The sequence below is a fragment of the Faecalibacterium sp. AM43-5AT genome (assembly GCF_003603345.1).
In the GTDB taxonomy this organism is placed as follows: Bacteria; Bacillota; Clostridia; order Oscillospirales; family Ruminococcaceae; genus Faecalibacterium; species Faecalibacterium taiwanense.
The window spans coordinates 68,244-271,312 of record NZ_QVGZ01000002.1 but is presented as its reverse complement, the minus strand read 5'-3'; the positions used below and the strand labels follow the sequence as shown (position 1 = coordinate 271,312).

The 203,069-nt window shown below is 57.9% G+C and carries 188 protein-coding genes, 3 tRNA genes, 1 other RNA gene, 2 riboswitches and 2 other annotated features (1 of these 196 only partly in view); of the genes, 122 read left to right on the top strand and 70 right to left on the bottom strand.

Going from position 1 to position 203,069, the window contains the following annotated elements:
* Positions 1 to 138 precede the first annotated feature (138 nt).
* Positions 139 to 342, bottom strand: coding sequence for a helix-turn-helix transcriptional regulator (locus tag DW937_RS05215; RefSeq protein WP_242888864.1), 204 nt, complete (start codon positions 340 to 342; stop codon positions 139 to 141).
* 19 nt (positions 343 to 361) lie between these two features.
* The gene (locus DW937_RS05210; RefSeq protein ID WP_117528061.1) at positions 362 to 1,189 is read right to left on the bottom strand and encodes a LexA family transcriptional regulator; all 828 of its coding nucleotides are present in this window, start codon (positions 1,187 to 1,189) and stop codon (positions 362 to 364) included.
* Positions 1,190 to 1,398: 209 nt separating this feature from the next.
* On the opposite strand from DW937_RS05210, the gene DW937_RS05205 reads away from it, so the two are divergent.
* The 9 genes from DW937_RS05205 to DW937_RS05165 all read left to right on the top strand — a co-directional run bounded on the left by DW937_RS05205 (position 1,399) and on the right by DW937_RS05165 (position 7,794).
* A complete protein-coding gene (locus DW937_RS05205) occupies positions 1,399 to 1,596 on the top strand; it encodes a hypothetical protein (RefSeq protein ID WP_097775157.1) in 198 nt (65 codons plus the stop codon).
* 43 nt (positions 1,597 to 1,639) lie between these two features.
* A complete protein-coding gene (locus DW937_RS05200; protein WP_097775158.1) occupies positions 1,640 to 1,921 on the top strand; it encodes a hypothetical protein in 282 nt (93 codons plus the stop codon).
* Complete coding sequence (locus DW937_RS05195) at positions 1,921 to 2,628, top strand: ImmA/IrrE family metallo-endopeptidase (RefSeq protein ID WP_097784816.1); 708 nt, start codon at positions 1,921 to 1,923, stop codon at positions 2,626 to 2,628. Before DW937_RS05200 ends, DW937_RS05195 begins: the two co-directional genes overlap by 1 nt.
* A 533-nt stretch (positions 2,629 to 3,161) precedes the next feature.
* Positions 3,162 to 3,653, top strand: a complete 492-nt coding sequence (locus tag DW937_RS05190) for a sigma-70 family RNA polymerase sigma factor (RefSeq protein WP_015565818.1) — start codon at positions 3,162 to 3,164, stop codon at positions 3,651 to 3,653.
* 374 nt (positions 3,654 to 4,027) lie between these two features.
* Complete coding sequence (locus DW937_RS05185; protein WP_097775161.1) at positions 4,028 to 4,255, top strand: hypothetical protein; 228 nt, start codon at positions 4,028 to 4,030, stop codon at positions 4,253 to 4,255.
* Between the two features lie 86 nt (positions 4,256 to 4,341).
* Positions 4,342 to 5,016, top strand: coding sequence for a type II toxin-antitoxin system PemK/MazF family toxin (locus DW937_RS05180; RefSeq protein ID WP_097771475.1), 675 nt, complete (start codon positions 4,342 to 4,344; stop codon positions 5,014 to 5,016).
* Entirely contained in the window at positions 5,007 to 5,816 is an 810-nt protein-coding gene (locus DW937_RS05175) for a DUF6551 family protein (RefSeq protein WP_097775162.1), read from the top strand. The genes DW937_RS05180 and DW937_RS05175 overlap by 10 nt, the downstream gene beginning before the upstream one ends.
* A gap of 113 nt (positions 5,817 to 5,929) precedes the next feature.
* Positions 5,930 to 6,295, top strand: coding sequence for a helix-turn-helix domain-containing protein (locus tag DW937_RS05170; RefSeq protein WP_113993110.1), 366 nt, complete (start codon positions 5,930 to 5,932; stop codon positions 6,293 to 6,295).
* A gap of 2 nt (positions 6,296 to 6,297) precedes the next feature.
* On the top strand, positions 6,298 to 7,794 hold the full coding sequence (locus DW937_RS05165; RefSeq protein ID WP_118526504.1) for a site-specific integrase: 1,497 nt from the start codon (positions 6,298 to 6,300) through the stop codon (positions 7,792 to 7,794).
* A 62-nt stretch (positions 7,795 to 7,856) separates the two neighbouring features.
* Here the strand turns inward: DW937_RS05165 and DW937_RS05160 are convergent.
* Positions 7,857 to 7,935 (bottom strand) — tRNA-Leu (locus DW937_RS05160).
* A 723-nt stretch (positions 7,936 to 8,658) separates the two neighbouring features.
* Here DW937_RS05160 and DW937_RS05155 point away from each other — a divergent pair.
* The 7 genes from DW937_RS05155 to rfbB all read left to right on the top strand — a co-directional run bounded on the left by DW937_RS05155 (position 8,659) and on the right by rfbB (position 18,376).
* Entirely contained in the window at positions 8,659 to 10,581 is a 1,923-nt protein-coding gene (locus DW937_RS05155; protein WP_165852889.1) for an HD domain-containing phosphohydrolase, read from the top strand.
* Positions 10,582 to 10,736: 155 nt separating this feature from the next.
* A complete protein-coding gene (locus DW937_RS05150; RefSeq protein WP_165852888.1) occupies positions 10,737 to 11,786 on the top strand; it encodes a SpoIID/LytB domain-containing protein in 1,050 nt (349 codons plus the stop codon).
* 130 nt (positions 11,787 to 11,916) lie between these two features.
* Positions 11,917 to 14,340 (top strand): glycosyltransferase family 2 protein, encoded by a 2,424-nt coding sequence (locus DW937_RS05145; RefSeq protein ID WP_120120326.1) that lies wholly within the window; start codon positions 11,917 to 11,919, stop codon positions 14,338 to 14,340.
* Between the two features lie 5 nt (positions 14,341 to 14,345).
* Positions 14,346 to 15,137: a glycosyltransferase gene (locus DW937_RS05140; RefSeq protein WP_120120325.1), complete on the top strand. Its 792-nt coding sequence runs from the start codon at positions 14,346 to 14,348 to the stop codon at positions 15,135 to 15,137.
* 329 nt (positions 15,138 to 15,466) lie between these two features.
* Positions 15,467 to 16,354: a glucose-1-phosphate thymidylyltransferase RfbA gene (gene rfbA / locus DW937_RS05135; protein ID WP_005944568.1), complete on the top strand. Its 888-nt coding sequence runs from the start codon at positions 15,467 to 15,469 to the stop codon at positions 16,352 to 16,354.
* A 21-nt stretch (positions 16,355 to 16,375) separates the two neighbouring features.
* Positions 16,376 to 17,293: a dTDP-4-dehydrorhamnose reductase gene (gene rfbD, locus DW937_RS05130; RefSeq protein WP_097775168.1), complete on the top strand. Its 918-nt coding sequence runs from the start codon at positions 16,376 to 16,378 to the stop codon at positions 17,291 to 17,293.
* 18 nt (positions 17,294 to 17,311) lie between these two features.
* Complete coding sequence (rfbB, locus tag DW937_RS05125; RefSeq protein ID WP_120020949.1) at positions 17,312 to 18,376, top strand: dTDP-glucose 4,6-dehydratase; 1,065 nt, start codon at positions 17,312 to 17,314, stop codon at positions 18,374 to 18,376.
* 98 nt (positions 18,377 to 18,474) lie between these two features.
* Here the strand turns inward: rfbB and DW937_RS05120 are convergent, their stop codons facing one another.
* Together DW937_RS05120 and DW937_RS05115 are read right to left on the bottom strand one after the other, a co-directional pair.
* On the bottom strand, positions 18,475 to 18,990 hold the full coding sequence (locus tag DW937_RS05120; protein ID WP_120120324.1) for a hypothetical protein: 516 nt from the start codon (positions 18,988 to 18,990) through the stop codon (positions 18,475 to 18,477).
* Between the two features lie 275 nt (positions 18,991 to 19,265).
* Positions 19,266 to 19,865 carry a uridine kinase gene (locus tag DW937_RS05115; protein ID WP_120020947.1) on the bottom strand — a complete coding sequence of 200 codons (600 nt, stop codon included), beginning with the start codon at positions 19,863 to 19,865 and terminating at the stop codon, positions 19,266 to 19,268.
* Positions 19,866 to 20,197: 332 nt separating this feature from the next.
* Here DW937_RS05115 and DW937_RS05110 point away from each other — a divergent pair, with 332 nt between their 5' ends.
* From DW937_RS05110 to DW937_RS05075, 8 genes are all read left to right on the top strand, one after another.
* Positions 20,198 to 20,782, top strand: coding sequence for a DUF3793 family protein (locus tag DW937_RS05110; protein WP_120120323.1), 585 nt, complete (start codon positions 20,198 to 20,200; stop codon positions 20,780 to 20,782).
* A 446-nt stretch (positions 20,783 to 21,228) separates the two neighbouring features.
* Positions 21,229 to 21,444, top strand: coding sequence for a FeoA family protein (locus tag DW937_RS05105; protein WP_005944556.1), 216 nt, complete (start codon positions 21,229 to 21,231; stop codon positions 21,442 to 21,444).
* 82 nt (positions 21,445 to 21,526) lie between these two features.
* Entirely contained in the window at positions 21,527 to 21,748 is a 222-nt protein-coding gene (locus DW937_RS05100; protein ID WP_005944554.1) for a FeoA family protein, read from the top strand.
* A 25-nt stretch (positions 21,749 to 21,773) separates the two neighbouring features.
* Positions 21,774 to 23,960: a ferrous iron transport protein B gene (gene feoB / locus DW937_RS05095; RefSeq protein WP_120120322.1), complete on the top strand. Its 2,187-nt coding sequence runs from the start codon at positions 21,774 to 21,776 to the stop codon at positions 23,958 to 23,960.
* Positions 23,961 to 23,996: 36 nt separating this feature from the next.
* Positions 23,997 to 24,179, top strand: a complete 183-nt coding sequence (locus DW937_RS05090; protein WP_120120321.1) for a FeoB-associated Cys-rich membrane protein — start codon at positions 23,997 to 23,999, stop codon at positions 24,177 to 24,179.
* A gap of 110 nt (positions 24,180 to 24,289) precedes the next feature.
* Entirely contained in the window at positions 24,290 to 24,694 is a 405-nt protein-coding gene (locus tag DW937_RS05085) for a MarR family transcriptional regulator (RefSeq protein WP_120120320.1), read from the top strand.
* Positions 24,691 to 26,421, top strand: coding sequence for an ABC transporter ATP-binding protein/permease (locus tag DW937_RS05080; RefSeq protein ID WP_120120319.1), 1,731 nt, complete (start codon positions 24,691 to 24,693; stop codon positions 26,419 to 26,421). Before DW937_RS05085 ends, DW937_RS05080 begins: the two co-directional genes overlap by 4 nt.
* Position 26,422: 1 nt before the next feature.
* Positions 26,423 to 28,093, top strand: a complete 1,671-nt coding sequence (locus DW937_RS05075; RefSeq protein WP_120120318.1) for an ABC transporter ATP-binding protein — start codon at positions 26,423 to 26,425, stop codon at positions 28,091 to 28,093.
* A gap of 66 nt (positions 28,094 to 28,159) precedes the next feature.
* Here the strand turns inward: DW937_RS05075 and DW937_RS05070 are convergent, their stop codons facing one another.
* From DW937_RS05070 to glgB, 11 genes are all read right to left on the bottom strand, one after another.
* Positions 28,160 to 29,197, bottom strand: coding sequence for a GDSL-type esterase/lipase family protein (locus DW937_RS05070; RefSeq protein ID WP_120120317.1), 1,038 nt, complete (start codon positions 29,195 to 29,197; stop codon positions 28,160 to 28,162).
* Positions 29,198 to 29,401: 204 nt separating this feature from the next.
* The gene (locus tag DW937_RS05065; RefSeq protein WP_120120316.1) at positions 29,402 to 31,135 is read right to left on the bottom strand and encodes a class I adenylate-forming enzyme family protein; all 1,734 of its coding nucleotides are present in this window, start codon (positions 31,133 to 31,135) and stop codon (positions 29,402 to 29,404) included.
* A 226-nt stretch (positions 31,136 to 31,361) separates the two neighbouring features.
* Entirely contained in the window at positions 31,362 to 32,291 is a 930-nt protein-coding gene (locus DW937_RS05060; RefSeq protein WP_120120315.1) for an ATP-binding cassette domain-containing protein, read from the bottom strand.
* Position 32,292: 1 nt separating this feature from the next.
* Positions 32,293 to 33,345, bottom strand: a complete 1,053-nt coding sequence (locus tag DW937_RS05055; protein WP_120120314.1) for an ABC transporter ATP-binding protein — start codon at positions 33,343 to 33,345, stop codon at positions 32,293 to 32,295.
* Positions 33,346 to 33,357: 12 nt separating this feature from the next.
* Positions 33,358 to 34,389, bottom strand: a complete 1,032-nt coding sequence (locus DW937_RS05050; RefSeq protein ID WP_120120313.1) for an ABC transporter permease — start codon at positions 34,387 to 34,389, stop codon at positions 33,358 to 33,360.
* Positions 34,389 to 35,330 carry an ABC transporter permease gene (locus DW937_RS05045; protein WP_005944540.1) on the bottom strand — a complete coding sequence of 314 codons (942 nt, stop codon included), beginning with the start codon at positions 35,328 to 35,330 and terminating at the stop codon, positions 34,389 to 34,391. The genes DW937_RS05050 and DW937_RS05045 overlap by 1 nt, the downstream gene beginning before the upstream one ends.
* A 240-nt stretch (positions 35,331 to 35,570) precedes the next feature.
* On the bottom strand, positions 35,571 to 37,604 hold the full coding sequence (locus tag DW937_RS05040; RefSeq protein ID WP_243111430.1) for an ABC transporter substrate-binding protein: 2,034 nt from the start codon (positions 37,602 to 37,604) through the stop codon (positions 35,571 to 35,573).
* Positions 37,605 to 37,758: 154 nt separating this feature from the next.
* The gene (locus DW937_RS05035; protein ID WP_120120311.1) at positions 37,759 to 39,120 is read right to left on the bottom strand and encodes a 4Fe-4S dicluster domain-containing protein; all 1,362 of its coding nucleotides are present in this window, start codon (positions 39,118 to 39,120) and stop codon (positions 37,759 to 37,761) included.
* A gap of 3 nt (positions 39,121 to 39,123) precedes the next feature.
* Positions 39,124 to 40,098: a trigger factor gene (tig, locus tag DW937_RS05030; protein WP_120120310.1), complete on the bottom strand. Its 975-nt coding sequence runs from the start codon at positions 40,096 to 40,098 to the stop codon at positions 39,124 to 39,126.
* Between the two features lie 36 nt (positions 40,099 to 40,134).
* On the bottom strand, positions 40,135 to 42,054 hold the full coding sequence (locus DW937_RS05025) for a hypothetical protein (RefSeq protein ID WP_120120309.1): 1,920 nt from the start codon (positions 42,052 to 42,054) through the stop codon (positions 40,135 to 40,137).
* Between the two features lie 135 nt (positions 42,055 to 42,189).
* Positions 42,190 to 44,139, bottom strand: coding sequence for a 1,4-alpha-glucan branching protein GlgB (gene glgB / locus DW937_RS05020; protein ID WP_120120308.1), 1,950 nt, complete (start codon positions 44,137 to 44,139; stop codon positions 42,190 to 42,192).
* Between the two features lie 236 nt (positions 44,140 to 44,375).
* Between glgB and DW937_RS05015 the strand changes: the two genes are divergently transcribed.
* The 3 genes from DW937_RS05015 to DW937_RS05005 all read left to right on the top strand — a co-directional run bounded on the left by DW937_RS05015 (position 44,376) and on the right by DW937_RS05005 (position 46,980).
* A complete protein-coding gene (locus DW937_RS05015; protein ID WP_120120307.1) occupies positions 44,376 to 45,734 on the top strand; it encodes an alpha-amylase family glycosyl hydrolase in 1,359 nt (452 codons plus the stop codon).
* 79 nt (positions 45,735 to 45,813) lie between these two features.
* Positions 45,814 to 46,332 carry a transcription repressor NadR gene (locus DW937_RS05010; RefSeq protein ID WP_005944532.1) on the top strand — a complete coding sequence of 173 codons (519 nt, stop codon included), beginning with the start codon at positions 45,814 to 45,816 and terminating at the stop codon, positions 46,330 to 46,332.
* A gap of 96 nt (positions 46,333 to 46,428) precedes the next feature.
* The gene (locus tag DW937_RS05005; RefSeq protein WP_120120306.1) at positions 46,429 to 46,980 is read left to right on the top strand and encodes a TetR/AcrR family transcriptional regulator; all 552 of its coding nucleotides are present in this window, start codon (positions 46,429 to 46,431) and stop codon (positions 46,978 to 46,980) included.
* 456 nt (positions 46,981 to 47,436) lie between these two features.
* Here the strand turns inward: DW937_RS05005 and asnB are convergent, their stop codons facing one another.
* Both asnB and DW937_RS04995 read right to left on the bottom strand, forming a co-directional pair.
* The gene (asnB, locus tag DW937_RS05000) at positions 47,437 to 49,023 is read right to left on the bottom strand and encodes an asparagine synthase B (RefSeq protein ID WP_165852887.1); all 1,587 of its coding nucleotides are present in this window, start codon (positions 49,021 to 49,023) and stop codon (positions 47,437 to 47,439) included.
* Between the two features lie 54 nt (positions 49,024 to 49,077).
* Positions 49,078 to 49,340 (bottom strand) — a binding site (T-box leader).
* A 14-nt stretch (positions 49,341 to 49,354) separates the two neighbouring features.
* Positions 49,355 to 49,840: a transcriptional repressor gene (locus DW937_RS04995; RefSeq protein WP_097775183.1), complete on the bottom strand. Its 486-nt coding sequence runs from the start codon at positions 49,838 to 49,840 to the stop codon at positions 49,355 to 49,357.
* A gap of 344 nt (positions 49,841 to 50,184) precedes the next feature.
* Between DW937_RS04995 and DW937_RS04990 the strand changes: the two genes are divergently transcribed.
* On the top strand, positions 50,185 to 50,844 hold the full coding sequence (locus DW937_RS04990) for a GntR family transcriptional regulator (RefSeq protein WP_097781559.1): 660 nt from the start codon (positions 50,185 to 50,187) through the stop codon (positions 50,842 to 50,844).
* A gap of 156 nt (positions 50,845 to 51,000) precedes the next feature.
* Here the strand turns inward: DW937_RS04990 and DW937_RS04985 are convergent, their stop codons facing one another.
* The 8 genes from DW937_RS04985 to rpmG form a co-directional block, all read right to left on the bottom strand.
* Positions 51,001 to 52,137, bottom strand: coding sequence for an aldo/keto reductase (locus DW937_RS04985; protein WP_120120304.1), 1,137 nt, complete (start codon positions 52,135 to 52,137; stop codon positions 51,001 to 51,003).
* 449 nt (positions 52,138 to 52,586) lie between these two features.
* On the bottom strand, positions 52,587 to 52,961 hold the full coding sequence (gene rplL / locus DW937_RS04980; protein WP_005944525.1) for a 50S ribosomal protein L7/L12: 375 nt from the start codon (positions 52,959 to 52,961) through the stop codon (positions 52,587 to 52,589).
* Positions 52,962 to 53,034: 73 nt separating this feature from the next.
* A complete protein-coding gene (gene rplJ, locus DW937_RS04975) occupies positions 53,035 to 53,550 on the bottom strand; it encodes a 50S ribosomal protein L10 (RefSeq protein WP_005944524.1) in 516 nt (171 codons plus the stop codon).
* A 277-nt stretch (positions 53,551 to 53,827) separates the two neighbouring features.
* A complete protein-coding gene (gene rplA / locus DW937_RS04970) occupies positions 53,828 to 54,520 on the bottom strand; it encodes a 50S ribosomal protein L1 (protein WP_005920494.1) in 693 nt (230 codons plus the stop codon).
* Positions 54,521 to 54,577: 57 nt separating this feature from the next.
* Positions 54,578 to 55,003, bottom strand: coding sequence for a 50S ribosomal protein L11 (gene rplK / locus DW937_RS04965; protein ID WP_005920496.1), 426 nt, complete (start codon positions 55,001 to 55,003; stop codon positions 54,578 to 54,580).
* 136 nt (positions 55,004 to 55,139) lie between these two features.
* Positions 55,140 to 55,673, bottom strand: a complete 534-nt coding sequence (gene nusG / locus DW937_RS04960) for a transcription termination/antitermination protein NusG (RefSeq protein ID WP_005944521.1) — start codon at positions 55,671 to 55,673, stop codon at positions 55,140 to 55,142.
* A gap of 30 nt (positions 55,674 to 55,703) precedes the next feature.
* Positions 55,704 to 55,955, bottom strand: a complete 252-nt coding sequence (gene secE, locus DW937_RS04955) for a preprotein translocase subunit SecE (RefSeq protein WP_097776462.1) — start codon at positions 55,953 to 55,955, stop codon at positions 55,704 to 55,706.
* Positions 55,956 to 55,971: 16 nt separating this feature from the next.
* Positions 55,972 to 56,121 (bottom strand): 50S ribosomal protein L33, encoded by a 150-nt coding sequence (gene rpmG, locus DW937_RS04950; RefSeq protein ID WP_005920501.1) that lies wholly within the window; start codon positions 56,119 to 56,121, stop codon positions 55,972 to 55,974.
* Positions 56,122 to 56,429: 308 nt separating this feature from the next.
* Between rpmG and DW937_RS04945 the strand changes: the two genes are divergently transcribed.
* The 5 genes from DW937_RS04945 (at position 56,430) to dusB (ending at position 61,925) form a co-directional block, all read left to right on the top strand.
* On the top strand, positions 56,430 to 57,521 hold the full coding sequence (locus tag DW937_RS04945) for a D-alanine--D-alanine ligase family protein (RefSeq protein WP_097775185.1): 1,092 nt from the start codon (positions 56,430 to 56,432) through the stop codon (positions 57,519 to 57,521).
* Positions 57,514 to 58,341 carry a glutamate racemase gene (murI, locus tag DW937_RS04940; RefSeq protein WP_120120303.1) on the top strand — a complete coding sequence of 276 codons (828 nt, stop codon included), beginning with the start codon at positions 57,514 to 57,516 and terminating at the stop codon, positions 58,339 to 58,341. The genes DW937_RS04945 and murI overlap by 8 nt, the downstream gene beginning before the upstream one ends.
* 15 nt (positions 58,342 to 58,356) lie before the next feature.
* The gene (locus DW937_RS04935; RefSeq protein ID WP_097775187.1) at positions 58,357 to 58,833 is read left to right on the top strand and encodes a DUF1934 domain-containing protein; all 477 of its coding nucleotides are present in this window, start codon (positions 58,357 to 58,359) and stop codon (positions 58,831 to 58,833) included.
* A 33-nt stretch (positions 58,834 to 58,866) separates the two neighbouring features.
* Positions 58,867 to 60,681 (top strand): arginine--tRNA ligase, encoded by a 1,815-nt coding sequence (gene argS / locus DW937_RS04930; protein ID WP_120120302.1) that lies wholly within the window; start codon positions 58,867 to 58,869, stop codon positions 60,679 to 60,681.
* Between the two features lie 224 nt (positions 60,682 to 60,905).
* The gene (dusB, locus tag DW937_RS04920; RefSeq protein WP_097776466.1) at positions 60,906 to 61,925 is read left to right on the top strand and encodes a tRNA dihydrouridine synthase DusB; all 1,020 of its coding nucleotides are present in this window, start codon (positions 60,906 to 60,908) and stop codon (positions 61,923 to 61,925) included.
* 8 nt (positions 61,926 to 61,933) lie between these two features.
* Here dusB and yfbR read toward each other — a convergent pair whose 3' ends face one another.
* Positions 61,934 to 62,524 (bottom strand): 5'-deoxynucleotidase, encoded by a 591-nt coding sequence (gene yfbR, locus DW937_RS04915; RefSeq protein ID WP_120120301.1) that lies wholly within the window; start codon positions 62,522 to 62,524, stop codon positions 61,934 to 61,936.
* Positions 62,525 to 62,655: 131 nt separating this feature from the next.
* Between yfbR and DW937_RS04910 the strand changes: the two genes are divergently transcribed.
* The 4 genes from DW937_RS04910 (at position 62,656) to DW937_RS04890 (ending at position 68,804) form a co-directional block, all read left to right on the top strand.
* Complete coding sequence (locus DW937_RS04910) at positions 62,656 to 65,043, top strand: YfhO family protein (protein WP_120120300.1); 2,388 nt, start codon at positions 62,656 to 62,658, stop codon at positions 65,041 to 65,043.
* 446 nt (positions 65,044 to 65,489) lie between these two features.
* A complete protein-coding gene (locus tag DW937_RS04905) occupies positions 65,490 to 66,587 on the top strand; it encodes an ABC transporter substrate-binding protein (protein ID WP_120120299.1) in 1,098 nt (365 codons plus the stop codon).
* A 452-nt stretch (positions 66,588 to 67,039) separates the two neighbouring features.
* Positions 67,040 to 67,984, top strand: coding sequence for an ABC transporter permease (locus DW937_RS04895; RefSeq protein ID WP_120120298.1), 945 nt, complete (start codon positions 67,040 to 67,042; stop codon positions 67,982 to 67,984).
* Positions 67,985 to 67,991: 7 nt separating this feature from the next.
* Complete coding sequence (locus tag DW937_RS04890) at positions 67,992 to 68,804, top strand: ATP-binding cassette domain-containing protein (protein ID WP_165852891.1); 813 nt, start codon at positions 67,992 to 67,994, stop codon at positions 68,802 to 68,804.
* A gap of 143 nt (positions 68,805 to 68,947) precedes the next feature.
* On the opposite strand, the gene DW937_RS04885 is transcribed toward DW937_RS04890, so the two are convergent.
* The 8 genes from DW937_RS04885 to DW937_RS04845 all read right to left on the bottom strand — a co-directional run bounded on the left by DW937_RS04885 (position 68,948) and on the right by DW937_RS04845 (position 74,643).
* Positions 68,948 to 69,181 carry a hypothetical protein gene (locus DW937_RS04885; RefSeq protein WP_005944505.1) on the bottom strand — a complete coding sequence of 78 codons (234 nt, stop codon included), beginning with the start codon at positions 69,179 to 69,181 and terminating at the stop codon, positions 68,948 to 68,950.
* Between the two features lie 88 nt (positions 69,182 to 69,269).
* On the bottom strand, positions 69,270 to 70,085 hold the full coding sequence (locus DW937_RS04880; protein ID WP_120120296.1) for a TatD family hydrolase: 816 nt from the start codon (positions 70,083 to 70,085) through the stop codon (positions 69,270 to 69,272).
* Positions 70,082 to 71,041: an EamA family transporter gene (locus DW937_RS04875; protein WP_118526436.1), complete on the bottom strand. Its 960-nt coding sequence runs from the start codon at positions 71,039 to 71,041 to the stop codon at positions 70,082 to 70,084. The genes DW937_RS04880 and DW937_RS04875 overlap by 4 nt, the downstream gene beginning before the upstream one ends.
* A 3-nt stretch (positions 71,042 to 71,044) precedes the next feature.
* Positions 71,045 to 73,042: a methionine--tRNA ligase gene (gene metG / locus DW937_RS04870; protein ID WP_005944502.1), complete on the bottom strand. Its 1,998-nt coding sequence runs from the start codon at positions 73,040 to 73,042 to the stop codon at positions 71,045 to 71,047.
* A gap of 67 nt (positions 73,043 to 73,109) precedes the next feature.
* Positions 73,110 to 73,350, bottom strand: a binding site (T-box leader).
* 45 nt (positions 73,351 to 73,395) lie between these two features.
* The gene (locus DW937_RS04860) at positions 73,396 to 73,698 is read right to left on the bottom strand and encodes a Dabb family protein (RefSeq protein WP_120120295.1); all 303 of its coding nucleotides are present in this window, start codon (positions 73,696 to 73,698) and stop codon (positions 73,396 to 73,398) included.
* A gap of 74 nt (positions 73,699 to 73,772) precedes the next feature.
* Positions 73,773 to 73,991: a hypothetical protein gene (locus tag DW937_RS04855; RefSeq protein WP_120120294.1), complete on the bottom strand. Its 219-nt coding sequence runs from the start codon at positions 73,989 to 73,991 to the stop codon at positions 73,773 to 73,775.
* 9 nt (positions 73,992 to 74,000) lie between these two features.
* Positions 74,001 to 74,306, bottom strand: coding sequence for an SdpI family protein (locus tag DW937_RS04850; protein ID WP_120020926.1), 306 nt, complete (start codon positions 74,304 to 74,306; stop codon positions 74,001 to 74,003).
* Positions 74,307 to 74,325: 19 nt separating this feature from the next.
* On the bottom strand, positions 74,326 to 74,643 hold the full coding sequence (locus DW937_RS04845; protein ID WP_118526426.1) for a hypothetical protein: 318 nt from the start codon (positions 74,641 to 74,643) through the stop codon (positions 74,326 to 74,328).
* A 1,162-nt stretch (positions 74,644 to 75,805) separates the two neighbouring features.
* Between DW937_RS04845 and DW937_RS04840 the strand changes: the two genes are divergently transcribed.
* From DW937_RS04840 to DW937_RS04800, 9 genes are all read left to right on the top strand, one after another.
* On the top strand, positions 75,806 to 76,270 hold the full coding sequence (locus DW937_RS04840) for a DUF2798 domain-containing protein (protein WP_097776477.1): 465 nt from the start codon (positions 75,806 to 75,808) through the stop codon (positions 76,268 to 76,270).
* Positions 76,271 to 76,772: 502 nt separating this feature from the next.
* Entirely contained in the window at positions 76,773 to 77,459 is a 687-nt protein-coding gene (locus DW937_RS04835; RefSeq protein ID WP_165852886.1) for a F0F1 ATP synthase subunit A, read from the top strand.
* 43 nt (positions 77,460 to 77,502) lie between these two features.
* Entirely contained in the window at positions 77,503 to 77,730 is a 228-nt protein-coding gene (atpE, locus tag DW937_RS04830) for an ATP synthase F0 subunit C (protein ID WP_118526424.1), read from the top strand.
* 15 nt (positions 77,731 to 77,745) lie between these two features.
* Positions 77,746 to 78,243 carry an ATP synthase F0 subunit B gene (locus tag DW937_RS04825; RefSeq protein WP_118526422.1) on the top strand — a complete coding sequence of 166 codons (498 nt, stop codon included), beginning with the start codon at positions 77,746 to 77,748 and terminating at the stop codon, positions 78,241 to 78,243.
* The gene (atpA, locus tag DW937_RS04820; protein WP_120120293.1) at positions 78,227 to 79,954 is read left to right on the top strand and encodes a F0F1 ATP synthase subunit alpha; all 1,728 of its coding nucleotides are present in this window, start codon (positions 78,227 to 78,229) and stop codon (positions 79,952 to 79,954) included. Before DW937_RS04825 ends, atpA begins: the two co-directional genes overlap by 17 nt.
* A complete protein-coding gene (gene atpG / locus DW937_RS04815) occupies positions 79,941 to 80,822 on the top strand; it encodes an ATP synthase F1 subunit gamma (RefSeq protein WP_118526418.1) in 882 nt (293 codons plus the stop codon). The genes atpA and atpG overlap by 14 nt, the downstream gene beginning before the upstream one ends.
* A gap of 33 nt (positions 80,823 to 80,855) precedes the next feature.
* Positions 80,856 to 82,268, top strand: a complete 1,413-nt coding sequence (gene atpD / locus DW937_RS04810) for a F0F1 ATP synthase subunit beta (protein WP_120020923.1) — start codon at positions 80,856 to 80,858, stop codon at positions 82,266 to 82,268.
* The gene (atpC, locus tag DW937_RS04805) at positions 82,268 to 82,675 is read left to right on the top strand and encodes an ATP synthase F1 subunit epsilon (RefSeq protein WP_005944484.1); all 408 of its coding nucleotides are present in this window, start codon (positions 82,268 to 82,270) and stop codon (positions 82,673 to 82,675) included. The genes atpD and atpC overlap by 1 nt, the downstream gene beginning before the upstream one ends.
* Positions 82,676 to 82,846: 171 nt before the next feature.
* Positions 82,847 to 83,695 (top strand): sugar phosphate isomerase/epimerase family protein, encoded by an 849-nt coding sequence (locus tag DW937_RS04800; protein ID WP_120120292.1) that lies wholly within the window; start codon positions 82,847 to 82,849, stop codon positions 83,693 to 83,695.
* A 161-nt stretch (positions 83,696 to 83,856) separates the two neighbouring features.
* On the opposite strand, the gene DW937_RS04795 is transcribed toward DW937_RS04800, so the two are convergent.
* Genes DW937_RS04795 through DW937_RS04785 form a run of 3 tightly spaced genes read right to left on the bottom strand, consistent with a single transcriptional unit; the run spans position 83,857 to position 85,734 of the window.
* Positions 83,857 to 84,669: a hypothetical protein gene (locus tag DW937_RS04795; RefSeq protein WP_120120291.1), complete on the bottom strand. Its 813-nt coding sequence runs from the start codon at positions 84,667 to 84,669 to the stop codon at positions 83,857 to 83,859.
* The gene (locus DW937_RS04790; RefSeq protein ID WP_120120290.1) at positions 84,663 to 85,364 is read right to left on the bottom strand and encodes an ABC transporter ATP-binding protein; all 702 of its coding nucleotides are present in this window, start codon (positions 85,362 to 85,364) and stop codon (positions 84,663 to 84,665) included. The genes DW937_RS04795 and DW937_RS04790 overlap by 7 nt, the downstream gene beginning before the upstream one ends.
* Complete coding sequence (locus tag DW937_RS04785; RefSeq protein WP_120020920.1) at positions 85,357 to 85,734, bottom strand: GntR family transcriptional regulator; 378 nt, start codon at positions 85,732 to 85,734, stop codon at positions 85,357 to 85,359. Before DW937_RS04785 ends, DW937_RS04790 begins: the two co-directional genes overlap by 8 nt.
* Positions 85,735 to 85,994: 260 nt before the next feature.
* Here DW937_RS04785 and fucO point away from each other — a divergent pair, with 260 nt between their 5' ends.
* The 3 genes from fucO to DW937_RS04770 all read left to right on the top strand — a co-directional run bounded on the left by fucO (position 85,995) and on the right by DW937_RS04770 (position 89,821).
* Positions 85,995 to 87,143: a lactaldehyde reductase gene (fucO, locus tag DW937_RS04780; protein ID WP_097776483.1), complete on the top strand. Its 1,149-nt coding sequence runs from the start codon at positions 85,995 to 85,997 to the stop codon at positions 87,141 to 87,143.
* 167 nt (positions 87,144 to 87,310) lie between these two features.
* A complete protein-coding gene (locus tag DW937_RS04775; protein ID WP_120120289.1) occupies positions 87,311 to 88,618 on the top strand; it encodes a putative ABC transporter permease in 1,308 nt (435 codons plus the stop codon).
* Positions 88,619 to 88,858: 240 nt separating this feature from the next.
* On the top strand, positions 88,859 to 89,821 hold the full coding sequence (locus DW937_RS04770; protein WP_118526402.1) for a calcium/sodium antiporter: 963 nt from the start codon (positions 88,859 to 88,861) through the stop codon (positions 89,819 to 89,821).
* Between the two features lie 54 nt (positions 89,822 to 89,875).
* Here the strand turns inward: DW937_RS04770 and DW937_RS04765 are convergent, their stop codons facing one another.
* From DW937_RS04765 to aroF, 3 genes are all read right to left on the bottom strand, one after another.
* A complete protein-coding gene (locus tag DW937_RS04765; protein ID WP_120120288.1) occupies positions 89,876 to 90,958 on the bottom strand; it encodes an FAD:protein FMN transferase in 1,083 nt (360 codons plus the stop codon).
* The gene (locus DW937_RS04760; protein WP_120120287.1) at positions 90,955 to 91,377 is read right to left on the bottom strand and encodes a DUF3783 domain-containing protein; all 423 of its coding nucleotides are present in this window, start codon (positions 91,375 to 91,377) and stop codon (positions 90,955 to 90,957) included. Before DW937_RS04760 ends, DW937_RS04765 begins: the two co-directional genes overlap by 4 nt.
* Before the next feature lie 217 nt (positions 91,378 to 91,594).
* A complete protein-coding gene (gene aroF, locus DW937_RS04755) occupies positions 91,595 to 92,608 on the bottom strand; it encodes a 3-deoxy-7-phosphoheptulonate synthase (RefSeq protein WP_120120286.1) in 1,014 nt (337 codons plus the stop codon).
* A 443-nt stretch (positions 92,609 to 93,051) separates the two neighbouring features.
* Here aroF and ybaK point away from each other — a divergent pair, with 443 nt between their 5' ends.
* The 20 genes from ybaK to DW937_RS04650 all read left to right on the top strand — a co-directional run bounded on the left by ybaK (position 93,052) and on the right by DW937_RS04650 (position 115,917).
* A complete protein-coding gene (gene ybaK / locus DW937_RS04750; RefSeq protein ID WP_005944468.1) occupies positions 93,052 to 93,534 on the top strand; it encodes a Cys-tRNA(Pro) deacylase in 483 nt (160 codons plus the stop codon).
* Positions 93,535 to 93,980: 446 nt separating this feature from the next.
* Positions 93,981 to 94,481, top strand: a complete 501-nt coding sequence (gene purE / locus DW937_RS04745; protein ID WP_097775213.1) for a 5-(carboxyamino)imidazole ribonucleotide mutase — start codon at positions 93,981 to 93,983, stop codon at positions 94,479 to 94,481.
* A gap of 10 nt (positions 94,482 to 94,491) precedes the next feature.
* On the top strand, positions 94,492 to 95,970 hold the full coding sequence (purF, locus tag DW937_RS04740; protein WP_120120285.1) for an amidophosphoribosyltransferase: 1,479 nt from the start codon (positions 94,492 to 94,494) through the stop codon (positions 95,968 to 95,970).
* A gap of 4 nt (positions 95,971 to 95,974) precedes the next feature.
* Positions 95,975 to 97,021: a phosphoribosylformylglycinamidine cyclo-ligase gene (gene purM / locus DW937_RS04735; protein WP_097775215.1), complete on the top strand. Its 1,047-nt coding sequence runs from the start codon at positions 95,975 to 95,977 to the stop codon at positions 97,019 to 97,021.
* Positions 97,015 to 97,611, top strand: coding sequence for a phosphoribosylglycinamide formyltransferase (gene purN / locus DW937_RS04730; RefSeq protein WP_005944461.1), 597 nt, complete (start codon positions 97,015 to 97,017; stop codon positions 97,609 to 97,611). Before purM ends, purN begins: the two co-directional genes overlap by 7 nt.
* 120 nt (positions 97,612 to 97,731) lie before the next feature.
* On the top strand, positions 97,732 to 98,538 hold the full coding sequence (locus DW937_RS04725) for an IMP cyclohydrolase (RefSeq protein WP_097775216.1): 807 nt from the start codon (positions 97,732 to 97,734) through the stop codon (positions 98,536 to 98,538).
* Between the two features lie 29 nt (positions 98,539 to 98,567).
* Positions 98,568 to 99,749: a phosphoribosylaminoimidazolecarboxamide formyltransferase gene (locus DW937_RS04720; protein WP_120120284.1), complete on the top strand. Its 1,182-nt coding sequence runs from the start codon at positions 98,568 to 98,570 to the stop codon at positions 99,747 to 99,749.
* A gap of 185 nt (positions 99,750 to 99,934) precedes the next feature.
* The gene (gene purD / locus DW937_RS04715; RefSeq protein WP_120120283.1) at positions 99,935 to 101,239 is read left to right on the top strand and encodes a phosphoribosylamine--glycine ligase; all 1,305 of its coding nucleotides are present in this window, start codon (positions 99,935 to 99,937) and stop codon (positions 101,237 to 101,239) included.
* A 183-nt stretch (positions 101,240 to 101,422) separates the two neighbouring features.
* Positions 101,423 to 105,115: a phosphoribosylformylglycinamidine synthase gene (locus DW937_RS04705; protein ID WP_120120282.1), complete on the top strand. Its 3,693-nt coding sequence runs from the start codon at positions 101,423 to 101,425 to the stop codon at positions 105,113 to 105,115.
* A 140-nt stretch (positions 105,116 to 105,255) separates the two neighbouring features.
* The gene (gene purB, locus DW937_RS04700) at positions 105,256 to 106,701 is read left to right on the top strand and encodes an adenylosuccinate lyase (protein ID WP_120120281.1); all 1,446 of its coding nucleotides are present in this window, start codon (positions 105,256 to 105,258) and stop codon (positions 106,699 to 106,701) included.
* 422 nt (positions 106,702 to 107,123) lie between these two features.
* Positions 107,124 to 107,825, top strand: coding sequence for a pseudouridine synthase (locus DW937_RS04695; protein ID WP_120120280.1), 702 nt, complete (start codon positions 107,124 to 107,126; stop codon positions 107,823 to 107,825).
* A 264-nt stretch (positions 107,826 to 108,089) separates the two neighbouring features.
* Positions 108,090 to 109,175: a helix-turn-helix domain-containing protein gene (locus DW937_RS04690; RefSeq protein ID WP_005944450.1), complete on the top strand. Its 1,086-nt coding sequence runs from the start codon at positions 108,090 to 108,092 to the stop codon at positions 109,173 to 109,175.
* A 108-nt stretch (positions 109,176 to 109,283) separates the two neighbouring features.
* Positions 109,284 to 110,051 carry a cell division ATP-binding protein FtsE gene (gene ftsE, locus DW937_RS04685; RefSeq protein WP_120020907.1) on the top strand — a complete coding sequence of 256 codons (768 nt, stop codon included), beginning with the start codon at positions 109,284 to 109,286 and terminating at the stop codon, positions 110,049 to 110,051.
* Positions 110,048 to 110,956: a permease-like cell division protein FtsX gene (locus tag DW937_RS04680; RefSeq protein ID WP_120120279.1), complete on the top strand. Its 909-nt coding sequence runs from the start codon at positions 110,048 to 110,050 to the stop codon at positions 110,954 to 110,956. The genes ftsE and DW937_RS04680 overlap by 4 nt, the downstream gene beginning before the upstream one ends.
* Before the next feature lie 16 nt (positions 110,957 to 110,972).
* Positions 110,973 to 112,289 carry a M23 family metallopeptidase gene (locus tag DW937_RS04675; protein WP_120120278.1) on the top strand — a complete coding sequence of 439 codons (1,317 nt, stop codon included), beginning with the start codon at positions 110,973 to 110,975 and terminating at the stop codon, positions 112,287 to 112,289.
* Positions 112,290 to 112,440: 151 nt separating this feature from the next.
* Positions 112,441 to 113,802 (top strand): S41 family peptidase, encoded by a 1,362-nt coding sequence (locus tag DW937_RS04670; RefSeq protein ID WP_120120277.1) that lies wholly within the window; start codon positions 112,441 to 112,443, stop codon positions 113,800 to 113,802.
* A gap of 219 nt (positions 113,803 to 114,021) precedes the next feature.
* On the top strand, positions 114,022 to 114,876 hold the full coding sequence (gene rsmA, locus DW937_RS04665; protein ID WP_097775225.1) for a 16S rRNA (adenine(1518)-N(6)/adenine(1519)-N(6))-dimethyltransferase RsmA: 855 nt from the start codon (positions 114,022 to 114,024) through the stop codon (positions 114,874 to 114,876).
* A 324-nt stretch (positions 114,877 to 115,200) separates the two neighbouring features.
* Positions 115,201 to 115,275 (top strand) — tRNA-Thr (locus DW937_RS04660).
* 153 nt (positions 115,276 to 115,428) lie between these two features.
* A tRNA-Tyr gene (locus DW937_RS04655) sits at positions 115,429 to 115,513 on the top strand.
* A gap of 152 nt (positions 115,514 to 115,665) precedes the next feature.
* Complete coding sequence (locus tag DW937_RS04650) at positions 115,666 to 115,917, top strand: DUF6061 family protein (protein WP_120120276.1); 252 nt, start codon at positions 115,666 to 115,668, stop codon at positions 115,915 to 115,917.
* 100 nt (positions 115,918 to 116,017) lie between these two features.
* On the opposite strand, the gene DW937_RS04645 is transcribed toward DW937_RS04650, so the two are convergent.
* Both DW937_RS04645 and DW937_RS04640 read right to left on the bottom strand, forming a co-directional pair.
* The gene (locus DW937_RS04645) at positions 116,018 to 116,194 is read right to left on the bottom strand and encodes a hypothetical protein (protein ID WP_236131602.1); all 177 of its coding nucleotides are present in this window, start codon (positions 116,192 to 116,194) and stop codon (positions 116,018 to 116,020) included.
* Positions 116,195 to 116,211: 17 nt separating this feature from the next.
* The gene (locus DW937_RS04640) at positions 116,212 to 117,477 is read right to left on the bottom strand and encodes a plasmid recombination protein (protein ID WP_120120274.1); all 1,266 of its coding nucleotides are present in this window, start codon (positions 117,475 to 117,477) and stop codon (positions 116,212 to 116,214) included.
* A gap of 139 nt (positions 117,478 to 117,616) precedes the next feature.
* Between DW937_RS04640 and DW937_RS04635 the strand changes: the two genes are divergently transcribed.
* The 11 genes from DW937_RS04635 (at position 117,617) to DW937_RS04580 (ending at position 126,389) form a co-directional block, all read left to right on the top strand.
* Positions 117,617 to 118,096 carry a DUF2975 domain-containing protein gene (locus DW937_RS04635; protein WP_120120273.1) on the top strand — a complete coding sequence of 160 codons (480 nt, stop codon included), beginning with the start codon at positions 117,617 to 117,619 and terminating at the stop codon, positions 118,094 to 118,096.
* Between the two features lie 10 nt (positions 118,097 to 118,106).
* A complete protein-coding gene (locus DW937_RS04630; protein WP_120120272.1) occupies positions 118,107 to 118,313 on the top strand; it encodes a helix-turn-helix transcriptional regulator in 207 nt (68 codons plus the stop codon).
* Positions 118,314 to 119,112: 799 nt separating this feature from the next.
* On the top strand, positions 119,113 to 119,943 hold the full coding sequence (locus tag DW937_RS04620) for a helix-turn-helix transcriptional regulator (RefSeq protein WP_120120270.1): 831 nt from the start codon (positions 119,113 to 119,115) through the stop codon (positions 119,941 to 119,943).
* Positions 119,927 to 120,592 carry a sigma-70 family RNA polymerase sigma factor gene (locus DW937_RS04615; protein ID WP_120120269.1) on the top strand — a complete coding sequence of 222 codons (666 nt, stop codon included), beginning with the start codon at positions 119,927 to 119,929 and terminating at the stop codon, positions 120,590 to 120,592. Before DW937_RS04620 ends, DW937_RS04615 begins: the two co-directional genes overlap by 17 nt.
* A 163-nt stretch (positions 120,593 to 120,755) precedes the next feature.
* Positions 120,756 to 121,001 carry a hypothetical protein gene (locus DW937_RS04610; RefSeq protein ID WP_120120268.1) on the top strand — a complete coding sequence of 82 codons (246 nt, stop codon included), beginning with the start codon at positions 120,756 to 120,758 and terminating at the stop codon, positions 120,999 to 121,001.
* A gap of 49 nt (positions 121,002 to 121,050) precedes the next feature.
* Positions 121,051 to 122,517, top strand: coding sequence for an ABC transporter substrate-binding protein (locus DW937_RS04605; protein WP_120120267.1), 1,467 nt, complete (start codon positions 121,051 to 121,053; stop codon positions 122,515 to 122,517).
* Complete coding sequence (locus tag DW937_RS04600) at positions 122,465 to 123,316, top strand: sugar ABC transporter permease (protein WP_243111429.1); 852 nt, start codon at positions 122,465 to 122,467, stop codon at positions 123,314 to 123,316. The genes DW937_RS04605 and DW937_RS04600 overlap by 53 nt, the downstream gene beginning before the upstream one ends.
* Complete coding sequence (locus DW937_RS04595) at positions 123,313 to 124,053, top strand: ABC transporter permease subunit (protein ID WP_120120265.1); 741 nt, start codon at positions 123,313 to 123,315, stop codon at positions 124,051 to 124,053. Before DW937_RS04600 ends, DW937_RS04595 begins: the two co-directional genes overlap by 4 nt.
* Before the next feature lie 168 nt (positions 124,054 to 124,221).
* Positions 124,222 to 124,527 (top strand): type II toxin-antitoxin system RelB/DinJ family antitoxin, encoded by a 306-nt coding sequence (locus DW937_RS04590; protein WP_035393314.1) that lies wholly within the window; start codon positions 124,222 to 124,224, stop codon positions 124,525 to 124,527.
* Entirely contained in the window at positions 124,524 to 124,844 is a 321-nt protein-coding gene (locus tag DW937_RS04585; RefSeq protein ID WP_120120264.1) for a type II toxin-antitoxin system RelE/ParE family toxin, read from the top strand. The genes DW937_RS04590 and DW937_RS04585 overlap by 4 nt, the downstream gene beginning before the upstream one ends.
* A gap of 12 nt (positions 124,845 to 124,856) precedes the next feature.
* A complete protein-coding gene (locus DW937_RS04580; RefSeq protein ID WP_120120263.1) occupies positions 124,857 to 126,389 on the top strand; it encodes a recombinase family protein in 1,533 nt (510 codons plus the stop codon).
* Positions 126,390 to 126,802: 413 nt separating this feature from the next.
* Here DW937_RS04580 and DW937_RS04575 read toward each other — a convergent pair whose 3' ends face one another.
* Entirely contained in the window at positions 126,803 to 127,672 is an 870-nt protein-coding gene (locus tag DW937_RS04575; protein ID WP_120120262.1) for a patatin family protein, read from the bottom strand.
* Positions 127,673 to 127,900: 228 nt separating this feature from the next.
* Here DW937_RS04575 and DW937_RS04570 point away from each other — a divergent pair, with 228 nt between their 5' ends.
* Positions 127,901 to 128,494, top strand: coding sequence for a xanthine phosphoribosyltransferase (locus DW937_RS04570; RefSeq protein ID WP_005944437.1), 594 nt, complete (start codon positions 127,901 to 127,903; stop codon positions 128,492 to 128,494).
* A 57-nt stretch (positions 128,495 to 128,551) separates the two neighbouring features.
* Here DW937_RS04570 and DW937_RS04565 read toward each other — a convergent pair whose 3' ends face one another.
* Positions 128,552 to 130,441, bottom strand: coding sequence for a penicillin-binding transpeptidase domain-containing protein (locus tag DW937_RS04565; RefSeq protein ID WP_120120261.1), 1,890 nt, complete (start codon positions 130,439 to 130,441; stop codon positions 128,552 to 128,554).
* A gap of 102 nt (positions 130,442 to 130,543) precedes the next feature.
* Between DW937_RS04565 and DW937_RS04560 the strand changes: the two genes are divergently transcribed.
* The 5 genes from DW937_RS04560 (at position 130,544) to DW937_RS04540 (ending at position 137,492) form a co-directional block, all read left to right on the top strand.
* Positions 130,544 to 131,683 (top strand): putative peptidoglycan glycosyltransferase FtsW, encoded by a 1,140-nt coding sequence (locus tag DW937_RS04560; protein ID WP_120120260.1) that lies wholly within the window; start codon positions 130,544 to 130,546, stop codon positions 131,681 to 131,683.
* A 153-nt stretch (positions 131,684 to 131,836) separates the two neighbouring features.
* Complete coding sequence (locus tag DW937_RS04555; protein WP_120120259.1) at positions 131,837 to 133,141, top strand: UDP-N-acetylglucosamine 1-carboxyvinyltransferase; 1,305 nt, start codon at positions 131,837 to 131,839, stop codon at positions 133,139 to 133,141.
* A 108-nt stretch (positions 133,142 to 133,249) separates the two neighbouring features.
* The gene (gene ftsZ, locus DW937_RS04550; protein ID WP_097776527.1) at positions 133,250 to 134,422 is read left to right on the top strand and encodes a cell division protein FtsZ; all 1,173 of its coding nucleotides are present in this window, start codon (positions 133,250 to 133,252) and stop codon (positions 134,420 to 134,422) included.
* A gap of 35 nt (positions 134,423 to 134,457) precedes the next feature.
* Positions 134,458 to 134,997: a THO complex subunit 7 family protein gene (locus DW937_RS04545; protein ID WP_243111428.1), complete on the top strand. Its 540-nt coding sequence runs from the start codon at positions 134,458 to 134,460 to the stop codon at positions 134,995 to 134,997.
* A 146-nt stretch (positions 134,998 to 135,143) separates the two neighbouring features.
* Positions 135,144 to 137,492 carry a diguanylate cyclase gene (locus DW937_RS04540; RefSeq protein ID WP_120120257.1) on the top strand — a complete coding sequence of 783 codons (2,349 nt, stop codon included), beginning with the start codon at positions 135,144 to 135,146 and terminating at the stop codon, positions 137,490 to 137,492.
* 65 nt (positions 137,493 to 137,557) lie between these two features.
* Here the strand turns inward: DW937_RS04540 and DW937_RS04535 are convergent, their stop codons facing one another.
* From DW937_RS04535 to DW937_RS04495, 9 genes are all read right to left on the bottom strand, one after another.
* On the bottom strand, positions 137,558 to 138,139 hold the full coding sequence (locus DW937_RS04535; RefSeq protein ID WP_120120256.1) for a hydrolase: 582 nt from the start codon (positions 138,137 to 138,139) through the stop codon (positions 137,558 to 137,560).
* A gap of 2 nt (positions 138,140 to 138,141) precedes the next feature.
* Entirely contained in the window at positions 138,142 to 138,363 is a 222-nt protein-coding gene (locus tag DW937_RS04530; RefSeq protein WP_044954026.1) for a PC4/YdbC family ssDNA-binding protein, read from the bottom strand.
* A 96-nt stretch (positions 138,364 to 138,459) separates the two neighbouring features.
* Positions 138,460 to 138,888: a hypothetical protein gene (locus tag DW937_RS04525; RefSeq protein ID WP_243111427.1), complete on the bottom strand. Its 429-nt coding sequence runs from the start codon at positions 138,886 to 138,888 to the stop codon at positions 138,460 to 138,462.
* Between the two features lie 82 nt (positions 138,889 to 138,970).
* Complete coding sequence (locus DW937_RS04520) at positions 138,971 to 141,775, bottom strand: SMC family ATPase (protein WP_120120254.1); 2,805 nt, start codon at positions 141,773 to 141,775, stop codon at positions 138,971 to 138,973.
* A complete protein-coding gene (locus DW937_RS04515) occupies positions 141,772 to 142,914 on the bottom strand; it encodes an exonuclease SbcCD subunit D (protein ID WP_120120253.1) in 1,143 nt (380 codons plus the stop codon). The genes DW937_RS04520 and DW937_RS04515 overlap by 4 nt, the downstream gene beginning before the upstream one ends.
* A 313-nt stretch (positions 142,915 to 143,227) precedes the next feature.
* Positions 143,228 to 143,698 (bottom strand): peptidoglycan-binding protein, encoded by a 471-nt coding sequence (locus DW937_RS04510; RefSeq protein ID WP_118526340.1) that lies wholly within the window; start codon positions 143,696 to 143,698, stop codon positions 143,228 to 143,230.
* Between the two features lie 51 nt (positions 143,699 to 143,749).
* Positions 143,750 to 144,379 (bottom strand): stage II sporulation protein R, encoded by a 630-nt coding sequence (locus tag DW937_RS04505; RefSeq protein ID WP_243111426.1) that lies wholly within the window; start codon positions 144,377 to 144,379, stop codon positions 143,750 to 143,752.
* Between the two features lie 65 nt (positions 144,380 to 144,444).
* The gene (locus DW937_RS04500; RefSeq protein ID WP_005944418.1) at positions 144,445 to 145,812 is read right to left on the bottom strand and encodes a PFL family protein; all 1,368 of its coding nucleotides are present in this window, start codon (positions 145,810 to 145,812) and stop codon (positions 144,445 to 144,447) included.
* Between the two features lie 18 nt (positions 145,813 to 145,830).
* Positions 145,831 to 146,100, bottom strand: a complete 270-nt coding sequence (locus DW937_RS04495) for an ACT domain-containing protein (protein WP_005944416.1) — start codon at positions 146,098 to 146,100, stop codon at positions 145,831 to 145,833.
* Between the two features lie 232 nt (positions 146,101 to 146,332).
* On the opposite strand from DW937_RS04495, the gene DW937_RS04485 reads away from it, so the two are divergent.
* Genes DW937_RS04485 through DW937_RS04470 form a run of 4 tightly spaced genes read left to right on the top strand, consistent with a single transcriptional unit; the run spans position 146,333 to position 149,151 of the window.
* Positions 146,333 to 146,812: an Lrp/AsnC family transcriptional regulator gene (locus DW937_RS04485; protein ID WP_005935606.1), complete on the top strand. Its 480-nt coding sequence runs from the start codon at positions 146,333 to 146,335 to the stop codon at positions 146,810 to 146,812.
* Entirely contained in the window at positions 146,812 to 147,996 is a 1,185-nt protein-coding gene (locus DW937_RS04480; protein WP_120120251.1) for an aminotransferase class I/II-fold pyridoxal phosphate-dependent enzyme, read from the top strand. The genes DW937_RS04485 and DW937_RS04480 overlap by 1 nt, the downstream gene beginning before the upstream one ends.
* A 10-nt stretch (positions 147,997 to 148,006) precedes the next feature.
* Positions 148,007 to 148,882, top strand: coding sequence for a 4-(cytidine 5'-diphospho)-2-C-methyl-D-erythritol kinase (ispE, locus tag DW937_RS04475; RefSeq protein WP_120120250.1), 876 nt, complete (start codon positions 148,007 to 148,009; stop codon positions 148,880 to 148,882).
* A gap of 59 nt (positions 148,883 to 148,941) precedes the next feature.
* Complete coding sequence (locus tag DW937_RS04470; RefSeq protein WP_243111425.1) at positions 148,942 to 149,151, top strand: DUF378 domain-containing protein; 210 nt, start codon at positions 148,942 to 148,944, stop codon at positions 149,149 to 149,151.
* Between the two features lie 60 nt (positions 149,152 to 149,211).
* Here DW937_RS04470 and DW937_RS04465 read toward each other — a convergent pair whose 3' ends face one another.
* The 3 genes from DW937_RS04465 to DW937_RS04455 form a co-directional block, all read right to left on the bottom strand.
* Positions 149,212 to 149,859: an AhpC/TSA family protein gene (locus DW937_RS04465; RefSeq protein WP_097776540.1), complete on the bottom strand. Its 648-nt coding sequence runs from the start codon at positions 149,857 to 149,859 to the stop codon at positions 149,212 to 149,214.
* A gap of 95 nt (positions 149,860 to 149,954) precedes the next feature.
* Positions 149,955 to 150,159: non-coding RNA, 6S RNA (gene ssrS, locus DW937_RS04460), on the bottom strand.
* A 22-nt stretch (positions 150,160 to 150,181) separates the two neighbouring features.
* On the bottom strand, positions 150,182 to 150,493 hold the full coding sequence (locus tag DW937_RS04455; RefSeq protein ID WP_120120249.1) for a DUF1292 domain-containing protein: 312 nt from the start codon (positions 150,491 to 150,493) through the stop codon (positions 150,182 to 150,184).
* Between the two features lie 240 nt (positions 150,494 to 150,733).
* On the opposite strand from DW937_RS04455, the gene DW937_RS04450 reads away from it, so the two are divergent.
* Entirely contained in the window at positions 150,734 to 151,477 is a 744-nt protein-coding gene (locus tag DW937_RS04450; protein WP_243111424.1) for a peptidylprolyl isomerase, read from the top strand.
* A gap of 30 nt (positions 151,478 to 151,507) precedes the next feature.
* On the opposite strand, the gene ruvX is transcribed toward DW937_RS04450, so the two are convergent.
* On the bottom strand, positions 151,508 to 151,939 hold the full coding sequence (gene ruvX / locus DW937_RS04445) for a Holliday junction resolvase RuvX (protein ID WP_044954016.1): 432 nt from the start codon (positions 151,937 to 151,939) through the stop codon (positions 151,508 to 151,510).
* Between the two features lie 142 nt (positions 151,940 to 152,081).
* Between ruvX and DW937_RS04440 the strand changes: the two genes are divergently transcribed.
* The 25 genes from DW937_RS04440 (at position 152,082) to DW937_RS04320 (ending at position 183,340) form a co-directional block, all read left to right on the top strand.
* A complete protein-coding gene (locus DW937_RS04440) occupies positions 152,082 to 155,438 on the top strand; it encodes a PD-(D/E)XK nuclease family protein (RefSeq protein ID WP_120120248.1) in 3,357 nt (1,118 codons plus the stop codon).
* Positions 155,435 to 159,157: a UvrD-helicase domain-containing protein gene (locus DW937_RS04435; protein ID WP_120120247.1), complete on the top strand. Its 3,723-nt coding sequence runs from the start codon at positions 155,435 to 155,437 to the stop codon at positions 159,155 to 159,157. The genes DW937_RS04440 and DW937_RS04435 overlap by 4 nt, the downstream gene beginning before the upstream one ends.
* 421 nt (positions 159,158 to 159,578) lie before the next feature.
* Entirely contained in the window at positions 159,579 to 160,157 is a 579-nt protein-coding gene (infC, locus tag DW937_RS04430) for a translation initiation factor IF-3 (protein ID WP_005944384.1), read from the top strand.
* 18 nt (positions 160,158 to 160,175) lie between these two features.
* Positions 160,176 to 160,379 carry a 50S ribosomal protein L35 gene (rpmI, locus tag DW937_RS04425; protein WP_005928215.1) on the top strand — a complete coding sequence of 68 codons (204 nt, stop codon included), beginning with the start codon at positions 160,176 to 160,178 and terminating at the stop codon, positions 160,377 to 160,379.
* Positions 160,380 to 160,433: 54 nt separating this feature from the next.
* Positions 160,434 to 160,784 carry a 50S ribosomal protein L20 gene (gene rplT, locus DW937_RS04420; RefSeq protein WP_005928218.1) on the top strand — a complete coding sequence of 117 codons (351 nt, stop codon included), beginning with the start codon at positions 160,434 to 160,436 and terminating at the stop codon, positions 160,782 to 160,784.
* A gap of 203 nt (positions 160,785 to 160,987) precedes the next feature.
* The gene (locus DW937_RS04415; RefSeq protein WP_120120246.1) at positions 160,988 to 161,770 is read left to right on the top strand and encodes an RNA methyltransferase; all 783 of its coding nucleotides are present in this window, start codon (positions 160,988 to 160,990) and stop codon (positions 161,768 to 161,770) included.
* Positions 161,767 to 162,903 (top strand): DNA-processing protein DprA, encoded by a 1,137-nt coding sequence (dprA, locus tag DW937_RS04410; protein ID WP_120120245.1) that lies wholly within the window; start codon positions 161,767 to 161,769, stop codon positions 162,901 to 162,903. Before DW937_RS04415 ends, dprA begins: the two co-directional genes overlap by 4 nt.
* Positions 162,904 to 163,031: 128 nt before the next feature.
* A complete protein-coding gene (topA, locus tag DW937_RS04405; protein ID WP_120120244.1) occupies positions 163,032 to 165,116 on the top strand; it encodes a type I DNA topoisomerase in 2,085 nt (694 codons plus the stop codon).
* 12 nt (positions 165,117 to 165,128) lie between these two features.
* Positions 165,129 to 166,502, top strand: coding sequence for a methylenetetrahydrofolate--tRNA-(uracil(54)-C(5))-methyltransferase (FADH(2)-oxidizing) TrmFO (gene trmFO, locus DW937_RS04400; RefSeq protein ID WP_120120243.1), 1,374 nt, complete (start codon positions 165,129 to 165,131; stop codon positions 166,500 to 166,502).
* A 15-nt stretch (positions 166,503 to 166,517) separates the two neighbouring features.
* A complete protein-coding gene (plsX, locus tag DW937_RS04395; RefSeq protein ID WP_120120242.1) occupies positions 166,518 to 167,534 on the top strand; it encodes a phosphate acyltransferase PlsX in 1,017 nt (338 codons plus the stop codon).
* Between the two features lie 181 nt (positions 167,535 to 167,715).
* Positions 167,716 to 168,390: a ribonuclease III gene (rnc, locus tag DW937_RS04390; RefSeq protein ID WP_120120241.1), complete on the top strand. Its 675-nt coding sequence runs from the start codon at positions 167,716 to 167,718 to the stop codon at positions 168,388 to 168,390.
* Complete coding sequence (gene smc / locus DW937_RS04385; RefSeq protein ID WP_120120240.1) at positions 168,391 to 171,948, top strand: chromosome segregation protein SMC; 3,558 nt, start codon at positions 168,391 to 168,393, stop codon at positions 171,946 to 171,948.
* Between the two features lie 31 nt (positions 171,949 to 171,979).
* A complete protein-coding gene (gene ftsY, locus DW937_RS04380) occupies positions 171,980 to 172,930 on the top strand; it encodes a signal recognition particle-docking protein FtsY (RefSeq protein WP_005944371.1) in 951 nt (316 codons plus the stop codon).
* A 93-nt stretch (positions 172,931 to 173,023) separates the two neighbouring features.
* Entirely contained in the window at positions 173,024 to 173,716 is a 693-nt protein-coding gene (gene rdgB / locus DW937_RS04375) for an RdgB/HAM1 family non-canonical purine NTP pyrophosphatase (protein WP_120120239.1), read from the top strand.
* Positions 173,717 to 174,039: 323 nt separating this feature from the next.
* Positions 174,040 to 174,336, top strand: coding sequence for a YhbY family RNA-binding protein (locus DW937_RS04370; RefSeq protein ID WP_005944364.1), 297 nt, complete (start codon positions 174,040 to 174,042; stop codon positions 174,334 to 174,336).
* 2 nt (positions 174,337 to 174,338) lie between these two features.
* Positions 174,339 to 175,022 (top strand): nicotinate (nicotinamide) nucleotide adenylyltransferase, encoded by a 684-nt coding sequence (gene nadD / locus DW937_RS04365; protein ID WP_120120238.1) that lies wholly within the window; start codon positions 174,339 to 174,341, stop codon positions 175,020 to 175,022.
* A complete protein-coding gene (gene yqeK, locus DW937_RS04360; RefSeq protein WP_118526314.1) occupies positions 174,973 to 175,551 on the top strand; it encodes a bis(5'-nucleosyl)-tetraphosphatase (symmetrical) YqeK in 579 nt (192 codons plus the stop codon). Before nadD ends, yqeK begins: the two co-directional genes overlap by 50 nt.
* A 138-nt stretch (positions 175,552 to 175,689) precedes the next feature.
* The gene (locus DW937_RS04355) at positions 175,690 to 177,063 is read left to right on the top strand and encodes an LCP family protein (RefSeq protein ID WP_243111423.1); all 1,374 of its coding nucleotides are present in this window, start codon (positions 175,690 to 175,692) and stop codon (positions 177,061 to 177,063) included.
* Positions 177,064 to 177,085: 22 nt separating this feature from the next.
* Positions 177,086 to 177,469 (top strand): ribosome silencing factor, encoded by a 384-nt coding sequence (rsfS, locus tag DW937_RS04350; RefSeq protein ID WP_120120237.1) that lies wholly within the window; start codon positions 177,086 to 177,088, stop codon positions 177,467 to 177,469.
* Between the two features lie 96 nt (positions 177,470 to 177,565).
* A complete protein-coding gene (leuS, locus tag DW937_RS04345) occupies positions 177,566 to 180,115 on the top strand; it encodes a leucine--tRNA ligase (protein WP_120120236.1) in 2,550 nt (849 codons plus the stop codon).
* Positions 180,116 to 180,336: 221 nt separating this feature from the next.
* Positions 180,337 to 180,513, top strand: coding sequence for a 30S ribosomal protein S21 (gene rpsU / locus DW937_RS04340; RefSeq protein ID WP_005928271.1), 177 nt, complete (start codon positions 180,337 to 180,339; stop codon positions 180,511 to 180,513).
* A gap of 108 nt (positions 180,514 to 180,621) precedes the next feature.
* Positions 180,622 to 181,125: a YqeG family HAD IIIA-type phosphatase gene (locus tag DW937_RS04335; RefSeq protein ID WP_097776554.1), complete on the top strand. Its 504-nt coding sequence runs from the start codon at positions 180,622 to 180,624 to the stop codon at positions 181,123 to 181,125.
* Entirely contained in the window at positions 181,122 to 181,988 is an 867-nt protein-coding gene (locus tag DW937_RS04330; protein WP_120120235.1) for a TIM barrel protein, read from the top strand. The genes DW937_RS04335 and DW937_RS04330 overlap by 4 nt, the downstream gene beginning before the upstream one ends.
* A 119-nt stretch (positions 181,989 to 182,107) precedes the next feature.
* Positions 182,108 to 182,665 carry an elongation factor P gene (gene efp / locus DW937_RS04325; protein ID WP_005928281.1) on the top strand — a complete coding sequence of 186 codons (558 nt, stop codon included), beginning with the start codon at positions 182,108 to 182,110 and terminating at the stop codon, positions 182,663 to 182,665.
* An 87-nt stretch (positions 182,666 to 182,752) separates the two neighbouring features.
* Positions 182,753 to 183,340: a CD1247 N-terminal domain-containing protein gene (locus DW937_RS04320; protein ID WP_097776556.1), complete on the top strand. Its 588-nt coding sequence runs from the start codon at positions 182,753 to 182,755 to the stop codon at positions 183,338 to 183,340.
* Between the two features lie 42 nt (positions 183,341 to 183,382).
* Here the strand turns inward: DW937_RS04320 and DW937_RS04315 are convergent, their stop codons facing one another.
* On the bottom strand, positions 183,383 to 183,667 hold the full coding sequence (locus tag DW937_RS04315; RefSeq protein ID WP_120120234.1) for a hypothetical protein: 285 nt from the start codon (positions 183,665 to 183,667) through the stop codon (positions 183,383 to 183,385).
* 240 nt (positions 183,668 to 183,907) lie between these two features.
* Here DW937_RS04315 and DW937_RS04310 point away from each other — a divergent pair, with 240 nt between their 5' ends.
* Positions 183,908 to 184,810: a GDSL-type esterase/lipase family protein gene (locus DW937_RS04310; RefSeq protein WP_120120233.1), complete on the top strand. Its 903-nt coding sequence runs from the start codon at positions 183,908 to 183,910 to the stop codon at positions 184,808 to 184,810.
* Positions 184,811 to 184,860: 50 nt separating this feature from the next.
* Here DW937_RS04310 and DW937_RS04305 read toward each other — a convergent pair whose 3' ends face one another.
* Complete coding sequence (locus tag DW937_RS04305) at positions 184,861 to 186,522, bottom strand: formate--tetrahydrofolate ligase (RefSeq protein ID WP_120120232.1); 1,662 nt, start codon at positions 186,520 to 186,522, stop codon at positions 184,861 to 184,863.
* Between the two features lie 167 nt (positions 186,523 to 186,689).
* A riboswitch (ZMP/ZTP riboswitch) is annotated at positions 186,690 to 186,776 on the bottom strand.
* Between the two features lie 134 nt (positions 186,777 to 186,910).
* Here DW937_RS04305 and DW937_RS04300 point away from each other — a divergent pair.
* The 4 genes from DW937_RS04300 to DW937_RS04285 are packed head-to-tail and all read left to right on the top strand — an operon-like array spanning position 186,911 to position 191,573.
* Positions 186,911 to 188,062, top strand: coding sequence for a cysteine desulfurase family protein (locus tag DW937_RS04300; RefSeq protein ID WP_120120231.1), 1,152 nt, complete (start codon positions 186,911 to 186,913; stop codon positions 188,060 to 188,062).
* 36 nt (positions 188,063 to 188,098) lie between these two features.
* On the top strand, positions 188,099 to 189,298 hold the full coding sequence (gene thiI, locus DW937_RS04295; RefSeq protein WP_120120230.1) for a tRNA uracil 4-sulfurtransferase ThiI: 1,200 nt from the start codon (positions 188,099 to 188,101) through the stop codon (positions 189,296 to 189,298).
* 7 nt (positions 189,299 to 189,305) lie between these two features.
* Positions 189,306 to 190,625 carry a competence/damage-inducible protein A gene (locus DW937_RS04290; protein ID WP_120120229.1) on the top strand — a complete coding sequence of 440 codons (1,320 nt, stop codon included), beginning with the start codon at positions 189,306 to 189,308 and terminating at the stop codon, positions 190,623 to 190,625.
* Positions 190,626 to 190,658: 33 nt separating this feature from the next.
* Positions 190,659 to 191,573, top strand: coding sequence for a hypothetical protein (locus DW937_RS04285; RefSeq protein ID WP_120120228.1), 915 nt, complete (start codon positions 190,659 to 190,661; stop codon positions 191,571 to 191,573).
* A 160-nt stretch (positions 191,574 to 191,733) separates the two neighbouring features.
* Here DW937_RS04285 and DW937_RS04280 read toward each other — a convergent pair whose 3' ends face one another.
* From DW937_RS04280 to DW937_RS04245, 7 genes are all read right to left on the bottom strand, one after another.
* On the bottom strand, positions 191,734 to 192,954 hold the full coding sequence (locus DW937_RS04280) for a M20 family metallopeptidase (RefSeq protein WP_120120227.1): 1,221 nt from the start codon (positions 192,952 to 192,954) through the stop codon (positions 191,734 to 191,736).
* Positions 192,955 to 193,030: 76 nt separating this feature from the next.
* Entirely contained in the window at positions 193,031 to 195,871 is a 2,841-nt protein-coding gene (gene secA, locus DW937_RS04275) for a preprotein translocase subunit SecA (RefSeq protein WP_120080044.1), read from the bottom strand.
* Positions 195,872 to 196,266: 395 nt separating this feature from the next.
* A complete protein-coding gene (locus tag DW937_RS04270) occupies positions 196,267 to 196,917 on the bottom strand; it encodes an HAD family hydrolase (RefSeq protein ID WP_120120226.1) in 651 nt (216 codons plus the stop codon).
* A gap of 19 nt (positions 196,918 to 196,936) precedes the next feature.
* Positions 196,937 to 197,461: a QueT transporter family protein gene (locus DW937_RS04265; RefSeq protein ID WP_118526288.1), complete on the bottom strand. Its 525-nt coding sequence runs from the start codon at positions 197,459 to 197,461 to the stop codon at positions 196,937 to 196,939.
* 7 nt (positions 197,462 to 197,468) lie between these two features.
* A riboswitch (PreQ1-III riboswitch) is annotated at positions 197,469 to 197,569 on the bottom strand.
* A gap of 224 nt (positions 197,570 to 197,793) precedes the next feature.
* Entirely contained in the window at positions 197,794 to 198,684 is an 891-nt protein-coding gene (locus DW937_RS04255) for a DegV family protein (protein ID WP_005944288.1), read from the bottom strand.
* Positions 198,675 to 199,181 (bottom strand): tRNA (cytidine(34)-2'-O)-methyltransferase, encoded by a 507-nt coding sequence (locus DW937_RS04250; RefSeq protein ID WP_005944287.1) that lies wholly within the window; start codon positions 199,179 to 199,181, stop codon positions 198,675 to 198,677. Before DW937_RS04250 ends, DW937_RS04255 begins: the two co-directional genes overlap by 10 nt.
* 14 nt (positions 199,182 to 199,195) lie before the next feature.
* On the bottom strand, positions 199,196 to 200,032 hold the full coding sequence (locus DW937_RS04245) for a bifunctional hydroxymethylpyrimidine kinase/phosphomethylpyrimidine kinase (protein ID WP_242702906.1): 837 nt from the start codon (positions 200,030 to 200,032) through the stop codon (positions 199,196 to 199,198).
* Between the two features lie 183 nt (positions 200,033 to 200,215).
* Between DW937_RS04245 and DW937_RS04240 the strand changes: the two genes are divergently transcribed.
* On the top strand, positions 200,216 to 200,419 hold the full coding sequence (locus DW937_RS04240; protein ID WP_044954007.1) for a hypothetical protein: 204 nt from the start codon (positions 200,216 to 200,218) through the stop codon (positions 200,417 to 200,419).
* 54 nt (positions 200,420 to 200,473) lie between these two features.
* Here the strand turns inward: DW937_RS04240 and DW937_RS04235 are convergent, their stop codons facing one another.
* The 3 genes from DW937_RS04235 to mtaB all read right to left on the bottom strand — a co-directional run.
* A complete protein-coding gene (locus DW937_RS04235) occupies positions 200,474 to 200,947 on the bottom strand; it encodes a pilin (RefSeq protein WP_120120224.1) in 474 nt (157 codons plus the stop codon).
* A 208-nt stretch (positions 200,948 to 201,155) separates the two neighbouring features.
* On the bottom strand, positions 201,156 to 202,706 hold the full coding sequence (locus tag DW937_RS04230; protein ID WP_120080052.1) for a 4Fe-4S dicluster domain-containing protein: 1,551 nt from the start codon (positions 202,704 to 202,706) through the stop codon (positions 201,156 to 201,158).
* A 250-nt stretch (positions 202,707 to 202,956) separates the two neighbouring features.
* Positions 202,957 to 203,069: the 3' end of a tRNA (N(6)-L-threonylcarbamoyladenosine(37)-C(2))-methylthiotransferase MtaB gene (gene mtaB / locus DW937_RS04225; RefSeq protein WP_120120223.1), read on the bottom strand. The gene runs 1,183 nt beyond the window's last position; 113 of the gene's 1,296 nt are visible here — the last part of the coding sequence; its start codon lies beyond the right edge, outside the window; it ends in the stop codon at positions 202,957 to 202,959.

The window sequence follows — 203,069 nt, the reverse complement described above, 5'->3', positions numbered from 1 at the left end:
ATGTATTCCTTCAATGGTAACAATCATGGAGATTAGTGTTTATCTGGAGATTACCAAAGGATAAATAGAAGCAGTATTAAAGCCGTTCACCACGCAGATTTTCCAGCGTGGCGAACGGCTTTTTTGCTGCCCCTATATTTACAGGTAGGAGGAATCGAAGAAGTCTTTTAATGTAATTCCTAAACCCTGACAAATTCTTTCAATCGTCTCTACGCTTAACTGCCCTCCCCGACGGGCGGTGGTTTGAATCGTGGAGTACGATATTCCGCATTTCTTTGCCAACACACACAGATTCATATCACGCGCTTGCATCAAATCCTGAACACGCTTGATCGTATCCACGAAAACTCCTCCCATCTTTTTAGTTCAAAACTTTTCCAACAACCTCGAATCTTTGCTCTGGAGATATAAGGATCGGCGAATATTTGGTGTTAAGAGAAACCAAAACCGGTTGGTTATGCACCACGCCATAGCTGTCGGTAAGGAACTCTGCTTGGGATTTGTCTGGGGTATGTTCATCGTATTTTTTCAGATATCCACAGTCATCATATACGAATATCCCGATATCCCCGCATTTAAGTTCTTCGCAGCGCTTCACCCATACGATCTGTCCGTTATGATAGCGTGGCTCCATACTATCACCGCTAACATATATCCCGAACTCGGCACCAGCCGGAACGCTACTGGCAGGCACTTGTATCTGCTGGAACATTTCACCCTCAAGAAAAGCTCCTAGACCTGCCGATACTGGCAACTCTGATACAGGCATCATTATGTAGTCGATTTCCGCGGGCTCTTCTGCGTCTGGCTGGTAGCGCCGGGATGCAATCAAGTCCATTTCGTACTCAGCGACTTTTTTTTGCCCGATGTCATTTAGAAGGGCGGGTTTCTGGAAGTTCTTTGTAAAGTAGGAAGGACCCTCCTTGATGTTCAATGCGTAGCAGATTGCAACTAGTTGGTAGATGCTAGGAGTGGTATAGCCTTTTTCCCATTTGCTGATTCCTTTATCACTGACATCGACGCCATAGTGACGGAGAAGTTCAGAGAAAGTTACAAGTGAATAGCCATTCCTTTTTCGTGTGCCTGCGAGAATCTGACCAACCTCATTGCTATCCCTCGCAGCGACTGCATCATAGCGCACTGTGGATGGGGCTATGTGCATTTTGGTGAGCGTGGTTTTCTTTTTCATAACAAGAACACTCCTTTGTGATCCGGTAGCTCTATTATAGTATAGAAAATATAAGAAATCAACAGGAAATCTCTAAAATGGCGACAAATGCGTAATTGACATCTCCATAAAGTGGGTATATAATCAAACCAAATCCACAAATAACAGCCTTTTGGTGTTATTTTCGTATGGGATTGTGTTTGTTTGGCGTTTTTTTGCGAGGTGATACTATGAGAAAAGAAAATGTAAGATGTCCAATGTGCGGAACCATGAATTATGATGTGGATCTTGATGAAACCGGTGGCTGGACAAAATGCCGTCTGTGCAAAGCAGTGACCTGCTCTATGGATGAGTGGAAAAAACATACAGTGTCCGTTCCGCTGTTGAACGAAAAACAGCTCGTGGCACGCAGTATGATTCGCAAGTAATGCACGCCGTGTTTTGATAAATCCGCAAAAAGGAGGAATTCTGATGTGTGGTGATTACAACCTTCGCCGTGAGAAAAGATACGTCGAAGTGGACGTTCGTTTTACTCCTGACGGTAAGATCCGCCCTCTTGCCATAAACTATGACAAGGCTCACACTTATGGAATTGATCGGGTCTTGGCAGTCAAACATGGGACATCACGCCTAGGCGGAAAAGGTCACTGCTTCACCTGCCTGATCTGCGGTCAGAAGCGGAATCTTTGGCTTGAACGGGGCAAGTGGTTCGTGGAAGCCTACTGCTCCGTGCCGGAAAGCTGTGCTTCGTAATGGCAAGATACTTATCCCGCGCAGATCTTTCGCACATAGCGGGTAAGTATATCGACCAGTACTATACCCGTTTCGGGATCAGTAAAGATGACCCAGAACCCATTGACCCTGAACGGCTCGCAAGTTCTGTTCTTGGGCTGAATGTGAAAATGCTGCCGCTATGCAGCGATGGAAGTATTCTAGGACTGACTGTTTTCCAGAAATGCGGTTTTACCGTAACCTTGGGGGACGGGACAAAGCTTGTGGAGGTGTTCATGCCGAAGGACGTTGTAATCGATTCCGCCCTTGCGTCAGACAGCTGCACCGGATGCCGGAATTTCACGATAGCGCATGAAGCGGCGCACCATATACTGGCTGACCTGTTTCCGAACGACTACGGAAAAGCAGTCAAGTGCCGTGGGCACATTGCCTATCGGGAACGAAACGGACAGCCCTCATGGGAAGAATGGCAGGCGAATACCCTTGCAGCGGAGCTGCTGATGCCAACATTTCTGGTCAACGCCGAAATAGAACGTGCAGCGCTGTGCCTGCCAAATGGAATCCTGTACAAATCCGCATCGGACCCGAACTATGAAAGAATTCTGGAGATGGCTGCACGGATCGGGGTATCGTGGTCTGCGATCAGGATCAGATTACAGCAGATGCAGGTCATCAACGGAAAACCCATCCACTGCCATCCATTGGACGTCATTCGATTTGGAGAATAATATGACTTGGTCAAATAATCGCTCTTTTAAGAGTAAACCGCTGAACAATATACAGCAGGCACAATTCAGCATTGGCTGGAGGTTTTGTCCGGTTTGCGGACACAAGCTCTACCAAAAAAACGAGAGCTGTTCAGGCTCTATCAGCATAAAGTGCCTCAAGTGCGGTAACATAGCAACAGTTGACTTAGCCTACCGCAGACGCTGACTTTTTTAGACAAACCACAATTTCAAAAATCGGGTGCATTGCACCCTGAATATGGACTGTTCGTCACCGAGCAACGGGCCATTGCCGCAAGGCAATGTATGAAACGCGCACCAAATAGCCGGGCAACAGCTGATAGAGTGATTCTGCTTTAGAACCGCTCTGTTAGTTGGTTGTCCGGCTATTTTTTTAGCCTTCAGGTAGCCTGCTCCCGTAAAAAGGAGCAGGCTTTATGTTTGTCCGTTTTTCATGGATGCCCCAAGCGGCGAAATATCCGTAGCCTTCCAAATTTTCGACTTTTTACGACTTATCGAAAATTTGGAGGTTTACGATGTCTTTTAATAAAGGCTATGAGTTGAAGAAGTTTGAAGCACACTGGGAAAAGTTGCGCATCGAGTACGCAGCTGCGGGAATGACGAAAGAGGCCATCCAGAAGATGTACGATTATGACCGTCAGCAATTCAATTCGGAGCGTACCTTTATCGAGCGGACGCAGGAATTCACCGCTCCTGCGTATGAAAGCTCTGAGGAAGAAGCGTCGCCTTTGATGCTACGCTATCAGGATGCGATTACCGTGACAGATACTTACCACGAAACTAAAAGCCGTTTTGCATGGATTGGTGAGATTGAGAACGAGCAGTTGCTTACTGCACTCGAAACTTTGAAAACCGAAGATTTGGAAATCATCACCATGTACGCTTACGAGGGATACGACATCACTGAAATTTCTAAAGTCTACGGCGTATCTCGGCCCACTATTAGTATCAAAATCAAGAGAATTACTAAATTTTTGAAAAACTTCAATTTCAATGCTACGAATTGACCTTTCTCGTCGGCTACCAAGTGAGAGGACAATTTCCCAAGCGGCACCTGCCGCAGGGCGAAACGTCCGACCTCAGGGACCTTGAAAACTGAATAGTTCCGTCATCTGGTACTCCGATAATGATACTTCCGTAATTCGCGGCCCGGTCACAAAGCAGACGGGGTGGCTGAAATGCCAATGAAGCGGTACAAGTCCGCTGCCAGATGTTCATGCCCCACTCGCAGGGAGCCGAGGGCGAATATGCGAGACCTTTAATCATATTGATCCGGGAACTGTCGGGTACGTTCCACGCATCCGGCAGTTCCCGTTTTTTTACGTACTCTTATTTATTCTTTATCCGAATATTCACTTTTGATACATAGGAGGACACTTTTATGGACGAGTTGAACCCCACGGTGCGCGAGCAGGAGATCTACGAGGAGATGGAGCTGACCCCTGAGATGGTCAAGTCCATCCGCACCCTCTGCGGTACCTGTCTGCGGCACTTTGTGGATGCAAAGGCATTCAAGATCGCGCTTGTACCCAGCCCAGACCGGAGCATGGACACATGCACCGTCTGCCAGATGCGGCGCGGCTATGATTATGTGGTCATGCACCGCTGACCCAACCATACCACCATACCTTGAACGAAGCTCGTTGCGGAACATCCGGCAGCGGGTTTTGCACATAACAACATGGAGGTACAATTTTGCAGCAAAACTGGAAATTCCAACGCGGAGACATCTTCTTCACCCATTTCGGGGCGAGCACCGGCTCGGAACAGCACGGTGACCGCCCGGCGGTCATTCTTCAGAATGACGTGGGCAATTATCACTCTCCGACCCTGATCGTTGCGACCATGACAAGCAAGGCGGAAAAGAAAGTAAACCAGCCGACCCACTGCCTGTTGGAAAACGCAGGGTTGAATATGCCGTCCGTTGTGCAGGCAGAGCAGATCTTCACCATCGACAAAAGCCGGGCACTGAAGTATCTGGGGCATCTGACCCCAGAGGAGATGCGCCGGGTGGATGATGCGGTTCGCATCAGCCTTGCGCTGAACCCTATGGGCAGCATCCAGCAGATAGAGCCTATCCGGCGCTCTACGGCGGTTTATGCGCCGCCTGAGGTGGTGGATGGCAAACCGCCTGTCTACCCCTATACGCCCATCCGGTCGTCCTTTGAGAACGCCGGAAGCATCGAGGAAATGATGCTGTACACCGAACTGCAATCCGCGGTTCATGCCATGATCCAGCGGCTCGAATATAGCTTCACCTTCAATCCCAGCCTGCTCACCAGCCCGAAGCGGAAGCAGCAGGTGACTGAGATCTTAGAGGAAGCCGAGAAGTACATTTGGAGAATCAAGGAGGAAATGCGATGCGCCTGAACGACAACAATACTTTCATTGGTATCAACCCGCCGTACCAGCTTTCGGTCATCCACAGCAGCAAGCTGATCTATCCCCGCGAGATCTACCAGCGGGGCGTAGAGCGCAAGAGGGTGGAGCTGATTGCAAGGGACTTCAACGAGTACATCGTTAACGAGCCGAAGGTCAGCTTCCGCAACGGCAGGTACTATGTAATGGATGGGCAGCACACCATCGAGGGCTGCATCCTCCTCAACGGCGGCGAGGACCGCCCGATCCTCTGCAAGGTCTACACCGGTCTGACGATGGAGCAGGAAGCCCTGCTCTTTGCCGAGCAGAACGGTCACGCCGCACCCCTGTCGGCGGGCATCAAGCTGCGCGCCAAGGTGGTGGGCGGCGATGCGCCTTCCAAGGCGTTTGTCGCAGCCACTAACCGGGCGGGGCTTTCCCTCAACTACGACAGTATGCAGCTGAGCGACTACCGCATCGGCTGCGTGGGCACGGCGCTGAAGCTGTACGACCAGCTGGGCGAAGAGATCTACTGCGAAGCTCTGCGGCACATCGTGGAAGCGTGGGAGGGCAAACCGGATTCCTTCCGGGCGGCTGTCCTGCGGGGCGTGATGTACTTTGTGCAGCTGTATCATGGGCAGTACAGCGAGGAGCGGCTTGTCCGTGCGCTGAGCGGCGTCCATCCCATGGAGCTCTACCGTGTCAGCCGGGATAACCCCGCCAAGCTTCCGGGCTGGCGGCGGTACGTTTACCCCATCTACACCACCTACAACGGCAAGTGCAGGAAAGACGCACTGCCGATGAAGTTCTAAGCTCAAATATCTCCTTTGGCAAGTGAGATGGTCCCCGAAAAAGACCATCACACTTTACATATAGTATTTTCTGCTGAATAATCGACATATTGAACTAGAAAGAGAGGACAGGAATGAGCGAGATCGCAGCCTGCACTTTGATTCAGGAAGAGCCTGACCGAAAGACGGAGAGGTATCTGACGATGTTCAAGGACTACCCGGATGTGGTGACGGTGGAGCATCTTCAGGAAATGCTTGGCATCTGCCGGAAGAATGCGTATCTGTTGGTCAAGCAGAATAAGATCCACTCGGCGCGTGTAGGACGCAGCTATAAGATACCAAAACTCTGCGTGGTAGAGTACCTGCTCGATCAGGATCGGCAACTTGGAGGGATGCACCTTTCAAACTCCCTTGTGCCATCCTTGCAAAACACTCCAGAATCTTCTAAACTTATGATGCCTAAGCAAAGGACGTTTGGCTGCGAACAGAAAGGAGCATAACTATGACAAATGTGGCCGGACATTTAAGAGAACAAAACGGTATGTATCAGATGATTCTGAGCTGGAAAGACACAGATGGAAAGCGCAGAACCAAATCCATCAGCACAGGACTTCCTGTTAAAGGAAACAAAAAAAGAGCTGAATCTCTGTTGCGTAAAACACAAAAAGAGTTTAACCCTGAAACGATGCAGCAGGTTTCCGACCTGCCGGTATCGGAATATCTGAACCGCTGGCTTCGGGAAAGCGTGATGAACCTTCCGCCCGAAACCTATGGCAGATATGCTTATGATCTGGGAAGAGTAGTTGTCCCATACTTTGAAAAGAAGCGGCTGTCTTTGAAAGCACTCTCTCCGCGCGATCTGGAAACGTTCTTCCGCTATGAGCGTCAGCAGGAGGAGGCCAGTGTACAGCAGCTTCTGGATTGGCACAAGGAGTTGACCGATGCCCTACAATATGCCGTTGACAATAATTGGCTGAAGGTCAGCCCCATCAAAGAAGTTGACCCCTGCCTTGATAACTCCCCGGTACTTTTCACCGACTTCATCACGGACTGGTTGAAAATGATGAAGTCACGAGTGGAAATCACAACCTATACCAGCTATGAAAGAGCAATCGTTCACAAGATCGTCCCATATTTTGAACCGCTCCACTATACATTGCAGGATATGGAACAGCATCCCAAATACATCCAAGACTTCTACCAGCATGAGTTGGATCGTGGCCTTACGGCAAACACCGTCATTCACTATCACGCCAACATCCGCAAATGCTTGCAGTACGCTTTTCAAATCGGCATGATCCGTTCCAACCCGGCAGATCGCGTTGAACGTCCTCGTAAGGAAAAGTTCAAGTCGGAGATTTACAGCGGTGAAGAACTGGAGCAGCTTTTCAAAGCGATTCAAGGTGACCCTTCGGAGTTTGGCGTTATCATGGCTGCATTCTACGGCCTGCGGCGCAGTGAAGTTGTTGGCTTGAAATGGGATGCCATTGACTTTGAAAACAAGAAAATCAGCATTCAGCATACGGTTGTGACCGCAAAGGTCAACGGAACGCTAACAGAAATCGCACGAGATAAGACAAAAACAAAGTCGAGCTGCCGGACACTTCCCCTAATCCCTGCCTGTGAGCAGATGCTCAATAAAATGAAAAAGGAGCAGGAGCAGAATCGGAAGGTCTGCGGCAAAAGCTATTGCACCGATTATCTTGACTATATCTATGTAGACCCGATGGGAAAACGGATTCGGCCCGATTTCCTGAGCCAACATTTCCCGGATTTTCTGATCGCACACCAGATGAAGCGTATCCGCTTTCACGATCTGCGCCATAGCTGCGCCAGTCTGCTCTATGCCAATGGCGTGAGCCTGAAGGAGATTCAGGAGTGGCTGGGGCACAGCGACATCAGCACGACAAGCAACATTTATACACATCTGGATTTCTCCAGTAAGGTATCTTCGGCGAATGCAATCGTCAATATCTTCCCAGAAAACGCCAAAGTATAAAAAATGGGCAAAAAAGAAAAACAGCCTAAAATCTTTCGAGCCTAAGCTGTTTTATGATGAAGTGCCGATGGTGGGACTCGAACCCACATGGTTTCCCGAACGATTTTGAGTCGTTTGCGTCTGCCATTCCGCCACATCGGCTGATATTCAATTTTGAGACATTCGTACCGGTTTCTGAAGATTGGAGGGATGTTCAGGAGGGATGTAAGAAATCCTGCTTCGACAAACCTTCAAAATTCAACGCACACTCGTGAATTTCTCGTACAGACAAGAAAAATCACGAAGCGGATTTTGAGTCGTTTGCGTCTGCCATTCCGCCACATCGGCTGATATTCAATTTTGGGACATTAGTACCGGTTTTTGAAGATTGGAGGGATGTTCAGGAGGGATGTAAGAAATCCCATTCCGACAAACTCTCAAAATTCAACGCGCCCTCGTGAATTTCTTGTGCAGATATGGAAAATCACGAAGCGGATTTTGAGTCCCCCTCGTCTGCCATTCCGACACACCGGCTGATATGCAATTCAAAAGAACGTTACTATTATAGCGGATTCTGCGCACAAAATCAAGACTGAGTTTCCGGCGGAAACACGTGGACTGTTCCCGGGCAGAGCGGGCAGAAGACGGCCGGAAAACTGCACTCCCCAATTTGCGTCGCTTTGTGCGGCACAGTACGGTGTCTGATGAGGAAATTTTACAAAAATAAAGAGCTTACGTTGATTTTACAGGATCAAAACGACACATTCCGCACCGCAGGCTGCAAGGGGTGAAGATTGACGTATTCTGGTAAAAAATAGTATAATGTTATTCGTGAAGGAATGCCGTGCGGCCAAAAACGCGCGGTTTTGCAGCGGGGGATATGCGATGATGAGCAAGAAAAACAGAACACGCCAGCAGATGGAAGAGGAAATGCGCCAGCTCCGCAAGGTGTTCATGACGGTGCGCCTGATGAAGGCGGACGAGGTGCAGGGCGGCAAAAAGGGCAGCGCGCCCTGCTATGCCCAGTGGCGGCGCAGCCGTCCGTGTGAAAACTGCGTGGCAAGGCAGGCGCTGGAAAAGAACACCCGGAAAACAAGGCTGGAATACTTTGGGCAGGAGCTGTACGAGATCACGGCCAGCTGTGTGCAGGTGGATGGCCAACTCTGTGTGCTGGAGCTGACCCGCAAGATCGACCGCAGCGTTCTGTTGGACCCGGAAAACGGTGAGCGGCTGCTCAACAGTATTACCGACGAGCGGGAAAAGCGCTACCGCGACCCGCTGACCGGTGCCTACAACCGCACCTATTACGATGAGAACTACCGCTACCGCAGCATTACCGCCGGTGTGGCGATGCTGGATATGGACGATCTGAAGTTCTCCAACGATGTTTACGGCTCCGGTGCAGGCAATAGCGTGCTGGAAACGGCGGTAAGCACCATCCGGCGCGGCCTTTCGGAAAAAGACCGCCTGATCCGCTACGACGGCGGCAGGCTGCTTTTGCTGCTGCCGGACATCCGGCAGGAACAGCTCAGCCCGCGTCTGGAACAGATCCGTCTGCAGCTGCAGGCGGCCAGCGTGCCGGGCTACTCCCGCATCCGCATGTCGGCCAGCATTGGCGGCGTGTGGATCGACGACGAAAATGTGGACGATGCGGTGCAGCACGCGGAACGGCTGATGCACTATGCACGCATCCAGAAAAACACCGTGATCACCGAGCGTCAGCCGGAGCCGCACGCCCTGCAGCCCACCCACAGCCGCCAGAGTGTGCTCATCGTGGACGACTCGGCCATGAACCGGATGCTGCTCAGCCAGATGCTGAACAGCCAGTTCGACACTGCCGAAGCGGCTTCCGGCGAGGACTGCCTACGCCTGCTGGAACAGAACCCCACCGGCATCTCCGTTGTGCTGCTGGATATCCACATGACCGGCATTGACGGCTTTACCGTGCTGGAAGCCATGAGCCAGCGCGGAATGCTGGAAGAGATCCCGGTCATCATGATCTCCAGCGAGGACAATGTGGACACGGTGCGCCGCGCCTTTGATCTGGGTGCGTCCGATTATATCAGCCGCCCCTTTGATGCAAGGGTGGTGTATCAGCGCATTACCAACACCATCCGCATGTATGCAAAGCAGCGCCGCCTGAGCGCCATGGTGGCGGATCAGGTGTCGCAAAAGGAAAAGCGCAGCCAAATGATGATCGGCATTCTGAGCCGGGTGGTGGAGCGCCGCAACGGCGAGAGCCGCACCCATGTGCAGCACATCAGCACCCTGACCGGAATGCTGCTGGACCATCTGGTGCAAAAGACCGAGACTTACCCCCTGACGCAGGAGATGCGCCGTACCATCAGCATGGCCTCGGTGCTGCACGACATTGGCAAAATGGAGATCGGGGAGCAGGTCCTGAACAGCCCGGAGCCGCGCACGCCGGAGGATGAAGAAACCATGCGCCAGCATACCCTGCTGGGTGCACGGATGCTGGAAGAGCTGGATGCCTACCGCGACGAAGATTTTGTGCGGGTAGCCTATCAGATCTGCCGCTGGCACCACGAGCGGTACGACGGCAGCGGCTACCCGGACCAGCTGGTTGGCGAACAGATCCCCATTGCGGCACAGGTGGTCGGCCTTGCGGATACCTACGAAACGCTGACCACTGGCAGCGGAAGCCAGCCGCCGGTACCCTGCGCGGCTGCAGTGCAGATGCTTTGCACCGGCGAGGCCGGGGCGTTCAATCCGGTGCTGCTGGACTGCCTGCGGGAGATCGAGAACGAGATCGACGATGCCATGCGTCGTCGGCCGGAGACCTTATAAATCAGACCGGAGAGCAGCCCGAACGGGAAAGGCCCTCCGGTTTCTTCTTTGTCCAGATGTGAAAACGAAAGTCCAGTCCTTGCCCGCAGGCGCAGGCTGTGTTACACTGTAAAAAACACAGTCAGAAATCTGCAAAAAACAGGAGGAGATCACTTTTGAAACATCTGCATCGGTTTGTGCGCCGCGCGGCGGCGTTTGTGCTGGCAGCAGCGCTGTGCGTTTGCGTGCTGGTCCCGGCGGCTTCGGCAGCCACCACTATGGGCGGCGCGGACACGACCCTGATCCCTGCCGAGGAGGAAAACTGCCTTGCATGGCTCTTTGGCACCAGTGATACCATCACCATGCCTTACCTTAACATCAAGGGAAAAGGCCTGCAGCGCAATGTTACGCTGAACCTTGTGGACTGCCTTGTGGGCATTACCTACACGGAGCTTGGCTCCATTGGCAGCTATGTCAGCGCCAGCGCCGCCCAGCAGGCGTGGAAGGCACAGGCGGTGGCCATCCATTCCTATCTGGAATACCACAAGCAGTACGGCTCCTCTTCCAATGCGCTCATCTACACTCCGGTGGATCAGATCCCGTCCTCAGCACGGGAAGCCATCCGCAGGGCGGTGGAACCGGTGAAGAACGAGGTGCTCACCTACAACGGCAGCGTCTGCGATGCCGTGTGGTCGGCCAGTGCGGGCTACAACACCCAAACCGGCGTGTACGGCACCTGCTCCAGCCGGGACGCATGGGGCACCGATGTGCCGTATCTGCAGAGCGTGGAGAGCCCCTATGAGCGGCAGTACCACAACAAGCTGCGCCGGGTCATCGGAAAAGACTATATCTATAAAGAGTATAACGACAGCCGCACCGGCGAGCCCTACGTCAGCGCCGACACCACCCACAAGGATCTGGGCGGCTTTGTGCAGTACAACACCTTTGTTTCCAATGGCCGCAGCTACCGCTATATCGGCCAGTTCGTTTCCTCCCGCTACTGCTTCGACTTTGGCGCGGACGAAAGCGGCACTCCCTGCATGACCTATTACGGCTTTGGCCATGGCGTGGGCATGAGCCAGTGCGGTGCTGTGGGTTACGCACAGGAGCAGGGCATGGGCTACCGGGAGATCCTGAGCCACTACTACACGGATGTGAGCATTTCCGCTTCCGGCAGCTCCGGCGGTGGGTTCTTTGGCTGGCTGCACAGCCTGTTCCACTGGTAAGCAGTGGAAAACTGCAAAGAAATGCGCGCAAAACCTTCTCAAATCATGCCGAATTTGGTATACTATAAATCGTGTGATTTTTTGAGAGATCATTTTAAGATAAAAAAGTTCCATAGGAGCGGAGATCGGAATGGATCAGGAAAAAGAAACCAAACGACAGGCCGAGCGCTGCCGTGCACTGGCGCAGCGCATCGTGCGGGAGCTGACTCCTGCCAGCATTCAGGTGCTGGGCGGCAGCGGCGCACTGGCCGAAGCACTGGAAAAGGCCGGCGCACAGCTGCTGCCGGAGAATGCAGAGCAGGGCACCGCTGCCCTGCTGGTGGTGGAGGATCCGGAATGGGTGGACCTGCCCGCACTGCAGTGTGCACAGGTGCTGCTGGTATGCACCGATGCATCGGCCATGGCTGACTGTGCAAAGCAGTTGGCCGCACAGGGCCTGTACCGGGATTTTGAGTGGAAGAACCGCGGCAAAGCCCAGCAGACCGCGCTGTTCTGCCGCAGCGCCGCTGTGCAGGATGCACAGCAGCTGCTGGCAGGCTACGAGATGACGCTGGACGATCTGCGAGAGCGGATGCAGCAGGCCGAGCGCACCGGCGAAGAGCTGACGGCTCAGCTGGAACGCCTGCGCAGTGATCTTTCGCTGAGCCGCAGCCATGAGCAGGATCTGGAAAAGACACTGAACAATGTGACCAGCTCTACTTTCTGGAAGATGAGCTGGCCGCTGCGCTACTTTGTCAGCAAGGGCCGTCAGCTGGCACACACCTTCCCGCCGTTCGTCTTTCTGGGCCAGCTGCGCCGGGTGGGCATTTCCGGCGTGCGTGCGCAGGCAAAGGCCAAAAAGGAATATGCGAAGCTGTTCCCGGGCAGGACCATGCGCGCCGACCGCTTTGCCAGCGCAGAGCTGCTGGTAAGGCAGGTGGCCGACCAGCCCGCCGCGCCGCGCATCAGCATCGTGGTGCCGCTGTACAATACGCCGCAGCAGTTTCTGGTGGAGCTGCTGGACTCGGTGCAGAACCAGACCTATCAGAACTGGGAGCTGTGCCTTGTGGATGCCGGTCAGGACGAGACGGTGGGCCAGACCGTAGCAGCCCGTGCTGCGGAAGACCCCCGCATCCGTTACCAGAAGCTGGAAAAGAACGAGGGCATTGCGGGCAACACCAATCAGGGCTTTGCACTGGCAACGGGCGAGTTCATCGCCCTGCTGGACCACGATGATATCCTGCACCCCTGTGCTCTGTGGTACGTGGCACAGGCCATTGCCGAACAGGGCGCAGACTTTGTGTATACGGATGAAGTGACCTTTGAGGGCGACATCGACCATCTGACCGTTTACCATTTCAAGCCGGATTATATGCTGGATAATCTGCGCTCCAACAACTATATCTGCCACCTGAGCGTGTTCAGCGCAAAGCTGCTGGCCGCTGTGGGCGGCGATGAGCGTGCAGCCTACAACGGCAGTCAGGACTATGACCTCTACCTGCGCCTGACCGAAAAGGCGCACAAGATCGTGCATATCCCGCATCTGCTGTACTACTGGCGCTCCAGCCCCACCAGCGTGGCAAGCAACATTTCGGCCAAGACCTACTGTCTGGAAGCTGCGGTCAAGGCCCTGTATGCCCACTACGAGCGTGTGGGTGTGCCGGTGGATGAAGTTTCCATGATCCCGGGTACGCCGGGCTTCTATAAGACGGACTATACCATCACAAAGCCGGGCCGGGTCAGCATCCTGATCCCAAGCTGCGACCATTCTTCCGACCTGCGCACCTGCGTGGAGTCCATCTACCGCAGGAGCACCTATGAGGATCTTGAGATCATCGTCATCGAGAACAACAGCAGGGAGCCTGCCACCTTCCGCTGCTATGAAAAGCTGCAGAAGGAGCACAAGAACCTGAAGGTGATCACATGGCAGGGCACCGGCTTCAACTACAGCGCCCTGAACAACTTTGGCGCAAAGGAAGCCACCGGCGAATACCTGCTGCTGCTCAACAACGATACCGAGGTCATTTCTCCGCGCTGGATCGAAGAAATGCTCATGTACGCCCAGCAGGACCGTGTGGGCTGCGTGGGCGCAAAGCTGCTTTATCCGGACAACACCATCCAGCACGCGGGCATCGGCTTCGGCTTTTTGACCCTTGCGGCCCACATGCACAAGAACTTCCCGGTGGGCCACCCCGGCTATATGGGACGTCTGGTCTATGCACAGGATGTGTATGCGGTCACTGCCGCCTGCCTGATGGTGCGCAGGAGCGTCTACGAGCAGGTGAACGGTCTGGACGAGAGCTTTGCTGTGGCCTTCAACGACGTGGACTTCTGCGTGCGCGTGCGTGAAGCGGGCTATACCAACGTGTTCACCCCCTTTGCACAGCTGTACCACTACGAGAGCAAGAGCCGCGGTCTGGACGAGAACCCGGTCAAGCGCAAGCGCTTTATCTCGGAGGTGGAGCGTTTCCAGAAGCGGTGGGCAAAGCAGCTGGCCGCAGGCGACCCCTGCATGAACCCGAACTTTGACCTGATGAAAGAGGACTTCAGCTTTGACATCAAACCGCTGGAGTGAACGACATGGAACTTTCTGCTTGTATTGTAGTTTATAACGGCGCGGATGAAGCGCTCAGGGCGGCACAGACCGTGCTGGACTGCACCCGCCGCCACCCGCTGACGCTGTATCTGGTGGACAACGCCAGCCCTGACGGCAGCGGCCAGTGCCTTGCAAAGGCCGCGAAGGACGGCACCCTGCACATCCGCGAGGACCAGAAGGTAGAGGTGCTCTGCCGCACAGAGAACGGCGGCTTTGGCACCGGCCACAACACGGTGCTCAGCCTGATGCAAAGCCGGGTGCACTTTATCCTGAACCCGGATATCCAGCTCACTGCGGATACGCTGAGCGACCTTGCGGACTGGATGGCACAGCACCCCGGCGTGGTGATGGCGCGGCCCGCACTCACCTTCCCGGACGGGCGGCCCCAGCGTCTGCCGCTGCGCCGGTGCAGTGTGCGGGCCATGGTGTACCGCCAGCTGCCCTGCCTGAAATTCTGGGCAAAGTACAACGAGCGCTATCTCATGGCGGACAAAGACCTGACAAAACCCACCGAGATCGAGTTCTGCACCGGCAGCTTCTCGGCCGTGGACACTGCGGTGTTCAAGGCTGTGGGCGGATTTGACGAGGACTACTTCATGTACGTGGAGGATGCCGACCTCACCCAGAAGATGCGCACCCGGGGCAAAGCGTATCTGGTGCCCCAGTATACGGCCATCCATGCATGGCACCGCGCCGCGCACCGCAGTCTGAAGCCCTTTTTGTGGCAGCTGCGCAGCCTGCTGCGCTATTTCTCCAAGTGGGGCTTTGCGTGGTAACTCCCCCAGCCAATGCCTGCGGCATTGCCAGCCCCTTCGGAGAGGGGGCCTTTTGGGCGGAACAAATGCGAGACTGAAGGAGTTTCAGAACGGCTTTTCCGGAAAATTTTTCGGGAAAGCCGTTCTTTCTTGCTTTTTGTGTGATTTGATAGTAAAATAAAGTGAACTGCTATTCCCATTTTGCCATTTTGGGCAGGGGGGAGCGGCTCCTGAATTTGTTTACAGCGGACGCAGCTCCGCTTTGAATCCATACGTCATCCGGGCGGTCTCCCGTCTGGGCGGCGTACAGCTGCACAACTTTTCAATCTATTTTAAAGGAGTGCACAAATATGAAAGGTATCATTCTTGCCGGCGGTGCCGGCACCCGGCTTTACCCGCTGACCATGGTCACCAGCAAGCAGCTGCTGCCGGTCTACGACAAGCCGATGATCTATTACCCCCTGTCCACGCTGATGCTGGCAGGCATTCAGGACATCCTGATCATCTCCACCCCGACCGATACGCCTCGCTTTGAGGCGCTGCTGGGTGATGGCAGCCAGTACGGCATCCATCTGCAGTATAAAGTTCAGCCCTCTCCGGACGGTCTGGCACAGGCCTTCATTCTGGGCGAAGAGTTCATTGGCGACGACTGCTGCGCCATGATCCTGGGCGATAACATCTTCTACGGCAACGGCTTCTCCAAGATCCTCAAGACCGCCGCCGCCAATGCGGAAAACAAAGGCCGCTGCACCGTGTTCGGCTACTATGTGCAGGACCCGGAGCGCTTTGGCATCGTGGAGTTCGACAAGGACGGCAAGGTGCTCAGCGTGGAGGAAAAGCCGCAGCATCCCAAGTCCAACTACGCCATCACCGGCCTGTACTTCTATAACAAAGAGGTTGTGAAGATGGCAAAGCAGGTCAAGCCCTCTGCCCGCGGCGAGCTGGAGATCACCACCTTGAATGACATGTATCTGAAGAAGGACGAGCTGGATGTTCAGCTGCTGGGCCGCGGTTTTGCATGGCTGGACACCGGCACCATGGACAGTCTGGTGGAGGCAGCCGATTTTGTGCGCATGATCGAGAAGCGTCAGGGCATCAAGATCAGTGCGCCGGAAGAGATCGCCTTCAAGTACGGCTGGATCGACCGCGACACCCTGCTGGAAAGCGCTGAGCGCTACGGCAAGAGTCCTTACGGCCAGCACCTGAAGAACGTTGCAGACGGCAAGCTGCGCTATTAAGCAAAAGAGAGGCATACCCATATGAAAATCATTGTTACCGGCTGCAAGGGTCAGCTGGGCACCGAGATCCTCAAGCAGCTGCGCGAAGGCCGCAGCGAGATCGGCCCCATCCCCGAAAAGCTGCTCAATGCCACGGTGATCGCCGTGGACCTGCCGGATCTGGATATCTCCAACTACAAAATGGTGGACGAGTTCATCCGCCGCAACCGCCCGGATGTCATCATCAACTGCGCTGCCTACACCAATGTGGACGGCTGCGAAGTGAACCATGATGCCGCCTTCAAGGCAAACGCCCTCGGCCCCCGCAATCTGGCACAGGCAGCGGAAAAGACCGGTGCACGACTGGTACACGTCTCCACCGATTATGTGTTCTCCGGCCGTGAGAACGGCGGCGTTGCACAGGACGAAGCCACCATTCCCGGCCCCATCAGCGCCTATGGCTCTACCAAGCTCATGGGCGAAAAGTATGTGGAGCAGTTCTGCCACCGTCACTTCATCGTGCGCACCGCGTGGCTCTACAGCTACTACGGCAAAAACTTCGTCAAGACCATCGTGAACGCAGGCAAGAAGTTTGGCAAGCTGGAAGTGGTCAATGACCAGTGCGGCAACCCCACCAACGCGGTGGATCTGGCCCACGAGATCCTGCAGCTGTGCGTGACCCACGAGTACGGCCTGTATCACTGCACCGGCGAGGGCATCTGCTCGTGGTATGATTTTGCGTCCGAGATCATCCGCCTGTCCGGCGTGGATGCCGCTGTGGCACCCTGCACCAGCGAGGAATACAAGGCAAAGCACCCGGAAAGCGCCGACCGCCCCAAGTGGAGCGCACTGGACAACCGGATGCTGCGCTGCACCGTGGGCAACGATGTGCGCGACTGGAGAGACGCTCTGGCCTGCTTCTTCGCCCACTGGGACGGCGACAACGGGATGAAAGACTGAAAAGAGGAAATTGAACCTATGAAAACCTATCTGATCACCGGCTGCGCCGGTTTTATTGGCTCCAACTTTGTGCATTATATGCTCAAGAAATACCCGGAGATCCTGCTGGTCAATCTGGATAAGCTGACCTACGCCGGCAATCTGGAAAACCTGAAGGATGTGGAGGGCGACCCCCGCCATGTGTTCGTGCAGGGCGATATCTGCGACAAGGAGCTGGTGGAAGGCCTGTTCCAGAAGTACGATTTCGATTACGTCATCAACTTTGCCGCCGAGAGCCACGTGGACCGCTCCATTAAGAACCCCGAAATTTTTGTGCAGAGCAACGTGATGGGCACGGTCAACCTGCTGCAGCGCGCCAAGGAAGCATGGTATGATGCCGATGCCAAGACTTGGAAAGAGGGCAAGAAGTACCTGCAGGTGTCCACCGATGAGGTGTACGGCGCACTGGGTGCGGACGGCTTCTTTATGGAGACCACCCCCCTGTGCCCCCACAGCCCCTATTCTTCCTCCAAGGCCAGCGCCGATATGTTCGTTATGGCATTCCACGATACCTACGGCATGCCCGTGAACATCACCCGCTGCTCCAACAACTACGGCCCCTACCAGTTCCCGGAGAAGCTGATCCCCCTGATGATCAACAACGTCAAGCACCACAAGCAGCTGCCCGTCTACGGCGACGGTATGCAGATCCGCGACTGGCTGTATGTGGAAGATCACTGCAAGGCCATCGACATGGTAGCCAACGGCGGCAAGGTCGGCGAGGTGTACAACGTGGGCGGCCACAACGAGCGCCCCAACATCTTCATCGTCAAGACCATCATCAACCAGCTGCATGACCGTCTGCAGGACGAGGGCATCAGCGAGGACCTCATCAAGCATGTGGCCGACCGTCTGGGCCACGACCGCCGCTACGGCATCGACCCCACCAAGATCAAGAACGATCTGGGCTGGTACCCCGAGACCCCCTTTGAAAAGGGCATCGTGCTGACCATTGACTGGTACCTGAACCATCAGGAGTGGATGGACCACGTCACCAGCGGTGATTACCAGAACTACTATCAGGATATGTACAAGAATAAGTAACAGCCTGTAGATCAGGCCAAACCAAAAGCCGGACAGCCCGCAAGCTGTCCGGCTTTGTTCAGTTCAAGGGGTGCTGTTCTATGCGGGGAGGGGGGAGATCAGTTGTAGAACACGGTGCAGGTCCAGTACATCTGTCTGTCAATTGTCACAACGGCAATGCCGACGTGCTTGCAACCATCATAATCAAAGGTACCAGAGTCTCTCAATTCTTTCAACAGCTCTGCCTTGCCCTCCGGGGTGTTGGCTGGAACCTTGGCAGACAGAATGTCGAATTTCCCATCCTCTCTTCTATCCAAACCCCAGCCGAAATCATCATATGAACTCCAACCATTGGTCATGCTATACCAACGATCAAAGACTTCACCTGTTTCGCTTTCTGGCAACTCAGTCTTACCGGCGGCGCGGAACTGCTCTGCCCAAACCTGCTCGGCATCAGAGAGCTGTTTTACTTCCACCAGCGGCGCAAGTTGGATGCTTGCGCGGTAGCTGTTGATCTCGCCCAGCAGCTGCTGCTTTGCCTGCTGCTCGGTCTCGGTCACAGCCCCGCAGGCGGTCAGCACCAGCAGCAGCGCACCGGTGAGCAAAAGAGCGGTCAGTCTTGCCAGTTTTTTCATAAATCTACCTCCGTTCTTTGTTGTAGCGTGGTGTTGCTTTCTTCCATACCATAAGTATATCAGACGCCGCCCGCCCCCTGCAAGCGCGATTCGATGCAAAAGAACCCCAATTCACGCAGGGAGAGAAAAATATTTCCCGCCTTTTTGGGCAAGGTGCGCAAAAAGGGAGCCCCCTCCCCGTGAAAAAGTAGTTCCGAAACGCCCGCAGGCGTTTCGGAACTACAAATAAAAATAATTCTTCCGCTGATAATGGCTAGAGCGAAGCGGAAGCCATTTCAAATCGTCCCGCTTTGGGTGGTGTCTACCACAAAATCCGCCGTCTCCGCAATGTGGTACTGCGCAAAATAGCCCTCCTCCAGCGGCACCCACCGGGCGGCAAAATTGGCATATCGCTCCCCCTCCCGCGCCTGCAGGCGGCGGGTCTGCTCTTCTTTTGCGCAGGTCAGGAACACCCGCAGCGTTTCGCAGCCGGTCAGCAGCGGGTGGTGGCTGTAGCTGCCTTCCAAAATCACCAGCGGCTGCGCGGCCAGCTCCCGCGCGGGCAGGTACGCACCCTCGCGGCAGGAATAGGCACGGTACTGCACCGGCTGGCCCTCGTAGGCTGGGCGCAGGGCTTCGTCCCGCAGGCGGGCAAGGTCCATATTGGCGCAGGGCGTTTTCTCCCAGCCGCGGATGCGCTGTGCAGGCGGCAGGTAAAAATCATCGGTGTGCAGGGTGATGCTGGCCGGGAACTGCCGGGCCAGCGTATTTGCAAGGGTGGTCTTGCCGCTGCCGCAGCGGCCATCCAGCGCCAGCACCAGCGGCTTTGTGGGCTGCTGTGCCAGTGCGGCGGCGAGGATTGAGATCAGGCTTTCCGGTGTGATGCTCTGTGGCATGGATACGTGCTCCTTTAAGAGAATATAAATTTTTTTCATTATATCACAGCCTGCGCCAAAACGGTAGAACGCACAAAAAGCGAGGTGGAGAAAAACGAGGTTTGCTGCGAATAACTTTTTTCAAGAAAAGTGTTGACAACGGCCCACCGCTGTGGTAAGATACAGTCACGTTAGAAATAACTAACCACAAGAAACAGATCGGCAGGCCGAAGCATTGAATGCTCCGCGCAAAGCCGCTTCTTTTTTGAAATCCGGGTTAGGAAAAACTAACTTATAAACACGGCACATCCGGGGAACAATAGCCCGGAGAAACAAGGCGGGAGGGCACAGACATGGAGCGCAATTTTGAAACGGTCATGATCGAACAGTGTGCCCCGGTGCTGGCCAGCCTGAAACCGGCAGGCCTGTTCCGCTATGAGACCCGCGACTGCGCCGACCTTGCACGCCGGGTGAAAAACTGGAATGCCCAGCTTCAGCCCAAGGGCCTGCGTGTGCGGGTGCTCAAGGGATGCGTGCTCAACCACCGGTATCTTGTGTATGTCTACCGCGAAAGCAGGCTGGCTGCCGTGCTGGCAGATGAAAAGGTGCAGAGCTTTCTGCGGAAGGAGGGCTACCGCCTGCCGGAAGCGGGTGAAGCACCGGATGTGGGCAATATGCTCACTCAGCTTTCCCGCAAGCTGTGCTGTTCGGCAGAATTTCCGCATGAGATCGGGGTGTTCCTTGGCTATCCACTGGGGGATGTTGTGGGCTTCATCGAGAACCGCGGCAAGAACTTTACCTGTTGCGGCTGCTGGAAGTCCTATGGCGACCCGGATGCAGCGCAGAAGCACTTTGACCAGCTGAGCAAGTGCACAGCAGTCTATCTGCGGCTGTTCCACAGTGGAACACCAATTCTCCGCCTTGCCGTGGCGGCTTAAAATTTGTCATTCTCTTTTCAAATACTCTCTTTTTATCCTGGCACCTGCTGGTGTCCACGCACTGGCAGGAAAGAAATCCTCCTTTTGACACGCGGCCGCGCGGTGCAGACTGACCACTGTACCGCGCGGCTGTGTCATTTGCTGCAAAAAGAGCACAGCAGGGCAGAGAAAAAGCTTTGTGATAGTTTACAAGATGCCGCAAAAAAAGAACGAGAAAATGTAAACAATGGCTAACTTTGATTCAATAATTTGAGTTAGTTGTTGTTGATTGTGGTGAAAAAACGGAAAAAATCGGGCAGAAAAATTGTTTGTTCATATGAACTAACTTTTAATTGTGAAAAAACTATTGACATAAAAGGTTAGTGAGCGTAAACTATCCACGTTGGTAGTTGCGGCTGACTAACCGCAGCGATATCCCAGATTCAAACAGGAAGGGAAGCGGAAGTATGATGCCTTTGACAATGGCAAAAGCAGGGGAGACCGTCACCATCAAAAAGATCACCGGCAAGGACGAGATCCGGCTGCATCTGGCAGAGCTGGGTTTTGTGGTGGACAGTGAGGTAACGGTCGTCAACGAGATCGCAGGCAACCTGATCATTCAGGTCAAGGAGAGCCGCATCGCGCTGGACAAGACCATGGCAAACCGTATCATGATTGGCTGAACAGTGCCCCGGCGCTGTTTGGGAGCTGCTCCGAAACTGGAATAGTCTCTCTATAAAGACAAGCAGAGGAGGATGGTTAAGTATGAAAACTCTGAAAGACGTAAAGGTCGGCGAGACCGCTACTGTGGCAAAGCTGCACGGTGAAGGCCCGGTCAAGCGCCGCATCATGGACATGGGCATCACCAAGGGTGTCGAGATCTATGTCCGCAAGGTGGCACCTCTGGGCGACCCCATGGAGCTGACCGTGCGCAACTACGAGCTGAGCGTGCGCAAGGCCGATGCTGAAATGATCGAAGTAGTCTGATCCCAAAGGGAGGAAGGATTAAGCAATGAGCATTAAAATTGCACTTGCCGGCAACCCGAACTGCGGTAAAACGACCCTGTTCAACAATCTGACCGGCTCCAACCAGTATGTCGGCAACTGGCCCGGCGTTACGGTGGAAAAGAAGGAAGGCAAGCTGAAGGGCGATAAGGATGTTATCATTCAGGACTTGCCCGGTATCTACTCGCTGTCTCCGTACACGCTGGAAGAAGTGGTTTCCCGTACTTATCTGGTCAAGGAGAAGCCCGATGCCATCCTGAACATCATCGATGGTACCAACATTGAGCGTAACCTGTACCTGACCACCCAGCTGATCGAGCTGGGCATCCCGGTGGTCATGGCTGTGAACATGATCGATCTGGTGCGCAAGAACGGTGATAAGATCGACCTGAAGAAGCTGAGCGCAGAGCTGGGCTGTCAGGCTGTGGAGATCAGCGCACTGAAGGGCGAGGGCACCGAGGCTGCTGCAAAGGCTGCTGTGGCTGCTGCAAAGGCTACCAAGGCTGCTGAGCTGCCCCATGTGTTCACCGGCAGCGTGGAGCACGCCATTGCCCACATCGAAGAGTCCATTCAGGGCAAGGTGGATGACCGCTTCCTGCGCTGGTATGCCGTCAAGCTGTTCGAGCGCGACGAGAAGGTCATGGACGAGCTGAAGCTCGACAAGAGCCTGACCGACCACATCGACCAGCACATCAAGGACTGCGAAGCTGAGATGGACGATGACGCTGAGAGCATCATCACCAACCAGCGCTATGCATACATCAACACCGTCGTGGGCAAAGCTGTTAAAAAGAAGGCCCGCGTGGAGCACCTGACCGTTTCCGATAAGATCGACCAGATTGTGACCAACCGTATTCTGGCTCTGCCCATCTTCGCACTGGTCATGTTCCTGATGTACTCCCTGTCCATGGGCACCTCCATTGCAGACGGCGGCTGGGCCATTGGTACCTTTGCCACCGACTGGACCAACGATGTCCTGTTCGGTGAGATCGTGCCGGGTGCTCTGGGCGGTTTTCTGGAGAGCATCGGCGTGGCAGGCTGGCTGTACGGCCTGATCATGGACGGCATCGTTGCCGGTGTCGGCGCAGTTCTGGGCTTCGTTCCCCAGATGCTGGTGTTGTTCTTCCTGCTGTCCATTCTGGAGGATGTGGGCTATATGTCCCGTGTCGCCTTCATCATGGACCGTATCTTCCGCAAGTTCGGCCTGTCCGGTAAGAGCTTCATCCCCGTGCTGGTGGGTACCGGCTGCGGCGTGCCCGGTGTTATGGCTTCCCGTACCATCGAGAACGAGCGCGACCGCCGCATGACCATCATGACCACCTGCTTCATCCCCTGCGGCGCAAAGATGCCCATCATCGGCCTCATCGCAGGTGCGATGTTCGGCGGTTCTTCTCTGGTGGCTGTCTCTGCTTACTTCATTGGCATGGCTGCCATCATCTGCTCCGGTATCATCCTGAAGAAGACCAAGCTCTTCGCAGGTGATCCCGCTCCCTTCGTGATGGAGCTGCCCGCATACCATGTGCCTGCATGGGGCAACGTGTTCCGTGCAACCTGGGAGCGCGGCTGGTCCTTCATCAAGCGCGCAGGCTCCGTCATTCTGGCCGCTACCGTTGTGCTGTGGTTCCTGCAGGGCTTCGGCTTCGAGAACGGTGTCTTCGGCATGGTCGAGGATCAGGACAACTCCGTGCTGGCTGCGATCGCTACCAAGGTCGCATGGATCTTTGCACCTCTGGGCTTCGGCAACTGGCGTGCAACTGTCGCTTCCGTCTCCGGCCTGATCGCAAAGGAGAACGTGGTTGGTACCTTCGGTGTTCTGTATCACTTCGGCGGCGAGCTGTCTGAGAACGGCGATGAGATCTGGGCTGCTGTTGCGCAGGACTACACCGCTCTGTCGGCTTACGCCTTCATGATCTTCAACCTGCTGTGCGCTCCCTGCTTCGCTGCTATGGGCGCCATCAAGCGCGAGATGAACAACGGCAAGTGGACGGCCATCGCCATTGGCTATATGTGCGCGCTGGCTTACTGCTCTGCTTTGGTCGTGTACCAGCTGGGCGGCATCATCACTGGTGAGGTCGGCTTCAACTTCTTCACCGTCGTGGCTGCTGTTGTTCTGGTGGCCTTCATCTACCTGATGGTGCGTCCCAACAAGTACGCGGGCAACAACGAAGTCAAAATCGACGTGACCAAAATCTGATCGAACCGCATGACATTGTGAAAGGGTGTGTTTTGTATGATGGAATTTCTCGCCGCGAACTTTAATTTGCCGACGATCATCGTGGGTGCTATCGTGTTTGGCGGTGTGGGCTGGATCACATGGCACTCCCACAAGCATGGCGGCGGCTGCAGTGGGTGCAGCGGCTGCGGCGAAGGCGGCTGCAATGGCAGCTGCAGCGGTTGCAGCGGCTGTCACTGAGCATTGAAATGATCCGCAAAGGGCGCGGGCTGGAAGTTTCGGCTCGCGCCCTTTTTTCAAAAGAAAAAAGTTAGCCTTGAGTAACATCAAAACGAAAGAGAGTGATCGGGATGGAACTTACGTCGGCGCATCTGCGCTATCTGCTGGCGATCTACGAAGTCTCACAGACCCATCTGGATATCAGCTCCCGCAGCATTGCCGAAAAGCTTGGCGTGACCAAGCCCTCGGTGGTGCGTATCATGAATCTGCTCATGGAGCGCGGCATGATCGTAAAGGAGCACTACGGCAAGATCTATATGACAGACCGGGGCATCTGGGTGGCAAAACAGGTGGATCGGGAGCTAAAAACGATCCTGACCCATTTCCCGCCGGTCGGTGAGCCGCTGAGCGAAGAAGAGCGCTTTACCGCTGCCCTTGCCATGACCAGTGCACTGCCGGAGCGCATCTTTACCGGCGAATATGAGCGTCTGTTTGGCAGTGATGCAGAAAAAGCAGAAACGGAGAAAGCCCGGTGATCAACAAAAAATTGCTGTCCTTTGACCGCGGTGCGCTGCGGTATGTGGGAGCCAATGTGGCTTTCCAATGGCTGGGGATGCTGTGCAACGTGATCTTTGTGCGGGCCATTGCCCAGCTGGTGGGCGCAGCCTTTGCGGGCAGCCTGACCAGTGCACAGTTGTGGCAGAACCTTGTGCTCTGCCTTGCCACGGTGCCCATGCGCTTTGCCTTTACCATGCTGGCATCGGCCATGAGCGATCAGGCTTCCAAGAATGTCAAGCGCACCCTGCGCAGCAGCATCTACGCAAAGCTTGCCCGCCTTGGCCCCAACTACACCGAGACGGCGGCCACCAGCGAGGTGGTGATGCTGGCCAGCGAAGGTGTGGAGCAGATCGACACCTACTTTGCAAAATACCTGCCGCAGCTGTTTTACAGCCTGCTGGCACCCGTTACCCTGTTTGTGCTGCTGGTGGGTGTGCACGCACGGTCGGCCATCATCCTGCTGTGCTGCGTGCCGCTGATCCCCATGTCCATTGTGGCAGTGCAGAAGTTTGCCAAAAAGCTGCTGGCAAACTACTGGGGCGAATACACCACCCTTGGCGACAGCTTCCTTGAGAACATTCAGGGTCTGACCACCCTGAAAATTTATCAGGCCGACGGCTGGAAGCACGAGCAGATGAATGCGCAGGCCGAGCGCTTCCGCAGGATCACCATGAAGGTGCTCACCATGCAGCTGAACTCGGTGACACTGATGGACCTGATGGCTTACGGCGGTGCGGGCCTTGGCATCATCAGCGCGGTGGCTGCGTTTGCGGCAGGCCGGCTGACCCTGACCGCCACACTGACCATCGTGCTGCTGGCGGCGGACTTTTTCCTGCCGCTGCGGCTGCTGGGCAGCTACTTCCACATTGCCATGAACGGTGCCGCTTCGGCAGAGAAGATCTTCAAGCTTCTGGCAGCGGAAGAGCCTGCCGATGGTGACCGCGTGCCCGGAGAGAATACGACTCTGAAGCTTGAGCATGTCACCTTTGGCTACGAGAAGGACCGCACCATCCTGAACGATGTCTCCTTTACCATTCCGCAGGGCAGCTTTGTCTCGCTGGTGGGTGAGAGTGGCTGCGGCAAAAGCACCATTGCGGCGCTGCTGTCCGGCAGCCGCACCGGCTATACCGGCAGCGTGACGCTGGGCGGCGTGCCGGTGCAGGAGCTGCAGCAGGAACAGCGTCTGCGCACCCTGACGCTGGTGCCTCACAACGCCGCCATCTTCAAGGGTACGGTGGAGAGCAACCTGCGCATGGCAAAGCCGGACGCGGACGAGGCACAGCTCTGGGCGGCATTGGAACAGGTGAATCTGGCCGATTTCTGCCGCAGCCAGAACGGCCTGCAGACCGCTCTGCATGAGGGCGGCAGCAATCTTTCCGGCGGCCAGCGCCAGCGCCTTGCCATGGCCCGCGCCCTGCTGCACGATACGCCCATCTACCTCTTCGACGAGGCTACCTCCAACGTGGATGCCGAGAGCGAGAACGATATCATGCAGGCCATCCACAGTCTTGCTGGGAAAAAGACGATCATCCTGATCTCCCACCGTCTGGCAAACGTGGTGCACAGCGACTGCATCTATGCAATGAGCAATGGCCGTGTGATCGAGCAGGGTACACACGCCGAGCTGCTGGCAAAGCAGGGGGCCTACAGCCGCCTGTTTACGGCCCAGAAACAGCTGGAAACACTGGAAGAGGAGGATGCCTGATATGAATAAAATCAATCGCCGCAGCCCCTTTGCCATTGTGGGACGGCTGATCGTACTGGTAAAGCCCATGCTGCCCATCATGCTGGCAGCGATCGTGATGGGTGTGGCAGGCCACTTCTGCGCCACCTTCATTACCATCTTCGGCGGTTTTGGCATCCTGCGTGCGCTGGGGCTTGCAAGCCCGGTGAGGACCGTGGGCACGGCCTTTGCCTGCATTCTGGTGTTTGCGCTGCTGCGCGGCGTTCTGCGTTACGCAGAGCAGGCATCCAATCACTATATCGCCTTCAAGCTGCTGGCCCTGATCCGCGATAAGGTATTCGGGGCGCTGCGCCGTCTGACCCCTGCAAAGCTGGAAGGCCGTGACCGCGGCGACCTGATCTCGCTCATCACCGCCGATATCGAAGCGCTGGAGGTGTTCTATGCCCACACCATTTCGCCCATCTGCATCGCGTGCATCTGCGTCATCGGCATGACGGGCTTTGTGGGCAGCTGGCACATCCTGCCTGCGCTGGTGCTGCTGGCGGGCTATCTGCTGGTGGGCGTGGCCCTGCCGGTGTGGAGCGCAAAGCGCGGCGACCGTGCCGCCCGGGAGTACCGTCAGGCACTGGCCGATACCAACAGCTATGTGCTGGAAAGCCTGCGCGGCCTGAAGGATACCCTGCAGTATCAGGACACTGCAGCCCGCGCCGAGGGCATCACGGCCCACAGTGAGATGCTGGGCGAAAAGCAGAAGGCGATGAAATACCGCGAGGGCCTGACCGTGGCCATCACGAACACCTTGATCCTGCTTACGGTGCTGGCCGTGCTGGGTGTGAGCCTGAACCTTTACCAGAGCGGTAAAATGGACGTGGAAGGCGTACTGGTGTGCACCCTTTCGGCCCTCAGCTCCTTTGGCCCGGTGGTGGCGCTGGCAAACCTTGGTGCCAGCCTGACGCAGGTGTTCGCCAGCGCAGACCGCGTGCTGGACCTGCTGGACGAACAGCTCGTCACCGCCGATGTGACCGACGGCACAGACACCGCATTTGCAGGTGCTGCGGCAGAGCATGTGAACTTTGCCTATGCCAATGAGGAAGTGCTGCATGACCTGAGCCTGACCATTCCGGAAAAGAAGATCGTGGGCATCACCGGCCGCTCCGGCAGCGGAAAGTCTACCTTCCTGCGGCTGCTGATGCGCTTCTGGGATGTATCCAGCGGCAGCATCCGCTTTGGCGCAGAGGATATCCGCCGCGTGAACACCGCCGCCCTGCGCGAACAGGAAAGTCTTGTGACGCAGGAGACCGAGCTGTTCGACGATACCATTGAGAACAACATCCGCATTGCAAAGCGGGATGCCACCCGGGAAGAGGTGGAAGCAGCCTGCAAAAAGGCTGCGCTGGACGGCTTTATCCACAGCCTGCCCAAGGGCTATGATACCCCGGTGGGTGAGCTGGGCGGTGCACTTTCCGGCGGCGAGCGCCAGCGCATCGGTGTGGCGCGTGCCTTCCTGCATGATGCACCCTTCCTGCTGCTGGACGAGCCTACCTCCAATCTGGACAGCCTGAATGAGGGCGTGATCCTCAAGGCTGTGCGGGCAGAGTGCAAAGACAAAACGGTGCTGTTGGTCTCCCACCGCAAGTCTACCATGGCGGCGGCAGATATCAGCTTTTCGGTGGAAAGCGGCCGGCTGAGCTGAAAACAGAACAGCGCAAACAAAAAAGCCTGTCTCGCAAAAATGAGACAGGCTTTTTTGATGGAAAGCTCACTTCAGAGCATTCAAAATCTGGTTTGCAATGTACTGGTGGCCCTTAACGGTGGGGTGGCCGTCGGCAGCGGTCTGCGCACGGGGAATGGCAACATAGGTCAGGCCTTCCTGTGCGGCAAGGTCTTTGGCAAAGCGGTTCAATTTGCTGAAATAGCGGTTCCATGCGGGCAGCAGAGGCACGGGATTGGTATAGCCCAGCAGCACGATCTTTGCGTCCGGGTTCAGTGCGCGGATACTGGCCACGATCTGCGGCAGGCTGGCGGTCACATTGGTATAGGCCTGATCGCAGATCTCATCCATGCCGCGGAACAGCAGGCGGTTGGTGGCGCGGCTCTCGTCAAAGGTAAGGGTCATACGGTTCAGCGCTTCGAGGAAGAGCCCCAGCTTCTGGAAGTTGAAATCACGCAGGGCACCGCTGACCATCAGCCCGGCCAGCTGCTCGCTCTTCCAGTTGGTGGCCTCGCCCAGACCTACGATGCAGGGCACCAGCGCGTCGTTGGAGCCGATCTGGATGGAAATGATATCGGCCTTGCGCAGATATTCCTGATATTCCGGGTAGACGTAGTACGAGCCGGAAGCCTGATTCATCTTGGGCATGGCGCTGTTCTGCACCATATCCACCATGTCAGGGCTCATCAGGCCGGGCAGGCCCAGATTGATGGCGTGCTGGCGGTCCAGCCCAAGGCCCTTGCCCACAAGGGCGGTGTAGCATTGGGAAGAGTAGCCCTCAAAGTTCGGCTGCAGATCGTAGCCGATCTGGGCGATGTTGTATTTCATATCGGCAAGGCCGACACCGGAGGTGATGCTGTCGCCCAGCGCCACATAGGTGAGCTGCTGCTCCGGTTCGCCGGCTGTCTGGGCATCGGCGGGCAGGGCGGTCTCCTGCTCGGCAGGCGCTGCGGTCTGCTCCTGCTGCACCTCTGCCGCTTCGGCGGCAGGCAGCTCCGTCTGTTCGTCGGCAGCAAATGCAGGCATGGCCAGCAGCACAAGCGCTGCCGCTGCGGCCAGAAAGCTGGCAAACTTTTTGTTTTTCATTGTAATTCCTTCTTTCTGGAATGACTGCACCTGTGCGGCACAGCTGTTGTCTCTATGATAAAATGGAAAGTAAAAATTGTCAACTGACAAAATTCAAAAAATTGCGGCCATTGCTGCATCCGTATTCTGCGGTTTCTTCCATACAAAAAAGCTCCCCCTTTCGGGAGAGCTCAGTGTCTGAAAAACTATGGGTGATGTTCAGGATCAGTAATCGCGGGGAGTGATCTCTTCTTCCAGCTTGCGGTAGTCCACCTTGCCAACAGGGGTAAAGGGCATTTCGGAGATGAACTTGTAGCCCACCGGCTGCACATACTCCGGCAGCTCTTCCTTGCACAGCTGGCGCAGCTCCCGCACGATCTGGCGCTTCTTCTTGTCGGCCTCCGGGTCCAGCACCACATACACGAAAGGCAGACGGCCCTGCACATGGTCCTTATCGGTGCAGCCCACCACCGAGCACTGATGCACGGCCGGGTGGCGGCTGATGACGTTCTCGATCATGGACGGGAACACCTTGAAGCCATCGTGACGGATGATCATGCGCTTGATGCGGGAGTCCAGATACACAAAGCCGTCCTCGTCCATGTAGCCGACATCGCCGGTGTGTGCCCAGATCTGACCGTCTGCATGGCGGCGCAGGATCATATCGGTCTCCTCGGGCTTATTGTAGTAGCCCTTCATGACGGTGGGGGTGCAGATGCAGATCTCGCCGCGCTCACCGATAGGCAGTTCGGTCTCGGTGCCAGGCTCAAAAATGGACACCACCGTGTTCAGCATGGGAATGCCCACGCTGCCGGGCTTGGTCACGTTGCCGGCGGCAACGGTAGCGGCAGAGGCGACCTCGGTCATGCCGTAGCCCTTGGCCAGCGGATATTCCACGTTGTGCGCCTTCAGGAACTCGTTCACAGTCAGCTCAGCGCCCAGCGGCAGCGAGTCGCCGCCGGCAGCATAGTTGCGGATGAAGGAGAGATCCTTCTTCTTGAGCAGCGGGGAAGCTGCCATCTGCTGGTAGTGGGCCGGAACGCCGAACATGTGCTCGGGCTTGTGCTTCCAGATCAGTGCGCCCAGCTTGTCGGGGTCCAGATTGGGGATGATAACGACGTGCAGGCCCATGACCAACGGCATGTGCACGCCGCAGGCATAGCCGTAGGCAATGAACGGAGGCATGACGTTCATCAGCTTCTGGCCGCGGCAGAACAGGTTGCTCTGGGCGATGAATTCGTGGGCCAGAGAGTTAAAGCTGTCGTCGGTCAGCATAACGCCCTTGGGCGAACCAGTGGTGCCGCCGGTGTGCACCACCACGCAGGCGTGCTGCGGGTCGTAGGGCTCGGCATTCATGCTTTGATCCTTGCCCTGTGCAATAAAGTCCTTCCAGTGAATCACGTTGGACTTGTAGCGGTTCTTATCGGGGTTGGTCAGCTTGTAGCCGACGGCCAGATGCAGCGGCAGGGAGTCTGCGGGGCTGATGACCAGAACGCGCTCCACATTGGTGCGCTTTTCTGCCTTGTGGCAGCGCTCATAGGTCACATTCAGGCAGATCAGCAGGCGGGAATCTACCTCTTCGATGTACTCGTGGATGCCCTCAACGCTGTAGCGCGGGTCCACCAGATTCAGCGTTGCGCCGATCATATCGACAGCGTAGAAGGCATAGATCACCTCGGGGGTCATCACGCTGACAACAGTGATGATGTCGCCCTTCTTCACGCCGAGAGCACGGAAGGCGGCCGCGGTTTTCTTGACATTCACAAAGAGGTCTGCAAAGGTGAATTTGCGGCCATAATACTCCAGAGCGGTCTCGCTCAGGTGGTTTTTGTTCTGATGGCAGAGATACTCAAAGGCGCTGCACTTGGGCAGGGGCATGTCGATGTATTTCTGGTCATAGTACTTCAGCCAGGGCTTCGCAGTGGACGCATAGAGCGGTTCACGCTGTTCAGTAGTCATAGAATAAAGTCCTCTTTTCTTTCTTTCTTTCTTCTTTTCATTGCTAAAAGCCGACAGCTTTGCAAGAAAGATGAAAGCCGTCGGTCAGAACAAGCTAATAACTCAAAAATCAGAATCAATGATGCAGATTCTATTGTAGTGGAGCTGTCTGAGAATGTCAAGGAATAAACTATGAACGTTGCGTAAAAGAGCCGTAAAACAACGATTCAGCCCGAAATGTCAGGGGTTAGCGCGGCAGCCACTGCTCCGCCTCGGCGGCGCTGCACAGCACAAAATGCGCAGGCCGCAGCTCGCGCCACTGGGGGGCCTCTCTGGAGTAGTCGTGCATGGCGGGGTCGTACACCAGCAGCTTTTTCTGCCGCTCCCGGCGGGGGTCCGGCATGGGAATGGCGGAAAGCAGGCTGCGGGTATAGGGGTGGATGGCGTGGACCGTCAACTCTTCAGCTTCGGCCAGCTCCACGATGCGGCCCTTGTGGATGACGGCGATGCGGTCGGAGATGTAACGCATCACGGAAAGATCGTGGGCGATGAACAGGTAGGTGATGCCGCGTTCCTTCTGCAGGCGGCGCAGCAGGTTCAGCACCTGTGCACGGATGGACATATCCAGTGCGCTGATGGGCTCATCGGCAATGATGAACTCCGGTTCCACGATCAGGGCCCGGGCAATGCCGATGCGCTGGCGCTGTCCGCCGGAAAATTCGTGGGGGAAGCGGGAGGCAAATTCCGGCAGCAGACCCACGTCCAGCAGAGCCTGACGCACCTTTTCCTCCCGCTGGGCGGTGGAAAGATCAGGCCGGACGTTCTGCAGGCCCTCGCCCACGATATAGCTCACCTTGGCGCGCTCGTTCAGCGAGGACTGCGGGTCCTGAAAGATCATCTGGATCTCTTTGATGATCTGCCTGTCCAGCTGGCGGGAAATTCTGCCGTTGATCTTCTGGCCCTTATAAAGGATCTCGCCGCCGGAGGTGGGCAGAATGCGCAGGATGGCGCGGCCAATGGTAGTTTTGCCGCTGCCGCTTTCGCCTACAAGGCCGAAGGTCTCGCCCTTATAAATTTTAAAGTTGGCATCCTGCACAGCTTCATATGCTTTTTTGCCGGAGCCGTAAGTCACGTTCAGGTGGTTCACTTCCACAAGAACTTCACGTTCATTTTCCATCTTACAGCCCCTCCTCTCGCAGCATTTTTACCGCAGCAGGCGGCTCGATCTTGGGTGCCCGGGGGTCCAGCAGCCATGTCTTGGCCTTGTGGGTGGGGGATACGGTAAAGTAAGGCGGGCGCTTGACAAAATCGATCTTCAGCGCCTGCGGGTTGCGGGGCGCAAAAGCATCGCCGCGAATTTCCGCAAACAGGTTTGGCGGTGTGCCTACGATGTTGAACAGGTCCTCGCCCTTCACGCCCATCTGGGGCATACTGGAAAGCAGTGCCCATGTATAGGGGTGGCGGGGATCGTAATAAATTTCGTCAGCAGTGCCGATCTCCACGATGTCGCCTGCGTACATCACAGCCACGCGGTCTGCAATGTTTGCCACAACGCCCAGATCGTGGGTGATCATGACGATGGTCAGATCGTACTTGAACCGCATCTCCTTCAAAAGCTGCAAAATCTGGGCTTGAATGGTCACGTCCAGTGCGGTGGTAGGCTCGTCGCAGATCAGAATTTTGGGGCTGCAGGCCACTGCAATGGCAATGACCACACGCTGGCGCATGCCGCCGGAGAACTCGTGCGGGTACTGCTTAAAGCGCTTTTCCGGGTCAGAGATGCCCACATCCCGCAGGTATTCCAGCGTTTTTTCCTTGGCGGCAGCACCCTTTAAGCCCTGATGCAGGGCAACGGCTTCCATGATCTGTGCCCCGATGGTCTTCAGCGGGTTCAGGCTGGTCATGGGGTCCTGCATGACCATGGCGATCTCTCGGCCGCGTACCCGCAGCCAGTCCTTTTCGGTTCTGAGGTCAGAAAGGCGCAGCGGCTTGCCGTCCGCCATGCCGTAGTAATCAATGGTGCCGCTGGTAATGGAGCCGTTGGCATCCAGCAGGCCCATGAAGCTCTTGGTAAAAACGCTCTTGCCGGAGCCGCTCTCGCCCACGATGGCGAGCACTTCGCCCTGATAGAGGTCAAGGTCGATGCCGCGGATGGCATGCAGCACTTTTCCACGCAGGTTGAACTGGATGTTGACATCTTTTGCGGAGAGAATGAGCTGGTTGTGTTCCATGATATCCCCTCCTTACTGCAGATGGTTCTTCGGATCGGCAGCATCCGAGAAAGCGTTGCCGATCAGATAGAACGCAATGGTAACAAAGCTCAGGATGAGGGTGGGGTACAGCAGCTGGTAGCGCAGCCCGGCCTGCATCATCACCTTGCGGCCGTCGTTGACCAGGTTGCCCAGCGAGGGGGTCTCCACGGACAGGCCCAGACCGATGTAGGTGATGAACACCTCGTTGCCAATGGCTTCCGGGATGGTGAGGGCCATGCGCAGCATGATGACCGAGACGAGGTAGGGCAGCAGGTTGCGCAGCACGATGCGGATGGTGGGCGTGCCGATGCAGCGGGAAGCCACATTATAATCCCGGTCGCGGATGATGAGGATCTGGTTGCGGATGAAGCGTGCCATTTCGATCCAGCCCTTGATGGCCATGCCAAGGACCATGGTCCAGATGCTGGGCGTTGCCACGTAAGAAATCAGGATCAGCACAATGGCGGTGGGGATGTTATCAAAGATGTTGTACAGCTCGGTGAACACAAAGTCCAGCCCGCGCACATAGCCCCACAGCACACCGGCGGTAATGCCCACCACAGCTTCGATGAGGGCCACGAAGAAGGCGATAGTCAGACTGGTGCGTGCACCGGCCCAGATGCGTGCCCACAGGTCCTGACCAATGGAGTTGGAACCCCAGATAAAGCCGTCCTGCCCGGGGGCGATGTTGCGGTACTGAATGCCGGTCACAGGGTCCACGGCGCACAGGTTCGGGTCAGCCTGGCCGGGCAGGTGGGGCTGGATGAATGCAAAGGCAACCACAGCTGCCAGCGCGATCAGCAGGGCCACGGCGAACTTGTTCTTGAAAAAGGCACGGAAGGTGCTGCCCCAGTAGCTGTAGTTGGAGCTGGCGGTGGCTTCGGCCTGTTCCTCACTGAACCCGGCGGGGGTGAACAGCTCATCCTCCGGCAGATTTTCCCAGCCGGTGCGGCGCTGTGCCTGAGCAGCATTCAGCTGATCCTCCAGCTGCTTCGATTTTTCGCGTTTCAGAAAAGAGAGCATCAGCGTCCACCTTCTTTCTTGCCAAAGTTGATGCGGGGGTCAATGAGCACCATGAGCACATCGCCCAAAATCAGGCCGATGATGCCCACGCAGGCGTACAGCAGCACGATGCCCTGCACCATGGTGTTGTCGTGGCGCTGCACACAGGTGACCAGCAGGCCGCCCATGCCCGGGATGCTGTACAGGCTTTCGATGTAGATGGAGCCGACGACGGTGTTCAGGAATGCGGAGGGAATGTACTGCACCAGCGGCACCATGGCGTTGCGGAATACGTGGTGCAGGGCGATATTGTTCTCGCTCACGCCCTTGGCGCGGGCCAGCTTGACGTAGTCCTTGTTGCTCTCGTCCACCATATAGCGGCGCAGCCACATGGCGTAGAACGCAAGGTTTGCAAGGCTCATGCTGCACACCGGCAGCACCCAATAGCGCCAGTTGGCGGCATCGAACAGCAGGCCCACGCCCATGGCGGTGGTGCCGTACATCTGGATATACAAAAAGTACACTGCCGCAGGCACCGCCTGAATGAGCACGATGAATGCCGTGCCCAGCTTATCCGGCCAGCGGCCCTTATAACGGCCCATGACAAGGCCCAGCGGGATGCCCAGCACAAGGCTCAGCAGCATGGCCAGCACACCCATTTCGATGGAAATGGGCAGCTTCTGGGCAAGGATCCTGGTCACGGGAGCGTTGAGCTTGTAAATGTGGCTCACGCCCAGATCACCGTGCAGCGCATCCCGCCAGAAATGGCCGATCTGCACCGGCAGCGGGTCCAGCAGGCCCATGGACTGCAAACCGGCCTGGATCTGTGCCTCGGTCATTTTTTCGTAGTTTGCAAAGTAGCCTTCCACCGGCATGAGCCGCAGCAGGCAGAACACCAGCGTCACAATGACGAACAGGGTCAGAATGGAACGCCCGATGCGTTTTGCGAGATATTGCACCATAGCTGTGCACCTCTCTTTTCTTTATAAATACAGATAAGTATAGAATAACGCAAAATCTTACGTTTGGAAAGTGATTTGTCGTTTTTTGATCGAAAGTTGTTGAAATGCCGTTTTCCGCTGCGGCCCTTCCGGTGAAAAAGTAAATCGGAAAAATCCGCAGATTTTTCCGATTTACAACTAAAAATAAATTTCTGCTGAAAAACATCCAGAGCGTCAGCGGAGGATATTCAAATCAAAAACTCACCGCGCATCCCGGTTGGCGTTATACTCATCCATGGAAACGTAATGGTCGAGGATGTGCACGCCCTTCAGACGGTTGGTGGAAAGGCCTGTGGGCGCGTACTGGCCCTCCCACAGGTTCAGGCGGGTGGCAATGTAGGGCGGCACCGGCATCCCCAGCGGGATGACCAGCGCGTTCTCAATGAGGAAAGCTTCGGCATCCGCAAAGGCTTCGTACCGGGCATCCAGATCTTCGGTGATGGTCTTGGCGTTCTCCACCATGGACATGTACTGCATCACGAGTTCGGCGGTCTCGCCGGTCACGATGCCGTCCTCCACGCCGGTGCGCAGGAAGCTGTAGCAGGTGCCACGGTCGCCGGCTTCCTGATAGAAGGGGTACACCTCGGTCTCGGGGTCGGAGTAATCGGCACCCCAGTAGTAGGACATCAGCTGGTAGGCACCCACCCGGCGCACCGCATTCAGGAAGTTGTCGGACGGACCCTGCGTGATGATGATGCTGATGAAGTCGAAGCCGTCGTTCAGCACGGCTTCCACCTGCTGCTTGAACACCTGACACTGCTTGTCCCAGTCCACCACAGCGGGGTTGTACGGATACTGGATCTTGATGGGGAAGGTGACACCGGCGGCGGTCAGCTCTTCCACGGCGGCATCACGGTACTCTTTGGCCTTGGCTTCGTCAAAGAAGTCGGAGAGGTTTGCAAGGCCGCCGCACTCAGTATAATCCACGCCTTTGCTGTTGGCACAGAAGGACGGCGGAGTGATGGTGTGCAGCTTGTAGTTATCGTAGCCTTCCGGCGCGGTGACGGCCAGCGTCACAGACGGATTGATGGCATACAGGAAAGCCCTGCGGAAGTTGGTGGAGTTGATGGCCTTGGCCCAATTGTCCGGCTCGTACTGGGCATCCACGCCGGTCACGGTCCAGTTTGAGAACTCGTGGCGGTAGGGCAGGAAGTTGAAGATGTAGAAGTAGCTCTTGCCGGTTTCCGGGCGCTCCATGGAAACCATGTCCTTGGTGGTGTCGTCGGCCAGCCAGCTGTCCAGAATGTCGGAGCTGATGGTAGCCTGATCGATCTCGCCGCGCTTGACCATCTCCGGGCCGCTGATCAGCTCTTCCTGATTGTAGATGTAGCGCACCGTGTCGATGTAAACGCTGTCGGCATCGTAGTTTTCGGGGTTCTTCTTCATCACCCAGTTTTCCAGCGGAGTGTACTCGGCCAGATAGAACGCGCCGCAGCTGCAGGCGGTCTCGGCACTGGTGCAGAACTGGTCGGCAAACTCCTCCAGCAGCGGGCCGTAGGCAGGCTCGTAGGGAGCATAGCTCAACAGGCTGAGGAAGCCAGGAAAGTCGAAGTTCAACGTGTAGGTCAGGGTGTGGTCGTCCACAGCCTTCACGCCCACTGTGGAAAAATCCACAGCCGGGTATTCGGTGGTGGTGCCGTCGGCGGCAGCGGCGGTCACGGTGCCGTTGGCATCAATGGCGTAGGTGGTGCCGTCCTCGGCCACGGTGCCGTTATTGGCGTTGTTGCGGTAAACGCAGTAGTTATAGTAGTCGTCCGCACCGGCCACATAGGGGGTGACAAGGCTTGCAGTGGAGGATGCGTAGTCCGGGTCCAGCACATAGGCCAGCGCATCCACAAAGTCCTGCGCGGTCACAGGGCCAAGCACCTCGCCGTTGCAGTCCACCCAGTTCTCATCCCGCAGGTGGAACGTCCAGGTCAGGCTGTCGGCATCCCACTCCCAAGCAGTGGCAAGGCCCTCCCGGATCTTGCCGCGGTTGTCGTACTCCACCAGCGTGTCGATGCACTGGGTGCCGTGGTAAAGGTCCGGGTCAGCTGAGCAGACCAGATAGTTCAGGGTGGCGGGCTGACGGGAATACAGCACGGTGTAGGTGGAGCTGCTGCCGGCAGCGCCGGTGCTGCCGCCATTGGAAGCGGAAGAGCCGCCGCAGCTGCTCAGCAGACCAGCCGCTGCTACAGAAAGGACGGCTGCGCCGCTGCCTTGCAGGAACTGGCGGCGGGAGATGGAATGAGCCATAGTAAAATCCTTCTTTCGTAAGATCTTGGCAAAAGCTTGCTTCGTGCTTTGGGATAAGAAAGGGGTAACGGAAATAGCTCCGTTACCCCTTTGTAACAGTCGGTGGCCACGGTGCGTGGTCTTATGGTCAGTATAGCATTGAATCTGTGCGCCGTCAATCGTTTTTCGGTGTGTCGGGCACATCCTTTTCTGCGGTGTTTTCCGGTGCGGCAGCAGGGGCTTCGTCCAGCGCGGCGGGGGCTGCTTTTTCCGGGGTCAGTGCTGTGATGACGGAACCGGCCGCAGCAGGCACGGCAGCGGCCACGGCGGTTTCCGCGGGGGCGGCAGCGGTCTCGGCAGAAACAGCGGCACCGGCTTCCTCCGCTGTCTTTGCGGCCTCCTCGGCAGCCTTTTTGGCTTCCCGCTCCTCCCGCAGCTGCTTTGCCTTGGCAGCGGCTTCTTCCTGCCGCTTTTTGGTGCGGGCCTTGATGCGGCACACGGTGCACACACCATCCACACTGCCCGGCGCAATGGGCTTGCCGCATTCCTTGCACAGGGTCTTGGTGCATTTGTGTACACTTACCGGGCCAAGGGTGGTGAGCTGGCGCAGCTTCATGCCGTCGATGCCATGGTTGGAGCAGGAGGCCACGCACACCTCGCACTCGCTGCACTTCCACGGCGTGATGACGATGCGGGTCTGGCCGTCGGGCAGGTCCTCCAGCTTCAGCGCACCGGCGCGGCAGGCTTTTTCGCACTTGCCGCAGCCAAAGCATTTATCGGTAAAGTTGGGCAGGTAGTAGCCGTACTTCAGCGGCGTTTCCATGGATGCCTTCAGCTGCTTTGTGCGCTGGTGCAGCAAAAGGCGGAAATCCACACCGCCGTCGTCCTCGCTGTGCAGGCCGGGCAGCATCTGCAGCAGCTTTTTGGTGCCGCTCTTGGAGCCGTGGCTCACCTGCTCAAACATTTCGCGGCGGCTCAGCTCCTTTACGTGATAGGGCGCTTCGTCCTGCTCGTAGGCCAGAGTGAACCGTGCCTCGAACATGGGCTGGCCAAAGAAATCCACAAGCCTTGTCAGCTCCTTGCGCAGCTGGGCGGCGCACAGGTCGTTCTCACATTCACCGCAGGGGGTCAGGTCCAGCACGATCTTTTTGTTCAGGGCAAGGTAGGCCAGCGTCTCCCATGTGAGGGCCGCAATGCAGGTGCGCACCACGCTATTTTTGCGGGTGGATTTTTCACAGCCGATCCAGATGGTGTCATTGTCGGTATCGGCGGCAGAGGTGTCCCGCTGCACCTGCTCCGGCGAAGGGATGATGCAGCCGCTGCGGCAGGCAGAGACGCACAGGCCGCACTCGGTGCAGGGGTCCCAGTCCTTGACGAGGTTCGGGCGGGTAAAGATCTGTTCGCCATAGGGGCAGATATCCTTGCACTCGGTGCAGGGCTTGCGATGGGGATGCAGGTTCCAGCACTGGCGGCGGTTGATCTCGGGATGGGTAGTTTTCATCAGCATATCCATCGCGGTGCGTGTAAAAAAGCCCATAGTTTACTCCTTTTCCACAACCGAAGTGATGTTTGCGTGGTCGATCAGGAAACGCTGCACCTTCTGGGTGGTCACGGCAGAGGCCACAGCGTCCCGGCTGAGCACATTGCGGATCTCGGCTTCCGGGGTATCGTGCAGCTTGGCAAGGCGGGCGTATTCGGCATCCACCTCGGCGTTGGACACGGTGATCTGCTCTGCTTCGGCAATGGCCCGCACGGCAAGGAGGCTGCGCATCTTGCGCTCTGCGTCCCGGCGGAAGGCGGCGCGCACCTCGTCCGGTGTGGTCTGGCCTGCCTTGCAGTACAGCTCCATGGTCATCTTGCTGCGGCGCAGCCGTTCGCGCAGGGCGTTCATGTCATGGTCGGCATTCTGGTCCAGAATGGCGTTATCCAGCTCCGCCGTCAGGTTGGCACCGGCCATGCCCAGCAGGGCGGCTCCGGCAATTCGGTCGGCGTTGGCCTCGTGGGAGCGGCGCTTTTTCTCGCGGATGCTCTCCTTCAGGGCATCCACCGTATCAAAGCCCAGTGTCTTGGCAAAGGCATCGTCCAGCGGTACAGGCTGCTTCTGCTCCACGGTGTGCAGGGTGATGGCGAACTGTGCTGTTTTGCCGGAAAGCTCCGGCACCCGGAACTCGGCGGGATAGGTAAAATCGAACCGGAAGCTCTCGCCTGCCTTGTGGCCGTACACGGCATCCTCGGCGGCGGGCATCAGCTGACCGGTGCCCAGCACCACCGTGACGTTTTCCATTCGGCTGTCCGGGATGGGTGCGCCGTCCATGAAGCCCTCAAAATCCAGCGTTACACGCATCCCGCGTGCGGCGGGCAGCTCCACCGGCAGAAAGGGGGCGTGGGTGCGGGTGAGGTTTGAAGCCTCCAGCTCCACGGCCTTTTCCGATACCGGGCGCACCCGGCGGGTGAATTCCAGCCCCTTGTATTGGCCCAGCGTGACCTTGGGCAGGGCGTTTGCATTCTGTTCCATGGGAAATACTCCTTTTATATCCAAAGCATTTGCAATTTAAAGTCCATGTCCGGCAAGCCAGGCTTCCGCCACCTGCGAGAACATTTCGGGGTAGAGGGCATCCTCCTGCGCGAAGGCATCCAGATAATATTCCACCTCAGCCCGGTCGGCAGGCTCGGTGCGCTCCCACACGGTGAACACGGTGCCGTTGCCCATGTCAAAGCTGGCGGCCTGCGTAAAGTGCGCATCCCGCGCGGCGCAGAAGAGGGCATTCCACCGGCCGGAGAGCTCACCGCCGCTGACAAAGGTCTGGGGGAGCGGCTCTGCGGTGAGCACGTACTTTGCCTCGAAGAACCGCACCGGGAACTCGTGGGTGCCCGGGATGGAGATGCCGGCGGCCAGCTTGCCCTGCAGCTGGATGTCCGGCAGGGCGGCGTACTGGAATATGTCCGAGTTGTACAGCATATCGTGGGGGATCATGTAGGCGAACTCGCCCTTTTCCGCATCGCAGTGGGCATCGATCCAGTCGTCCACGCGCTGGATCTGGGCGGCATCGGTGCGGTCGTAGGTGAGCTTGTCCAGCCGGACGAATTCCGACACGGCCTTGAGGGGAAAATGATCCACCACAAAGCCCGGCAGAGCAACGGTGGTCAGCGGCGAGCAGCGCACGGACACCGCAAACACCATGGTAAAGCCCCAGTAGCAGAGCTTGACGGCGGTGTGCTTTTTCAGGCCGTCGGCCAGTGCGGCGGAACCAACGAGGAACAGCAGCAGCCACCCAGGCACGAACAGCAGCATCTGGTGGGAGCCGGTGTTCTGTACCCGGGTAAACAGCACAAGGCTCACCAGCAGCTCTGCCCCTGCAAGGCAGGGCAGGGCAGGCAGACGGCGTTTTGCGGCAAACCACAGCCCCATTCCGATGAGGATGAAGTTCAGCAAACCGATGCGCAGTGTCTGTGCGGCCAGCTCCAGCGTGATGCCGCCGAAGTTGTAGTAAGAGTAGCGCCCGGCGTAGTCAAAGCTTAAAATTTTGCGCACCATGGGCAGAAGCAGCAGCACCATGGCCCCGGCCGCACACAGGCCGAACACCACCAGCCGTACCATGCGGTGCACAGCGCGGCTGGGCTGGCCATCTTTTGCCAGCCGGATGCTGGAAACTGCCAGCATCAGCACGTAGGCAAAGCAGTAGCCCACCACAAAATATAAGTACCAGCGCCGGGTGAGGATGATGCCCGCCGTGGCGGCGAAGATGAGCAGATAGCGGGGCAGGTCGATGCCGTCAAAGCGGTAGTCCAGTGTGAGCAGCATAAGCATGAAGGCAAAAATCAGCCCGAACCAGTCCGGCTGGCCCAGCACCGCCGACATGCGCACGAACGGGAAGGTAGCGCACCACGAAAAGCCGATGAGGAAATACCAGAACCGGTTCTTTACCCGTAGCATCCGGCCCACCTTGACCGTCAGGCCCGCCAGCAGCACCAGCAGGCTGGGCAGTACGCTGAATACCTGACAGAATGCGTAGTCGTCGCCGGTCTTGCCGCTCAGGCAGAACGGAAACTCGGTGAACAGGGTGATGAAATTCGTATAGTCCTCGGTGACGGAATCGAGGAGAAACCGGAAGCCTGCGCCTGTGCTCTGGGCAAAGGCGGCTTCGGCATGATACTGCTTTAAAATGTAGTTCACATAGTCCCAGTGGTAGAGGAAGGTGCGGCTGCCGAGGACCCAGTAAAAGTAAAGCACGGCCGCTGCCCACAGGCCCACCAGCACCGCCTTGTGGAACAGGTCCAGCTCCACACCGGCCCGGCGCAGCACCAGCAGCGCCAGTGCAAACAGTGCTGCATTGCACCACAGGCTCACCAGCGGGAAAAACAGGCTGCTGCCCGGTGCGGCAAGGCCGAATACAATAAGCGCCAGTGCCCCGGCAGCAAGGCCCAGCCAGACCTTGCCAAGGACAGACAGACGGGAAACGATTCCACTCATCCCAAAAACCTCTCAGCTGCAGAATATCACAGCTACAGTATAGCAAGCAAAATCTGCACTGTCCAGCCGCTGTGCACGGAAAACAACAAAATGTCCCGCCGCTTTGAACGCAGACGGGACATTTTGAAACGAATATTACTTGTTGGAATTGGCTGTGGCCTTTGTGCTGCGGGCAGCGCGGCGCTTTGCGTTCAGGGCTTTGTTGGCGCTGATGCGGGCCGCATCGGGGTTCGGGGCCTCCGGCGCAAGGCGCAGCAGGCAGCTGCCCATGGCAGGCAGGTCTACTGTAAGGGTATAGTCCCGACCAAACACACCGCCATCGGTGGTGTGAAGCTTTGTCTTGCGGCGGCCCTTCAGTGCACCGCCCCACTCGGGGGATTCGGTGTTCAGCACCTCCTCGGCGCTGCAGGGAAAGCGCAGATACAGCGGGAACTTTTTGTGGGCGTGGTCCTGCGTGTTCATGATGCACAGCAGGTTTTCGCCCCGGCCCTTGCGCAGCCATGCGTACACGCCCTCGCTGCGGCTCTCGCAGGCCACCCACTCAAAGCAGTCGGGGTTGTACTCGCCATCGTAGAGTGCAGGCTCAGTGGAATACACCCGGCACAGGTGGGCAAAGTATTTCTGGAACGCATCGTGGAAGGGGTATTTCAGCAGGTCCCAGTCCAGCTCCCGTTTTTCGTCCCACTCCCGGAAGTGTCCCATCTCGTTGCCCATGAAGTTCAGCTTCTTGCCCGGGTGCATATACATATAAAAATAGAGGGTGCGCAGCTGGGCGCATTTTTCCGCATAGGTGCCCCACAGCTTATCAATGATGGTCTTTTTGCCGTGCACCACCTCGTCGTGGCTCAAGGCCAGCAGATACAGCTCGTTGTAGAAGTAGTGCATGCTGAAAACGATCTTGCCGTAGGCATTTGGCCGCTCACCGAAAGGGGTAGCAAAATAGTCCAGCGTATCATGCATCCAGCCCATATCCCACTTGTAGTCAAAGCCCACGCCGTCGTAGCGGGTGGGAGCTGTCACCTTGAGGAAGTTGGTGGAGTCCTCGGCGGTGTAGATGCCGGTGGGCCAGAGCTCGTTCAGGCCGTGATTCAGGCTGCGCAGAAAGTTCACGGCACCCTCGTTCACGCCGCGGTTCGGGTCGCCCTGCCAGTACAGCGCGCGGGAGATGGCATCCATACGGATGCCATCGCAGTGGTATACGTCCATCCACAGGGCGGCAGCGCTGTTCAAAAAGCTGCACACCTCCCGGCGGTAGTAATTGAAGTTGCAGGTGCCCCACTCGCTGTGGCCCACATCGCTGTCGTACTCGTAGAGGTAGGTGCCGTCAAACTTTGCCAGAGCGTCGGCGTTGGCGGCAAAGTGCACCGGCACAAAGTCCATGATGACGCCGATGCCCATGCGGTGGCAGGCGTTGACGAAGCCGGCAAACTGGGCGGGGGTGCCGTAGCGGCTGGTGACGGAAAAATAGCCGGTGGTCTGGTAGCCCCAGCTGCCGTCAAAGGGATGCTCTGCCAGCGGCAGCAGCTCCACATGGGTAAAGTGATGGTCCAGCAGCCATGGGATCAGCTCCTTGGCCAGCTCCTCATAGTTGTACCAGCCGTCTGAGCCGTCCTCCTGCTTGCTGCCGGGCTTGTGCCGCCAGCTGCCAACGTGCATCTCGTAGATGTTCAGCGGGCGGTTGCGGCATTTGTCGCGGCGCTCCATCCATGCGCTGTCGTCAAAGTGGAAGTCCAGCTTTGCCAGACGGCTGGCCGTGCCCGGCCGCAGCTCTGTGGAAAATGCGTAGGGGTCGCTGCGCATCACCACACTGCCGTCGGCACCATGCACCCGGTATTTATAAAGGTCGCCCTCTGCAAGGCCGGGGACGAATGCGCTCCACACGCCGGTGTCGGCTTTTTCCATGGGCACGCCTGCCTCCCAGCCGTCGAAGCCGCCGCAGACTTCCACTGCCGTGGCACCGGGGGCCCACACTGCAAAGCGCCACCCTTCGGTGCCGTTGTCAGAGCAGGGATGCGCACCAAGGATGCGGTAGGCATCAAAGCAGTCTCCATTGAAGAATTCACGGGGAATGGCGGGGTAATTCATGCAAAGATCTCCTTACATTCTATGATAGGCAGCGCCCGGCGGCACTGCATGTGACACAGGTGTTTGGGCAATATATCCAATAAGAACAAGACGAAATGGGGCACAATGGCTGATATTCTTGTAGATTCTTGACAAAAATCGGCAAAAATTAACATGTTTTACAGATTCTGTGCTATACTATTCCTGCCGCCGCAGTGGGCGGCGGTTGATTTTTTTGTATGGGAGCGGTATGAACAATGGCTTGGTATGACAACGCGGTATTCTATCACATCTATCCTCTGGGGCTGTGCGGCTGCGCACATGAGAACGACGGGCAGGCGGTGCCCGGCGCGTTTAATAAACTGAACACATGGGCTGAGCACGCAGCGGACCTTGGCTGCACGGCCATTTATATCGGCCCGCTGTTCGAGAGCGGCTCCCATGGCTATGACACCATCGATTACCGGCTGGTAGACCGCCGTCTTGGCACGAACGCAGAGTTCAAGGACTTTGTGGCCCGGTGCCATGCCCGGGGCCAGAAGGTGATCGTGGACGGCGTGTTCAACCATGTGGGCCGCGATTTCTTTGCGTTTCAGGATCTGAAGGCAAACCGCGAGAACGCCCGCTATAAGGACTGGTTCTGCGATGTGAATTTCTGGGGCAACAACGAGTACAACGACGGCTTTTCCTACGGAAACTGGGGCGGCTTCAATCTGCTGGTCAAGCTGAACCAGCGCAACCCGGAGGTGCAGAACTACCACTACGATACCATCCGCTTCTGGGTGGATGAATTTGATATTGACGGCATCCGTCTGGACGCAGCCGATGTGCTGGACTTTGACTTTATGCGCGGTCTGCGCCGCCTTGCCAACGAGGTAAAGCCAGAGTTCTGGCTCATGGGCGAGGTGATCCACGGCGATTACAGCCGCTGGGCAAACCCGGAGATGCTGCACTCGGTGACCAACTACGAGCTGCACAAGGGCCTGTGGAGCGGCCACAACGACCACAACTATTTCGAGATCGCCCACACCATGCGCCGTCTGCAGGGCCTGTGCCACGATACCCGACTGTATCTGTTCTCGGACAACCACGATGTGGAGCGCCTGCCCAACAAGCTGCGCAACCGGGAGCACATCCGCCACATTGCAATTCTAGTATATACGCTTTGGGGCATTCCGTCCATCTATTATGGCTCAGAATTTGGCATTGAAGGCAAAAAAGAGTGGGGAAGCGACTGGCCGCTGCGCCCCTGTCTGGAGCTTTCCGACTTCAAGGACGCTGAGAACACCAACCCTGTCACCAGCGTGTATGCCGCACTGGGCAGACTGAAGGCGGAGCTGCCGGAGCTGACCGACGGCGAGGTGAAAGAGCTGCAGCTCACCACCCAGTGCTATGCCTTTGCCCGGGTGCTGGATGGAAAGGCCTGCGTCGTGGTGCTGAACAACGGCGACAGTCCCGCACAGCTGGAATTCCAGCTGCCGGTGGAGGCATCCTCTGCAAAGGACCTGTTGGCCGACACGGTGGGCGCACAGCCCGTTTTGACCAGCATGGAGTGGGGCCGCATGAAAGTGCAGCTGCCCTCCAATTATGCTACCATCCTGCAGCTGGAAAAGTAAACGCATTCTTGCATGATCCGCCGTCTTTTGCTACAATAAGAGCATAATACCGTAAAGCGGAAAGGAAGCTTTGAAAACCATGAATGCAGCGCAGCGCAGAGAATCCATTCTGAAACGGCTCAGCGGGGCCGAAGCACCGGTCAGTGCCAGCGCACTGGCGGCTTTGCTGGGGGTCTCGCGCCAGATCGTGGTGGGGGATGTGGCTCTGCTGCGGGCAGGCGGTGCGCAGATCGATGCAACGCCCCGGGGATATCAGCTGCACCCGGCGGAAAAAGGCTATACCGCCATTCTGGCCTGCGTGCACAGCACCGAGGACGAGATGCGCACCGAGCTGTACACCGTGGTGGATCAGGGCGGCATCGTGGTGGATGTGGCCGTGGAGAACAGCCTGTATGGCGAGCTGCGCGGCAACCTGAACCTTGCCAGCCGCTACGATGTGGACAACTTCATCCAGCAGGCCAAGGACACGCCGGAAGCGCTTTTGAGCCGCATGACCGGCGGCGTGCATCTGCACACCCTGCACTGCCCGGATGCCGGGAGCTTTGAGCGCATCAAAAAAGAGCTGGAAGAAAAAGGCATCCTGTACCGCAAGGAGTGATGCGGATGGGGATAGACCCAGTATAAAAAAGGCTGAGGGCCTTGTCTATCCGCAAAACAGGAAAATGGTTGGATAATCAACGAAAAAGCAAAAGAGGTGGGTCTTCTGGATATTCGCATTGAAAAAACGGAGCGTGCCATCAAGCAGGCATTCATGGAGCTGCGGGCGCAGAAACCGCTGGAAAAGATCAAGGTCAAGGAACTGTGCGATCTGGCCTGCATCAATAAGTCCACCTTTTATGCGCATTATCAGGATATCTATGCGCTGGCCAACGCCATGGAGGACGAAATGGTGGAGGTGGTGGTGGAAAGCCTGCCGCAGCTGACCGCCCGTGATGTAAGCGAGCGCACCGAGTGGCTGACCCGGGAAATGTTCCGGGCGTTTACCCGGAAGCAGACCGAGATCGGCATTCTGTTTTCCGGCTCCCGTCAGGGGCTGTTCATCAACCGCGTGGAAGCTGCAATGAGCAAATGCATCTCGGAGAGCGACCCCTCGTTTGATGCCGATGTGGTGCGTAAGATCGTGCTTTCCTTCTGCGTGCAGGGCTGCTACTACACCTTCACCAGCTACTGCGGCCAGATGGACGAAAAGCGGCTGGTGGCTCTGCTTGCGTCCATTGCACGCGCGGCACAAAAGATCCGGATGTAACACAACAATTTAGAATGCCCGCCGCGTGCGCTTTGGGCATGAATAGCGGAAAAATAATTTTAATAGAGCAATGCCGGGCGGTCTGCGGACCGCCCGGCATTGCATTTTCACAGATGGAGCTTGGACGGCAAGGGGCGGATGCCGCGCCTGCTTCCTATGGAAGCGGCGGCGCAGCGGGGGAAAAGCTAGCCCTCTCAGCCTCGCTCCGCTCGGCAGCTCTCCCAAAGGGAGAGCCCTTGGCAGGGCGGCAAGGTTTCCAGCTCAACTGCGAAGTTTCCAGTTTCGCCAGAGCCTCTCCCTTTGGGAGAGGTGTCAACGCAGGTGACGGAGAGGGTTCCCTCTCGTGAAAAAGTAGATCGGGAAAATCCGCAGATTTTCCCGATCTACAAATTATAGAATATTCTTTCCGCTATTCATGCGCAAAGCAAAGCGGAGCGCATTCAAAATGGTCTGGCGTTACACGCCGGAAGCACCGTAGTTTGCCAGCACACGGGCCGAAGGATCGTTGACGTTGCAGTTCGGCCATGCCTTGTTGGGCATCCAGAAGCCCACGATGGTGCGGCTCTGGTCGTGGTAGTACTTCTCGAAAATTTCGCGGTAGAACAGGCTTTCCTTGGTGAACGGCATGCAGTGGGCCGAATAGTTTGCACGGCGCAGCTGGAACTCCTCGTCGGTGTAAAGGCTCTCGGCGTACTCCTTGATGTCGTCCACCATGCTGTGGCCTACAGCATCCGAGAAGGCGGCCTTTTCGCGCCACAGGATCTCCGGCGGCAGCCAATCGCCCTCAAAGGCCTTGCGCAGCAGATACTTGCCCTTGCCGTAGCTGTTCAGCTTTTTTTCCGGGTCAATGGCCATGACGTAACGCACAAAATCCAGATCACCAAAGGGCACGCGGGCCTCGATGCTGTTGGAGGAGATGCAGCGGTCGGCGCGCAGCACATCGTACATGTACAGCTCACGGATGCGCTTCTGGCTCTCCTGCTGGAAGGCATCGGCGGTGGGGGCGTAGTCGGTGTACTTGTAGCCGAATAGCTCATCGGAAATCTCGCCGGTCAGCAGCACGCGGACATCGGTCTGCTCGTGGATGGCCTTGCACAGCAGGTACATGCCCATGCTGGCGCGGATGGTGGTGATGTCCCAGGTGCCCAGCAGGCGGATGACCTCTTCCAGACTGTTGATGACCATATCCCGGTTGATGATGATCTCGTGGTGCTCGCTGCCCAGATATTCTGCGGTCTGGCGCGCATATTTCAGATCAATGGCATCGGTGTCCATGCCAATGGCAAAGGTGCGGATGGGCTTGTTCAGCTTCTTGGCGGCAATGGAGCACACCAGCGAGGAATCCAGACCGCCGGAGAGCAGGAAGCCCACAGGGGCATCTGCGTCCAGACGCTTCTCTACGCCTGCGATCAGCTTTTCGCGGATGTTCCGCAGCACGGTGTCCATGTCATCCTGCATGGGGGCGGGCACATCGGCAATGTCCTCATAGCGGACGAAGCGGCCATCACAGTAGTAGCTGCCAATGGGGAAGGGCCGGATGTCGTCGCACCAGCCAATGAGGTTCTGCATCTCGGAGGCGAATGCGATCTGGTGGCTGGACTTGGAGTAGCCGTAGAACAGCGGACGGATGCCGATGGGGTCACGGGCGGCGATGAGCCGGTCCTTGCGGGAATCGTACAGGATGAGCGCGAACTCGGAGTCCATGTGGCGGAACATATCCAGACCGTACTCATAGTACAGCGGCAGCAGGATCTCACAGTCGCAGTCGGACTGGAACTTGTAGCCGCGGCGCTTGAGGATCTCTTTCTCAAAGCGGAAGCCGTACAGCTCGCCGTTGCACACCACGCAGTCGGCACCGCGGTAGAAGGGCTGCATGCCTTCCGGGGTCAGGCCCATGATGGCAAGGCGGCCAAAGCCCATCAGACCGAAAGGCCCTTCCACCACACGCTGGTCGTCCGGGCCGCGCATGGCCGTGCGCAGCAGGTATTCCTTGAATTTGGCGGCACTCAGATCGTGCCCGGTATAGCCCATAACACAACACATATTTCTTACCCCTCTTTTTTCAATAAAAAAATACGGCAGCTCATTCATCCCAATCGCTAGGACGAATATGCTGCCGTATCCGTGGTGCCACCTAAATTACCGGCATAAAACCATGCCAGTCACTTTTGTGCGCTCTCCCCGTTGAAAGCACTGCCGCGATAACGAGCGGCGCACGTCGGCCCCTACTGCTGCACAAACAGGTTCAGGGGGAAGCTTGCGGGTGTTCGTTCGGGTTTCGCTCTCTGCGCGGCTTCCACCTACCCGCACTCTCTGAAAGAGGACATTGAAACCTTACTTTTCCCGGTCAACGCTTTTTCTTGCATGCATTGTATCACGGCTTTTTGTCCGTGTCAACACAGCAGGCGCATTTTTGTGCGGTTTGACCATCAGAGTCGGACTGTTCCTCTTTTTGGGCGCAGTGGCGGCACAAACCATACAGAACGCTGCCCTCGCACTGCAGGGTAAAGCCATGCTCTGCCATCAGGTGGGCGCGCACTTCGTCCATGAAGTGGCAGTCCAAATGATAGATGCGTCCGCACTGCACGCATTTGAGGTGCAGATGCTCCCGGCAGTGGCGGCCCTCGTCCACGTACTGGAACACGGCTTTTTCGCCCTTGTCGGCAACGTATTTCATGATGCGCTGCTCCCCGGCCAGCTTGTCCAGATAGCGGTACACCGTGGTGGGGTTGGGGCTTGCGCCCTGCTCTTCCAGATGCTCCAGAATGTTGGAAGCACTCACCGCGTGCTGCCGGTTGTTGATGAGATAATCTAAAATCAGTTGACGGGTCTTGGTATTGTAGCCGTCGCTTCGTGCCATAAGAGAGATCCACACCCTTTTCAATATTTTTTACATTGTAGCATATTTTTGTGTTGGATGCAAAAGAACCGGGCCAAAAGAAGCAGCATTGGCTACAAGCACAAAAAAACTTGTAGATTTTGGCAAAAATGAGACATAAAAATTAGATAAAACATAAAACGCGCCAAAGTTCATAAAAAAGTATTGTAATAATTGCCCTATTATGAAATAATAGAACTGGAATACTACTTGGATTGCAGCAAGAATACAAGATGCTTTGAAGTTAAAAAGCATGCGCCCCAGAGTATTATAGGAGAAGAACCTTTTCCTTTGCAAGGGAAAAGGGAATAGGAGTTGTGCAGAACATGAAAGAAATGGAGTCGCAGACCAAACCGAGCCTGAAGCTGCAGGCATACCAGTACCTTAAGACCAAGATCCTGAACTGCGAGTACCGGCCCAACGAGTTTTTGAACGAGCAGAAGCTTTGTGCCGAGATGGGCAACATCAGCCGCACCCCCATGCGGGATGCTCTTGGCCGCTTGGAGCAGGAAGGCCTGATCACCATTCTGCCCAAGAAGGGCCTGATGGTTTCCGGCATCACCGAGGAGGACGTGCACAGCATGTTCGAGATGCGCCTGCTGGTGGAGCCTTACGCCCTGCGTACTTATGGCAGCGGCATCCCGCGGGAACAGCTGGAGACATTTGCCGAGTTGATGCATCACCCGGACAGCATCACCGACTTCTGCGAGTCGGACGATGAGTTCCACGAACTGCTCATGAGCACTTTGCCCAACAAGTACCTGCGTTCGGCGTATGACCGCATCACCGGTCTGAACACCCGCTTCCGCATCATGACCGGCAAGGTGAGCATGATCAATCAGGAGCAGACCTGTGACGAACATCTGGAAATTCTGGATGCCGCTCTGGCCGACAACTGGGACAGTGCTGCAGATTCCCTGCAGCACCATCTGGAGCTGGCCCGCGATAAGGCTGAAAGCGTGATCAAGGTCATCCGGCTGTGGTAAAAACTGCATAAAAAAGACCGTTGCACGAAAAACGTGTGACGGTCCTTTTTGTTATGAAACTCCCCCAGCCGCCTGCGGCGACAGACCCCTCAGAGATGGGGCCTTAAAGCCTCCCTCTTTGAGGGAGGTGGCATCGCGCAGCGATGACGGAAGGAGTCACAGCGCGTCCAGCTCCTTTTGCAGTTGTGCCAGAGAATCGCGGATGGGCAGCCTCTGCGGGCAGACGGCTTCGCACTTACCACAGCGCACACAGTGCAGGGCCTTTTCGCTGTCCGGGAAGCGGGTGGTCCACTGGGCCTTGATGGCATCCTTCTGGCCGAACATGCCCAGCTTGTTCCAGATGCTGAAATTGTCCGGGATGTCCACCCCCATGGGGCAGGGCATACAGTACCGGCAGCCGGTGCAGCCAATCTTGATGCGGCGGTGCAGCTCGTTGGCTACGCTTTCCACAGCGGCATTTTCGGCGGGGGAAAGCGGTTCAAAATGGCCAAAGGTGGCAAGGTTGTCGGTCAGCTGATCCTCAGCACTCATGCCGGAGAGGATCACATGCACGTTTTTGTGGCTGCCCACCCAGCGCAGCGCCCAGGAGGCATCGGTGGCATCCGGACGCAGGGCGTGCAGCGGTGCGGCGGCATCTGCAGGCAGGGATGCCAGCGTGCCGCCCTTGATGGGCTCCATGATGATAAGCGGCACGCCGCATTCTTCGGTCAGCTGATAGCCCCGGTCGCCGGAGATCTCCTCGGCACGGTCGTCCCGGTCCAGATAATTGTATTGCAGCTGGCAGAAATCCCACGGCTGGTCGCGCAGAATATACTCAAATCCGGCAGAGTTGTCATGGCAGGAAAACCCAAAGTTCCGGATGTGTCCTGCGGCCTTCTGCTGCCACAGCCAGTCCACAAGGCCCATGGCTTTTGCCTTTTCGTACCGGGCCTTGTGCAGGGAGTGCAGCAGGTAGAAGTCGATGTAGTCCACGCCCAGCCGCTGCAGCTGCTCTTCAAAAATGCGCTTGGCATCGTCCAGGCTTTTGCAGTTCCACAGCGGCATTTTGGTGGCAAGATAAAAGCTGCTGCGGTCCCATTTGGCGATCACGCGGCCCACAAACGGCTCACTCTGGCCGTTGTGATAGGGATAGGCAGTATCGAAGTAGTTGACACCGGCGGCCTTAGCGGTGTTCAGCAAAGCTTCGGCGCGCTCTTCGTCAATGGTGCCGTCGGCTTTGATGGGAAAGCGCATACAGCCGTAGCCCAAAAGGGAAGTGCGGATGTTGTTTTTGTTCCAGTTGCGGTGCTCCATAAACTCTCTTTTTGCGGCAGAGGGGACAAAGGCTCTGCCGCTCCTCCTGTTGAGGATAGTATAACATAGTTTTTGAATGCAGAAAAGATACGACGATGACGATTTAGAATGCCCTCCGCTTCGCTCTGGGCATAAACAGCGGAAATCATATTTGCAGCTCCGAAACGACTGCGGTCGTTTCGGAGCTGCTTTTTCACCATAGAGTTGTAGCGTCAAATGCATTTTCCTACCGCACAGATGCCACTTGCCTTTACCGCCCCTTCCCGTGAAAAAGTGTTCAGAAAATGTCCGCAGACATTTTCTGAACACAAATTAAAAATAATAATTCATCTAAACATGCCTAGAGCGCAGCGGAGGGCATTCCAATCATCAAACAAAAAAAGATGCCCGCACCTTTCGGTACGGGCACCTCATTGTTCAAGAATGAACGACTCTCAGAAGAGGTTCAATTACTTGACCTCGACCTTAGCGCCAGCCTCGGTCAGCTTCTTCTGGATGTCCTCAGCCTCAGCCTTGGAGACCTTCTCCTTGACAGCCTTGGGAGCGCCATCGACGATAGCCTTAGCTTCCTTCAGGCCCAGACCGGTAATCTCCTTCACCAGCTTGATGACCTGCATCTTGGTAGCGCCAGCCTCAGCCAGGATGACGTCGAACTCGGTCTTCTCTTCCTCAGCGGCAGCAGCAGCGCCAGCAGCAGCGGGAGCAGCAGCAGCAACAGCGGAAACACCGAACTCTTCGCAGTAAGCGTCGATCAGTTCCTTCAGCTCCAGAACGGACAGCTCCTTAACGGAGTCGATGATGGCAGTAATCTTCTCAGAAGCCATAGTAGTAACCCTCCAATATCAATGGTTTTGTTTGTTAGTTTCTTGTTTTGTTTAAGCAGCGGTCATGCAGCAATCAGGCTGCAGGCTCCTCCTGCTTGTCGGCATAAGCCTGCATTGCAACGGCCAGACCAGACAGAGTGCTGGTGAGGGCGCCTGCGAACATGGACAGCATGCCTTCGCGGTTGGGCAGCTTTGCGATTGCGTTGGTCTCGGCAGCGTCCATGACCTTGCCTTCCATGAAGCCAGCCTTCACGACGAACTTCTTGGACTTATCGCCATCCTGATACTTGCACAGGATGCGGGCAGCGGACATGGGATCCGCTTCGTGAGCAAAAGCGATAGCGGTATCGCCCTTGAACTGCTCAGCCAGGCCCTCCAGAGAGGTACCCTTGACAGCCAGACGCAGCATGGTGTTCTTCACGACCATGTAATCGACGCCTGCCTCACGCAGCTCCTTACGGAGCTTGGTGTCGTTCTCGACGTTAATGCCGCCGTAAGCGACGACGCAGCCGGAAACCGCACTCTCAAACTTTGCCTTCAGATCAGCGACATAAGCCTGCTTTTCAGAAAGAATCTTTGCACTGGGCATTCGGTTTCACCTCGTTTCAAAAACTTGTATCGAAAACCGGAGCAAGTATGAAAAAAGCCTCTTTCCCGCACTTGGTCGAGAAAGAGGCATAAAACAACTTTACGCACGTTTCTCGGCAGGCGGCATAGCCTTACACTGGACTCCAGTACCTGCTGTCTCAAAAACAGCATGATTATTTTACCGCAAACGTGCGGAGTTGTCAAGTCTTTTTTGAAATTTTCTGACAAAATTTTTCTGCCGCCCATACGAACGGCAGAAAAACGATCAGAACTTCAAATCAGACACCGTACTTCAGGGTGTTCAGACGGATGCCAGGGCCCATGGTGGTGGCGATGGTAGCGCTCTTGAAGTAGGTACCCTTTGCTGCAGCGGGCTTTGCCTTGGCAATAGCCTCCATCACAGTGTCCAGGTTGGTGTACAGCTTCTCTGCACCGAAAGAAGCCTTGCCCACGGGCACATGGATGATGTTCTGCTTGTCCAGACGGTACTCGATCTTACCAGCCTTGGCCTCGGAAACAGCCTTGCCCAGGTCGGGAGCAACGGTACCAGCCTTGGGGTTCGGCATCAGGCCGCGGGGGCCCAGGACCTTACCGAGACGGCCAACGCGGCCCATCATATCGGGAGTGGTCACGACAACGTCGAAATCCATGAAGCCGCCGGCGATCTTTGCGATCAGCTCGTCATCACCGACGATATCAGCGCCAGCAGCCTCAGCAGCGGCAGCTGCGGGACCCTTGGCGATTGCGCAAACGCGGACGGTCTTGCCAGTGCCGTTGGGCAGAACGACAGCGCCGCGGACCTGCTGGTCAGCGTGACGGCCGTCAACGCCCAGACGGACGTGCAGCTCAACGGTCTCGTCGAACTTGGCAGAAGCGGTCTTGCAAGCCAGCTCCAGAGCCTCGTTCACATCATATGCCTTAGTAGAATCGACCAGCTTTGCAGCGTCGACATAGTGCTTGCCATGTTTCATTGTATATCCTCCTGTGTGGTCATGCGGGCAGTTTTATGCCCTCCCACTGTTTATGTCTCAGCCCTCGACGGTGACACCCATGGAACGGCAGGTGCCGCGAACCATGCTGCATGCAGCTTCCAGAGAAGCAGCGTTCAGGTCGGGCATCTTGGTCTTGGCAATCTCTTCCACCTGAGCGGCGGTCAGAGAAGCAACCTTTTCCTTGTTGGGCTTGCCGGAAGCGGTGTTGATGCCAGCTGCCTTCTTGATCAGAACGGCTGCCGGAGGAGTCTTGGTGATGAAGCTGAAGGAGCGGTCAGCATACACAGTGATGACGACGGGGATCACATAACCCATCTGGTTCTTGGTACGCTCGTTGAACTCCTTGGTGAATGCCATGATGTTGACACCCTTCTGACCCAGAGCAGGGCCAACAGGGGGAGCCGGAGTTGCCTTGCCGGCCTCGATCTGCAGCTTAATGTAGCCAGTAACTTTCTGTGCCATAATAAATGCACCTCCAAAAATCTGTGGTGAGTTGCGGCACGGTGTCTCCGTGCCTCCCACGAGCATGTGCACAGTGCACACGCTCTATAAGAACCGCACTGCGGTCTTACCTTGGTAAACGATTTGTGCCGGTTGGTTACGGCAGCTCGACCTGACCGATCTCCACCTCTGCGGGGGTCTCGCGGCCGAACATGTTGACCTTGAGCTTCACTTTGAAGTTCTCGGTATCGATCTCCTCCACAAGGCCCATAAAGCCTTCCAGAGGACCGGCGGTGATCTGCACGGTGTCGCCGACGTTGAAGTCGACTGCCAGAGGTGCAGCCTTTTCCACGCCCATCTTCTCTACTTCTTCAGCAGAGAGGGGAACGGGCTTGGATGCGGGGCCGACGAAGCCGGTGCAGCCGCGCGTATTGCGCACCACGTACCAGGTATCGTCGTTCATCACCATTTTGACCAGAACGTAGCCGGGGAAGAGCTTGTGCTCCACCATCTTCTGCTTGCCGTTCTTGTCAATTTCGGGAACCATCTCGACGGGAACCTTGATATCACAGATCAGATCCTGCAGATGACGGTTCTCCACCATGGTCTGCAGGTCATTCGCGACCTTGTTCTCATAGCCGGAATAGGTATGCACTACATACCAAAGTGCCTCATTGGATTGTTCTTCCATTTTGGTCTGCCCTCCGTTTCAAGATGATTCTCAGGCGCCGATGATCAGGCCCAGGATGCCGCCGAAGATGGCATCCAGCAGGATCATCACGACCGCTGCGATGGCGACGGTCACGAGCACGACGATGGTGTTGGTCTTAACGTCCTCTTTGGACGGCCACACCACCTTCTTCAGCTCGCTCTTGGTGTCGCGGAAGAACTTGGCACACTTGCCAAAGAAGTTCTTCACAGCGGCCTTTGCTCTGGCCACAAAGCCCGGCTTGTTCTCGGTTTTGTCTGCCATGATGCGTCCGCCTTTCTTACTTGGTTTCGCGATGAACGGTGTGCTTCTTGCAGAAACGGCAATACTTCTTCATCTCGAGACGATCGGGGTTGTTCTTCTTGTTCTTCGTGGTGTTGTAGTTGCGCTGCTTGCACTCGGTGCAGGCCAGAGTGATTTTAACGGTCATTTGTTGACACCTCCATTATAACGGTTGTTTTGAACCTCCCTCGGGTTGCGGGTGGTACCTGTAAAACAGGCGCACTTAATAACCCCGCAAAAGAGGTGATATCATTGTACCACGCACTTTTCCATCCGTCAAGCGGAAATCTTCGATTTTTGGAAAGTTTTTTTGAAAAATATCTCTTTTACCCACCGGCAGCTTTTTGGCATTCTGCTTGCATCGCGCGCATAGATATTGTATAATAAGCCAGAACGGCATTTTTACCGGTTATATCCCACCCAGGTCTTGGGCTTTATAAATAGGAGAGAGTTATCATGCAGTCTGAAAAAATGTGCGTTGTGCTGCTGTTCGGCGGTATGTCCAGCGAGCACGAGGTCAGCCGCGTTTCTGTGGGCAACTTCGTCAACAACATTGACCGTGAAAAATATGAGGTGCTCACTGTGGGCATCACCAAGGAGGGCCGCTGGCTGTACACTGAGGCCACGGCCGCCCAGATGGCCGATGGCAGCTGGGAAGAGCTGGCAGGCAACATGGCCTGCGTCATCAGTCCGGACCGCGCCGACCACGGCATGATCCTGTTCACCCCGGAAGGCCATGTGGAAAAAGTGCATGTGGATGTTGTGATCCCGGTGCTGCACGGCCTGTGGGGCGAGGATGGCACGGTGCAGGGCCTGCTGGAGCTGGCCGGCATCCCCTACGTGGGCTGCGGCGTGCTGGCAAGCGCGGTGTGCATGGACAAAGCCGTGGCCAATGCTCTGTTCGAGGCCAACGGTGTGCCCCACACCAGATGGCTGGCTGCCGACCGCTGGGAGATCGAGTCCGATCTGGAAGGCGTGTGCGAGGGTGTGGAAAAGAAGCTGGGCTGGCCCGTGTTCGTCAAGCCCGCAAACGCCGGTTCCAGCGTGGGCATCTCCAAGGTGTCCAGCCGTGACGAGCTGAAAAAAGCCATCGACCTTGCACTGGAAAACGACCGCAAGGTGGTGTTTGAGGCCTTTGTGGACGGTCAGGAAGTGGAGTGCGCCGTGATCGGCTCCGACCCCGCCGTGGCTACCCGTCCGGGCGAGATCCTTGCCGGTGCCGAGTTCTATACCTACGACGACAAGTACAAGAACGGCGTGAGCCAGACCGTCATCCCGGCTCACCTGCCGGAAGCAAAGCTGGACGAGGTGAAGACCTACGCCGCCATGGCCTACACTGCCCTGAACTGCGAGGGCCTTGCCCGCTGCGATTTCTTTGTGGAAAAGGGTACTGGCCGGGTGCTGATCAACGAGATCAACACCTTCCCGGGCTTCACGTCCATCAGCATGTACCCCAAGCTGATGGAGCACGAGGGCCTGCCGGTGCCGCAGCTCATCGACCGGCTGATCGCGCTGGCGCTGGAAAGGAAGGAAAAGCAGCATGGATAACCGCCCGATCGGCGTATTCGACAGCGGCCTTGGCGGCCTGACCGGTGTGCGGGAGCTGCGCAAGCGCCTGCCCCACGAGGAGATCATCTATTTTGGCGATACCGGCCGCGTGCCCTATGGCAGCCGCAGCCCGGAGACCATCCTGCAGTATGCCCGTCAGGACGTGGCATTCCTGCTTTCTAAAAATGTAAAGTGCATCATGGCGGCCTGCGGCACCGTGTCCAGTACCTACCCGGCTGCAGAAGCGGCAAAGCTGCCGGTGCCCTATCTGGGCGTGGTGGATGCTGCCGCCCGGGAAGCAGCCTTTGCTACCCGCAACCGCCGCATCGGCGTGATCGGCACCGCTGCCACCATCCGCTCCCGCAGCTACGAAAAGCTGCTGCGTCAGCTGGTGCCGGGGGTGGAGATCACCGCCCGGGCCTGCCCGCTGTTCGTGCCGCTGGTGGAGGCCGGTTACGTGGACCACAGCGAGGAGAGCCGACAGCAGGTGACGAAGCTGGTGATCGCTCAGTACCTGACCGAGGTGCGTGAAGCCGGTGTGGACACCCTGATTTTGGGCTGCACCCACTACCCGCTGCTCAAGACCATGATCGGCGAGTTCATGGGCCAGAGCGTGACGCTGGTGGATCCGGCCAAGACCGCCGCCCACCATCTGGAACAGATGCTCTCCGAGCGCGGCCTGAAAGCGGCGCAGGAGCACGAGGGTCAGGCGCACTTCTACGTGAGCGATGTGCCGGACAGCTTTGTGCAGACGGCAGACCTGTTCCTGGGCGAGTACAAGGGCGGCCCGGTGGATCAGATCGCCATTGATAAATATTGATAAGGACAGAAAAACGTGAGCAAACCGCTGAAGGAAGATTATATCATCCGCATCAAGAGCCGCATTGAGCAGCATGTGAAAGAGCCTGTGGAGCAGGAAGAAAAGGAAGAGTTTGTGGAGCTGATGACCCGCGGCCAGTTCGTGCAGAAGGGCGGCAGCTACTACATTACCTATAAAGAGACCGAGACCACCGGCTACGAGGGCTGCACCACCACCCTGAAAATTGCCGCCGACGGCAGCCGCGTGGCGATGCTGCGGTTTGGCAAGGGCGGCGGGGCCGGCACCCAGCTGCTGATCGAAAAAGGCAAGCGCAACCTCTGCCACTACGAGACAGGCTACGGCTCCATGACGCTGGGCGTGACCGCCGACGAGATCGAGTGCGGCCTGACCGAGAAGGGCGGCACCGCAAAGTTCGGCTACCTGCTGGATGCCAACAGCGCCGAGCTTGTGAGCCGCAACCGCCTTGAAGTGACCGTGACCCACGTAAACTGAGATATTTCCCAGACTGTGAAAGGAACCAGACCAATGACTGAATTTGAAAAGATCTACCAGAACTATAACCCCCGTCAGGCTGCGCTGGACGAGGCACGCACTCTGCTGACCGCTGCCGCCAAGGCCGCCATGGCCGATGGTGCTCTGCCGGAAGCTGAGCTGCCCGCCTTCATCGTGGAGATCCCCGCCGATACCAAAAACGGCGATATCGCCTCCAACATCGCCATGGCCGGTGCACGCAGCTGGCGCAAGGCTCCCAAGATGATCGCGGATGCGCTGCTGGCACATCTGCCCTCCATCGAGAACAGTGTGTTTGCCAAGGTGGAAGTGGCTGGCCCCGGCTTCATCAACCTGTTTCTGGCTCCGTCCTTCTGGGCCAGTGTGGTGCTGGGTGCCTGCTCCAACAAGGAGTATGGCCGCACCGATCACGGCAAGGGCGCCAAGTACAATGTGGAATTCGTTTCCGCCAACCCCACCGGCCCTATGCACATGGGCAACGCCCGCGGCGGTGCTCTGGGCGACTGTCTGTCCGCTGTGCTGGACTGGTCCGGCTATGATGTGACCCGTGAGTTCTATATCAACGATGCCGGCAACCAGATCCAGAAGTTCGGCAAGAGCCTTGCCGTGCGCTACCTGCAGAAGTACTGCGGCGAGGAAGCCTATCCGCTGCCCGCCGAGTGCTATCAGGGCGGCGACATCAAGGTGCTGGCCGGTGAGTTTGCCGAGCTGAACGGCGACAAGTACGTTGCCGCCTGCAAGGGGATGGACGAGGAGACTCTGTTCGAGAGCGAGGCCTTTGCCGCCCTGAAGGACGCACTGGTGGCCTACGCTCTGCCCAAGAACATTGCTGCCCTCAAGCGCGATCTGGGCAAGTACCGCATCGACTACGATGTGTGGTTCCATGAGAGCACCCTGCACGAGTCCGGCGCGGTGATGGCCGTGGTGGATAAGCTGCTGGAGCTGGGCGCATGCTATAAGGCAGAGGACGGTGCCATCATGTACCGCAGCGCCCAGTACGCTGCCAAGTACGGCACGGTGAACAAGAAAAAGACCGAGGACGGAACCGAGGAGGAAGCCAAGGACGAAGTGCTCGTCCGTGCCAACGGCATCCCCACCTACTTTGCCGCCGATATCGCCTACCACTACAATAAGCTGGCCACCCGCGGCTTTGCCAAGGCCATCGATGTCTGGGGTGCAGACCATCACGGCCATGTGGCCCGCATGAAGGGTGCCATGGATGCCATCGGCCTGAACGGCGAAGATCTGGACGTTGTGCTGATGCAGATGGTCAACCTGATGCGCGACGGCCAGCCTGTGCGGATGTCCAAGCGCACCGGCAATGCCATCACCCTGACCGACCTGCTGGAAGAGGTGCCCATCGACAGCGCACGCTTCCTGTTCAATATGCACGACGCAGGCAGCGGCATCGATTTTGACCTCGATCAGGCTGTCAAGACCGACAACGATAACCCCGTGTACTATGTGCAGTATGCCCATGCCCGCATCTGCTCCATCCTGAAAAAGATGGAGAGCGAGGGCGTGCAGTTTGCCGGTGCCGAGAAGGTGGATGCCACCCTGCTCACCGAGCCTTCCGAGATGGATCTGATCCGGATGCTGGCAGCCTTCCCGCAGGAGATCGTCATGGCGGCCGAGAAGTACGACCCCAGCCGCATCAACCGCTTTGTCATTGATCTGGCCAGCGCCTTCCACCGCTTCTACGGCAGCTGCCGCATTCAGGGTGCAGACCCGGCTGTGCAGCAGGCACGTCTGGCCCTGTGCATCGGCGTGAAGAACGTCATCTTCAACGTGCTGACCATGTTCAAGATCAACGTGCCGGAGAAGATGTAAAGGCGAACGGGCTCGCCCTCTCAGTCTGCTTTGCAGACAGCTCTCCCAAAGGGAGAGCCTCTGGCGAAACCAGAAACTTTCTATGGACTGCCAAAGCCTCCCACTTTGGGGGAGGTGGCATTGCGTAAGCAATGACGGAGAGGGCGAAGCCGCTGCCCGAAATAACAAAAAAGGCTCCTCCCGGTGGAGGAGCCTTTTTAAATCAATCAGATTTGAGGAAACCTATGGAACCTTTGAAGATCGGCAATATCATCCTGCCCCACCGGGCGGTGTTCGGCCCGATGGCGGGCTTTACGGATGCACCCTGCCGCCGCCTGATGGCCCAGCACGGTGCAGGCTTTACTGTGAGCGAAATGGTGTCCAGCCGGGCGCTGGTGTACGGCGACCACAAGACGGTGAGCCTGCTCAAGGCCGAACCCAACGGTGCACCCTATGGCGTGCAGATCTTTGGCGAAGTGCCCGAGATCATGGGCGAAGCCACCGCCGCCATCGAACAGTACGAGTTCGACTTTGTGGATATCAACATGGGCTGCCCGGCCCCCAAGATCGTTTCCGGCGGCGCAGGCAGCAAGCTGATGCTGGACCCGGACCGCTGCGGCCGCATCGTGGAGCAGGTTGTGGCAAATACAAAACGGCCTGTCACCGTGAAAATGCGCAAGGGCTGGGATGCGGACCACATCACTGCAGTGGAGTGCGCCAAGGCCTGTGAGCAGGCCGGCGCAGCCCTCATTGCGGTGCACGCCCGCACCCGGGAGCAGATGTACACCCCGGGCATCGATCCGGAAATCATTGCCCGGGTGAAGGATGCCGTCAAAGTGCCGGTGCTGGGCAACGGCGACATCCACTCGGCTGAGGATGCTGTGTGGATGATGCAGGCCACCGGATGTGACGGTGTGATGATCGCCCGCGGTGCTCTGGGCGACCCGTGGCTCTTTGAGCGGGTGAACGCCGCCATTGAAGGCCTGCCCGCACCCAAGGCACCCAACCTGCAGGCCCGCATGAATGCGCTGCGCCGTCAGGTGGAGGAAATGGTGGAGCAGAAGGGCGAGTTCGTCGCCATGCCGCAGGCCCGCTCTCAGACCATGCACTATATGAAGGGGCTGAAAGGTGCGGCCAATCTGCGCCGCTACTGCTGCACCCTGACCCATCTGGAAGATCTGGACGAGCTGATCGATGCTGTTTTTGAAGAGCAGCGCAAAGCGGGCATCGACCCGGACGACGTGCGCGAGGTGCCGTTTCCGTAAGGGGAATATTACTGCTGCCGGGTCAGCTCATCCAGATTCTGGGTGTAACAGGGCAGACAGTGCTCTATGAACCAGTCGGCTTCCGGGCAGTGCATGGCCTGCAGGGCCGCTTTCTGCTGGGCCAGCGCCGCGTCAAATTCGTGGTTGCCGCTGCGCTGCTCCTCCGTGCATTTGATGAGGGCACTCAGCCGGTCGGCGGCCTTCAGCAGGCGCTTTTCCTCGGCGGTGAGCAGTTCCCCGGAGATGAACGGGGACAGCTCTTCGCTCAACTCGTCCGGCAGAAGGCCGGTCATGCAGCGCACGCTCTCGGTTTCCAACGCCTTGTAGGCATCCCGCAGGGTGGGGCTGCTGTACTTGACCGGTGTGGGCATGTCGCCGGTAATGATCTCCGGCGCGTCGTGGTACAGCGCCGCCACTGCTACCGTTTTGGGGCGGCAGGGCGTGCCGGTGTACCGCCGTGCGATCAGGCAAAGTATGTGGGCCAGCAGGGCGGTATCGCAGGTGTGCTCGCTGAGAGATTCGGCCCGGGTGGAGTGCATCAGGCTCCAGCGGGTAATGTATTTCATGCGCGCCAGCAGGGCGCTGAACGGGTACAGCATGGCAGCTTCCTCCTTTTTTCTCCAACATACCTGTCCGGCAGAGCGTTGTCAAGCCCTTTTTTCTGCGCAGTGTTCGTGCTATACTAAAATAAACCAACTTTCTGCCGCTTTGGCAGAGAAAAGAGGAAACCATGGAGCGGTCTGGTACTGCCCGGCAGCCGCAGCTGCTGGGACAAAAAAAGGATAAATTCTGGCTGACGGTGGGCCTGTGTGCCCTCACGGCGGCCCTGTTTTTTCTGCCGTTTTATATCATCGACGGCGGCTTTTTCCACTATGCAGGCGATTTCAACAGCCAGCAGATCAGCTTTTACCGCTATATGAACGGCTTTATCAAGGGCGCAGGCTACCCGGACAGTGCGTTCACCTCGGTGCACAATACCTTCTCATGGGCTACCGACCTTGGCAGCGGCGTGATGAACGCCTATTCGTTCTACCTGTACGGCTCGCCGTTCTTCTGGTTCTCGCTGCTCTTCCCGCAGGGGTGGCTACCCTACCTCATGGTGCCGCTGCTGGTGCTCAAGTTTGCCGTGGCGGGCGGCGGTGCGTACCTGTATCTGCGCCGCTACGTCAAAAATATCGACTACGCCGTGCTGGGAGCCTGTCTGTATACCTTCTCCGGCTTTACGGTATACAATGTGTTCTTCAACCACTTTGTAGATGTGGTGGCGCTGTTCCCGTATCTGCTGTGGTCGCTGGACGAGGCCCTTTACAACGACCGCCGCAGCTGGTTTGCGTTCTGGGTGGCGGTGAACCTTGTCAACAACTACTTCTTCTTCATCGGTCAGGTGGTGTTTCTGGCCATCTACTTCATCTGCAAGCTCAGCACAAGGGACTTCCGTCTCACTGCAAAAAAGTTCGGGCTGCTGGCCTTTGAAAGCCTGCTGGGCGTTGCCATGGGCAGCATCCTGCTGGTGCCTGCGGTGCTCTCCATTTTGCAGAACCCGCGCACCATCGACCTTTCCTCCGGCTGGGGCTTTCTGACCTACAGCAAGGTGCAGCAGTACCTTGCAATTCTCGTCAGCTGGATCATGCCGCCGGATTCTCCCTACCTCACCTCCATCTGGTCGGAGGGCGTGATCAAGTGGACCAGCATGTCGGCCTATCTGCCGCTGTGCAGTCTGGCCGGTGCCGTGGCCTACTGGAAAGCAAAGTGCGGCGACAGTAAAAAGCGCATCGTGAGCACCTGCGCCGTGTTCGCACTGGTGCCCATCCTGAACAGTGCGTTCTACGCCCTCAATTCCAGCTACTATGCGCGCTGGTACTATATGCCGGTGCTGGTGCTGGCCGCAATGACTGTGAACGCGCTGGAAGACCACAACACCGATCTGGACAGCCCGGCCCGCGGCATCAGCTGGCTGATGATCGCCACGGTGGCCTTTGCGGTGGTGCCGGTGCAGGACAGCGACACCGGCAGCTGGTCGTTCGGCGTGCTCAAGAACCCCGGTCAGTACTGTGCGGTGCTGGGCTTTGGCCTGCTGGGCCTGCTGCTGTACCGCTATCTCTGCCAGAAGTGGCGGGGCGACAGCCGCTTTGCCCAGCGCCTGACGGCGGCGGTGCTGGCGTTTGCCTTCCTGTTCAGCGTGGTGCACATCGGCATTGGCAAGTTCGGCCAGTGGTATACCGACAGCGACCTTGTGAAGCAGGACACCAACGCCCTGCTGTTGAAAAACGACCTGCCCGAAGGCGATTACCGCGTGGATACGTACAAGATCCACGACAATATCGGCATGTGGCTGGATAAGAGCTGCCTGCAGTATTTTGGCAGCACGGCAGCCCCCAGCATTCTCAGCTTCTACCCGGCGCTGGGGGTCAAGCGGGATGTGCGCAGTGAGCCGGAGCTTTCCAATTATGCACTGCGGGGCCTTTTGAGTGTGGAGTACCTTATCACCACGCCGGAAAAGCAGACCGACTTTGAAAACGAAGCCGACGACGGCTGGGAATATGCCTTTGCAAAGGACGGCTATGCGCTCTACCGCAACACGAACTACGTGCCCATGGGCTTTGCCTATGATTATTACCTCACCCAGACCGAGTACGAAGAAACAGCCAAGGCCACCCGCGCAAACCTCCTGATGCGTGCACTGGTGCTTACCGACGAGGATGCTGCAGTCTACGGCAAGTACCTCACCCATCTGCCGGAAGGCAGACGGGAGGAGCTGTACTATGAGTCCTACGTGCAGGACTGCCGCGAGCGCCGTGCCACGGCTGCCAGTGTGTTCCAGATGAACAATTCGGGCTTCCACGCCGAGATCACGCTGGAAAAAGAGAACCTCGTGTTCTTCTCCGTGCCTTACGATGACGGCTTTACGGCCTATGTCAACGGGCAGGAGGCCGACATTGTGGAGGTGGACGAGGGATTGATGGCTGTGCTGTGCCCGGCAGGTGAAAACAGCATCGATTTTGTCTATCAGCCCGACGGCATCCGGCTGAGCCGTGCGCTGACTTTGGGCGGCATTGTGGTATGGCTGGCGTACACGGCGTACTTCGTCTGGCGCAAGCGCCGCACAAAGCGGGCCTGATGCACGGAAGAATGACTTTGTGCTGTAGAAAAAAGAAATTTTTGAAATTCCCTCTTGACTTTATGCCAATAAAGTGTATAATGCAATCAAACCGATGAGGCGGAAGAGAACCTGCACAGCGCATCTTCAGTGAGCCCGGACAGTGAAAACGGGCGAGAGCGGGGCAGAGCTTCGTGGGCCGCCGAGGGCCGGGCAAATGGGCAGCAAGCCTTAGTAGCTTTGGACGGAAGTCTCCGTTACAGGACAGGGGAGTGTTGGCTCTCCGTGAGAGGCTCTGCAGTTTGCAAAGCAGGGCAAGCAAGGTGGCACCGCAGAATCGAACTTTACCGATCCTGTCCTTGTGGATAACACACAGGGACAGGGTCGTTTTTATTTGTAAGACCCGTCCCGCAAAGGGAGCGGGTCTTTTACTTTTGCCGCCCGCTCCGGGAAAGGAGTTTACTATTATGAAAAACGTTACCATGATCTCCCGCCGCAGCTTCCTCAAGGCCGCTATGGCTGCTTCCGCCGTTTCTGCACTGGCATTCACCGGCTGCGGCGGCTCCGCTTCCAGCACCGTGGCTGCATCTTCCACCGCTTCTTCCGCTGCCGCTTCCGCAGCAGCCAAGGGCGGTCAGACCTTCAAGGTGGGCATCGTCAACTACGTGGATCATGCTTCCCTGAACCAGATCGTGGAGTCTGTGGAGAGCCGTCTGGATGAGCTGGGGGCAGAGAAGGGCGTTACCTTCGACTACGCCGACTACTACGCAAATGCACAGGCTGACCAGTCCAACCTGAACCAGATCGGTGCCGACCTCGTAGGGGACGGCGTGGATGTGATCGTGGCTGTGGCTACCCCCACCGCTGCAACCATGCTGGCCGCTGTGGAGGATACCGATATCCCCGTTGTCTACTCTGCTGTCACCGACCCCGCCGCTGCAGGCTTTGACGGCGAGGAGAACATCACCGGCACCTCCGACGCACTGAACACCGAGGCCATCATGAACCTGATTACCGCTGTCAACCCGGACATTGACACCATTGGCCTGCTGTACGACCTGAGTCAGGATGCCTCCACCCAGGCCATTGCCGATGCCAAGGCTTTCTGTGATGCCAACGGCATTAAGTACATTGAGAAGAACGGCACCACCACCGCTGAGGTGCAGATGGCAGCTGAGGCTCTGATCGCCGCCGGTGTCAAGGCCGTGTTTACCCCCACCGACAACACCGTGATGACCGCAGAGCTGTCCATCTACGAGACCTTTACCGAGGCAGGCGTGCAGCACTACACCGGTGCCGACAGCTTTGCACTGAACGGGGCCTTTGTGGGCTACGGCGTGGATTACGTCCAGCTGGGCGAAGCCACTGCCGATATGGTGGCGGAGATCCTCTGCGACGGCAAGACTACCGCAGACCTGCCGTACCAGACCTTTGACAACGGCATCGTCACCATCAACACCGAGACCTGCGAAGCGCTGGGCCTGGACCTTGACACCGTGAAGGAAGCCTTCAAGCCCTACTGCACCGAGATCGTGGAAGTGACCACCGCAGAGAACTTCTCTTAAAAAAGTACCCTCTCAGTCAAAACCTGACGGTTTTGCCAGCTCCCCCGAAGGGGGAGCTTTTGGCAGTTCTGAGGAAGTGTTTTGCTGCCCACAGTGCACCGCATCACAAGAAGCTAAATTAAATAAGTCCGGTATCTTCGTGGTTAGCAGGCTCGCCCTCTCAGTCAAATCCTACGGATTTGCCAGCTCCCCCAAAGTGGGAGCCTTTGGCAGTCCACGTAAAGTTCATCTTTCTGCCAAGGCCTCTCCCTTTGGGAGAGGTGTCACCGTAGGTGACGGAGAGGGCGAGCCTGCTTTCCGTCACGACCCTACTCGTGAAAAGGGGATTCAGAAAAGCCCGCAGGCTTTTCTGAATCCCGAATAAAAACCCAATTCCGCTGAATATGGCCAGAGCAAAAGCGGAGGCCATTTTAAATCGTCCAATCAAAAAGAAACATAAAAGGAGCACACACATGCTGGCGAGTATCTTTTCGCTCAACGTCCTACAGACGGCGCTGGAACTGGGCTGTATCTATGCCCTGGTGGCGCTGGCACTGTTCCTGAGCTATTCCATCCTGAACATTGCAGACCTTTCCACTGACGGCTGCTTCACGCTGGGCTGCGCCGTGGCCTGTCAGGTAGCACTGACCGGCCACCCCATTCTGGCCCTGTTCGCAGCCATGGCGGCAGGTGTGTGCTCTGGCTTTGTTACGGCTTTTCTGCAGACCCGCCTTGGCGTGGAGAGCATCATGGCAGGCATCATCGTCAACACCGGCCTTTACACCATCAATCTGGCCGTGATGGGCTTTTCCTCTACCATGTCGCTGGTCAAGACCGACACTGTTTTCTCGCTGGCAAAAGGCCCGCTGAGCTTCCTTGGCGGCTGGTATAAGCTGGCCATCGCACTGGCCATGATCCTGCTTGCCGGTGCGGCGATGCTGGGCTTTCTGGGCACCCGGCTGGGCCTGTCCATCCGCGCCACCGGTGACAACGCTGCCATGGTGCGTGCTTCCAGCATCAACCCGGCCTTCACCATCACGGTGGGCCTGTGCATTTCCGGCGCATTGTGCGCCCTCTCCGGCGGCCTGCTGGCACAGTATCAGAAGAGCTGCGATATCAATGTGGGCACCGGCATGGTGACCATCGCACTGGCTTCCCTCATCATCGGCGAGACTCTGCTTGGCAAGCGCACCATGCTGCGCCGGATCATCGGCGTGGTGTTCGGCAGCTGCCTGTACCGTTTTATCGTGGCTGTGGCCCTGCGCTTCAATGTGCCCGCCGCCGCCATGAAGCTGGTGTCCGCCATCATCGTGGCCATCGCCATTTCGATGCCGGCCATCAAGGAAAAAATCGCCTTTGAGCAGCGCAAGCATGGGGCCTGCCGCCGCCGCGTAACTACCGGCAAGGAGGGAAAGTAAGATGGAAATGCTTCAGCTGAACGATCTGCACAAGACCTTCAACCCCGGCACGGTCAATGAAAAAGTGGCCCTGAACGGTGTCAGCCTGCACATGGAAGCCGGGGACTTTGCCACCATCGTGGGCTCCAACGGCGCGGGCAAATCCACCCTGTTCAACGCCATCACCGGCGGCTTCATCGCCGACGAGGGCAGCATCCTGCTGGGCGGACAGGATATCACCTTTGAGCCGGAGCACCAGCGCAGCAAGGTCATCGGCCACCTGTTTCAGGACCCGCTCAAGGGCACGGCACCCAACATGACCATTGAGGAAAACCTTGCGCTGGCCTATCTGCGTGCCGGCACCGCGCCCCACGCCATCTTCTCCCGCATCTCCCGCAAGGACAAGGAAGTGTTCCGCGAAAAGCTGGCGCTGCTGGATATGGGCCTTGAGGACCGGATGAAGCAGCCGGTGGGACTGCTTTCCGGCGGTCAGCGGCAGGCGCTGACCCTGCTCATGGCCACCCTCGTCACCCCCAAGCTGCTGCTGCTGGACGAGCACACCGCCGCACTGGACCCCGCCACCGCCGAAAAGGTGCTGGAGCTGACCAAGAGCATCGTGGCCGAAAAGAAGATCACCTGCCTGATGGTCACCCACAATATGCATCAGGCATTGGAGCTGGGCAACCGCACCCTGATGATGGATTCCGGCCGCATCGTCTTTGACGTGAAGGGCGAGGAACGCAGCCGGATGACCGTGGACGGCCTGCTTGAAAAGTTCCGCGAGAATGCCGGCAAGAATCTGGATAACGACCGCATCCTGCTGAGTAAAGTGGAAAAGTGACCCGGACAGGGAAGCACAGCCCCGACAGACCATGCAGTCTGCCGGGGCTGTATTTTTGCGGGAGCACACCGCAGGAAAAATGGCCCCTGAAACAGCAAATCCCCCCTGCGCAGATGCACAGAGGGGATTTTAAATATCAGAAATTACTGAACGTATTCGACCGTGTACTCGAAGCCGTACTCTTCCTGCAGCTTCTTCACCTCGGCCTCGCAGTCCTCGATGAAGGTGGGAGCGTAGACGGAAGCGCCGTTGTGGGCCTTCTTGTAGTCCTCAACGATCTGCTGCAGCTTTGCCCAGCCTTCGTTGGCCTTGTTCTGGTCGATGCTGTCGGGGAAGTTGATGATGAACTCGCGGTGCTTAGGAATACGTGCTTTCATGGTAGGTTCTCCTTATAACAGTTTGGATTTTGATTGTTGATTTATACAGAAGCACAGAGAAAAACCTGTGCAACTTGCGAAAAACGGATCACAGCCCGTATACCCGGCGGGCATTTTCGGCTGTGGTGCGGAACACCTCTTCGGCAGAGATGCCCCGCAGCTGGGCGATATACTCGCCCACATAGCGGATGAGGGAGCTGTCACAGCGGGTGCCGCGCACCGGCTCCGGTGCCATATAGGGGCAGTCGGTCTCCAGCACGATGTTTTCCAGCGGCAGGGCGCTGATAGCTTTTGCCGCCCGCTTGGCACCCTTGAAGGTGCACGCCCCGCCAAAACCAATGAACAGTCCCTGCTTTGCCAGCCACACCGCGTCATCGGCACTGCCGGAATAGCAGTGGACGATGCCCTTGGGCTGGTATTTTTTCAGCAGGGCGTAAACGTCGGCGTGGGCGTTGCGGTCGTGCACGATGATGGGCTTGTCCAGTTCCAGCGCCAGCTGGATGTGCGCCTCAAACATGGCCAGCTGGGCATCCTTGGGCACAGGCCAGTGGTAGTCCAGCCCGCACTCACCCACAGCTACCACCTTGGGGTCCTCGTAATACGGGGCCAGAGCGCGCATCTCTGCGGCCCAGTCCCCGCCGTACACCGAGACCGTAGGAGCCGGGTCTTCCTCGCCGCAGTCGGCAGCGGGCAGCAGGCTTTCCGGGTGAATGCCAACAGCTGCCACCACCCACGGGTAGCGGTGCGCCAGCTCCAGCACCCGGGGTGCATCCCCGGAGTGGGTGGCCTGTTCACACACGCCCACCACGCCTTTACCGGGCAGGCTGTCCAGTAGGGGATAGCGGTCGGCGTCAAAGGCGCGGGCGCTGTAGTGCGCGTGGGTGTCAAAAATGGGGCCGGTCATTTGCCCTCCTTTTTGGCGGGGGCCTTGTTCACCAGCCAGATGCCCACACACACGAACACCAGCGCCGCCAGATACTGCCAGCGGAACAGGGGCTCGCCGTTGAGCACGGCGCTCAGCAGCACGTTGACCACCGGGTTCACGAAGCCAAAGATGGCAATGCGGCTGACCGGGTTGTTCTTCATCAGCAGGGCCCACAGCACATAGCCTGCCCCGCAGATGAAGGCCAGATACAGCATGACCACCACCGCCAGTGCGCTCTGCACATGGAGGCTGCCGCCCAGCACAGTGCCCAGCACGAACAGTGCCAGACCGCCCACGAACAGGTTGATGAAGCAGACGGCAAAGCTGTCTGCTTTTTTGGTCACGGATTTGTTCCACGGGCCGGACAGGGTAAAGATGATGGTAGCGGCCATCATGCAGAACACGCCCCAGCCGCTTCCGCTGCCGTGGTTGCCCAGCGTGCCGATGAGCACGCCCGCAAAGCCAACGGCGCAGCCCAGCGTTTTGGCAGGGGTCATGCGGTCGGCATTGCCATAGATGAAGTGGGCAAAGATCACGCCCAGAAAGCTCTGGGTGCTGTTCAGGATGCCGCCAAAGGCACCTGTGAGCATGGCAACAGCGATGTAATAGAATGCGTACTGGGTCGTGGTCTGCCACAGGCCCAGAGCACAGCACTCCGCTGCCACTTTGCCGCGGGGGAACTTGGGCAGGCGGCTTTGCAGCAGCACACTGCCCAGAAGCACCAGAAAGCTGCCCAGCATGAACCGCACACCGGCAAAGCAGAAAATGGACGCGGTGCTGCTGGAATCAATGGCGAACAGTCGGTAGCCCAGCTTGATGAACGGGAACGCCGAACCCCACAGTACATTGCAGAAAATGGCCAGCAGCACGGCAAACACCGGCGTGCCGAAAATTTTATCCAGCCTTTCGGCACGGGAAAGCTTTACAGTTTCCATGGCTCAGTGGATGCGGCTGCCCACGGGGGTGTCGTCGCCGTAGAAAGCGATGGAGCAGCCGCCGTCGGCGGTATCAGCAGCAAAGATCATGCCCTCGCTGACATACTTGCCCTTCATCATGGGGCGAGGTGCCAGATTGCACACAATGCCGATCTTCTTACCGATCAGGTCTTCCGGCTTGAACCACTTTGCAATGCCGGAAAGGATGCAGCGCTCCCGCTCGCCGTCAAACACGGTCAGGTGCAGCAGCTTCTTGCTTTCCTTCAGGTTCTCGCAGGCGCGCACTTCGGCCACGCGCAGTTCCACCTTGCAGAAGGTGTCAAAGTCGATCTCTTCCTCGTGGGTAAAGTCCACGGTGCTCTCCTCGGCAGGGGCGGCAGCCTTCTTCTCCGCTTCAGCCTTGGCCTTGTTGGCAGCTTCGGCAGCGGCCTTGCGCTTCTCGTCCTCTTCCTTCAGGTGGGCAATTTCCTTTGCCACATCGATGCGGGGGAACAGTGCCTCGCCCTTGTGCACGGTGTAGGTCTCCTGTGCGCCGTAGGTGGTCTTGGTCAGGTCCAGAGCAGATGCGTCCAGACCCAGCTGTTCCATCATCTTGGGTGCAGTGGTGGGCAGGTATGCGTTCAGCAGGATGCCGCACACGCGCAGTGCCTCGCACAGGTGGTACAGCACGCTCTCCAGACGGGCCTTGTTGGCCTCGTCTTTTGCCAGTGCCCAGGGAGCGGTCTCGTCGATGTACTTGTTGGCACGCTGGATCACCGCAAAGATCTCCATCAGAGCCTGCGGGATGGTCAGGCTGTCCATGTCGGCCGTGACCTTGGCGGTCAGCTCGTTGACCATGGTCTCCAGCTCGGTGTCGATGGCTTCGGTACCGGCCACATTGTGCACGGTGCCGCCGAAGTACTTCTCGCACATGGCGACGGTGCGGCTGAGCAGGTTGCCCAAATCGTTCGCCAGATCGCTGTTGATGCGGGTGATCAGGGCTTCGTTGGTGAACATGCCATCGTTGCCGAAGGGAATCTCACGCAGCAGGAAGTAGCGGATGGCATCCACGCCGTAGCGGTCGCACAGGATCACAGGGTCCACCACGTTGCCCACGGACTTGGACATCTTGCCGCCGTTCATCAGCAGCCAACCGTGGCCGAACACCCGCTTGGGCAGAGGCAGATCCAGAGCCATCAGCATGGCGGGCCACAGAATGGTGTGGAAACGCAGGATCTCCTTGCCCACCATGTGAAGGTCGGCAGGCCAGAACTTGTCGTAGTCGTGATATTTTTCGTTACCGTAGCCCAGCGCGGAGATATAGTTGCTCAGGGCATCCACCCACACATACATGGTGTGCTTGGGGTCGAAGGGTACGGGGATGCCCCACTTCACGGAGGTGCGGGACACGCAGGTGTCCTGCAGGCCCTGCTTGATGAAGGCGATCATCTCGTTCTTGCGGCTCTCAGGCTGGATGAACTGGGGGTTCTCCTCGTAGAGCTTCAGCAGGCGGTCAGCATACTTGCTGGTCTTGAAGAAGTAGGCTTCCTCGTGTGCGTCGTACACTTCGCGGCCGCAGTCCGGGCACTTGCCGTCCACCAGCTGGCTGTCGGTCCAGAAGCTCTCGCAGGGCTTGCAGTAGTGGCCGATGTACTCGCCCTTGTAGATGTCGCCTTGCTCATACAGTTTGGTGAAAATTTTCTGGCAGGACTCCATGTGGTAGTCGTCGGTGGTGCGGATGAAGCGGTCGTAGCTGACGTCCAGCAGCTTCCACAGATCCTTGACGGTGGCTACGATCTTGTCCACATACTCCTTGGGGGTCACACCGGCGTCGGCGGCCTTGTCCTGGATCTTCTGGCCGTGCTCGTCGGTGCCGGTCAGGAACATGACGTCATAGCCCTGCATCCGCTTGAAGCGTGCCAGTGCGTCGCAGGCGACAGTGGTATAGCTGTGGCCGATGTGCAGCTTGTCGCTGGGGTAGTAGATGGGAGTGGTGATGTAGAATGTCTTGTGCTCACTCATAGGTTGATACTCTTCCTTTCCTGATTGGTAGCGACGAAAAAAGCCCTCATCCTGCCGGACATTGCCGGACAAGGACGAGAGCTTGTAACTTTCGTGGTACCACCTTGCTTCGCTGCACCTTTGCAGGCACAGCCTTTTGCCGGACACAGAACCCGGCGCAGCGCAGTAACGGGCGCACCCGTCGCAGGCTCAATCTTCACCTGCGCAGCTCCGAGACCATCTTCGGCATCGCGCGGCCTGCCCGGTTCCATCCTTCGGGCTTTCTGTCAGGCGCAGACGGTGCGTACTCTTCTCTTCACAGCCAATTTACATTGTTATGTCTATAATACGCAAAAACGGTGGGTTTGTCAACATTAAATCTCGTAATCCAGACAGAACCGTGCCTTGGTGTAGGGCCGCACCTTGCCGTCGGCCACAGCCACATGGGCGGGATGGACGGAGTAGCCCTTAAGGGCTTCGGCGCTTTCAAAGGTGGTGTCCAGCATCAGGTCGGCGGTGGAAGAGGGGAGACCGTTGATGTTGACATGCACTTCCACAAGGCCCGGGACCTTGCCTGCCAGACCTTCCAGCCCTTCCTTGATGCCTTCCTTGACGGCGGCTTTTTCGGCGTCGGACAGTTCGTCCTTCAGCTGCCAAAGGATCACATGCTTGACCATAATAAAATACCTCCTGCGTTTTTTCTCATTGTAGCAGGGTGAGAAAAAATCCGCAAGAGGAAAGCTGCAAAGTATTATTGGGGTGCGAACAGCAGCACCACCAGAAGTACGGCACAGAGCACCGAAAGCCCAATGCCTTCCAACCGGGTCTGCTTGATGTACTTTTCCGTTGGCTCGGTCTGCGTATACCGCCCACGGTCATGCAGGGCAATGGCATCCTCCGGCTGCAGCGCCATAAAAATGCCGAACCCGATGCCGAAAAGCGCGACCAAGATCGATAAGATGACTTCCATTGAACCCCCTCACTTTTTGTCGTCCTTGCTCAAGAGATAGCACAGATGCGAGATCAGCAGAACAACACTGAACACGAGTGCTGCCACCATCAAAATGGAATTCAGCGGCTTCACCTTGGGCAGAAAAATGTTGACCAGATAGAGTGCACCGCAAAGGATCGACAGGATGCCGAAGGATCTGTGGAAGTGCTGCTTTTCGTCCTCGCTGCTCCAGCCGGTGCCGGTGCCATTGTACAGGTCCCGGATGCCGCGGTATAAAAACAGCACACCCAGCGCGGCGTTCAGCCAATCCCAGTCCGAAAGATTCAAATTCATAGTGGCCCCTTTCCGGCTGTCAATCCGCACTATGGTTCCAGCTTTCGTAGGCGACAAGATAAAGAAGGTCCCCCACGATGGCAATGCCGAAGAGGATACGGTAGATCAGCGATGTAACAGGTGTGAAGGCTAAGATCAGAAAGGCGATGCTGTTGAGTATGTAAAACACGCCGTTCTTTTTCTGCCAGAAGGCGCGGTATTCCGGGTCGCGGTGATACTGGTTGAACGGCAGATCGAGGAACGGGTCTTTGCCTTGAAGATCCCGAATGCCGGAGATGAACCAGATAACGGTCAGCACAAGGTTGAACAAAGTAGAAAACGAAAAGAACGACTCCATGAAATGCACCTCCCATCTTTTTCCACAGTATACCACAGAAAAGTGCAAAAACAAAGGACGGTATTCAACCGCGCAGCGTAAAATTTGCACAAATCGGGCATCAACTGTTGGTTGAAAAAGCACAAAATAAAACCAGCCGGACGAGGCGTTTGCAAGCCCTCGTCCGGCTGGATACTTACTTCTTCGGAGTCATAAGCCTCTTCTCCTTGGGGTTCCTCATTTTCGGAGTAAACGTTTCATAGGGTGACTCTCCTTAGAAACTACTGGAAACTGAGAATCTATTTCAAGGGGACTGATTACTTAGTACATTGGATTGACCCTTCTCTTAACTGATGGAGTGCGGCACCGAGATTCGGAAGATGAATTTCATATTACCACATTCTTTCGAGTTAGATTCGCCAGGGGCAAACTACTTAGTACATTGGTAGAACTCCTTTTTTGCTATTCAAATAATGTTCTCCGTACAAAAGATACCTTCATAGGAATCATCTCCGGCGGATCTATTTGAATCGCTGGGGGTTAAGTTTATCGACAGGTTGTCGTGTAATCGCATTTTTGATGCTCAAGACTGGCTCATTTTTGTTGTGTTTTTATACGGGGGAAACATCCCGTCTGTGGTGAGCCTCTATTTTGCTTCTCAGCGAATCCCGACAGCCTGTCCAAACTGTGCGGGTTCCATATCGACCATCGGTCTCGCTCCTTTCTGCTTCAAGTCAGCGGGATTAGCTCTCTCTTGAGCTTCTGCTGTACTTCTCTGGTTTCTGGCTTTATTATACATATTCCTGATCGATTTGTCTATTCGCAGAGTGCACAAGGATAGAAACATATAATTGTGCAGTTCTTGAAAAATAGCAGATAGAACGTGCAAAATGCTGCTATCTGCGCGGTGTGTCCGGGCGATCGGACCCTTTGGAGAGGAACTCTGTGCCCTGCAGGGAGGTCTGACAAGGAAGTCAACAGCAAAGCTGCCCAGAAGTTCCGGGCCGTTTGTGGAGGATTTTGCGCAAAACGGGAGAAAGTGTCCACAGGGTATTATGCGTCAGATCGATTTGTGCTAAAATAGCGCCAATGAATGGTAGTCGCCGCCGCTCCGCGAGATGAAAGTTTCGCGGGGCGGCTTTTTGCGGCAAAAATTTAGACACAAAAGAAACGGAGAATCAAAATGCCTAAAACTTTACCGGAACGTATCTTCTTTACCATTGTCATGGCCGCAATCATGGTCTATGGCATGATCGTTTACAATGTGGCGCTGAACACAGGCGGTGTCACCAATGCCACCTTTGTTATGGCTCTGCACGAGATGCCGATCATGGTTCCCATTGCCTGCGTGCTGGAATTTTTCGTGGTGGAGAAACTGGCCACCGGATTGGCGTTTATGTTCATGCGGCCCACAGATCGTCCGCAGTTCATCACCTATGCCATCTCGCTGATGATCGTGTGCATCATGTGCCCGGTGATGAGCCTGATCGCAACGGTGCTGTTTAAAGAACCCGGCTTTGGCACTTGGGTGCATACGTGGGGCTGCAATATGCCCATGGCCCTGTGCTGGCAGCTGCTGTACTGCGGGCCGCTTGCCCGTGCCATCTTCCGGCTGGTGTTCCGCCGCGGTGCAAAACAGGCGGACTGACAAATTTTAGATATGCAGTTATAATAAATATGTATAGGAGCGGGTGTAATACCAGACGAGACACCTATACGAATTTTATATATCGGGCATATAAAGTATGTACAATGGGGCATTTTTGATGGAAATATTTCCCGGAATGCCCTGAAAAAGCCATTGAAACCTAAGAATTGGCTAAGAAATTTGTGGAAAAAGTACATGCGAAGAGTGTTTTGTTGGACAAGATGCACAACTTTTTTAATATATCAATGCAGTAGAATCACCTAAAATGTAGAATGTGCACAAAGCCACTTGCCAATTTTCGTCAATCGTACTATCATACACAACGAAAAAAGACGAAGTGACCCGTGCAGGAGGGAGGGTGTGACCGGACAGAGCCGAACACCTTCCTTACTTTTTTCACAAAGCTGCGCCTTTCTTCGAGCGATAAGAAGGACGCTGTGCCGCACACCGGCATGGCACCTTGCCCCCAAAATCCCATTCTTCAGGAAGGAGGAAAAATAAATTGAGCAATCTGACCAAAGCCCTGATGGAAGAACTGACTGTCGAGTACGTCAAGGTCGGCCCGCTGCAGATCCCGGAATCCGTGGTCATCAGCTGGGTGATCATGCTGATCGTCGTCATCGGCTCGATCCTGCTTACCCGGAACCTGAAGGTGGACCATATCAGCAAGCGTCAGGCTGTGCTGGAAATGGCCTACACTGCAGGCAACGATTTCTTTGTAGGTCTGCTGGGCGAAAAAAATAAGTGCTATGTGCCGTATCTGATGACCGTAGCCATCTACATCGCCTTCTCGAACCTGATCGGTGTGTTCGGTGTCAAGCCCCCCACGAAGGATCTGGACGTGACCGCAGCGCTGGCGCTGATGAGCATTGTGCTGATCGAGGGTGCCGGCATCCGTGCACGCGGCGGCATTGGCTTTCTCAAGAGCCTTGCCGCTCCCACCCCGGTCATGACCCCCATGAACATCCTCGAGATCGCCATCCGCCCCACCAGCCTGTGCATGCGACTGTTCGGCAATGTGCTGGGCGCATTCGTTATCATGGAGCTGATCAAGCTCGTGGTGCCTGTGTTCGTCCCGGCGGTGTTCAGCCTGTACTTTGACCTGTTCGATGGTCTGATCCAGACCTACGTGTTCGTGTTCCTGACTTCGCTGTTCATGAAAGAGACCATCGGCGATGAAGAGGAATAAACCAAAACTTTTACTTATTTCAAATGAAAAAGGAGATTTAACTATGAGCGGATTGGTTGCTCTGGGCGCTGGCATTGCAGCGCTGACCGGCATTGGCGGTGGTATTGGTATTGGTATTGCAACTGGCAAGGCAGCTGAGGCTATCAGCCGTCAGCCGGAAGCTTCCAGCAAGATCCAGACGAACCTGCTGCTGGGCGCGGCTCTGGCAGAAGGTACTGCAATTTTCGGCTTCGTCGTTGCACTGCTGATCATCCTGTTCCTGGGTCAGTAACGGAGGCGCGTACGAATGCTGAAGTTGGATATGAACCTGCTGTGGACCGTTGTGAACGTCCTCATCATGTATGTGCTGCTGCGTAAGTTCCTGTTCAAGCCTGTTCAGGATGTGATCGCAAAGCGCCAGCAGATGGTGGATGCAAGCATGGCTGATGCGCAGGAAGCAAAGAACAAGGCACAGGCTGCCTTGAATGCAGCAGAAGACAAGCTGCACAATGTGGATGTGGAAGCTGCTGCCCGCCGCGAGGCAAGTGAGCAGCTGGCTGAGAAACAGAAAGAACAGCTGCTGGCCGACGCACAGCGTCAGGCCGATGCCATCGTGGCCGAGGGCAAGGCAGCTGCAGAGGCAGAGCGTGCCAGCAAGCTGCGTCAGGCCGATGCTCAGATCGCTGACCTGACCCGTACCGTGTGCGCCAAGGTGCTGGAACGCAACCTGACGCAGCAGGACGATGCCCGTTTGCTGGACGACCTGCTGCAGAAAGCGGGGGACAGCGATGGCAAGCGCAGCTGAGACCTTGAAAGCATATCTGCACTGCGCCCGCACTCCCTCTGAGGAGGCGCTGCAGCGCATCCGCACCCAGCTCAAAAAGCAGTACGGCGCTGAGGTGGTGATCACCGTCAGCGTGGAGCCGGAGCTGATCTCCGGCTATGTGCTGCAGGTGGGCGACCAGGTGATCGACAACTCTGCAAAGCATATGCTGGAGAACATCACCGCAGGCACCCCCGATCTTGCCACCATGCAGACCCGCGCAGAGGACTACAAGCCCGCTGCCGAGGCTTCTGAGGGCGGTACGGTCATTTCCGCCGCCGACGGCGTTGTGGATGTCAAGGGCATGGACAAGGCCGTTTACGGCGAGATCGTTACCTTTGACACCGGTGCAAAGGGCATGGTGGAAAGTGTGGAACCCGATCATCTGGGTGTCATGCTGTTCGACGATATCGAGAAGGTGGGCGTGGGTACTCTGGTGACCCGCAGCGGCAAGCGTGCCGGCATCCCGGTGGGCGATGCCTTCCTGGGCCGTGTCATCAGCCCGCTGGGCGAACCCATCGACGGCAAAGGCCCCATTGAAGCTGTGGGCTACAACCCCATCGAAAAGCAGGCCCCCGGCATTCTGGAGCGTCAGAGCGTGGATACTCCGCTCCACACCGGCATCCTCGCCATCGATTCCATGTTCCCCATCGGCCGCGGTCAGCGTGAGCTGATCATCGGCGACCGCCAGACCGGCAAGACCTCCATTGCCACCGATGCCATCCTGAACCAGAAGGACACCGGCGTGCTGTGCATCTATGTGGCCATCGGCCAGAAGGCTTCTTCCATCGCCCGCGTGGCAGGCGACCTGCAGAAGCACGGTGCCATGAGCTACACCACCATCGTGGCGGCAACTGCTTCGGATTCTGCTCCCCTGCAGTACATCGCACCCTATGCCGGCACCGCACTGGCCGAGTACTTTATGGCACAGGGCAAGAGCGTGCTGATCGTTTACGATGATCTGTCCAAGCATGCAGTGGCCTACCGTGCCATTTCTCTGCTGCTGCGCCGCTCTCCGGGCCGTGAGGCTTACCCCGGCGATGTATTCTATCTGCACTCCCGTCTGCTGGAGCGCTCCTGCCGCATGAGCGACAAGCTGGGCGGCGGTTCCATCACTGCACTGCCCATCGTTGAGACGCAGGCAGGCGATGTTTCCGCCTACATCCCCACCAACGTCATTTCCATCACCGACGGCCAGATCTTTTTGGAGAGCGCCCTGTTCAATGCAGGCAACCGCCCGGCTGTCAATGTGGGCCTGTCGGTGTCCCGTGTGGGCGGCGCTGCCCAGACCAAGGCCATGAAGAAGGCCAACGCAAACCTGCGTATCGAACTGGCACAGTACAAGGATATGGAGTCCTTTGCACAGTTCAGCTCTGATCTGGATGCAGAGACCCGCCGCCAGCTGGATCACGGCAAGGCACTGACGGAAATGCTCAAGCAGCCGCTGTACCAGCCCAAGTCCGATGCAGAGCAGGTGGTCACGCTGGTGCTGGCTTCCCACGGTATGCTGGATCAGCTGCCCACTGCCGAGCTGCGCGCCAAAACTTCCGCATTTGTGCGTCAGTTCCGCGCGGATGTGTCCGGTACGATGGATAAGATCACTGCTGCCGGCAAGCTCGAACCGGATATGGTCGATGCCATCCTGAACGCCTGGAAAGCTTATGCGGGAGGCGACAGCCATGCCGTCCAGTAAGCTGCTGAAGGAGCGCATTGAGAGCATTCAGGACACCATGAAGATCACGAACGCCATGTATCTGATCTCCTCGTCCAAGCTGCGCAAGGCGCGCAAGAACTACCAGAATGTGTCGCCCTACTTCAACCGTATGCGCGACACCATTTCCCGCGTGGTGCCCCACCTGCCGGAAGAGCCGGTGCATCCGTTCTTCCACGAGCGCAATATCGCAAACCCCAAGCGCGCTTACATCGTGCTGACGGCAGATAAGGGCATGGCAGGCGCTTACAACCAGAACATCATCAAGTTCCTCAAGGAAAATGCGGATGAGAACGACCGGTTCTATGTGATCGGTCAGACCGGCTACCGCGCCCTGTACCACAAGGACCCGCGTCTGGTGGAGGATTTCCACTACAGCGCTACCGAGCCTACGCTGCAGCGAGCCCGCGATATCACGGTGGATGCCATCGATGATTTCAAGACCGGCAAGCTGGATGAGATCTATCTCATCTATACCCGCATCGAGAATGCACTGACCAGCGAACCGACCATGGTGCGTCTGCTGCCGCTGGACCGCGCCCATCTTCAGCCCGCTCCCAAGGGTCTGGGCGACCCGAAGGGCGAGGTGGAGATGTTCCCGTCTGCATGGACGGTGTTCGAGCAGACCGCGCCCATCTACATGCACGGCATGATCTTTGGTGCCATGACCGAGAGCTTCTGCGCAGAGCAGAGCGCCCGCATGACCGCCATGGATTCCGCCACAAAGAGCGCCAACGATATGATCCGTGAGCTGCAGCTGGAGTACAACCGCACCCGTCAGGGCTCTATCACGCAGGAGATCACCGAGATCATCGGCGGTGCGGCTGCTGTGCAGAACCGGGCGGAATAAAACGTATTTACAAATTAGTATAGAGGCAATCGTATGATACAGGGAACTATTATTCGCGTAGCCGGCCCTGTGGTGGACGTGCAGTTCACCGCAGGCAGGCTGCCTGCCCTGCAGGAAGCGCTTACCGTGACCGCTGAGGGCACCGAGCGCACGATGGAAGTGACACAGCATGTCAACGAGACCACTGTGCGCTGCATCATGCTTTCCGCCAGCGAGGGTCTTGGCAAGGGCATGACCGTGACCGCTACCGGCCACGGCCTGACCGCACCGGTGGGCGAAGCCACGCTGGGCCGCATGTTCGACCCGCTGGGCAGACCCATCGACGGCAAGGGCTCTGTGGATGATGTGCCGCATTGGCCCATCCACCGCAAGGCCCCCAGCTTTGCGGAGCAGAAGCCCGCGACCGAGATCCTGGAGACCGGCATCAAGGTCATCGACCTGCTGGCCCCCTATGCAAAGGGCGGCAAGATCGGTCTGTTCGGCGGTGCAGGCGTCGGTAAGACCGTGCTGATCCAGGAACTGATCCATAACGTGGCCACCGAGCACGGCGGCTACTCCATTTTCACCGGCGTGGGCGAGCGCTCCCGCGAGGGCTGCGACCTTTGGGGCGAGATGAACGAGTCCGGTGTTCTGAATAAGACCGCACTGGTCTTTGGTCAGATGAACGAGCCCCCAGGAGCACGTATGCGTGTTGCCGAGACCGGCCTGACCATGGCAGAGTACTTCCGTGAGGAGACCCACAAGGACGTGCTGCTGTTCATTGATAACATCTTCCGTTTCGTGCAGGCAGGCTCCGAGGTGTCCGCTCTGATGGGCCGTATGCCCTCTGCTGTGGGCTACCAGCCCACTCTGGCCAACGAGCTGGGCGCTCTGCAGGAGCGCATCACCTCCACCAAGGAAGGCTCCATCACCTCTGTGCAGGCCGTCTACGTCCCCGCCGACGACCTGACCGACCCGGCCCCCGCCACCACCTTTGCACATCTGGATGCCACTACCGTGCTGTCCCGTAAGATCGTGGAGCAGGGCATTTACCCGGCCGTGGACCCGCTGGCATCCACCTCCCGCATTCTGGAAGCGGATATCGTGGGCGAGGAGCACTATCGCGTGGCCCGCAAGGTGCAGTCCATTCTGCAGCGCTATCAGGAACTGCAGGACATCATCGCCATTCTGGGCATGGACGAGCTGGACGAGAACGACAAGCTCACCGTCGCCCGCGCCCGCAAGCTGCAGAAGTTCCTGTCCCAGCCCTTTGCTGTGGCCGAGAACTTTACCGGTCTGAAGGGCAAGTATGTGCCCCTGCAGGATACCGTGCGCAGCTTTGCCGCCATTGTGGACGGCGAAGCCGACGACCTGCCGGAGTGGGCGTTCTTCAACGTTGGTACGCTGGAAGATGCCCGCCAGAAGGCGGCGGAAAAGCTGGCTGAGGAAAAGGGCGGTGCCGTCTGATGAACAAGTTCATGCTGAACATCACTGCGTCCAGCGGTGAGTACTATCAGGGCGATTGCGAAGACCTTGTGCTGCCCATCAGTGATGGCGTGTACGGCATACAGGCTGGACACAGCCCGGTACTGGTGGCCATCCACATGGGCATCCTGCACTTTGAGGTGAACGGTGAAAGCCGGGACATCCTGGTAGGCGACGGCATTGCCGAGGTGACGCCTGCCTACGTGATGGTGCTGGTGGACAGCGCCGAGCGCCCGGAGGATATCGACAAGAACCGTGCCGAGGCTGCCCGCATCCGTGCCGAGGAGCGTTTGCAGCATCAGCAGAGCATGCATGAATATTATCAGAGCAAGATCGCGCTCGACCGTGCGATGCAGCGCCTGCAGGCCGCTGCAAAGTACCGGCGCTGAGAAAGAGCCGCATCTGCCAGGACCAGATCTGAAAAAAGAGCATCATTTGCATCCATTGAGGGTGCAAAGTGATGCTCTTTTTTGTTGCAGGCTGTTCCATGGAACGCAGCTTTCGTGTATAATAAGGTCAATGCAACCCCGCGTGTTGCGCGGGAAAGGAGGAGGTTTTCCATGATCCAATTCGGCCTGCGTCTGCATGACGCGGAAAAGCTGCCCGTTGAACAGGTGCTGCCGCTGGTGCGCCAGAAAGGCTTTACCTGCGCCCATGTGGCTCTGAGCAAATCCTTCAAGGAGCTGCCCTGCACCCCCAGCGCCCTGACCCCCGGCTATGCGCTGTATCTGCGGCATCTGTTTGAGAAAAACGGCATCGACATTGCCGTGCTGGGCAACTATCTCAATCTTGCCCATCCGGATGCGGATGCCCTGCACGCCATTCAGGAAAAATACTATGCCCACATCCGCTTTGCAAGCCTGCTGGGCTGCGGTATGGTGGGCACCGAGACCGGTGCGCCCAACGCAGAGTACAAGTTCTGCCCGGAGTGCCGCAGCGATGCAGCCCTTTCCACCTTTATCAAGAACTTCAAGCCGGTGGTGCGCTGCGCCGAGCAGTATGGCGTGACCATTGCCATTGAGCCGGTGGTCAAGCACATCGTGTACGATGCCAGACGCGCCCGCACTGTGCTGGACGAGATCGGCAGCCCGAACCTGCAGATCCTGTTCGACCCCGTCAACCTGCTGAACATGGAAAATGTGGACCGCCGCGAGGAAGTGTTCGCCGAGGCCATCGAGCTTCTGGGTAAGGACATCGCCATGATCCACTTCAAGGATTTCCTGCGCAAGGATGCGGGCGGCCAGCTGGCTGCTACGGGTGCAGGGCAGGGCGGTATGGAGGACTACCGCACCATCCTGCGCTTTGCAAAGCAGGAAAAGCCCTATATCTTTGCAACGCTGGAGAATACCACCCCGGAAAACGCGGTGGAATGCCTGAACTACCTGAAAAAGCAGTACGACGAGTGCTGAACACTTTATAACAAGAAAAACATCTGCAAGCTTTGCCCGGAATGGGGCAGCTTGCAGATGTTTTTTGTATCAGATGAAGTTTATGGTTCGGCCTTTTACAAATTGCAATTAAGAAGTAGTTTCGCTGAAAATGCCCAGAACGAAAGCGGAGGACATTAAAATTATTCCAGATCCAGCTTATGCTCCATCAGCCAGCGGGTCAGCAGAAAGTACCCTGCGGCAAAGGCAATGCTGACCGCCAGCCCGAACAGGGTGGTGAACGCACTGGGCGCAGCAATGGAAACATCTACACCGCCAAGGGTGGGATAGGAAACAGCCTGCAGCATGTCGGCACTGCTGACACCGGAGCTCAGCCAGTTCTGCAGGAAGGACAGCAGGAAAAATGCCAGAATACCGGCCGGGACCATGTGCTTTTTGAACTGGTGGCCGATCATGCATGCGGCATAGATGCACAGGATGCTGGACACCAGTGCCACCAGTCCGTTCAGCGTTTCAAAGATCAGCCAGAGCCACCCGGAGCTGCCGGTCATGCGGAAGATCTCTCGGAAGATCTCTACCACTTTCTGCCACAGCTCCGGCAGCTGCTGCAGGGCCGCGCTGTTCAGAGACAGAGCCAGCAGCATCACCGCAAAGGAGAAAATACCCACGATGCCGCTGCAAAGCATCCAGACCACGCTGGAGATCAGCTTGGAAAGGATGAGCTGGCTTTCCGTCACCGGCAGGGTGTGCATCAGGTAGCCTTCGCGGCCCAGCAGATTGCGGGTGAAGCGGGTCACAATGGTCATCACGGACACCACTGCCACCGCAACGGCTACGACCATATAGGCGAACAGCAGCAGAGATGCAAAGTCGTCCTTGGAAGAGCTGCGCAGGGAAAAGCCGCTCAGCACTGCCAGCGCAACAAGGGCCAGATACAGCCCGCCGTAGGTGCGGCCGGTGGCCTTGAATTCATATTTTAACAGCTGTTTCAGCATTTGAATACCTCCCGGAAATATGCATCCACGCTCATGCCCTCGGTCTCGCGCAGCTCTTCGGCATTGCGGTGGGCGAACACCCGGCCATCCTTCAAAAAGACGGCTTCGTCCAGAATGGGCTCGATATCGCCGATGAGGTGGGTGGATAGAATGACGGTCGCATCCCGGCTGTAGTTGTTCAGGATGGTGCTCAGGATGTAGTCCCGGGCGGCAGGGTCCACGCCGCCAATAGGCTCATCCAGCAGGTAGAGCTTTGCGGCGCGGCTCATGGCCAGGATCAGCTGCACCTTTTCCTTGCTGCCCTTGGAGAGGGTCTTGAGCCGCGCCTTCGGTTCCAGTTCCAGCCGGGCCAGCATTTCGTTTGCCTTAGCGGGGTCAAAATCGGCATAGAATTCGCGGAACATTTCCACCAGCTGCTCCACACGCATCCAGTCCGGCAGCCAGTCAGCATCCGGCAGATAGGACACGATGGCTTTGGTGTCCGGCCCGGGGGTCATGCCGGCGATCCGGATGCTGCCTGCACTGGGCTGCAGCAGACCGTTCGCCAGCTTGATGAGGGTGGTCTTGCCGCTGCCGTTGGGGCCAAGCAGCCCCACGATGCGGCCAAAGCCGATGTGCAGGTCTACATTTTCCAGTGCGGTCTTATCCTTCTGGTAGCACTTGGTCAGTGCTTCACAGCTCAAAAGTTCACTCATTGCGGTCCTCCTTTGCGTCCCAGTGTTCCAAAAGCGCGGCTGCCTGTGCGGGACTGTAGCCGATGCCGCGCATCTTTTCCAGAAAATCCGACGCCAGCGTCCGGGCGGTGTCGGCGCGAAGCTGTTCGATCAATGCAGTGTCCTCCGTAACATAGCGGCCTGCAGTGCGTTCGGTGTGCACCAGCCCCTCCGTCTCCAGCTGGGCAAGGGCCCGCTGCATCGTGTTTGGGTTCACCCCGGCGGCTGCGGCCAGATCACGCACCGAATCCAGATGCCCGCCCGGCGGGTAGGTGCCGGCCAGGATCCGGGCCTTCAGCCGTTCCACAAGCTGTGCATAGATCGGGCGGCTGGCATCAAACTGTTCGCCCATGGTATCATCTCCTTGTCTTGCTGTATTAAGCGCTTGATACAATAATACATGATTTGCTCTGTTTGTCAAGGGGAAAAAGAAAAAACATCATAAAACTGCGGGAAAATGGAAAAAGTGCCCATAAAACACTGCACATGTATAAAAATTTACAATAAATTCAAACAATTTCACATTGCAAAGTTTTTGACAATGTGTTATGCTGAAAAACAGAGAGTTCCGCCCGAAAAGCGGCGGAAAAGAGATTTGGAGGAAAAATAACTATGGCTGACCGCATCGTTCTGAATACCATCTCCTACCATGGCCACGGTGCCATTGAGAACATCGTTCCCGAACTGACCGCCCGCGGCTACAAGAAGGCATTCGTCTGCTCCGATCCCGACCTGATCAAGTTCGGCGTCACCAAGAAGGTCACCGACCTGCTGGATGCTGCAAACTTTGCCTACGCTGTTTACAGCGAGATCAAGCCCAACCCCACCATCGCCAACGTGCAGGACGGCGTGGCCGCTTTCAAGGCTGCTGAAGCTGACTGCATCGTGACCATCGGCGGCGGCTCCTCCATGGATACCGCAAAGGCCATCGGTATCATCATCAATAACCCCGAGTTTGCGGATGTCCGCTCTCTGGAAGGCGTTGCTCCCACCAAGAAGCACGCTGTGTTCACCATCGCTGTTCCCACCACTGCCGGCACTGCTGCTGAGGTCACCATCAACTACGTCATCACCGATGTGGAGAAGAAGCGCAAGTTCGTCTGCGTGGATACCAACGATATCCCCGAGATCGCCGTGGTCGATCCCGATATGATGTCCTCCATGCCCAAGGGCTTGACCGCCGCCACCGGCATGGACGCTCTGACCCACGCCATTGAGGGCTACATTACCAAGGGTCACTGCGTCATCTCCGATATGTTCCATCTGGAAGCCATCAAGCTCATCAGCCAGAGCCTGCGCGGCGCAGTGCAGAACACCCCGGAAGGCCGCGAGGGCATGGCTCTGGGCCAGTACATCGCCGGCATGGGCTTCTCCAACGTGGGTCTGGGCATCGTCCACTCCATGGCACACGGCCTGTCCGCTCTGTACGACACCCCGCACGGTGTGGCCTGCGCCATCCTGCTGCCGGTGGGTCTGGAGTACAACAAGTCCGTTGCCGGTGAGCGCTACCGCGCCGTGGGCAAGGCCATGGGCGTTGTGGGCATCGATGAGATGAACGATGCTGCTGCCGCCGATGCAACCATCGCCGCCGTCAAGCAGCTGGGCGCAGACGTGGGCATCCCCGCAAATCTGCACGGCATCCTGAAGGAAGAGGATATCCAGTTCCTCGCCGAGTCCGCATTTGCAGATGCCTGCCGTCCCGGCAATCCCCGCGACACCAGCGTGGAGGAGATCGTGGAGCTGTATAAGAGCCAGCTGTGAGCTGTAAACTGAATCAATAAGAAAGGGCCGCTGTGCGTTTGAATGCACGGCGGCCCTTTTTGCAGGCAGGACGGCTTTTGTGAATTTTTCACAACAGCTCTTGTAGAATATGCTTAAACCGGGTACAATCAGTGTATCGACAAAATTCCACAAGCGAAAGGATGCCTATGACGCTGAACTTCTATACTCTGGGTGTTATTTATCTAGTATATTCCTTTCTGGGCTGGGTGGCTGAGACGGTAGTCGCGACCATCCGGGGCGGAAGGTTTGCCAACCGCGGTGCGGCGGCAGGCCCGTTCTGCTTTATCTACGGTACCACCGGTGTGCTGCTGGCCGTGAGTTTCAGCGACCTGCGCACCGAGCCGGTCTACCTGTTCTTTGCCTGTATGATGGCGGCAACGGTGATGGAATGGATCACCGCCAAGCTGCTGGAACGCCTGCACCGCCGCAAGTGGTGGGACTATTCCGGAAAAAAATTCAATCTGAACGGCTATGTGTGCCTGCAGTATTCGCTGCTGTGGGGTGCGCTGGGCACGGCAAGTGTGCTGTGGGGCAATAATGTGTTGCTGCAGCTGTGCGCGCATATCCCTGTCTGGCTGCTGCACCCGGCAGTATGGGTCTCGCTGACGGTGGCGGTACTGGACCAGATCGGTTCGGCGGTGCTGGTGCAGCAGTATGCGGCCCGGCACCCGATGCTGGAGCAGCTCAACCAGAGACTGGGGGAGCGGTCGGACACGCTGCGCCGCAGGATCGCGCTTTACATTGAAAAACGCATCCAGTATGCTTACCCGGCTGCGGCCCGGCAGGAGCAGACTGCGCTCCGGAAGGGGGAAAAGAACTTTCTCAGCGTGTCCGACCTGCTGTGGCTGTTCGTGATCGGCGCGTTTCTGGGCGACATGGTGGAGACGGTGTTCTGCCGCGTGACGGCAGGCGTGTGGATGAGCCGCTCCAGTCTGGTCTGGGGGCCGTTCAGCGTGGTGTGGGGGCTGGCACTGGTGATGGCTACAGTGCTGCTGCGGCAGGAAAAGGACAAAAGCGACCGCTATCTGTTCGCCTTCGGCACCGTCATGGGCGGTGTGTACGAATACGTGTGCAGCGCCGTCACCGAGCTGCTGTTCGGCACCGTGTTCTGGGACTACAGCAAGTTCAAGTTCAATCTGGGCGGGCGCATCAACCTGCTGTACTGCTTTTTCTGGGGCATTGCGGCGGTGATATGGATGCGCTACGGCTATCCGCTGGTGGAAAAGGGCATGGCAAAGGTGCGCAGCCATATCCGCCCGTGGGTAACTGCGGTGCTGGCCGTATTCATGGCGGTGAACATGCTCACCAGTGCGCTGGCCCTTGCCCGCTACGATGCCCGCACCAGCGGCGAAGCGCCCAAAAACAGCATCGATACGCTGCTGGATGCGCATTTTGACGATGCCCGCATGGAGCGCATTTATCCCAATGCCAAAAAAGTAGCCAAGGCTGGCTGAAATTTCAACGTTCCTCTTGCACTTTGGTGCAAAAACCGGTATAATACGTTTCGGATAAAAGGGAGTAAAGGGCGCTCGTTTTGCAAAAACGGTGCGCTGTGGCGCAGCGACATCCCGGCAGAAATGCCCGCTGTGTCACCGGATGCTTGAGACTTTTATTACACCTTCCCATTTCTGGGCAGGATGTAATAAAGGTCTCTTTTTTATTGCCGCTCTGCCAAAAACAAAAGGAGAAAAACTATGCTCATTCCTGTTTTGCTGTTCATCGTGGGCCTGCTGTGCCTCATCAAGGGCGGTGACTGGTTCGTGGATGGTGCCACGGGCATTGCCCGCCGCTTCCATGTGCCGGAGCTGCTCATCGGTGCCACCGTGGTGTCCATCGGAACCACCCTGCCGGAGGTGATGGTCTCCACCACCTCGGCTCTCACCGGCCACGGCGAGATCGCCTACGGCAACGCCATCGGTTCGATCATCTGCAATGCATCGCTCATTGCGGCCATCACCATTGCGGTAAAGCCGGGGAAGGTAGACCCCAAGAGCCTGCGCACGCCGGTGCTGTTTTTCTTTGTGGCAGCGGCCTTCTATGCCGGTGTGGCCTACACCACCGGCTACTTCTCCCGCCCGGTGGGCCTGATCCTTCTGGCCATGTTCGCAGCGTATATCATCTGCAACGTGATGGCCATGAAGAACGCCCCCGCCCCGGAAGAAGAGGAAGAACCGGAAGAAAATGCATCCTTTGCCAAGGAGCTGGGTCTGCTGGCCGTGGGCGCGGTGCTCATTGCCGTGGGTGCCAACCTGCTGGTGGACAACGGTACCCTGATCGCACAGGCACTGGGCGTGCCGGAGTCGGTGATCGCGCTCACCTTTGTGGCACTGGGCACCTCGCTGCCGGAGCTGGTCACGGCCATCACCTCGCTGGCAAAGGGCCACGGTGCACTTTCGCTGGGCAATGTCATTGGTGCAAACGTGTTCAATCTGGTGCTGGTGAGCGGTGTTTCCGCCGCGGTGGCACCCTTCACCATCCCGCAGAACTCCCTGCTCTTCGGCCACAATGCATCGCTGGTGCTGGAGTTCCCGGTCATGTTCGCCGTGATGCTGCTGCTCACCCTGCCCGCCCTCTTCAAGGGCAAGCTGAGCCGCCCGCAGGGCATTGCACTGCTGTGCATCTACGCAGCATTCTGTGTGGTGCAGTTCACCATCTGATAAAACGGCAAAAGGCCGACGCAGTGCTGCGTCGGCCTTTTGCCGTTTTAAGGGTTACTTTTTCAAATGGGAATCCCAGCCGGAAGAGGTGATGACCTGCTGATCCGGTGTGCACCACATGGCTTCCACGCCGTCCAGACTTTCCACGATCTTCATCCCGTCCTCCAGCGGCTGGCAGAACAGACCGGTGGTCAGGCAGTCGGCAAGGCCGGAGTCGCTGCACAGCACGGTCACGCCGTTAAAGTAGGCGGCGGGGAACAGGGTGTCCGGGTCGATCAGGTGATGGTAGCGCTTGCCGTCCACCACGTAGTAGCGCTGGTAGTCGCCGCTGGTCACAAGGGCCATATCGCTCATGTTGATGGCACCGTCCAGCATGGAATCCGACGTGTATACATCCGAAGAGCTCCACGGGTTTTCCACGCCGCCGGTCCACTGGCTGCCGTCCGGTTTTACACCAATGGCGCGCAGGTTGCCGCCCACGCTCACCAGAGCGCTGGTCAGGCCGCGGGCCTCGGCAGCCTGGCACACCATTTCCACGGCGTAGCCCTTGCCCACGCTGCCCACATCCAGCGACATTTCCGGGTCGGCCAGATAAACGGTCTTGGCATCCGCGTCGATGATCACGTTGTTGATATCACAGTGCTGGGCGGCTGCTTCCAGCTCTTCCATGGTGGGCAGCTTGTTGTCGGCATCCGTCTCGGCGGCTTCGGCAGCTTCGCGGTAATTGTGCCAGATATTCAGCACGCTGCCCATGGCAATGTTCAGCTTGCCGTTGGTGGTCTGGTACATCTGGTCGGCCAGCTCCAGCATGGAGAGGATGCGGTCGTCCACCTCCACCGGAGCGCTGCCGGCATTGTCGTTGATGGTCTTGACGTTGGTCACGCCGGGGTAATCGTTGTAGATATCATACAGCTGGTTATAGGTAATAAGGTCTGCGTGCAGGGCATCCATCTGGCTGTTGAATTCTTCCTCGCTCTCACAGTAGGCGATCACCTGCGTTACGGTATCGAACACATCATAAAAAACGGTGGAATAGCGGGTAAGCTCTTTCTTTTTGGAGGCACAGCCTGCCAGCAGGCTCAGGCAGAGCACCCCGGCCAACAGGGCGCTGACGAAACGTTTTGCGCGGGTCATCATACGGTGTGGTTCTCCTTTGCGGCGGTAAAGGCGGCGTGCTCCTCCTGCAGGTGGGCCAGCAGATCGCCGAACACCCAGCTGCGGTTTGAGGGGGTGACAAGAGCCTTGAGCGGCACGGTGACCTGTGCCTGCTTCATCAGATCCAGCAGGGTGTCCACATCCTTCTCCTTGAAGTTGGCCAGAACCACTGCCGGCGGGTAGGCACCCGGTTCCAGCACCAGCGTGCGTGCGGCCTTGGTCTCCACCTCGCCCAGCAGCTGGGCCACGGTCTTGCCCGCATCGGCAGGGGAGACGAGCAGCACCTTCATGCCAAAGGCAGGAGCCATGCCTTCCAGTTTGCCGCGGTCGGCGGGGGAAAGATTCCAGCCCAGAACCAGCGGGACACCGGCGTTCTGGTTGCGTGCAATATGTGCTTTCATAATGATACCTCTTTTTAAAGGATAGATTCAAAATACACTATAGTATACCATAAATAAGAGCAAAAGAAAACAAAAACTCCCCCAGTCATCGCTGCGCGATGCCAGCCCCCTCAAAGATGGGGCCTTTGACAGAACCGGAAAGTTTTTTCGGTTCGCCAGAGGCTCCCTCCTTGGGGGAGCTGTCTGCGCAGCAGACTGAAGGAGTATGTAAAATGCCTTAGTTCAGCTTCTTGCCGAAGAACTCCACCTCTTTGCCGATGAACTGCATCAGCTCGTCGAACTGGTCGGGGGTCAGGCTCTGGGCACCATCGCACTTTGCCTTGGCGGGGTTGTTGTGCACTTCGATCATCAGGCCGTCGGCACCGGCAGCAACAGCGGCCTTTGCCAGATCCGGCACCATCCATGCGTGGCCGCAGGCATGGCTGGGGTCCACAATAACGGGCAGGTGGGTCATCTTGTGCAGCATCACCACACCGGCAAGGTCGAGGGTGTTGCGCATGCTGGTCTCAAAGGTGCGGATGCCGCGCTCACAGAGGATGACGTTCTCGTTGCCCTCAGCCATGATGTACTCGGCGCTCATCACGAACTCTTCCAGCGTATTGGCAAGGCCGCGCTTGAGCAGCACCGGCTTGTTCTGACGGCCAACGGCCTTGAGCAGCTCAAAGTTCTGCATGTTGCGGGCACCCACCTGAATGAGGTCTACATTCTCGAACAGGGGCAGGTGCTCGGTGTTCATGATCTCGGTCACGATGGGAGCACCGGTGGCGCGGCGTGCCAGCTTGAGCAGGTCGAGGCCCTCGCTGCGCATACCCTGAAAGGAGTAGGGCGAGGTGCGGGGCTTGAATGCGCCGCCGCGCAGCAGGGAAGCACCCGCAGCCTTCACGCGCTGTGCGCAGTAGGTGATTTGCTCCTCGCTCTCAATGCTGCAGGGGCCGGCGATCACGGCAAAGCTGCCGCCGCCGATCTTTACGCCGTCCACATCGATCACGCTGTCGTCCGGGTGGAACTTGCGGTTGGCCTTCTTATAAGGCTCGGTCACGCGGCGGCAGGTCTCCACCACCGGGTTTGCCAGCACCCAGCTCTCGGCCACGGCCTTGGTGTCGCCGATCAGGCCCAGAATGTGGCTCTCACTGCCCTTGGAATCGTTGATCTGCAGGCCCATATCCTGCAGTTCGTGGCAGAACTCGCGTACCTGTACCTCAGGTGCGTCCTGTTTGAGTACGATGATCATAGTGTTTTGTCTCCTTTGCCTTATCGTGTGAAACGGCGAGGGAGACCGGCTCCTTTGCCGCAGCTTGCAGTGTCAAACTTCAGGGTTCTGAAGTGTGTGACGCTATGATATCACTTCAGGAAACTGAAGTCAAGAGAATTTTGAATTTTTTTGAAGAAAGTGGTAGAATAGAAAAAACTCCTTCAGTCCCGCATACGCTCGACAGCTCCCTCTGAGAGGGCGCCCTTGGCAAAACAGGAAACGTTGTGTGGGCTGCCAAAGCCTCCCTCAATGAGAAAGACTTCCCCCGGCCGGGACAGATTCTCCCCGCGCCGGGGAGAAATGTCACCACAGGTGACAAAGAGAGGAACAGATGTCACGCAAGTGACAAAAAGGGGAGCAGTGGCATCGCGTAGCGATGACGGAAGGAGTCTGTTTAATGCAATCAGAAGGGGATATCAGAGATGGGAAAAGAAGCAAAAACCAATGCCATGCGCATTCTGGAACGTGAAAAGGTACCCTACACCGCCCACGAGTACGCTCATGAAGAGGGCGTTGCCGTGGCAGGTGTGGATGTGGCAGGCAGCATGGGCGAAGACCCTGCCTGCGTGTATAAGACGCTGGTAACGCAGGGCAATAGCAAAAACTATTTTGTGTTCGTCATTCCGGTGGCGGCAGAGCTGGATCTGAAAGCCGCTGCCCGCAGTGTGGGCGAAAAAAGCGTTGCCATGATCCATGTGGCCGATATCAACAAGGTCACCGGCTATGTGCGCGGTGGCTGCAGCCCGGTAGGCATGAAAAAGCAGTATAAGACCGTGTTCGATGAGAGCGTGCTGACGCAGGAGAAGGTCTATGTCTCCGGCGGGCGCATCGGCACGCAGGTGTGCTGTGCCCCAGCGGACCTCATCCGTGCTGCACGGGCAATTACAGCAAAAATTATTTTTTAAAAAAGTCCGTCTATTGTACAAAAAGTTAACGCATCCTATTTACATAAAATATACTTAAAATATAAGTCATACTTAAAAAGAAAAACAATGTCGAAACTGCACAAAACTTTTGAAAGTTTTTTGACGGCATGAAAACACAAGGTAGAATTTGTGGGAACACTCTTTTCAAAGATGTTTTTTTGCCGTAAACTGTATGTAGTACAGGGACGGCGGCCCGCAGAAAGGGCTTTTCCGCCGCCTGAAAACGCAAGCACAAGGAACTGCGGAGGAGAACTTCAATGATGAAGATGCTGCCGGGTCTCATGGGTCGAAACAACATTCGGGCATGTCAGGGGCATCGTGCAACTTTGTGCAAAGCGTCGGGAGAGCATACGCAGAATTAAAGGCCGTGGTACGGGTGTACCGCAGCCTTTTTTGTTTGTCGGTTGAGAAAGAGAGGTTTGGATATGGTTCGTAAAGTGGCTGTGATCATGGGTTCTGACAGCGATTGGCCGGTGGTAAAGGGCGCATGTGCCCAACTGAAAGCGCTGGACATCCCTTTTGAGGCGCACATCCTTTCGGCACACCGCACCCCTGCCGGGGCAGCGGAGTTTGCCAAAAGCGCCCGTGCCAACGGCTTCGGCGTGATCCTGTGCGCAGCAGGCATGGCAGCACATCTGGCGGGTGCCTTTGCTGCCAACACCACCCTGCCGGTGATCGGCATTCCCATGAAGGGCGGTGCCATGGACGGCATGGATGCCCTGCTTGCCACGGTGCAGATGCCCAGCGGCATCCCGGTGGCAACGGTGGCTCTGAACGGTGCCAAGAACGCCGCATGGCTGGCTGCGGAAATTCTGGCTTTGAGCGACGACGCTCTGGCCGAAAAGCTGGCAGCAGAGCGCACCGCCATGGCCGCACAGATCGCTGCCAAAGAGGAAAAGCTGCAGGCTGAGATCGCCCAGCTGTAAAGGAGAACCAATGTCTGATTTTGCATATCCGCTGCACGAAGAATGCGGCGTTTTCGGTATTTACGACCGTGCCGGTACCGAGGATGTGGCCGCTGCGGCCTACTCGGCTCTGTATGCCCTGCAGCACCGTGGTCAGGAGAGCTGCGGCATCGCTGTGAACGATGATGGCGTCATTGTCGGCCACCGCGACCTCGGCCTTGTGAACGAGGTGTTCACCCCGGCGGTGCTGGCAAGCATTTCCAGGCCCACCGCTCATATGGCGACCGGCCATGTGCGCTATGCCACTGCTGGCAGCCGCGTGCGGGCCAACGCACAGCCCATGATCGTGCGCCATGGCCGCGGCACCATGGCACTGTGCCACAACGGCAACCTGACCAACGCCATCGAGCTGCGCCGCCAGCTGGAAAATGAAGGTGCCATCTTCCACGGCTCCTCCGATACCGAGGTGATCTGCTACCTGATTACCCGCAACCGCCTGCGCATGGGCAGCATCGAGACCGCCATCAGCAAGACGATGGATGTGCTGGAGGGTGCCTACAGTCTGGTGATCATGTCGGCCACCAAGCTGATCGCCGTGCGCGACCCCCGCGGCTACCGGCCCCTGTGTATCGGCACCTTGCCCGGCGGCGGCTATGTGTTTGCCAGCGAGAGCTGTGCACTGGACGCTGCCGGTGCCACCCTGCTGCGGGACGTGGAGCCCGGCGAGATCGTGGTGGCAGACGCAAAAACCGGTGAGCTGCGCAGCATCAAGGATCACTGCGGCCGGCCGGACACCCAGATGTGCGTGTTCGAGTTTATTTACTTCTCCCGCCCGGACAGCATCATCGAGGGCAGCTCGGTGCACGAGGCCCGCAAGCAGGCCGGCCGGTTCCTTGCACAGGAACACCCCGTGGAAGCGGACGTGGTCATCGGCGTGCCGGATTCCGGTCTGGATGCAGCTCTCGGCTACTCGCAGGAGAGCGGCATCCCCTATGGCATCGGCTTTATTAAGAATAAGTACATCGGCCGCACCTTCATTCAGGGCAGCCAGAAGCAGCGCGAGAACAGCGTGCGCATCAAGCTGAACGTCGTTTCCAGCACGGTCAAGGGCAAGCGCGTGGTGCTGGTGGATGACTCCATCGTGCGCGGCACCACATCTGCCCGCATCATCAAGCTGCTGCGGGATGCCGGTGCCACCGAGGTGCACTTTATGGTGTCGGCACCGCCGTTCAAGTACCCCTGCTACTTCGGCACTGACATCCCGGATCAGAAACTGCTGGTGGCCACCGGCCGCACGGTCGAGCAGATCAATGAAGTGATCGGGGCCGATACGCTGGGCTACCTTTCCACTGAGCATGTTGTCCAGCTTGCAAAGAACACAAAATGCGGATTCTGCACCGCCTGCTTTACCGGCGAATATGCCGTGAAGCCGGACGAGGTGCTTTCCACCGATATTCACGAACGCCACCTGAACGACCGTCCCAAGGACGAGAAAAAATTAGGAGAGTAAGACCATGGAAAAAAGCTATTCTGAAAGCTATGCAGCCGCCGGTGTGGATATCACCGCCGGTTATCGCTCTGTTGAACTGATGAAGCAGTATGTGGCCCGCACCATGAACGAGCACTGCATTGGCGGTCTGGGCGGCTTTGGTGGCCTGTTTGAGCTGGACTGCACCGGCTACAAGCACCCGGTGCTGATCTCCGGCACCGACGGCGTGGGCACCAAGCTGAAAATTGCCATGATCATGGACAAGCACGATACCATCGGCATCGACTGCGTGGCTATGTGCGTGAACGATGTCATCTGCGCCGGTGCAAAGCCGCTGGTGTTCTTGGATTACATCGCCTGCGGCCGCAACATTCCCGAGAAGATCGCAGAGATCGTCAAGGGTGTGGCTGAGGGCTGCGTGCAGGCCGACTGCTCTCTGGTGGGCGGCGAGACTGCCGAGCACCCGGGCATGATGCCGGAGGAGGAGTACGATCTGGCCGGTTTCACCGTGGGTGTCGTGGATAAGGAAAAGATCCTGAGCAACGAGACCATGGCAGCCGGTGATGTGATTCTTGCCCTGCCTTCCACCGGTGTGCACTCCAACGGTTTCTCGCTGGTGCGCAAGATCTTTGACATTGACGCAAACCCCGATGTGCTGCACACTGCCCCTGCAGAGCTGGGCGGCAAGACGCTGGGCGAGGCCCTGCTGGCTCCCACCAAGATCTACGTCAAGCCTGTGCTCAAGGTGCTGGAAGAGGTGGATGTGAAGGGCATTTCCCACATCACCGGCGGCGGCTTCTACGAGAACATTCCCCGCAGCCTGAAAAAGGGCTGCTGCGCACGCATCAACAAGGCAGATGTCCGCACCCCGGCTCTGTTCCAGCTGATGCAGAAGACCGGCAATATCTCCGAGCACGATATGTTCAACACCTTCAACATGGGCGTTGGCATGGTGCTCACCGTCCCCGCAGAGCAGGCCGACAAGGCGCTGGACATCCTGCACGCAAACGGTGAGCCGGAAGCTTACCGTCTGGGCGTCATTGCAGAAGGTGAGGGCGTGGAGCTGTGCTGAACATTGCAGTTTTAGTCTCCGGCGGCGGCACCAACCTGCAGGCTCTGCTGGACAGCGAAGCCCGAGGCGAGAACCCCAACGGCAGGATCACCCTTGTGGTGGCCTCCAAGCCCGGTGTCTATGCGCTGGAACGGGCCGCAAAGGCCGGTGTGGAAGGCTGCGTGGTGCGCCGCAAGGATTACGCCAGTAGTGAGGATTTTGACGCAGCTCTGCTGAAAACGTTGAAAGACCACAACATCGATCTGGTGGTGCTGGCAGGCTTTCTGTCCGTGCTGGGGCCCAGTGTCATTGAAGCGTATCCCCGCCGCATCCTGAATGTGCACCCGGCACTCATCCCGTCTTTCTGCGGGCCCGGCATGTACGGTCTGCGTCCGCACGAGGCGGCTCTGGCCCGGGGTTGTAAGGTGACCGGTGCCACCGTCCACTTCGTGAACGAAGAGTGCGACGGCGGGCCCATCCTGCTGCAGAAGGCCGTGGACATCCTGCCCGGCGACACCCCCGAGGTGCTGCAGAAGCGTGTGATGGAGCAGGCCGAGTGGAAGCTGCTGCCTAAGGCCGTGGCTATGGTGTGCAGCGGAGAAATTGAGTGAAAACTCCTTCCGTCACGCCTGACGGCGTGCCACCTCCCTCAAGGAGGGAGGCAAGGCTCCCTCTCCGAGGGGGCTGTCGCCGCAGGCGACTGGGGGAGTTCCGTAATAGGAGAATTTGACATGGAAAAGATCAACCTGAACGAGTATCTGGCATCCAACGAGTATCCCGGCCGCGGCATTGCTGTGGCAATGGCTCCGGATGGCCGCCAGATGTTCATTGGCTACTTTATCATGGGCCGCAGCGAGAACAGCCGCAACCGCGTGTTTGACCCCGTGCCCGAGCGCGGCGGTATCTGCACCATCGCAGCGGACCCCGCGAAGCTGGAGGACCCCAGCCTTATTATTTACAATCCGGTGCTGACGCTGGGCAAGACCCATATCGTGACCAACGGCGACCAGACCGATACCATTTATGACCTGATGAGTCAGGGCAAGAGCTTTGCCGATGCCCTGCGCACCCGCACCTTTGAGCCGGACGGCCCCAACTACACCCCCCGCATCTCCGCTGTGGTGTACGCCGACGGCAGCTATCAGATGAGCATTCTCAAGTCTGCGGACGGCAATGGCGACAGCGTGCAGCGCTATTTCTTTGATTATCCGCAGCCCGTTGCAGGCGAGGGCCATTTCATCAGCACCTACAAGCACAACGGAAATCCCATCCCCAGCTTTGAGGGTGAGCCGCTGCGCTTTGCCTGCCCCCGCACCATCGGCGATTTTGCACAGGGTCTGTGGAGCAGCCTGAACCCGGACAACAAGGTGAGCCTGTTTGCCCGGGTCATTGATCTGGACTCCGGCGAGACCGGCGACATGATCTTTAACAAGTACGATGCCGTGTGCAGCGATCTGGACGACCCCGAGGAGCCGGAGCTGCTGCCCGAAGAGCTGGAACTGCTCAAAAAGCTTGACGCAGAGGAAAAACAGGACTAAAACAATAGAGAAATAAGGAGGATGCACCAATGAACGAACTGGCACTGAAGTACGGCTGCAACCCCAACCAGAAGCCCAGCCGCATTTATATGGAAGATGGCTCTGACCTGCCGGTCACTGTGCTGAACGGCAAGCCCGGCTACATCAATTTTCTGGACGCGCTCAACTCCATCCAGCTGGTCAAGGAGCTGAAAGCTGCCTGTGGTCTGCCCGTAGCAGCTTCCTTCAAGCACGTTTCCCCGGCAGGCGCAGCGCTGGGGCTGCCCCTGACCGATGTGGAACGCAAAATGTACCACATTGCCCCGGATATGGAGCTGTCGCCGCTGGCAAATGCTTATGCCCGTGCACGCGGTGCCGACCGCATGTCCTCCTTTGGCGACTGGATCGCCCTTTCGGACATCTGCGATGTGCCCACCGCAAAGCTGATCCAGCACGAGGTGTCCGACGGCATCATCGCCCCGGGCTACGAGCCGGAGGCACTGGCTATCCTGTCCGGCAAGAAGAAGGGCAACTACAATGTGGTCGCCATCGACCCGGCCTACAAGCCTGCTCCCATCGAGCACAAGCAGGTGTACGGCATCACCTTTGAGCAGGGCCGCAACGAGCTGGTCATCAACGCCGACACCATGCTGAACAACTGGGTCACCGAGAACAAGGATGTGACCGAAGAGCAGAAGCGTGATCTGGTCATTGCACTCATCACCCTGAAGTATACTCAGTCCAACAGCGTATGCTACACCTACCACGGCCAGACCATCGGCGTGGGCGCAGGCCAGCAGAGCCGCATCCACTGCACCCGTCTGGCAGGCCAGAAGGCCGACAACTGGCAGCTGCGCCACATGGATAAGGTGCTCAACCTGCCCTTCCGCGACGATGTGGCAAAGCCTAACCGTGACAACGCCATTGATGTTTACATCGGCGATACGCCCGAGGATGTGATTGGCGACGATGTGTGGGCCGAGACCTTTACCGAGCAGCCCGCCCCGCTGACCGCTGAGGAAAAGAAGGAATATCTGAGCAAAGTGACCGGCGTGTGCCTTGGCTCGGATGCCTTCTTCCCCTTCGGCGACAACATCGAGCGTGCCCGCCGCTCCGGCGTGACCGCCATCGTGCAGCCCGGCGGCTCCATCCGCGACCAGCAGGTCATTGACACCTGCAACAAGTACGGCATCGCAATGGCCTTCTGCGGCCTGCGGCTGTTCCATCACTAAGGGAAACGGGCTCGCCCTCTCCGTCATTGCTTGCGCAATGCCACCTCTCCCAAGGGGAGAGGCTTTGGCAGTACGGTAAAGTTTCCGGTTTTGCCAAGGGCTCTCCCTTTGGGAGAGCTGGACGCGAAGCGGACTGAGAGGGCGAGGTAGCTGACGGAAAGAACGAAAGTTTAGGAGAAAACGATATGGCTGAAAAAATTCTGGTAGTGGGCGGCGGCGGCCGCGAGCACGCCATCATCAAGGCACTGAAAAAAAGCCCTGACTGCGGCGAGATCTGGTGCGCACCCGGCAACGGCGGCATCAGCTATGACGCAAAGTGCAAAAACATCAAGTCTACCGATGTGGACACCATGGTGGGCTTTGCCGTAGAAGAAAAGTTCGATTACGTTGTGGTGGCGCAGGACGACCCGCTGGCTCTGGGCATGGTGGATGCGCTGGCAGCAGTGGGCATCCCGGCCTTTGGCCCGGATAAGGCCGCTGCCCGCATCGAGGCCTCCAAGGTGTTCTCCAAGGACCTGATGAAGAAATACGGCATCCCCACCGCAAAGTACGAGACCTTTGACGACCCCGCCAAGGTCATGGAGTACATCAAGGCCGAGGGCAAGTACCCGGTGGTCATCAAGGCCGACGGTCTGGCACTGGGCAAGGGCGTGCTCATCTGCGAGAACGAGCAGCAGGCTGCGGACGGCGTGAAGGAAATCATGCTGGATAAGAAATTCGGCGCATCCGGCAACCATGTGGTGGTGGAGGAATTCCTCACCGGCCCCGAGGTCAGTGTGCTGAGCTTTACGGACGGCAAGGTGGTCAAGCCCATGGTGTCCAGCATGGACCACAAGCGTGCCAACGACCACGACACCGGCCTGAACACCGGCGGCATGGGCACCATTGCTCCCAACCCCTACTACACCCCGGAAGTGGCCGCTGAGTGCATGGAGAAAATTTTCCTGCCCACCATCAAGGCCATGAACGCCGAGGGCTGCCCCTTCAAGGGCTGCCTCTACTTCGGCCTGATGCTCACCCCGGACGGCCCGAAGGTCATCGAGTACAACTGCCGCTTTGGTGACCCCGAAACGCAGGTGGTGCTGCCCCTGCTGGAAGGCGACCTGCTGCACATCATGCAGGCCTGCACGGGCGGCACGCTGGAAAACGAGGAGGTCAAGTTCTCGGACGGTGCTGCCGCCTGCGTCATTCTGGCTTCCGGCGGCTACCCGGTGGCTTACGAGAAGGGCAAGCCCATCACCGGCCTTGTGGACGGCCAGCTGCCCGGCGAGGAGAATGTGACGGTCTACCACTCCGGCACCGCCATCACCGAGGATGGCACCCTTGTCACGGCCGGCGGCCGTGTGCTGGGTGTCACCGCCACCGGCCCGCGGCTGACCAATGCACTGAGCCATGCCTATGAGGCGGCAGAGAAGATCAGCTTTGAGAAGCTGCACAAGCGCAGCGATATCGGCCTGCGCGCCCTGAAGGCACTGGCAGAGAAGGAATAAATGGCGCGCCCTCTCAGGCCGCTTCGCGTCCAGCTCTCCCAAAGGGAGAGCCCTTGGCAAAACCATGAACTTTGCGTGGACTGCCAAGGCCTCCCACTTTGGGGGAGGTGGCAGCGCGTGAGCGCTGACGGAGAGGGCGAGGACGCTAGATAAATTTTAGAATCATAAGGGGGAACCTACCCAATGGTCTATCGTATTTATGTGGAAAAAAAGCCCGGCTTTGATGTGGAAGCCACCGGCCTGAAAAATGAGCTGACCAGCCTGCTGGGCATCCAGTCGCTTACCGGTCTGCGTCTGCTGAACCGCTACGATGTGGAAGGCATCGACGAAGAACTGTTCAACCAGTGTGCAAACACCGTGTTCAGTGAGCCGCCGGTGGATAACACCTATGCCGAGCTGCCCGCCAGCGACGGCGTGTCCTTTGCAGTGGAGTATCTGCCCGGCCAGTTCGACCAGCGCGCCGACTCCGCTGCTGAGTGCATCCAGCTCATCAGTCAGGGCGAGCGCCCGCTGGTGCGCTCTGCCCGCGTCTATCTGCTGGAAGGCACCCTGACCGACGAGCAGGTGGCCGAGATCAAGAAATACGTCATCAACCCGGTGGAGGCCCGCGAGGCTTCGCTGGACACCAAGCAGACCCTGAAAATGGAGTACCCCGTGCCCGCCCCGGTCAAGGTGCTGGAGGGCTTTAACCAGCTGGACGAAGAGCAGCTGAAAAAGTTCATTGCGGACAACGGCCTTGCCATGGATCTTGGCGATATCGAGTTCTGCCAGAAGTATTTCCGCTCTGAGCACCGCGACCCCACCATCACCGAGATCAAGATGATCGACACCTACTGGTCCGATCACTGCCGCCACACCACCTTCGGTACCATTCTGGACGATGTGCAGATCGACGATGCCGTGGTGCAGAAGGCCTTTGACCGCTACATGGCCATGCGCGCCGATCTGGGCCGCGAGAACAAGCCCCGCTGCATGATGGACCTTGCCACCATCGGCGCCAAGGAGCTGAAGAAGCAGGGTATTCTGAAAAATCTGGACGAGTCCGACGAGATCAACGCCTGCACCGTCAAGATCAAGTGCGATGTGAACGGCAAGGACGAGGACTGGCTGTTCCTGTTCAAGAACGAGACCCACAACCACCCCACCGAGATCGAGCCCTTCGGCGGTGCAGCTACCTGCATCGGCGGTGCCATCCGTGACCCGCTGTCCGGCCGCAGCTACGTCTATCAGGCCATGCGCGTCACCGGCGCAGGCGACCCGCTCAAGCCGGTCAGCGAGACTCTGCCCGGAAAGCTGCCCCAGCGCAAACTGGTGACCACTGCTGCCGCAGGCTATTCCTCCTACGGCAACCAGATCGGCCTTGCTACCGGTCAGGTGGACGAAATCTACCACCCCGGCTATGTGGCAAAGCGCATGGAGATCGGTGCCGTTGTAGGCGCTACCCCCGCTTCCCACGTCCGCCGCGAGTGCCCCGCCCCCGGCGATGTCATCGTTCTGCTGGGCGGCCGCACCGGCCGTGATGGTGTGGGCGGTGCTACCGGTTCTTCCAAGGCCCACAAGCTGGACAGCCTTGAGCACTGCGGTGCCGAGGTGCAGAAGGGCAATGCTCCCATCGAGCGCAAGCTGCAGCGCCTGTTCCGCCGCGAGGATGCCTGCAGGATGATCAAGCGCTGCAACGACTTTGGCGCAGGCGGTGTGTCCGTTGCCATCGGTGAGCTGGCCGACGGCCTGTACATCGACCTGAACAAAGTCACCAAGAAGTACGAGGGTCTGGACGGCACCGAGCTGGCCATCAGCGAGAGCCAGGAGCGCATGGCTGTGGCGCTGGCCCCCGAGGACGTGGACAAGTTCATTGCTCTCGCCAACGAAGAGAACCTTGAGGCCACTCCTGTGGCAAAGGTGACGGCTGAGCCCCGCCTGAACATGGTGTGGAACGGCATGTCCATCGTGAACATCAGCCGCGAATTCCTGAACTCCAACGGTGCAGAGAAGCACCAGAAGGTCCATGTGGAAAAGGCCACGGTCTGGCAGCCCCAGTGGGAGGGCCTGACCTTCAGCCAGAAGATGAAGAACATGGTGGGCGATTTGAACATCTGCAGCAAGAAGGGCCTGTCTGAGCGGTTCGACTCCACCATTGGTGCCGCCACTGTGCTCATGCCCTTTGGCGGTGCCTATCAGCTGACCCCGCAGAACGCCATGGTGGCAAAGCTGCCGGTGGACGGCGAGACCAGCACCTGCTCCGGCATGGCATGGGGCTTCAACCCCTTCCTGATGAGCGCAGACCAGTACAAGGGCGCTCAGATGGCCGTCATTGAGAGCGTTACCAAGCTGGTGGCCTCCGGCTTCCGCTATGAGGATGCTTACCTCACCTTCCAGGAATATTTCGAGCGTCTGGGCACCGCCCCGGAGCGCTGGGGCAAGCCGCTGGCCGCTCTGCTGGGTGCACTGGATGCTCAGATAGGTCTGGGCATTGCATCCATCGGCGGCAAGGACAGTATGTCCGGCTCCTTTGAAAAGCTGGATGTGCCTCCCACGCTGGTCTCCTTTGCAACCGCCATCGGCAAGGCAAACAAGGTGGTCTCCACCGAATTCAAGAAGCCGGAGAGCACGGTGGTGCTGGTACGGCCTATCATCGACCCCGAGACCGGCTGCCCCAACTTCTTCTCCCTGAAGGCCAACTACAAGATCGTGGAGGACATGATCGAAGAGGGCATGGTGGCATCCGCCTGCTCTGTGGGCTACGGCGGCATTGCCGAGGCTCTGTTCAAGATGGGCCTTGGCAACCACATCGGCTTCAAGATGCGTGCGGACAAGACCACCCATGAGATGTTCCAGCCCATGTACGGCTCCATCGTTCTGGAAATGGTGTCCGATTCGCCCGCCGGTGAGATCCTGGGCGAGACCACCAAGGAATACGTCTTTGAAGCCTGCGGCGAAAAGCTGGATATGGCCCAGCTGCAGGAGATCTGGGAAGGCAAGCTGGAGCCGGTGTACCCCTACCGCAAGGCAGGCCCCACCGTGGAAAAGATCAACGGCAAGCTGACCGCACCCGCCGCACCCAAGATCGGTGTGGCAAAGCCCAAGGTCATCATTCCGGTGTTCCCGGGCACCAACTGCGAGTACGACACCGCCAAGGCCTTTGCCCGCGCCGGTGCCGACCCGGAGATCCTGGTCATCCGCAATCTGACCCCCGCCGATGTTGCCGAGAGCTGCAAGGCACTGGTCAAGGCCATCGATAACAGCCAGATCGTCATGCTGCCCGGCGGCTTCTCCGGCGGCGACGAGCCGGACGGCAGTGCAAAGTTCATTGCATCCTTCTTCCGCAACCCGGAAGTCACCGAGGCGGTGCGTCGTCTGCTGCAGCAGCGCGACGGCCTGATGCTGGGCATCTGCAACGGTTTCCAGGCCCTCATCAAGCTGGGTCTGGTCCCCTACGGCGATATCCGCCCCATCACCGCTTACGACCCCACCCTGACCTTCAACACCATCGGTCGCCACCAGAGCATGCTGGTGCGCACCCGCATTGCATCCACCGGCAGCCCGTGGCTGTCCAAGTGCGAGGTGGGCGAACAGTTCACCGTTGCCATCAGCCACGGCGAGGGCCGCTTCGTGGCTCCGCAGGAGGTGCTGGACACCCTCATGAAGAATGGCCAGATCACCACCCAGTATGTGGACATCGAGGGCAACCCCACCATGGACCAGCGCTATAACCCCAACGGCTCTGTGCTGGCGATCGAAGGCATCACCAGCCCGGATGGCCGTGTGTTCGGCAAGATGGGCCACTCGGAGCGCAGCGGCGAGTACCTGTACAAGAACGTTACCGGTGACAAATATCAGCCGATCTTTGAGGGCGGCGTGGACTATTTCAAGATTTGATGGTAGAATAGAGAAAAACTCCTTCCGTCATCGCGGATGCGATGCCACCTCCCTCGGAGAGGGAGGCTGAAAGGCCCCCTCCCCGAGGGGGCTGTCGCCGGAAGGCGACTGGGGGAGTCACTTTCAGGAGGAAACAATCAATGTCTCAGCATGATCGTTATATCAGCCCCTTTTCCACCCGCTATTCCTCGGACGAGATGCAGTATATCTTCTCGGACGATAACAAGTTCCGCACATGGCGCCGCCTGTGGGTGGCGCTGGCCCGGGCCGAAATGGAGCAGGGCCTGACCAACATCACCCCCGATATGGTGGCTGAGCTGGAAGCCCATGTGGACGATATCAACTATGAAGTGGCCATCGAGCGCGAAAAGCTGGTGCGCCACGACGTGATGAGCCATGTGTACGCCTACGGCCAGCAGTGCCCCAAGGCTGCCGGCATCATCCATCTGGGTGCCACCAGCTGCTATGTGGGCGACAACACCGACATCATCGTGATGCGTCAGGGTCTGGAACTGGTGCGCAAAAAGCTGATCGGTGTGTTGGCAAAGCTGGGCCGCTTCGCCGAGGAATACAAGGACATGCCCTGCATGGCCTATACTCACTGCCAGCCCGCTCAGCCCACCACCGTGGGCAAGCGCGCCACCCTGTGGGCCAACGAGCTGGTGATGGACCTGCAGGAGATCGACCACCGTCTTGCTGTTCTGCAGCTGCGCGGTGTCAAGGGTACCACCGGCACGCAGGCTTCCTTTATGGAGCTGTTCAAGGGCGATGCCGATAAGATCCGCGCCGTGGATGCTTCCATCGCCAGGGAGATGGGCTTTGCGCCCGAAGCGGTCATCCCCGTGTCCGGCCAGACCTACAGCCGCAAGGTGGATGCCTTCATCCTGAATGCCCTGGCCGGCATTGGCCAGAGCTGCATGAAGTTCGCCACCGACCTGCGCCTGCTGGCCAACTTCAAGGAGATGGAGGAGCCGTTTGAAAAGAACCAGATCGGTTCCTCCGCCATGCCTTACAAGCGCAACCCCATGCGCTGCGAGCGTATCTGCGCACTGAGCCGCTACCTGATGGTAGATGTGCTGAACCCCAGCTTCACCACCGGCACCCAGTGGTTTGAGCGCACGCTGGACGACAGCGCCAACAAGCGTGTCGCCATGGCTGAGGGCTTCCTTGCCACCGACGCTATCCTGAACATCATGCTCAATGTCACCGACGGCATCGTGGTGTATCCCAAGGTGGTGCGCAGCCGTCTGATGGCAGAGCTGCCCTTCATGGCCAGTGAGAACATCATGATGCAGGCTGTGGAAAAGGGCGGAAACCGTCAGGAGCTGCACGAGCGCCTGCGCCAGCACGCCATCGCCGCCGGCAAGCAGGTCAAGGAAGAGGGCCTGCCCAACGATATGGTGGACCGTATCGCTGCCGACCCTGCCTTTGGCCTGACCCGCGAGGAGATCGTGGCGGGCCTTGTGCCGGAGAACTTTGTGGGCCGTGCACCGCAGCAGGTGGAGGAGTTCATCGCCAATGTGCTCAAGCCCATCTTCGATGCAAACCCCGATGCCGTGGAGCAGCACGCATCTTTGAGTGTTTGATTTTAAATGCTCTCCGCTTACGCGCTGAGCATAAACAGCGGAAGTTACAGTTTGTTTTGCAAGAAGGAGAAGCCTGTGGGCTTCTCCTTCTTGCTTTTTCACGAAAAGGACCGGAAAGAAAAACTCCTTCAGCTGCACTTCGTGCGTCAGCTCCCTCTAAGAGGGAGCCTCTGACGAGGAGAAAAAGTTTACCGTACTTCCAAAGCCTCCCTCAGTGAGAAAGACTTCCCCCGGCCGGGACAGATTCTCCCCGCGCCGGGGAGAAATGTCACCACAGGTGACAAAGAGAGGAACAGATGTCACGCAAGTGACAAAAAGGGGAACAGTGGCATCGCGCAGCGATGACGGAAGGAGTTCTCTTGCGCAAATCATTTTATCATGTTACACTAAAACTCCAAACCTATGTAAAAGGAGAACCGCATATGCGATTGGATAAATACTTAGCCGAGACGGCCCAGTGCACCCGCAGCGAGGCTAAGGCGCTGCTTTCCAAAGGGCGGGTGCAGGTGAACGGTGCTGTCTGCAAAAAAGGGGACACCCAGCTCAGGGAAACCGATACGGTGGCCGTGGACGGCAAAGCCCTGAATTACCAGCAGTTTGTGTACCTGATGCTCAACAAACCCGAGGGCGTGGTGAGCGCTTCCACCGACAAGCGTGACACCACCGTGGTCGATCTGGTGAGGGATGCTTATCCCCGGCGGCAGCTGTTCCCGGCGGGAAGGCTGGACAAGACCAGCACCGGCTTTGTGCTGCTGACCGATGACGGCACCTTTGCCCACGACATCCTTGCTCCAAAGCGCCACGTCTCCAAGACCTACACCGTGGTGTTGGACACGCCGCTGACCGAGCAGATGCGCACCGGCTTTGCGGCGGGCGTGACCCTTGCCGACGGCACAGCGCTTTCGCCTGCGGAGGTGACGGCCCTTTCTGCCGATGGCTGCACGGTGCGGGTGGTGCTCAAGCAGGGCGTATACCACCAGATCAAGCGGATGTTCGGCGTGTACGGCGCAGGTGTGAACGGCCTGCACCGGGATGCCATCGGCGGCCTTGCACTCGACCCGGCCCTTGCACCGGGCCAGTGGCGGGAGCTTTCTGCCGAAGAAGTGTCAAAAATTTCCAGCTGACAGGGTCGGCTTTTCACCCGAATTTCAAAAAAGCAACACATTTTTCCGGTAGAATAGGGGGCAGAACCACGCAAAAAGGCACTTTTTTGGTTCAGAATGGCCCCTAAAGATAATATTCACAAGAAAAAACTATCTTTTTTGTTGAAATATGTTGCAAAAGTAAATTCTTTTGTGTAAAATATAAAATGTAATGCAGCTAAATTGTTAAAAATCACGACCGGCTGCCGCTGCGGTTTGCACAAACGAGGAAAAGGGGTATCCATTATGGCCAATAGAGTATTTCAAAGCGTGATCTACCAGATGAAAGACGCGATCAACCGGGTGGTCGGCGTGGTGGATGAGACCGGCGCTGTTATTTCCTGCTCGGAGCTGAACCTGATCGGCGAGGTGCGCGAGGGTTTCATGGCGGAGCGTCTGACCGCAGGCGACCGCTTTGTGCGCGATGGCTACACCTATCAGCAGTTCTCCAGCGCCAAGCATAACGATTATGCAGTATTCGTGGAAGGCGTGGACGAGACGGCTGGTCAGTTTGCCGCTATGCTGTCCATCAGCCTGCAGAGCATCAAGCAGTACCACGACGAAAAGTTTGATAAGTCCAACTTTATCAAGAATGTGGTGCTGGATAACATCCTGCCCGGCGATATCTATGCCAAGGCCCGTGAGCTGCACTTTGCCACCGATGTTTCCCGCGTGGTGTTCATCGTGCGTGTTACCAGCGGCGGCGATATCTCCGCCTACGATGTGGTCAGCAGCCTGTTTCCGGATAAGCAGAAGGACTTTGTGTTCAATATCAGCGAGACGGATACCGTGCTGGTCAAGGAGATCCGCAAGGGCATCGACCGCACCGATATGGAAAAGCTGGCTGCCAGCATCGTGGATACCCTGTCCGGCGAGCATTACATCAAGGCTGTGGTGGGCATCGGCACCCCCATCTCCAACGTGAAAGATCTGGCTACCTCCTTTAAGGAAGCACAGATCGCCATGGAAGTGAGCAAGGTGTTCGACACCGAAAAGCAGATCATCCGCTACGATAATCTGGGCATTGCACGCCTGATCTATCAGCTGCCCACCACCGTGTGCGAGATGTTCCTGCGCGAGGTGTTCAAGCAGGGCAGCATCGAAAGCCTGGATCAGGAGACCCTGTTCACCATCCAGCGCTTCTTCGAGAATAACCTGAATGTGTCTGAAACCAGCCGCGGCCTGTTTGTGCACCGCAACACGCTGGTGTATCGTCTGGAAAAGATCAAAAAGCTGACTGGCCTGGATCTGCGTGAGTTCGACGATGCTATCGTCTTTAAGGTAGCACTGATGGTCAAGAAGTACCTGTCCAACAATCCGGCCAAATACTAATAAGCTGCAGGCTCTGCCTGCAGTGCAGAACCGGCCGCTCGAAACCGATGCTGGCCGGTTCTTTTTGCTGTGAAAACAGATTCTAATGTCAGGAGCTAATATTACCCTATGATCGATTTAGAACACGTTTCCAAGGAATATAAACGGGGCGGACCGCTGGCACTGGACGATATCAATCTCCATGTGGACGACGGCGAGTTCGTGTTCCTGCTGGGCCATTCCGGCGCAGGCAAATCCACTCTGCTCAAGCTGCTGCTGCGCGAAGAGCTGCCCAGTGAGGGCAAGGTGACCGTGCTGGGCAAGGATGTTGCCTGCCTGCACCGCCATCAGGTGCCGTATCTGCGCCGTCAGATGGGCATTATCTTTCAGGATTTCCGGCTGATCCCCACCATGACTGTGTACGAGAACATCGCCTTTGCCATGCATGTGACCAACGTCAAGCGCCGGGAGATCAGCGATCGTGTGGAGTACATGCTGGAGCTGGTGCATCTGGAGGATAAGGCCAAGGCCTATCCGGACACCCTTTCCGGCGGTGAACAGCAGCGCGTGGCTGTGGCCCGCGCCCTTGCCCACGGCCCCAAGCTGGTCATTGCGGACGAGCCCACTGGCAATATCGACCCGGAATTGAGCCTGGAAATGATGGAGCTGCTGGAGCGGGTGAGCGAAATGGGCATCACCGTGGTGGTCGTTACCCATGAGCACGAGCTGGTGCGCCAGTTCCACCAGCGCGTCGTCACCCTGAAAAAGGGCCGCATCATTTCGGATGTGCCTGCCGACAAGGAAGCCATCCGCGCACGCGCAGAGCGCAAAGAACGCCTGTTCGAGACCGAGCTGGAACCTGCTGACACCGCAGAAAAGGAGGCGGCCACCGTATGATGAGACCTTCTACCTTCTTTTTTCTGATCCGGCGCGGCATCCGCAATCTGGGCAAGCACTGGGCCATGACCTTTGTGTGCATCCTGTCCCTCAGTGTCTGTATGACCCTGAACACCTTTGCAAGCCTTGCCGAGGTGAACGTGGACAGCATGGTGAACTATCTGGGCAGCCAGAACGAGACCGTGGTCTATCTGGACCCGGAGTGTGATGATGCCACTGCGCAGACCGTGGGCGAAAAGCTGGCGGCAATGCCCGGCGTGACCAATGTGCAGTTCGTCTCCAAGCAGGACGTGCTGAACACCTACCGCAATTACATGGAAGATTACTCCTCCCTGTGGGATGAGTTTGAAAATGACAACCCCTTCAAGGCCAACTACCGCGTTTCCATCGCGGATCTGAGCCAGATGGAGAGCATGAGCAAGCAGATGCAGGCCATTCAGGGCGTGTACAGCGTTACCGCCCCGGTGGAAATGACCAATGTCTTTGTGCAGGTGCAGCGCTCTGTTACCAAAGTGGGCCGCGGTATCGTGCTGGTGCTGATGGTCGTCAGCATCATCACGGTGGGCAGCACCATCCGCCTGAGCGTGTTTGCGCGCCGCCGCGAAATTGAGATCATGAAGTACGTGGGCGCCACCAACGGTCTGGTCACTCTGCCCTTCGTTGTGGAAGGTCTGACCATGGGCCTGATCTCCGGCGTGCTCACTGCAGCGATTAGTCTGGGCGGCTACTCCTACATGGTGCAGGCCTCCGACGGTCTGGGTGGCGTGTGGGAAATGATCATGGGTCAGGCACTGGTGCCGGTGAGCGCCGTCTGGTCCACTATCATCCCGTACAGCCTCATCGGCGGTGCCGTTGTGGGTGGTCTGGGCAGTATGTTCTCCATCCGCAAGCACCTGAACGTGTGATCGAAAGGAGCCGCACATGAAAAAAGCACTTCATGCAAAGCCCTTCCGCCTGCAGATGCCCGGCCATACGCCGCGCCATGCACGGCCGGAGCCTGCCCGCAGCAAGCTGCTGCGCGGCGTGAGTCTGTGCCTGGCGGCGGTATGCCTTGCGGCAAGCGTCAGCTTCCAGCCGGCCACGGCAGCCACCAGCATGGCCAGCCTGCAGAACAAGCTGAACAGCCTTTCCAAATCCATCGACCAGCACAAGAAGGAGCTTTCGGACGCAAAGAAAAAGGAAGCTGCTGCAAAAGCGCTGGAAACGGAGCTGAAGGATCGCGTGGGCATCATTCAGTCTCAAATCAGCGTGCTGAGCACCCAGATCGCTGCTGTGCAGAACAACATTGGCCAGACCGAGCAAAAGATCACCGCCAAGGAAGGCGAGATCACCCAGAAGCAGGCCGAGATCGACAGCCAGTGGGGTGATTTTAAAAAGCACATGGCTGCCATGCAGGAGCTGCGCGACGGCGGCAGTGTGGCCATGCTGAGCGCAGTGAACGACCTGTATGAGCTGCTCACCTTCAACGAGGTCATGCAGGATATCTCCATCAAAGATACCGAGATCATGGACAACATGAAGGCGGCCAAGTCTGAACTGGAAGCGGACAAGGTGGAACTGGAGGCCCAGCGCAAGGAACTGCAGAGCCAGAAGGCGGAGCTGGATACCCAGAACTACCAGATGAAGGCAAAGCAGAGCGAGTTGAACAGCAGCATTTCTGCGGCGCAGCTTTCTGCACAGGATGCCCAGAAGGCCCAGCAGACGGCACAGGCCGCTATTGAATCGGACGAGCTGAACTATGAGGCCGTCAAGAAAGAGATCCAGAAGCTGATCGCGGCCGCTGCATCCAGCAAGCCGCAGCTGAGCTTTACCGGCTTTGCCTGCCCGCTGAAGAGCTATACCCGCATTTCCAGTGAGTACGGCTGGCGCAAGAACCCGGTGTCCGGCGTGAACAGACTGCATGCCGGCATTGATCTGGCTGCGCCGGGCGGTACCCCCATCTACGCAGCCGCAAGCGGCTATGTGCAGGTGGCGGGCTGGTCCAGCGGCGGCTATGGCAACTATGTCATCATCTACCACGGCAGCATGTCGGACGGCAACGCCTACAGTACCCTGTACGGCCATATGAAGTCGGTAGCCACCAGTGCGGGCAAGTATGTCAAGCAGGGTGAGCTGATCGGCTACGTTGGTTCCACCGGCAACTCTACCGGCAATCACCTGCATCTGGAGGTCTGGAAGGGCGGCAGCAAGGCCAATGCGGTTAATCCGCGCGGTTATATCCCGTTCCCGCACAACTGAGTGTATTTATAAGGAGTCTGGTATTCTATGAACGAACAAAAACATAAGCGTTTGCTGCGCATCGGCTGCCTTTTGCTGGCAGGCGTGTTTGCACTCTCGCTGCTGGGCAGTGTGCTGATGATGCTGCTGTTCTGACAGGAGGGAGCAAGGCATGAACCGTAAGATCTCTGTGGGCATGGCTGTCACCATTGTGATCCTTGCCATGACCGTGACCTTTTCCATTACCATGCTCATTGCCATGCGTCTGTTTGACAGCACAGTGAGCAGCGTGAAGGAAAAGGAGAGCATGTACAACAAAGTGGCCGAGGTGGACCGCTATGTGCGCAGCAACGACTACTACACCATTGATGAAACGGTGCTGTACGACCGCCTGACCGCAGGCTACCTGCTGGGTATCGGCGACAAGTACGCCCGTTACTACACCGCCAACGCCTACACCGAGCTGATGAACCAGCAGAGCGGCAAGGTGATGGGCATTGGCGTGGAGCTTGGCATGGACCAGACCGGCTATGCCAGAGTGACCAGGGTGTATGAGGACTCGCCTGCGCAGGAAGCCGGTATCGTGGTGGGCGATTACATCACTGCTATTGACGGCACCGATGTGAAGAGCCTTTCCGGGGTGGATGCCGTGCAGTCCCGCCTGCAGGGCGAAGCCGGCACCATCGTCAATGTTACATGGCTCGACAGCAAGGCTGCTTCCCGGACGGCGGACCTGACCCACTCCGGCTACACCAGCACGACTGTGGACTACCAGATGCTGGACAGCGTGGGTTACATCAAGATCCGCCAGTTCGACGGCAGCACGCCCAGCGAGCTGGACTATGCCATCCGGTCTCTCACTACCAGCGGCGCCCAGAGCCTTGTGTTCGACCTGCGCGATAACGGCGGCGGCGTGTTGGATGATGCCATCAGCTGCATCGATCTGATCGCCCCGGAAGGCACTGTGGCCTATGCCGAGGATAAGAACGGAAACCGAACCATCATTGGCAGCAGCGACGATGAGAGCAAGGTGGAGCTGCCCATCGTCTGTCTGGTCAACGGCAACACCGCCAGCGCGGCAGAGCTGTTTGCTGCCAGCCTGCGCACCATGAACGGCGCACGTCTGGTGGGCACCACCACCATGGGCAAGGGCACCATCCAGAGCAGCCCGCAGCGCCTTTCGGATGGCAGCGCCGTGAGCATCACGGTGGCAAAGCTCATCTGCGGCGACGGCTCCTGCTTTGATGGCACCGGCCTGAGCGTGGATGTGGAGCGTGCCCTCAGTGCCGAAGAGAGCACGAATTTCTACGATTATACCCCCGAGGATGACCCGCAGATCCAGCGTGCGGTCAGCGCAGCACAGCAGCTGAGCGGTACCACGACTTTGGGCGGTGTCAACGAAGCAGCTTCCTCGGCTGCTGCTTCCGAAGAAGCCGACAGCGCTGCCGCTGAGCCGGAGAACGCTTCCTCTGAGGAAACGGCTTCCTCCACCGAAGCAGAAGCCGGCAGCGAAGCAGCATCCAGCGCAGAATAAAGGGTAAAACCGGCAGAAATGCTGCATGGGCTTCTTCTTGTAAAAAGGAACCCGGTTTATTGCGGTGCTGTTTGCCGTACTGACCCCTTCTCGTGAAAATGCAACCCAGCCAGACCCGCAGGTCTGGCTGGGTTGCCATATTATAATAATATTTCCGCTGAATATGCCCAAAGCGACGCGGAGGGCATTCAAATCGTACTATGAAAAAGGATGGAATCTATGCCCGAACTGACCGACCTCTCGGTGATCCGCGCCCTGTGTGAAAAATACGATTTTGCACTCTCCAAGGGTTTTGGACAGAACTTTATCATCAACCCGGGTCTGCCGCCCAAGATCGTGGATGCCAGCGGCGTGGATAAGCGCTATGGTGTCATTGAGATCGGCCCCGGCATTGGTGTGCTGACTCGGGAACTGGCAAAGCGCGCCGCCAAGGTGGTGTCCATTGAGGTGGACGAACGCCTGCCGCCGCTGCTGGCCGAAACGATGGCCGGAGTGGACAATTTCAAACTGGTATTACAGGATGTACTGAAAGTTGACCTGAAGGCTCTTATTGCGGAAGAATTCCCCGGTATGCCGGTGGCTGTGTGCGCCAACCTGCCCTACTACATCACCAGTCCCATCGTCATGAAGCTGCTGGGCGACCGCCTGCCCATTGAAAGCCTGACCGTCATGGTACAGAAGGAAGCTGCCGACCGTCTGGCTGCTGCGCCCGGCACCCGTGCATCCAGCGCCATCAGCTGCGCGGTGAGCTACTATGCCACCTCCAAAATGATGTTCACCGCTGCGCCCGGCAGTTTTTACCCGGCCCCCAAGGTGACCAGCGCCGTGGTGCGCATGGAGATCCGTCCGCAGCCCGCTGTGCAGGTGGAGGACGAAGAAGGCTATTTTGCGCTGGTGCGTGCCGCCTTCGGACAGCGCCGCAAAACGGCTGCAAACGCCATTGCCAGCGGTCTGGGGATGTCCAAGGACGCGGTGACAGCCGCCATTGAAGCCGCCGGTTTTGATGCCCGCATCCGCCCGGAAGCCCTCACACTGGAGGATTTTGCAAAGATCCAGCAGGCCCTTGCCCGCTGAAGCAGCCCGCTGCTCAAAAAAGAATACAACAGACTTTGAACCCCACAGGAGCCGTCCGCGGTTCCTGTGGGGTTTTTATGATAATAGAATCGAATGGTTCGATTTTATTATCGATGTATTGCGTTGAAAATTACGGGTATCAAAACGTGATGCAACAGAAAAGAATGCTAAAAGCAGACGAAAGCATGAACTGATGGCAATGGCACCTCATTTGTTAAACGGTATAGTATACTGTTTGGGGAATGGGTTGTTTTTTTGCGCGCCAAGAAGATATTGACAAGCCGCGCGTTTTTTGGTATTCTATCAAAAGACCGCTTGATCCATGCTGGTGTGGCGCAATGGCAGCGCAACTGATTTGTAATCAGTGGGTTGCAGGTTCAACTCCTGTCACCAGCTCCAAAAAGCCGCTCAGGAACGTTGATTTCTGGGCGGCTTTTGCTTTTGTGTTTTTGCTTTCGACACAAAGATCCAAAAATTCCGCAAAAGATGTTGACAAACTACCATCCGGGTGGTAATATATACAGGCAATCCATGGACTGCAAAACTGAATATGGGCGTGTTCCCGAGTGGCCAATGGGGACAGACTGTAAATCTGCTGCTTTCAGCTTCGGTGGTTCGAATCCACCCGCGCCCACCAAACAAGAAAAATCCGAACCTGTTTCCGATTGGAGAAGGGTTCGGATTTTTCGTTTTCTTCGGGTACAACAACGAAGGTTCCTGTGGACGACGCAAAACTCTGATGCCTTGTCATAGACCGTAAGCCAATAACAAGATTTGGAGGGTATGATTATGAAGTACGATGAAAGAGCCTGCAAGTTTAATATGGACACTGGCTGCGTGGAACTGCTGCTCCGGGATGGGAGAAAAATTTCCATTGACTGCATCTGGGTCGAGGATGCGCTGGATGTGACCATGGCCCAGCAGACTGAACTGGACTACCTCATCTACAACGACCCACTGGGCTATGCGGATTTGATTCTGAACGGTGACCCGGAGGAGTATTTGAAAAACGTAGCTGGAAGCCATGGGTTAGAAGATTAAGGGCAAAAAAAAATAAGAGGTGTGCCCAAGCGGACACACCACGGAGAGAAACATCTATGTAAAGCAGGGCGTTCCCTTTTCCGGGAACGTCCTGCTGTTTTTATGCGGCAACAGGCAAGGCTTGTAGTGCTTCCTGCTCTTTCAGCCATTCCTCATATTCACGCTGGCCTTCCTCGCTGTTGAAAAACTCAACCATGGAGGGATAAAAGCAACGTGCCAGCGCCTTGATTGCTTCATCCGGGTAGCCGGATTTGTTCGACTTCTTCTTTTTATTCAAATAGTATCCTCCGAAAATCAAAGTTCCATATCCTGCCCACGCTTGCGGTTTCGCTGCGGCATATTCATGGTGCGCTCCTGCTTGGGGGCAAGAATCTTTTCCAGAAAGCTGCGAACCAGTTCAGGCGCACGGTGGAGGGCGTCCAGATAGGGCTTTACATCGTACCACAGGTCGTGGTACTTGTTGCTCCAATGAATGGTTTCCTTCTTGGCGGTGGAAAGTTCTTCTTTCAGGCGGCGGTTCTCCACGTCCATCATATAGCCGTGGTCGGCTTGCTTTTTCAGCTTGGAAAATTCTTCTTCGGTCAGCGAGTAGTTACCGAGAAAGGTGCGCTTGCCGATATAATCCAGATCGCGCGCATGAATGAGGGCTTCTTTCGTGAGCGTGGCCTTTTTCTGCACAGCGGCAAGTTCCTTCTCCTTTTTGGAGAGGGTCTGACTGGTTTTGGCAAGCGACTGCGCCTTTTGGTCGGCTTGGGCGGTCAGGCTGTCCAGCCGCTCCTGCTCCCGTTGGACTTTGAACTGGGTGACGGTTAGGTGTTCTTCGGTGCTGCCACGCTCGCCGCGCTCCACATCGGTGTACCCGGCAGCACGCATATAGTTGAAGAAATCGTCTTGCAGGACACTGTACGACTTCTTCAGGACTGGCTTGCCGCTCTTTTGCAGGACCGGTTTTCCGGCATCATCCAGCAGAGGTTTGGATGCCCACTTCTTGCTCCGGCTGATCTGCATGACGGTCTCCTTGACTGTGCCGACCAGTGCCTTGTCCTTGCAGCGTTTCGACCAGAGGATCTGCTTTTCCACCACAGGCACATAGACCACATGGAGGTGGTAGTGGTAGACCTCCCGGCCCAGTGCTTCGGTCATGGCGTGGTTGATCTCATCGGCGTGCATGACTGCCGAGAGGATATACTGCTCACCACCCACGATTTGAACGGCTGCTTTGTAGGCATCCTCATAGAACTGCTTGGCGAACTCGTAGCCACCGTGATTGTCAAAATAGGCCGAGTTGACATCAAAGACAAGCTCGCAATAATGGGTGGCATCCGGCTTCAAGCCGCGCGTGGAGATGGTTCCGGCGGCTTCCAGTTGGGCGAACAGGTCAGTGTAGCTGGCGGTTGGCTTTTTGAAGTGGACGTTCCATGCAGCGCGCTGGGGGATAATATCGGGGTTCCGATAGCTGTCCTTTTCGCGCTCGTTGTGCTGCTGGGTGTTACCAACGGCCTTGTCTGAAACGGCGAGATTTCGGACACTGGTGCGGTCAACGCCATCGTTTCTTGCCAAAGGGCATCCCTCCTTTCAAGGGGTACTGTTTAACACTCTTACTCATAATGCAGATGGTTTTTTTGATAAACGATAAAAATATATTGATTTTCAATTTAACGTGTGCTATTCTAAATGTGAAATCAAAGGGGGATGCAATATGGGTAAGAATGATTTTCGGGTTGATACAACTTCTTCCGAGAAAAAGACGTTTTTCAAAAAGAAACAAACACTTCTCGGACTGGCATTCTTACTGACTGTTCCGCAAATGTTCAGTGCAGTGATTCTTCCTATTCAATGGCTTTTGGGTGCAAGGCATGGAGTGGTTCTTAATGTCACTTCCATTGCATCGCAGGAACTGTATTTCCTTGTAATGACGATTGCCGGAATCTCTGTTTTGAAGATGATGCTTAGTGATAAAACTTTTTCTAAAACGCTGGTTCAATGCACTCGTCTTGAAGGCTATCTTATTGCGGTTGCATCTGTGATATTTCCACTTTTACCGGGATATCAAGCGTCTGGTTCGACCTTTTTCTTCTGTGATTCAGTATTGCTGTTGCCTGGAGTACTTCTGATTATCATGGCTGAGTTGTTGAAAGAAGCTGTTGCGATGCAGAAGGAATTGAACGAAGTTCTTTAAGGGGATAAGAATGGCAATCATACTACGATTGGACCGCATTATGGCAGACCGAAAGATTTCCTTGACAGAACTTTCTGAACGTGTTGGAATCTCTATGGCGAACCTCTCAAATCTAAAGACCGGAAAGGTTAGAGCAATTCGTTTTTCTACACTGGATGCAATTTGCCGGGAGCTTCATTGTCAGCCGGGAGACATTTTAGAATACGATGAAACATAGAAGGAGTCGGAACAGGCACATTCCGTTATGCGGCTTTTCTTTAGGCGAACAGCTTGTTTGCGGTGGGGAGATGCACTTCTTCGGAAGTGTAATAACCCACTATGACACTTTCATCCCTGCGGTCTGCAAAGTGTAGTGGGCTCTTCGAGGACTCTCCGAGGGGGAACGTCTCCTGCGGGAGAGCTAATTGAGTTCACGTTTGCGAAGCAATGAAAGCCCCAGTGGGGCTTTTAAGTGACCGAACGGTCTTGCGCTAGCAAGATGGAGGGGCCTCGCCCCGACAAGTTCGCACAATGCGAACTTGATCGCTCCGTACGCATTTGAAAAAATCGCGTACGGAGTTCAAATAATCTGTACGGTTCGTACGACGCACAAATGATCGAAATACAGACGATAAAGCGCTCGATTTTCTCAAAATTCGCCGTACAAGTGCGTACAAGTACAGACCGTACAAGTTGTACGAATTTCTTCCATGAAAAAATGCACTTTTTACGGGCAGGGGTGGACAAGCGGTTCGATGCCCACAAAGCCCCGCACCCTGCGACCACTGGGCGAAGCGATATTATGTACTGCACCAGAGACCCCAAAGTGGGAACTCTGGTGTTTTTTTGCTTCCTGCCTGAATATACGGAGAATTTTGCGGAAAGGGCGAAAAAGCAGCAGAACTGCAACGGAAAAAGAAAAAAGCCCTTACTGGTTGCAGGGCTGCAACAGCAAGGGCGGAGATGGAACCGTATATTGAACAAAACGGCAGAGCGTATTATAATGAGGAAAAAGCTCAAAAAGGAGGGCCGACTTCATGGCACAGGAATATTTGCCCGCACCATCCAACATCCGTCTTGCGGACTTGATGAAAGAGCACAATATCAGCCAACCGGAGCTTGCCAAGGAAATCGGCTGCTCCAAAAGCACCATCAGCCGCTTCATCAGCGGCGCAAAAGGGACGCTGACCCATGAGCAGGTGCTGAAGATTGCAAGGCTGTTTAATGTGTCCACGGATTTCCTGCTGGGAGAAACCAACATCCCCGACCGCAAAAATTACGACATTGCCGAACTGGGCTTGTCCGTTGAAGCCGCAAGGAACCTCTACACAGGGCGTGTCAATACAGAGGTGGTCAATCTGCTGCTGGAAAACGCTCGCTTCGCAGAGCTTACTTACCGCATAGCGCAGTATTTTGATGATACCTTTGCTTCCGGCATCGCAGCACAGAACGCCATGCTCACGACATTGAGCACCCTGCTGCGCACAAAGGTCAAGACCCCGGAAGCAGCCAAAGCCGCAAAGGACATCAGCCTTCGGAGAAAGCCAGTATACCAAGGTGACCTTGATGACATTGAGATGTACTTCATGGCGGCGGTCAAGGAAATCAAAAAGGGCATCGGGAGCCATTACGCCGAACAGGAAGCCATGAGCAAGAAAGTGGCCGAGAAGATGTTCACCGAATTGACCAAAGGGCAGGATGTGCAGCACCCAACGATTACGGCAGAGCAGTTGACGGATGCAATGTTGGACAGCGTTTCGGGCATGGAGGGAGCTACGCCGGAAGCACTGGAACAGCTGCGGAGCGGTTTGCTGGGAATCTTGCAGTCTGCCGCAGAGCAGGAAAACGCCCATGAAGCAGACGAATGAACGGCTTTGTGCGCTGGCACAGAAAGGCGATGCCGCCGCACTGGACAGCCTGATCGACAACAACAAGTCCTTTATCGGCAAGGTGGCAAATGACCTTTTCTGTAGCATGAATCTGGCACAGTCTGGCCTGAACCTTGACACGGACGATTTGAAACAGGCGGGCAATCTGGGCTTATGGAAAGCTGTGCCGAAATTCGATGCAGCGCGCGGCATGAAGTTCCTGACATATGCGGCTCCTGCCATCCGCAACGCCATGATGGACATGGTGCGGGATGCCTTTGCCGCTTTTGAGCAGCGGATGGTAACGGAGGACAAGGACGGCATCTGTTACCAGCGTGTTTCGCTGGATGATGTTCTGCCGGGAGAGGAGCAGCTGCGGCGCATTGAAGCCATAGCCGACCCCTACGCCATGCAGCCGCAGAGCATTATGGAGGAGCAGGAATCGCGCCGGGAACTGTACGATGGCCTGAAACGGCTGACCCAACGGGAACGGACCTATCTGCTGTACCGTTACGGTTTTACGGACGGTGAGGAGCATCCGCTGATCGGCACAGCGATATACTTTCACCTGACAAAAGGCCGCGCCAAAAAGACCGAGGAACAGGCTATGGATAACCTGTGGCTGGAACTGCCGTGGTGGTTTATATGAATGAAAAAATCGTGATTGTGCTACATGTTTTCCGAAAATTTATGTGCATCTATACGATTTTTGAAAAAATTCGTAGGCGGCTGAAATAAAGCAAGCTTAAATTTCGTTGTTCTAATAAACATTTGTAAGAATATCATTTAGAGCGTATATAGGAGGTCTTTTTATGTTCGAGCAATTTTTCAAATCGCAAGTTGCAGCTGTTTCTGACCCCTACCAGTGCAACCGCATCACGGATGCACTGGCAGCTGCTGGAATCAAATTCTATTGCAAAACCAAAGATGTCAATCGGCGTAATGCGTTCGATCAGGCAAGAACTGGAACTCTAGGCATAAAACCGAAGTATGTCACAGAGATATTTGTGGACAAAGAAAATGCGGACATGGCACTACATATTGTACATAGCCTATGACATGGTATTTGTATGAAGTAAAGTTTTAGATGTCGGAGAATCTGAAATCATGCATAACAATAGACGAAATACCCGATTTGGCATGTTCATCGTTGCTATTATAGTGAGCCTGCTAGTTTTTCTCACAGGATGCTCATCTGCCCAAAATGAAACTGATACAGTCGCGCCAGTCATAGAGAATAGCTCAAATCCAGTTACGTTAACAGTCTACCTTACGGCTCACTATGCAAATCCTGATACACATTGTCCTATCTATGAAAAACTGCTAGATTATCAAAAAGAGAACCCGAATATCACAATACAGTTCGTATCGCCAAAAGAGGATGATACCGCAGAGCGTGAGGCAGAGATTCATCAGCTAAATACGGAAATCCTTTCAGGCAAGGGTCCCGACCTTTTTATTATGGAAGGAAACCGATTGACGAATGTTAATCTATTTCCAGATATTGAAAAGAGTATGATGAATGGAGCTTTCCTCGATCTCACCGATGTAATGGATTCAAACGAATTCACAACAGAGAATTTTTATATGCCTCTTTTAGATGCTGGAAAACTAAAAGGAAAGCAGTATATTTTACCTTTGTGCTTTTCAGTTCCAACGCTGACAAGTGCAGAAAGCGTTTTGAAAGACAGCGGATTTGATATGCAAGCCGCATCAAAAAGCCTTGTGGCCACGATGGATGAACTGCTGCGTATCTACAAGGAAAAACCAATGCTGGTTGTGATGGACTTTAGCATGACAAGCGCGTTATCGCAGCCAATTATCGATTACAAGAATCACACTATTAACTTGGACACAGTTAGTTGTCGGCAAACATTAGCATACGAGAAAGAATTCCGTACGGGTGAAATTTCTTATGAGATGCAAAATGGTTTGTTTGACAGTTTCAATCCAGAAGTAGTCCAAGATTATTTTGCAAACGGTGAACCTTTTGCTAGTCTTGACCCAAGCTATATGACGGTGGGACTTCTTCGGCAGTGTGCAGCTCTTGGAATCAAAACCGTAACACTTCCCATTCCCAATGAGCTAGGCGGTGTTACTGCTGAAATCGGTTCTTACGCAATGGGAAATCGAAATACAAAGCATCCAGCAGAGGTAAAAGCACTTTTAGCTTATCTTCTTAGTGAAGAATGCCAGTCGAGTTCGGCGTTTGCAGATAAAGATATGTTTCCTGTCCGACGTGGATGTCTTAAAAAATGTATGGAAGCACAATATCAATTCAGTGTCTATGATGCATCCCATGAAAAAATAGGGCAAGAAGATATTGAAAAACGAAAAGAGATGTATGGTGAAAATTTGACTGATGCACAGCTAGATCAGCTTGGAACAATATGTGACAAGATCAATGCCGCGCAATATCACACAATTTGGTACCGTGCCTTGCAGCTTGATCAAAGTGAGGATGGCGGAAATCTTCTAAGCGAAACGATGGTTCAGTATTGGAATGATGAAATTACCCTTGATGAGCTTGTTGATCGACTTACTCCGCGGCTCAAATTGTACCTTGATGAATAAAATGAAAAAGAATCTTCAGAGCAATATCCTTCTTCTGCCGGCACTTATTGCCGGATTTTTTTGCTATCTGTTTCCAATCTTGATTGCTTTTGGGAAAAGTTTCTTTCTTGGAACAGGAACTGATTTTGTCGGCATACAAAATTATGTGGATCTTTTTGAAAATGAGGCATTTTCACTCGCTGTTAGAAATCTGTTTCATTTGTGGGCCATCATTGTACCCGTCAATTTGGTTATTGGCATTTTCATTGCGGAAGTTTATATAAAGCTCCGAAAAGAAAAACTTTGTCTGTTCTTCCTTGTTCCTTCAATACTTCCGGCAGCTTGTGTTGTGACAATTGCATCAAGCATCTTACAAAAATCTCCTAGCCAGTGGGGTGAAACACCAGTTGCATTTTATATGTTCCTTGTAATTGTGTTATGGAAAACACTTGGATTTTCGATTTTGATTTTTATAGTTGCTATAAAATCCATAGAATCCGAAATCATAGATGCCGCCATGCTGGATGGAGTCACCCCTCTACAATGTTTTTGGTACATAAAGCTTCCAATCATAAAGAGTTCTTTATTGATTTGTGGAATCTTGACGATTTACAATAGCTTTCGATGCTTCCGTGAAGCCTATTTGATTGGGGGAGCTCATCCGAATGAACAACTATATAGTATTCAGCACTTTCTGCAAAACAATTTTATGAATATGAACTATGCACGACTGGAAGCGGCATCTATTTTGGTTGTGCTTTTTGTTGGAGCCTTTGTGCTAATTGGAATGTACTTGGCAAAAAAGAGGAATAACCGATGAACCCACGAAAAGAAGCTGCATATAGGATGTTGTCTTTGATAGCCGCTGTGATTTTTGTGCTGCCATGCATAGTTCTTGTTTTTTCGATATTTAATATGCACTTGGACAACCTGTGGCAGTTGGATTCTTTGGCAGAATTTGTTTGCGCCTATAAAAACACATTGCTTCTTGCAGGTGCCGGCGTGCTTATTCAAATTGTGATTGCGTTGCCTGCAAGTTATGCGATTGCCAGAATCCCATCTCCGAAAGCACAGACATTTTTTCTTTTGACCTGTGTTTTCTGTTTGCTTTTGCCGCAGCAAGCACTTATGCTCCCTCAATATCTGGTTTTGATGAACATCGGATGGTTGAATTCTCTGAAAGGGCTATTGATAATGACGGCTTTCCAGCCTTGGATGATTTTACTCTTTTGGTTCGCAGCAAAAAGAATTGACAGTAGCCTGTTCGATTCAGCAATTTGTGACGGCGCAAGCAACTGGGTGCTTTTTAGGAAAATTTATGCTCCAATTGTACGACCGTATGTTATGATTGCGGCATTCCTTTCTATCGCTGAGAGCTGGAACCTTTTGGAACAACCCATGACATTTTTGCAGAGCAAAGAAAAGTATCCGCTCTCTATGATCTTGATGCAGCTTTCAACGGATAATGCTGAATTAAAAAATGTCCTATGTTTGCTCTTTGCGATTCCGCTGATGATTTTGTTCGGTACAATGGTAAAAAAGATAATCGATACATGAAAAATAAAAATGACTGGCTTGATTTCATTTCAGCAACAGGGTGGATATTTTGATCTTTGAACAATTCTGCAATAAATATGTTGTGCAATATGGAGAAATTTAATTACAAGTTTGGAAGTCGTTTATTTGCAACGTAAAATACGTTACAATAAACTTGAGGTGATAACCATGGAAAAAACGATGACACTCAATCTTCGTGTCAACCCTACCGTCAAGCAGCAAGCCGAAGATGTGCTGAAGCAGCTCGGCATCCCGATGGCAACAGCCATTGATATGTACCTGCGCCAGATCACCCTGACTGGCGGCATCCCCTTCTCGCTGTCCCTGCCGAAGGCTCCTGCGGCTCTGAACGCTGACACCATGACCGATGACCAGCTCCATGCAGCCTTGCAGGTGGGCATCAAAGAAATACAGAACGGTGACACCGTGGATGCCGCAAGCGCATTCGCACAGTTCAGGGAACAGCACAGATGAAGCAGTATGACGTAAAAATTTCCCATGCAGCCCTCAGTGATATGGAGCAGATTTACAGCTACATTGCTGACCGTCTGCTGGAGCCTGACACGGCTATGGGGCAGTATAATCGTATTGCTGAAGCCATCCAATCGCTGGACATCCTGCCGGAACGCTGTGCGCTGGTGGAAAGCGAACCAGAGCGTACCCAAGGGCTGCGGCAGATGCTGGTGGACAACTACTCGGTGTTCTACATCGTGGGCGAGGATGCGGTGTCGGTGGCTCGTGTGCTGTACAGTGCATCCGACCTTGTGCGCCGTCTGCGGAGAATGAAGTAAGGAGGTGCAGCCATGACTGCCGTGATTTACGCCCGCTATTCCAGCGATAATCAGCGCGAAGAATCCATCGAAGGTCAGATTCGTGAATGTACGGCCTACGCCGAAAAGAACGGCATCACTGTGGTCAAACACTACATTGACCGTGCCCTTTCCGCCAAAACCGACAACCGCCCGGATTTCCAGCAGATGATCAAGGACAGCGAAAAACGGCTGTTTGACATCGTGCTGGTCTGGAAACTTGACCGCTTCGCCCGAAATCGTTACGATTCGGCACATTATGAGTACCAGTTAGAACGAAATCATGTCAAGCTGGTATCTGCCACAGAGCCTATCTCTGACAGCCCTGCGGGTATCATGGTCAAAAGTATGCTCACTGGCATGGCTGAATACTACTCGGCAGAACTTTCTGAAAAAGTTGTGCGCGGCATGACCGAGAATGTTCTGAAGGGCAAGTACAACGGCGGCACGATTCCCATTGGCTTCAAGGTGGACGAGGAAAAGTTCTTCCAGATCGACCCGCTGAAAGCCCCCTTTGTGGTAGAAGCCTTCCAGCGGTACAACGATGGCGCGACCATGAAAGAATTGATGAACTGGCTGAACGACAGCGGCGTGACCACCAACCGCAATCAGAAGTTCACCTACAACAGTGTTCAGACGCTGCTGACGAACAAACGGTACATCGGTGAAAACCACTTCAAGGACATTGTGATGCCCGACAGCATCCCTGCCATCGTGGACAAGGACTTGTTTGAAGAAGTGCAGCAAAAAATCAAGAAGAACAGCCGCGCTCCTGCCCGTCACAAAGCCGAGGACGATTACTTGCTCACCACCAAGCTGTTCTGCGGAATGTGCGGCGCGATGATGTTCGGCGAGTGCGGTACGGGTAGAAACAAGATCGTTCATCATTATTATAAGTGCGCCACCGCGAAGCGTTTCAAGACCTGCAAGAAAAAGACCGTCCGTAAAGAGTGGCTGGAAGATTTGGTCATAGCTGAAACCATGAAGCTGATTCAGGACGATGCCGTGATTGATGCCATCGTTGCAGAGGTGCTGGAACTGCAAGAGCAGGAGAACACCACCCTGCCCCTGCTGGAAAAGCAGATGAAAGAGGTGGAGAACAGCATTGAGAATATGCTGAACGCCATCCAAGCAGGTGTGCTGACCAACTCCACCAAATTGCGGCTGGAAAAGCTGGAAGCCCAGCAGAAAGAACTTGAGATTCGGATTGCCGAAGAAAAAATCGCTCGGCCGCGGTTAAGCGAAAATCAGGTTCGGTTCTGGCTGACCCGGTTCCGCAAGCTCGACCCGAATGTGAAAAGCCACCATGAAACGCTTATCAATACATTCGTGAATGCTGTTTATCTCTATGATGAAAAAGTTTTGATTGCATTCAACTACAAAGACGGCACAAAAACCATCGCTTTCGATGAAATCGCCGCCAAAGATGCCCTAGAGGGCAATGGTTCGGATTTGGGTTGCTTCGCTCCACCAAAAAACCTCAACGTATGCAAGTACGCTGAGGTTTTTGTTTTGCGACAAGGCTAAACTTATCGGGCGGGTGGATTCGAACAGCTGCGGCGACGGCGCTGAAGACGGCGCAAAAACAGCCCAGTGGGCTGTTTTTAGCAGCGCGGCTCGCGATATCCACCCGCGCCCACCAAAAAACCTCAACGTATGCAAGTACGCTGAGGTTTTTGTTTTGCGATAAGGCTAAACTCATCGGGCGGGTGGATTCGAACAGCTGCGGCGATGTCGTTGAAGACGGCGCAAAAACAGCCCCGATGGGCCGTCAGGTTCACCGGGGCTGCTGCTATACCATGATTTTGTTGACGTTAACATTTTCGTGATGCTGCGAAAACATCACAGGTAGACCTTCTGGCTGCGCACCTGCGCTTCGATCAAAAGAGCTGCTTCCCCGTGGGGGCTATGCACATGCAGAATATCTGTTTGTGCCGCCGTTACTCTTCCGTTGCAGCTTTGGATTCGTTCACAAAGGCGGCAATCTTATCCACCTGAATTTCGGCAACGGCACGGCCGGTCTCGTAGACGCGGCGCAGCTGGACCGGATCGCGCTCCATGGAGCCAATCTCCAGCGGGATGGGCGGGCGGATGACGAACGCCCTGCCGGTCTGCTCCAGCATGGCAATGTGATCCAGCGTTTCGTTGTAGCGCTCGTGACGGTCGGCAACGGCTTCCACGAAAGCGGGGTAGCGCAGGTAGCGTGCCCGGATGGCGGGCAGCATCTTGTTCTTCTTTTTCACAAAGCCCTTGGGCTGGGTCAGCACAATGAGGTTGCGTTTGTAGCCGATGGACTCGAAGAACCGCACGGGGATGGAATCGGCAATGCCGCCGTCCAGCAGCTGATAATGGCCGATCTTTACGATCTTGGCCGCCAGCGGCATGGAAGCGGATGCCTGCATCCACTGGATATCCTCGGCATCGCCGGTGCGGCACTTGTGATAGATGGGGTCGCCGGTACGCACATCGGTGCACACCACAAAAAAGTCCATGGGGTTCTCTGCAAATGTCTTTGCGTCGAACACGTCCAGCTTTTCCGGAACGGTGTGGTAGCAGAACTGCTCACTGTACAGGTTGCCAGTGCGCAGCAGGTTGCCAAAGCTTGCGTAGCGCTTATCGTTGCAATACTGGGTGTTGTAGCGGATCACACGGCCGATCTGATGGGACTTGTAGTTGCAGCCGAACACCGCACCGGCCGAAACGCCAATGGCACCATCCAGCACGATGCCATGTTCCATCAATACATCCAGAACACCGGCGGTAAACATGCCGCGCATGGCACCGCCTTCCAGCACAAGACCCGTTTTCATATATGCTCTCCCCTCCTGTGCGCCGGCGCACAGATGCCGGACACACCTTATATTAACTACAGTATACTCGAATCTGTAAAAAGTACAAGAGCGGAAAACCTATAAATTTATCAAGAAAACCTATTGCCAAAGGAAAGAGCATCCGGTATACTAGGTGAAATAAAAAGAGAAATATGCGCTGCAAACGCATGGGCATGGAAAAAATCAGGTTGGAGGAACTGCTGCACTATGAAGATGCTGGAAGATCGTATTCGCAAAGATGGTATCGTACGCGAGGGCAATGTGCTCAAGGTGGATAGCTTTATCAACCACCAGATGGACATTCCGCTGTTCCGGGAGATGGCAAAGGAGTGGAAGCGCCTGTTTGCAGGCAAGCCCATCAACAAGGTGCTCACCATCGAGGCCAGCGGCATTGGCATTGCAGCCATCGTGGCCAGCGAGTTCAACGTGCCGGTGGTATTTGCCAAAAAGTCCATGAGCATCAATCTGGACTACAACAACTACGAGACCAAGATCCAATCCTTCACCCACAAAAAGATCTACAATGTGATCGTCTCCAAAAAGTTCCTCACCCCGGAAGACCATGTGCTGATCATTGACGATTTCCTTGCCAACGGCTGTGCCCTGATGGGCCTGCTGGATCTGGCCCAGGAGGCCGGTGCCACAGTGGAGGGCATCGGCATTGCCGTGGAAAAGGGCTTCCAGCAGGGCGGCGAGCTGATCCGCAGCAAGGGCATCCAGCTGGAGAGCCTTGCCATTGTGGAGTCCATGAACAGCGAGACCGGCGAGATCGTCTTCCGCGAGCAGCCGCAGCAGAATTAAACAAAAAACATTGCAGCCCCGGGAAAGTCGGAAGACCTTTCCGGGGCCGTTTTTTGCTTACGCCCCGTCAAAGCTGTCACCGTCGGCGGGCAGGTCGGCAGCGGTCTGGGCGGGATCGGGATCGGTTTCCGGTTCCACGGCGCGGGGCACGCCCTTGTACACCAGCGTCTGTTCCAGAACCTCGGCGCACACCGGGGCTGAAAGGCTGCCGCCGGCAGTTGTCCAGCTGTGGGGTTCGTCCAAGCACACCAGACACAAAAACTGCGGGTCGTCGATGGGAGCCACGGCCACAAAGCTGGCAATACGGGCTTTTTCGTCGGCGCTGTCCAGCTTCTGGCTGGTGCCGCTCTTGCCGCCCACCCGGTAGCCTTGGATGCGGGCATTGCGCCCGCCGCCGTAGAGCACAACGGCTTCCATCATCTCACGCATGGTTTCAGAAGTTTCCGGTTTGATCACCTGCCGCCTGCACACCGGCTCTGTGTGCTGCAGAATGCTGCCGTCCGGGTTCAGGATATCACTGACAAGATAAGGCTGCATCAGCCTGCCGCCGTTCACCACAGCGCACACGGCTGCGGCCATTTCCATATAGGAGATCTTGCTGCTCTGGCCGAAGGCGCAGGAGGCCAGCTCCACCGGCCCCATGCGGTCGGCGGTGTAGTACAGGCTCTTTTTGGGTTCGGCGGGCAGATCGACCCTGGTTGGCTCCCGCAGGCCGAAAGCGGCAAAGTAATCGCAGAAGGCGTCCTTGCCCAGCCGCGCGCCGATCTGGATAAAGCTCTGGTTGCAGGAATTTTCCAGCGCCTGGGTCACGGTCTGGCTGCCGTGGCGCTTGTGGTTGGCGCAGTGAAACCGTGTGCCCGCCACCGAGATGGACTCGCCGCAGTAAAAGGTAGAGTTTTTGCTCACAGCCCCGGCATCCAGCGCGGCGGCGCAGGTGATGAGCTTGAACACGCTGCCCGGCTCGTACAGGTCGCTGACGGCCTTGTTGCGCCACTGGGTCTGCTGGGCCAGCTGCAGGGCGGCAGCGCGCTCGCTGCCGGTAAGGGCATCCACGGCCTTGCGGGCGGCTGCATCGTAGACCACGCGCGGCTGGTTCGGGTCGTAGGCGGGCGTGGTGGACATGGCCAGCACGGCCCCGGTGTTCACGTCCATCACGATGCCCACGGCGCGCGCCGCCACATGATGCTCCTTGACCGCATAATCCAGCGCGTTTTCAAGGTAATGCTGGATGTTGGCATCGACAGTCAGCCGCAGGCCGCTGCCTTCCAAGGGCACTTTTTCGGTCTCGTAGCTCTGCTCCAGTGTGTAGCCCCAAGCGTTGACGGCGGTGAGCACCACGCCATTCTGCCCGGTGAGCACATCGTTATATTTCAGCTCCAGCCCGCTCACACCGGCGTTGTCTACATTGGTAAAGCCCAGCACGCTGGCCAGAAATTCCCCCTCCGGGTACCAGCGCTTGGAGTCCTGATTGATGCGGATGCCGGTGATGCCGTTCTCTTCACAAAAATCCCGCACGCGGTCGGCGGTGTCGCGCTCCACGCGGTAGCGCAAAAGGCAGTCGTTGGAGGTGCGGTCACTGAATTTTTCCAGCAGCTTCGCTTCGTCCAGCTCCAATATTTCCGCAAGGCCCTGCGCGGCAAGGCTGAGCTTTTCCTCCGGCATCTCGCGCGGGGAGGCCCGCAATGTCCAGCAGCTGCTGTTGGCGGCAAGCAGTACACCGTCGGCGCTGTAGATACGGCCCCGGTCGGCAGGCACCACAGTATCGCGCAATTGCTGGCCGAGGGCACGGCTCGTATACCAGTCGCCTGAAAACAGCTGCAGATACGCCAGCCGCGCGGCCAGCCCCGCAAAGCAGACGCAGCACATCAACGCGGCCACCAGCCGTGCCCGGGCATGGAATGCCCGTTCCGGCAGGGTGCGCAAGAGGCGCGGCTCCGGTTTTGGCATGGCAGGCACCTCCTTCTCTGGGCAAGTGTATGCGCCGGTGTGCCGGGGATATGACTAACCGGCACCGCCGCCGCGTACAATAAAGGAACGGAGGTGATACGGATGCACAAAGCTGCTGCCCATGCAAAGCACGGCCTGCCGCTGCGGCATCTGCCGGCCATGGACCTGCCGTTTCTGGTGCTGGTGCTCACGCTGGTGGGCTTTGGCCTTGTAATGCTGGGCAGTGCCAGCAGTGCAGTGGCGCTGTACCGGCGGGGCGATGCCTTTGCCTACCTGCGGCCGCAGCTGCTGTATGCTGCGCTGGGCATCGGGGCCATGTGGGTGGCAAGCCGGGTGGACTACCATGTTTACCACAAGCTGGCATGGCCGCTGCTGGCGCTTTCAATGGTACTGCTGACGGCGGTGCTGTTCATGCCGGAGTACAACGGCTGCAAGCGCTGGCTGGTGCTGCCGGGCCTGGGCACACTGCAGCCCAGCGAGATCGCCAAATTTGCGGTGGTGCTGGTATTTGCGCATATCATTGCGCTCAACCACGACCGCATGGGCAGCTTTGCGGTGGGGGTGCTGCCCTTTGCACTGGTGCTGGGAGCGGTGGCGGTGCTCATGCTGCTGGAACCGCACCTCTCCGGCACAGTGCTCATTTTGGGCATCGGCGCGGTGCTCATGTTCGTGGGCGGCACCGGCCTCAAGTGGTTCGTGCTGGCCGGGGCGGGCGGTGCAGCGGCCATTGGAGCTGCCATCATCATTATGCCGGACCTTGTGCCCTACGCGGCCAGCCGTCTCAGCTCATGGCTGGATCCCTTTGCCGATCCGCTGGGCGACGGCCACCAGACCATCCAGAGCCTGTATGCCATCGGCTCCGGGGGCGCGGCGGGCCTTGGCCTTGGCAGCAGCCGCCAGAAGCACCTGTTCGTGCCCGAACCGCAGAACGACTTCATCTTTTCCATCCTGTGCGAGGAGCTTGGCTTTGTGGGAGCCTGCGCGGTGATCCTGCTGTTTGCGCTGCTGCTGTGGCGGGGCATCACGCTGGCGGCGCATGCACCGGATCGGTTCGGTGCGCTGCTGGTAGTGGGTTTTGTGGTGCAGGTGGCCCTGCAGGCAGTGCTGAATATGGCGGTAGTCACCAACACCATCCCCAATACCGGCATCAGTCTGCCGTTTTTTTCCTCCGGCGGCACCAGTCTGATGATGCTGCTGGGCGAAATGGGCATCGTGCTGTCGGTGTCCCGCGGAGAGATGTAAAACCGGGCGTTCCCTGCCATAAAACGACAGCATCCTCTGCCGGCGCAGCTACAAATGACCGGACAAACAAATGGCACAACTGCAGACAAAATAAACAAAAAGCCTTCGCGCCGCATAGCATGAGGTATCTTTTGCGGAACGGGGGCTTTTTGCATGGGCGGAGATCTTATCATCACGGGCGGCATGCCGCTGAACGGCACAGTGCACATCCCGGCAGCCAAAAACAGCGTGCTGCCGCTGCTGGCAGCGGCCCTTTTGTGCAATGGCACGGTGCGTTTTCTGCAGGTGCCGCATCTTGCGGATGTGGACACCAGCGTGGAGCTTTTGCAGGGTGCGGGCTGCACGGCCCGCTGGCAGGGCAGCGACATCACGGTGCAGGGCGTGCCTTCCACCTGCCGCCTTGCGCCGGAAGCCGCCGCGCGGATGCGGGCATCCATTTTGTTCTGCGCACCGCTTCTGGCGCGGCTTGGCCGGGTGGAAACGGTGCTGCCCGGCGGGTGCCGCATTGGTGCAAGGCCGGTGGACCTGCACCTTTCCGGCCTTGCGCAGATGGGCGTGCACTGCCGGGAGGAGGGGACAAGGCTGATCCTGACAGCGCCTGCCGGACTGCACGGTGCGGACATCACACTTGGGTTCCCCAGCGTGGGTGCTACCGAGACACTGCTCTTGGCAGCAGCTGCGGCGCAGGGCGAGACGGTCCTGCGCGGGGCCGCACGAGAACCGGAGATCAGCGATCTGGCAGCATTCCTGAACCGGTGCGGCGGCTGTGTGCAGGGCGCGGGCACCAGCACCATCCGGGTGCAGGGCAGACGAATGCTGTATAGCTGCAGCTTTGCGCCCATGGCCGACCGCATCGTGGCATCCACCCTTGCCTGTGCCTGCGCGGCGGCAGGAGGCCGGGTGGAACTGACCGGCTGCAGGCCGGAGACCTATGCACCGCTGCTGGAAATTCTGGAACAAATGGGCTGCAGGGTAGAAACAGGGCCGGAAAGTGCGGTCATTACCCGGCTGGGCGCGCTGCACGGCGCGGGCAGAGTGTTCACCGGGGTATACCCGGCACTGGCAACGGACGCAGCGCCGCTGCTTGCCGCTGCCATGCTTGCCGCCGACAGCGCCAGCAGCATCGAGGACGTGGTGTTTGAGCGGAGATTTGGCTGTGCAGAGGGTTTTGCGGCTTTTGGGGCCGCTGTGCAGGTGCAGGGACGCACACTGGACATCCGACCGGTGCGGCAGCTGCAGGGCGCATGTGCACGGGCTGCGGACCTGCGCGGAGGCGCGGCACTGGTGGTGGCCGCGCTGGCGGCAAGGGGACGGAGCCGCATTACCGAAACCGGTTATATCGACCGCGGATATGCCGGTTTTGCACAGATGCTGGCGGAACTTGGTGCCCAAATTGAGCGGGAAATGCCGCGGGAAAGCGCCAGCGAGAAAAAAACACCTTCAAAAAAGCAAAATTGACTTGCATTCAGGGCAAAAAGATGATACGATACAGTTATATAAGTGTAAGCAGATAATTTCTGTGCGCTATGCGCAGTTTTACGATAAAATCCGATGGAGGACAAAGTTATGGCACTCATGCTCGATGAAGAAATGGACGAAAATGTTACGACGATCAAGGTGATCGGCGTGGGCGGCGGCGGCGGCAACGCTGTCAACCGCATGGTCAGCGACGGCCTGCAGGGCGTCGAATTTATCGCAATGAACACCGACCAGCAGGCTCTGGCCAAGAACCACGCTGCCACCAAGGTGCAGCTGGGTTCCAAGCTGACCAAGGGCCGCGGTGCCGGTGCAGATCCCGAGATCGGCCAGCGCGCCGCTGAAGAGAGCAAGGACGAGATCGCAAATGCGCTCAAGGGTTCCCAGATGGTGTTTATCACTGCCGGCATGGGCGGCGGCACCGGCACCGGTGCAGCACCCGTTGTGGCCGAGGTCGCCCATGATCTGGGCATTCTGACCGTTGGCATCGTCACCAAGCCCTTCTCCTTTGAGGGCAAGCGCAAGATGGGTCTGGCAGAGCAGGGCATTGCAAACCTGCTCATGCATGTGGACAGTCTGATCGTCATTCCCAATGAGCGCCTGAAGATGATCAGTCAGGAAAAGATCACTCTGATGAATGCCTTCCAGGCAGCCGATAACGTGCTGCGTCAGGGCGTTGAGTCCATTTCCGCTCTGATCAATGTGCCCGCCTTCATCAACCTGGACTTTGCCGACGTGCGCTCCATCATGAAGGATGCCGGCTACGCACACATGGGCGTGGGCAGTGCCAAGGGCGCAGGCAAGGCCGAGAACGCCGCAAAGGCTGCTATTTCTTCTCCGCTGCTGGAGACCAGCATTGCCGGTGCACACGGCGTGATCATCAACATCACTTCCAGCCCGGACATCGGTCTGGAGGATGTGGAGACTGCAGCAGGTCTCATTACCCAGAGCGCACATCCCGATGCAAACATCATCTGGGGTACTGCATTCGACGAGAACCTCTCGGACGAGATGCGTGTGACTGTGGTTGCTACCGGTTTTGACAACAAGAGCGCAAGCGACCTGCGCAGCAGCATCAGCAATGCAATGGGCGGCGCACAGTCCACTCCGTCTGCTGTGTTCAGCAGCGAGACTGCAAGCCCGGCAGCTTCTGCCGCAGGCGGCGCTGCACCGGCACCCACTGCTGCAAAGCCCGTGGAAGAGGACAACAGCGATAATGGCTATTACGACCAGCTGATGGCCATGCTGAACAAGCGCAGATAAAAAGCTGGCCGTCATAAGCAGATCAGGCGTATCGGATGGATCGGAGGGACACCATGGCGCAGGGCAGGCAGCAGAACAATGGTTCGCGGCAGCGCTGTGCCCAGTCTGCCGCGGCAAAGGCTCCGGCAGAGCCGCCCAAGGCGGTGTGTGCCCAGCTGGAGCAGATGAACCGAAAGCTGGCAGCGGCCAGTGCGGAAATTTTGCGCTATCAGACCCGTCTGTTTGCCTGTGAACGGCAGATGGCCGCGCTGCGGCAGGAAAATGCCCAGCTGGAAGCGGCCTGTGAGCAGGCGCGGCAGGAGGCTGAGTGCGCGGGCGCTCATGCAGAGCAGCTACGTCAGGAGCTGGCCCGCCATGCGGAAGCTGTGCGGCCTGTGCCGGTTGCGGCACATACGCCCCCGCAGCCGGAACCATCGGCAGCGCAGAGTCCGCGGCCGGAGCCGGAGGCCGAACAGCCTCCACAGCCCGGGCCGGAGCCTCCGCAGCCTGCTCAGCCGGACTGGAAGCCCCAGACCAGATTGGAGCACCTCTCGGTGGAGCTGATGAACTGGTTCGACGATATGATGGGCGCATGACAGAAAGCTGGATGATCTGCAAAAAGCAGATATGAGTGGAATGAAAAGCTGCTGCAAAGCGCAAAGCTGTTGCAGCAGCTTTTTTGTGGTCCGGTAGGAAACGGAAGACCCTGCGGCCGGCAGTACAGGAGCGAGGAGCGGTTAAGATGGAACCAAAACAGAAAATACTGATCGTGGATGACTCGGAGATCAACCGCGCCATGCTCAAGGAGATTTTGGGTGAGGGCTACGAATATCTGGAAGCCGAGAACGGCCTGCGCGCGATCGAAATTCTGCGCAGACGCACCGATATCGCGCTGGTGCTGCTGGACCTGATCATGCCGGAAATGGACGGCTTTGATGTGCTGCGGGTGATGCAGTGCTATGCATGGCAGGAGGAAATCCCGGTCATTGTGATCAGCGCGGCAGAGGACACCCGAAGCGTCGAGCGCGCCTATGATATGGGCGTGGCCGATTACATCCGCCGCCCGTTCGAGCGGGTCATGGTGCTGCGCCGGGTGAAGAATGCGCTCATGCTTTACGCAAAGCAGAAGCGCCTTACCCGCCTTGTGACCGATCAGGTGTACGAAAAAGAGCACAACAGTGTGCTGATGATCAACATTCTGAGCCATGTGGTGGAGTTCCGCAACAGCGAGAGCGGCCAGCATGTGCTGCACATCCGCACCCTGACCGACCTGCTCCTGCATCAGCTGGTGCAGAAGACTGACCGTTACCAGCTGGATGAGAGTGATATCTCGCTGATCAGCACAGCGTCGGCGCTGCACGATATCGGCAAAATCATGATCCCGGAAGAGATCCTGAACAAGCCCGGCCGCCTGACCGAGGAAGAGTACGCCACCATCAAGACCCACACCACCGAGGGTTCCAGGATCCTGAAGGGGCTTGCCATCGGGCAGGACGAACCGCTGGTAAAGGTGGCACACGCTATCTGCCGCTGGCATCACGAGCGGTGGGACGGCGGCGGCTACCCGGACAGGCTCAAGGGCGACGAGATCCCCATTGCAGCACAGGTGGTGGCACTGGCCGATGTGTACGACGCACTGACCAGCGAGCGCTGCTATAAGCAGGCATACAGCCACGAAAAGGCCGTTGACATGATCCTGCACGGCGAGTGCGGCAGCTTCAATCCGCTGCTGATGGAGTGCCTGAAAGAATCCTCGGAGCTGCTGCGCACAGAGCTGCAGCGCTCGGAGTATGACCGCGGTTTCCGCCACGAGACCCGCCGCCTTTCGGAGGAGATCCTGCACCGCGAAGCTCTGCCCCGTGAGGATCGTGCCCAGCGCCTGCTGGATCTGGAACGGGAGCGCACCGCTTTTTATGCCGAGCAGCGCGGCGGTATTCAGTTCGATTACGATATCCTCAGCGGCAGCGTGACCGTGGTGAACCGCTACGAGGACCCGGTCAACCGAACCCAGAAGCTGGACTTTGATAAGGGCATGGGCCTGACGTTCCTCTCCGGCAAGGACCGCCGCAAGCTGCTGGATGCCATTGCAGCCGCAACGCCGGAAGAGCCGGATGCCGCATTCCCGGTGCTGATCGCGGTGGATCAGGAATACCGGCTGCACCGGCTGGTGATGCACACCATGTGGAGCCGCGCCGGTGTGCGCCACTGCGTAAGCGTGGTGGGCCAGATCACAGATGACCATGCCCGCCTGCAGGAGCTGATGCTGGGCAATGTGAACAGCGACCAGCCGGAAGCACTGCTGGAATGCCTGAAGGGCTTTTTTGACATTGTGCGTCTGGTGGACCCGGAAAACACCAAGGTGCTGAGCTTGGGCAAGGATGGCCGGCTGACCGAGATGCCCGGCACCTGCCACATGGTGTGGAACAAATCGGGCCGGTGCGAAAACTGCATTTCCAGTAAGGCCCTTGCCCGCAAGGAATCCCTGAACAAGATCGAGTTCAAGGACGAACAGGCTTATTTTGTTATGGCAAAGTATGTGGAAGTGGGCGGACGCGGCTGCGTGCTGGAAATGGTGTCCAAGCTTTCGGACGGACGCTGGCTGGATATGGGCGGCCGCCGGATGCTGCTGGACCGCGGCTCCAACTTTGACCGCAGCGCCTTTGTGGATTCACTGACCGGGGCATACTCCCGCCAGTACTTCGAGTGCTTCCTTGCGGAGAGCGAACAGGTGGAAGGCGTAGTGATGATCGACGTGGATCACTTCAAGGAGGTCAACGACCGGTTCGGCCATCTGGTGGGCGATAAGGCCCTGCAGAGCGTGGCACAGTCCATCCTGAGCAACCTGCGCCAGACCGATGTGCTGGTGCGCTATGGCGGCGATGAATTCCTGCTGCTGGTGCCGCACATCCGGCCCGGGGAACATGTGATACAGCGCGTGCGGGAGGCTGCGGCCAGTGCCAGAGTGGAAGGCTACCCGGAGCTGGAGCTTTCGGCCAGTGTTGGCGGTGTGTGCGGTGTGCATCCGCTCACCGAGGCCATCCGTCAGGCAGATGAAAAAATGTACCAGAACAAGGCCGAGCGCAAAAATTAAACAAAACAAAGCCCGAACAGGCTGCAGTATCACACTGCTGTGCCTGTCCGGGCTTTGTTGTTTTTTCAGCGCACAGCGCTGGTGCGGTGCTCCATCAGATAGGTGGCTTCCAGATCAGCGATGTGCAGCTTGACGGCAAGGGGATACTTGTCGTAGGCTTCCGAGATGGCAAAGCAGCCGCCCCGGGCCGCATCGTCAAAGCCGCCCATGTGCCAGCGGATGGCAACGGCTTCCTCGATGTGCAGCTTCATGAACCGCTCAATGAGGAACACGCTCTTTTCGCCGTGGCCGTAGGGGAACAGGTCCTCCACGCTGTAGCTGGGCACCTTTTCCCACTGGCCGGTGGCTTCGTTTTTCACGTTGCGGGTGCCGGGCTTGTAGTAGTTGGCCTTGCACAGATCGTGCAGCAGTGCACAGATGGCAAAGGTCTCCTCGCTGTCGCCCTCGGTAAAAAAGGTATCGTGCAGCGCATGGTAGACGTTCAGGCTGTGCATACAAAGCCCGCCCTCACACGCACCGTGGAACCGGGTGGAGGCCGGTGCCGTGAAGAAGTCGGTCTTGTGGTCCAGCCAGTCCAGCAGCTTTTCGCTGCCGGGGCGGGTGACGTGCTGCTGCCAGATCTGCAAAAACTCTTCGCGGCCGCCCATGCTTACAGCTCCAGATCGTCCAGAAGGCCCTTGAGGATGGCCATTTCGTCGTGGCTCAGGGAAATGCCCTTGCCCATGCGGGTGCCGTCCGGGGACCAGTCGCGGATGTCGTACTTGGGTTCGCCGTCGTTCCAGCTGATGAGGTTCAGCTGACGCTCCCAGCCGCGGGGGCGCTCCGAGAGCACTGCAATGCGCTGAACAACTTCATATTTGATCTCTGCCATGATGCAAAACCTGCCTTTATCTTTGTTTGCTACCATAATAAGGGAAGCGGACGCAGATTTCAACAGGTAGAGCAAAAATAATTTGAAAAATTTTTGTTAGCCGTAGGGTGCATCCTCACGCCAGTCCACAAGGTTCAGCACCTGAGAAGCATCCTCGTCCGGGGCCGGATGGCGGGAATGGGTGTGCTGGTCTGTGCTGAACAGTCCGGGTGCATAGTGGGCCATCACGCTGGTCTGCACATCCCCGGCCAGAAATTCCCGGGCGTTCTTCTGGTAACAGGCGGCCGGGGTACCGTTGGTCATGGGCACACCCTGCGGGGCGCTGTTTGTGTCCGGGTGCGGGGTCTGGCCCGGCGTTTCAATGTGCGGCGGAACCTGTGTGCCGGGGGCAGCGGGGTCGCCTGGCAGCAGGATATCCGGCTCCCTGCCTAGCGGCGGGCTGCAGCGGGTGCAGCTGTTTTCCGGTGCGGCGGCAATGCCGGGCTGGTGTTCCAGCTCGTGGCGGATAAAGGGCGTCAAGCTCATTGGAAAATCACCTCCGCCCATAGGATGCCCCGAAAAGACGCAACTTATAAAGAGGCATTGCCGCCGCCCAGGTTAGCAGCCATTACACGATCAGTTCTACGGTAGAGCCGCCGGTGCGGGCTTTGCGCACCACCACCTGTCGGTCGATGCGGTCTTTCAGAGCGCCTACGTGGGAGATGATGCCCACCAGCCGGTCGCCCTCGGTCAGCCCTGCAAGTACGCGCATGGCCTGTTCCAGCGATTCGTCATCCAGACTGCCGAAGCCCTCATCGAGGAAGAGCGTGTCCAGACGGATGCCGCCTGCCGCGCTCTGTACTTCGTCCGAAAGGCCCAGTGCCAGCGCCAGCGATGCCTTGAAGCTTTCGCCGCCGGAAAGGGTCTTGACGCTGCGGCGGGTGCCGTTGTAGTGGTCGATGATGCCAAGGTCCAAGCCGGACTGGCTGCGCTGGTTCTCGGCACCAATGCGCTCCAGCTCGTACTGCCCGGCGGTCATCTGCATCAGGCGGGTGTTAGCGTGGCGCAGGATGCGGTCCAGATAGTTCATCTGGATGTAGGCTTCCAATTTGATCTTCTGTTTGCTGGTCAAGGTGCCGCCCGCCGTGGCGGCAAGGGCACTCACCCACTGCCAGCGCTGTTCAAGCTGAGTGCGCGCTTCGGCAGCGGTGCGGTATTTTTCAGCGGCTGCACGGTTGGGCAGCCGCTGTGCTGCCAGCTTCTGTGCCTGCTCGCGCAGAGCGCTCCGGGCAGCGGCAAGGCGGGCCTGTTCTGCCTGTAAAAATTCCAGCGGCTGGGCAGGCCCGGCGGTTTCGGCAGTGGCTTGCTGGGTCTGCAGGGCATCCACAGCGGCTTTGGCAGCGGCATAGGCCTGCTCTGCCTGTTTGAGGGAATGCTGAGCCTGCTCCATGCCGGTGCGCAGGGCGGTGCGGCTGGCTTCCAATGCATCCAGCGCGGCCTGTGCCTCGGCCCGCTGCGGATAGGGCAGGGCTGCACGAGCGGCAGCGGTCTGCTGCTCCAGTGCATCGGCGCTGGCATTCTGCGCGGCGGCGGTGCTGTCAGCTTCAGCGGCGGCCTGTTCCAGTGCCGGGCGCTGGCGGCTTTTTGCCTGACGGTCGGCCTCCAATGCGGTGCGGCGGGCGCAGTCTGCTTCGGCCTGCCGAAGCGCGGCGACACACTCGGCCTGTGCTGCGTGCAGGGCACAGGCTTCTTCCGTCAGGACAGCGTTCATCCCCTTGAAGGTCAGCTGTACCGTCCCATCCGGGGAGGTGAAGCGCTCGGGCAATAGGCTCTCAGCATCCCGGCGCAGGGAGCGGCGGGCTTCGTCGGCTGCGGCAAGGGCGCTCTGTGCGGCAGTGCTGGCAGTCTGGGCCAGTGCATCGGCCTTTTCGGCTTCCTGCTTGGCGGCATCCACCTGCGCCTGCGTGGGGGCTGTGTGGGGCAGTTGGGCCTTTGCCGGATGGTGGACGCTGCCGCACACGGGGCAGGGCGCACCCTCGGCCAGCGCCTGCGCCAGCAGTCCGGCCTGTGCGTCCAGAAAGGCTTTGTCCAGCGCATCCCGCCGGGCATGGGCCTGCTCCTTGGCTTCGGCGGCAGTGCGGTAGGCATCCTGCGCACGGTGGGCCTTTTGTGCCTGCTGCTGGCAGGCGGCAAGCCGCTGGTTCAGGGTAGTAAGGGCGGTGCGGCGCTGGGCCAGCTCCTTTTCCCTGTTCTGCAAGGCCAGCAGCCGGGTGGGAGCATCTTCCAGCGCGGTCAGCTCCTTTTCAGCAGCGGCCAGCGCTGTGTCCAGTGCGGCCAGCTGGGTGCGTTTCGCTTTGGCCTTGGCAGCGGCCAGCTGGGCAGCATCCCGCGCGGCCTGCTGCTGATGGCACAGGGTATCCAGCTCATCGTAGGCGGCAAGGGCCGTCTGTGCCTGCGTCACCTGTCCGGCAAGAACATCCAGCTGGGCGGCATCGCCTGCGTGGCGGGCGCTCTCGGCACGGGCAGCTTCCAGCACAGGCAGGGCAGCGGTAAGCTCTGCCTGCTGTGCGGCCAGCTGTGCGGCCAGCTGTCGGGCCTGCTGGGCGGCACCCAGCTGACGTTGTACTTCGTCCAGCTTGGCTTCGGTGTCCTTGAGGGCAGCAGCAACGGTCTCCTGCGCGGTCTGCTGGCGGGCCAGCAGACCTTCCAGCAGGGCAAGGGCCGTCTCCGGCTCGGTCTGGGCGTTCAGTGCGGCAAGGGCATCGGCATCCGGGTCGTCGGGAGAAAACCGGATGCCGGAGAGCAGACTGTCCAGCTTTGCATTCTGGGTGGTGCGCTGCTGGCTGAGGGCGGCGCTTTCGGCCTGCAGGCGCTCCTGCAGCCGGGCATAGCGCTGGGTGCGGAACAGCTTGCGGAAAATGCGGCTGCGCTCCTCGGTGGAAGCGTTGAGCAGCTTTGTGAACTGACCCTGCGCGATCATGGCGATCTGGCAGAACTGGCTGTAGTCCAGCCCGATGATCTCCTGCACGGCGGCAGTCACATCCTTGGCTTTGGTCACCGGCGGACGGCCATCGGAATAGGTGAGGGTGGCATCCGCTTTCTCGGTGGTCATGCCCTCGCCGCGGTTTTTGGGGCGCTGGTACTCCGGGTTGCGGCGCACGGTATAGCGCTGGCCGTTCACCTCAAATTCCAGCTCCACAAAGGTGGGCGTTTTAGGGCCGGCATACTTGCAGCGCAGCATGGCACCCTCGCGCACGCCGCCGCTGGAATGATCGTACAGGGCGTATGTAATGGCATCGAACAGGGTGGTCTTGCCTGCGCCGGTATCGCCGGTGACAAGGTATAAGCCGCCCCTGCCCAGCTTTGCCAGTTCCAGAACCGTCTCGGCGGCATAGGGGCCAAAGGCCGAAAGAGTGAGCTTCAGCGGTCTCATGCGTCCTCGCCCTCCTTCCAGATCTCCTCAATGAGCTGCTGGCAGAATGCCGCCTGCTCCGCCGTCAGCGGCTGATTGTTCTGCAACTGGTAGAACGCCGAGAAGTGCTCCAGCGGGGTGATGCTCTCGGCGCGCTCCGGTGCGGTGATCTCCTGATCTTCCCGGGTGCGGAGGTTATCGTAGTCCAGCCGCATCAGGTTGGGGTAGATCACCCGCAGGCGGGCCAGCGCGTCCGGCACGTCCTGCTCATCGGTCAGGGTGATGTGCAGGTAGTCGTCCACCGCAGTGCCGTCGTAATTGCGGCGGTCGGTCAGCTCCATGTAGCTGCCGCGCACTTCCCGCAGGTCGTGCTTCGGGGTAAGCGGCGCGGTGGTGATGGAAACTTCGCCCTTGAGACCGAACTCCACAAAGGTGGCGCTCTTGTGCTGGTTTGCTTCCGAAAAGGAGTATTTCAGCGGGGTGCCGCAATAGCGCACGGCATCGCGGCCCACCTTCTGGGGGCTGTGCAGGTGGCCCAGCGCCACGTAGTCAAAGGCATCGAACAGGCTGGCATCCACGCTGTCCACACCGCCCACCGAGACTTCCTCGCTCTCGCAGCAGGCAGCACCGGCCACAAACTGGTGGGCCACCAGCACGCTGCGGTGGGCCGGGTTCGGCGGGCAGTGGCGCAGCACGCAGGCAAGGGCATCGTTGTAGCTCTCCACAGGCTCGTCCGGCCAGACATGCCGCACCATGGCGGGCTTGAGGAAGGGCAGAAGGTACACATCCAGCGTGCCGTATTCGTCGGTGAGGGAAATGGGCACCGGCGCACCGGAGAACACCGGGCTGACGTACACCCGGCTGCTTTGCAGCAGGGCAGAGCCGAAGGCGATGCGGTCGGCGGAGTCGTGGTTGCCGCTGATGGCGAACACCGGCAGCTGCCGCTCAGCCAGCTGGGTCAAAAACCAGTCCAGCAGGCGCACGGCTTCGGCAGGGGGAACGGGTTTATCGTAGAGGTCGCCCGCCAGCAGCACACCGTCCACGGGCGTTTTATTCAGCAGGGAAAGGATCTGTTCCAGAATGTACCGCTGGTCGTCCAGCATGGAGAACTCGCACACCCGCTTGCCCAGATGCAGGTCGGAAAGATGCAGAAAACGCAAACGGAAACACCGCCTTTTCAGAGTTTTCTTTATTATACAGCAGGGCGGGGGTGGGGGCAAGGAAAACAAAAGCGTCTGCAGGACGGAAAATCCTGCAGACGAGGTAAGGCGGCTCGCCCTCTCCGTCATTGCTTGCGCAATGCCACCTCTCCCAAAGTGAGAGGCTTTGGCAGTCCACGCAAAGTTTCTGGTTTTGCCAAGGGCTCTCCCTTTGATAGACTTTCCCCGTGCCGGGGAAAGATGTCACCGCAGGTGACAAAAAGGGGTGTAAGCTGTCGAGCAAAGCGAGACTGAGAGGGCAAGGCTGTTCACACTAGAACATCTTCTCCCATGTTCCTTCGCCGACCACGCCGTCGGCGGTAAGGCCGTTGCGGCGCTGGAACCGCTGCACAGCCGCTGCCGTTGCCGCGCCGAACCTGCCGTCGGCGGTCAGCCGCTCACCCAGAGAGTTGAGCTTCTGCTGCACCAGACGCACCGTGCCGCCGGAAGAGCCGCTGCGCAGGGCAATGCCGGGGTAGGGCACATGCAGGCCGTGCTTGGCCGTGTAGCGGGTGTAGAGCACGTTCCATGTGTTCGCGCCCACCTTGCCGTCCACATTCATCTTGTTTTTGAGTTGGAACTCCTTCACGGCGTTCTCGGTGGAAATGCCGAATTTTCCATCGGCCTTCAGCTCGCTGTACCATGTGCAGGCGTCGCGCACACCGTTGAGCCAGGTCTGCACAAGAGCTACGTCCGGCCCGGAGGAGCCGCGCTGGAGCAGGGAATAATAAGCAGGGATCGCCATAATGATCACACGCTCCTTTCGCCCTATGCTATGCGGCAAAAGTGCCGGGCGTTACCCCACAAGCACCACATCCTCCCGGCGGGCGGTGCGCTGCTGCACCCATTCCACCAGCCGGAGCCGGAGGATGTAGTTTCCGCACACAAGGTCGTTTTCGGCAGGCCGGGCATAGCTGCCGCAGGCAGAGCGGCACAGGCCCGGGTAGAGCACGCACCACCAGTTGCGGCCTTTTCCGGCACCGAGATCGATGCGCAAAGCGTCGTACCGCCCGGCGGGAAGAGTGCCCGAAGCGTAGCGCCGGGTGTCGAAGTACATGTTCACCAGCTGCACCCGCACCGGCGTGCGGATGCCCAGCCGTGCCAGTGCGTGCCGGGCCGTGAGCTGCAGCTCAAATAGATGCTGCGCCGCCCAGGCGACCGCTTCCGGTTTGCTCCGTGCCGGGCAGGCGGTGTCCAGATAGGCAAGCACGGCATCCCGCACATGGAGCTTTGCGCTCTGGCTGGCAATGGAATCGCTCTCAGCCCGGATGTGCAGGCGCAGGGTGTCGGCGCATACCAGCGCCCCGGTGTCCAGTTGGGTGCGGCCCCATGCAAATGTCTGCCATGCGCCACACAGGGCAAGGGCGAGAAACAGGCCAAGGCAGAGCAGAGCCATCTGAGAGCGTGTAAGCATTCTGGATAACATAAAAACAGACCCTTCTTCTGGAAATGTTATCCAGAGGATGGGCCTGTTGGAGTGGATTTATTCTCTTAGTTCTTCAGCGACTGCATGGGGGCAGGCAGGCGGCCGCCGCGGTTGATGAACACGGACGGGTCGTGCTGGTTCACGGCCATGATGGGGCCATAGCCCAGCAGACCGCCAAAGTCCAGCACCTCGCCAGCCTTGCGGCCAATGGCAGGGATCACGCGCACGGCGGTGGTCTTGCTGTTCACCATGCCAATGGCAGCTTCGTCAGCGATCAGGGCGCTGATGACAGCCGGGGTGGTGTCGCCAGGGATGATGACCATATCGATGCCCACCGAGCAGACGGCGGTCATGGCTTCCAGCTTTTCAATGGTCAGGCATCCGGTCTCGGCGGCGTGGATCATGCCGGCATCCTCGCTGACCGGGATGAAGGCACCGGACAGACCGCCCACATGGTTGGAGGCCATCACGCCGCCCTTTTTCACGGCATCGTTCAGCAGGGCGAGGCAGGCGGTGGTGCCGCAGCAGCCGCAGGTCTCAAGGCCCATCTCTTCCAGAATATTGGCCACACTGTCGCCGATGGCGGGGGTAGGTGCCAGCGAAAGATCGATGATGCCGGCGGGCACACCCAGTGCCTGAGAAGCCAGATTGGCCACCAGCTGGCCCACGCGGGTGATCTTGAAGGCGGTGCGCTTGACCAGCTCTGCCACCTCGTCGATGGGGGCATCCTTGGGCAGGCGGGCCAGTGCGGCGCGCACAGCGCCGGGGCCGGAAACGCCCACGTGGATCTCACAGTCCGGCTCGCCGGGGCCGTGGAATGCACCGGCCATGAAGGGGTTGTCCTCCGGTGCGTTGCAGAACACCACCAGCTTTGCGGCACCGATGCACTGACGATCAGCCGTCAGCTCACTGGCCTTCTTGACGGCCTCGCCCATGAGCTTGACAGCATCCATATTCAGTCCTGCCTTGGTGGCACCGATGTTCACCGAGCTGCACACGATGTCGGTCTCGGCCAGTGCGCGGGGAATGGACTCGATCAGGCGGCGGTCACCGGCAGAAAAGCCCTTGTGCACCAGAGCACTGTAGCCGCCCACAAAGTTTACACCCACCTTTTTACCGGCGGCATCCAGAGTTTTTGCAAACTCCACAGGGTCGGCATCCGGGCAGGCACCCAGCAGCATGGCGATGGGTGTGACACTGATGCGTTTGTTGATGATGGGAATACCGTACTCGGCACTGATATGCTCCACCGTGGGCACAAGGTTTGCGGCCTTGGTGGTGATCTTGTTATAGATGTTCTCGCACGCCTTCTTCGGGTCCGGGTCGATGCAGTCCAGCAGGCTGATGCCCATGGTGACGGTGCGCACGTCCAGATTGTCCTGAGTGAACATCTCGATGGTCTCGAGAATGTCACCGGTATTAAACATACTCATAGCTGTGTACTCCCTCCATCAGATGGTGTGCATGGCATCAAAAACTTCCTGACGGGTAACATTGATCTGCATGCCCATCTCGGCAGCCAGCGCGTCGGTGCGCTTGTGCAGCTCTTCGTGGCTCACATTGCAGTTGCTGATATCCACCAGCATGATCATGGCGAACATGCCCTGCAGGATGCTCTGGGTCACGTCCTCGATATTGATATTCAGTTCGGTGCACAGACCGGCGACCTTGGCAACAACGCCCACGGTATCGTGACCAATGACGGTAATGAATGCTTTCATCGTTTCCACCCTCGTTTTCCTTTTGATGAACGGTGCCGCAAGCGTTCCGGCACACTCTTACCATTCCAGTATAGCAGATTTGGCAAAATTTGAACACACTTTTTGTAAAAAAGAACAGACACGAGGGGAAAAAGACATTCTATCCCAAAAATTGGGTGCAATCTTTTACAGCTTGTGCTATACTTATAGATAATTTATTTCCCGATTATGGGCTGAGAAGGAGCAAAATACTATGGAACAGCTTTTGAAGATCCTGGAAGACAATGCGCGGCTGCCCATTGAGGACATCGCCACGATGCTGAATAAATCCCCCGCCGAGGTGGCAGCAATGATCGATCTGGCCCGGGCGCAGGGCATCATCAAGGGCTACAAGACCCTTGTGGACTGGGAAAAGGCCGGTGTGAACCGTGTGGAGGCCGTCATCGAGCTGAACGTCAGCCCCAAGAAGAGCCGCGGCTTTGACGAGATCGCAGCCACCATTGCCGCCTTTGACGAGGTGGAGAGCGTGCTGCTGATGAGCGGCGGCTACGACCTGCAGCTGGTGATCAAGGGCCAGACCTTCCAGGAGATCGCCCTGTTCGTGGCAAAGCGCCTTTCTCCGCTGGACGATGTGCTGTCCACCGCCACCCATTTTGTGCTGCGCACCTATAAAAAGGAGGGCCGCCTGTATCAGGACGAAGAAATCGATGAAAGAGAGTGCACGGTGCTGTGATGGACTACGATAAACTGATCGCGCCTGCCGCTGAGGCCATGCGCCCCTCCGGCATCCGCAAATTTTTCGATCTGGCTGCCGAAATGCCCGAGTGCATCAGTCTGGGCGTGGGCGAGCCGGACTTTAAAACGCCATGGGCCGTGCGCGAAGCCGGCATTGAGAGTCTGGAGCATGGCCGCACCCGCTACACCTCCAACGCAGGCCTGAAGGAGCTGCGCGCCGAGGTGGCAAAGTATCTGGAGCGCCGCATGGGCCTGCACTACGACCCGCTGCACGAGGTGCTCATCACGGTGGGCGGCAGCGAAGCCATTGATATGTGCATCCGCACGCTGGTGCAGCCCGGGGACGAGGTCATTATCCCGGAGCCCTGCTTTGTGTGCTACGAGCCCATCACCACCCTGTCCGGCGGTGTGCCGGTTCATGTGGCCTGCCGTCAGGAGGACGAATTCCGCCTGCGTGCCGATGCCCTGAAGGCTGCCATCACCCCCCGCACCAAGCTGCTCATCATGCCGTTCCCCAACAACCCCACCGGCGCGGTGATGGAGCGCGAGGATCTGGAAGCCGTTGCCGAGGTGCTGCGCGGCACCAACATCATGGTGCTCTCGGATGAGATCTACGCCGAGCTGAACTACGGCCTGCGGCCCCATGTGTCCATTGCTACCCTGCCCGGCATGGCAGAGCGCACCATCGTGGTGAACGGCTTCTCCAAGACTTACGCCATGACCGGCTGGCGTCTGGGCTATGCCTGCGGCCCGGCACCCATCATCCGGATCATGACCAAGATCCACCAGAGCGCCATCATGAGCGCCCCTACCACCAGCCAGTACGCCGCCATCACTGCCCTGAAGGAGTGCGACGGCGAGATCGACCGCATGCGCGACGAGTACAATATGCGCCGCCGCCTTGTGGTGAAGGCCTTTAACGATATGGGCCTGACCTGCTTTGAGCCGCGCGGTGCGTTCTACGCCTTCCCCTGCATCAAGAGCACGGGCATGAGCAGTCAGGATTTCTGCACGAAGCTGCTGGAACAGAAGCATGTGGCCATCATCCCCGGCGACGCCTTTGGCGCTTCCGGCGAAGGCTACGCCCGCATTTCCTATGCCTACAGCGTGGAGCATCTGAAGGAAGCGCTCCGGCGCATCCGGGAATTCCTGCAGGAAAACAGCATCTATCACGGAATCTGAGGAGGAACAAATGGCAAGGTTCAACTGCGTGACCGTTCTGGCCCCCGCAAAGCTCAATCTGGCGCTGGATGTGGTGGGCCTTCTGCCGGGCGGCTACCATGATCTGGACATGACCATGCAGGCTATCACCCTCTACGAGCGGGTGGTGCTGCGCCGCAGTCCCTATCTGGACCTGCGGCTGCCGGGCAGTCTGGTGGCCCCCAACAACAAAAACACTGCCATCAAGGCAGCGCTGGCCTTTTTTGACTACACCGGCCTTCTGGCGGGGGTGGACATCACCATCTATAAGAATACCCCGGTGCGGGCAGGTATGGCAGGCGGCAGCGCCGATGCCGCCGCTGTGCTGGTGGGCATGAACGAGCTGTACGGTGCACGGCTCTCCATGAGCGAGCTGTGTGCACTGGGCGCAAAGATCGGTGCGGACGTGCCCTTTGCCCTGATGGGCGGCACCTGCCGGGTGCAGGGCGTGGGCGATTTTCTCAAGGCACTGCCGCCGGTGCCGGAGTGCTGGTTCACGGTGGTGATGCCGGACTACGGCGTTTCCACCCCGGAAGCCTTTGCAGCTTACGATAAGGTGGGCAGCAGCATCCACCCGGACTGCGGAGCGCAGGAAGCCGCTATCCGTGCCGGAGATCTGAATGCCCTTTGTGCCGCTGCCGGCAATGCGCTGGAAGAGTGCAGCGGAGCAAAGGATACCGGGGCCATCAAGGCCCTGCTGCGGGAGCATGGCGCTGTCACCGCCCTGATGACCGGCAGCGGTGCGGCGGTGTTCGGCGTATTCCGGGACGAAGGGGCCGCACGGGCTGCTGCACAGGCCGCAAAGCGGCGCTGGAAGCAGGTGTACGTGGCGCAGCCTGACCGCGGCGGCGCACGGGTGAGCCGATAAAAATGCATAGACCTCCTTCCCACGGGGCATACTGCCCGCAAGGGAAGGAGGTCTTTTTTGTGCAGACCTTTTATAAAATCTGCCTGATCCTGTTGATCGTGGGTGGCATCAACTGGGGCCTTGTGGGGCTGTTCCAGTTCGATTTTGTGGGCTGGCTGCTGGGCGGCAGCGCATCCATCTGGTCGCGCATCGTGTTCACGCTGGTGGGCATTGCAGCCCTGTGCGGCATCCCGGGGCTGTTTTCGGACGATAGTTCCTCTGAAAGCTGAAAAATCATGCAAAAACAAAAGCACTTGCAAAACCAATTGCAGGTGCTTTTGCTTGTTGACTCAATGACTGCTTCCGTCAAGATCATCCCAGCCTACCAGATCCGGCAGGGTGAGCGTCTCGTCGGAGCAGTGGGGGTGTGCACGCCGCTGGTCCTCGGCCATGGTGCGCACCACCTCGCGGGTGATCTCACGGATGGCGGCGCAGTCCTCCGGCAGGTCGGTCTGGCTGCGGCCGGAATGGGTAAACAGGATCTTACCCATGTGGCCCACCACCAGCGTCAGCGGCAGCTGCTGCGGAGCATTGCTGTTGTAGCGGTAGCCCTGCTCTTTGGCCGCTTTGTAGATGCGCTGGGCCGCAAAGCTCCAGCTCAGGATGCCGCGGGCCTGTTCTACGCCAAGGTAGCCGTACAGCACCCCCGGCGCGTCGCAGATGAGGGTGAAGGGAAACTCGGCCCCCTGCGTGGCCTTTGCCACCATGCGGGGCGAGGAACGCACCACGCAGGCCAGCCGCACGCCGCGCAGTCTGGGCAGGGTTTGCAGGTAGCGGGTCAGGTATTCCCGGGTGACAGGGTGGTCAAAGGCAGGCAGGAAGATCATGACAAGAGGGTGCTCCCCTTCGCACAGCTTGTAAAAATCATTGCCCGGTGTGGTGGGGGTATCAAAGGTGAAACGGGGGATGGAGGTGCCAACCAGATGTTCTGACTTCATGCCGCAATGCACATCCTTTCCATATTCAGGGAAATAAAAAAATCCACACACTGTCTCTGTTTTTGCAGAGGACAGCGGTGGATGGATTGCTATAAAAAGATCCCGCCCGGTCGTCTGCGGTCAATCAAACCTACCCTTACGGACAGGTGGGTGCCCTGTCGCCGGATTCGCGCTTCCTCATCGAACCTCCATGGTCGACCCATGGCGGGGAGGTCTGCAATCCGCCGGAGAACTCCGGGCTCCCGTTGAATGATTAGTAGGATCATATAAACCGCAACAAATCGAGCCGGGCAGGAAGTTTTGCCGGGTAATTTGTCTGGAATTATTCTTCGATGTCGTACTCGTCGCTCAGGCGCTCTTCAAACAGCTTGCCCAGCTCCAGCAGCAGCTCGTCGTCGTCCACGACATCCAGATATTCGCCTTCATCATCCTCGCCAACGCTCAGGATGACCAGCTGAGCATTCTCAGCTTCCTCTTCGATCTCGGCGTATTCCACAGCAGCCAGATAATGCACACCCTTGTAGTCCAGCGCATCGATCACCTCAAATGTGATCTCGTTGCCGTCCTCATCCTCCAGGGTCATCAGGTCGGGCTGATCTTCTTCGGTGTTAGGGTTCTTGATTTCGTCAGACATAGATATTGTCTCCTGTATCGTGTCATAAAACGGGCTGTTTGTGTGCCGCCCGCTCGGGTCTGCATATAGTGTAGCGTTTTTTTGCCTGCTCGTCAAGATGCTTTTTCGCACAGAAATTGTGCAGCAAATTTTCACGCATTTGCTCTCGCACTCTGCGGCAGAATATGATATACTATCCTCTGAATCTTCTGTGCACGGTGTGCCGTGCAGGTTACTATAGAGTATGGAGCGTGGGTGGAAATGATGCATAAAAAAAGATGGGCAGCGTTTGTGCTGGCAGCGGCGCTGGTGCTGACGGGCTGCAGTGCCGGGAGCTTTCTGCACTTTGGCAAAGGCAGCGGCGGCAGTACAGTCCAGAAGATCGACCGCCCGGCAGTGGAATCGGCAGAGCTGCAGTTTGCCCACCCTGCGGCGGGGGACACCATTGCGGTGTTCGATACCTCGGCAGGCGTGTTCAAGGCGGTGCTTTTCCCGGACAAGGCCCCGCAGGCCTATGATAACTTTGCGGGCCTTGTGCAGGCAGGCTACTACAACGGCCTGACCTTCTCCCGCGTGGAGAGCGGCTTTGTGGTGGAAGCCGGGCAGGGGGCTGATGGCAGGGGCAGCACCATCTGGAACGGCAGCCGCTACCCGGCTGAGACCACCGACAGCTTGCACCACTACTCTGGCGCGCTGTGTATGGGCACCGATGCTTCCGGCGAGTGCGCCAGCGTTTTTTACGTGATGCAGACGCTGCCGGGAGACCAGTCGGTGACGCAGGAGCTTGTGGACCAGATGAACAGCGCGGGCTACCGCGCGGAGGTGGTTTCGGCCTATCAGACCGTCGGCGGCGCGCCTTATCTTGACTACACCGATACCGTGCTGGGGCAGGTGTACGAGGGCATGGACGTGGTGGATGCCATCGGCCAGACCGCCGTGGACGAAAACCAGAAGCCCCGTGAGGACATCACCATCAACAGCGTGAGTATTACGCAGTACGAATAAGAAAAAGGACACCGTCAGGTGTCCTTTTTCTTATATCTCCCCCGGGTGCTCCTTCCGCCATGCAAGATAATCGTCCAGAATGACGGTAGCGCTGACCGAATCCAGGATCTCCTTGCGCTTTGTGCCAAAGGTGCCGCTCTCGTCCAGAATGTCGGCGGCGGCGCAGGTGGTCTGGCGCTCGTCCCACATGCGTACCGGCAGGCCGCTCCAGATCTCGACAGTCTTTGCCAGCTTGCGGCTCTTGATGGCGCGTTCGCCCTCGGTACCATCCATGTTCAGCGGCAGGCCGATCACGATCAGCTCGGCTCCGATCTCCTTGGCCACTTCGCACACCCGTGCCGCCACCTTGTTGCGGGCTTTCAGGGTGATCTGCGGGGTGATGGCCGTTGTAAGGAACTCGGTGCGGTCACAGGTGGCAAGGCCGGTGCGGCTGTCGCCGTAATCAACAGCTAAAATTTTCATACAGGCTTCCTCTCTTGTGTGGAAAAGTTTGTCGGTCCAAGTGTACCACAGCTGCAGGCTAAAAGGTAGAGAATCACACTTTTTTTGAGAGGATTTTCGTGTTACAATAAACACAGATCGTTTTTTTAGGAGGAAGTGCCCCATGCTCAAACTGGTTTTAGGCGGCTCCGGCAGCGGCAAGACCACCCTGCTCTATTCCCGCATCCGCGCCCGGGCCGAGGCAGGCCGGCGCAGCATCCTTCTGGTGCCGGAACAGTTCACTTCCAGCACGGAGGGCCGCATCTACCGGGAACTGGGCGATGCTCTTTCCGGCATGGTGGAAAGCTTTTCCTTTACCAGTCTGGCCGAGCGCATCCTCTCTGCCGAGGGCGGCGCGGCGGTGCAGACCCTTTCGGACGCGGGCCGCGCCGTGCTGGTGCGCCGCGCGCTGGAAGAGCTGCAGGATCATGTGCATTACTACTACCGCCACCGCCGCAGTGCGGCCTTCTGCCAGATGGCGGCCCAGACCATCGACGAGCTGAAAAGTGCCGGCCTTTCCGGCGCACAGCTGGCAGAGCTTGCGCCGGACTGCGGGCCGGAAAGCGGCAAGCTGAGCGAGCTGGCACTGATCTTTCAGGGGTACGAAACGCTGCTGGCGGGCACCGGCATGGACCCCGCCGACCGGCTGGAGCTGGCGGCTGACCGGCTGGAAGCCGCTCTTGCCCGGGGCGAACTGCCGGACTTTCTGCGGGAGCGGGAAGTGTTCATTGACGAGTTCGATACCTTCAACGCACCCAAAAAGCGGCTGATGGGCGCGATGCTGGCAGCGCTGCCCACCGTCACGGTGGCCCTGTGCGACGACGGTGCGCCCATGGTGCCGGGGGATATGGGGCTTTTTTCCGGCGCAAAGCAGGTGGCCGCACAGCTGCGGCAGCTGGCCCGCAAAAACGGTGCTGATGCGGCAGTGCCGGAGCTGCTGCGCCGCGACCTGCGCCATAAGGATGCGCCCGGCCTTGCGGCTGTGACAGAGCTTTTAGAGACTGGCACCTGTGAGGTGCCGCCCGCTGCGCCGGAGGTGCGGCTGTTTGCCGCTGCCAGCCGGGAAGAGGAAGCCCGCTGCACCGCTGCGGCCATCCGCCGCCTGATGCGGCAGGGCGTGCGCTGCGGCAAAATGGCCGTGGTCTGCCGCAATATCCCGGATTACCGTGCGGCCATCCGGTACGAGTTCCGCATGGCAGATATCCCGCTTTACTGCGATGAACCCACCACCCCGGAGTTCAGCGCCCCGGCTACGGCGGTGCGTGCACTGCTGGCACTGCTGCGCGGTGCGGATATGACCGAAAACCTGACCATTCTTGCCAAGACCGGCCTGTGCGCTCTGACCGAGCCGCAGGTCTGCGCGCTGGAAAACTATGCCTATACCTGGTCACCCAATGCGGCGGCATGGCGCACAAAATTTGAGAAAAGCCCCAAGGGCTTCGGCGAAAATGAACTGTCCGATGAGGATGCAAAAACGCTGGAGGATGCCGAGACTGCCCGCCAGCTGCTGGTAACAGCCGTGGACGAACTGCGCAGCAAGGTGCGGGGCGGCAGCGCCGAACAGATCAGCCGGGAACTGTATTTCTGCCTGAAAAAGCTGGGTGCAGAAGAGCAGCAGGCAGCGCTGGTGGAAGCCGTCCGCACTGCCCGAGGCATCCCGGCGGCAGAGGAAGCGGCCCGCGAGTGGAACGTGGTGATGCAGCTGCTCAACGAAATGGCCCACCTGCTGGGCGGGCAGGGTGTGACCTTTGCAGAATATGAGGACCTGTTCAGCCTGCTGCTGCGCTCTTCGGACCTTGGGCACATCCCGCAGACGCTGGATGCCGTGGTGCTGGCAAGCGCGGGCAAAATGCGTCTGGACGCGCCGGACTATGTGTTCGTGCTGGGCCTTGCGGAGGGCGAATTTCCCTGTGCACCGTCCGAGACGGGCCTTCTGACCCACGCCGACCGCGATGTTCTGATGGCAAAGCAGATCGATCTGCCGGACTGCTTTGAGAACCGCGTGGTGCGCGAGCAGGTGTGCGTTTACAAAGCCCTCACCGCACCGGCAAAGGGGTTATGGCTCAGCTGGCCCAAGGGGCAGGGCAAGACCCTGTGCGCAGCGCTGGAGCCCATCGTGGAGGCCCTGCATCCGGCGGCACCGGAGCTGGAGCTTCCCGACCTTGCAGCCACCCCCGCCGATGCACTGGATACGCTGGGCGGCTGGCCGCTGACCGACACGGAACGCGCCAGCCTGACGGAGGCGCTGCGTCTGCCGCAGACGGATGCACCCCGGGGCCTTGCGCTGCTGCAGCGCATGGAGGAGGCCCCGCCCCGGCAGGTGAACGATCTGTCTGCGCTGAGCGGCCTGCTGGGGCAGCGGCTGCGCATTTCGCCCAGCCAGCTGGAAAAATACTATACCTGCCGTTACGGCTATTTTTTGCAGTATGTGCTGGGCCTGAAGCCCCGCAGACGGGCCGAGCTTTCTGCCGACCAGAGCGGCACCCTGATGCACTGGGTGCTGCAGATGGCGCTGGACCCGCACCCGGATGCGGATAATCCCTGCGCCGGGCTGGCCCCATTTCTGGAGCTGGACGATGATGCCATGGCAGGCCTTGCCGGCCTGCTGGTGGATAAATATGCAAAGCGCTATCTGCCGGAGGATACGGCCCGGTTCGCCTATCTGCTCTCGCGGCTCAAAAAAAGCATGACAAGCCTTTTGTGCTACCTGCGGGACGAACAGAAGCAGTCCTGCTTCCACCCGGCAGCCTGTGAGCTGCGCATCGGCTCCGGGGAGGATGCCGTGCCCGGGCAGGTGTATCATCTTTCGGACGGGCGCACGGTGCAGCTGGTGGGCACGGTGGACCGTGCCGACGAGTGGGTGGAGGAAAACGGCACCCGCTGGGTGCGGGTGGTGGACTATAAGACCGGCACCAAAAAACTGAACCTGAAAGAGGTATACTGCGGGCTGGACTGCCAGATGCTTCTGTATCTGTTCAGCCTGACGCGGGATAAGAGCGGCCGCTTTACCGGTGCGGAACCAGCAGGCGTGCTGTATCTGCTGGCAGACCCGGCCCCCAAGACCACCAACCGCCAGCAGGCACAGCAGGACGTGCAGTACGAGTTGGACGGCCTTGTGAGGGACGAGCAGAAGGTGTTCGATGCCATGGATGCGGATGAGACGGGCCGCTACCTGCCCTTTGGCTACCGCAACGGTGTACCCAGCCCCAGCCAGAAGGATAAGCGTGCCGATATTGCAAAGCTCAACCGCATCCAGCTGCATCTGGATGATCTTGTCACCCAGATGGGCCAGCAGCTTTACGATGGGCAGATCGCTGCAGAACCGCTGGTGGCAGGCGCAGGCAGGAACCCCTGCATCTGGTGCGACTACAGCTTTATCTGCTGCCACGAGACCGGCATCGGCGAGCGGGCACTGGAAGCCCCGGCCAAACCCTTTGAGCCGGAAGAGACCGAGAACGAGAAGGAAGGTGAGCAGGCATGAGTGGACCCAAATGGACTCCGGCCCAGCGCGCTGCTATTGAGGACCGGGGTGGTGCGCTGCTGGTGAGCGCAGCGGCGGGCAGCGGCAAAACAGCCGTGCTGACCGAACGCGCCGTGCGGCTCATCACCGATCCGGACCACCCGGTGGATGCGGACAAACTGCTCATCGTCACCTTTACCAATGCGGCGGCGGCAGAGCTGCGGGCACGCATCGGGCAGGCACTGCTGCGGCTCAGCCAGCAGCAGCCCCACAACACGAGCCTGCGCCGCCAGCGGATGCTTTTGCAGCGTGCGCCCATCTGCACCATTGACGCGTTCTGTCTGGACCTGCTGCACAAGCACTTTCAGGCACTGGACATCCCGCCGGACTTTGCCCCGGCAGACCCCGGCAGCGTGGAGGTGCTGCGGGCTTCGGCGCTGGCCGAAACGCTGGAAAATGCCTACCGCGACCCGGACTTCTGTGCCTTTGCCGACCTTTACGGCAAGGGCCGCACCGATCAGGCCGCAGGCAATACCATCCTGCATGTGTACGATTTTCTGCGCGCTCTGCCGGACTACGACCGCAGGCTGGACGAATATCTGACACCTTGGCAGCGGGAAAACGGCTTTGCTTTTACCTGCTGGCATGACCTGCTGCTGGCGGAAGCGGCCCGCTGCGCAAAGGCCGCGCGGGAACTGCTGACGGCAGCGCTGGCAGACTGTAAGGAAGATTTTGTCCTTGCACAGGCACAGGCCGAGGAAAAAGGCAAGACCGCTGCTTCCAAGGCAAAGGCCGTGGCCGGTGTCAACGATAAATTTGCAGAGCCGCTCTCCCGGCTGGAAAGCGCCGCCGCCCTGCTGGGCGAGGTGGAACGGCTGGCTGCGGCAGGGCAGTGGACACCGCTGTACGATAAGCTGACACCCTATGTGCTGGGCATGGAGGAGATGCCCGGCTTCAAGGGCATGAAAAAACGGCTGACCGGCGATCATAAGGCGGCGGTCAGGACCCGCGCAGACGAAGCCGCCAAGCTGTTCGAGCAGATCACGGAGCTTATCTCCTGCAGCGAGGAGGAGGCCGAAGCCGACCGCAGGGAGGCCCTGCCCCGGCTGCGGGCGCTGTTTGCCGCCGTGCGGGATTTTGATGCCCGCTTCTCGGCAAAGAAAAAGGAGCGCAAGCTGCTGGAATTCAGCGATTTTGAGCATCAGGCCCTGCGGCTGCTGCGCACACCGGATGGCGTGTGCACCCCGCTGTGCCAGAGCATCCGGCAGAGCTATGCCGCCGTGATGGTGGACGAATATCAGGACACGAACGCTTTGCAGGATGCCATTTACCGCTGCCTTGCTTCCCCGGCGGGGGATGACCTGTTCCTTGTGGGCGACCTGAAGCAGAGCATCTACCGCTTCCGTCAGGCCGACCCCAGCATCTTCCGGGCTAAGCTGAACGCATGGGCACCGTTGCCCGGCGGCACTGCCCGCCCCCGCCCGGAGGAGGGTACGGCAGGCGGAAACGCTCTGCTGGCGCTGGATGCGAACTTCCGCTCCGCCCCGCAGGTGGTGGCAGGCATCAACTTTATCTTTGAACAGCTCATGACCCCCCAGCTGGGCGATACCGCCTATGGCGACGGCCAGCGGCTGGTGTGCGGTGCACCCGGCGACTACGCAGGCAGCGTGGAAGCGCACTTCCTGCCCGACGACACCGCTGAGACCGACGCGGCGTGGATCGCCCAGCGCATTGAAGAACTGGTGAAAAACGGCGAACCAGTGCGGGACGGCAGCTCCACCCGCCCGGTGCAGTACGAGGATTGCTGCATCCTGCTGGCGGCGCGCGGCGACTTCCACGCTTATGAGGAAGCGCTCACGGCCCGGGGCATCCCGGTGTATGCGGATGCGCGCGAAAACTTGATGGAAGCAGCGCACATCCGTCCGCTGATCTCGCTTTTGAAGGTCATCGACAACCCGGCGCAGGATATCTACCTTGCCGCCGCCATGCTGGGGCCGATGTTCGGCTTTACGGACGACGACCTTGTACGCCTGCGTGCCCAGAGCGCCGCAATGCAGAAAAAGGCGCAGGAGGAACAGGGCGCGAAGGAAACGGGCAAAAGGGCTTCCCGCATGAGTCTGTACGGCGCAGTGCTGCAGGTGGTGCAGAATGGTGATGAAACTCCGTTCACCCGAAAGGTGAAAGACTTTTATGGCCGACTCGCCGCACTGCGGCGCATGGCCCGCAGTGCCCCGGCAGAACAGCTGCTGGAAGAGATCTTTGTCTCCACCGGCTATCTTGCTGCGCTGGGCGTACTGGAAAACGGTGCGCATCGCCGGGAAGATGCCCGGCGCTTTGCGGCTTTCTGTGCACAGACCGGTGCAAACGGCATCTCGGCGCTGGTGCGTGCCATCGACGCGGCGGCGCAGGCCGGTTCTACCGGGCAGGACACTGTGCCCGGCGGTGCGCGGCCTGGCTGTGTGACCATTATGACCATCCATCGCTCCAAGGGTCTGCAGTTCCCGGTGGTGTTCGTGGGCGACACGGCCCGGCACTTCAACCTGAGCGACACTTACCAGCCGGTGCTGCTGCACCGGGAATACGGCGCGGGCCTGCGCCTGCGCCCGGAACAGGGCGAGAGCATGTACAAGACTGCAGCCTACGCGGCCCTTGCCAGCGTCCATGCGCAGGAAACGCGCAGCGAGCAGATGCGCCTTTTATATGTGGCGCTCACCCGTGCACAGGATAAGCTGATCCTCACGGTGCCGCTGGGCATGACCAAGACCGGCAATCCCTTTGCCAAGGCGGCAGCGTTCCTTGCTGCGGGCGCGGGAGAAACGCTGAACCAGCAGGCGGGCAGCTTTGCCGACTGGCTGCGTGCAGCGCTGCTGGTGCATCCCTTCGGCGGGCCGCTGCGGCGGCTGGCAGGAGATCTGGAACTGCCCTTTGTGTTTACGGAAAGCGAGATCATGGTCACGGTGCAGGAAGCTCAGCCGGAGCCGGAAACACCGGAACAGGAACCGGAAGCGGCAGAGCCTGTCCCGGCAGACCCGGCATTGGTGGCTCAGCTGCAGGAGGGCTTTGCATGGCGGTATCCGGCGGCAAAACTGGCTGCGGTGCCCGCCAAGGTCAGCGTGACCAGCATCGTGCACAAGGCCGAGCAGACCACGCTGGAACGCCCTGCCTTTCTCTCCAAGGACGGACTGACTGCCGCCGAAATGGGTACGGCCCTGCACGCTTTTCTGGAACATGCGGACTTTGCCTCCCTTGCTGCTGCCAAAGCGGCGGGCACGCTGGAGGAAGCCATCCTTGCAGAGCGCCAGCGGCAGGTGGACACCCGGCTGGTAGCCCCGGAAATTGCGGAAAAACTCAATGCAGACCGCATCCGCCGCTTTGCCGAGAGCGAAGCCTTTGCAAAGATCTGCGGGGCAGACGAGGTACTGCGGGAGCTGGCCTTCATCACGGCGCTGCCCGCGTCGGCCGTGCTGACGGCACAGGGCGCTTCCGCGCAGGAAGCCGCCGCCGTGCAGGATGAGCAGGTGCTGGTGCAGGGCATTGCAGACCTTGTGCTGGTGTTCCCAGATCATCTGGAACTGCTGGATTACAAGACCGACCGCCGCAAGACCGAAGCGGACTTCCTGAGCGCCTACCGCCCGCAGCTGAACCTCTATGCCCTTGCCATCGATAAGCGCTTTGCGCCGAAGAAGGTAACGTATAAGGGCATCTACTCGCTGGAGCTGGGGAGGCTGATCGAAGCGTAGGAGAACGTCGGTGCCGCCCACTCCGTCCTGCTTCCGCTCGCCAGTCCATCCAGCGTGAGAAGCCCTCGCACTTCCCGTTAAGGCTTTTTGGTCGATTTTAATTGCAGCCTACACTTTAGACCATGGCTTCGCGTCATCCTGCCGGAGTGGGCGGCACCGATGCCCGGGCAGATGCTGCTCCCTGATGGCCTGCCTTTCGGAAAAGTCATATTTTTCCCGCAAAACGCATAAAAAGTGCTTGACAGCGCTTTCTGCCTGTGGTAAAATAGCCGGGTAAAGAAAGCAGCTACGGCCTGTGCCGCGCTCGCCTTGCGAGGGAAAGATCCCCCGGGCTATACCTGAAGGCAGTTCATTACGAGTGGACTGCGGCTTTGAGTGAATTTTTGCGCGGCTGTCCTGAAAATGGGCGGCCGCGTTTTCTATGCCAAATATTGCAACAAAATGGATTTTGTTTGGAGGTGCATTCATTATCGCTACCGCTGGAAAGTCGAAGGAACTGGAGATCAACGGTCAGATCCGTGACCGTGAGGTCCGTCTGATCGGTGCAGACGGCGAGCAGAAGGGCGTTGTGTCCATTCAGGTGGCCATGCGCGCTGCTGAAGATGCTGGTCTGGATCTGGTCAAGATCGCACCGCAGGCTGTTCCGCCTGTGTGCAAGGTGCTGGATTACGGCAAGTACCGTTTTGAACAGCAGAAGAAGGAGAAGGAAGCCAAGAAGAACCAGAAGGTGGTCGAAGTTAAAGAGACCCGCCTTTCGCTCAACATTGACACCAACGACTTCAATACCAAGCTGAACCAGACTGCCAAGTTCCTGGCAGCTGGCCACAAGGTTAAGGTTTCGATCCGCTTCCGCGGCCGTGAAATGGCGCACAGTGCTCTGGGCGCAGACGTGCTGAAACGTTTTGCCGAGGCTCTGCCTCAGGCATCCACCGATAAGCCGCCGGTGCTCGAGGGCCGCACGATGTCCATTCTGCTGATCCCGAAACCCAATAAGGACTAATTTTAGGAGGAAACTAAAATGGCTAAGATGAAACTGAAGACGCACTCCGGCGCTAAGAAGCGCTTTAAGCTGACCAAGAACGGCAAGATCAAGCGCGGCCACGCATTCCGCAGCCACATCCTGACCAAGAAGACCACCAAGCTGACCCGTGGCTACCGTCAGCCCAGCTACGTTGATAAGACCAACGCAGCTACCATCAAGAGCATGCTGCCCTACGCCTAAGAGCGAGCCGCAGGCAAACACATTCTATTGAGACAACTAAAGGAGATATAAAAAATGGCACGTATCAAGGGCGCAACCATGACTCACAAACGTCGTAAGAAGATGCTGAAGCTGGCCAAGGGCTTCTACGGCTGCAAGAGCAAGCACTTTAAGATGGCCAAGCAGCAGGTCATGAAGAGCGGCAACTACGCTCTGGCTGGCCGCCGCATGAAGAAGCGTCAGTTCCGCAACCTGTGGATCTGCCGCATCAACAACGCAGTTCGTCCTCTGGGCATGAACTACTCCACCTTCATGGCTGGTCTGAAGAAGGCTGGCATCGAGCTGAACCGCAAGATGCTGTCTGAGATGGCTATTAACGATCCCAAGAGCTTTGCAGCTCTGGTCGAGACCGTCAAGAACGCCTGATTAGGAACTTGAATCGTGACGCCCGCGCGTATACGCGGGCGTCCGTTTTGTATCCGGGGTTCTTACGGCAGGGAAACATGTTTTTCAGGGCAGCGCCCTGCCGCAGGAACGCTTTGTGGCAGACGCTGCCCTTTTTGCATTTTTTGAACAAGACGGCAGATTACTTTTTGAACGACAGTACAGCGAAAGGTTGAATACACACGATGGACGAAAAAATCACCAGCCGGGAAAACGCAAAGATCAAATACGCCTGCCGCCTTTCTTCCAGCGCGGCATTCCGCCGCAGCGAGGGCCGCTTTCTGGCCGAGGGCCGCAAGCTCTGCCCGGAGCTTGCTCGCAGTGCGCAGCTGGAGACCTTATTTTATACGGAAAGCGCTATGGCAAAGTGCCCGGAGCTTGCCGGGCTGCCCGGTGAACACTACCTTGTGGAAGACCATGTGGCCGATAAGCTGGCCGATGTGGGCACCCATCAGGGGGTGTTCGGCGTGTTCCGTACCCCGGTGCACACACTGGACGAAGTGAAGGCCGGCGGGCGGTATCTGGCGCTGGAACGGGTGCAGGACCCCGGCAATGTGGGCACCCTGCTGCGCTCTGCTGCGGCCTTTGGCTTTGACGGTGTGATCCTGAGCGACGGCTGTGCCAATGTGTATGCCCCCAAGACCCTGCGCGCTTCCATGGGTGCGGCAGTACGCATCCCGGTGATCGAAGCCGGTGCCATGCCCGATGCCATCACCCAGCTGCGCGCAAAGGGTATCACCTGCCTTGCTGCCGCGCTGTACAAGTCTCAGCCGCTGAGCGCGGCGCAGGCAAGCTGCCCCGGCGGCATCTGCGTCGTCATTGGCAGCGAGGGTCAGGGCCTGACCGATGAGACCATTGCTGCCTGCAGCAGCACGGTGCGCATCCCCATGACCGACCGGGTGGAAAGCCTGAACGCCGGCATTGCGGGCAGCATCCTGCTGTGGCATTTCCGGGAGGAAAGCCTGTGAGCGGCCTTGCAGGGCAGACCAGCCTTTTCCCGCCGGAGCCTGCCCCGGATCCGCTGCTGTGCTGGCTGTGGCTGGCCCATGTGCTTGGCCCGGCCAGCGTTCACGCGGGCCGTGTACTGGATGCCTTTGGCGGTGCACAGGAAGCATGGGAAGCCCGCGATACGGCAGAATTTCGTCTTGCGGCGGGGGAGGCAGCAGCTCTGCGGGCGCAGCAGCTGGTCCCGGAACAGTACCACCCGCTGGTGATGCGGTGCGATGATCTGGGTGTGCGCATCCTGCCGTTTGACGACCCGGACTATCCGCTGGCGTTTTCCCGCATCCCGGATATGCCGCTGGTGCTCTACTGCACCGGCGATCCGCTCTGGCTCAACGAGCCGGGCGCGGTGGGCATTGTGGGCAGCCGCAAGCCTACCGAATACGGCCTAAACGCAGCGGCGGACATTGGCGGGGAACTGGCCCAAAGCGGTGCTTTGATCGTCAGCGGCCTTGCGGACGGGCTGGACAGCGCCGGGCACCGCGCTGCTGTCAAAAACAACTGCCCTACCATTGCTGTGATGGGCGTGCCCATCGACCGCACCTATCCTGCGGCCAATGTGGTGCTGCGGCACAAGATCGAGCAGAAGGGCTGCGTGATCAGTGAGTACCCGCCCCGCAGTGAGGGCGTTGGCCCAAATGGGTTTTTGCAGCGCAACCGGCTCATTGCGGCGCTCAGCTCTGCATTGCTGGTGGTGGAAGCGCAGGAAAAAAGCGGCACCATGTCCACTGTGTCTCACGCCGAACGCTATGGCAAGCCGGTGTTCGCGGTGCCGGGCAGCATCTACTCGCCCAATTCCGCAGGCACAAACGGCCTTTTGCGGGACGGCAGAGCGCGTGCCGTGTGTTCTGCTGCTGACCTGCTTGGCCCGCTGGGCCTGCGCCGGCAGAGCGCAGCGGCGGTGACGGCAAAGCAGCCGGAGCCTCTGAGCGAGAACGAGCGGAAGGTGCTTTCCTGCATCGGGCCGCAGCCCCTTAGCATTGAGGAGCTTTGCGTGCGCAGCGGCCTGCCCACAGCGATGCTGCTGGGCACCCTGATGAAGCTGGAGCTTTCCGGCCGGGTGCTGTGCATGCCGGGCAAGCGGTATGTGATAAAATAGTATAATTTCTGCTGGCGCAGCACACAACAGCTGTGGTATGATATAAAAATAGAGAATCCCGTACTGTGCAGTTGCACGGTGCGTTCCTGATAGAGAAGAAAGAAAATTTGAAATGGGAGTAAACTCGAATGGCGAAACTGGTTATCGTGGAGTCGCCTGCTAAGGCGAAAACCATTGGCAAGTATCTGGGCGATGATTACGAGGTCACCGCAAGCATGGGCCATATCCGTGACCTGCCCGCTTCCCAGCTGGGCATCGATGTGGAGCACGGCTATGCCCCACAGTACATCAGCATCAAAGGCAAGGAAAAGCTCATCAAGGAATTGAAGAGCAAGGCCAAACACGCAGACGGCGTGCTGCTGGCAACCGACCCGGACCGTGAGGGCGAAGCCATCAGCTGGCATCTGGCAAACATTCTGGGGCTGGACCCCCACGAGCCGAACCGTGTGACCTTTGACGAGATCACCAAAAAGGGCGTGAAGGAGGGCATGGCCCATCCCCGCGCCATCGACGAAGATCTGTTCAACGCACAGCAGGCCCGCCGTGTGCTGGACCGTCTGGTAGGCTACAAGCTCAGCCCGTTCCTCTGGCGCAAGGTGCGCCGGGGCCTTTCCGCAGGCCGCGTGCAGAGCGTGGCCGTGCGGCTGATCGATGACCGCGAAAAGGAGATCGAGAGCTTCAAGCCCGACGAATACTGGAACGTGGATGCCACCCTCGGCGCGGGCCACAAGAGTTTTACCGCCCGGCTGGCCACCGATGCCAGCGGCAAAAAGCTGTTGCCCAAAAACGAAGCCGAGGCCCGCGCCATTGAAAAGGGTCTGGAAGGGGCCGAGTACGTGGTGGCAGAGCTGAAAAAGGGCAAGCGGGCAAAGCAGCCCACTCCGGCTTTTATCACCAGTACCCTGCAGCAGGAGGCATCCCGCCGCTTGGGCTTTACGGCCACCCGCACCATGCGCGCTGCCCAGACCCTGTACGAAGGCGTGGACATTGCGGGCCACGGCACCATGGGTCTGATCACCTACATGCGTACCGACAGCCTGCGCATCTCGGATGAAGCCGTTGCCGCCGCAAAGGAATATATCGCAGGGGCCTACGGTGAAGCCTATATCTGCCCCTACAAGCGCACATGGAAGACCAAGAGCGCCACTGCCGCACAGGATGCCCACGAGGCCATCCGTCCCTCGGTGCCGTCCCTGACACCGGACGAGGTGGACAAGAGCATCAACGGCGACACAGCAAAGCTCTACCGCATGATCTGGAGCCGCTTCATGGCCAGCCAGATGGCAGACTGCCAGCAGGACACCGTGTCCGTCACGGTCAGCGCGGCGGACTACCGTTTCAAGGCCAGCGGCTATACCGTTACCTTTGACGGCTTCACCGTCCTGTACGAGGAAGCCACCGACGAAAAGGAAAAGAAGGAGACCGCCCTGCCTCCGCTGGAGCAGGGTCAGGTGCTGAAGCTGCGCGACCTGAAGAGCGAGCAGAAGTTCACCCAGCCGCCCGCCCGCTACACCGAAGCGACCCTCATCAAGGCACTGGAAGAAAACGGCATCGGTCGTCCTTCCACCTACGCACCCATTATCACCACCATCATCGACCGCGGCTATGTGGAGCGCGACCAGAAAAAGCTCAAGCCCACCCTGCTGGGCCGGGCTGTGGATGGGCTGATGCTGGAGCAGTTCCCCCACATCGTGGATGTGGACTTCTCCGCCCAGATGGAAAAGAATCTGGATAAGATCGAGAGCGGCAAGGCTGACTGGCACAAGACGGTGGACGACTTCTATCAGGGCTTTGCGGCAAGCCTCGAGCAGGCCGAAAAGAACATGGAAGGCAAGAAGGTCAAGGTGCCGGATGAGCCTTCCAGTGAGGTATGCGACCTGTGCGGCCGTCCCATGGTCATCAAGGTGGGCAAGTACGGCAAGTTCCTGGCCTGCAGCGGCTTCCCGGAGTGCCGGGGCACCAAGCGGCTGGTCAAGGATACCGGCGGCATCTGCCCCAAGTGCGGCAAGGGCCGTATGCTGGAGCGCAAAAGCTCCAAGGGCCGCATCTATTATGGCTGCGAGCGCTACCCGGACTGCGACTTTATGACATGGGACATGCCGGTGCCCACCAAGTGCCCCAAGTGCGGCAGCACCATGTTCCGCAAAGGCTCCAAGCTGTATTGCGCAAAGGAAGGCTGCGGCTACGAGATGCCGGTGCCGAAAAAGGACTAAAAGGATAAAACTATGAACTATCAAGTAACCGTGCTGGGCGCTGGTCTTGCGGGCTGTGAAGCCGCCCTCTGGCTGGCTGGCAAGGGCGTGCAGGTAGACCTGTACGAACAGAAGCCCGTGCATTTTTCGCCCGCACACAAAAGCGCAGGCTTTGCAGAGCTGATCTGCTCCAATAGCCTGAAAGCTGAACGGCTGGACTCTGCTTCCGGCCTGCTGAAGGAAGAGATGCGCCGGATGGGCAGCCAGCTGCTGAACGCCGCCGAGACGGCCCGCGTGGCCGCTGGCGGTGCGCTGGCGGTGGACCGCGATGCATTCAGCGCCGAAGTGACCCGCATGGTGGAAAGCTGTGAGAATATCACCGTCCACCGGGAGCAGGTGGAGCACATTGATGAGACTGCCCCCGTTCTGGTGGCCACCGGTCCCCTGACCGACGGCGCACTGGCCGATGAGATCGGGGCCTTGACCGGTGACGAGCGGCTGCACTTCTACGATGCCGTGGCCCCCATCGTCACCGCTGAAAGTCTGGACTACAACAAGGTGTTTGCCGCCTCCCGCTATGACCGGGGCGAGGCCGACTACTTGAACTGCCCTTTCAACAAGGAAGAGTACGAGAATTTCCACGCAGCTCTCGCGTCTGCCGAGCGCGCACCGCTGCACGACTTCGATACCGGGGCCGAGCAGTCTGCTCAGCCCGACCCGGATGCCCACGGCAAAAAGGCCGATACCGTCACCGTGTACGAGGGCTGTATGCCCATCGAGATCATGGCCGCCCGGGGTGCCGACACCATGCGGTTCGGTCCCCTGCGCCCGGTGGGCCTTGTGAATCCCAACACCGGACACCGTCCATGGGCCAATGTCCAGCTGCGGGCCGAAAATAAGGAACGCACCCTGTACAACATCGTGGGCTTCCAGACCAACCTCAAGTGGGGAGAGCAAAAGCGGGTGTTCAGCATGATCCCCGGGCTGGAAAATGCCGAGTTTGTGCGGTACGGCGTCATGCACCGCAACACCTTCCTCGATGCGCCCCGGGTGCTCAGCGCCCAGCTGTGCCTGAAAGAACACCCCAATGTGTTCTTTGCGGGCCAGATCACCGGCTTTGAGGGCTATATGGAAAGCGCTGCCTGCGGCCTGCTGGCGGCCCGCAGCCTGTATGCCCGGCTGGAAGGCAAAGAGCTGCCCGCCCCGCCTGTGGATACCATGTGCGGTGCGCTGGTGCAGTACCTGACCACCGAGAACAAGCACTTCCAGCCCATGGGCGCGAATATGGGCATCCTTCCTCCGCTGCCGGAGGAGAGCCGCCCGCGGGACAAGCGCCTGCGTTACATGGCACAGGCTCAGCGCGCTGTTGCCAGCTTCCAGCACTGGCTGGATGAAACTTCTCTTTAAGAAGGGAGAAAAGCTATGAAGATTATCGTGGATATGATGGGCGGCGACAACGCCCCTCTGGCTGTGCTGGAGGGTGCCGCACAGGCTGTCAAGGAGTACGGTGTGCAGCTTATCGGCGTGGGTAACGAGGCGCTGGTGCGCAAGACCGCTGCCGAGCACAGCATCCCGCTGGACGGCATTGAGCTGGTGAACTGCACCGAGGTCATCGACATGTGCGATGAGCCTGCCCGCGCCATCCGCCAGAAGAAGGATTCCTCCATCGTGGTGGGCTTGAACATGCTGAAAGACGGCAAGGGCGATGCCTTTGTTTCCGCCGGCAGCACCGGTGCGCTGCATGTGGGCGCAAGTCTCATCGTGCGCACCCTCAAGGGCATCAAGCGCCCGGCTCTGGCTACCATGGTGCCCGCCAAAAAGCAGGCTTATCTGCTGCTGGACTGTGGTGCCAATGTGGAGTGCCGCCCCGAGATGCTGGCGGCGTTCGCTGTCATGGGCAGCTGCTATGTGAACAAGGTGGAAGGCCGCTGCAGCCCCAGCGTGGCGCTGGCCAACAACGGTGCGGAGGAGAGCAAGGGCACCCCCATGCTCAAGGAAGCACACCAGCTGCTGAAAACCACCCCCGGCGTCCGCTTTGTGGGCAACATCGAGCCCCGCGATGTGCCGGGTGGCGAGGTGGACGTGGTGGTGTGCGATGGCTTCACCGGCAATGTGATCCTCAAGCTGACCGAGGGCGTGGCGAAAATGCTGCTGGGCATGCTGAAACAAATGTTCCTCGCAAACCTCGGCGGCAAGCTGGCCTATCTGCTGCTCAAGGGCAGCGTAGCAGACCTGAAGCACCAGATGGACAGCGAGGAGTACGGCGGCGCACCTTTCCTGGGTGCAAGGCAGCCGGTCATCAAGGCCCACGGCTCTTCCAAGGCCAAGGGAATCAAGAACGCCATCCGTCAGGCAAAGATCTGCGTGGAGAACGATCTGTGCGGCACCATGCAGTCTGCGCTGGATGAGCTGGCTGCGGCACAGAAAACTGAGGAATAAGGGAAGCGGGCTTGCCCTCTCCGTCATTGCTTTGCAATGCCACCTCTCCCAGAGTGAGAGGCTTTGGCAGTTCGTGCAGACTGCATCGATTTGCCAAGGGCTCCCCCTTTGGGGGAGCTGGCGAACGGACGTGAGCCTGAGAGGGCGAGGATGCTGACCATCAATAAGGGAGCTAAAACATATGAGCCATCAGTTGGAAACAATTATTGGTTATAAGTTCAAAAACCCGGAGCTGCTGGAGATCGCGCTCACCCATACCAGCTATGCCAACGAGAGCCGCATCCCGGTCAAGCACAACGAGCGGCTGGAATTTCTGGGCGACAGCGTGCTGCAGATCGTCTCGGCAGATTATCTGTTCCACGCCTATGCCGACCGGCCGGAGGGCGACCTGACCCGCATCCGCGCCAGCCTTGTCAGCGAGGGTGCACTGTTCCAGTTCGCGCAGGAGATCGATCTGGGCGAGTACCTGCGCCTTGGCCGCGGCGAGGAGCGCTGCGGCGGACGCAACCGCCCCAGCGTTGTGTCCGATGCGTTTGAAGCGCTGATCGCGGCTTTGTATCTGGATGGCGGCATGGATGTGGCCCGCAGCTTCATCCTGCCCTTTATCACCGAGGGCAAGCACGCCGAGGCCGACTACAAGACCCGCCTGCAGGAGATCGTGCAGCAGAACCCGGAAGAGCGGTTGAGCTATATAGTAGAAAGCGAGTCCGGCCCGGATCACGACAAGCATTTCGTGGTGGCGGTGCGGTTCAACTCTGACCGCGTGGCCCGTGGCGAAGGCCGCAGCAAAAAGGCCGCTGAGCAGTGCGCTGCCAAAGAAGCGCTCAAGCTGCTGGGCGTGATAAAGGAAAAGTAAATGGTATTCAAGGAACTGGAGATCCAGGGCTTCAAGAGCTTTCCCGATAAAGTCAAAATTCGGTTCGACGCAGGCGTTACCGGTGTGGTGGGTCCCAACGGCTCCGGCAAGTCGAACCTTTCGGACGCAGTGCGCTGGGTGCTGGGCGAGACCAGCTCCCGCCAGCTGCGCGCGGCAGGCAAGATGGAGGACGTAATCTTCGGCGGCACCCGGCGGCGCGGAGCCATGGGCTTTGCGCAGGTGCGGCTGACGCTGGATAACGCAGACCACACCTTTGATGTGGATGCGGACGAAGTGACCATTGGCCGCAAATATTACCGCTCCGGCGACAGCGAGTATACCATCAACGGGCAGGTGTGTCGGTTGAAGGATGTGTACGAACTTTTGCTGGATACCGGCATTGGCCGCGACGGCTACTCGGTGATCGGGCAGGGCCGCATTGCGGAGATCGTGGCCGCAAAAAGCAGTGAGCGCCGCGAGATCTTTGAGGAAGCCTGCGGCATTGCCAAGTACCGCTACCGCAAGACCGAGGCGGAACGCCGCCTTGCTGCGGCGGGCGAAAACCTTGAACGCCTGCGGGACATCCTTGGCGAGCTGGAAAGCCGGGTAGGCCCGCTGGAAAAAGAGAGCGCCAAGGCAGAAAAGTTCCTCGAGCTGGCCGCACAGCGCAAAACGCTGGAAGTGACCCTGTGGACCGACGGTGTGCACCGTGCGCGCGAAGCCGTGCGCCAGCAGGTGCGGGACTACGAGACAGCACAGGCCGACTACGAGCGCTTTGACCGGGAGACGAAAGCCGCCGAGCAGGAGGCTGAGGAGATCCGGATGCAGGCACAGCAGCTGACGGTTGCTGTTGAGCGCCTGAATGGGGATATCCGCAGCATCACCGAGCAGATCAGCGGGTCGGAGAGCCGCATCGCTGTGCTGGAAAACGACATCCTCCGCAACGAGGAGAGCGCCGCATCCCTGCAGGAAGAGATCAGCGCCGGGGAACAGGACAGCACCGAGGCACAGGCCGCCTTGCAGCGTCACCGTGCCGTGGCAAAGACCATGGAAGCGGAGGGCGAAAAGCTGGCGGCAGAGATCGAGGCACTGAACGCGGAGATCGCACGTCTGACCGATGCCAGCAGTGCCAGCGGTGCCCGCAAGGATACCCTGAAAGCAGAACTTGCCGGCCTGACAGCCCGGCGCACCGAAGCGCAGGTGGCGCAGGCCGCTGCCGAAGCTGCCGGGGAAACAGCCCGCCAGCGCCTGCCTGCCCTTGAGCAGAGCGTGCAGGAAAGCACCGCCCAGCGGGACGAAGCAAAGCAGGATCTGGACGACACCATCAAGTATCGCCGGATGCTGGAAGAAAACGAGAAGCAGCTGGCAAATGTCCGTTCCGGCGTGGAACTCAAGCTGAAAGGCCGCAAGGCTGCGCTGGACGATGCCGACGCGGCAGAGCAGAAGCTTGGCCGGGAGCTGGATGCCGCCCGCCAGCGCCTTTCCGTGCTGCGGGAGCTGGAAAAGAACATGGACGGCTATCAGAACTCGGTCAAGGCCGTCATGCGTGCTGCCGGTGCACGCCGCCTGCGGGGCATCATCGGGCCGGTGTCCGCCATCTTAAAGGTGGAGCCGGGCTGTGAAGTGGCTGTGGAAACGGCTCTGGGCGGTGCGCTGCAAAACATCGTGGTAGAGAACGAAGCCGCTGCCAAAGCGGCTATTGCCCTGCTGCGCAATGACAATGCAGGCCGCGCCACCTTCCTGCCGCTGGATACCGTCCAGCCCGGCGTGTTCCGTGGCCGACTCTCCGGTACGGCACGGCTTGCCTCTAGTCTGGTGCAGGCCGACCGCCGGTATGACAACATCGTATCGAACCTGCTGGGCCGCATCATCGTGGTGGACGACATCAACGAAGCTTCTCGCGTGGCGCGGGACAACGGCTTTCGCAGCAAGGTCGTGACCATGGATGGTCAGGTGATCAATGCAGGCGGCAGCTTTACCGGCGGCAGCGTCCAGCGCAGCGCAGGCCTGTTCACCCGCAAGCAGGAGATGGAAGAGCTGCGGGTGAAAGCGGCCAAGTTACAAAAAGACTGCCTTGCTGCACAGGAAAAGACTGACCGCTGCAAAGAGCAGGTAGATGCCCTTCAGGCAGAGCTGACCGCCACGGCCAGTGAACAGATCACCGCCGCCAACGACAAAGTGCGTGCCGAGGCAGAGCAGAAGCGGCTGGAAGCTGCTGCCGCCCAGCTGGAAACGGCCCGCAGCAACGGCCAGCAGCAGATCGACGCTTTGCAGGCGGCCTTGACAGAGAGCCGTGGCAAAGCAGAGGAAGCTGCCAGCCTGCAGGCCCGGCTGACGGCAAAGATCGACCTGCTGACGGCGGAGATGAACCGAATTGCCGAAGGCGACGACAACTTTGTGGCCCAGCAGACCGAACTGAGCCAAAAGCTCAGCGCAAAGCGGCTGGAACAGGTGACCCGCCAGAAGGATGCAGAACTGGCCTACAGCCAGATCGCAGCGCTGCAACAGCGGGCACAGGATGCCGCTGCCCGCCGCGCCACGCTGGAAGAAAGCCTTGCGGCACTGGTACAGCGCAGCGAGAGCTGCCGGGCAGAAATTGCAGCCATCCGGCAGGCAAAGTCCGACAGCCAGACCGAGATCGCCCAAAAAGAAAAGGCAATCCGGGAAGCCACGGAACAGCGGCTGGAACGCCAGCAGGCTGAAACAGCGGCACTGAGCCGGGCGCGCACTTCCTCCGACAGCCGCGAGGGAATGGGGCGCGAGATGGCCCGCCTTGCAGAGCGCAAGGCCGCTGCCGAGACCGAGTACGACCAGACCGTGGCAAAGCTGTGGGATGAATACCAGCTCTCGGTCAGTCAGGCAGAGAACCTTTGCGTGGAGTTTGAAAGCCTGACGGCCCTGCGCGCACAGGTGGCCGACCTGCGTGGCAAAATTCGCGCCCTTGGCAGCGTGAATGTGAGCGCCATCGAGGAATACAAGGAGGTCAAGGCCCGCTACGATGCCCTGATGCATCAGGTGACCGATGTGGAGGAAAGCCGCAATGAGCTGACCCGCATGATCTCCAAGCTTTCGGTACAGATGCGGGAGATCTTCTCCGACAGCTTCCGCGCCATCAACGAAAACTTTGGCCGCGTATTTACCGAGCTGTTCGGCGGCGGCGAAGCCAGCCTTGTGCTGGAGGATGAAAGCGATGTGCTCTCCTGCGGCATCGGCATCCGGGTGGCACCGCCGGGCAAGGTGATCAAAAATCTGGAAGCGCTTTCCGGCGGCGAGCAGGCGCTGGTGGCCATCAGCATCTACTTTGCCATTCTGGCGGTCAACCCGGCCCCGTTCTGTATTCTGGACGAGATCGAAGCCGCTCTGGACGATGCCAATGTGGTGCGTTTTGCCCAGTACTTACGCCGGGTGAGCGACAAGACCCAGTTCATCGTGATCACCCACCGCCGCGGCACAATGGAAGCCGCGAATGTGCTTTACGGCGTTACCATGCAGGAGGACGGCGTGTCCAAGCTGCTCAAGCTTGATCTGGAACAGGTTGACGCAACGCTGGTTTCCTGATATATATTAAAGAAAAAGATAGGAGGGCACTATGGGGTTCTTCGGATTTGGCAAGAAAAACAAAGAAAAAGAACAGGAAAAAATGAAAACGGGTCTGGAAAAGACCCGCACCGGTTTCTGGGGCAATATCCTCAACACCCTCACAGGCAGCGTCATCGACGATGATATGTACGATGATCTGGAAGAGCAGCTCATCCTTGCGGATGTGGGCGGCGAGGTGGCCGTGCGTCTGGTGGACAAGCTGCGCGACCGTGTGCACGAAAAGGGCCTGAAGACCGGCGAAGAGGCGGCGGATGCCCTGCGCGACATCATTGCCGAGGAAATGACACCGGATGCCGAGATGGATCTTTCCGGCAAGCCGGCCGTCATTCTGGTCATTGGCGTGAACGGCGTGGGCAAGACCACCAGCATTGCAAAGCTGGCCGATCACTACACCCGCGAGGGCAAAAAGGTGATGCTGGCCGCAGGCGATACCTTCCGTGCTGCAGCCAGCGAACAGCTGGAGATCTGGGCCGACCGCGCCGGTGTGCCCATTGTGAGCGCAGGCGAGGGCGCAGACCCGGCGGCTGTCATTTTCGACACCGTAAAGTCTGCCACCGCACGCGGCTATGATATGGTCATTGCCGACACCGCAGGTCGTCTGCACAACAAGGCAAACCTGATGGCAGAGCTTTCCAAGATCAGCCGCAGCGTCAAGAAGGCCAGCCCGGAAGCCAGCCTTGAAACGCTGCTGGTGCTGGATGCCATCACCGGCCAGAACGCCATCAGTCAGGCCAAGGAATTCTGCAAGGCTGCAGATGCTACCGGCATCATCCTGACCAAGCTGGACGGCACCGCCAAGGGCGGCTGCGTGGTAGCGGTCAAGCAGCGTCTGGGCCTGCCGGTGCGCTTCATCGGCGTGGGCGAGGGCATCGACGACCTGCTGCCCTTTACCCCGGAGGGCTTTGTGGAAGAGCTGCTCCCGCGCCAGTGGAAGCACTAAAACAGAACCCTCTCACCGTTCCGTCCGCTTGCAGCGGCGCGGAGACGGAGCTCTCCCAAAGGGGCGAGCTTTGAAAGCGGAAGGAGTATCAAGATGAAAATTTGTGCAGCTACCGGCAACGCCGGAAAGCTCCGCGAACTGCGCCGCATTCTGGAAGCGCAGGGCCACGAGGTGGTCAGCCAGAAGCAGCTGGGCATCACCATCGAGCCGGAGGAAACCGGCACCACCTTTGCCGAGAACGCCCTCATCAAGGCTGAAACCATCTGCAAGGCATGCGGTCTGCCCACCATCGCCGATGACTCCGGCCTGTGCGTGGATGCGCTGGGCGGTGCGCCCGGCGTGTACAGCGCCCGCTACTGCGGCCGCCACGGCGACGACGAAGCCAACAACGACAAGCTTCTGGATGTCATGCAGGCTGTGCCTGCCGGGCAGCGGGGTGCAAAGTTCGTGTCCGCGGTGTGCTTCATCCTGCCGGATGGGCGGCATCTGACCTGCATGGGCGAGTGCCCGGGCAGCATCGCCTTTGAACGGCTGTGCGGGGACTACGGCTTTGGCTACGACCCGCTGTTCATCCCCGCCGACTGCGGCGTGGGAAAGCACGATAAGCGCCCCAACACCGAGGGCCGCAGCTACGCCCAGCTGACCCCGGATGAAAAGGACGCCATCAGCCACCGCGGCAATGCGCTGGCAGTGCTGGAACAGCAGCTGCCGGGGTTTTTGAGTGCAGCCAAGGAAGAAGGCGTCATCGCACAGGTGTCTGGAAAAGTGGAGATCAGGCTGAAATGATTGTAAACCTGAAACGGGCTCGCCCTCTCCGCCTCACGTTGTTCGGCACCTCTCCCAAAGGGAGAGGCCTTGGCAAAACCACAAACTTTATCTCCTCGCCAGAGGCTCTCCCTTTGGGAGAGCTGGCGCGAAAGCGCCTGAGAGGGCGAGGACGCTGGCAGATACGCCCCATCCTGTGAAAAAGTAAAATTGAAAAATCCGCAGATTTTTCAATTTTACAAAAAATCATAGAAATTCCGCTGATATTGTCAGAGCGCAAGTGGAGACAATTCTAAATCGTTTCTTTATCGAAATATCAACCTCAAAATAAAGGAGAAAAAACTATGCTGACAAGCAAACAGCGCGCCATTCTGCGCGGCAAGGCAAACACCATGGACCCCGTTTTCATCGTGGGTAAGGGCGAGATCGACGAGACCATGATCCAGGGCGTGAAGGACTGTCTGGATGCCCGTGAGCTCATCAAGCTCAAGGTGCTGGAAAACAGCATGTACAATGCCCGTGAAGCTTCGGTCAAGCTGGCTGAGGCCACCGGTGCCGACTGCGTACAGGTGATCGGCTCCAAGTTCGTGCTGTACCTGCAGAAGAAAAAGGACAGCGCCTACGCTGATCTGCTGAAGTAAAAATGAAAGTTCTTCTCTACGGCGGTACATTTGACCCGCCCCATAACGGCCACCTGAACAATCTGCGCGCTGCCGCTGCCCGCGTGCAGCCGGATAAGGTGGTGGTGATGCCTGCCGGGCTTTCGCCCTTCAAGCAGAAGACCTCTGCGCCGGGCGCACTGCGGCTGGAAATGTGCAGCTGCTTCCATGCACTGGAAGAGGATGCGGACACGATCCCGCAGCTGGAAGTCAGCGGCTGGGAGATCGAGCAGGCCGCTGCCGGAAACCGCAACTATACGGTGCTCACGGTGGAAAAACTGGCCCGGGAAAATCCCGGTGCACAGCTGTACCTTGCCATTGGCAGCGATATGCTGCTGAGCTTTGACGGCTGGCACCGCTGGCAGGATATCCTGCGCCTTGCCCATCTGGTGGTCACCAGCCGCCATGTGGGCGACGACCCCGAGCTGCACGCAAAGGCTCTCCGGCTGGACCCCACCGGGGCACGCATCCTGTTTGCACCGGTACAGGCGCTGCCCATGGCCAGCAGCGACATCCGTACCCGTCTGGCTGCAGGCGAAGGGTGTGAAGCTGAGCTGCCGGAGGCGGTGCGGGCGGTTATCCGCCGGGAGAAACTCTACAAAAAGGAAGTATCAGCCAATGAACCTCAAACAGGCAAAGGAGCTTGTGCGCGGCCGCTTGAGCGATAAGCGCTATGAGCATACCTTGAATGTGAAAAAAACGGCCGTCAAGCTGGCAAAGATCTACGGTGAGGACGAGGAGCGGGCCGCGTTGGCAGCCCTGCTGCACGACTCGGCCAAGGAGATCAGCAAGGATGAGATGCGCGAGATCCTGCGCGCTTACCCCCAGTATGCAGAGGGCGGCGAAGAGCGCCCGGCCCCGGTGTGGCACGGCGTGTGCGCCGCCATTCTGGCCCGCACCCAGTGGGGTGTGACCGACGAAGCGGTGCTTAGCGCTATTGCCTGCCACACGGCGGGCAAACCCGGCATGACCCGGCTTGACAAAATTTTGTATCTGGCCGATATGACCAGCGCGGAGCGGGACTGGCCCGGAGTGGAAAAGCTGCGCAAGCTGGAAAAAAAGAATCTGGATGCCGCCATGCTGGCCGCGCTGAAGCAGACCAACGATTTCGTGCTCTCGCAGGGAAAACCTCTGGACCCGATGTCCAAGGCGGCCTATGAGGATATCCTGGCCCGCAGCGGGAAGAATGAACGGTGAGAGCACAGCTGCTCTGAAACAAGCGGAAACAGAAAACGGATTGCAGATTTCGTCGGATAATGCTATACTTAAGGGCATGACAGGTCTGCAGGAACATTTTTTTGCAGGACCGCGAAAATCTGGAGGATACAAAAAAGCATGAGCCAGACGCCACGCCATATCAATACTTCGCGTTCTCTGAACCGGCCGGATCCGGCAGCAGCCGCACCGCGCCACGCTGCGTCCAGCACGGATGCAAAGCAGAGCACAGGCGGTGCACACAATGAGCCGCCGCGCCGCCCGGCACAGGGAGCAGGGCAGGAGCCGCCGCGCCGCCGCAAAAAGAAAAAGAAAATGCCCCTCTGGCTGCCTTTTGCAGTGGTCATGGCCATCATCGCGGTGATCTCCGGTGTGGTGGTGTACGGAGTCAGCCTTGTAAACAAGGTGGAGGACAGCATCCGCCCGGACGACAGCACCCCTACCATTGAGGAAGAGGTCAAGACAGCCGAGGAATACAAGGGCGATGTGGTGAACATTCTGGTCTGCGGCATCGACTATGAAGAGGGACGCAGTTATTCCAACGACCCCACTTCCAATGATGGCATGACCGATATGATCCTGTACGTGCAGTTCGACATCAAGAACGGTGCACTGCGGATGCTGCAGATCCCCCGCAACAGCCTTGTCACCACCAAAAACAAAAAAATCACCCTGTCCAATGGCAAGACCTACGCCGCCACGAATTATCAGATCAACTCGGTGGCGATCTCCAATGGCGGCAGCATCGCCGCTCTGGCCGATGTCATCTACGATCAGTTCCGGCTGCCCATCGATTACTATGTGACGGTGGACATGCAGGCACTGGTGGATATGGTGGATAACTTTGGCGGCATTGAGGTGTATATCCCCCACGATATGTCCTACGGCGGCAGCAAACTGCTCAAGGGCTACCGCAATCTGAACGGTGCATCGGCAGAGTTCTTTGTGCGCTGCCGCCACGGCGACGGCTACGCCAATTCCGATATCGACCGCCTGAACATGCAGCGCTATTTCTATGCCGGCCTGTTCAAGCGTGCCCGCGCCATGGGTGTCACCGATATCCTGAACCAGCTGCCGCTGGTGTTCAAGAACTATATCAAGACGGATATGGACATTTCCACCATTGCAAAGCTGGTGGTGTCTTTCCTCAAGCTCGACAGCTCCAACATCATTCTGGCGCAGACACCGGTGTTCATGGGCGTGCCCAACGTGGGCAAGACCGACACCTTTGCCGGTTACTCCTGCGTGGTGCCGGATGCGGGTTCCATTGCAAACCTGCTCAACCAGTATTTCTGCACCTACACCGGCCCCATTGATGTGAGCGAAATGAACCTTGTCACCGACGAGTGGCCCCACGGCAGTGCATCCACCGATGCCAACGTGCAGTATATGGGCCGCATCGATAAGGAGTCGGACGATGCCATCCTGAGCGGCGATACAGACCTTGATGGCGCTGTTACCACCGACGGTCAGGCCGCAGGCTCCGCAAACTGAAACTGACAGAAAGGAAAAACATATGGAGAACTTCAACGACAGCAAGGCGCTTGCCATTGAGATCGCAAAGATCCTGGATAAGAAAAAGGCCCACGATGTGCGCGTGCTCAAGGTGGAAAGCCTGACCGTGCTCACCGATTACTTTGTCATTGCCTCCGGCACTTCCACCACGCAGGTGGCATCTCTGGCCGACGAGGTGGAGTACGAGCTTTCCCAGAAGGGTCTGGAGCCCTACAGCACGGAGGGCTACGATTCCAAGAACTGGGTGCTGCTGGATTATTCCAACGTCATCGTGCACGTATTCGTGCCCAACACCCGCACCTACTACGATCTGGAGCACCTGTGGGCCGACGGCGAACCCATTGATATCTCCGAGTACCTTACCCCGGATAGCACTGTCGAATAAGGCAGAACGGCCCTGCCTTTTGCGGCAGGCAGCCTGTAGCATAAATCATTCCAATTACGGTATATGCAAAAGTAAAGTCTGGAGCTGATTACAAACATGAAGTACGATTACAAGGCTGTTGAAGCCAAGTGGCAGAAGGTGTGGGAGGACGAAAAGACCTTCCATGTCGAGATCGACCACAAAAAACCCAAGTTCTATGCACTGGTCGAGTTCCCGTATCCGTCGGGTGCCGGCCTGCATGTAGGCCATCCCCGCAGCTACACCGCGCTGGACGTGGTCAGCCGCAAGCGCCGTCAGAACGGCTACAATGTGCTGTATCCCATGGGCTGGGACGCTTTTGGCCTGCCCACTGAGAACTTTGCCATGAAGAACCACATCCACCCGGCCATTGTCACCAAGAACAATGTGGATCACTTCCGCAGCCAGCTGAAGGCTCTGGGCTTCTCCTTTGACTGGGACCGCGAGATCAACACCACCGATCCGGAGTATTATAAGTGGACCCAGTGGATCTTCCTGCAGCTGTATAAGCATGGTCTGGCTTACAAGAAGGAGATGAACGTCAACTGGTGCACCGGCTGTAAGTGTGTGCTGGCCAACGAGGAAGTTGTCAACGGCGTGTGCGAGCGCTGCGGCAGCGAGGTCGTTCACCGCGTCAAGAGCCAGTGGATGCTCAAGATCACCGCTTATGCCGATAAGCTGATCGATGGTCTGGACGGTCTGGATTACATTGAGCGCGTTGCCACCCAGCAGAAGAACTGGATTGGCCGCAGCCACGGCGCAGAGGTCAACTTCGGCACCACCGCAGGCGATACCCTGACCGTGTACACCACCCGCTGTGACACCCTGTTTGGTGCCACCTACATGGTCGTCTCCCCGGAGCATGCCGTGGTCAAGGAATGGCTGGACAAGGGCATCCTCAAGAATGCCGATGCCGTCAAGGCCTATCAGGCCGAGGCAGCCCGCAAAAGCGACTTTGAGCGCAGCGAGCTGAACAAGGAAAAGACCGGTGTCAAGCTGGAAGGCGTCATGGGCATCAACCCGGTCAACGATACCGAAATCCCCATTTTCATCTCCGACTACGTTCTGTCCACCTACGGCACCGGTGCCATCATGGCTGTGCCCGCCCACGATACCCGCGACTGGGAGTTTGCCAAGAAGTTCGGCCTGCCCATCATCGAGGTGGTCAAGGGCAATACCCCGTCCAATCTGGACGAAGCCGCCTTCACCGATGTGGCCACCGGCACGCTGGTCAACTCCGGCTTCCTGAACGGCCTGTCCGTCACCGATGCAAAGAAAAAGATGATCGACTGGCTGGAGGCAAACGGCAAGGGCTGCGATAAGGTCAACTACAAGCTGCGCGACTGGGTGTTCAGCCGTCAGCGTTACTGGGGCGAGCCCATCCCCATGGTCAAGTGTGAAAAGTGCGGCTGGCAGCCTCTGCCCGAGAGCAGCCTACCTCTGACCCTGCCGGACATCACCGATTTTGAGCCGGGTCCGGACGGAGAATCTCCGCTGGCCCGCCACAAGGACTGGGTCAAGACTACCTGCCCCTGCTGCGGCGGCCCCGCTATCCGCGAGACTGACACCATGCCCCAGTGGGCCGGTTCTTCCTGGTACTTCCTGCGCTACATGGACCCCCACTGCAAGGATGCCATTGCTTCCAAGGAAGCTCTGGAATACTGGTCTCCGGTGGACTGGTACAACGGCGGCATGGAGCACACCACCCTGCATCTGCTGTACAGCCGTTTCTGGCATAAGTTCCTGTATGATATCGGCGCTGTGCCTTCTCCGGAACCCTACCAGAAGCGCACCGCTCACGGCATGATCCTGGGCCTGAACCCCCACAGCTTTGTCAACCTGCCCGCTGAGGAGCAGGAAAAGCTGCTGAAGGAGTACGGCAGCCAGAAGGCCGCTGAAAAGGCTCTGGAAGAAAAGTACGGCGAAATGGCACGCCACCCCATCGTGAAGATGTCCAAGTCTCTGGGCAACGTCATCAACCCGGACGAGGTGGTGGACCAGTACGGTGCCGACACCATGCGTCTGTACGAGATGTTCATGGGCGACTTTGAGCAGGCTGCACCGTGGCAGACCTCTGCCATCGCAGGCTGCAACCGCTTCCTGGACCGCGTGTGGGCACTGTCCGACAAGCTGGTGGAGGGCGAGGGCTATCGCCCGCAGGTCGAGACCCTGATGCACCAGACCATCAAGAAGGTGGGCGCTGACATCGAGACCCTGAAGATGAACACCGCCATTGCCCAGCTCATGACGCTGGTGAACGCCCTGTACGACAACGGCGGCGCGACCAAGGCCGAGCTGGAGACCGTTGTTCAGCTGCTGAACCCGTTTGCTCCCCACATGACCGAAGAGCTGTGGGAGAAGCTGGGCCACAGCCACGACGAGCAGCTGGCTTACTACCCCTGGCCCAAGTACGAAGAGGCCAAGTGCGTGGAAAGCACAGTGGAGATCGCTGTGCAGGTGAACGGCAAGGTGAAGGCCCGCCTGAAGGTGGCTGCCGACATTGACGCTGCTGCCGCCATTGCTGCCGCCAAGGCTGACCCCGCTGTTGCTGCCGCTCTGGAAGGCAAGCAGCTGGTCAAGGAGATCTACGTCAAGGGCCGTCTGGTCAATCTGGCTGTCAAGGGCTAAACCAACCGATACCCTGCCGAAAGGCTGGATATACAACTACCCGCAGAGGCGGACTGGCGCATAAAACACCCGGGAACGTTTATTCAAAATCTTTTCAAAGATTTTGCGCAAAAAACTTTCAAAAAAAGGTTGACGAACCGGAGAAAATGCGCTATACTGTCTACTGTTAGTTACCATGTAACAACGAAATTCCTGCCTCACGGTCCAAGGGAGGGAATAAGATGTCGGAAATTCGTGTTAAAGAGGGCGAGTCGCTGGAAAGCGCACTGCGTCGCTTCAAGCGCAGCACCGCTCGCAGCGGTGTGCTCGCAGAGGTCCGTAAGCGCGAGGCTTACGAGAAGCCGTCTGTCAAGCGCAAGAAGAAGTCCGAAGCAGCCCGCAAGCGCAAGTTCAAGTAATTGATCACTTGAAGTCGCTGTTGCTTTAGATTTCATACGCGTTGCTAACGCCGATGTAGGGGAGCCTGTATTGCAGGCTCCCCTATTTTCATTGCAGGGAGAAATACTATGCTCATCACCCCCGAATACGTTTTCAAGGATGTCACCCACATCACGCCGGAATGGCTGGCGGAAAAAGGCATCACTGCGCTGGTGCTGGATATCGATAACACCCTCACCGCCGACCGCAGTCAGGAGCTGCCGGAAGAAGTGGCCGTGTGGCTGGGCACTATGCGCAAGGCAGGTGTCAGGCTCACCATCGTATCCAACGGTGCGGAAAAGCGGGTGCGGCCCTTTGCCCAGAAGCTGGGCCTTGCGTACCTGTACCGTTCCGCAAAGCCGCTGCCCTTTGCTCTGATGGCGGCGCAGCACCGCATGGGCGTGAAGCGTCGTCAGATGGCGATGGTGGGCGACCAGCTCTATGCCGACCGCATGGCGGCAGCGCTGTACGGCATTCCGGGCCTGATGGTGGTGCCCCGCGGCCCGGACCTCGGTGCGCAGGTCATTCTCAAGCGTAAGTGGGAGAAAAAACACTGGCAGAAATACTATGACCGGGGAGGCAAGACCCTGTGAGCGATTGGAAGATCCGGTTCGGCACCGCAGGCACCAGCGACAGCTTTGCCGCCCAAGGCTACAAAAGCAGCTTGGATGTGCCGGAGTACACCGCAAAGATGGGACTGAACGCCTTCGAGTACCAGTGCGGGCGCGGCGTGCGTCTGGGGCTGGACAAGGCTGCAAAAATGGCCGCACTGGCCGGGCCAAAGGATATCCTGTTCAGCGTGCATGCACCGTATTATATCAGTATGTCCAGTCTGGAAGAGGAAAAGCGGCTCAACAGCATCCAGTATCTGCTGCAAAGTGCGGCGGTGTGCAAAGCGCTGGGCGGCAGACGCATCATCTTCCACTCCGGCAGCTGCGGCAAGCAGAGCCGGGAAGCGGCCCTTGAAAAAGCGCTGGATACCATGCGCCGTGCCGTGAAAGCGCTGGACGAAGCAGGCTTTGCCGATATGACTCTCTGCCCGGAAACCATGGGTAAGATCGGCCAGCTGGGCACACTGGACGAGGTGCTGGCGCTGTGCAGCGTGGATAAGCGCATTACGCCCTGCATCGACTTCGGCCACCTGAATGCCCGCACTCTGGGCGGCATCCGCTCGAAAGAGGACTACGCTGCCATCCTTGACCGCATGGCAGAAAAGCTGGGGGACCAACGGGCAGAACGGTTCCATGTGCATTTTTCCCGCATCGAGTATTCGGCGGGCGGCGAAAAGCGCCATTGGACCTTTGCCGAGACCCAGTTCGGCCCGGAGCCGCAGCCGCTGATGGAACTGCTGGCTGAGCGGAAGCTGCAGCCGGTCATCATCTGCGAGAGCGCAGGCACGCAGGCTGAGGATGCCGGGGCTATGCAGCAGATGTACCATGCAGCGTGCAAAACGTAAAAAATTTTGTGTTTTTATCGTCTTTTTTGCCGAAACCCCTTGCCAAATGCAAACGGATTGGGTAAAATAAATAGAGATATGCGTTAAGCATTTGAGATTAAACTAATGGAGGAATTCCTATGATTTCTGCAGGCGAGTTTCGCAATGGCGTGACCTTTGAGCAGGACGGCCAGGTTCTTCAGGTCGTTGAGTTCCAGCACGTGAAGCCCGGCAAGGGCGCTGCCTTTGTCCGTACCAAGACCAAGAACGTGATTACCGGCTCTGTGGTTGAGACCAGCTACAACCCGACCGCAAAGTTCCCGCAGGCTTTCATCGAGCGCAAGGACGTGACCTATAGCTACGAGGATGGCGATCTGTACCACTTCATGGACAACGAGACCTACGATGACATCCCCGTCAACGCAGCCGATGTGCCCGATAACTTCAAGTTCTGCAAGGAGAACGAGCTGTGCAAGCTGCTGAGCTACAAGGGCAAGGTGTTCAGCGTCGAGATCCCCAACTTCATCGAGCTGGAAGTTACCCAGACCGAGCCGGGTGTCAAGGGCAACACTGCCACCAACACCCTGAAGCCCGCTACCGTCGAGACCGGTGCTGAGATTCGTGTGCCTCTGTTCATCAACGAGGGCGACCACATCCGCATCGATACCCGCACCGGCGAGTATATGGAGCGCGTCTGATCCCTTTAACGCCAAACCGGGCTGCGGGCAACCGTCTGCCCGGTTTTTTAAAACTCCGATTTTTCTCATTTTAAGGAGGGCATTCGTATGGAACTGAACAAAAAGGCAGCTTATCTGCAGGGTCTGGTCGATGGTCTGGGCATTGATGATACCACCAAAGAGGGCAAGATCATCAAGGCCATGAGCGCACTGCTGGGTGAAATGGCTGAGGTCATCGAGAGTGTGGACGAAGATCTTTCCCGTGCCTACGACCAGATCAACGACCTGAGCGATGAGCTGGAAGATCTGGAAGCAGATCTGTACGAGGAGGACGAAGACGGCGAAAGCGAGGACGCTGAGGATGAGGACACCGATGGCGACGACGATGCCAAGGATGATGACATCGCCAGCGAGCCGTTCTATGAAGTGGCCTGCCCCAACTGCGGCGAGACCGTTTACGTCAGCGAGGATGATCTGGATGCAGGCGAAGCCAACTGTGCGCACTGCGGCGTGACCTTTGAGGTCGCTCTGGAAGGGGACGGCGAAGAGGATGCCGAGGATGGCCCCGTGCAGTACGAAGTGACCTGCCCGGACTGTGGCACCACCGCTGTGTTTGAGGAAGACGAACTGCTGGACGGCGCACCCAAGTGCCCGAACTGCGGCAAACCCCTCGACTTTGAAGTGACCGAAGAGTAAACAAAAAAGACCGCTGCACTCCGGTGCAGCGGTCTTTTTTGTTTACTGTGCGTTTGCCTTCTGCAGCCAGATGCTGCCGATGTCCAAAGCGTTGTACAGGCCGATCTTGGTGGTCTGACGCATCACGCGCTCCTGCGGAGCCTTGGCGGTGTCGGTAGAGAGCAGCATCAGGTGGACCTTGTCTGCAACCTGCTGGTCGCCCACAGGCTTGGTGGTCATGATCTGCAGATAGAGCACATATGGGTCGGTCATATTGCCGTAGTACAGCTCATTGTCCTTGCGGACGAGGGGCTTGCCTTTATAAGTCAGTTTTGGAGTAAATGCCATCGTGAAAGCCTCCCTATCAATAGTAGTTCAGTTCAGTATAACACATCTATGGTACAGGATGCAAGCTTTTGACCCGATAGAAGGCGGGCTTTTTGCACACAATGGCATGCCTGCGTGCAAAAGAATCTGCAATTTTAGGCACTCTGGCAGAAAACGGGTCTTGCCGGAATGCACAGATATGGTATACTAAGAACGAGAAAGCCCGCAGCATAGCCCGGGCAGAAAAGTGAGGGAGACAGCATGGCAGACTATCAGGAATACCGGCGGCGCGTGCTGCGCAAACGCTGGCGCAGGCGGTTCATGGCGGCAGCTCTGCTGCTGCTGCTTTTGCTGGTGGGAGCCATCGGGATGTTGTGGAAGAGCCTGCACCGGGAACAGCGGCCCTCCGGCGTTGGGCAGAACACCATCCTGCAGGAGGTAACACAGGATAATACTTGGAACACGGCCTCCTACGCGGTGGCGCGGCAGCTCACGGTGCAGACGCTTGCAGACAGCGCGGCCACTGCGCTGGATTTCCGTATGGCGGCGCTGCCAAAGAGCAGCACGGCTGTGGGCAAGGAATGGTTCAATGACGTGAGCTTTGTGGGCGACAGCCTGACGCAGGGCATGCAGCTGTACGAAGAAGGAATGCAGAACGCCATGTTCTGTGCGTACAAGGGTGTTGGGCCGAACGTGATCGTCAACGGCACCACCTGCAAGCGCGCCGACGGCGTGGCTGAGGTGCCGCTGGAAGCGTTGACCGCCCAGCAGCCCAGAGCTATTTATGTTCTGTTGGGCACCAACGTGCTAGGCCGCGATACCGATTATAGCAGCTTTCTGACCTATTACCGGCTGATGCTGGACATGCTGAGCCAGACACTGCCAAATGCAAAGATCTATGTGCAGTCCATCACGCCGGTGCGGCCGGAAGTATGCCAGAAGTCCGGCCATGAGGGCTTGAACCGCGACCGCCTGTGCCAGATCAACAATGAGCTGGCAGCCATTGCGCTGGAAAAGAACTGCTATTTTCTCAACCTGTGGGAAGTGCTGGCAGATGAAAACGGCGACCTGATCGAAAGCTACGCCCAGCCGGACGGCTACCATCTGAGACCCGCCGGGTATGCCGCATGGACGGATTATCTGTGCAACCACACAGAAGGATAAAAAATAAGAGGTTCGTTCACTGAGCGAACCTCTTATTTTTTACTTGAAACTTAGAACAGGCCGGTGATCTTGCCGTCGGCATCCACATCGATGCCAACAGCGGCGGGCTTTTTGGGCAGGCCTGGCATGGTCATGATATTACCGCAGATGACCACCACAAAGCCTGCACCGGCAGCAAGGCGCACCTCGCGCACCTCCATGGTAAAGCCGGTGGGGGCACCGGTGAGCTTGGCATTGTCGCTGAAGCTGTACTGGGTTTTGGCGATGCACACGGGCAGGTTCCCGTAACCCATCTCAGTCAGCTCGGCCAGTGTCTTGCTGGCGGCGGCGCTGTAGTTCACACCGTCGGCCCGGTAAATTTTGGTGGCGATGGCGTTGATCTTGTCCTTCAGGGGCATTTCCAGCGGGTAGGTGTACTGGATGGGACGATCCTCCAGCACCTCCAGCACCTTCTCGGCCAGAGCTTTGCCGCCCTCGCCGCCCTTGGCGAATACCTCGCTCAGCACGCAGGGAACACCCTGCTCGGCGCACACCTGCTCCACATAGGCCTGCTCTTCGGCGGTATCGGTGGGGAAGGCATTGATGGCGACCACCACCGGCAGGCCGAAGCCATTTTTCAGGTTGTCGATGTGGCGGATGAGGTTGGATGCACCGGCCTTGACGGCTTCGAGGTTGGGCTGGCTCAGGTCGGCCTTTGCCACGCCGCCGTGGCTCTTGAGGGCACGCACAGTGGCCACCAGCACGCAGGCAGAGGGAGCGATACCGGCGTAGCGGCACTTGATATCCAAAAACTTCTCTGCGCCCAGATCGGCACCAAAGCCTGCTTCAGTGATGGTGTAGTTGGCCAGAGAAAGGCTCAGCTTGGTAGCCAGCACGCTGTTGCAGCCGTGGGCGATGTTGGCAAAGGGACCGCCGTGGATGATGGCGGGGTTGTTTTCCAGCGTCTGCACAAGGTTCGGGTCCAGCGCGTCCTTCAGCAGGGCGGTCATGGCACCGGCAGCACCGATCTCACCGGCAGTGACGGGCTTGCCGTCGTAGGTGTAGGCGCATACGATCTTGGAAAGACGCTCCTTCAGATCGGAAATGCTGGTGGCAAGGCAGAAAATTGCCATCACCTCGCTGGCAACGGTGATATCAAAGCCGTCCTCGCGGGGGGTGCCGTTCACCTTGCCGCCCAGACCGTCCACGATGAACCGCAGCTGGCGGTCGTTCATGTCCATGCAGCGCTTCCATGTGATGCGGCGGGGGTCGATGTTCAGCGGGTTGCCCTGCTGGATGCTGTTATCGATCATGGCAGCCAGCAGGTTGTTGGCTGTGCCGATGGCGTGCAGGTCGCCGGTAAAGTGCAGGTTGATATCCTCCATGGGCACCACCTGTGCGTAGCCGCCGCCGGCTGCGCCGCCCTTGATGCCGAACACGGGGCCGAGGGACGGCTCACGCAGGCAGAGCATGGTCTTTTTGCCCAGAGCGTTCATGGCATCGGCCAGACCCACGCTGGTGGTGGTCTTGCCCTCGCCCGCCGGGGTGGGGCTGATGGCAGTGACAAGGATCAGCTTGCCCTGCTTTTTGGCATCGTGGATCAGGCGGTGATCGATCTTGGCCTTGTAGCGGCCATAGGGGATCACGTGCTCATCGGAAAGGCCCAGCTGGGCGGCGATCTCGGTGATGGGTCTCATTTTGGCTTCCTGTGCGATCTCGATATCGGTTTTCATCAGACATCCTCCTTGACAAACCCTCTCAGTCTGTTCACTTCGTTCACAGCCAGATCCCCCGAAGGGGGAGCTTTTCACAGCGGAAATCTCGCCCGGCGGGAGAAATGGAGTTGCGCAGCGATGACGGAAAGGAATGAAAAAAAGGGCAGCTTTGCGCAGCAATTGCGCAAGGCTGCCCAGACGGTCGGCATTGACTCTCCCGCCATCCCTGCACTGTGGTGCTCCACAAGGTTCCGTCAGCAGAGATACGGTCTCTATGCAGTAAAGATAGCACAATGCCGGGGTGTTTGTCAAGGAAAAACAGCGTCAAATATTTTGCGTTCTACAGCCTGTTGTGGTATACTTATCATGGTTTACTATGAAAATTTAGAAAGCAGGAATCCCTTTTATGCTGCAAAACCCTGAATTGCATTATCTGGATAACGCCGCCACCACGATGGTTGCTCCCGAGGTGGCGGATGTAATCGACAAGGCCATGCGGGAACACTGGGCAAACCCGTCCAGCCTGTACGGCCCCGGTGCCCGCAGCGAGGAAGCGCTGAACGCCGCCCGTGCCGCTGTGGCCCGCACACTGGGCTGCAAATCAAAGGAGTTGTACTTTACCTCCTGCGGCAGTGAGAGCAACAATCTGGCTCTGCTGGGCGCGGTGCGCACCCGCACTTTCGGCAAGGGCATCGTGGTGTCCGGCTTTGAGCACCCCAGCGTCCAGCGCCCGCTGGAAGAGCTGGCGAAGCAGGGCTACAACGTCACGGTGGTCAAGCCCCGCCCGGACGGCACATTGGATATCAACGAAATGCTGGAGCATGTGGACAAGAACACCATCCTCGTGGCCTGCATGATGGTGAACAACGAGGTGGGCACCCGCAACGATGTGGAACGCCTTGCCGCCGAGGTCAAGCGCCGCAACAGCCGCACCATCGTCCATGTGGATGCGGTGCAGGCATGGATGCGTGTGCCCATCAAGCTGGACAACATCGACACCCTGTCGGTGAGCGGCCACAAGATCCACGCTCCCAAGGGCATTGGCGCGCTGTATCTTTCTGACCGTCTGGTGCAGGCGTTCCGGCCACCGTACCTCGGCGGTGAGCAGGAGCGCGGCCTGCGCCCGGGCACCGAAAACCTGCCCTACGCCATGGGTCTTGCCGCAGCCGCCACCCGTCTTGCCAAGACCATGAAGAGCCGTGACACCGCTATGAAGGCCCTGAACCAGCGTCTGCGGGACGGCCTGAAAGCTTTCCCGGAGGTAGAGCTCAACAGCCCGGAGAACGCGGTGCCCGAGGTGCTGAACTTCAGCGAGAACTGCATCAAGAGCGAGACCATGCTGGCATGGCTGGCCGAAGCACAGGTGTATGTTTCCTCGGCAAGTGCCTGCGGCCGCGGCCAGCCCAGCCATACGCTGGCAGCCATGGGCAAAGACCCGCTTGCCATCGACACGGCCATCCGCGTGTCCTTCTGCGGCGACAACACCCCGGAGGATGTGGATGCTTTCCTCAACCGCTTTGAGGACGGTATGAAGCATCTGCAGAAGATCAGAAAGTGAAAAAAACAAATCCTACGATCAGGAGATACAACATTTATGCATGAAATCATTATGGGCTATCAGGGTGAAATGTCCCTGAAAGGCCTCAACCGCAACCAGTTTGAGTCGGCGATGATGAAAATTCTGCGCTACCGGCTCAAGACCGTGGGCAAGTTCAAGGTCTACTGCACCCAGTCCACCTTTTACATGGAGCCTGAGGAAGAGGACGTGGATATGGACCTCGCCTTTGACCGGGTGAGCAAGGTGTTCGGCCTTGCGGCGCTCAGCCGCGCCGTGGTCTGCGACAAGGACTTTGACACCATCTGCCAGACCGCTGAGGATTACCTCGGTGCCAGTCTGCACGGCATCCGCACCTTCAAGGTGGAAGCCCGCCGCTCCGACAAGACCTACCCCATGACCAGCCCTGAATTGATGCGGGAGCTGGGTGCCTATCTGCTGGGCAAACACAACTACCTCAAGGTGGATGTGCATAACCCGGATTTCAAGGTGATCGTAGAAATTCGTGATTACGGCGCGTATATTCACGGCCCGAAAATACCCGGTGAGGGCGGTCTGCCCGTGGGCACCAGCGGCCGTGCATTGAACATGCTGTCTGGCGGCATCGACAGTCCCGTGGCAGCTTACCGCATGGCAAAGCGCGGTCTGGCACTGGACCACATCCACTTTGCGTCTCCGCCGTACACTTCGGAGCGCGCAAAGCTCAAGGTAAAAGCTCTGGCGCAGCTCACCAGCATCTATACGGGCAGCTCCAATCTGTTCGTCGTGCCCTACACAAAGCCGCAGGAGTACATCCGGGATAATGCTCCAGATGTGCTGTTCACGGTGCTGATGCGCCGCAGCATGATGCGCATTGCCAACGTTATTGCCAAGAAGCAGGGCTGCGAAGCCCTTGTTACCGGCGAGAGTCTGGCTCAGGTAGCCAGCCAGACCGTCAAGGCCCTGCAGTGCACTGACGCTGCGCAGGATCTGCCCATCCTGCGCCCGCTCATCGGCATGGACAAGACCGAGATCGTGGAGACGGCACGCCACATCAACACCTTTGAGACCAGCATCCTGCCCTACGAGGACTGCTGCACCATCTTCACCCCGCCGCACCCGAAGATCCGCCCGGAGCTGGCCGAAATTCTGGAAGCCGAAGCCGCCATGCCCGGCCTTGCCGCGCTGGAAGCCGAAGCAGCAGAGAGCGCCGAGCGCATCCGCATCCGTATCACCGATCAGGTCGAATTTGAGGGGTAAGTCAGCCATGACAGCAGAGATCATCAGTGTGGGCACCGAGCTGCTGCTCGGCAACATTTTGAACACTAACGCCCAGTACCTCAGCCGGGAACTGGCGGCTCTGGGCATCACCGTCCAGCGCGAGAGCACCATTGGCGACAACCACGGCCGTTTGGCGGATTTCGTCAACGAAGCAAAGCAGCGGTGCGATCTGCTGGTGTTCACCGGAGGCCTTGGCCCCACCGCAGACGACCTGACCAAGGAGACGGTTGCTGGATGTTACGGTGATACGCTGGCTTTTGACCCGGAAGAATGGCAGAAGATCGTGGATTTCTTCACTCGCACTGGGCGCAAGACTACCCCCAACAACCGCAAGCAGGCCATGGTGCCGGTGAACGGCCACAAGATCATCAATAACCACGGCACTGCCCCCGGGGCATGGTTCGAGCAGGATGGCCATTGCGCCGTGCTGATGCCCGGCGTGCCTCACGAAATGAAAGCCATGTGGGAGGAGAGCGTGCGCCCGCTGCTGCTGGCCCGCCAGAACTGCACCCTGCATTCTATCACGCTGCGGGTGCTGGGCGGCGAAAGCGATATCGAATACCGTGTGCGGCATCTGCTGGAAAACGCAAATCCCACCGCCGCCATCTACTGCAAGACCGGCGAGTGCGAGATCCGCATTACTGCCCGGGCAGAAACCGACAGTTCAGCCGAAAAAATGTGCCGCGCATACGCCACAAAGTTCTATGATCTGCTGGGTGATGCGGTGTATGATGAGGATGTGACCGGTCTGGAAGAGACTCTGGTGCACACCCTGAAGAAAAAGGGACTCACCATTGCCACGGCAGAAAGCTGCACAGGCGGCATGATCGCCCAGCGGCTGACCAATGTGTCCGGTGCAAGTGAGGTGTTCGGCTTCGGCTTTGTTACCTACTGGGAGCAGGCCAAGGCAAAGATGATCGGCGTAGACCCGGCGGCGATCGCAAAGTACAATGTGGTGTCCGCACCGGTGGCAGCACAGATGGCACTGGGTGCAGCCGAAGCTGCCGGGGCCGATATCGCTGTCAGCGTCACCGGTCTGGCAGGCCCCAACGGCGGCGATGCCGTCCGCCCGGTGGGCACGGTGTATCTGGGTGCGGCCTGCGGTGAGACTGTTTATGTGAAAAAGCTCTTCGTCTCCCGCCCCGACCGTGCGCTGGTGCGTGCCCGCGCGGCACAGGCGGCACTGGAACTGGCGCTGCGTCTGGCTCAGGGCAAAGTTCCTGCAGATACACAGGCACTGGCAAAAAGCGCCCGGCATGACGATGCGGCTCTGACGGCACTGGACAGCACCTTCCTCAAGGGTTAATACGAGCGGCCCCGGGCCGCGGGGGTGAAGCAGTTGATACACGAAGAAAAAACGCAGACCACCTGTGTGCTGCGGTTGTTTGGCGCACCGCTGTGGGCAGTACAACAGGCAGTGCAGCAGACAGGACTTGCTGCCCAGTGCCGCAGCCGCGGTGCAGAAACACTGGCTGCGCTGCAGACAGAAACGCCCGCGGCATTGAGCAAGGCGCGGAAAACGCTGGCAGACCGCTTTGCGGCAGAGCTGTACGGAGAAGGGGAGATGACCCTTGTTCATGCAGCGGTGCAGGCGCTGGAAACGCACCACAGGCTGCTGGTATGCTGTGATGCGGATGCAGGCACTCTGCTGGAAGCCCGGATGGAAACGGTGGCCGGTGCAGAAAAAGTGTTTGATTTTGGAGCCATGAGCTATGCCGACGCAAAGGTGCGGGAAAAGCTGAGCGCAAAGGTCTGCCGGGTCAAGGGCGGGCCGGTGCCGGCAAAGCTTACCCGTGTGCGGGCAGCGCAGCGCCTTGTGGGTGCAGACTTTGCAGCCGGGTGTCTGGAGCGCGCCGAGGACACGGTGCTGTTTCTGGGCAGCCGGAAAGGCTGCTGGGTGCGCACGGTGGCCAATGCAGATACGCCTGCTTTGTGGCTGCTGGATATGATCCGCCGGGCGGCTTCCGGCCTGCCGCAGGCGGCGGGAACGATCTGGCAGAAGTATGGCAGGGCCATCCCGGCAGATGCCCTGACGGCGCAGCGCCTGCCGGACAAGCCGGAGCCGGATGCACCGACAGCAGCGCCGCGCAAACGGCACAGGGTGCGGAATGCCCTGATTTTTCTGCTGATTCTGGCACTGGCCGCGTTTGCCGCTGCGTGGTATTACACCGGCGGCGACCTCGCCGCCCTGCCGCAGCAGCTGCAAAGCCTTGGGGCCGACAGCCTGCCGCATGCGGGGGCAAAGCTGATATAAAAAAGACCCCGGAGGGTGTGAAGCTTCCGGGATTTTTTTGTTTATAAAGGCGATTTTTAAGAGATGCAGCGTGCTGCTCCGAACCCATCCGTGAAAAAGAACCTCCGGAAAATCCGCAGATTTTTCGGAGGTTCAAATAAATGATAAATTTTCCGAATGGTTATGCCTTGTGGTCGCTCAGCCACCGCAGAGCCATATAGGCATAGGCCGCAGAACCCGTGTACAGCACACTGTCGTCAAAGCGTACCTTGGGGTGGTGCTGGCCGTAAACATAGCCCTCCTTGGCGTTGCCGGCAGAGAGGAACATGCCCACGGTGGGCACTTCGTGGCTGACAAAGGCAAAGTCCTCGCTGCCGCCGCCGGGCTTGCCGCCGGTGAGGATGGTCATATCCATGGCACCACGGCCCAGCAGTTCAGTCATATAGGTCAGGGCATTCTTGGCAAGAGGCGTATCCACCACCATGCAGGGGCAGTGGTCGCTGAACTCCACATCAGCAGTGCAGCGATAGGCTGCCGCCACGCCCTGCGCGATCTCGGTCATGCGCTGGTGGATCTGCTCGCTCACGGCACCTTCGGGGTCCACCGTGCGGATAGTGCCCCACATATCGGCAGAATCCGGGATGACGTTGGATGCCTTGCCAGCTTCAAACCGGCCCGTGGTGAACACGCCAAACTTGGCGGGGTCCAGCTCACGGCTGTTGATCTCCTGCAGGGCAATGTGGATGTGGGCCGCTGCGGTGATGGGGTCGATGCAGGCGTTGGGCATGGAGCCATGGCCGCCCTTGCCGTGTACGGTGATGTGGTACTGCTCACAGCTTGCCATGGTGATGCCGCCGCCCGGCACCAGCACGGTGCCCACGGGCAGGGGCATCCCGGCCAGAACATGGAACATGACCGCGGCATCCACCTTCGGGTTTTCCAGCAGGCCGTTTTTCAGCATGTCCAGCGAACCCTGAAAAATCTCCTCTGCAGGCTGGAATTCCAGCTTGATGGTGCCCTCGATCTCGTCCTCGTGTTCTTTGAGCAGCTTTGCCGCACCCAGCATCATGGCGGTGTGCATATCGTGACCGCAGCCGTGCATCTTGCCCGGCACCTCGGAAGCAAACTCTTCGCCGGATTCCTCCTGAATGGGCAAAGCATCCATGTCACCGCGCAGCAGGATGGTCTTGCCGGGGCGCTTGCCGCCCGCCAGCGCCAGCACGCCGCATTTGCCGCAGTCCTGCGGGGCATAGCCCATCTCAGTCAGGGCTTTTTTGACCAGCGCTTTTGTCTCGGGCAGGTCAAAGCCTACCTCCGGGTGGCGGTGCAGGGTGCGCCGCCATGTGCGCAGCTGGGTTTCCAGCTCCTTTGCGGATTCGAGCAGTTTTTCTGGTGTGATCATTCCAAAATCAACTCCCTCTATTTTATCAAAAACCTCCCAGACCCTGCCTTATGGCAGAGCCTGAGAGGTTTTTTACTTAGTTTTCGTTCGTCGATGTGCCTTCCGGGTGGTACTTGGCGCAGGTGCACTTTTTCCACTTCAGGCCGCTGCCGCAGGGGCAGGGGTCGTTGCGGCCAATTTTGATGACACGCACAGGCTGGCCGTGGGGTGCACCCTTGGCACCGGGTGCACCGTTGCCGGGCACAAAGCCTTCGCCGGTGGGCTTTGCCACCTGCTCACGCTTGGGGGCAGCACCGGCCTGACGGATCTCGATGGTCAGCAGCATCTTCACACTGGACTCACGGATGGAATCCACCATCTGGTCGAACATGTCAAAGCCCTCGATGCGGTACTCCACAACGGGGTCCTTCTGGCCGTAGCCGCGCAGCGCAATGCCCTGACGCAGCTGGTCCATGTTGTCGATGTGGTCCATCCACATGCGGTCCACGCACTTGAGCAGGCAGATGCGCTCCAGCTCACGCATGATGGGAGCACCGTAGCGCTGCTCCTTGTCGGCGAGGATCTTCATGCCGCGGTCATAGAGCTGGTCGGCAATGCCCTTGCGGGAGATATCGTCAAAGTCGGCCACGGTGTAGTGGAGGTCTTCCTCGGTGGTCAGCCAGCCCAGATAGTGGCGGCGCAGGGCACCAAAGTCCCAATCGTCCTTCACATCACCGGCCAGGAACTGGTCGCAGCTGGAATCGATGTTCTCGCGCAGCATCTTGTGCATTTCGGTGCTGATATCCTCGCCATCCAGCACCTTGCGGCGCTGACCATAGATGATCTCGCGCTGCTGGTTCATCACGTCGTCGTACTTCAGCACGTTCTTGCGGATCTCGAAGTTGCGGCCTTCCAGCTTTTTCTGGGCGCTTTCCAGCGTGTTGGTGATCATGCGGTTCTCGATGGGAGTGTCCTCATCGATCTTGAGGGTATCCATCAGGCTGGAGACGCGGTCACCGCCGAACAGGCGCATCAGGTCATCTTCCAGGCTCAGGTAGAAGCGGGAAGCACCCGGGTCGCCCTGACGGCCGGCACGGCCGCGCAGCTGGTTGTCGATGCGGCGGCTCTCGTGGCGTTCGGTGCCGATGATGAACAGGCCGCCTGCAGCGCGCACCTGCTCAGCTTCGGCATCGATCTGGGGCTTGCACTGGGCGTACAGCTCATCGAAGCGCTTGCGGGCAGCAAGGATGTTGGCATCCTCGGTATCGCCGTGGCCGTTGGCTTCGGTCAGCAGCATTTCCACTGCGGCCGGGTCGGCATCCTCGGGCTTTTCCGGGTTCAGCAGGTTTTCGCAGAAGTGTTCCTTGCGCATCTGGGCCTTGGCCATGAACTCGGCGTTGCCGCCCAGCATGATATCGGTACCACGGCCTGCCATGTTGGTGGCAATGGTAATGGCACCCTTTTTGCCGGCCTGCGCCACGATCTCGGCTTCACGCTCGTGGTTCTTTGCGTTCAGCACGTTGAAGTCGCGGGTGTATTTCTGCAGCATCTTGGCAAGGGTTTCGCTCTTTTCCACGCTGACCGTACCCACCAGCACGGGCTGGCCCTTCTGGTGGCATTCCAGCACCTGCTGGATAACGGCATTGTATTTGCCGTTGACCGTCTTGTAGATGGCATCCGGATAATCGATGCGCTGACGGGGGCGGTTGGTGGGCACCGTAACGATGTTCAGGCCGTAGATCTCGGTGAACTCGGTGGCTTCTGTCTTGGCGGTACCGGTCATACCGGACAGCTTTTTGTACATGCGGAAGTAGTTCTGGAAGGTGATGGTAGCCAGCGTTTTGCTCTCGGCGGCGATCTTCACGCCCTCCTTGGCTTCGATGGCCTGATGCAGGCCTTCGTTGTAGCGGCGGCCGATCATCAGACGGCCGGTGAACTCGTCCACGATGATGACCTGACCATCCTTGACCACGTAATCGATGTCCCGCTGCATCACGCCGTAAGCCTTGATGGCCTGATCGATGTGATGGGCAAGGGTCATGTTCTCGGCGGCGGCAAGGTTCTCGACCTTGAAGTAGGCTTCCGCTTTCTTGATGCCGCTGGCAGTCAGGGTACAGGTCTTGTGCTTTTCGTCCACGACGTAATCACCGTCGGTCTGCTCGTCGGTAGAAACCTTATCCTCCAGCTCTACCACCACGCTCTTGCGCAGGGTGCGCACAAAGCGGTCCACCTGTGTGTACAGGCTGGAGGAATCCTCGCCGCGGCCGGAAATGATCAGGGGCGTGCGGGCTTCATCGATCAGGATGGAGTCCACTTCATCGACGATGGCATAGGCGTGGCCGCGCTGCACCATGTTGGCCTTATAGGTCACCATGTTGTCGCGCAGGTAGTCGAAGCCGAACTCGTTGTTGGTACCGTAGGTGATGTCGGCAGCATAGGCGGCGCGGCGTGCATCGCCGTCCATGCCCTGTGCGATCAGGCCGACAGAAAGGCCCAGCCAGCGGTAGAGCTTGCCCATCCACTCGCTGTCGCGCTTGGCAAGGTAATCGTTGACGGTGACAACATGCACGCCCTCACCGGTGAGGGCATTCAGGTAGGCGGGCAGGGTAGCCACAAGAGTCTTGCCTTCACCGGTCTGCATCTCGGAAATATCACCGCGGTGCAGGGCAATGCCGCCGATGACCTGCACAGGGAAGTGCTTCATGCCCAGCACGCGCCATGCGGCTTCGCGGCAGACGGCAAAGGCATCGGGCAGGATATCATCGGTGGTCTTGCCGTCGGCCAGCTGCTGCTTGAACACAGCGGTCTGTGCCTGCAGGTCGGCATCCGGCATGGCGGCATATTTTTCTTCCAGAGCCAGCACCTGCTTGGCAATGGGGTTGATCTTTTTCAGCTCCCGGTCCGAGAAGCTGCCAAAGAGTTTTTCAACAAGGGACATTGGTAACACCTCATAGATCAAATTCGGGAAAATGCTTCCCGGAGATAGACATAAATACACACATATATGATACACCAAAGCGGCAGACGCGTCAAACCTGCAAGGTTATTTTAGCCGGCTTTTGAATGAATTTTCTGTAAATTTGCGCTGGAAAGGGGTTCATAAAAGGAAAAGATATGTGGTGGAGGCGAACAGCCTTGCCCTCTCCGTCTGCTCCCGCTGGTCGCATCCACCTCCCCCAAAGTGGGAGGCCTTGGCAATTCACGCAAAGTTTCCGGTTTCGCCAAAGGCTCCCCCTTTGGGGAGCTGGCGAGCGAATGCGAGACTGAGAGGGCGAGCCAGCTAAAACAAAAACCACCTCTGATTTTTGCAAATCAGAAGTGGTCAGATGTACATTATAAGGTTTCCAGCAGCTGCGGCAGCTGTGCCAGATCGTCGATGACATTCGGGCACACAGCCTCGAGCCGCGCGCGGGACTGGTGGCCGCCGGTGTAGAGCACGCATTTTGTGCCAAGGGCCTTTGCAACTTCGGCATCGTGCTGGGTGTCGCCCACCATCACGCAGGCAGCAGGGGCGATGCCGCTTTGTGCAAGCCACTGTTTGCCCACCTGCACTTTGCTTACGCCATAGATGTCTGCAAGGCCGAGCAACTCGGTAAAATAGCCCTGCAGGCCCCGTGCGGCTACCTGCTCGATCAGGTAGTCCCGGCGGGAGGCGGAAAGCACGCTCTGCCGCCAGCCCTGGCGCGAAAGTTCGGCCAGCGTTTCGGCAGCGTGTGCAGAGGGGGGACAGGCATCCACACCTGCGTTATAATGTTCCATAAAGCGCTCGGCCAGCTCTGCATAAGGGTGCTTTGCAAAGTCGAAACCGGCGCGGGTGTAGTATTCCTCAATGGGAAAACCGAAAATTTCCCGGTAAGCGGCAAGATCGTACCGCTGCGGATAACCGTGGGTCTCCAGCATCCAGTTGAGACAGCTGTGGGTGAAATCAACATCATCCATCAAAGTGCCGTTCCAGTCCCAGAAGATCATTCCGTTTGCCTGCATGGAAACCTCCTTGCGGTCATTAAGCTGCAAAAATTTTGCGCAGGGCCTTGCTGCTCTCGATGATCTTCACCAGCAGCACACCCAGAACGGTGCAGCTGATGAGCTCGCCGATACCTACGGAGATGCCGTTGGTGATGCAGGCCAGCCAGATGGGAGCGCTGGAGGTGGGGTCCGGGAACATGACGGCGATCTCAATGCCGATGATCACGGCATTGAACAGCACCGGCGGCAGGGAAGCCGCCATAGCCAGACCCTTGATGCGGATGTTCCGCAGCTTGTAGGTGACAAGGCAGGCCAGCAGGGTGGCAAGGGTGCCAAAGATGACATCCACGATGGTGGAGCCCAGCAGGTTTGCCAAAAAGCAGCCCAGTACCACACCGGCAATGTACTCGGCACCGAACACCGGCAGCAGGCAGAGCGCCTCAGCCACACGCACCTGTACCGCACCATAGGAGAGCGGCTGCAGAGCCATGCAGAGAACAACATAAATGGCTGCGACCACGCCGCAGCGCACCAGTTTACGGACAGAAGGATTCTGATTCATGATAATACTCCAGCGGGATGATTTTGACCGCACAGGGCCGCCAGCCCCTGTGGGTTTGGCCCGGCATGGTTCGAGACACGCCGGGGAGCCTAAAATCCTAAGTTGCTCTGAAAGGATGCCGCACAAAAAGCACAGCAAAAGGCAGTATAGCATAATTTTTGGCAGATTGCAACGAATTTTCGCAGAATCAGGTACAGATGCAGTTTTTGGTTTGGACCCTTCCGGTGAAAAAGAGGTTCCGAAAAGCCCGCAGGCTTTTCGGAACCTCAAAATAAAAATAGAATTACCGCTGAAATAGCCAGAGCGAAAGCGGAGGCTATTAAAATCGTGTGTTACCCTCTGGGGTGTCCGGTGTATACCAGAGCCACCGTGTCGGGGCCGGTGTTTGCGGAAACGACACCGCCCAGCTCAAACACCAGCAGCGGCGGTTTGCCAAAGGCCTTGCGGCAGGCCTTTTCCAGATCGGCGGTCTGCGGGATGTTGGTGTGGCCGATCATATAATCAAAGTTCTCCACGCCTTCGCTGCGCTGTTTGCACAGCTCCACCATGGCGGGCACCACCTTGTCATCGCCGCGTACCTTGGCCTCCACCTTGGTCTTGCCGTCGATCAGGGTGATGATGGGACGAATGCCCATCAGTTCGCCCATAACAGCAGCAGCGGCAGAGATGCGTCCGCTCTTTTTCATCTGCTTCAGGCTGTAGGGGCCCAGAACGATCTCCATGCAGTCCATCTGCTTTTCAAACTCCCGGATCACATGGCTGATCTCTGCGCCGTTCTTCAGCTTGCGGGCCATTTCGCACAGATACCAGCCGAACACCATGGAATAGGTGTGGGGGTCCAGCAGATGGATCTTCAAGTGGTGCTCCGGGCGCTCTTCCCGCAGCATCCCCTGTGCCATGAGGGCGTTATTGTAGGTGGAAGAGCCGGATTTGTTGATGGGTACATGAATGACATCCGTATAGCCCTCGTCCACGTACTGGCAGTATTTTTCGCAGAACTGGATGGGGGTGATGGCGGCAGTGGAGGGCACGCCCTTAGCGGCACGCATCTTATCGTAAAATTCGGTGTTGGTGCAGCTTTCACGCTCCACGTAGTCCACATCGTCCAGCAGGATGTGGAAGCTCATGATGTCGATGCCGTATTTTTCGGCCATCTCCTGCGGGATATCGCAGGAGGAATCGGTCAGGATCGCAATCTTGCTCATAATATCCCTCATTTCCATTCGTAGTCTCGTAAGTGTCCGTGGTCCAAAAGCTCCGGAAAGTCCCACTGGCGCAGCACTTCATACACGCCCACGGCCACGCTGTTGGAAAGGTTCAGGCTGCGGCAGGTGTCGCGCATGGGCATTCGGATGCAGTGCTCCTGATTGGCGGCAAGCAAGGCTTCGGGCAGGCCAGCATCCTCGCGTCCGAACACGAGGTATGCACCGTCCGGGTAGCTCACATCGGTGTAGCGCTGCGGTGCCTTGGTGGTAAAATAGTAATAGGGGCCGCTGTTTTTGGCAAAGAACTCGTCCAGACTGTCGTAATAGCTGATGTCGAGGTAGTGCCAGTAATCCAGACCAGCATGCTTGAGCTTTTTATCATCGATGGCAAAGCCCATGGGGCCTACCAGATGCAGCCGACAGGCAGTGCAGGCACAGGTGCGGGCCACATTGCCGGTGTTCTGCGGGATGCGCGGCTCCACCAGAACGATGTTCAAGGTTGGCTTTTCGTTCATCGGTGTACCTCCCCTTATTCTGCCGAGCTTGCCGGGCACAGGCGCGGCAGAAGCGGCTCGAACCAGACCCCGTAGCGGGTATCCTGCGCGGCGGGCGTGTTCTGGATGGAAAGCGCCACGAACTCGGCAGCGTTGTCGGCGGCGGCACTCAGGGCGTTGCCCTGCAGCAGCGAGCCGATGAGCACCGCACCGTACAGGTCGCCGGTGCCGGGAAAGCTGCGGCTGATGTGCAGCTTTTTGATGAGGAAGCGGTCTTTTCCGCTGCCTGCACAGCCGATGTATTTGCCCAGCGGCAGGCCGGTGACGACAGCCCCGGGGGCCAGAGCGGTCAGCTCGTCAGCCAGAGCCTGTGCGGCTTCATCGGTGAGCAGCTCGGTCTGCGGCTGGCGCTGCAGCAGGATCTGTGCCTCAGTGTAGTTGGGCAGGATCAGATCGGCAGCACCGCACAGTGCACGGATGCGATCGATCAAAGCAGGCGTTACGGTGGAGTAAGCCTTGCCGTTGTCGCCCATGACCGGGTCAACGATCTTTTTGGCTGCGGGCCAGAGGGCAAAGGCTTTTTCGGCCAGTGCCACCTGATCCTCACCGCCCAGATAGCCGGTATAGATGCAGTCAAATTCCACGCCAAGCGCATGGTAATGCTCCAGCGCCTGTTCGCCGTAGGCGCAGCCGTCCAGTCGTGCAGGTGTGCCAAGCCCGCCTGTGTGGGTGGAAAGCACCACCGTGGGCAGGGCCACCGGCTGCACGCCCATGACCGACAGCACCGGCAGGATCACTGCAAGGCTGCAGCGGCCCATGCCGGAAAGATCGTGGATGCAAAGGACTTTTTTGGGTTCAACAGGGTGTATCAAATAAGGAACCTCCTTACCAGTATGCGGAATGAGCAGTGCGCTTTTTAGCCGGGCACACCCGCCCATTAAAACATCGTAGAACAGTATACCACAAACTTCTGCATAAAAAAAGCGGATACCAGATAGTTTACAGGAAATAATAACACCGGAGACCGGATCTTTTTCACCGAAAGGAGTTTTACTATGAAACATGAATCAACCAGTTCTTCCGGAATGCTGCTTGGCATGGCCGCGGGGGCGGCACTGGGTGCCGTGGGCGTGATGGCCGCCACCCAGAACCAGCGCCAGCTGCGCCGCACCACCCGCAAGGTGATGAAGGGTGCCGAGAACGCTGTGCTGCAGCTGGACAAAATGGTTGGCGACTTTGTGGAAAAGCACATGGAGTGATAAAAGCAAAGAACGGCGTTCCGGTGAGGAACGCCGTTCTTTGCTTGAAAAAGCTTACTTGTTCCAGATGCACATGCGGGCCGTGGTGTTGATCTCGCCCAGCACGCTCAGATCCATCTGAATGTTGCAGGTAACGGTGAGTGCCTTGTTCACATCGCTGCCGGTCAGCACCGAGGCGGGCATGTTCTTGATGGTGAGCACGCCGGTGCCCTTGGCAACATCGCCGGAGATGGTGCCGGTGTAGGTCACATCACCAATGGTCAGGCCGGACAGATAGCCGGTGACACCCATTTTGCTTACCTGCTGGATGGGCAGGGTGAGCGTGTAGGTGCCGTTGGACTGGCGGGTGAGGGTGACATCACGGCTGGCATCGATGCCGGTGTTGGCCATGGATTCCTTATCGGATTTTTCTTTCCAGAATTTAATGCCTACGTTCAGGCTGGAAGCAGCGCTTGCACCAAAGGTGAACATGCACAGCAGCAGCACCGAGAGCAGGGCGGCGCTTACGCGCTTATAAATATTCGTCATGAATGATCTGCCTTTCCTGCCGCAGAGGCGGCGTTGAACAATTGCGGTAATACCAGTTTGTCAATGCTAAAATAGCATGGCTGTGCAAAATTGTCAATCCGCTTCGTGAAGCTTTCACAGAAATGTTGCACATTGATAAAATATGGTGGGCGAAGATGACGAAGAACCGCCCCTCCGGCAGGAGAAGCGGTTCTTGAAAAATCAGCGCTTAAAGTTCAAAGTCGGGGTCGTCCTTCAGAACATGGATCTCGCTCATAAAGGGGCTCTGCTCCGGGTCGGCGAAGGGAGCTTCCTTGACGTACTTGTTCAGCTGGATGGCCGTGCGTGCGGGGTCGGCAATGGTGCCTGCGCCGCCGATGCAGCCGCCCGGGCAGCCCATGCCTTCCAGCAGGTAGCCGTTGTACTTGCCGGCCTTGGCCAGCATGAGCAGCTTCTTGCACTCGGCAAGGCCCTGTGCGGATGCGATCTTGACATCCATATCCGGGTGCCATTCCTTGATCTTATCGGCAACAGCCTTGGCAACGCCGCCGGACTGTGCAAAGCCGCGGCCTGCTGCGGATGCAGCGTGCAGAGCTTCGGCCTCGTCCACTTCCAGCAGGCTGGTGTCCACATCCTTGGCCTCGATGATACCGGCCAGCTCTTCAAAGGTGAGCACGAAGTCCACATCGGAGCGGACGGTGCGGCGGGAAGCTTCCAGCTTCTTTGCGGCGCAGGGTCCAATGAAGCACATACGGGCCTCGGGGTCCTTCTGCTTCATCATGCGGGCGGTGAACACCATGGGGGTCATGGTCATGGAGATATTCTTGGCCAGATCCGGGAAAGCGGTCTTTGCCATCATGCTCCATGCCGGGCAGCAGGAAGTTGCCATGAAGCTGAGCTTCTCGGGCACTTCCTCCAGGAAGTCGTGTGCTTCGTCCACGGTGCACAGGTCGGCACCAATGGCAACCTCCACCACATCGTAGAAGCCGACGGCCTTCAGGGCGGCCTTGAGCTTGCCGGTGGAAGCCAGACCCGGGAACTGGTTGATGAAGGCGGGAGCCACCAGCGCGTAGATGCGGTCGCCGCGGTTGAAGCCCTGGATCAGCTGATAGATCTGGCCCTTGTCGGCAATGGCACCGAAGGGACAGTTGACCAGACACTGGCCGCAGGAAACGCACTTGCTGTAATCGATCTCGGCACGGCCCAGCTCATCGGAGTGGATGGCACCCATGCCGCAGGCTGCAGCGCAGGGACGCTCGGTCTTGACGATGGCGTTGTAGGGGCACACGCCGACGCAGCGGCCGCACTTGATGCACTTGTCCTGATCGATGATGGAACGGCCGCTCTCCCATGTGATGGCCTTCTTGGGGCACACTTCCATACAGGGGTGGGCAAGGCAGCCCTGACACAGGTCGGAGACCTTGACCAGCTTTTCCGGGCAGCGGTTGCAGGCAAACTTGATCACGTTCACCAGCGGGGGATCATAATACTTATCGGCGATGGAAGCATCCTCCAGACCGGAGACGACGCTGTTGTGCTCGTCCATGCGGCGGGTGGGCAGGCCCATGGCCAGACGCACACGCTCCTCAACGATGGCGCGCTCCAGGAAGATGTCCTTGCGCAGCTTGCCTTCCTCGCCGGGGATGATGGTGTAGGGGATCTTGCGCATCAGGTGGTTGGCCTGTTCACCCTTCACGTTGGCGTAAGCCATGCGTGCCACCTCGGTGAACACCTGACGGCGGATCTGGATGACCGTGGTATTGATTCCTCTGAAACTCATTCCAATTCTCTCCTTGCTTTGCTAAAAACAAACGGGCTGCACCCGGCTGCCGACAGCGTTCTGCCGCGCAGGGCGGGCGCGTTACAGGGCACATTGGTAACGCACTGCTGCAAACAGCGCTGTGCCCGGGGTGATCCACTTTCATTTTAGCATAAAGCGTGCCGGATGAAAAGGGATAAAACGCAAAATTTGTTAAAAATTTGTTGTATTCGTCCTCGTGTACAGAATCAACAGTTTTTTGCGCAGAAACTCAGCAAAGTGCTGCACGCACACGCTCGCCGTCGTACTCGCCCAAGCGTACATGCACGATCTGCCCGCTTTCGTGGCCGGGGGCGGACACCACCACCGGAATGTACAGCCGGG

Excerpts from the sequence above, each read along its gene's own strand:
- DW937_RS05210 (WP_117528061.1), bottom strand. The coding sequence starts at position 1,189 with ATGAAAAAGAAAACCACGCTCACCAAAATGCACATAGCCCCATCCACA.
- DW937_RS05205 (WP_097775157.1), top strand. The coding sequence starts at position 1,399 with ATGAGAAAAGAAAATGTAAGATGTCCAATGTGCGGAACCATGAATTAT.
- DW937_RS05200 (WP_097775158.1), top strand. The coding sequence starts at position 1,640 with ATGTGTGGTGATTACAACCTTCGCCGTGAGAAAAGATACGTCGAAGTG.
- DW937_RS05195 (WP_097784816.1), top strand. The coding sequence starts at position 1,921 with ATGGCAAGATACTTATCCCGCGCAGATCTTTCGCACATAGCGGGTAAG.
- DW937_RS05190 (WP_015565818.1), top strand. The coding sequence starts at position 3,162 with ATGTCTTTTAATAAAGGCTATGAGTTGAAGAAGTTTGAAGCACACTGG.
- DW937_RS05185 (WP_097775161.1), top strand. The coding sequence starts at position 4,028 with ATGGACGAGTTGAACCCCACGGTGCGCGAGCAGGAGATCTACGAGGAG.
- DW937_RS05175 (WP_097775162.1), top strand. The coding sequence starts at position 5,007 with ATGCGCCTGAACGACAACAATACTTTCATTGGTATCAACCCGCCGTAC.
- DW937_RS05170 (WP_113993110.1), top strand. The coding sequence starts at position 5,930 with ATGAGCGAGATCGCAGCCTGCACTTTGATTCAGGAAGAGCCTGACCGA.
- DW937_RS05165 (WP_118526504.1), top strand. The coding sequence starts at position 6,298 with ATGACAAATGTGGCCGGACATTTAAGAGAACAAAACGGTATGTATCAG.
- DW937_RS05155 (WP_165852889.1), top strand. The coding sequence starts at position 8,659 with ATGATGAGCAAGAAAAACAGAACACGCCAGCAGATGGAAGAGGAAATG.
- DW937_RS05145 (WP_120120326.1), top strand. The coding sequence starts at position 11,917 with ATGGATCAGGAAAAAGAAACCAAACGACAGGCCGAGCGCTGCCGTGCA.
- DW937_RS05140 (WP_120120325.1), top strand. The coding sequence starts at position 14,346 with ATGGAACTTTCTGCTTGTATTGTAGTTTATAACGGCGCGGATGAAGCG.
- rfbA (WP_005944568.1), top strand. The coding sequence starts at position 15,467 with ATGAAAGGTATCATTCTTGCCGGCGGTGCCGGCACCCGGCTTTACCCG.
- rfbD (WP_097775168.1), top strand. The coding sequence starts at position 16,376 with ATGAAAATCATTGTTACCGGCTGCAAGGGTCAGCTGGGCACCGAGATC.
- rfbB (WP_120020949.1), top strand. The coding sequence starts at position 17,312 with ATGAAAACCTATCTGATCACCGGCTGCGCCGGTTTTATTGGCTCCAAC.
- DW937_RS05120 (WP_120120324.1), bottom strand. The coding sequence starts at position 18,990 with ATGAAAAAACTGGCAAGACTGACCGCTCTTTTGCTCACCGGTGCGCTG.
- DW937_RS05115 (WP_120020947.1), bottom strand. The coding sequence starts at position 19,865 with ATGCCACAGAGCATCACACCGGAAAGCCTGATCTCAATCCTCGCCGCC.
- DW937_RS05110 (WP_120120323.1), top strand. The coding sequence starts at position 20,198 with ATGGAGCGCAATTTTGAAACGGTCATGATCGAACAGTGTGCCCCGGTG.
- DW937_RS05105 (WP_005944556.1), top strand. The coding sequence starts at position 21,229 with ATGATGCCTTTGACAATGGCAAAAGCAGGGGAGACCGTCACCATCAAA.
- DW937_RS05100 (WP_005944554.1), top strand. The coding sequence starts at position 21,527 with ATGAAAACTCTGAAAGACGTAAAGGTCGGCGAGACCGCTACTGTGGCA.
- feoB (WP_120120322.1), top strand. The coding sequence starts at position 21,774 with ATGAGCATTAAAATTGCACTTGCCGGCAACCCGAACTGCGGTAAAACG.
- DW937_RS05090 (WP_120120321.1), top strand. The coding sequence starts at position 23,997 with ATGATGGAATTTCTCGCCGCGAACTTTAATTTGCCGACGATCATCGTG.
- DW937_RS05085 (WP_120120320.1), top strand. The coding sequence starts at position 24,290 with ATGGAACTTACGTCGGCGCATCTGCGCTATCTGCTGGCGATCTACGAA.
- DW937_RS05075 (WP_120120318.1), top strand. The coding sequence starts at position 26,423 with ATGAATAAAATCAATCGCCGCAGCCCCTTTGCCATTGTGGGACGGCTG.
- DW937_RS05070 (WP_120120317.1), bottom strand. The coding sequence starts at position 29,197 with ATGAAAAACAAAAAGTTTGCCAGCTTTCTGGCCGCAGCGGCAGCGCTT.
- DW937_RS05065 (WP_120120316.1), bottom strand. The coding sequence starts at position 31,135 with ATGACTACTGAACAGCGTGAACCGCTCTATGCGTCCACTGCGAAGCCC.
- DW937_RS05060 (WP_120120315.1), bottom strand. The coding sequence starts at position 32,291 with ATGGAAAATGAACGTGAAGTTCTTGTGGAAGTGAACCACCTGAACGTG.
- DW937_RS05055 (WP_120120314.1), bottom strand. The coding sequence starts at position 33,345 with ATGGAACACAACCAGCTCATTCTCTCCGCAAAAGATGTCAACATCCAG.
- DW937_RS05050 (WP_120120313.1), bottom strand. The coding sequence starts at position 34,389 with ATGCTCTCTTTTCTGAAACGCGAAAAATCGAAGCAGCTGGAGGATCAG.
- DW937_RS05045 (WP_005944540.1), bottom strand. The coding sequence starts at position 35,330 with ATGGTGCAATATCTCGCAAAACGCATCGGGCGTTCCATTCTGACCCTG.
- DW937_RS05040 (WP_243111430.1), bottom strand. The coding sequence starts at position 37,604 with ATGGCTCATTCCATCTCCCGCCGCCAGTTCCTGCAAGGCAGCGGCGCA.
- DW937_RS05035 (WP_120120311.1), bottom strand. The coding sequence starts at position 39,120 with ATGGGCTTTTTTACACGCACCGCGATGGATATGCTGATGAAAACTACC.
- tig (WP_120120310.1), bottom strand. The coding sequence starts at position 40,098 with ATGGAACAGAATGCAAACGCCCTGCCCAAGGTCACGCTGGGCCAATAC.
- DW937_RS05025 (WP_120120309.1), bottom strand. The coding sequence starts at position 42,054 with ATGAGTGGAATCGTTTCCCGTCTGTCTGTCCTTGGCAAGGTCTGGCTG.
- glgB (WP_120120308.1), bottom strand. The coding sequence starts at position 44,139 with ATGAATTACCCCGCCATTCCCCGTGAATTCTTCAATGGAGACTGCTTT.
- DW937_RS05015 (WP_120120307.1), top strand. The coding sequence starts at position 44,376 with ATGGCTTGGTATGACAACGCGGTATTCTATCACATCTATCCTCTGGGG.
- DW937_RS05010 (WP_005944532.1), top strand. The coding sequence starts at position 45,814 with ATGAATGCAGCGCAGCGCAGAGAATCCATTCTGAAACGGCTCAGCGGG.
- asnB (WP_165852887.1), bottom strand. The coding sequence starts at position 49,023 with ATGTGTTGTGTTATGGGCTATACCGGGCACGATCTGAGTGCCGCCAAA.
- DW937_RS04995 (WP_097775183.1), bottom strand. The coding sequence starts at position 49,840 with ATGGCACGAAGCGACGGCTACAATACCAAGACCCGTCAACTGATTTTA.
- DW937_RS04990 (WP_097781559.1), top strand. The coding sequence starts at position 50,185 with ATGAAAGAAATGGAGTCGCAGACCAAACCGAGCCTGAAGCTGCAGGCA.
- DW937_RS04985 (WP_120120304.1), bottom strand. The coding sequence starts at position 52,137 with ATGGAGCACCGCAACTGGAACAAAAACAACATCCGCACTTCCCTTTTG.
- rplL (WP_005944525.1), bottom strand. The coding sequence starts at position 52,961 with ATGGCTTCTGAGAAGATTACTGCCATCATCGACTCCGTTAAGGAGCTG.
- rplJ (WP_005944524.1), bottom strand. The coding sequence starts at position 53,550 with ATGCCCAGTGCAAAGATTCTTTCTGAAAAGCAGGCTTATGTCGCTGAT.
- rplA (WP_005920494.1), bottom strand. The coding sequence starts at position 54,520 with ATGAAACATGGCAAGCACTATGTCGACGCTGCAAAGCTGGTCGATTCT.
- rplK (WP_005920496.1), bottom strand. The coding sequence starts at position 55,003 with ATGGCACAGAAAGTTACTGGCTACATTAAGCTGCAGATCGAGGCCGGC.
- nusG (WP_005944521.1), bottom strand. The coding sequence starts at position 55,673 with ATGGAAGAACAATCCAATGAGGCACTTTGGTATGTAGTGCATACCTAT.
- secE (WP_097776462.1), bottom strand. The coding sequence starts at position 55,955 with ATGGCAGACAAAACCGAGAACAAGCCGGGCTTTGTGGCCAGAGCAAAG.
- rpmG (WP_005920501.1), bottom strand. The coding sequence starts at position 56,121 with ATGACCGTTAAAATCACTCTGGCCTGCACCGAGTGCAAGCAGCGCAAC.
- DW937_RS04945 (WP_097775185.1), top strand. The coding sequence starts at position 56,430 with ATGCAGTCTGAAAAAATGTGCGTTGTGCTGCTGTTCGGCGGTATGTCC.
- murI (WP_120120303.1), top strand. The coding sequence starts at position 57,514 with ATGGATAACCGCCCGATCGGCGTATTCGACAGCGGCCTTGGCGGCCTG.
- argS (WP_120120302.1), top strand. The coding sequence starts at position 58,867 with ATGACTGAATTTGAAAAGATCTACCAGAACTATAACCCCCGTCAGGCT.
- dusB (WP_097776466.1), top strand. The coding sequence starts at position 60,906 with ATGGAACCTTTGAAGATCGGCAATATCATCCTGCCCCACCGGGCGGTG.
- yfbR (WP_120120301.1), bottom strand. The coding sequence starts at position 62,524 with ATGCTGTACCCGTTCAGCGCCCTGCTGGCGCGCATGAAATACATTACC.
- DW937_RS04910 (WP_120120300.1), top strand. The coding sequence starts at position 62,656 with ATGGAGCGGTCTGGTACTGCCCGGCAGCCGCAGCTGCTGGGACAAAAA.
- DW937_RS04905 (WP_120120299.1), top strand. The coding sequence starts at position 65,490 with ATGAAAAACGTTACCATGATCTCCCGCCGCAGCTTCCTCAAGGCCGCT.
- DW937_RS04895 (WP_120120298.1), top strand. The coding sequence starts at position 67,040 with ATGCTGGCGAGTATCTTTTCGCTCAACGTCCTACAGACGGCGCTGGAA.
- DW937_RS04890 (WP_165852891.1), top strand. The coding sequence starts at position 67,992 with ATGCTTCAGCTGAACGATCTGCACAAGACCTTCAACCCCGGCACGGTC.
- DW937_RS04885 (WP_005944505.1), bottom strand. The coding sequence starts at position 69,181 with ATGAAAGCACGTATTCCTAAGCACCGCGAGTTCATCATCAACTTCCCC.
- DW937_RS04880 (WP_120120296.1), bottom strand. The coding sequence starts at position 70,085 with ATGACCGGCCCCATTTTTGACACCCACGCGCACTACAGCGCCCGCGCC.
- DW937_RS04875 (WP_118526436.1), bottom strand. The coding sequence starts at position 71,041 with ATGGAAACTGTAAAGCTTTCCCGTGCCGAAAGGCTGGATAAAATTTTC.
- metG (WP_005944502.1), bottom strand. The coding sequence starts at position 73,042 with ATGAGTGAGCACAAGACATTCTACATCACCACTCCCATCTACTACCCC.
- DW937_RS04860 (WP_120120295.1), bottom strand. The coding sequence starts at position 73,698 with ATGGTCAAGCATGTGATCCTTTGGCAGCTGAAGGACGAACTGTCCGAC.
- DW937_RS04855 (WP_120120294.1), bottom strand. The coding sequence starts at position 73,991 with ATGGAAGTCATCTTATCGATCTTGGTCGCGCTTTTCGGCATCGGGTTC.
- DW937_RS04850 (WP_120020926.1), bottom strand. The coding sequence starts at position 74,306 with ATGAATTTGAATCTTTCGGACTGGGATTGGCTGAACGCCGCGCTGGGT.
- DW937_RS04845 (WP_118526426.1), bottom strand. The coding sequence starts at position 74,643 with ATGGAGTCGTTCTTTTCGTTTTCTACTTTGTTCAACCTTGTGCTGACC.
- DW937_RS04840 (WP_097776477.1), top strand. The coding sequence starts at position 75,806 with ATGCCTAAAACTTTACCGGAACGTATCTTCTTTACCATTGTCATGGCC.
- atpE (WP_118526424.1), top strand. The coding sequence starts at position 77,503 with ATGAGCGGATTGGTTGCTCTGGGCGCTGGCATTGCAGCGCTGACCGGC.
- DW937_RS04825 (WP_118526422.1), top strand. The coding sequence starts at position 77,746 with ATGCTGAAGTTGGATATGAACCTGCTGTGGACCGTTGTGAACGTCCTC.
- atpA (WP_120120293.1), top strand. The coding sequence starts at position 78,227 with ATGGCAAGCGCAGCTGAGACCTTGAAAGCATATCTGCACTGCGCCCGC.
- atpG (WP_118526418.1), top strand. The coding sequence starts at position 79,941 with ATGCCGTCCAGTAAGCTGCTGAAGGAGCGCATTGAGAGCATTCAGGAC.
- atpD (WP_120020923.1), top strand. The coding sequence starts at position 80,856 with ATGATACAGGGAACTATTATTCGCGTAGCCGGCCCTGTGGTGGACGTG.
- atpC (WP_005944484.1), top strand. The coding sequence starts at position 82,268 with ATGAACAAGTTCATGCTGAACATCACTGCGTCCAGCGGTGAGTACTAT.
- DW937_RS04800 (WP_120120292.1), top strand. The coding sequence starts at position 82,847 with ATGATCCAATTCGGCCTGCGTCTGCATGACGCGGAAAAGCTGCCCGTT.
- DW937_RS04795 (WP_120120291.1), bottom strand. The coding sequence starts at position 84,669 with ATGCTGAAACAGCTGTTAAAATATGAATTCAAGGCCACCGGCCGCACC.
- DW937_RS04790 (WP_120120290.1), bottom strand. The coding sequence starts at position 85,364 with ATGAGTGAACTTTTGAGCTGTGAAGCACTGACCAAGTGCTACCAGAAG.
- DW937_RS04785 (WP_120020920.1), bottom strand. The coding sequence starts at position 85,734 with ATGGGCGAACAGTTTGATGCCAGCCGCCCGATCTATGCACAGCTTGTG.
- fucO (WP_097776483.1), top strand. The coding sequence starts at position 85,995 with ATGGCTGACCGCATCGTTCTGAATACCATCTCCTACCATGGCCACGGT.
- DW937_RS04775 (WP_120120289.1), top strand. The coding sequence starts at position 87,311 with ATGACGCTGAACTTCTATACTCTGGGTGTTATTTATCTAGTATATTCC.
- DW937_RS04770 (WP_118526402.1), top strand. The coding sequence starts at position 88,859 with ATGCTCATTCCTGTTTTGCTGTTCATCGTGGGCCTGCTGTGCCTCATC.
- DW937_RS04765 (WP_120120288.1), bottom strand. The coding sequence starts at position 90,958 with ATGATGACCCGCGCAAAACGTTTCGTCAGCGCCCTGTTGGCCGGGGTG.
- DW937_RS04760 (WP_120120287.1), bottom strand. The coding sequence starts at position 91,377 with ATGAAAGCACATATTGCACGCAACCAGAACGCCGGTGTCCCGCTGGTT.
- aroF (WP_120120286.1), bottom strand. The coding sequence starts at position 92,608 with ATGATCATCGTACTCAAACAGGACGCACCTGAGGTACAGGTACGCGAG.
- ybaK (WP_005944468.1), top strand. The coding sequence starts at position 93,052 with ATGGGAAAAGAAGCAAAAACCAATGCCATGCGCATTCTGGAACGTGAA.
- purE (WP_097775213.1), top strand. The coding sequence starts at position 93,981 with ATGGTTCGTAAAGTGGCTGTGATCATGGGTTCTGACAGCGATTGGCCG.
- purF (WP_120120285.1), top strand. The coding sequence starts at position 94,492 with ATGTCTGATTTTGCATATCCGCTGCACGAAGAATGCGGCGTTTTCGGT.
- purM (WP_097775215.1), top strand. The coding sequence starts at position 95,975 with ATGGAAAAAAGCTATTCTGAAAGCTATGCAGCCGCCGGTGTGGATATC.
- DW937_RS04725 (WP_097775216.1), top strand. The coding sequence starts at position 97,732 with ATGGAAAAGATCAACCTGAACGAGTATCTGGCATCCAACGAGTATCCC.
- DW937_RS04720 (WP_120120284.1), top strand. The coding sequence starts at position 98,568 with ATGAACGAACTGGCACTGAAGTACGGCTGCAACCCCAACCAGAAGCCC.
- purD (WP_120120283.1), top strand. The coding sequence starts at position 99,935 with ATGGCTGAAAAAATTCTGGTAGTGGGCGGCGGCGGCCGCGAGCACGCC.
- DW937_RS04705 (WP_120120282.1), top strand. The coding sequence starts at position 101,423 with ATGGTCTATCGTATTTATGTGGAAAAAAAGCCCGGCTTTGATGTGGAA.
- purB (WP_120120281.1), top strand. The coding sequence starts at position 105,256 with ATGTCTCAGCATGATCGTTATATCAGCCCCTTTTCCACCCGCTATTCC.
- DW937_RS04695 (WP_120120280.1), top strand. The coding sequence starts at position 107,124 with ATGCGATTGGATAAATACTTAGCCGAGACGGCCCAGTGCACCCGCAGC.
- DW937_RS04690 (WP_005944450.1), top strand. The coding sequence starts at position 108,090 with ATGGCCAATAGAGTATTTCAAAGCGTGATCTACCAGATGAAAGACGCG.
- ftsE (WP_120020907.1), top strand. The coding sequence starts at position 109,284 with ATGATCGATTTAGAACACGTTTCCAAGGAATATAAACGGGGCGGACCG.
- DW937_RS04680 (WP_120120279.1), top strand. The coding sequence starts at position 110,048 with ATGATGAGACCTTCTACCTTCTTTTTTCTGATCCGGCGCGGCATCCGC.
- DW937_RS04675 (WP_120120278.1), top strand. The coding sequence starts at position 110,973 with ATGAAAAAAGCACTTCATGCAAAGCCCTTCCGCCTGCAGATGCCCGGC.
- DW937_RS04670 (WP_120120277.1), top strand. The coding sequence starts at position 112,441 with ATGAACCGTAAGATCTCTGTGGGCATGGCTGTCACCATTGTGATCCTT.
- rsmA (WP_097775225.1), top strand. The coding sequence starts at position 114,022 with ATGCCCGAACTGACCGACCTCTCGGTGATCCGCGCCCTGTGTGAAAAA.
- DW937_RS04650 (WP_120120276.1), top strand. The coding sequence starts at position 115,666 with ATGAAGTACGATGAAAGAGCCTGCAAGTTTAATATGGACACTGGCTGC.
- DW937_RS04635 (WP_120120273.1), top strand. The coding sequence starts at position 117,617 with ATGGGTAAGAATGATTTTCGGGTTGATACAACTTCTTCCGAGAAAAAG.
- DW937_RS04630 (WP_120120272.1), top strand. The coding sequence starts at position 118,107 with ATGGCAATCATACTACGATTGGACCGCATTATGGCAGACCGAAAGATT.
- DW937_RS04620 (WP_120120270.1), top strand. The coding sequence starts at position 119,113 with ATGGCACAGGAATATTTGCCCGCACCATCCAACATCCGTCTTGCGGAC.
- DW937_RS04615 (WP_120120269.1), top strand. The coding sequence starts at position 119,927 with ATGAAGCAGACGAATGAACGGCTTTGTGCGCTGGCACAGAAAGGCGAT.
- DW937_RS04610 (WP_120120268.1), top strand. The coding sequence starts at position 120,756 with ATGTTCGAGCAATTTTTCAAATCGCAAGTTGCAGCTGTTTCTGACCCC.
- DW937_RS04605 (WP_120120267.1), top strand. The coding sequence starts at position 121,051 with ATGCATAACAATAGACGAAATACCCGATTTGGCATGTTCATCGTTGCT.
- DW937_RS04600 (WP_243111429.1), top strand. The coding sequence starts at position 122,465 with ATGAGCTTGTTGATCGACTTACTCCGCGGCTCAAATTGTACCTTGATG.
- DW937_RS04595 (WP_120120265.1), top strand. The coding sequence starts at position 123,313 with ATGAACCCACGAAAAGAAGCTGCATATAGGATGTTGTCTTTGATAGCC.
- DW937_RS04590 (WP_035393314.1), top strand. The coding sequence starts at position 124,222 with ATGGAAAAAACGATGACACTCAATCTTCGTGTCAACCCTACCGTCAAG.
- DW937_RS04585 (WP_120120264.1), top strand. The coding sequence starts at position 124,524 with ATGAAGCAGTATGACGTAAAAATTTCCCATGCAGCCCTCAGTGATATG.
- DW937_RS04580 (WP_120120263.1), top strand. The coding sequence starts at position 124,857 with ATGACTGCCGTGATTTACGCCCGCTATTCCAGCGATAATCAGCGCGAA.
- DW937_RS04575 (WP_120120262.1), bottom strand. The coding sequence starts at position 127,672 with ATGAAAACGGGTCTTGTGCTGGAAGGCGGTGCCATGCGCGGCATGTTT.
- DW937_RS04570 (WP_005944437.1), top strand. The coding sequence starts at position 127,901 with ATGAAGATGCTGGAAGATCGTATTCGCAAAGATGGTATCGTACGCGAG.
- DW937_RS04565 (WP_120120261.1), bottom strand. The coding sequence starts at position 130,441 with ATGCCAAAACCGGAGCCGCGCCTCTTGCGCACCCTGCCGGAACGGGCA.
- DW937_RS04560 (WP_120120260.1), top strand. The coding sequence starts at position 130,544 with ATGCACAAAGCTGCTGCCCATGCAAAGCACGGCCTGCCGCTGCGGCAT.
- DW937_RS04555 (WP_120120259.1), top strand. The coding sequence starts at position 131,837 with ATGGGCGGAGATCTTATCATCACGGGCGGCATGCCGCTGAACGGCACA.
- ftsZ (WP_097776527.1), top strand. The coding sequence starts at position 133,250 with ATGGCACTCATGCTCGATGAAGAAATGGACGAAAATGTTACGACGATC.
- DW937_RS04545 (WP_243111428.1), top strand. The coding sequence starts at position 134,458 with ATGGATCGGAGGGACACCATGGCGCAGGGCAGGCAGCAGAACAATGGT.
- DW937_RS04540 (WP_120120257.1), top strand. The coding sequence starts at position 135,144 with ATGGAACCAAAACAGAAAATACTGATCGTGGATGACTCGGAGATCAAC.
- DW937_RS04535 (WP_120120256.1), bottom strand. The coding sequence starts at position 138,139 with ATGGGCGGCCGCGAAGAGTTTTTGCAGATCTGGCAGCAGCACGTCACC.
- DW937_RS04530 (WP_044954026.1), bottom strand. The coding sequence starts at position 138,363 with ATGGCAGAGATCAAATATGAAGTTGTTCAGCGCATTGCAGTGCTCTCG.
- DW937_RS04525 (WP_243111427.1), bottom strand. The coding sequence starts at position 138,888 with ATGAGCTTGACGCCCTTTATCCGCCACGAGCTGGAACACCAGCCCGGC.
- DW937_RS04520 (WP_120120254.1), bottom strand. The coding sequence starts at position 141,775 with ATGAGACCGCTGAAGCTCACTCTTTCGGCCTTTGGCCCCTATGCCGCC.
- DW937_RS04510 (WP_118526340.1), bottom strand. The coding sequence starts at position 143,698 with ATGGCGATCCCTGCTTATTATTCCCTGCTCCAGCGCGGCTCCTCCGGG.
- DW937_RS04505 (WP_243111426.1), bottom strand. The coding sequence starts at position 144,379 with ATGTTATCCAGAATGCTTACACGCTCTCAGATGGCTCTGCTCTGCCTT.
- DW937_RS04500 (WP_005944418.1), bottom strand. The coding sequence starts at position 145,812 with ATGAGTATGTTTAATACCGGTGACATTCTCGAGACCATCGAGATGTTC.
- DW937_RS04495 (WP_005944416.1), bottom strand. The coding sequence starts at position 146,100 with ATGAAAGCATTCATTACCGTCATTGGTCACGATACCGTGGGCGTTGTT.
- DW937_RS04485 (WP_005935606.1), top strand. The coding sequence starts at position 146,333 with ATGGAACAGCTTTTGAAGATCCTGGAAGACAATGCGCGGCTGCCCATT.
- DW937_RS04480 (WP_120120251.1), top strand. The coding sequence starts at position 146,812 with ATGGACTACGATAAACTGATCGCGCCTGCCGCTGAGGCCATGCGCCCC.
- ispE (WP_120120250.1), top strand. The coding sequence starts at position 148,007 with ATGGCAAGGTTCAACTGCGTGACCGTTCTGGCCCCCGCAAAGCTCAAT.
- DW937_RS04465 (WP_097776540.1), bottom strand. The coding sequence starts at position 149,859 with ATGAAGTCAGAACATCTGGTTGGCACCTCCATCCCCCGTTTCACCTTT.
- DW937_RS04455 (WP_120120249.1), bottom strand. The coding sequence starts at position 150,493 with ATGTCTGACGAAATCAAGAACCCTAACACCGAAGAAGATCAGCCCGAC.
- DW937_RS04450 (WP_243111424.1), top strand. The coding sequence starts at position 150,734 with ATGATGCATAAAAAAAGATGGGCAGCGTTTGTGCTGGCAGCGGCGCTG.
- ruvX (WP_044954016.1), bottom strand. The coding sequence starts at position 151,939 with ATGAAAATTTTAGCTGTTGATTACGGCGACAGCCGCACCGGCCTTGCC.
- DW937_RS04440 (WP_120120248.1), top strand. The coding sequence starts at position 152,082 with ATGCTCAAACTGGTTTTAGGCGGCTCCGGCAGCGGCAAGACCACCCTG.
- DW937_RS04435 (WP_120120247.1), top strand. The coding sequence starts at position 155,435 with ATGAGTGGACCCAAATGGACTCCGGCCCAGCGCGCTGCTATTGAGGAC.
- infC (WP_005944384.1), top strand. The coding sequence starts at position 159,579 with ATGCCAAATATTGCAACAAAATGGATTTTGTTTGGAGGTGCATTCATT.
- rpmI (WP_005928215.1), top strand. The coding sequence starts at position 160,176 with ATGGCTAAGATGAAACTGAAGACGCACTCCGGCGCTAAGAAGCGCTTT.
- rplT (WP_005928218.1), top strand. The coding sequence starts at position 160,434 with ATGGCACGTATCAAGGGCGCAACCATGACTCACAAACGTCGTAAGAAG.
- DW937_RS04415 (WP_120120246.1), top strand. The coding sequence starts at position 160,988 with ATGGACGAAAAAATCACCAGCCGGGAAAACGCAAAGATCAAATACGCC.
- topA (WP_120120244.1), top strand. The coding sequence starts at position 163,032 with ATGGCGAAACTGGTTATCGTGGAGTCGCCTGCTAAGGCGAAAACCATT.
- trmFO (WP_120120243.1), top strand. The coding sequence starts at position 165,129 with ATGAACTATCAAGTAACCGTGCTGGGCGCTGGTCTTGCGGGCTGTGAA.
- plsX (WP_120120242.1), top strand. The coding sequence starts at position 166,518 with ATGAAGATTATCGTGGATATGATGGGCGGCGACAACGCCCCTCTGGCT.
- rnc (WP_120120241.1), top strand. The coding sequence starts at position 167,716 with ATGAGCCATCAGTTGGAAACAATTATTGGTTATAAGTTCAAAAACCCG.
- smc (WP_120120240.1), top strand. The coding sequence starts at position 168,391 with ATGGTATTCAAGGAACTGGAGATCCAGGGCTTCAAGAGCTTTCCCGAT.
- ftsY (WP_005944371.1), top strand. The coding sequence starts at position 171,980 with ATGGGGTTCTTCGGATTTGGCAAGAAAAACAAAGAAAAAGAACAGGAA.
- rdgB (WP_120120239.1), top strand. The coding sequence starts at position 173,024 with ATGAAAATTTGTGCAGCTACCGGCAACGCCGGAAAGCTCCGCGAACTG.
- DW937_RS04370 (WP_005944364.1), top strand. The coding sequence starts at position 174,040 with ATGCTGACAAGCAAACAGCGCGCCATTCTGCGCGGCAAGGCAAACACC.
- nadD (WP_120120238.1), top strand. The coding sequence starts at position 174,339 with ATGAAAGTTCTTCTCTACGGCGGTACATTTGACCCGCCCCATAACGGC.
- yqeK (WP_118526314.1), top strand. The coding sequence starts at position 174,973 with ATGAACCTCAAACAGGCAAAGGAGCTTGTGCGCGGCCGCTTGAGCGAT.
- DW937_RS04355 (WP_243111423.1), top strand. The coding sequence starts at position 175,690 with ATGAGCCAGACGCCACGCCATATCAATACTTCGCGTTCTCTGAACCGG.
- rsfS (WP_120120237.1), top strand. The coding sequence starts at position 177,086 with ATGGAGAACTTCAACGACAGCAAGGCGCTTGCCATTGAGATCGCAAAG.
- leuS (WP_120120236.1), top strand. The coding sequence starts at position 177,566 with ATGAAGTACGATTACAAGGCTGTTGAAGCCAAGTGGCAGAAGGTGTGG.
- rpsU (WP_005928271.1), top strand. The coding sequence starts at position 180,337 with ATGTCGGAAATTCGTGTTAAAGAGGGCGAGTCGCTGGAAAGCGCACTG.
- DW937_RS04335 (WP_097776554.1), top strand. The coding sequence starts at position 180,622 with ATGCTCATCACCCCCGAATACGTTTTCAAGGATGTCACCCACATCACG.
- efp (WP_005928281.1), top strand. The coding sequence starts at position 182,108 with ATGATTTCTGCAGGCGAGTTTCGCAATGGCGTGACCTTTGAGCAGGAC.
- DW937_RS04320 (WP_097776556.1), top strand. The coding sequence starts at position 182,753 with ATGGAACTGAACAAAAAGGCAGCTTATCTGCAGGGTCTGGTCGATGGT.
- DW937_RS04315 (WP_120120234.1), bottom strand. The coding sequence starts at position 183,667 with ATGGCATTTACTCCAAAACTGACTTATAAAGGCAAGCCCCTCGTCCGC.
- DW937_RS04310 (WP_120120233.1), top strand. The coding sequence starts at position 183,908 with ATGGCAGACTATCAGGAATACCGGCGGCGCGTGCTGCGCAAACGCTGG.
- DW937_RS04305 (WP_120120232.1), bottom strand. The coding sequence starts at position 186,522 with ATGAAAACCGATATCGAGATCGCACAGGAAGCCAAAATGAGACCCATC.
- DW937_RS04300 (WP_120120231.1), top strand. The coding sequence starts at position 186,911 with ATGCTGCAAAACCCTGAATTGCATTATCTGGATAACGCCGCCACCACG.
- thiI (WP_120120230.1), top strand. The coding sequence starts at position 188,099 with ATGCATGAAATCATTATGGGCTATCAGGGTGAAATGTCCCTGAAAGGC.
- DW937_RS04290 (WP_120120229.1), top strand. The coding sequence starts at position 189,306 with ATGACAGCAGAGATCATCAGTGTGGGCACCGAGCTGCTGCTCGGCAAC.
- DW937_RS04280 (WP_120120227.1), bottom strand. The coding sequence starts at position 192,954 with ATGATCACACCAGAAAAACTGCTCGAATCCGCAAAGGAGCTGGAAACC.
- secA (WP_120080044.1), bottom strand. The coding sequence starts at position 195,871 with ATGTCCCTTGTTGAAAAACTCTTTGGCAGCTTCTCGGACCGGGAGCTG.
- DW937_RS04270 (WP_120120226.1), bottom strand. The coding sequence starts at position 196,917 with ATGCAGGCAAACGGAATGATCTTCTGGGACTGGAACGGCACTTTGATG.
- DW937_RS04265 (WP_118526288.1), bottom strand. The coding sequence starts at position 197,461 with ATGAATCAGAATCCTTCTGTCCGTAAACTGGTGCGCTGCGGCGTGGTC.
- DW937_RS04255 (WP_005944288.1), bottom strand. The coding sequence starts at position 198,684 with ATGGAAATGAGGGATATTATGAGCAAGATTGCGATCCTGACCGATTCC.
- DW937_RS04250 (WP_005944287.1), bottom strand. The coding sequence starts at position 199,181 with ATGAACGAAAAGCCAACCTTGAACATCGTTCTGGTGGAGCCGCGCATC.
- DW937_RS04240 (WP_044954007.1), top strand. The coding sequence starts at position 200,216 with ATGAAACATGAATCAACCAGTTCTTCCGGAATGCTGCTTGGCATGGCC.
- DW937_RS04235 (WP_120120224.1), bottom strand. The coding sequence starts at position 200,947 with ATGACGAATATTTATAAGCGCGTAAGCGCCGCCCTGCTCTCGGTGCTG.
- DW937_RS04230 (WP_120080052.1), bottom strand. The coding sequence starts at position 202,706 with ATGAGTTTCAGAGGAATCAATACCACGGTCATCCAGATCCGCCGTCAG.